This is a genomic window from Bacillus sp. HSf4 (assembly GCF_029537375.1).
Classification (GTDB): domain Bacteria; phylum Bacillota; class Bacilli; order Bacillales; family Bacillaceae; genus Bacillus; species Bacillus sonorensis_A.
Genome location: NZ_CP120679.1, coordinates 3436053 through 3666738, shown reverse-complemented (window position 1 = coordinate 3666738; position 230686 = coordinate 3436053). Strand labels below are relative to the sequence as shown.

Annotated in this window: 227 protein-coding genes, 1 other RNA gene, 7 pseudogenes and 3 riboswitches (1 of these 238 running past the window's edge); of the genes and pseudogenes, 168 read left to right on the top strand and 67 right to left on the bottom strand. The window is 46.9% G+C overall.

Going from position 1 to position 230686, the window contains the following annotated elements; translation table 11 throughout:
* The 11 genes from P3X63_RS19025 to P3X63_RS18975 all read left to right on the top strand — a co-directional run.
* On the top strand, positions 1-1227 hold the 3' portion of the coding sequence (locus P3X63_RS19025; protein WP_372708939.1) for an amino acid permease. It extends 117 nt beyond the left edge of the window; only the last 1227 of its 1344 coding nucleotides appear in the window; its start codon lies off the left edge, out of view; the stop codon is at positions 1225-1227.
* A gap of 140 nt (positions 1228-1367) precedes the next feature.
* A complete protein-coding gene (locus P3X63_RS19020) occupies positions 1368-2375 on the top strand; it encodes an LLM class flavin-dependent oxidoreductase (protein WP_026588825.1) in 1008 nt (335 codons plus the stop codon).
* A 316-nt stretch (positions 2376-2691) separates the two neighbouring features.
* The gene (gene araE, locus P3X63_RS19015) at positions 2692-4086 is read left to right on the top strand and encodes an arabinose-proton symporter AraE (RefSeq protein ID WP_026588824.1); all 1395 of its coding nucleotides are present in this window, start codon (positions 2692-2694) and stop codon (positions 4084-4086) included.
* Positions 4087-4377: 291 nt separating this feature from the next.
* Positions 4378-5418, top strand: a complete 1041-nt coding sequence (locus tag P3X63_RS19010) for a sugar-binding transcriptional regulator (protein WP_277691676.1) — start codon at positions 4378-4380, stop codon at positions 5416-5418.
* A gap of 33 nt (positions 5419-5451) precedes the next feature.
* Entirely contained in the window at positions 5452-6459 is a 1008-nt protein-coding gene (gene gap / locus P3X63_RS19005) for a type I glyceraldehyde-3-phosphate dehydrogenase (protein ID WP_026588822.1), read from the top strand.
* A 162-nt stretch (positions 6460-6621) separates the two neighbouring features.
* Positions 6622-7806, top strand: a complete 1185-nt coding sequence (locus P3X63_RS19000) for a phosphoglycerate kinase (protein ID WP_026588821.1) — start codon at positions 6622-6624, stop codon at positions 7804-7806.
* Positions 7807-7836: 30 nt separating this feature from the next.
* Entirely contained in the window at positions 7837-8598 is a 762-nt protein-coding gene (tpiA, locus tag P3X63_RS18995; RefSeq protein WP_277691675.1) for a triose-phosphate isomerase, read from the top strand.
* Positions 8591-10126 carry a 2,3-bisphosphoglycerate-independent phosphoglycerate mutase gene (gpmI, locus tag P3X63_RS18990; protein WP_277691674.1) on the top strand — a complete coding sequence of 512 codons (1536 nt, stop codon included), beginning with the start codon at positions 8591-8593 and terminating at the stop codon, positions 10124-10126. Before tpiA ends, gpmI begins: the two co-directional genes overlap by 8 nt.
* Positions 10127-10148: 22 nt before the next feature.
* A complete protein-coding gene (gene eno / locus P3X63_RS18985) occupies positions 10149-11441 on the top strand; it encodes a phosphopyruvate hydratase (RefSeq protein ID WP_026588818.1) in 1293 nt (430 codons plus the stop codon).
* A gap of 137 nt (positions 11442-11578) precedes the next feature.
* The gene (locus tag P3X63_RS18980; RefSeq protein ID WP_026588817.1) at positions 11579-12211 is read left to right on the top strand and encodes a type 1 glutamine amidotransferase family protein; all 633 of its coding nucleotides are present in this window, start codon (positions 11579-11581) and stop codon (positions 12209-12211) included.
* 190 nt (positions 12212-12401) lie between these two features.
* The gene (locus P3X63_RS18975) at positions 12402-12482 is read left to right on the top strand and encodes a putative holin-like toxin (RefSeq protein WP_256860326.1); all 81 of its coding nucleotides are present in this window, start codon (positions 12402-12404) and stop codon (positions 12480-12482) included.
* Positions 12483-12793: 311 nt separating this feature from the next.
* Here P3X63_RS18975 and P3X63_RS18970 read toward each other — a convergent pair whose 3' ends face one another.
* Positions 12794-13183 (bottom strand): hypothetical protein, encoded by a 390-nt coding sequence (locus P3X63_RS18970; protein WP_026588816.1) that lies wholly within the window; start codon positions 13181-13183, stop codon positions 12794-12796.
* Between the two features lie 37 nt (positions 13184-13220).
* Here P3X63_RS18970 and P3X63_RS22985 point away from each other — a divergent pair, with 37 nt between their 5' ends.
* Positions 13221-13586, top strand: a complete 366-nt coding sequence (locus P3X63_RS22985; protein ID WP_142246081.1) for an MFS transporter — start codon at positions 13221-13223, stop codon at positions 13584-13586.
* Positions 13587-13732: 146 nt separating this feature from the next.
* Here P3X63_RS22985 and P3X63_RS22980 read toward each other — a convergent pair.
* Together P3X63_RS22980 and P3X63_RS22975 are read right to left on the bottom strand one after the other, a co-directional pair.
* A pseudogene (locus P3X63_RS22980) lies at positions 13733-14368 on the bottom strand (methyl-accepting chemotaxis protein); the annotation flags it as partial.
* Between the two features lie 306 nt (positions 14369-14674).
* Positions 14675-15607, bottom strand: a pseudogene (locus P3X63_RS22975) (PDC sensor domain-containing protein); the annotation flags it as partial.
* Between the two features lie 386 nt (positions 15608-15993).
* Between P3X63_RS22975 and P3X63_RS18960 the strand changes: the two are divergent.
* Positions 15994-16938 (top strand): ABC transporter substrate-binding protein, encoded by a 945-nt coding sequence (locus P3X63_RS18960; protein WP_277691673.1) that lies wholly within the window; start codon positions 15994-15996, stop codon positions 16936-16938.
* A gap of 141 nt (positions 16939-17079) precedes the next feature.
* Positions 17080-18873: a zinc ribbon domain-containing protein gene (locus P3X63_RS18955; RefSeq protein WP_077736124.1), complete on the top strand. Its 1794-nt coding sequence runs from the start codon at positions 17080-17082 to the stop codon at positions 18871-18873.
* Between the two features lie 42 nt (positions 18874-18915).
* On the opposite strand, the gene P3X63_RS18950 is transcribed toward P3X63_RS18955, so the two are convergent.
* Positions 18916-19695, bottom strand: a complete 780-nt coding sequence (locus P3X63_RS18950) for a zinc ribbon domain-containing protein (protein ID WP_077736125.1) — start codon at positions 19693-19695, stop codon at positions 18916-18918.
* A 133-nt stretch (positions 19696-19828) separates the two neighbouring features.
* Between P3X63_RS18950 and P3X63_RS18945 the strand changes: the two genes are divergently transcribed.
* Positions 19829-20491 (top strand): MarC family protein, encoded by a 663-nt coding sequence (locus P3X63_RS18945; RefSeq protein ID WP_277691672.1) that lies wholly within the window; start codon positions 19829-19831, stop codon positions 20489-20491.
* 41 nt (positions 20492-20532) lie between these two features.
* Here the strand turns inward: P3X63_RS18945 and P3X63_RS18940 are convergent, their stop codons facing one another.
* Positions 20533-21072: a GbsR/MarR family transcriptional regulator gene (locus P3X63_RS18940; RefSeq protein WP_026588810.1), complete on the bottom strand. Its 540-nt coding sequence runs from the start codon at positions 21070-21072 to the stop codon at positions 20533-20535.
* Between the two features lie 256 nt (positions 21073-21328).
* On the opposite strand from P3X63_RS18940, the gene P3X63_RS18935 reads away from it, so the two are divergent.
* Genes P3X63_RS18935 through P3X63_RS18920 form a run of 4 tightly spaced genes read left to right on the top strand, consistent with a single transcriptional unit; the run spans position 21329 to position 24771 of the window.
* A complete protein-coding gene (locus P3X63_RS18935) occupies positions 21329-22468 on the top strand; it encodes a betaine/proline/choline family ABC transporter ATP-binding protein (protein WP_026588809.1) in 1140 nt (379 codons plus the stop codon).
* Between the two features lie 21 nt (positions 22469-22489).
* Positions 22490-23143, top strand: coding sequence for an ABC transporter permease (locus P3X63_RS18930; protein WP_026588808.1), 654 nt, complete (start codon positions 22490-22492; stop codon positions 23141-23143).
* 13 nt (positions 23144-23156) lie between these two features.
* Positions 23157-24074 carry an osmoprotectant ABC transporter substrate-binding lipoprotein OpuCC gene (gene opuCC, locus P3X63_RS18925; RefSeq protein WP_026588807.1) on the top strand — a complete coding sequence of 306 codons (918 nt, stop codon included), beginning with the start codon at positions 23157-23159 and terminating at the stop codon, positions 24072-24074.
* Between the two features lie 19 nt (positions 24075-24093).
* The gene (locus tag P3X63_RS18920; protein WP_026588806.1) at positions 24094-24771 is read left to right on the top strand and encodes an ABC transporter permease; all 678 of its coding nucleotides are present in this window, start codon (positions 24094-24096) and stop codon (positions 24769-24771) included.
* A gap of 44 nt (positions 24772-24815) precedes the next feature.
* On the opposite strand, the gene P3X63_RS18915 is transcribed toward P3X63_RS18920, so the two are convergent.
* Positions 24816-25217, bottom strand: coding sequence for a helix-turn-helix domain-containing protein (locus P3X63_RS18915; protein ID WP_026588805.1), 402 nt, complete (start codon positions 25215-25217; stop codon positions 24816-24818).
* 163 nt (positions 25218-25380) lie between these two features.
* Positions 25381-25782 carry a transcriptional regulator gene (locus tag P3X63_RS18910; protein WP_026588804.1) on the bottom strand — a complete coding sequence of 134 codons (402 nt, stop codon included), beginning with the start codon at positions 25780-25782 and terminating at the stop codon, positions 25381-25383.
* Between the two features lie 151 nt (positions 25783-25933).
* On the opposite strand from P3X63_RS18910, the gene P3X63_RS18905 reads away from it, so the two are divergent.
* From P3X63_RS18905 to P3X63_RS18870, 8 genes and pseudogenes are all read left to right on the top strand, one after another.
* On the top strand, positions 25934-26167 hold the full coding sequence (locus P3X63_RS18905) for a helix-turn-helix domain-containing protein (protein ID WP_142246090.1): 234 nt from the start codon (positions 25934-25936) through the stop codon (positions 26165-26167).
* 29 nt (positions 26168-26196) lie between these two features.
* Positions 26197-26493 carry an AbrB/MazE/SpoVT family DNA-binding domain-containing protein gene (locus tag P3X63_RS18900; RefSeq protein ID WP_026588802.1) on the top strand — a complete coding sequence of 99 codons (297 nt, stop codon included), beginning with the start codon at positions 26197-26199 and terminating at the stop codon, positions 26491-26493.
* 149 nt (positions 26494-26642) lie between these two features.
* The gene (gene secG / locus P3X63_RS18895; protein WP_026588801.1) at positions 26643-26873 is read left to right on the top strand and encodes a preprotein translocase subunit SecG; all 231 of its coding nucleotides are present in this window, start codon (positions 26643-26645) and stop codon (positions 26871-26873) included.
* A 139-nt stretch (positions 26874-27012) separates the two neighbouring features.
* Positions 27013-27759 carry an alpha/beta hydrolase gene (locus P3X63_RS18890; RefSeq protein WP_026588800.1) on the top strand — a complete coding sequence of 249 codons (747 nt, stop codon included), beginning with the start codon at positions 27013-27015 and terminating at the stop codon, positions 27757-27759.
* Positions 27760-27772: 13 nt separating this feature from the next.
* Positions 27773-30079 (top strand): ribonuclease R, encoded by a 2307-nt coding sequence (gene rnr, locus P3X63_RS18885; RefSeq protein WP_026588799.1) that lies wholly within the window; start codon positions 27773-27775, stop codon positions 30077-30079.
* A 119-nt stretch (positions 30080-30198) separates the two neighbouring features.
* Positions 30199-30672, top strand: a complete 474-nt coding sequence (gene smpB, locus P3X63_RS18880; RefSeq protein ID WP_026588798.1) for an SsrA-binding protein — start codon at positions 30199-30201, stop codon at positions 30670-30672.
* Between the two features lie 111 nt (positions 30673-30783).
* Positions 30784-31143: a transfer-messenger RNA gene (ssrA, locus tag P3X63_RS18875) on the top strand.
* 408 nt (positions 31144-31551) lie between these two features.
* Positions 31552-31695, top strand: a pseudogene (locus P3X63_RS18870) (peptidoglycan-binding domain-containing protein); the annotation flags it as partial.
* Positions 31696-31746: 51 nt separating this feature from the next.
* Here the strand turns inward: P3X63_RS18870 and P3X63_RS18865 are convergent.
* Positions 31747-31980, bottom strand: a pseudogene (locus tag P3X63_RS18865) (hypothetical protein); the annotation flags it as partial.
* A 329-nt stretch (positions 31981-32309) separates the two neighbouring features.
* Here P3X63_RS18865 and P3X63_RS18860 point away from each other — a divergent pair.
* The 3 genes from P3X63_RS18860 (at position 32310) to xynC (ending at position 35509) form a co-directional block, all read left to right on the top strand.
* Positions 32310-32444 (top strand): hypothetical protein, encoded by a 135-nt coding sequence (locus P3X63_RS18860; RefSeq protein ID WP_256860191.1) that lies wholly within the window; start codon positions 32310-32312, stop codon positions 32442-32444.
* Positions 32445-32565: 121 nt separating this feature from the next.
* The gene (locus P3X63_RS18855; protein ID WP_026588797.1) at positions 32566-34104 is read left to right on the top strand and encodes a glycoside hydrolase family 43 protein; all 1539 of its coding nucleotides are present in this window, start codon (positions 32566-32568) and stop codon (positions 34102-34104) included.
* Between the two features lie 181 nt (positions 34105-34285).
* A complete protein-coding gene (gene xynC / locus P3X63_RS18850; protein ID WP_051290454.1) occupies positions 34286-35509 on the top strand; it encodes a glucuronoarabinoxylan endo-1,4-beta-xylanase XynC in 1224 nt (407 codons plus the stop codon).
* Positions 35510-35690: 181 nt separating this feature from the next.
* Here xynC and P3X63_RS18845 read toward each other — a convergent pair whose 3' ends face one another.
* The 5 genes from P3X63_RS18845 to P3X63_RS18825 form a co-directional block, all read right to left on the bottom strand.
* Complete coding sequence (locus tag P3X63_RS18845; RefSeq protein ID WP_277691671.1) at positions 35691-37133, bottom strand: alpha/beta hydrolase family protein; 1443 nt, start codon at positions 37131-37133, stop codon at positions 35691-35693.
* Positions 37134-37475: 342 nt separating this feature from the next.
* Positions 37476-37961, bottom strand: a complete 486-nt coding sequence (locus tag P3X63_RS18840) for a DUF6022 family protein (RefSeq protein WP_277691670.1) — start codon at positions 37959-37961, stop codon at positions 37476-37478.
* 123 nt (positions 37962-38084) lie between these two features.
* Complete coding sequence (locus P3X63_RS18835) at positions 38085-38483, bottom strand: YrvL family regulatory protein (RefSeq protein ID WP_026588793.1); 399 nt, start codon at positions 38481-38483, stop codon at positions 38085-38087.
* 71 nt (positions 38484-38554) lie between these two features.
* Positions 38555-39709: an oxalate decarboxylase family bicupin gene (locus tag P3X63_RS18830; RefSeq protein ID WP_026588792.1), complete on the bottom strand. Its 1155-nt coding sequence runs from the start codon at positions 39707-39709 to the stop codon at positions 38555-38557.
* Between the two features lie 92 nt (positions 39710-39801).
* Complete coding sequence (locus P3X63_RS18825) at positions 39802-39951, bottom strand: YvrJ family protein (protein WP_077735585.1); 150 nt, start codon at positions 39949-39951, stop codon at positions 39802-39804.
* Positions 39952-40107: 156 nt separating this feature from the next.
* Between P3X63_RS18825 and P3X63_RS18820 the strand changes: the two genes are divergently transcribed.
* From P3X63_RS18820 to trhO, 3 genes are all read left to right on the top strand, one after another.
* Positions 40108-40689, top strand: coding sequence for a sigma-70 family RNA polymerase sigma factor (locus tag P3X63_RS18820; RefSeq protein WP_026588791.1), 582 nt, complete (start codon positions 40108-40110; stop codon positions 40687-40689).
* Positions 40673-40882, top strand: coding sequence for a sigma-O factor regulator RsoA (rsoA, locus tag P3X63_RS18815; RefSeq protein WP_026588790.1), 210 nt, complete (start codon positions 40673-40675; stop codon positions 40880-40882). The genes P3X63_RS18820 and rsoA overlap by 17 nt, the downstream gene beginning before the upstream one ends.
* A 197-nt stretch (positions 40883-41079) precedes the next feature.
* Complete coding sequence (trhO, locus tag P3X63_RS18810; RefSeq protein ID WP_277691669.1) at positions 41080-42048, top strand: oxygen-dependent tRNA uridine(34) hydroxylase TrhO; 969 nt, start codon at positions 41080-41082, stop codon at positions 42046-42048.
* A 27-nt stretch (positions 42049-42075) separates the two neighbouring features.
* Here the strand turns inward: trhO and P3X63_RS18805 are convergent, their stop codons facing one another.
* The gene (locus P3X63_RS18805) at positions 42076-42951 is read right to left on the bottom strand and encodes a vanadium-dependent haloperoxidase (RefSeq protein WP_051290453.1); all 876 of its coding nucleotides are present in this window, start codon (positions 42949-42951) and stop codon (positions 42076-42078) included.
* Positions 42952-43121: 170 nt separating this feature from the next.
* On the opposite strand from P3X63_RS18805, the gene P3X63_RS18800 reads away from it, so the two are divergent.
* Positions 43122-43757 carry an FMN-dependent NADH-azoreductase gene (locus tag P3X63_RS18800; protein ID WP_277691668.1) on the top strand — a complete coding sequence of 212 codons (636 nt, stop codon included), beginning with the start codon at positions 43122-43124 and terminating at the stop codon, positions 43755-43757.
* A 31-nt stretch (positions 43758-43788) separates the two neighbouring features.
* Here P3X63_RS18800 and P3X63_RS18795 read toward each other — a convergent pair whose 3' ends face one another.
* Positions 43789-44841: an oxidoreductase gene (locus P3X63_RS18795; RefSeq protein WP_277691667.1), complete on the bottom strand. Its 1053-nt coding sequence runs from the start codon at positions 44839-44841 to the stop codon at positions 43789-43791.
* A gap of 187 nt (positions 44842-45028) precedes the next feature.
* Here P3X63_RS18795 and P3X63_RS18790 point away from each other — a divergent pair, with 187 nt between their 5' ends.
* The 4 genes from P3X63_RS18790 (at position 45029) to P3X63_RS18775 (ending at position 48572) form a co-directional block, all read left to right on the top strand.
* Positions 45029-46216: a macrolide family glycosyltransferase gene (locus P3X63_RS18790; RefSeq protein WP_026588786.1), complete on the top strand. Its 1188-nt coding sequence runs from the start codon at positions 45029-45031 to the stop codon at positions 46214-46216.
* Between the two features lie 117 nt (positions 46217-46333).
* Positions 46334-47512, top strand: a complete 1179-nt coding sequence (locus P3X63_RS18785; RefSeq protein WP_277691666.1) for an amidase — start codon at positions 46334-46336, stop codon at positions 47510-47512.
* Between the two features lie 117 nt (positions 47513-47629).
* Positions 47630-48112 (top strand): MarR family transcriptional regulator, encoded by a 483-nt coding sequence (locus tag P3X63_RS18780; protein ID WP_372708720.1) that lies wholly within the window; start codon positions 47630-47632, stop codon positions 48110-48112.
* Positions 48113-48131: 19 nt separating this feature from the next.
* Positions 48132-48572: a hypothetical protein gene (locus tag P3X63_RS18775; protein ID WP_026588783.1), complete on the top strand. Its 441-nt coding sequence runs from the start codon at positions 48132-48134 to the stop codon at positions 48570-48572.
* Position 48573: 1 nt separating this feature from the next.
* On the opposite strand, the gene cypX is transcribed toward P3X63_RS18775, so the two are convergent.
* Together cypX and P3X63_RS18765 are read right to left on the bottom strand one after the other, a co-directional pair.
* Positions 48574-49794 (bottom strand): pulcherriminic acid synthase, encoded by a 1221-nt coding sequence (cypX, locus tag P3X63_RS18770; RefSeq protein WP_026588782.1) that lies wholly within the window; start codon positions 49792-49794, stop codon positions 48574-48576.
* Complete coding sequence (locus tag P3X63_RS18765; protein WP_277691665.1) at positions 49791-50540, bottom strand: tRNA-dependent cyclodipeptide synthase; 750 nt, start codon at positions 50538-50540, stop codon at positions 49791-49793. Before P3X63_RS18765 ends, cypX begins: the two co-directional genes overlap by 4 nt.
* 479 nt (positions 50541-51019) lie before the next feature.
* Between P3X63_RS18765 and P3X63_RS18760 the strand changes: the two genes are divergently transcribed.
* A complete protein-coding gene (locus P3X63_RS18760; RefSeq protein WP_026588780.1) occupies positions 51020-52243 on the top strand; it encodes an MFS transporter in 1224 nt (407 codons plus the stop codon).
* Positions 52244-52261: 18 nt separating this feature from the next.
* Here P3X63_RS18760 and P3X63_RS18755 read toward each other — a convergent pair whose 3' ends face one another.
* On the bottom strand, positions 52262-53461 hold the full coding sequence (locus tag P3X63_RS18755; protein WP_277691664.1) for an MFS transporter: 1200 nt from the start codon (positions 53459-53461) through the stop codon (positions 52262-52264).
* Between the two features lie 201 nt (positions 53462-53662).
* The gene (locus P3X63_RS18750; protein WP_026588778.1) at positions 53663-54184 is read right to left on the bottom strand and encodes a hypothetical protein; all 522 of its coding nucleotides are present in this window, start codon (positions 54182-54184) and stop codon (positions 53663-53665) included.
* Positions 54185-54431: 247 nt separating this feature from the next.
* Here P3X63_RS18750 and P3X63_RS18745 point away from each other — a divergent pair, with 247 nt between their 5' ends.
* From P3X63_RS18745 to P3X63_RS18700, 10 genes are all read left to right on the top strand, one after another.
* Positions 54432-56498, top strand: a complete 2067-nt coding sequence (locus tag P3X63_RS18745; RefSeq protein WP_277691663.1) for a bifunctional aldolase/short-chain dehydrogenase — start codon at positions 54432-54434, stop codon at positions 56496-56498.
* 51 nt (positions 56499-56549) lie between these two features.
* Positions 56550-56918 carry a sensory rhodopsin transducer gene (locus P3X63_RS18740; RefSeq protein ID WP_026588776.1) on the top strand — a complete coding sequence of 123 codons (369 nt, stop codon included), beginning with the start codon at positions 56550-56552 and terminating at the stop codon, positions 56916-56918.
* A gap of 16 nt (positions 56919-56934) precedes the next feature.
* Positions 56935-58155 carry an L-rhamnose isomerase gene (gene rhaI, locus P3X63_RS18735; RefSeq protein ID WP_026588775.1) on the top strand — a complete coding sequence of 407 codons (1221 nt, stop codon included), beginning with the start codon at positions 56935-56937 and terminating at the stop codon, positions 58153-58155.
* Positions 58152-59618, top strand: a complete 1467-nt coding sequence (locus P3X63_RS18730) for a rhamnulokinase (RefSeq protein WP_277691662.1) — start codon at positions 58152-58154, stop codon at positions 59616-59618. The genes rhaI and P3X63_RS18730 overlap by 4 nt, the downstream gene beginning before the upstream one ends.
* A 77-nt stretch (positions 59619-59695) precedes the next feature.
* Positions 59696-60457: a DeoR/GlpR family DNA-binding transcription regulator gene (locus tag P3X63_RS18725; protein WP_277691661.1), complete on the top strand. Its 762-nt coding sequence runs from the start codon at positions 59696-59698 to the stop codon at positions 60455-60457.
* Positions 60458-60539: 82 nt separating this feature from the next.
* On the top strand, positions 60540-61091 hold the full coding sequence (locus P3X63_RS18720) for a DJ-1/PfpI family protein (protein WP_026588772.1): 552 nt from the start codon (positions 60540-60542) through the stop codon (positions 61089-61091).
* A 119-nt stretch (positions 61092-61210) separates the two neighbouring features.
* Positions 61211-61516: a metal-sensing transcriptional repressor gene (locus tag P3X63_RS18715; protein ID WP_026588771.1), complete on the top strand. Its 306-nt coding sequence runs from the start codon at positions 61211-61213 to the stop codon at positions 61514-61516.
* Positions 61517-61571: 55 nt separating this feature from the next.
* Positions 61572-61781 (top strand): copper chaperone CopZ, encoded by a 210-nt coding sequence (gene copZ, locus P3X63_RS18710; RefSeq protein WP_026588770.1) that lies wholly within the window; start codon positions 61572-61574, stop codon positions 61779-61781.
* Positions 61782-61860: 79 nt separating this feature from the next.
* Positions 61861-64296, top strand: coding sequence for a heavy metal translocating P-type ATPase (locus tag P3X63_RS18705; protein ID WP_277691660.1), 2436 nt, complete (start codon positions 61861-61863; stop codon positions 64294-64296).
* Positions 64293-64430: a hypothetical protein gene (locus P3X63_RS18700; protein WP_179115647.1), complete on the top strand. Its 138-nt coding sequence runs from the start codon at positions 64293-64295 to the stop codon at positions 64428-64430. The genes P3X63_RS18705 and P3X63_RS18700 overlap by 4 nt, the downstream gene beginning before the upstream one ends.
* Positions 64431-64849: 419 nt before the next feature.
* On the opposite strand, the gene P3X63_RS18695 is transcribed toward P3X63_RS18700, so the two are convergent.
* The 8 genes from P3X63_RS18695 to P3X63_RS18660 all read right to left on the bottom strand — a co-directional run bounded on the left by P3X63_RS18695 (position 64850) and on the right by P3X63_RS18660 (position 75844).
* Positions 64850-65779 carry a metal ABC transporter substrate-binding protein gene (locus P3X63_RS18695; RefSeq protein ID WP_277691659.1) on the bottom strand — a complete coding sequence of 310 codons (930 nt, stop codon included), beginning with the start codon at positions 65777-65779 and terminating at the stop codon, positions 64850-64852.
* A 26-nt stretch (positions 65780-65805) separates the two neighbouring features.
* Positions 65806-66666, bottom strand: a complete 861-nt coding sequence (locus P3X63_RS18690) for a metal ABC transporter permease (protein ID WP_026588767.1) — start codon at positions 66664-66666, stop codon at positions 65806-65808.
* The gene (locus tag P3X63_RS18685) at positions 66666-67409 is read right to left on the bottom strand and encodes a metal ABC transporter ATP-binding protein (protein ID WP_026588766.1); all 744 of its coding nucleotides are present in this window, start codon (positions 67407-67409) and stop codon (positions 66666-66668) included. Before P3X63_RS18685 ends, P3X63_RS18690 begins: the two co-directional genes overlap by 1 nt.
* Before the next feature lie 211 nt (positions 67410-67620).
* Positions 67621-70557 (bottom strand): glycoside hydrolase family 3 C-terminal domain-containing protein, encoded by a 2937-nt coding sequence (locus P3X63_RS18680; RefSeq protein WP_277691658.1) that lies wholly within the window; start codon positions 70555-70557, stop codon positions 67621-67623.
* 14 nt (positions 70558-70571) lie between these two features.
* Complete coding sequence (yicI, locus tag P3X63_RS18675; RefSeq protein ID WP_026588764.1) at positions 70572-72884, bottom strand: alpha-xylosidase; 2313 nt, start codon at positions 72882-72884, stop codon at positions 70572-70574.
* A 19-nt stretch (positions 72885-72903) separates the two neighbouring features.
* Positions 72904-73722: a carbohydrate ABC transporter permease gene (locus P3X63_RS18670; protein ID WP_026588763.1), complete on the bottom strand. Its 819-nt coding sequence runs from the start codon at positions 73720-73722 to the stop codon at positions 72904-72906.
* Between the two features lie 2 nt (positions 73723-73724).
* Entirely contained in the window at positions 73725-74615 is an 891-nt protein-coding gene (locus tag P3X63_RS18665; protein WP_077735580.1) for a carbohydrate ABC transporter permease, read from the bottom strand.
* 11 nt (positions 74616-74626) lie between these two features.
* The gene (locus P3X63_RS18660) at positions 74627-75844 is read right to left on the bottom strand and encodes an ABC transporter substrate-binding protein (RefSeq protein ID WP_026588761.1); all 1218 of its coding nucleotides are present in this window, start codon (positions 75842-75844) and stop codon (positions 74627-74629) included.
* A gap of 235 nt (positions 75845-76079) precedes the next feature.
* On the opposite strand from P3X63_RS18660, the gene P3X63_RS18655 reads away from it, so the two are divergent.
* The 4 genes from P3X63_RS18655 (at position 76080) to P3X63_RS18640 (ending at position 80008) form a co-directional block, all read left to right on the top strand.
* Positions 76080-78194, top strand: coding sequence for a heavy metal translocating P-type ATPase (locus P3X63_RS18655; RefSeq protein ID WP_077735579.1), 2115 nt, complete (start codon positions 76080-76082; stop codon positions 78192-78194).
* A 124-nt stretch (positions 78195-78318) separates the two neighbouring features.
* Positions 78319-79014, top strand: a complete 696-nt coding sequence (locus tag P3X63_RS18650; protein ID WP_026588759.1) for a DsbA family protein — start codon at positions 78319-78321, stop codon at positions 79012-79014.
* On the top strand, positions 79004-79417 hold the full coding sequence (locus P3X63_RS18645) for a disulfide oxidoreductase (RefSeq protein WP_026588758.1): 414 nt from the start codon (positions 79004-79006) through the stop codon (positions 79415-79417). Before P3X63_RS18650 ends, P3X63_RS18645 begins: the two co-directional genes overlap by 11 nt.
* 105 nt (positions 79418-79522) lie before the next feature.
* Positions 79523-80008: a GNAT family N-acetyltransferase gene (locus tag P3X63_RS18640; RefSeq protein WP_077735577.1), complete on the top strand. Its 486-nt coding sequence runs from the start codon at positions 79523-79525 to the stop codon at positions 80006-80008.
* An 86-nt stretch (positions 80009-80094) separates the two neighbouring features.
* Here the strand turns inward: P3X63_RS18640 and P3X63_RS22760 are convergent.
* Positions 80095-80481: pseudogene (locus tag P3X63_RS22760) on the bottom strand (GrpB family protein).
* Positions 80459-80668, bottom strand: coding sequence for a GrpB family protein (locus P3X63_RS18630; protein ID WP_236251243.1), 210 nt, complete (start codon positions 80666-80668; stop codon positions 80459-80461). Before P3X63_RS18630 ends, P3X63_RS22760 begins: the two are co-directional and overlap by 23 nt.
* A 105-nt stretch (positions 80669-80773) precedes the next feature.
* On the opposite strand from P3X63_RS18630, the gene P3X63_RS18625 reads away from it, so the two are divergent.
* Positions 80774-81382 carry a trimeric intracellular cation channel family protein gene (locus P3X63_RS18625; protein WP_026588756.1) on the top strand — a complete coding sequence of 203 codons (609 nt, stop codon included), beginning with the start codon at positions 80774-80776 and terminating at the stop codon, positions 81380-81382.
* A 93-nt stretch (positions 81383-81475) separates the two neighbouring features.
* On the opposite strand, the gene P3X63_RS18620 is transcribed toward P3X63_RS18625, so the two are convergent.
* Complete coding sequence (locus P3X63_RS18620) at positions 81476-82285, bottom strand: hypothetical protein (RefSeq protein WP_026588755.1); 810 nt, start codon at positions 82283-82285, stop codon at positions 81476-81478.
* A 356-nt stretch (positions 82286-82641) separates the two neighbouring features.
* Here P3X63_RS18620 and helD point away from each other — a divergent pair, with 356 nt between their 5' ends.
* Positions 82642-84978, top strand: coding sequence for an RNA polymerase recycling motor HelD (helD, locus tag P3X63_RS18615; protein ID WP_077735576.1), 2337 nt, complete (start codon positions 82642-82644; stop codon positions 84976-84978).
* On the opposite strand, the gene P3X63_RS18610 is transcribed toward helD, so the two are convergent.
* Both P3X63_RS18610 and P3X63_RS18605 read right to left on the bottom strand, forming a co-directional pair.
* Complete coding sequence (locus P3X63_RS18610) at positions 84979-85389, bottom strand: DUF5412 family protein (RefSeq protein WP_026588753.1); 411 nt, start codon at positions 85387-85389, stop codon at positions 84979-84981. It lies immediately after the preceding gene.
* A 59-nt stretch (positions 85390-85448) separates the two neighbouring features.
* The gene (locus tag P3X63_RS18605) at positions 85449-86597 is read right to left on the bottom strand and encodes an aminotransferase class V-fold PLP-dependent enzyme (protein WP_277692943.1); all 1149 of its coding nucleotides are present in this window, start codon (positions 86595-86597) and stop codon (positions 85449-85451) included.
* A 145-nt stretch (positions 86598-86742) separates the two neighbouring features.
* Here P3X63_RS18605 and P3X63_RS18600 point away from each other — a divergent pair, with 145 nt between their 5' ends.
* The 3 genes from P3X63_RS18600 to P3X63_RS18590 all read left to right on the top strand — a co-directional run bounded on the left by P3X63_RS18600 (position 86743) and on the right by P3X63_RS18590 (position 90636).
* The gene (locus tag P3X63_RS18600; RefSeq protein ID WP_077735574.1) at positions 86743-88755 is read left to right on the top strand and encodes a Na+/H+ antiporter; all 2013 of its coding nucleotides are present in this window, start codon (positions 86743-86745) and stop codon (positions 88753-88755) included.
* Between the two features lie 86 nt (positions 88756-88841).
* On the top strand, positions 88842-89702 hold the full coding sequence (locus tag P3X63_RS18595) for an ROK family protein (RefSeq protein WP_026588750.1): 861 nt from the start codon (positions 88842-88844) through the stop codon (positions 89700-89702).
* A gap of 88 nt (positions 89703-89790) precedes the next feature.
* Positions 89791-90636, top strand: coding sequence for an aldo/keto reductase (locus P3X63_RS18590; RefSeq protein WP_077735572.1), 846 nt, complete (start codon positions 89791-89793; stop codon positions 90634-90636).
* A 41-nt stretch (positions 90637-90677) separates the two neighbouring features.
* Here the strand turns inward: P3X63_RS18590 and P3X63_RS18585 are convergent, their stop codons facing one another.
* The 3 genes from P3X63_RS18585 to P3X63_RS18575 form a co-directional block, all read right to left on the bottom strand.
* Positions 90678-92129, bottom strand: coding sequence for an MDR family MFS transporter (locus P3X63_RS18585; protein ID WP_077735571.1), 1452 nt, complete (start codon positions 92127-92129; stop codon positions 90678-90680).
* A 191-nt stretch (positions 92130-92320) separates the two neighbouring features.
* Positions 92321-94180, bottom strand: a complete 1860-nt coding sequence (locus P3X63_RS18580) for an LTA synthase family protein (protein WP_277691657.1) — start codon at positions 94178-94180, stop codon at positions 92321-92323.
* A 66-nt stretch (positions 94181-94246) separates the two neighbouring features.
* Complete coding sequence (locus P3X63_RS18575; RefSeq protein WP_077735569.1) at positions 94247-94717, bottom strand: metal-dependent hydrolase; 471 nt, start codon at positions 94715-94717, stop codon at positions 94247-94249.
* Positions 94718-94949: 232 nt separating this feature from the next.
* Between P3X63_RS18575 and sspJ the strand changes: the two genes are divergently transcribed.
* The 13 genes from sspJ to P3X63_RS18510 all read left to right on the top strand — a co-directional run bounded on the left by sspJ (position 94950) and on the right by P3X63_RS18510 (position 111286).
* Entirely contained in the window at positions 94950-95096 is a 147-nt protein-coding gene (sspJ, locus tag P3X63_RS18570) for a small acid-soluble spore protein SspJ (protein WP_026588746.1), read from the top strand.
* Between the two features lie 159 nt (positions 95097-95255).
* Positions 95256-95432: riboswitch (Lysine riboswitch) on the top strand.
* Between the two features lie 113 nt (positions 95433-95545).
* A complete protein-coding gene (locus P3X63_RS18565) occupies positions 95546-96952 on the top strand; it encodes an amino acid permease (RefSeq protein WP_026588745.1) in 1407 nt (468 codons plus the stop codon).
* Between the two features lie 154 nt (positions 96953-97106).
* Positions 97107-98171, top strand: coding sequence for a FecCD family ABC transporter permease (locus P3X63_RS18560; protein WP_277691656.1), 1065 nt, complete (start codon positions 97107-97109; stop codon positions 98169-98171).
* A 41-nt stretch (positions 98172-98212) separates the two neighbouring features.
* Positions 98213-99190, top strand: coding sequence for a FecCD family ABC transporter permease (locus tag P3X63_RS18555; protein ID WP_372708724.1), 978 nt, complete (start codon positions 98213-98215; stop codon positions 99188-99190).
* A gap of 19 nt (positions 99191-99209) precedes the next feature.
* Complete coding sequence (locus tag P3X63_RS18550; RefSeq protein WP_026588742.1) at positions 99210-100022, top strand: ABC transporter ATP-binding protein; 813 nt, start codon at positions 99210-99212, stop codon at positions 100020-100022.
* Between the two features lie 174 nt (positions 100023-100196).
* Positions 100197-100925 carry a response regulator transcription factor gene (locus P3X63_RS18545; RefSeq protein WP_277691655.1) on the top strand — a complete coding sequence of 243 codons (729 nt, stop codon included), beginning with the start codon at positions 100197-100199 and terminating at the stop codon, positions 100923-100925.
* The gene (locus tag P3X63_RS18540; RefSeq protein WP_277691654.1) at positions 100922-102667 is read left to right on the top strand and encodes a HAMP domain-containing sensor histidine kinase; all 1746 of its coding nucleotides are present in this window, start codon (positions 100922-100924) and stop codon (positions 102665-102667) included. Before P3X63_RS18545 ends, P3X63_RS18540 begins: the two co-directional genes overlap by 4 nt.
* Positions 102668-103041: 374 nt before the next feature.
* On the top strand, positions 103042-104466 hold the full coding sequence (gene uxaC, locus P3X63_RS18535) for a glucuronate isomerase (RefSeq protein WP_277691653.1): 1425 nt from the start codon (positions 103042-103044) through the stop codon (positions 104464-104466).
* A gap of 36 nt (positions 104467-104502) precedes the next feature.
* Positions 104503-105885, top strand: coding sequence for a glycoside-pentoside-hexuronide (GPH):cation symporter (locus tag P3X63_RS18530; protein WP_026588739.1), 1383 nt, complete (start codon positions 104503-104505; stop codon positions 105883-105885).
* 78 nt (positions 105886-105963) lie between these two features.
* Positions 105964-106962 carry a LacI family DNA-binding transcriptional regulator gene (locus P3X63_RS18525; protein ID WP_026588738.1) on the top strand — a complete coding sequence of 333 codons (999 nt, stop codon included), beginning with the start codon at positions 105964-105966 and terminating at the stop codon, positions 106960-106962.
* A gap of 58 nt (positions 106963-107020) precedes the next feature.
* Complete coding sequence (locus P3X63_RS18520) at positions 107021-108484, top strand: tagaturonate reductase (RefSeq protein WP_277692942.1); 1464 nt, start codon at positions 107021-107023, stop codon at positions 108482-108484.
* Positions 108484-109974 carry a UxaA family hydrolase gene (locus P3X63_RS18515; RefSeq protein ID WP_277691652.1) on the top strand — a complete coding sequence of 497 codons (1491 nt, stop codon included), beginning with the start codon at positions 108484-108486 and terminating at the stop codon, positions 109972-109974. Before P3X63_RS18520 ends, P3X63_RS18515 begins: the two co-directional genes overlap by 1 nt.
* A gap of 13 nt (positions 109975-109987) precedes the next feature.
* A complete protein-coding gene (locus tag P3X63_RS18510) occupies positions 109988-111286 on the top strand; it encodes a glycoside hydrolase family 28 protein (RefSeq protein WP_277691651.1) in 1299 nt (432 codons plus the stop codon).
* Positions 111287-111320: 34 nt separating this feature from the next.
* Here the strand turns inward: P3X63_RS18510 and P3X63_RS18505 are convergent, their stop codons facing one another.
* Complete coding sequence (locus tag P3X63_RS18505) at positions 111321-112217, bottom strand: LysR family transcriptional regulator (protein ID WP_277691650.1); 897 nt, start codon at positions 112215-112217, stop codon at positions 111321-111323.
* Between the two features lie 150 nt (positions 112218-112367).
* Between P3X63_RS18505 and P3X63_RS18500 the strand changes: the two genes are divergently transcribed.
* Positions 112368-113051 (top strand): MOSC domain-containing protein, encoded by a 684-nt coding sequence (locus tag P3X63_RS18500; protein WP_277691649.1) that lies wholly within the window; start codon positions 112368-112370, stop codon positions 113049-113051.
* Between the two features lie 46 nt (positions 113052-113097).
* Here P3X63_RS18500 and P3X63_RS18495 read toward each other — a convergent pair whose 3' ends face one another.
* Together P3X63_RS18495 and P3X63_RS18490 are read right to left on the bottom strand one after the other, a co-directional pair.
* Positions 113098-113889: an SDR family NAD(P)-dependent oxidoreductase gene (locus tag P3X63_RS18495; RefSeq protein WP_026588732.1), complete on the bottom strand. Its 792-nt coding sequence runs from the start codon at positions 113887-113889 to the stop codon at positions 113098-113100.
* 96 nt (positions 113890-113985) lie between these two features.
* On the bottom strand, positions 113986-114666 hold the full coding sequence (locus P3X63_RS18490) for a GntR family transcriptional regulator (RefSeq protein WP_026588731.1): 681 nt from the start codon (positions 114664-114666) through the stop codon (positions 113986-113988).
* A 134-nt stretch (positions 114667-114800) separates the two neighbouring features.
* A riboswitch (cobalamin riboswitch) is annotated at positions 114801-114971 on the top strand.
* Positions 114972-115085: 114 nt separating this feature from the next.
* Between P3X63_RS18490 and P3X63_RS18485 the strand changes: the two genes are divergently transcribed.
* From P3X63_RS18485 to pdxA, 10 genes are all read left to right on the top strand, one after another.
* Positions 115086-116039: an ABC transporter substrate-binding protein gene (locus tag P3X63_RS18485; RefSeq protein ID WP_026588730.1), complete on the top strand. Its 954-nt coding sequence runs from the start codon at positions 115086-115088 to the stop codon at positions 116037-116039.
* A complete protein-coding gene (locus P3X63_RS18480; RefSeq protein ID WP_026588729.1) occupies positions 116002-117066 on the top strand; it encodes a FecCD family ABC transporter permease in 1065 nt (354 codons plus the stop codon). Before P3X63_RS18485 ends, P3X63_RS18480 begins: the two co-directional genes overlap by 38 nt.
* Positions 117059-118342 (top strand): ABC transporter ATP-binding protein, encoded by a 1284-nt coding sequence (locus P3X63_RS18475; protein ID WP_277691648.1) that lies wholly within the window; start codon positions 117059-117061, stop codon positions 118340-118342. The genes P3X63_RS18480 and P3X63_RS18475 overlap by 8 nt, the downstream gene beginning before the upstream one ends.
* Positions 118343-118531: 189 nt before the next feature.
* The gene (gene dapA, locus P3X63_RS18470; RefSeq protein ID WP_026588727.1) at positions 118532-119434 is read left to right on the top strand and encodes a 4-hydroxy-tetrahydrodipicolinate synthase; all 903 of its coding nucleotides are present in this window, start codon (positions 118532-118534) and stop codon (positions 119432-119434) included.
* 4 nt (positions 119435-119438) lie between these two features.
* Positions 119439-120608, top strand: coding sequence for an iron-containing alcohol dehydrogenase (locus tag P3X63_RS18465; RefSeq protein WP_277691647.1), 1170 nt, complete (start codon positions 119439-119441; stop codon positions 120606-120608).
* Positions 120609-120677: 69 nt separating this feature from the next.
* The gene (locus tag P3X63_RS18460) at positions 120678-122081 is read left to right on the top strand and encodes a sodium:solute symporter family protein (RefSeq protein ID WP_277691646.1); all 1404 of its coding nucleotides are present in this window, start codon (positions 120678-120680) and stop codon (positions 122079-122081) included.
* Entirely contained in the window at positions 122081-123259 is a 1179-nt protein-coding gene (locus tag P3X63_RS18455; RefSeq protein ID WP_277691645.1) for a sialidase family protein, read from the top strand. The genes P3X63_RS18460 and P3X63_RS18455 overlap by 1 nt, the downstream gene beginning before the upstream one ends.
* Positions 123260-123410: 151 nt before the next feature.
* A complete protein-coding gene (locus tag P3X63_RS18450) occupies positions 123411-125189 on the top strand; it encodes a sigma-54-dependent Fis family transcriptional regulator (RefSeq protein ID WP_277691644.1) in 1779 nt (592 codons plus the stop codon).
* Positions 125190-125209: 20 nt separating this feature from the next.
* Positions 125210-126550, top strand: a complete 1341-nt coding sequence (locus tag P3X63_RS18445; RefSeq protein WP_277691643.1) for a four-carbon acid sugar kinase family protein — start codon at positions 125210-125212, stop codon at positions 126548-126550.
* Positions 126526-127533, top strand: coding sequence for a 4-hydroxythreonine-4-phosphate dehydrogenase PdxA (gene pdxA, locus P3X63_RS18440; protein WP_026588721.1), 1008 nt, complete (start codon positions 126526-126528; stop codon positions 127531-127533). The genes P3X63_RS18445 and pdxA overlap by 25 nt, the downstream gene beginning before the upstream one ends.
* A gap of 37 nt (positions 127534-127570) precedes the next feature.
* On the opposite strand, the gene P3X63_RS18435 is transcribed toward pdxA, so the two are convergent.
* Positions 127571-128317: an SDR family NAD(P)-dependent oxidoreductase gene (locus P3X63_RS18435; RefSeq protein WP_026588720.1), complete on the bottom strand. Its 747-nt coding sequence runs from the start codon at positions 128315-128317 to the stop codon at positions 127571-127573.
* A gap of 186 nt (positions 128318-128503) precedes the next feature.
* Between P3X63_RS18435 and P3X63_RS18430 the strand changes: the two genes are divergently transcribed.
* From P3X63_RS18430 to liaR, 8 genes are all read left to right on the top strand, one after another.
* Entirely contained in the window at positions 128504-129085 is a 582-nt protein-coding gene (locus tag P3X63_RS18430; RefSeq protein WP_026588719.1) for a cob(I)yrinic acid a,c-diamide adenosyltransferase, read from the top strand.
* 133 nt (positions 129086-129218) lie between these two features.
* Complete coding sequence (locus P3X63_RS18425; protein WP_277691642.1) at positions 129219-130169, top strand: pectinesterase family protein; 951 nt, start codon at positions 129219-129221, stop codon at positions 130167-130169.
* A gap of 151 nt (positions 130170-130320) precedes the next feature.
* Positions 130321-130710, top strand: a complete 390-nt coding sequence (locus P3X63_RS18420) for an MnhB domain-containing protein (RefSeq protein ID WP_026588717.1) — start codon at positions 130321-130323, stop codon at positions 130708-130710.
* 20 nt (positions 130711-130730) lie between these two features.
* The gene (liaH, locus tag P3X63_RS18415) at positions 130731-131408 is read left to right on the top strand and encodes a stress responsive protein LiaH (protein ID WP_026588716.1); all 678 of its coding nucleotides are present in this window, start codon (positions 130731-130733) and stop codon (positions 131406-131408) included.
* A gap of 103 nt (positions 131409-131511) precedes the next feature.
* Positions 131512-132372, top strand: coding sequence for a LiaG family protein (gene liaG / locus P3X63_RS18410; protein ID WP_277691641.1), 861 nt, complete (start codon positions 131512-131514; stop codon positions 132370-132372).
* Positions 132373-132402: 30 nt separating this feature from the next.
* On the top strand, positions 132403-133134 hold the full coding sequence (liaF, locus tag P3X63_RS18405) for a cell wall-active antibiotics response protein LiaF (RefSeq protein WP_026588714.1): 732 nt from the start codon (positions 132403-132405) through the stop codon (positions 133132-133134).
* Complete coding sequence (gene liaS, locus P3X63_RS18400; RefSeq protein ID WP_026588713.1) at positions 133131-134213, top strand: two-component system sensor histidine kinase LiaS; 1083 nt, start codon at positions 133131-133133, stop codon at positions 134211-134213. Before liaF ends, liaS begins: the two co-directional genes overlap by 4 nt.
* Positions 134191-134826, top strand: a complete 636-nt coding sequence (gene liaR / locus P3X63_RS18395; RefSeq protein ID WP_026588712.1) for a two-component system response regulator LiaR — start codon at positions 134191-134193, stop codon at positions 134824-134826. Before liaS ends, liaR begins: the two co-directional genes overlap by 23 nt.
* Positions 134827-134862: 36 nt before the next feature.
* On the opposite strand, the gene P3X63_RS18390 is transcribed toward liaR, so the two are convergent.
* Genes P3X63_RS18390 through P3X63_RS18375 form a run of 4 tightly spaced genes read right to left on the bottom strand, consistent with a single transcriptional unit; the run spans position 134863 to position 138923 of the window.
* Positions 134863-135249, bottom strand: a complete 387-nt coding sequence (locus P3X63_RS18390) for a hypothetical protein (protein ID WP_026588711.1) — start codon at positions 135247-135249, stop codon at positions 134863-134865.
* Between the two features lie 44 nt (positions 135250-135293).
* A complete protein-coding gene (locus tag P3X63_RS18385; protein ID WP_277691640.1) occupies positions 135294-136415 on the bottom strand; it encodes a Ger(x)C family spore germination protein in 1122 nt (373 codons plus the stop codon).
* Complete coding sequence (locus tag P3X63_RS18380) at positions 136412-137512, bottom strand: endospore germination permease (RefSeq protein WP_026588709.1); 1101 nt, start codon at positions 137510-137512, stop codon at positions 136412-136414. Before P3X63_RS18380 ends, P3X63_RS18385 begins: the two co-directional genes overlap by 4 nt.
* The gene (locus P3X63_RS18375; protein ID WP_026588708.1) at positions 137481-138923 is read right to left on the bottom strand and encodes a spore germination protein; all 1443 of its coding nucleotides are present in this window, start codon (positions 138921-138923) and stop codon (positions 137481-137483) included. Before P3X63_RS18375 ends, P3X63_RS18380 begins: the two co-directional genes overlap by 32 nt.
* Positions 138924-139049: 126 nt before the next feature.
* Here P3X63_RS18375 and P3X63_RS18370 point away from each other — a divergent pair, with 126 nt between their 5' ends.
* Both P3X63_RS18370 and fumC read left to right on the top strand, forming a co-directional pair.
* Complete coding sequence (locus P3X63_RS18370) at positions 139050-139217, top strand: YvzF family protein (RefSeq protein ID WP_077735545.1); 168 nt, start codon at positions 139050-139052, stop codon at positions 139215-139217.
* 80 nt (positions 139218-139297) lie between these two features.
* Entirely contained in the window at positions 139298-140686 is a 1389-nt protein-coding gene (gene fumC, locus P3X63_RS18365; protein ID WP_277691639.1) for a class II fumarate hydratase, read from the top strand.
* Between the two features lie 47 nt (positions 140687-140733).
* Here the strand turns inward: fumC and P3X63_RS18360 are convergent, their stop codons facing one another.
* On the bottom strand, positions 140734-141627 hold the full coding sequence (locus P3X63_RS18360; RefSeq protein WP_026588706.1) for a TetR/AcrR family transcriptional regulator: 894 nt from the start codon (positions 141625-141627) through the stop codon (positions 140734-140736).
* Positions 141628-141813: 186 nt separating this feature from the next.
* Between P3X63_RS18360 and spxO the strand changes: the two genes are divergently transcribed.
* The gene (gene spxO / locus P3X63_RS18355; protein ID WP_179115645.1) at positions 141814-141978 is read left to right on the top strand and encodes an anti-adapter protein SpxO; all 165 of its coding nucleotides are present in this window, start codon (positions 141814-141816) and stop codon (positions 141976-141978) included.
* Positions 141979-142001: 23 nt separating this feature from the next.
* On the opposite strand, the gene cssS is transcribed toward spxO, so the two are convergent.
* Complete coding sequence (gene cssS, locus P3X63_RS18350) at positions 142002-143348, bottom strand: two-component system sensor histidine kinase CssS (protein WP_026588705.1); 1347 nt, start codon at positions 143346-143348, stop codon at positions 142002-142004.
* Positions 143345-144019 carry a response regulator transcription factor gene (locus P3X63_RS18345; protein ID WP_026588704.1) on the bottom strand — a complete coding sequence of 225 codons (675 nt, stop codon included), beginning with the start codon at positions 144017-144019 and terminating at the stop codon, positions 143345-143347. Before P3X63_RS18345 ends, cssS begins: the two co-directional genes overlap by 4 nt.
* A gap of 242 nt (positions 144020-144261) precedes the next feature.
* Here P3X63_RS18345 and P3X63_RS18340 point away from each other — a divergent pair, with 242 nt between their 5' ends.
* Positions 144262-145632, top strand: a complete 1371-nt coding sequence (locus tag P3X63_RS18340) for a S1C family serine protease (RefSeq protein ID WP_026588703.1) — start codon at positions 144262-144264, stop codon at positions 145630-145632.
* 114 nt (positions 145633-145746) lie between these two features.
* On the opposite strand, the gene P3X63_RS18335 is transcribed toward P3X63_RS18340, so the two are convergent.
* Complete coding sequence (locus P3X63_RS18335; protein ID WP_026588701.1) at positions 145747-146211, bottom strand: Dps family protein; 465 nt, start codon at positions 146209-146211, stop codon at positions 145747-145749.
* Positions 146212-146290: 79 nt separating this feature from the next.
* A complete protein-coding gene (locus P3X63_RS18330) occupies positions 146291-147148 on the bottom strand; it encodes an oxidoreductase (RefSeq protein ID WP_026588700.1) in 858 nt (285 codons plus the stop codon).
* A 155-nt stretch (positions 147149-147303) separates the two neighbouring features.
* Between P3X63_RS18330 and P3X63_RS22970 the strand changes: the two genes are divergently transcribed.
* The 4 genes from P3X63_RS22970 to P3X63_RS18315 all read left to right on the top strand — a co-directional run bounded on the left by P3X63_RS22970 (position 147304) and on the right by P3X63_RS18315 (position 150881).
* A complete protein-coding gene (locus P3X63_RS22970) occupies positions 147304-147831 on the top strand; it encodes a D-alanyl-D-alanine carboxypeptidase family protein (protein WP_481748562.1) in 528 nt (175 codons plus the stop codon).
* On the top strand, positions 147819-148457 hold the full coding sequence (locus P3X63_RS22965) for a D-alanyl-D-alanine carboxypeptidase family protein (RefSeq protein WP_481748561.1): 639 nt from the start codon (positions 147819-147821) through the stop codon (positions 148455-148457). The genes P3X63_RS22970 and P3X63_RS22965 overlap by 13 nt, the downstream gene beginning before the upstream one ends.
* A 108-nt stretch (positions 148458-148565) precedes the next feature.
* A complete protein-coding gene (locus P3X63_RS18320) occupies positions 148566-150350 on the top strand; it encodes a M3 family oligoendopeptidase (RefSeq protein WP_026588698.1) in 1785 nt (594 codons plus the stop codon).
* An 81-nt stretch (positions 150351-150431) separates the two neighbouring features.
* The gene (locus P3X63_RS18315) at positions 150432-150881 is read left to right on the top strand and encodes a YusW family protein (RefSeq protein ID WP_077735541.1); all 450 of its coding nucleotides are present in this window, start codon (positions 150432-150434) and stop codon (positions 150879-150881) included.
* Positions 150882-150923: 42 nt separating this feature from the next.
* Here P3X63_RS18315 and P3X63_RS18310 read toward each other — a convergent pair whose 3' ends face one another.
* Positions 150924-151901, bottom strand: coding sequence for an ABC transporter substrate-binding protein (locus P3X63_RS18310; protein WP_026588696.1), 978 nt, complete (start codon positions 151899-151901; stop codon positions 150924-150926).
* Between the two features lie 151 nt (positions 151902-152052).
* Between P3X63_RS18310 and P3X63_RS18305 the strand changes: the two genes are divergently transcribed.
* From P3X63_RS18305 to P3X63_RS18285, 5 genes are read left to right on the top strand one after another with little or no spacing between them, the layout of a single operon-like run.
* Complete coding sequence (locus P3X63_RS18305) at positions 152053-153054, top strand: FecCD family ABC transporter permease (protein WP_277691638.1); 1002 nt, start codon at positions 152053-152055, stop codon at positions 153052-153054.
* Positions 153051-154106, top strand: a complete 1056-nt coding sequence (locus tag P3X63_RS18300) for a FecCD family ABC transporter permease (RefSeq protein WP_035428471.1) — start codon at positions 153051-153053, stop codon at positions 154104-154106. The genes P3X63_RS18305 and P3X63_RS18300 overlap by 4 nt, the downstream gene beginning before the upstream one ends.
* 17 nt (positions 154107-154123) lie before the next feature.
* Complete coding sequence (locus P3X63_RS18295) at positions 154124-154942, top strand: ABC transporter ATP-binding protein (protein WP_077735538.1); 819 nt, start codon at positions 154124-154126, stop codon at positions 154940-154942.
* Positions 154935-155684, top strand: coding sequence for an IucA/IucC family C-terminal-domain containing protein (locus tag P3X63_RS18290; protein WP_026588692.1), 750 nt, complete (start codon positions 154935-154937; stop codon positions 155682-155684). Before P3X63_RS18295 ends, P3X63_RS18290 begins: the two co-directional genes overlap by 8 nt.
* Positions 155685-155927, top strand: a complete 243-nt coding sequence (locus tag P3X63_RS18285; RefSeq protein ID WP_026588691.1) for a YusU family protein — start codon at positions 155685-155687, stop codon at positions 155925-155927.
* Between the two features lie 36 nt (positions 155928-155963).
* On the opposite strand, the gene P3X63_RS18280 is transcribed toward P3X63_RS18285, so the two are convergent.
* From P3X63_RS18280 to P3X63_RS18270, 3 genes are read right to left on the bottom strand one after another with little or no spacing between them, the layout of a single operon-like run.
* Positions 155964-156308 (bottom strand): spore coat protein, encoded by a 345-nt coding sequence (locus tag P3X63_RS18280; RefSeq protein ID WP_026588690.1) that lies wholly within the window; start codon positions 156306-156308, stop codon positions 155964-155966.
* 11 nt (positions 156309-156319) lie between these two features.
* Positions 156320-156571 carry a hypothetical protein gene (locus tag P3X63_RS18275; protein ID WP_026588689.1) on the bottom strand — a complete coding sequence of 84 codons (252 nt, stop codon included), beginning with the start codon at positions 156569-156571 and terminating at the stop codon, positions 156320-156322.
* A 47-nt stretch (positions 156572-156618) separates the two neighbouring features.
* Positions 156619-156780: a YuzL family protein gene (locus P3X63_RS18270; RefSeq protein WP_081692872.1), complete on the bottom strand. Its 162-nt coding sequence runs from the start codon at positions 156778-156780 to the stop codon at positions 156619-156621.
* A 215-nt stretch (positions 156781-156995) separates the two neighbouring features.
* Here P3X63_RS18270 and P3X63_RS18265 point away from each other — a divergent pair, with 215 nt between their 5' ends.
* From P3X63_RS18265 to sufB, 20 genes are all read left to right on the top strand, one after another.
* Entirely contained in the window at positions 156996-159386 is a 2391-nt protein-coding gene (locus P3X63_RS18265) for a 3-hydroxyacyl-CoA dehydrogenase/enoyl-CoA hydratase family protein (protein WP_277691637.1), read from the top strand.
* A gap of 11 nt (positions 159387-159397) precedes the next feature.
* Positions 159398-160573 carry an acetyl-CoA C-acetyltransferase gene (locus tag P3X63_RS18260; RefSeq protein ID WP_026588687.1) on the top strand — a complete coding sequence of 392 codons (1176 nt, stop codon included), beginning with the start codon at positions 159398-159400 and terminating at the stop codon, positions 160571-160573.
* 19 nt (positions 160574-160592) lie between these two features.
* On the top strand, positions 160593-162377 hold the full coding sequence (locus P3X63_RS18255) for an acyl-CoA dehydrogenase family protein (protein WP_026588686.1): 1785 nt from the start codon (positions 160593-160595) through the stop codon (positions 162375-162377).
* Positions 162378-162501: 124 nt separating this feature from the next.
* Positions 162502-162858 carry an arsenate reductase family protein gene (locus P3X63_RS18250; protein WP_026588685.1) on the top strand — a complete coding sequence of 119 codons (357 nt, stop codon included), beginning with the start codon at positions 162502-162504 and terminating at the stop codon, positions 162856-162858.
* A gap of 61 nt (positions 162859-162919) precedes the next feature.
* Positions 162920-163303 carry a glycine cleavage system protein GcvH gene (gcvH, locus tag P3X63_RS18245; protein WP_026588684.1) on the top strand — a complete coding sequence of 128 codons (384 nt, stop codon included), beginning with the start codon at positions 162920-162922 and terminating at the stop codon, positions 163301-163303.
* 58 nt (positions 163304-163361) lie between these two features.
* Positions 163362-163598: a YusG family protein gene (locus tag P3X63_RS18240; RefSeq protein ID WP_077735531.1), complete on the top strand. Its 237-nt coding sequence runs from the start codon at positions 163362-163364 to the stop codon at positions 163596-163598.
* Between the two features lie 68 nt (positions 163599-163666).
* Complete coding sequence (locus P3X63_RS18235; RefSeq protein ID WP_026588682.1) at positions 163667-164008, top strand: toprim domain-containing protein; 342 nt, start codon at positions 163667-163669, stop codon at positions 164006-164008.
* Between the two features lie 17 nt (positions 164009-164025).
* On the top strand, positions 164026-164334 hold the full coding sequence (locus P3X63_RS18230; RefSeq protein WP_026588681.1) for a thioredoxin family protein: 309 nt from the start codon (positions 164026-164028) through the stop codon (positions 164332-164334).
* A gap of 120 nt (positions 164335-164454) precedes the next feature.
* The gene (locus P3X63_RS18225; protein ID WP_026588680.1) at positions 164455-164802 is read left to right on the top strand and encodes an SCP2 sterol-binding domain-containing protein; all 348 of its coding nucleotides are present in this window, start codon (positions 164455-164457) and stop codon (positions 164800-164802) included.
* 202 nt (positions 164803-165004) lie between these two features.
* Positions 165005-165112, top strand: a riboswitch (SAM riboswitch).
* Between the two features lie 104 nt (positions 165113-165216).
* The gene (metN, locus tag P3X63_RS18220; protein WP_026588679.1) at positions 165217-166242 is read left to right on the top strand and encodes a methionine ABC transporter ATP-binding protein MetN; all 1026 of its coding nucleotides are present in this window, start codon (positions 165217-165219) and stop codon (positions 166240-166242) included.
* Positions 166235-166903, top strand: a complete 669-nt coding sequence (locus tag P3X63_RS18215) for a methionine ABC transporter permease (RefSeq protein WP_277691636.1) — start codon at positions 166235-166237, stop codon at positions 166901-166903. Before metN ends, P3X63_RS18215 begins: the two co-directional genes overlap by 8 nt.
* Positions 166904-166916: 13 nt before the next feature.
* Positions 166917-167747: a methionine ABC transporter substrate-binding lipoprotein MetQ gene (gene metQ / locus P3X63_RS18210; protein WP_026588677.1), complete on the top strand. Its 831-nt coding sequence runs from the start codon at positions 166917-166919 to the stop codon at positions 167745-167747.
* 91 nt (positions 167748-167838) lie between these two features.
* A complete protein-coding gene (locus P3X63_RS18205) occupies positions 167839-168222 on the top strand; it encodes a carboxymuconolactone decarboxylase family protein (RefSeq protein WP_035428468.1) in 384 nt (127 codons plus the stop codon).
* A gap of 190 nt (positions 168223-168412) precedes the next feature.
* Positions 168413-168562, top strand: coding sequence for a YuzK family famiily protein (locus tag P3X63_RS18200; protein ID WP_179115644.1), 150 nt, complete (start codon positions 168413-168415; stop codon positions 168560-168562).
* A 135-nt stretch (positions 168563-168697) separates the two neighbouring features.
* Entirely contained in the window at positions 168698-169594 is an 897-nt protein-coding gene (locus tag P3X63_RS18195; protein ID WP_026588675.1) for a cation diffusion facilitator family transporter, read from the top strand.
* Positions 169595-169884: 290 nt separating this feature from the next.
* Complete coding sequence (sufC, locus tag P3X63_RS18190; RefSeq protein WP_026588674.1) at positions 169885-170670, top strand: Fe-S cluster assembly ATPase SufC; 786 nt, start codon at positions 169885-169887, stop codon at positions 170668-170670.
* Between the two features lie 17 nt (positions 170671-170687).
* Positions 170688-172001 (top strand): Fe-S cluster assembly protein SufD, encoded by a 1314-nt coding sequence (gene sufD, locus P3X63_RS18185; protein WP_077735527.1) that lies wholly within the window; start codon positions 170688-170690, stop codon positions 171999-172001.
* Positions 172001-173221: a cysteine desulfurase SufS gene (gene sufS, locus P3X63_RS18180; protein WP_277691635.1), complete on the top strand. Its 1221-nt coding sequence runs from the start codon at positions 172001-172003 to the stop codon at positions 173219-173221. The genes sufD and sufS overlap by 1 nt, the downstream gene beginning before the upstream one ends.
* On the top strand, positions 173211-173657 hold the full coding sequence (gene sufU, locus P3X63_RS18175) for a Fe-S cluster assembly sulfur transfer protein SufU (RefSeq protein WP_026588671.1): 447 nt from the start codon (positions 173211-173213) through the stop codon (positions 173655-173657). The genes sufS and sufU overlap by 11 nt, the downstream gene beginning before the upstream one ends.
* 18 nt (positions 173658-173675) lie before the next feature.
* Positions 173676-175073, top strand: a complete 1398-nt coding sequence (sufB, locus tag P3X63_RS18170; protein ID WP_026588670.1) for a Fe-S cluster assembly protein SufB — start codon at positions 173676-173678, stop codon at positions 175071-175073.
* 333 nt (positions 175074-175406) lie between these two features.
* Here sufB and P3X63_RS18165 read toward each other — a convergent pair whose 3' ends face one another.
* Positions 175407-175883 carry a hypothetical protein gene (locus P3X63_RS18165; RefSeq protein WP_026588669.1) on the bottom strand — a complete coding sequence of 159 codons (477 nt, stop codon included), beginning with the start codon at positions 175881-175883 and terminating at the stop codon, positions 175407-175409.
* A 247-nt stretch (positions 175884-176130) separates the two neighbouring features.
* On the opposite strand from P3X63_RS18165, the gene P3X63_RS18160 reads away from it, so the two are divergent.
* The 10 genes from P3X63_RS18160 (at position 176131) to P3X63_RS18115 (ending at position 185187) form a co-directional block, all read left to right on the top strand.
* On the top strand, positions 176131-176571 hold the full coding sequence (locus tag P3X63_RS18160; RefSeq protein WP_236251200.1) for a hypothetical protein: 441 nt from the start codon (positions 176131-176133) through the stop codon (positions 176569-176571).
* 34 nt (positions 176572-176605) lie between these two features.
* Positions 176606-177466, top strand: coding sequence for a DMT family transporter (locus tag P3X63_RS18155; RefSeq protein ID WP_077735526.1), 861 nt, complete (start codon positions 176606-176608; stop codon positions 177464-177466).
* A gap of 79 nt (positions 177467-177545) precedes the next feature.
* Positions 177546-178670 carry an NAD(P)/FAD-dependent oxidoreductase gene (locus P3X63_RS18150; RefSeq protein ID WP_077735525.1) on the top strand — a complete coding sequence of 375 codons (1125 nt, stop codon included), beginning with the start codon at positions 177546-177548 and terminating at the stop codon, positions 178668-178670.
* 131 nt (positions 178671-178801) lie between these two features.
* Positions 178802-179161, top strand: a complete 360-nt coding sequence (locus tag P3X63_RS18145) for an XdhC family protein (protein WP_077735524.1) — start codon at positions 178802-178804, stop codon at positions 179159-179161.
* A complete protein-coding gene (locus tag P3X63_RS18140) occupies positions 179148-179963 on the top strand; it encodes an FAD binding domain-containing protein (RefSeq protein ID WP_026588664.1) in 816 nt (271 codons plus the stop codon). The genes P3X63_RS18145 and P3X63_RS18140 overlap by 14 nt, the downstream gene beginning before the upstream one ends.
* Positions 179964-180196: 233 nt before the next feature.
* On the top strand, positions 180197-181183 hold the full coding sequence (locus P3X63_RS18135) for an SIS domain-containing protein (protein ID WP_077735522.1): 987 nt from the start codon (positions 180197-180199) through the stop codon (positions 181181-181183).
* Between the two features lie 143 nt (positions 181184-181326).
* On the top strand, positions 181327-182544 hold the full coding sequence (locus tag P3X63_RS18130) for an ABC transporter substrate-binding protein (protein ID WP_372708722.1): 1218 nt from the start codon (positions 181327-181329) through the stop codon (positions 182542-182544).
* A gap of 20 nt (positions 182545-182564) precedes the next feature.
* Positions 182565-183443 (top strand): carbohydrate ABC transporter permease, encoded by an 879-nt coding sequence (locus tag P3X63_RS18125; protein ID WP_277691634.1) that lies wholly within the window; start codon positions 182565-182567, stop codon positions 183441-183443.
* Positions 183444-183446: 3 nt separating this feature from the next.
* Positions 183447-184337, top strand: a complete 891-nt coding sequence (locus P3X63_RS18120; RefSeq protein WP_026588660.1) for a carbohydrate ABC transporter permease — start codon at positions 183447-183449, stop codon at positions 184335-184337.
* Between the two features lie 13 nt (positions 184338-184350).
* A complete protein-coding gene (locus P3X63_RS18115; RefSeq protein ID WP_026588659.1) occupies positions 184351-185187 on the top strand; it encodes a PfkB family carbohydrate kinase in 837 nt (278 codons plus the stop codon).
* Here the strand turns inward: P3X63_RS18115 and frlR are convergent.
* The 3 genes from frlR to P3X63_RS18100 all read right to left on the bottom strand — a co-directional run bounded on the left by frlR (position 185172) and on the right by P3X63_RS18100 (position 188075).
* The gene (frlR, locus tag P3X63_RS18110) at positions 185172-185906 is read right to left on the bottom strand and encodes a transcriptional regulator FrlR (protein WP_277691633.1); all 735 of its coding nucleotides are present in this window, start codon (positions 185904-185906) and stop codon (positions 185172-185174) included. The two genes, P3X63_RS18115 and frlR, sit on opposite strands and share 16 nt — an antisense overlap.
* Positions 185907-186142: 236 nt before the next feature.
* Entirely contained in the window at positions 186143-186949 is an 807-nt protein-coding gene (locus P3X63_RS18105) for an endonuclease I family protein (protein WP_077735518.1), read from the bottom strand.
* Positions 186950-187028: 79 nt separating this feature from the next.
* Complete coding sequence (locus P3X63_RS18100) at positions 187029-188075, bottom strand: anthranilate phosphoribosyltransferase (RefSeq protein WP_277691632.1); 1047 nt, start codon at positions 188073-188075, stop codon at positions 187029-187031.
* A 245-nt stretch (positions 188076-188320) separates the two neighbouring features.
* Between P3X63_RS18100 and P3X63_RS18095 the strand changes: the two genes are divergently transcribed.
* Entirely contained in the window at positions 188321-189727 is a 1407-nt protein-coding gene (locus tag P3X63_RS18095) for a YfcC family protein (RefSeq protein ID WP_277691631.1), read from the top strand.
* Between the two features lie 65 nt (positions 189728-189792).
* Here the strand turns inward: P3X63_RS18095 and P3X63_RS18090 are convergent, their stop codons facing one another.
* Together P3X63_RS18090 and P3X63_RS18085 are read right to left on the bottom strand one after the other, a co-directional pair.
* Complete coding sequence (locus P3X63_RS18090) at positions 189793-190008, bottom strand: YesK family protein (protein WP_277691630.1); 216 nt, start codon at positions 190006-190008, stop codon at positions 189793-189795.
* Between the two features lie 428 nt (positions 190009-190436).
* Entirely contained in the window at positions 190437-192038 is a 1602-nt protein-coding gene (locus tag P3X63_RS18085; RefSeq protein WP_026588654.1) for a PucR family transcriptional regulator, read from the bottom strand.
* Positions 192039-192215: 177 nt separating this feature from the next.
* Between P3X63_RS18085 and P3X63_RS18080 the strand changes: the two genes are divergently transcribed.
* The 3 genes from P3X63_RS18080 to P3X63_RS18070 are packed head-to-tail and all read left to right on the top strand — an operon-like array spanning position 192216 to position 196097.
* Positions 192216-193466, top strand: coding sequence for a Zn-dependent hydrolase (locus tag P3X63_RS18080; RefSeq protein WP_026588653.1), 1251 nt, complete (start codon positions 192216-192218; stop codon positions 193464-193466).
* Positions 193467-193480: 14 nt separating this feature from the next.
* The gene (locus P3X63_RS18075; protein WP_277691629.1) at positions 193481-194743 is read left to right on the top strand and encodes a pyridoxal-phosphate-dependent aminotransferase family protein; all 1263 of its coding nucleotides are present in this window, start codon (positions 193481-193483) and stop codon (positions 194741-194743) included.
* A complete protein-coding gene (locus P3X63_RS18070) occupies positions 194730-196097 on the top strand; it encodes an allantoinase (protein ID WP_077735513.1) in 1368 nt (455 codons plus the stop codon). Before P3X63_RS18075 ends, P3X63_RS18070 begins: the two co-directional genes overlap by 14 nt.
* Positions 196098-196130: 33 nt before the next feature.
* On the opposite strand, the gene P3X63_RS18065 is transcribed toward P3X63_RS18070, so the two are convergent.
* Positions 196131-196718 (bottom strand): TetR/AcrR family transcriptional regulator, encoded by a 588-nt coding sequence (locus P3X63_RS18065; protein WP_077735512.1) that lies wholly within the window; start codon positions 196716-196718, stop codon positions 196131-196133.
* A gap of 91 nt (positions 196719-196809) precedes the next feature.
* On the opposite strand from P3X63_RS18065, the gene P3X63_RS18060 reads away from it, so the two are divergent.
* The 8 genes from P3X63_RS18060 to P3X63_RS18025 all read left to right on the top strand — a co-directional run bounded on the left by P3X63_RS18060 (position 196810) and on the right by P3X63_RS18025 (position 203797).
* Positions 196810-197343: a hypothetical protein gene (locus P3X63_RS18060; RefSeq protein WP_077735510.1), complete on the top strand. Its 534-nt coding sequence runs from the start codon at positions 196810-196812 to the stop codon at positions 197341-197343.
* 345 nt (positions 197344-197688) lie between these two features.
* A complete protein-coding gene (locus P3X63_RS18055; RefSeq protein WP_277691628.1) occupies positions 197689-198540 on the top strand; it encodes a DUF72 domain-containing protein in 852 nt (283 codons plus the stop codon).
* A 15-nt stretch (positions 198541-198555) separates the two neighbouring features.
* Positions 198556-199377, top strand: coding sequence for a sulfite exporter TauE/SafE family protein (locus P3X63_RS18050; RefSeq protein WP_026588647.1), 822 nt, complete (start codon positions 198556-198558; stop codon positions 199375-199377).
* A gap of 19 nt (positions 199378-199396) precedes the next feature.
* On the top strand, positions 199397-200767 hold the full coding sequence (locus P3X63_RS18045) for a bifunctional metallophosphatase/5'-nucleotidase (RefSeq protein WP_077735509.1): 1371 nt from the start codon (positions 199397-199399) through the stop codon (positions 200765-200767).
* Between the two features lie 72 nt (positions 200768-200839).
* Positions 200840-201145 carry a YunC family protein gene (locus P3X63_RS18040; RefSeq protein ID WP_026588645.1) on the top strand — a complete coding sequence of 102 codons (306 nt, stop codon included), beginning with the start codon at positions 200840-200842 and terminating at the stop codon, positions 201143-201145.
* Between the two features lie 67 nt (positions 201146-201212).
* The gene (yunB, locus tag P3X63_RS18035; RefSeq protein ID WP_277691627.1) at positions 201213-201986 is read left to right on the top strand and encodes a sporulation protein YunB; all 774 of its coding nucleotides are present in this window, start codon (positions 201213-201215) and stop codon (positions 201984-201986) included.
* Between the two features lie 183 nt (positions 201987-202169).
* Positions 202170-203699, top strand: a complete 1530-nt coding sequence (locus P3X63_RS18030; RefSeq protein WP_077735508.1) for a sodium-dependent transporter — start codon at positions 202170-202172, stop codon at positions 203697-203699.
* Positions 203696-203797 (top strand): methionine/alanine import family NSS transporter small subunit, encoded by a 102-nt coding sequence (locus tag P3X63_RS18025; RefSeq protein ID WP_142246043.1) that lies wholly within the window; start codon positions 203696-203698, stop codon positions 203795-203797. The genes P3X63_RS18030 and P3X63_RS18025 overlap by 4 nt, the downstream gene beginning before the upstream one ends.
* A gap of 35 nt (positions 203798-203832) precedes the next feature.
* On the opposite strand, the gene P3X63_RS18020 is transcribed toward P3X63_RS18025, so the two are convergent.
* Positions 203833-204813, bottom strand: a complete 981-nt coding sequence (locus tag P3X63_RS18020) for a M23 family metallopeptidase (RefSeq protein ID WP_026588642.1) — start codon at positions 204811-204813, stop codon at positions 203833-203835.
* A gap of 231 nt (positions 204814-205044) precedes the next feature.
* Here P3X63_RS18020 and lipA point away from each other — a divergent pair, with 231 nt between their 5' ends.
* Positions 205045-205956 carry a lipoyl synthase gene (lipA, locus tag P3X63_RS18015; RefSeq protein ID WP_268884390.1) on the top strand — a complete coding sequence of 304 codons (912 nt, stop codon included), beginning with the start codon at positions 205045-205047 and terminating at the stop codon, positions 205954-205956.
* A gap of 37 nt (positions 205957-205993) precedes the next feature.
* Here the strand turns inward: lipA and P3X63_RS18010 are convergent, their stop codons facing one another.
* Positions 205994-206623, bottom strand: a complete 630-nt coding sequence (locus P3X63_RS18010; RefSeq protein ID WP_026588640.1) for a YhcN/YlaJ family sporulation lipoprotein — start codon at positions 206621-206623, stop codon at positions 205994-205996.
* Positions 206624-206726: 103 nt separating this feature from the next.
* Here P3X63_RS18010 and P3X63_RS18005 point away from each other — a divergent pair, with 103 nt between their 5' ends.
* The 3 genes from P3X63_RS18005 to P3X63_RS17995 are packed head-to-tail and all read left to right on the top strand — an operon-like array spanning position 206727 to position 208250.
* Positions 206727-207002, top strand: coding sequence for a YutD family protein (locus P3X63_RS18005; protein ID WP_026588639.1), 276 nt, complete (start codon positions 206727-206729; stop codon positions 207000-207002).
* A 17-nt stretch (positions 207003-207019) separates the two neighbouring features.
* On the top strand, positions 207020-207460 hold the full coding sequence (locus tag P3X63_RS18000; protein WP_026588638.1) for a DUF86 domain-containing protein: 441 nt from the start codon (positions 207020-207022) through the stop codon (positions 207458-207460).
* A gap of 19 nt (positions 207461-207479) precedes the next feature.
* Positions 207480-208250 carry a TIGR01457 family HAD-type hydrolase gene (locus P3X63_RS17995; RefSeq protein ID WP_026588637.1) on the top strand — a complete coding sequence of 257 codons (771 nt, stop codon included), beginning with the start codon at positions 207480-207482 and terminating at the stop codon, positions 208248-208250.
* 77 nt (positions 208251-208327) lie between these two features.
* Here the strand turns inward: P3X63_RS17995 and P3X63_RS17990 are convergent, their stop codons facing one another.
* The 3 genes and pseudogenes from P3X63_RS17990 to P3X63_RS17980 all read right to left on the bottom strand — a co-directional run bounded on the left by P3X63_RS17990 (position 208328) and on the right by P3X63_RS17980 (position 209793).
* A complete protein-coding gene (locus tag P3X63_RS17990; protein ID WP_277691626.1) occupies positions 208328-208816 on the bottom strand; it encodes a DUF4825 domain-containing protein in 489 nt (162 codons plus the stop codon).
* 161 nt (positions 208817-208977) lie between these two features.
* A pseudogene (locus P3X63_RS17985) lies at positions 208978-209232 on the bottom strand (IS1/IS1595 family N-terminal zinc-binding domain-containing protein); the annotation flags it as partial.
* Between the two features lie 60 nt (positions 209233-209292).
* Positions 209293-209793 carry a phosphatidylglycerophosphatase A family protein gene (locus tag P3X63_RS17980; RefSeq protein ID WP_026588635.1) on the bottom strand — a complete coding sequence of 167 codons (501 nt, stop codon included), beginning with the start codon at positions 209791-209793 and terminating at the stop codon, positions 209293-209295.
* 149 nt (positions 209794-209942) lie between these two features.
* Here P3X63_RS17980 and yutH point away from each other — a divergent pair, with 149 nt between their 5' ends.
* From yutH to P3X63_RS17950, 6 genes are all read left to right on the top strand, one after another.
* The gene (gene yutH, locus P3X63_RS17975; protein ID WP_179115654.1) at positions 209943-210950 is read left to right on the top strand and encodes a spore coat putative kinase YutH; all 1008 of its coding nucleotides are present in this window, start codon (positions 209943-209945) and stop codon (positions 210948-210950) included.
* A gap of 81 nt (positions 210951-211031) precedes the next feature.
* On the top strand, positions 211032-211994 hold the full coding sequence (locus P3X63_RS17970; RefSeq protein ID WP_026588633.1) for a 2-hydroxyacid dehydrogenase: 963 nt from the start codon (positions 211032-211034) through the stop codon (positions 211992-211994).
* A gap of 231 nt (positions 211995-212225) precedes the next feature.
* Complete coding sequence (locus tag P3X63_RS17965) at positions 212226-213527, top strand: homoserine dehydrogenase (RefSeq protein ID WP_026588632.1); 1302 nt, start codon at positions 212226-212228, stop codon at positions 213525-213527.
* Positions 213527-214585, top strand: a complete 1059-nt coding sequence (thrC, locus tag P3X63_RS17960; protein WP_277692941.1) for a threonine synthase — start codon at positions 213527-213529, stop codon at positions 214583-214585. The genes P3X63_RS17965 and thrC overlap by 1 nt, the downstream gene beginning before the upstream one ends.
* Complete coding sequence (gene thrB / locus P3X63_RS17955) at positions 214582-215502, top strand: homoserine kinase (RefSeq protein ID WP_026588630.1); 921 nt, start codon at positions 214582-214584, stop codon at positions 215500-215502. The genes thrC and thrB overlap by 4 nt, the downstream gene beginning before the upstream one ends.
* Before the next feature lie 108 nt (positions 215503-215610).
* A complete protein-coding gene (locus tag P3X63_RS17950) occupies positions 215611-217581 on the top strand; it encodes a S9 family peptidase (protein ID WP_026588629.1) in 1971 nt (656 codons plus the stop codon).
* Positions 217582-217618: 37 nt separating this feature from the next.
* Here P3X63_RS17950 and P3X63_RS17945 read toward each other — a convergent pair.
* Positions 217619-217917 (bottom strand): annotated as a pseudogene (locus P3X63_RS17945) (NifU family protein).
* Between the two features lie 133 nt (positions 217918-218050).
* On the opposite strand from P3X63_RS17945, the gene P3X63_RS17940 reads away from it, so the two are divergent.
* A complete protein-coding gene (locus P3X63_RS17940) occupies positions 218051-218383 on the top strand; it encodes a YuzD family protein (protein WP_026588627.1) in 333 nt (110 codons plus the stop codon).
* 107 nt (positions 218384-218490) lie between these two features.
* Positions 218491-218757: a hypothetical protein gene (locus tag P3X63_RS17935; RefSeq protein ID WP_077735501.1), complete on the top strand. Its 267-nt coding sequence runs from the start codon at positions 218491-218493 to the stop codon at positions 218755-218757.
* Positions 218758-218798: 41 nt separating this feature from the next.
* Here the strand turns inward: P3X63_RS17935 and P3X63_RS17930 are convergent, their stop codons facing one another.
* A complete protein-coding gene (locus tag P3X63_RS17930) occupies positions 218799-219299 on the bottom strand; it encodes a phenolic acid decarboxylase (RefSeq protein ID WP_026588625.1) in 501 nt (166 codons plus the stop codon).
* A gap of 236 nt (positions 219300-219535) precedes the next feature.
* Here P3X63_RS17930 and P3X63_RS17925 point away from each other — a divergent pair, with 236 nt between their 5' ends.
* From P3X63_RS17925 to P3X63_RS17915, 3 genes are all read left to right on the top strand, one after another.
* Positions 219536-220642, top strand: coding sequence for a Rap family tetratricopeptide repeat protein (locus P3X63_RS17925; RefSeq protein WP_026588624.1), 1107 nt, complete (start codon positions 219536-219538; stop codon positions 220640-220642).
* Positions 220639-220848 carry a hypothetical protein gene (locus P3X63_RS17920; RefSeq protein ID WP_026588623.1) on the top strand — a complete coding sequence of 70 codons (210 nt, stop codon included), beginning with the start codon at positions 220639-220641 and terminating at the stop codon, positions 220846-220848. Before P3X63_RS17925 ends, P3X63_RS17920 begins: the two co-directional genes overlap by 4 nt.
* 131 nt (positions 220849-220979) lie before the next feature.
* Entirely contained in the window at positions 220980-221612 is a 633-nt protein-coding gene (locus tag P3X63_RS17915; RefSeq protein ID WP_277691625.1) for a dienelactone hydrolase family protein, read from the top strand.
* A 371-nt stretch (positions 221613-221983) separates the two neighbouring features.
* Here P3X63_RS17915 and P3X63_RS17910 read toward each other — a convergent pair whose 3' ends face one another.
* Complete coding sequence (locus tag P3X63_RS17910; protein WP_026588621.1) at positions 221984-223051, bottom strand: NAD(P)/FAD-dependent oxidoreductase; 1068 nt, start codon at positions 223049-223051, stop codon at positions 221984-221986.
* 267 nt (positions 223052-223318) lie between these two features.
* Between P3X63_RS17910 and P3X63_RS17905 the strand changes: the two genes are divergently transcribed.
* The 8 genes from P3X63_RS17905 (at position 223319) to P3X63_RS17870 (ending at position 230630) form a co-directional block, all read left to right on the top strand.
* Positions 223319-223555, top strand: a complete 237-nt coding sequence (locus tag P3X63_RS17905) for a YuzB family protein (RefSeq protein WP_026588620.1) — start codon at positions 223319-223321, stop codon at positions 223553-223555.
* 159 nt (positions 223556-223714) lie between these two features.
* Positions 223715-224932, top strand: a complete 1218-nt coding sequence (locus P3X63_RS17900) for a NupC/NupG family nucleoside CNT transporter (RefSeq protein ID WP_026588619.1) — start codon at positions 223715-223717, stop codon at positions 224930-224932.
* A 122-nt stretch (positions 224933-225054) separates the two neighbouring features.
* Positions 225055-225909 carry a diaminopimelate epimerase gene (gene dapF, locus P3X63_RS17895; RefSeq protein ID WP_277691624.1) on the top strand — a complete coding sequence of 285 codons (855 nt, stop codon included), beginning with the start codon at positions 225055-225057 and terminating at the stop codon, positions 225907-225909.
* 76 nt (positions 225910-225985) lie between these two features.
* The gene (locus tag P3X63_RS17890; RefSeq protein WP_026588617.1) at positions 225986-226351 is read left to right on the top strand and encodes a HesB/IscA family protein; all 366 of its coding nucleotides are present in this window, start codon (positions 225986-225988) and stop codon (positions 226349-226351) included.
* Between the two features lie 230 nt (positions 226352-226581).
* On the top strand, positions 226582-227613 hold the full coding sequence (locus tag P3X63_RS17885) for a tyrosine-type recombinase/integrase (RefSeq protein WP_277691623.1): 1032 nt from the start codon (positions 226582-226584) through the stop codon (positions 227611-227613).
* 159 nt (positions 227614-227772) lie between these two features.
* Positions 227773-228507, top strand: a complete 735-nt coding sequence (locus P3X63_RS17880; RefSeq protein ID WP_277691622.1) for a helix-turn-helix domain-containing protein — start codon at positions 227773-227775, stop codon at positions 228505-228507.
* Between the two features lie 233 nt (positions 228508-228740).
* On the top strand, positions 228741-230153 hold the full coding sequence (locus P3X63_RS17875; protein ID WP_277691621.1) for a tyrosine-type recombinase/integrase: 1413 nt from the start codon (positions 228741-228743) through the stop codon (positions 230151-230153).
* A 129-nt stretch (positions 230154-230282) separates the two neighbouring features.
* On the top strand, positions 230283-230630 hold the full coding sequence (locus tag P3X63_RS17870; protein WP_481748560.1) for a site-specific integrase: 348 nt from the start codon (positions 230283-230285) through the stop codon (positions 230628-230630).
* Positions 230631-230686: the final 56 nt, after the last annotated feature.

The following is a 230686-nucleotide window of genomic DNA, read 5'->3' as shown; positions in this document are numbered from 1 at the left end:
TCCGTGATGATCGCTTATTTGATCGGCGGAGTCATTTTGCTGTTTATCATGCAGGGGCTCGCAGAAATGGCGGTTCGAAATAGTAAAGCGAGAACGTTCAGAGATCTGGTGCAATCGATTTTGGGACCGTATGCCGCATACTTTTTAGATTGGATTTACTGGAAAATGTGGGTGCTGAATATTGCCGCAGAGGCTGTCGTTGCTGCGATATTTTTGCAGTACTGGCTTCCGGGGATGCCGGTTTGGGTGCTGGCGCTGTTTGTTTCCCTTGTTATCACCAGTGTGAATTTGCTTTCTGTCAAAAGCTTTGCAGAGACTGAATATTGGCTCGCTTTGCTTAAAATTACAGTAATTGTCGTCTTCATCATATCCGGATTTATATTGTTATTTTTCTCTTTTGGCCATCACTCTGCTGTGGGATTTTCGAATTTGACAGATCATGGCGGCTTTTTCCCGAACGGCGCCGGCGGGCTCATTACGGCAATGCTTGTTGTCATTTACTCTTATGGAGGAACTGAGATCATCGGCGTGACCCTTGCGGAGACGAAACGCCCGGAACAGGTCGTCCCCAGAGCTGTCCGCGGCACACTGACGCGAATTATTGCCTTTTATCTTCTGCCGTTTTTCATCATCGTCAGCCTGATTCCGTGGAATCAAGTCAACAGTGTGCCGGAAAGCCCTTTTGTCATGGTCTTTAAAATGATCGGGATTCCCGGAGCGGATCACTTGATGAATGCCGTCATTTTATTGGCGGTCATCTCATCGATGAACTCAGGACTTTACGGAGCCTCCCGTGTGTTGTATACACAGGCTTCTGACGGCCGGGTGCCGAAAGTTTTTGCAAAGCTTTCCGTTCGAAAGGTGCCGGTTTACGCCATTTTGCTATGTACGTCATTTTTATATTTAGGCGTATTGTTTTCCTTATTTGCGGGAAGTCAGACATTCGAGTATTTGATGGGGTCTCTCGGCTATACGGTCCTGATGATCTGGATGCTGATCGCCATTGCCCATGTGAAATCGAGAAAACGCGGCGCAATCGTAACAGAAGGCTACTATGTGAAATGGTTTCCTTATACGACCTGGCTGGCGATTCTTGCGCTTGCGGCTATACTCATCGGCGTCATTTTGACCACGTCGATCGTCATCACCGTTGTCACGGCAGGTATTTACCTGCTCATTACTGCCGCTTATTTTTTGAAAGGGCGAAACCAAAACGTCAATGCTTAAGCTGCTATGCTTGCCTCCTTCCTCAGGGGGCAAGCATTTTAAACATTAGTTCGAGAATGGTCGAACTAATTTCTTTTAATCCCGCCCTCTGTTATGTTATCGTTCTATCTGACAATACACTCTAGGAAGAAGGAGAAAATATGTCAGTAGAGCCTTTTAAACATACAAAGTATTCCGTGCTGAATTTGTCCCCAATCGTACAGGGCGGAAATGCGGCGCAATCCTTCAGGGATTCCATCGATTTGGCGCGCCATGCCGAAGACTGGGGATACCACAGGTTCTGGCTGGCCGAGCATCATAATATTGAAGGTGTTGCAAGTTCGGCCACTTCGGTATTGATCGGCTATATTGCCGGGGGAACGAAGACGATTCGTGTCGGGTCCGGCGGCATTATGCTTCCCAATCACTCTTCCCTTGTGATTGCCGAGCAGTTCGGAACGTTGGAGTCCCTTTATCCGGGAAGAATCGATTTAGGACTCGGCCGGGCTCCGGGCACCGATCAGCTGACAGCGAGGGCATTGCGGCGGAACATTAGCAGCGGAGAGGACTTTCCAGAGCAATTGGAAGAGCTGCGCCGATATTTTAAACCGTCAGGCAATGTGAGAAATCATGTGCGCGCCATTCCGGGGGAAGGCCTTGATGTGCCGATTTGGCTGCTTGGCTCCAGCGGATTCAGCGCCCGTCTCGCGGGAGAGCTCGGTCTGCCGTTTGCGTTTGCAGCCCACTTTTCACCGGCGAATACGATACCTGCTTTAGAGCTGTACAGGAGCTCGTTTACACCCGGTATATTGGATGAGCCGTATGCGATGGTCGGCGTGACCGTGATCGCCGCCGATACGAATGAGAAAGCACAGCGCCTTGCGACATCCCACTATCAGAAATTTTTAGACCTTGTCCGGGGGGCTCCGACTCAGCTCAAACCGCCTGTAGACGATATGGATCAAGTCTGGACGCCGCGAGAAAAAGCGATGGTCAATGAACAGCTCAGCTCCACCATCATCGGAGGTCCAAAAGAAGTGAAGGCAAAGCTTGAAGATTTTATCCAGACGACGCAGGCAGACGAAATCATCATCAACTCAGAAACATTTGATCATGGAGACAGACTGCGCTCATTTGAAATCATCGCCGACGTATGGAAAAACGGATAATCGGTAAAAAGCAACGGTATGGCAATGTCCATCCGTTGCTTTTTAATGTTTCAGAATATGGATCATGACCTTTGATTCGAAGGGCTCGTGCGGCTGACGTATTTTCGCAATATATTGATTCCCCGACATGTTCACGAAAAATTCTCAGGTGAAATGAAAGCGCTAACCGAAAAAACGTTGACAGAAAATACAAATATAATTATTCTATAATTGTACGTACTAATTGAGGTTTGAGTTCTTACGTTTCAAAATATGTACGTACAAGAAAACTTCACATTGAAAGCGCTTTATCATTTCGTGGGAGGAGAGGCAAATAATGAAGAACAATCCAGCTCAGTTAGAAACAGAAGTGTCAGTTGCTCGAAGCCATTCAATGGGATTTGTGATATTGATTTCATGTGCGGCGGGTCTCGGCGGTTTATTGTACGGCTATGATACAGCGGTCATATCCGGTGCAATCGGTTTTCTGAAGGATTTGTACAGTCTGACCCCATTTATGGAAGGCCTTGTGATATCGAGCATCATGATCGGGGGCGTTGTGGGCGTTGGCATATCCGGTTTTCTGAGCGACAGGTTCGGAAGGAGAAAGATTTTGATGACAGCGGCGCTGTTGTTTGCGATATCAGCGGTCATTTCAGCTCTTTCACAGAATGTGTCCACATTAATCATCGCAAGGATCATCGGCGGTTTGGGAATTGGAATGGGGTCTTCTCTGTCTGTCACGTATATAACTGAAGCGGCGCCGCCTGCGATCCGCGGCAGCTTATCTTCCTTATATCAGCTCTTTACGATATTGGGGATCTCCGCGACTTACTTTATCAATCTCGCAGTTCAGCGGTCTGGTACATATGAATGGGGTGTGCACACCGGCTGGAGGTGGATGCTTGCCTATGGTATGGTGCCGTCGGTCATTTTCTTCCTCGTGCTGCTGGTTGTGCCGGAAAGTCCGCGATGGCTGGCGAAAGCCGGAAGGACAAATGAAGCGCTAAAGATTCTGACACGTATTAATGGAGAAAAAGTGGCAAAAGAAGAATTACAAAACATTGAAGATTCCTTGAAGATCGAACGGATGGGGTCGTTGTCACAGCTTTTCAAACCGGGCCTCAGAAAGGCGCTGTTCATCGGGATTTTGCTGGCGCTGTTCAATCAAGTCATCGGCATGAACGCGATTACCTATTACGGTCCGGAAATTTTCAAAATGATGGGTTTCGGCCAAAATGCCGGATTTGTTGCAACATGTGTCGTCGGTGTCGTCGAAGTGATTTTTACCGTGATCGCAGTTCTCTTGATCGATAAAGTCGGGCGGAAGAAGCTTATGTCCATCGGTTCTGCCTTCATGGCCATTTTTATGATCTTAATCGGTACATCATTTTATTTTCATCTGACTGAGGGACTGATGCTGACCTTCTTTATTTTAGGATTTGTCGCCGCCTTCTGTGTATCGGTCGGTCCCATCACATGGATCATGATTTCTGAAATATTCCCGAATCACCTGAGGGCGCGGGCCGCAGGGATTGCGACCATTTTTCTATGGGGAGCCAACTGGGCGATCGGACAATTTGTGCCGATGATGATCAGCTCGCTGGGGCTTGCCTATACCTTCTGGATTTTTGCGGTGATTAATATTCTCTGCTTCCTGTTTGTTGTCACGATCTGTCCTGAAACAAAAAATAAGTCGCTTGAAGAAATAGAGAAGCTTTGGACAAAATGAAAACGTTTTAATAAAGACGAGGCCCTTTCGAGAAAAGGGCTTTTTATGATGGATGCACCTTTTTGGAGGATGGGAATAAAATAGAGATGATAGGAAACAATGCTGAATAAGACGGTTGTGTGAAGATGTGCGAATATTGTCGAGGAATTGACGCTTAACAGTTGAATAAACGATTTAACCCTGTTAAAATAATGAATGTAAGCAGGAGTAATTTTTTTTTGGCTGAGGTGGGACGTTTTCAGTCATAGCGGGACAATATTTGTCCATGACGGGATGAAAGGAACGTTTGACATGAATCAACTAATACAGGCTCAAAAAAAATTATTGCCGGATCTTCTCGATGTCATGCAGAAAAGGTACGAAATTTTGCAGTACATAAGGCTGACTGAACCGATCGGCAGAAGAAGCCTTGCCGCCAGTCTCGGAATCAGCGAGCGGATTTTAAGGGCGGAGGTTCAGTTTTTAAAAGAACAAAATCTCCTCGAGATCAAAACGACCGGCATGACATTGACAACGGAAGGATCTGACCTGCTGAAAATTCTCGAAGATACAATGAAGGATGTTTTAGGCTTAACCCATTTGGAAAACACATTAAAAGAGAGGTTGAACCTTGAACAGGTCATCATTGTCTCAGGAGACAGCGACCATTCCCCATGGGTCAAAAAAGAAATGGGGAGAGCGGCCGTCGCATGCATGAAAAACAGGTTTAAAGGGGAAAATATCGTCGCCGTAACCGGAGGTACGACCCTTGAAGCCGTAGCAGAAATGATGACGCCCGACTCGAAAAACCGCAAGCTGCTTTTTGTTCCGGCAAGAGGCGGACTCGGCGAAAACGTCAGGAACCAGGCCAATACGATCTGCGCTCATATGGCTGAAAAAGCATCCGGTACATACAGGCTGTTATTTGTTCCGGGTCAGCTAAGCAAAGAAGCCTATTCTTCCATCATTGAAGAGCCTTCTATCAAAGAGGTGCTGCAGACGATTCAATCGTCCAGTATGGTGATTCATGGAATCGGGGATGCTAAAACAATGGCCGAACGAAGAAACACACCTGAGGAAGATTTGAGGAAGATCGAAGAAAATGAGGCTGTTGCAGAAGCTTTCGGCTATTATTTTGATCGTCATGGAGAGGTCATTCATAAAGTGCACAGCGTAGGCATTCAACTGGAGGATCTTGATTCGATCCCCAACATCATCGCGGTGGCGGGAGGCTCATCAAAGGCGGAAGCCATCGAGGCTTACTTTAAAAAGCCGCGCAACACGGTTCTGATCACTGATGAAGGAGCCGCAAAACAGTTATTAAGGGAAGTTTCTTCCCTCAATATAAATTAAATATCTCTTATTTACTTAAAGGAGGAAATCATCATGGCAGTAAAAGTCGGTATTAATGGTTTTGGTCGTATCGGACGTAATGTATTCCGCGCAGCATTGAATAATCCTGAAGTAGAGGTTGTAGCAGTTAACGATTTAACAGACGCTAACATGCTTGCTCACCTATTACAATATGACTCAGTACACGGAAAATTGGACGCGGAAGTTTCTGTAGACGGAAGCAACCTTGTTGTAAATGGCAAGACAATCGAAGTTACAGCTGAACGCGATCCTGCTAAATTAAGCTGGGGAAAACAAGGTGTTGAAATCGTTGTTGAATCAACTGGTTTCTTCACAAAACGCCCAGATGCGGCAAAACACTTAGAAGCTGGCGCGAAAAAAGTCATCATCTCAGCTCCTGCAAGTGAAGAAGATATCACAATCGTTATGGGTGTAAACGAAGATAAATACGATGCAGCTAACCACCAAGTTATCTCTAACGCATCTTGCACAACAAACTGCCTTGCGCCGTTTGCAAAAGTTCTGAATGACAAATTCGGCATCAAACGCGGTATGATGACAACTGTTCACTCTTACACAAACGATCAGCAAATCCTTGATCTTCCGCACAAAGACTACCGTCGTGCGCGTGCAGCAGCTGAAAGCATCATCCCAACAACAACTGGTGCAGCGAAAGCCGTTTCCCTTGTACTTCCTGAACTAAAAGGAAAACTGAACGGCGGAGCAATGCGTGTTCCAACACCAAACGTATCACTTGTTGACCTTGTTGCTGAACTTGACAAAGACGTAACAGCAGAAGAAGTAAACGCAGCGTTTAAAGAAGCAGCAGAAGGCGAACTTCAAGGCGTTCTTGGCTACAGCGAAGATCCGCTTGTATCTAAAGACTACAACGGCAATGCCAACTCTTCTACTATCGATGCCCTTTCTACAATGGTGATGGAAGGCAGCATGGTGAAAGTGATTTCTTGGTATGACAACGAAAGCGGATATTCTCACCGCGTAGTTGACCTTGCCGCTTACATTGCAAAACAAGGTCTTTAATTCGTAACCTTAAGAATCAGACTTGGTTCTGATAGACAAAAAGCGCTATAATGAAAGCGGACAAGGGAAGGGGATACACACTCCCTTTCCCTTTTTCCATATGCGCCGGGATTTTCGAGTTTTCAGGCTTGTAAATCATTTAAAGGAGGAACTCCTCGAGTCATGAACAAAAAATCAGTAAAAGACATTGATGTAAAAGGCCGCGTTGTTTTCTGCCGTGTTGACTTTAACGTTCCGATGAAAGAGGGAAAAGTTACGGATGATACGCGGATCCGCGCTGCACTTCCAACGATTCAGTACTTAACAGAGCAGGGAGCAAAAGTTCTTCTGGCAAGCCACTTGGGCCGTCCGAAAGGTCAAGTTTCTGAAGAGCTCCGCCTGACTCCTGTAGCAGCACGCCTTGGAGAGCTGCTTGGCAAGGATGTGAAGAAAGCGGACGAAGCCTACGGTGACGCCGTAAAATCACAAATTGCCGAAATGCAAGAGGGAGACATTCTCGTACTTGAAAATGTCCGCTTCTATCCTGGAGAAGAAAAAAATGATCCTGAGCTTGCAAAAGCGTTTGCCGATCTGGCAGATATTTATGTCAATGATGCGTTTGGAGCGGCTCACCGCGCTCACGCTTCAACTGCGGGCATCGCTGAACACCTTCCGGCTGTTGCGGGCTTCTTAATGGAAAAAGAGCTTGAAGTGCTGGGTAAAGCCCTGTCAAACCCGGAACGTCCGTTTACAGCGATTATCGGCGGAGCGAAAGTAAAAGACAAAATCGGTGTCATCGAAAGTCTTCTTGATAAAGTCGACAATTTGATCATCGGCGGCGGTCTTGCTTACACATTCGTTAAAGCGCTGGGATACGAAATCGGCAAATCCTTGCTTGAAGAAGACAAAATCGAATTGGCCAAATCGTTCATGGACCGCGCCAAAGAAAAAGGCGTCAACTTCTACATGCCAGTTGATGCACTCGTAGCGGACGACTTCTCAAACGATGCCAATACGAAGATCGTGCCGATCAGCGAGATTCCTAGCGACTGGGAAGCACTTGATATCGGTACGGAAACGAGAAAAACGTATGCCGATGTCATCAAAAACAGCAAGCTTGTCGTTTGGAACGGACCGATGGGCGTCTTTGAAATCGATGCGTTTGCAAAAGGAACAAGAGCGGTCGCTGAAGCTTTAGCAGAGGCAAAAGATACATACTCTGTCATTGGTGGAGGAGACTCTGCAGCTGCTGTTGAAAAGTTCGGTCTTGCTGACAAAATGAGCCATATTTCAACCGGTGGCGGAGCTTCCCTTGAATTTATGGAAGGCAAAGTACTTCCAGGCGTCAAAGCATTAAACGATAAATAAGAACAAAACACAGCATAAGGAGTGGAGCACATGAGAAAACCAATTATAGCCGGCAACTGGAAGATGAACAAAGTGCTTTCAGAAGCTGTAAGCTTTGTAGAAGAAGTGAAATCTTCCATCCCTGCAGCGGATAAAGCGGAAGCTGTTGTCTGTGCACCTGCGCTGTTCCTTGAAAAGCTGACTTCAGCCGTAAAAGGCACTGACCTTAAAGTCGGCGCGCAGAACATGCATTTTGAAGAAAGCGGTGCTTTCACAGGTGAAATCAGCCCTCTCGCTTTAAAAGACCTAGGGGTTGAATATTGCGTGATCGGCCACTCTGAGCGCCGTGAAATGTTTGCCGAAACAGACGAGTCAGTCAACAAAAAAGCGCATGCCGCGTTCAAATACGGCATTGTGCCGATCATCTGTGTGGGTGAAACGCTTGAAGAACGTGAAGCCGGCAAAACAAATGATCTTGTTGCCGACCAGGTGAAAAAAGCGCTCGCGGGTCTGACAGCTGAGCAGGTATCTGCTTCTGTCATCGCATATGAGCCAATCTGGGCGATCGGAACAGGAAAATCTTCAACAGCCCAAGATGCAAATGAAGTTTGCGCACACATCCGTAAAACAGTGGCAGCTGAATTCGGACAAGCTGCAGCAGATAGCATCCGCATCCAGTACGGCGGCAGCGTAAAACCTGCGAACATTAAAGAATACATGGCCGAATCCGATATCGACGGCGCTCTTGTAGGCGGCGCAAGCCTTGAAGCACAGTCTTTCGTGCAATTACTGGAGGCAGGTCAATATGAGTAACAAGTTAGCCGCACTCATCATTTTAGATGGGTTTGGACTAAGGAACGAAACCGTCGGAAACGCAGTAGCGCAAGCGAAAAAACCGAACTTTGACCGCTATTGGAACAAGTACCCGCATCAGACGCTGACAGCTTCAGGCGAAGCCGTTGGCCTTCCAGAAGGACAAATGGGAAACTCTGAAGTGGGACACTTGAACATCGGCGCCGGCCGGATCGTCTATCAAAGCTTGACGAGAGTCAATGTAGCGATTCGCGAAGGTGAATTTGAGCGAAACGAAACGTTCCTTGACGCGATGAAGCACGTCAAAGAAAAAGGCACCAACCTGCATCTGTTCGGACTGCTGTCTGACGGAGGGGTTCACAGCCACATTCACCATTTGTACGCGCTTTTGAAACTCGCGAAAAAAGAAGGCGTTGAAAACGTCTATATTCACGGTTTCCTTGACGGCCGCGATGTAGGCCCGCAAACAGCCGAGAAATATATCAAAGAGCTTCAGGAGCAAATCGAAGAAATCGGTGTCGGCGAAATCGCCACATTGTCGGGCCGCTACTATTCAATGGACCGCGACAAGCGCTGGGACCGCGTTGAAAAAGCGTACCGCGCGATGACATACGGAGAAGGACCGAAATATCAAAATCCGCTCGATGTCGTGAAAGATTCTTATGAAAACGGAATTTACGATGAATTCGTCATTCCTTCCGTCATCACAAAAGAAAACGGCGAGCCTGTTGCGACAATCAAGGACAACGATGCGGTCATTTTCTACAATTTCAGACCTGACCGTGCGATCCAGATTTCCAACACGTTCACAAATGACGATTTCCGCGACTTCGACCGCGGAGAAAATCATCCGAAAAACCTTCATTTCGTCTGCTTAACGCATTTCAGTGAAACGGTTGACGGATATGTAGCATTCAAACCGGTCAATCTCGACAACACAGTCGGTGAAGTGTTGTCACAAAACGGACTGAAGCAGCTTCGCATCGCCGAAACGGAAAAATATCCGCACGTCACATTCTTTATGAGCGGCGGACGCGAAGAGAAATTCCCTGGCGAAGAGCGAATCTTAATCGACTCGCCTAAAGTTGCAACATACGACTTGAAACCTGAAATGAGTGCATATGAAGTAAAAGATGCGCTTGTCAAAGAAATTGAGGCTGAAAACCATAACGCGATCATCCTCAACTTTGCCAACCCTGACATGGTCGGACATTCAGGAAAAGTCGAGCCGACGGTCAAAGCAATCGAAGCGGTTGACGAGTGCCTCGGCGAAGTCGTTGACGCGATTCTTGCAAAAGGCGGCCACGCGATTATTACGGCCGACCACGGTAACGCAGACGTGCTGATTACCGAAGAAGGCAAGCCGCACACCGCCCATACGACAAATCCGGTTCCTGTCATCGTCACAAAAGAAGGCGTGACATTAAGAGAAGGCGGAATCCTCGGGGATCTGGCGCCAACTCTTTTAGACTTGCTGGGTGTTGAAAAACCGAAAGAAATGACAGGATCGTCATTAATTCAAAAATAAGCTTTAAAGGAGAGAAACAAACATGCCATACATTGTAGATGTTTATGCACGTGAAGTATTAGACTCCCGCGGTAACCCGACGGTTGAAGTTGAAGTATACACTGAATCAGGAGCTTTTGGACGCGCGCTTGTTCCAAGCGGAGCTTCCACTGGTGAATACGAAGCTGTTGAGCTTCGCGACGGCGACAAAGACCGCTACCTTGGAAAAGGTGTTTTAACTGCCGTTAACAACGTAAACGAAATCATCGCCCCGGAAATCCTTGGCTTTGATGTGACTGAACAAGTATCAATCGATAAACTATTGATCGAACTTGACGGAACTGAAAACAAAGGCAAGCTCGGCGCCAATGCGATCCTTGGTGTATCAATGGCCGTTGCCCGCGCAGCTGCTGATTTCTTACAGATTCCGCTTTACCAATACCTTGGAGGATTCAACTCCAAAACGCTTCCAGTACCGATGATGAACATCGTCAACGGCGGAGAGCATGCGGACAACAACGTTGACATTCAAGAATTCATGATCATGCCTGTCGGCGCAGAAAACTTCCGTGAAGCGCTTCGCATGGGCGCGCAAATTTTCCACAGCCTGAAATCAGTTCTTTCTGCTAAAGGAATGAACACTGCTGTAGGTGATGAAGGCGGATTCGCTCCAAACCTTGGTTCTAACGAAGAAGCGCTGCAAACAATCGTTGAAGCGATCGAAAAAGCCGGCTTCAAACCTGGAGAAGAAGTGAAATTGGCTATGGATGCTGCATCTTCTGAGTTCTACAACAAAGAAGACGGCAAATATCATCTGTCCGGCGAAGGTGTTGTGAAAACATCTGCTGAAATGGTTGACTGGTACGAAGAAATGGTTTCTAAATACCCAATCATCTCAATCGAAGACGGACTTGACGAAAACGACTGGGAAGGCCACAAACTACTGACTGAGCGCCTTGGCTCAAAAGTTCAGCTTGTCGGAGACGACCTTTTCGTAACAAACACGAAAAAGCTTGCTGAAGGTATCAAAAACGGTGTTGGCAACTCCATCCTGATCAAAGTAAACCAAATCGGTACATTGACTGAAACATTCGATGCGATCGAAATGGCAAAACGCGCAGGCTACACTGCTGTTATCTCTCACCGCTCAGGTGAAACGGAAGACAGCACAATCGCTGACATCGCTGTCGCAACAAACGCAGGACAAATCAAAACAGGTGCTCCGTCTCGTACGGACCGTGTTGCGAAATACAACCAGCTTCTTCGCATCGAAGATCAACTGGCTGAAACTGCACAATACAACGGAATTAACTCTTTTTACAACTTGAACAAGTAAGCATAAAAAAGAGCTTGGCCGTGTGATGCGGCCAAGCTTTTTTTAAGTGTGCAAGCTGAATTTCCTTTACCCTGACAAAAGCTGTCAGGGTTTTTGATTATAATAGGCTGTATCAATTGCGATTGGAGTGTTACTGGATGCAGTCGAAAACAGTTTATCTTTATGCATTTCATACCATGTCAGATTGGGAATATGGATATTTAATGGCCGAACTGAACTCGGGAAGATATTTCAAAAAAGATACGGCACCTTTAAAAGTCATGACAATAGGAGTGAATAAAGAAATGGTGACGACGATGGGAGGGCTGCGCATAAAACCGGATATCTCCCTTGATGAGTGGACGCCTGAGAGTACGGATCTAATCATTTTACCCGGAGGGAATACTTGGGGAGAAAAGATTCATCAGCCGATCTTGAAAAAGGCCGGCGAAGCTTTAGAGCTTGGCGCGATGGTTGCCGCAATTTGCGGTGCAACTGCGGGACTGGCGAATAGCGGATATCTGGATTCAAGAAAGCATACAAGCAATGACTTGGCCTATATGAAAATGGTCTGTCCTCATTATAAAGGAGAACCGTTTTATGAGATGGGACCAGCGGTATCTGATGGGAATCTGGTTACTGCATCAGGAGCGGCTCCTCTCGAATTCGCAAGGGAAGTACTGAAAACATTAGACGTGTTTGCATCGGATACATTGGATTCATGGTATCAACTCAATAAGACCCACCAACCTGAATACTTCTTCAAGCTAATGAATTCAATCAATAAATGAGCTGAAAGACCAAGAGTTTAGCCGATGCCGAAGCATGGTTTTTTCGGCGGAAAAGCTAAATTTCATGAGTGAAAAAGGTTTTTTTCTTTATTTTATGTTCTGCTTGATATGGTATAATCTACCTCGTATTAGAAGCTCTGCTCACTCAAGGGAAGTCTTGCTCATCCCCTTCTGAAAGGGGGTGATAAAGATGACAGCATATGAAACAATCTCTTTAATGATTGCTTTTGGCATGCTGATTGCCGTGTTGTCAAAGAATAAAGAAAAATAGACCGCCCCTTGAGCCTGGAAAGTGATAGGGAGTGGTCTATTTTTGGATCAATCTGAGCAAGCCCTTTCGATGGGCTGGCTTTTTGTACAAGCCGAAGTGTTGGAGCACTTCGGTTTTTTTAGTATATGCAACATGCTTCCTTATATCATAAAGAATTTTCATTAATTTGTAAATGGCGAAAGCAAATTGTTGTTTTTAAAAATCAATCGTCAGATTACGCATCGGCAAGTGATTTTTATCCCATACAGAAAAACACTAAGTTCGACCTTGGGCTCCAACACCCCTTCAACCAAAGAAGAACCCACCCGTTATCACAGATTTTTCACAGGCTTCAGAAACCAGGCGGGAAGAAAACCGCTGATGCCAATGATCAAAAAACCAATGATCGACAACAGCGCAATCGCGATGGGAGAGAGCGCTTGCTGAAGGCTGTAAGCCGTGCAGGAAAGCAGCACGCCTAATCCTAAAGCGATGAGGTAGACCTTTTGATTCGTAAAAAACAACGTTTCAGATCTTTTGAATTTGATATAAATTAAAGGAAGCCCCGTATAGCCTCCTATGATAAGTGTGAATAACATCGCTAAAATAAACTGAAGTATTGCTGAAACATTTACTCCGAACATGTCTCCAAATGAAACTGACCAGCTGCTTAACATCACAAATCCTAAAAGATAGAGAATGGATAAGGTCAAATGTTTCATTTAAATCCCTCCAATTGAATACATTTATTCAGAACACATGAATCTGCTTATTTGTTTTATACTGATGTTCTTTGGATCGGCAGGATTGTGGTTTGCGAATATTTCAATCTTATTCGTTCTATGCTCTTCATTATTCGGCTTTTCCTTTGGTTTCGTTACGATATTTCTGCAAAAAACAATTGCAAAAAATATTGAAGATCACCTTCAAACAAGTGCATTCTCCCTTTTTAGTTTAACGTCATATTTGGCAGTGGGGTTTAGCGGATTTATTTTTTCACCGATTGTCAATCACAGTATTAAGTTGCCATTTATCATAACTCCATTGTTTTCATTGATATTTGCAACTGTCTTCGTATTATTCAGTAAGCCAGCAAAAAAGGCTCGTAATGAAAAATCGATGTGAGTACTTCAAAAAAATAATCATCAGGATATACAGTGATTCAACAAGTCCTGGTTGGAAGATCTGCTAAGAAAACAGAGTTGTGAGCTGATAACATGATATTCGAAAAAAACACCCTCTCCTATATAAATAAGAGCGGGTGCAAATCGTTACACTTTAAACTGCGAAATCTTCTCCTGCAAATCCTGCGCCATGACGGCCAGGTCTTCTGACGCCTTGGCGATTTCCGCCGTAATCGATGACTGTTCTTCTGTTAGAGCGGAAGAATTGTTAATATGCTCGTTTGTGTTGACCGAGTAGTCCTGCACCTGTTTGGCGATGTCGCGCATTTGTTTCGTATTTTGCGTCGCTTTTTGGACATCATCCGTCACCAGCTGAATATTGGAGGTGACATCGCGAATCGATTGATGGATGCTTGAAAAGGATTCTCCCGTTTGTTTGACTTTGGCGATGCCTGTATGGGCTGCTTGCTGGCTTGCCTTCATCGATTCGACAGAATGAGAGATTTCGTCCTGGATCGATTGAATTGTCGCTGTAATGTCTGTAGACGCATTTTTCGTTTCTTCCGCCAGCTTCCGCACTTCCTCTGCGACGACGGCAAATCCTTTTCCGGATTCGCCTGCTCGTGCCGCTTCAATCGCGGCGTTTAAGGCGAGCAGATTGGTCTGTTCAGAAATGATTGATATCAGGCTGGCCATCTTGTTAATATCCGCCGATTTTTGTTCAAGCAGTTCGATTTTTTCTGCTGTTTCCGTCATTTTTTCATGCAAATGTGTAATATCTTGTATGACTTCTTTGACCGTCTCACTTCCTTTGTTTGCCAGAGCGGTTGAGTGGGCGGATTTTTTGCTGACCTCCTGGACCGCTTCCGATATCGTGCTGATTTCATCTAGCAGCGTATCGCTTGTCGAAGACATCTCAAGTGCCAGATTGGTTTGCGAACCTGCGTCGTTTGCGACTTCCTGCATCGTGTTGGCTGTTTCATGGACCGCCGAGTGAATTTCTTCGGCGCTTGCGGACAGCTCTTCGGCAGTTGAAGCGACTGTTTCCGCCCCGCCGGCAACATCAGACATCATCGTTTGCAAGGCTGCTGCTGATTGGTTGTAGTATGCCGCCATTTGTCCGAATTCATCGTTGGTATCAGCTGCTGCGCGATGTGTCAAATCCCCTGTCGATAAATGTTTTAAATAACCGTTGATCATCTTGGCTTCTTTCGATACTCTTCTTCCGAGAAAGACGATGATGAGAATCATGATGATGATGGCACCCAAGCTCAGCAGGATCAGCCGCTGAACCAATTGTGACAGCGATTCGTACAGTTCCTCATCGGGAGCGACAAGAACGAGCTTCCAATTTGTTTTAGGGAGCGTGTTGTAATATAGCTCATATTTTTTCCCGGCTGAAGTGGAGACGATCATTCCTTGTTTCTTTTGCGCGGTTTCCTTCCATTGCTCCGCCGTGAGAAGATCGGAAGAAATCGACTGCTCGAGCCGTTTGTCTTTGTCAGGATTGGATAAATATGTGCCATTTTCATCAAGCAAAACGGCATAGCCTGTCTTTTGAACCTTGATGCCGGATACTAGCTGCTGGACTGAATCCAGAACATAGTCGCTTGTAATAACCCCTGTATTTTTTCCATCTGCATTTTTAAACGACAGCGCAGTGGTAATAAATGTTTGTTTTAGATTGTCGTCATAATAGGGAGCAGACCAAATGATGTCATCGGTTTTAATGGCTTCTTTATACCAATCCTGGCTGAAATAATCGTATGAAGGCTCTTCATAGTCCCGCGTGTATACAAGCTGATCGCCGTCTTTATATACGTAAGGTCCGGCAAACTTTTCTTTTTTGCTGTACGCATATGGTTCATACCAGATGCCGATTCCGAAAGTTTGTTGATTGAGGGGCAGCAAGTTTTCAAAGTAACGTTTGTATTCCGTTCGGCTCAATGGAGTGCGCTGTGCCTCGGCAGCCGCTTTAACCCCCGTCAGATTCCGTTCGTGTACGGTAAGACTCTTATCCATTTGCTCGATTGTCTTTGCAAGCGATTCATTCATTTGCTTCGAAATCATTGAATTCAGCTGTCTTTCCGATTCTTTATAGCTGATCAACATGATCACGGATAAAACCACAGCGAGGAGCGGTATCAAGATCATGATTTTCCAAAGAGTCGGCAAGTTTTTAAAGTTCATGTACTTCAATTTGTAACCTCCTTAACCCCCTTGATTATGATTAATATCGTCTATGTATCAGACGGTTTTCACTGGATAATCCCACCTGTTGGTCTGAAACGGTGCATGCGGGCGTTCTTGGCACTTAAAAGAAATTTTTGCGGAATGGATATTGACACTGCAGGGTGGATCAGATAATCTAAATGATAATGAATATCATTTAGAAAAGGAGATCATCGATGAAACGTCTGAAATGGATGACGCTGCTTGCTGTGCTTGTCCTCTTATTGGCCGCTTGCGGAAATCAAAATACAGATACGTCTGCGGACAAGGATGGCAAAGGGTCTTATACCGTAAAACATGCAATGGGGAACACAAAGATTAAAGGTACACCGAAAAAGGTTGTTGTATTGACCAACGAAGCGACAGAAGCAGTTCTCGCCTTAGGGATCAAGCCTGTCGGAGCTGTGCAGTCATGGCTTGGAGACCCGTGGTACGACCATATTAAAGATCAAATGGACGGCGTCGAGAATGTCGGAATAGAGACAGCGCCGAATATTGAGAAAATCGCCAGCCTCAAGCCCGATCTGATTATCGGCAACAAAGTGCGCCAGGAGGAAGTGTATGACAAGTTAAGTGCGATCGCGCCGACCGTCTTTGCTGAAACATTGTCAGGAGAATGGAAAAGCAATTTTGAACTGGCGGCGGAAGCCCTCAACAAAAAAGATGAAGGCGAAAAAGTCATCGCCGATTTCGATCAGCGGGTCAAAGACATTCATGACAAGCTCGGCGACAAAGTGAAACAAAAAATCTCACTCGTCCGCTTTACAGATGCCGATGCCCGCATCTATCATAAAGCATCTTTTGCGGGAACGATTTTGGACGAACTTGGTTTTGAAAGGCCAAAAAGCCAGCAGGCCAATGATTTGGGACAAATGGAAGTAACGAAAGAGCAGATCCCTGATATGGATGGAGACGTGCTTTTCTACTACACCTATGAGACAGGCGATGACAAGGCAAGCGCCATTGAAAAAGATTATGTCAATGATCCGCTTTTTAAAAACTTAAGCGTCTATCAAAAAGGTCGAGTACATAAGGTGAGCGATGCCATCTGGAATACAGCCGGCGGCGTCCTGGCGGCGAACTTGCTGCTCGATGATATCGAAAAATACTTTTTAAAATAGTCTTATTCGAAAAAACCAAACAGAGCTCTGAGCATCTGTTTGGTTTTTCTAATGTGATCCAGCAGCTAAAAAATAAATTCCTCCTTACGATAAATATAGTATAAAATGATTATGTGAGGTTTTTATAATAGGAGGAAAGTCATGAATTTTTGTAAAGAATGCGGCAGGGAATTAACTGCTAAAGCCCGTTTTTGCAAACATTGCGGGTTTCAGGCGGACGGCAGCGGAACATCTATATCTGAAGAATCCGCACGCCAAGACATACATAAGCCGAAGATGTCCAAGAAAAAAATAATCGTACTGGGTGCCATTGTCGCATGCTGTGTCCTGCTGTTTGCAGGCTATAAAACGGGTGAAGCCCTGACGTCAAAGGAAAAGTTAATCAGCGATTTTGAAAATGCGCTCGACCATGAAGATGCCGAGAAAGCGGCGCAGCTGCTGCAATCTTCAGATGTCGACCTGGCCATCACAAAAGAAAATGTCAAACCGCTGCTGACATATTTAAAAGAGAATCCAGATGATGAAAAGGAACTCATTTCTTCTTTGAAAAGCGATTCCGGCAATCAACTTGTCTCAATCGAAAAATCAGGCAGGCACTTTTTTATTTATGACCGCTATGTTTTAAATGTAGCCCCTGTTTATTTAACGATCAAGACGAACTATAAAGATACGGATCTATTTGTAAACGGCAAAAAGGTCATGACAACCCAAAAAGAGAACTTTGAGAGAAAGTTCGGGCCGTATGTTCCGGGTGTATATGAAGTTAAAGCCAAGCTGAAGAACGATCTGACCGAGCTGAAAAAGACAGAAAAGGTCGAGGCGTTGGAAAGCGATGTCAACGTTGATGTAGCTGTCGACGGTCACAAGGCGAAGCTGGTGTTCGAAGACGGATATGAAAAGCTGAAAGGGACGCTCTGGATTGATGGGCAAAAAACGAACATCGATCCATTTAAAGGAACATCCTTCGGGCCCGTGCTGACAGACGGTTCAATGTCTGCCGAAGTTGAAGGGGAATTTCCGTGGGGAACCTTAAAAAGCGCAAAAACGCCGATTGACAGTTCTGACATTCAAGTCAATCTTGCTTCAGATCAAACATTTATGGATCAGATGATGAAGACGCTTGTGAAGCATACGAAAGAAGAGATGAAGGCTTTGGCAAGCGGAAATGTCAACGATCTGACCGTTGCCGCCCCGTCGTATAAAAGCGATTTGAAAGAGATCATTGCCGGTTATAAAAGCTCTGGCACGTATTACAAAGGCACTTATCTATCCACCGTATTTGATCTCGATTCTTTCCGGCTGTACAACGAGGATGGCAAATGGAAAACCGATATTGACGGGGTTGAAAAGCACAAATCAGCCTATTTTGACGACTACAGCTCACCTGATATGGCAGAAAACGAAAACGGATTTACGTATACGCTGGTCTATTCCGGCGACCAACACAAGTGGCTGGTCGAACAAGCCGACCCCTCGAGCTTTATAAACATCGAAAACAAAAAAGAAATCAAAAACGACAAGCCGCAGGAATATACATCGGCATGGGCTTCTGAAAAAGGGGCTTCCAAAAATACTTCATCAGGCGAAGAGCTGACAGACCGCAAAGTCGAGTCAGCGATAGAAGGCTATTTGTATAGTTTGCAGGATGCCATCAATGAGAATGATTTTTCATTGGTCGCCGACAATTTGCAAAAAGGAAGCTCGCTTTACAATGATCAAAAAGAATTGGTGAAAAAATTAAACGGAAGCGGGACACAGGAGGAAGTCGTTGATTTCAGCGTTACCAGCTGGAAGCAAAACGGTTCTGCTGTCACGATCAAAACTGAGGAGAAAATCAATATTATCAAAAATGGCAAAGAGCAAGTGAAAACATACCATTGGACATACCAGGCCGTTGTTGAAGACGGCGAGGTGTTATTGACCTCGATACAATAGTAAAAAGCCTTTTTTCCCCACGTGGAAAAAAGGCTTTTTTTCTTAAAATATCCGGTTTAGAATAGAGCCGCCAATATTGGCGAAATAATCGAGAAACAGATTGCTCATCACCCGGACTGCAATCAATGTCATCAAATAAACGAGCAGTGTTGAATAAATCATATCGACGGCGCCTTTCGCCTTTTCATGGTAGCTGTAAAGAACGGCCGGCGGAATCAAAAAGACAATGCCGCAAAGCGCGAACAATAAAACACTTAAAAACAAGGCCGTTTTCATCAATGATAACAGAAAAGCGATAACGAGAAGCGCTGTAAATGGGACTAAGAGCGCCCCAAAACGTCCCATGACTTCTTTAAATGGCGCCTGAGCCCCTTGGATTCTCACACCTGCGTATGTAAAAACAAATAATAAGAAAATATAAATAGCAAAGGTAAAAGCGGGTTTGACTACGATATCAAAAAACGTCGGCATCATGTCAGAGCCGCTCCAAATCCCGGAATAGCGCCCTAAAGAATCGAAAAAGCCCTTTAACCCGAAATAAAATGTCAATGGAACGATAATCGCAAAGACAACCATCGTGATGATGCTGTTAGTGAAATGCTGTTCTCCGGCGTTTTTCATCTCTTTGTACGGGCGTTTCAACGCTCTTAAACAAAATGAAAAGTACATGGATGAAGCTTTTTTCGCCGCTTCCACATACATTTGCGTCTGCGCCGTCTCCGCTTTAGTCCCGGCGCTGTCACTCTCTGCGGACAGATTTGCACCGCAGTTCTCGCAAAATCTTCCGCCATCTGTTTGATGGCCGCATTTTGAACATGTCATTAAATACATTCTCCTTTAAACTAGTTATTTTGTCCTATCTGAAAATTCATTATAAATGAAAATGGAGCGGAATGTAATAGCTTTAAAAAAGTTTCAGCAAGCATCATCCGAGGTAAAAACAGAATATCTGTTGATGATTTTGTATTCAGAAAGGAGCGACCTTATGTTTAGTTCTATCATTCATGTTTTTGTTTCCTTGTTCGCCGTCACAAATCCGATCGGCAACGTTCCCATCTTTCTTGCCCTTACGGAAGGATATCAGGCGGAGGAACGCACCGTTTTAGCGAGAAGGGCTGCCACATTATCCTTTCTCATTATGATCGGGTTTTTGCTTTTCGGTGAACTGATCTTTCAGGTATTCGATATTAACATTCACGCATTTCGGGTGGCAGGCGGGATTTTTATATTCGGAATCGCCTATAACCTGCTGAATGCCAAACAATCGCATGTTCAGACGCTCCATCATGAAGAACATCGGGAAAGCAGGGAAAAGGAGGATATTTCCGTGACACCGCTGAGCATTCCGATCATTTCAGGACCGGGAACGATTGCGACTGTCATGAGTCTCTCGGCCGGAAGCCGATCACTGCTTCATTTCGGCGAAATGATCATCGGCATTGCCGCCGTGCTTTTATTGACCTTTGCAGCGTTTCACTATTCAACATTGATCAGCAGCAAACTGGGCCGGACGGAAATGAATGTCATCACAAGGCTGATGGGACTGATTTTAGCCGTGGTGGCCGTTGGCATGATCGGGACGGGGCTGAAAGGGTTGTTTCCGATATTGGCCGGGTGAGGAAAAGTGAAAAGCTGCACGGCTGTGCAGCTTTTTGGCGATTATGATGGCTTTGGCACATATTTGAAAATGTCTTCGCTTTCGAAAAACTCGATCAAGTTGTCAAGCCACTGATAGTAGTCGAGCCACTGTTTTGTTTCTTTCAGAAGGTCGTTGATTTTTTCTTCCGTTTCAGGGGAAATGTGTTCCTCTTCAAGCGCTTCTAAAAGCTCTTTTCTGATCTTTTTTCCGATCATCCGGTTTTTTTTAACGACCTTGCTCCAGTTGGCGGCAAACAGTGAAATAAATGTCTGATAATAATCCTGTTCAACATCGTATAAGTCTTTGCGGACGCCTTTTTCAAAAACCTTTTCAGCGATATTCAAATCGAGCATTTCGCGGACGACCTGGCTCATTCTCGTTTTGCTCATCCCCGTTGCATCAGATAGTTCATTTAAGGTCATCGGCTTTCTGTTCATATAGATGATTCCCAGCACGCGGCCGACAGTTGATGATATAGCATATGTATTCATGTTTTCGGCAATTTTTTCTATAAAATATTCTTCAGCTTGTTTAATCGTTTTTAAAACGTTTTCTTCCAAAGCGCATCACCCCAAGGACAGCCAATTTTATTGTCAATATATCATAATTTGGTTAGCGGTTGAAAACAATAAAATGAAAGCAAAACTAAGGATTCGGCCGCTATCTTAAGAATAAGCGGCTTTTGAAAGAAGTAAACATATTTTTTTAAGCATTATTCATACATTTTAAACACTTTATAAACTTTTTATTTTACAAAGTGTATCCTATAATAAACGAGATGTTGAAATATTTAAATAATAGTTGGAGGTGTGCTGATTGCTAAAGCTAGAAAATGTATCCAAGGTTTATAAAGGCGGCAAAAAAGCCGTCAACAGCATTAACCTTGATATCGCAAAAGGGGAATTCATCGTTTTTATCGGGCCCAGCGGCTGCGGGAAAACGACGACGATGAAAATGATCAACCGGCTCATTGAGCCTACTTCAGGAAGCATTTACATCGACGGAGAAAATATTTTGGATCAGGACCCGGTTGAGCTGCGCCGCAAGATCGGCTATGTCATTCAGCAGATCGGCCTTTTCCCGCATATGACGATTCAGCAAAATATCACGCTCGTGCCAAGGCTGTTGAAATGGCCGGAAGAAAAAAGAAAAAAACGGGCAAAAGAGCTGCTCCAGCTCGTCGACATGGGGCCGGAATATTTGAGCCGCTATCCCCACGAGCTAAGCGGCGGACAGCAGCAGAGAATCGGCGTGCTGCGGGCGCTTGCGGCGGAACCGCCGCTGATTTTAATGGATGAGCCATTTGGGGCGCTTGATCCGATTACCCGCGATTCGCTTCAGGAAGAATTTAAGAAGCTGCAGAAATCATTGAACAAAACGATCGTCTTTGTCACGCACGATATGGACGAAGCGATTAAACTCGCCGACCGGATCGTTATTTTGCGCGCGGGTGAAGTCGTGCAGGTCGGTACGCCTGATGAGATTTTGCGCAATCCGGCGGACGATTTTGTCGAGGAATTTATCGGAAAAGAGCGGCTGCTTCAATCGCGCCCTGATGTCGAGCATGTCGAACAAGTGATGAACTCCAACCCGGTTACGGTGACAAGCGAAAAAACCTTGTCAGAAGCGATTCAAATCATGAGGGAGCATCGCGTCGACTCGCTGCTTGTCGTTGATGATAACCATGTCTTAGAAGGGTATATCGATGTTGAAATCATTGATCAAAACCGCAAAAAAGCCGGAACGGTCGGAGATGTTCTCAGCCGGGATATCTACTCTGTTCAGAAGGGCACAATGATCAGGGATACCGTCAGAAAGATTTTAAAAAGAGGGTTTAAATATGTTCCGGTTCTTGATGAAAAGGGACGCCTTGTCGGCATTGTAACAAGGGCAAGCCTTGTGGACATCGTCTATGACTCCATCTGGGGAGACGAAAACCATCTTGTCCAGAGTTAATGGAAGGAGAGGGCACCAATCATGAATGAAATCATTCAATTTTTGCAGAAGAATGGCGGAGAAATGCTTTATAAAACAGGTGAGCATTTATATATTTCGGTCATAGCCGTTCTGCTTGGCATCATCGTGGCTGTTCCGCTCGGTGTATTGCTGACGAGAATGAAAAAAGGGGCGGGCGTTGTCATCGGTGTTGTCAACATTGTTCAGACGTTGCCAAGTCTCGCGATACTGGCATTTTTCATTCCGCTGCTCGGCGTGGGAAAGATCCCCGCAATTGTCGCGTTATTTTTCTATTCAGTCCTACCGATTCTAAGAAATACGTATACAGGTGTAAAAGGCGTCAACCAAAACTTGCTGGAGTCCGGAAAGGGAATCGGTATGACTGCATGGGAACAAATCCGCCTTGTCGAGCTGCCGCTGTCGGTTCCGGTGATCATGGCGGGTATCCGCACGTCAACCGTTTATTTAATCGGTTGGGCGACGCTCGCTTCATTCATCGGCGGCGGCGGCCTCGGCGACTATATTTTCATCGGGCTCAACCTGTACCAGCCTGAATATATCATCGCCGGCGCGGTGCCTGTCACGATATTGGCGATTCTGATCGATTACATTCTCTCGAAAACCGAAGACAAAGTCACACCTGAAGGATTGAAAGGGATGAAGGAAGTATCATAAGGAGTTGGCATTCATGCAGAAGAAAAAACGAAGATTAGTCACAGCCTTCGTGCTGGTGTTTGCGCTTTTATTAAGCGGCTGCAGCCTGCCCGGTCTCGGCGGGGCTTCCAAAAACACGATCAAAATCGGATCGCAAAGCTTTACGGAATCTGAAATTATGGCGAATATGCTCGCCCAGCTGATCGAGCATGACACCGATTTAAATACGGCGCTTGTCAAAAACCTCGGCTCAAACTATGTCCAGCACCAGGCGATGCTCGGCGGCGACATCGACATTTCGGCCACGCGCTATTCCGGCACAGACTTGACGAGCACGCTTGGCAGGGAAGCGGAAAAAGATCCGGAAAAAGCGCTTAAAATCGTCCAAAAGGATTTTAAAAAGAAATTTAACTATAAATGGTATGATTCCTACGGATTTGATAATACGTACGCGTTTACCATCACGAAAGAAATGGCTGAAAAAGAGCACTATGACACGATTTCCGATTTGAAAAAAGACGCCGACAAGCTGAAGCTCGGGGTGGATAACGCCTGGCTGAAAAGAAAAGGCGACGGATACCAAGGATTTAAACAAACATACGGTTTCGCATTTGGTTCAACCTTTCCAATGCAAATCGGTCTCGTTTATGACGCCGTCAAGAACGGCAAGATGGACATCGTCCTCGCCTATTCGACGGACGGCCGGATCAAGGCCTATAATCTGAAAATATTAAAGGATGACAAACATTTTTTCCCTCCGTACGACTGTTCTCCTGTCGTCCCGGAAAAAGTGCTGAAGGCCCATCCGGAACTTGAGGGTGTCATCAGCAAGCTGATCGGGAAGATCGACACCGAGACGATGCAGGAGCTGAACTATGAAGTCGATGGAAAGCTGAAAGAACCTTCTGTCGTCGCAGAAGAATTTTTGAAAAAGCATCATTATTTTGAGTGATCAGGGAGGGATGATTGAAATGGAAATGCTGAAACAGCTTTGGACGTACTATGCGCAAAACGGCGGCTATGTGCTGCACGAATTTTACCGCCATTTTCTCATGTCGGCCTACGGCGTCTTGTTTGCGGCGATCGTCGGGATTCCGATCGGGATTTTCATCGCCAGATACAGAAAGGCGAGCAGATGGATCTTTTCCATTACAAATGTGATCCAGACGATTCCGGCATTGGCGATGCTTGCCGTCCTCATGCTCGTGATGGGCCTCGGGGCGAACACGGTCATCCTTTCATTGTTTTTGTATTCGCTCTTGCCGATCATCAGAAATACGTATACGGGAATCGTCAGCATTGAGCACGCCTATCTCGAATCGGGAAAAGCGATGGGGATGACGAAGTTTCAAGTGCTGCGGATGGTCGAGCTTCCCCTGGCATTATCCGTCATTATGGCGGGTCTCAGAACCGCTTTGGTGATCGCGATCGGCATTACCGCGATCGGAACCTTCATCGGCGCCGGCGGTCTCGGCGACATCATCGTCAGAGGGTCAAACGCGACGAACGGAACAGCGATTATCCTGGCGGGCGCGATTCCGACCGCGCTGATGGCTGTCATCGCCGACCTGATTATGGGATGGCTCGAGGGCGTCTTGAGCCCGGTCAAAAACCGCAAAGGCCAAGCGCCGAATCCAGATGGTGTCTAGAAAAATAAAAGCCCGAGTTTCTGTTTAAAGGAAACTCGGGCTTTTTATGATTTCCGCTTCTCGGCTTCACTCACCAAAAAGTGAAAATACTGCTCAAGATTTAATATATCTTCTCGTGACAAGCTGTCCCATTTGCGCGCGTCAAACAGCCACAGGTCTTCCGCGTCGTGTTTTGCCGCAATATCATATATGGTGAGGTACTCCGGCTGCTCTTCACAGATTTCCCCCGGCGCCATATAACCGGCGATGTCCATCAGCTGTTCATATGGGATCTTCAAGGCAGCGGCCAACTTTCTGATCGTCGCCGGCTTCGGCACTCCGCGATGCCCGTTTTCGATTCTGGAAATGGTCGCGGCGCTCACCCCGGCGTACATCGCAAGCTGATTGACCGACAATCCTCTTTGTTCGCGCAGCTCTTTCAACTGCTCGCCGAATGTTGTTTTCATCACCATCACCTCGCCGTCATCGTGTTATGTAACATTTTAATACAAATGTTGACTAAAGGAAACAGTTCAGGTGGAAAAATATTGACAAAAGTTAACATAAGGTATAAAATAGCAGCAAGAAAAGTGTACAGGCTTACAAGAGGAAAAGCGGAGGGAGCTGGAATCAGGAGTTGTTCCGTCTGCGTGCTTCCTGCACGAGAAAATTGAAATATTTCTCGAGGTTCTCGATGTCAGCCTTTGACAGAAGCCTCCATTTTTCCGCGTCAAATAATGAAAGGTTCTCAAGCTGATATTGAGAAACGATGTTGTTGATGGTATCGTAGCCGCTTCTTGACTCATTGACGGCGGCCGCGCTGATATAGCCGGCTGATGCCATCAGCTCCTCATACGGAATTTTCAAGGCGTCGGCCAGCTTTCTGATCGTCGCCGGCTTCGGTACACCGCGGTGGCCGTTTTCGATTCTTGAAATGCCGGCGGAACTGACGCCGGAATACATCGCGAGCTGATTGACAGTCAGCTTTTTCCGCTCCCTTAACTCCCTCAATCGACTTCCAAAATCCGTCATCTTCAAAACCTCACAATCTCTTATATTCAATATTTTAGTATGAATATTGACTACAGGAAACATATGGATGATAAAAGTATTGACAAAAGTTAACATATCAATTATGGTTGATATAGATAAAAAGAAATATAAAACAAAAGGAAGGGGAGTCATAATGGTAAAAAAGATTCATATCAGGAGAGATTTTGTTCTTCAGTATATGGTTGAGCATAATCTTTCCTTAAATCAGCTTGCCATTGAAATCGGTGTATCCCCGGCAACACTTAGCAGAGTCCTTAATGGGGAAAGGAGGCCGGGTCAGCTTGTCATTGGAAAAATGATTCAGTATTTCAACAAAAAATTCGAAGATCTCTTCTATTACAAAGATGTTGACAAAAGTCAATGAAACAAGGAAAAAAGGAGGCCGCACAAATTATGAAAAATACGGGAATTGTCCGGAGAATCGATGAGCTTGGAAGGGTGGTGCTCCCGGTGGAAATGCGGAAGGTGCTGAACATCAATGAAAAGGACCCGCTGGAAATATACAGTGAAGGTGAAAGCATCATTTTGACAAAATACGCCGCCAACATGGCCTGCCTGATGACAGGGGAAATCACGACGCAGAACAAAACGTACGCGGGCGGCAAGATCGTGCTCAGTCCCCGCGGTGCAGAGATGCTTTTGCAAGAGATGAAGGAGGTCTTGAAACAGAAACACCATGCTGCATATTGAATTAAAGCGGAGCCTTTCCAATCATGTGTGTATACGCCTTTCCGGGGCTGGCAAAAAATAAACAAGACGGTCGATTCAGCCCGTGACAGCAACTTCGTTTTCATGTAAAATAAAACTATTGTCAGCCAGTTTGCCTGGAGGTGTAGGAAATGACCGCATTTTTAACGGTCTTATTAGTGATTGTTTGCGTTGCACTTATCGTTGTCGTGCTGCTGCAATCCAGCAAAAGCGCAGGATTATCGGGCGCGATTTCCGGAGGAGCCGAGCAGCTTTTTGGAAAGCAGAAAGCAAGAGGATTGGATTTAATTCTTCACCGGATTACGGTTGTTTTAACCGTGCTTTTCTTTTTCTTAACGATTGCGCTTGCTTACTTTGTATAAGACAATGAAGCATGAGGTCTGATGTTGAAGTCAGGCCTTTTTCCTATTTGCCGGCCTCTGTCTTGCGGCCGGTTCTATTTATTAAGTTTGTTTCCAGATCAAACGTGGAAGAATACATATGAAAAGGAGACAGTGAATCATGAAAATCGTCAAACCACAACCTTTCACATTTAAAGGCGGAAAAAAAGCCGTCCTGCTGCTGCACGGATTTACGGGAAACACAGCAGATGTGAGAATGCTCGGGAGATATTTAAATGAAAGGGGCTATACGTGCCACGCTCCTCAATATCAAGGACACGGCGTCCCGCCGGAAGAACTTCTTTCCACAGGCCCTGAAGACTGGTGGAAAGACGTCATGGACGGTTACGAATATTTGAAATCGGAAGGATATGAACAAATAGCGGCTTGCGGACTGTCTCTCGGAGGGGTTTTTTCTCTGAAATTGGGTTACACTGTACCCGTAAAGGGAATTGTTCCAATGTGCGCGCCGATGTATATCAAAAGCGAAGAGACGATGTATCAAGGTGTGCTTGATTATGCCCGCAATTATAAAAAATTTGAAGGCAAAACACCGGAACAGATTGACGCCGAAATGGAAGAATTCAAAAAAACGCCGATGAACACATTAAAGGCTTTACAGGAGCTTATCGCCGATGTCAGACATCATGTAGACATGATCTACTCGCCGACGTTTGTAGTGCAGGCCCGCCATGATCATATGATCAATACGGACAGCGCAAACATCATCTACAATGAAGTCGAGACGGATGATAAAAAACTGAAATGGTATGAAGAATCAGGGCATGCCATCACTTTGGATAAAGAGCGTGAAACATTGCACGAAGATGTGTATCAATTTTTAGAAACGTTGGATTGGCAGCCTTAAGGAGGTCTGGTTAGTGGAAAAAGAAGAATTTATGGATAAGCTTCTTTCCTTTATGAAGGAAGAAGCATATAAACCTCTGACAGTTCAGGAACTGGAGGAGATGCTTGAGATTACAGATGCAGATGAATATAAAGAGCTTGTCAAGGCATTGGTGAGCCTTGAAGAAAAAGGGCTTGTCGTCCGAACGAGAAGCAACCGGTACGGATTGCCGGAAAAAATGAATTTAATCAAAGGAAAGATTTCGGCGCACGCCAAGGGCTTTGCGTTTCTCCTTCCTGAAGACGCCGCGCTTGATGACGTCTTTATTCCGCCTTCCGAGCTGAATACGGCGATGAACGGAGATACGGTGCTCGTCCGCATGAGCACGGCAACCGGAGGCACAAAAAAAGAAGGCTCTGTCATCCGCATCATTGAGCGGAACGTTCAGAAAATCGTCGGTACGTATACGGAGACGAGAAATTTCGGGTTTGTCATTCCGGACGATAAAAAAATCACAAACGACATCTTTATTCCGAAACACGCCAAAAACGGCGCTGTCGAGGGCCATAAGGTCGTCGTCCGCCTGACAAGCTACCCTGAAGGACGGATGAGCGCCGAGGGGGAAGTCGTTGAAATTCTCGGCCATAAAAACGATCCCGGTATTGATATCCTATCGATCATTCATAAACACGGTCTTCCCGGGGAATTTCCGAGGGAAGCGTTGGAACAGGCCGGCGCCACACCGGAAACGATCGATGAAAAGGATCTTCAGAATAGACGCGATTTGCGCGATCAAACGATCGTCACGATCGATGGCGCGGATGCCAAAGATCTCGATGACGCCGTTACCGTTACAAAACTTGAGAACGGGCATTATAAACTCGGCGTTCACATTGCCGATGTCAGTCACTATGTAACAGAAGGATCGCCGATTGATCAAGAGGCGTATGAACGGGGAACGAGCGTTTATTTGGTCGACAGGGTCATTCCGATGATCCCGCATCGGCTCTCGAACGGCATCTGCTCTTTAAATCCGAAAGTCGACCGCTTGACGATGTCGTGTGAAATGGAAATTAACGGCCAAGGACAAGTCGTAAAGCATGATATTTTTCAAAGCGTGATTAAGACGACTGAACGGATGACATATTCGGACGTCAACAAAATTTTAGTTGATGATGATGAAGAGCTGAAGCAAAAATATGAAGCTCTTGTGCCGCTGTTTAAAGATATGGAAGAGCTTGCCGCCATTTTACGCGACAAGCGGATGAACCGCGGAGCCGTCGATTTTGATTTTAAGGAAGCGAAGGTTCTTGTCGATGAGGAAGGCAAGGCGAAAGACGTCGTGATCAGAGAGAGGTCAACGGCGGAAAAGCTGATTGAAGAGTTTATGCTTGTGGCCAATGAAACGGTCGCTGAGCACTTTCATTGGATGAACGTGCCGTTTATTTACCGGATTCACGAGGACCCGGATCAGGAGAAGCTGCAGAGATTTTTGGAGTTTGTCGCCACATTTGGCTATGTGGTCAAAGGGACGGCCGGCAGCATCCATCCGAAGGCGCTCCAGAACGTGCTCGATGAAGTGAGAGACCGCCCGGAAGAAGCCGTCATTTCTACGGTGATGCTCAGGTCGATGAAACAGGCGAAATATGACCCGCAAAGCCTCGGCCACTTCGGGTTGTCAACTGAATTTTACACCCACTTTACATCGCCGATTCGCCGCTATCCTGATTTGATCGTCCACAGGCTGATCAGGACATACTTGATTCAGGGCAAGACCGATGAAGCAACAAGGGAAAAATGGGCGGAGAAGCTTCCGGATATTGCCGAGCATACGTCAAATATGGAACGCAATGCCGTCGACGCGGAGCGGGAAACTGACGACCTGAAAAAAGCGGAATATATGATGGATAAGATCGGTGAGGAATTTGACGGCATGATCAGTTCGGTCACGAACTTCGGCATGTTTGTCGAGCTTCCGAATACGATTGAAGGACTGGTCCATGTCAGCTTTATGACGGATGATTTCTACCGCTATGATGAACAGCATTACGCGATGATCGGCGAAAGGACGGGCAATGTCTACCGGATCGGCGACGAGATTACGGTCCGCGTCGTCGACGTCAATAAGGACGAACGGAACATCGACTTTGAAATCGTCGGAATGAAAGGATCGCGCCGCAGGCCGAAACCTGAAGGCAAACAGAAGGGGAAAGATTCCAAAAAGACGGCGCCTGCTTCTGACAAAGGGGAATGGTTCACAAAGCCGAAAAAGAAAAAAGTAAAGAAAAAACGCGGTTTCCAAAACGCACCGAAGCAGAAAAGAAAGAAAAAGAAAAAATAATCCCGGCACGCGTCACAAAAGGGGCGGCGAAATTGTAAGAAAGGCGTTCATTTGGTAGAATAAAACGTATTCGCCGCCTTTTCGAAAATGAAAGACTTCAGGCGGGAGGAGGTTGCCGTATGCCAAAGGGAGAAGGGAAGGTTGTTTCCCAAAATAAAAAAGCAAACCACGATTATTTTATAGAAGAAACATATGAAACAGGCATTGTGCTTCAAGGGACCGAAATCAAATCGATCCGCGCCGGCCGCGTCAATTTAAAGGACGCGTTCGCCAAAATTGAGAGGGGAGAAGTGTTCCTTCACAATATGCATATCAGCCCGTACGAGCAGGGAAACCGCTACAACCATGATCCTTTGCGGACGAGGAAGCTTTTGATGCACAGAAAGCAGATCAACAAGCTGATCGGTCTCACAAAAGAACAGGGCTATTCGCTTGTACCGCTTAAGCTTTATTTAAAAAACGGCTTTGCCAAAGTGCTGCTCGGCCTTGGAAAAGGGAAGAAGAAATTTGACAAGCGCGAGGACTTGAAGCGCAAAGACGCCAAACGAGAAATTGAACGGGCGTTCCGCGACCGTCAAAAAGGCTTGATCTAAGCCTCTGGCCATGTTATTCTATATAAACGCGGTCACAAAGATTACCATTTGAATTGATGTGTAATCTTGATATAATAGGAATACAGCCAGTTTTTCCGACATCCTTCACAAGGGGACGTTACGGATTCGACAGGGATGGATCGAGCTTGAGTTGCGAGCCGAGAGGCGATCTCGTAAACACGCACCTAAATATAACTGGCAAATCTAATAACCAGAACTTAGCACTAGCTGCCTAATATAGCGCAGCGAGCTCTTGCCCGCATCGCCTATGTGCCGGTTAAGAGCCCATAACGAAGTAGGCTACGCTTGCGCTTCCGTCTGAGAGCGCAGGAAGAGACCCATCAGACTAGCTCTCTGAGGGCCCGCCCGCAGGCACGAAGATGAGCGAATCCAAATATGCAGGGCTACGCTCGTAGACGCTGAAGCAATCGACGTTTCTGGACGTGGGTTCGACTCCCACCGTCTCCACCATACATATGATGGTGGTTTTTTTGTTTTTTGGGGATTTTTTATGTTTGTGTAAGAGCGGTGAACGGCTTCATGAACATATGAATGATACTGCTGGAGGACGCCGGGCTCATGCCATGAGAAAATTCAAGGACGTTTTCCATATTGTAAGAGATTTTCAACATTCCCTGCACAGACATTACACCAAGATATATCAGGAACATTCATAAAGAGACAATTGACAGACAATGGACGGCAGCTTTGCCGATCAGCGTTGAAATGTATGTCGAAAAGACGGCGAGATTCACAGTGAAACGGTTTAAAATGCCGCTGAATTGATCGCTGAATCATCAAACAGAAAAAATCACCATACATGTCCGGCAATAAACCCGTCCTACAGATTTAGGAGGCGCTGGCTGCCCTTTATTACTAGGCGCCAAAAATAACGGTATTGATGGCTTTTACGGGCCGAAGACGGCTAAGACGGTCAAACGGTTCTAGCTGATGCACGGGCTGTATCCTGACGGCATTTACGTTCCAAAGTCAAAGGCAAAACTTGAATCACTATTGAAATAATACAAAAAGGCCCTCTTTCACGAGGGCTCAGCTTTTTAAAATTTAACTCGTCTATAGGTATTCATTAATGTCCAATTCCCATACTGTCTGACCATCTACTAAAATTATATTTGGCGGATCATCATAAAGAGAGATCTCAACCAAGGAGCTTTCCCCTTGACTTAACCAATCATATACACTGCCTTCGTTATTAGTAGGGTGGGATATAATGTTATTCACTCTAAAGGCAACTGCATAATATTCTGTGTAATTGATATCATCATCCTCTAATCCAGTATCTGTTTCGCTCCGCTCATTCAATCAAACCGTTGACGCTTTGGCGATGTTCTTATACTCCTTTTTCTTTCCGCGATTATGAACCACTTCTACTCAACATACGGATGTTTACAAAACAAACCTTTGTCCTGTTTTCTTTTAAATAAAATGAAATTAGTTCATAAGAATTAATTTTTAGATTTGTGAAAAAGAAATGATAAAAGACACTTAATAAGCTAAAAAAATTATGGTAAGTTTTTGAAGGTGTTAAATGTAAAAGTTTGTATGACTAACACTTATGACAGAACGGTGGTCAAAAACTTTAAGTCGGTTATTAAATATGAACTGCAGGAGGGGATGTGAGAAAGAAGAGCAAAGCGCCGGCAGATAAATCACCGGTCAGGTTACTGCGGTTGATTGAAGACGGCCAAGATTCAGAACGCGTTCTTCCGGAAGAGACTTATGCTCGGCTTCGCGAAGGAATGGAGCTCTGAAAGAAGCCGCTTCAAGATCAGAAATCGCCCCAAATCCGGATCACACTTTCCAAAGACAGGGGCTGCCGCCGGAAAAATCAGCAACTCACCTGATTTTATAGATAAAAGGAGGATGTTGGTTATGAAAATGAAGTGCAGTGCATGTTTATTGGTTCTGGCGCTATTCATAAGCTGTATACCTGGGAAGTCTGCACTTGCTGCCAGCACTACCATTGCAAAGCATGTAGGAAATTCAAATCCGCTAATAGACCATCATTTAGGAGCGGATCCCTTTGTGCTGACCTATAACGGAAGAGTCTACATCTATATGTCCAGTGATGATTATGAATATAACAGCGACGGAACGATTAAGGATAATTCATTCGCCAATTTGAACAAAGTGTTCGTCATATCTTCAGCGGATATGGTGAATTGGACAGACCACGGAGCCATTCCGGTAGCGGGTGCCAATGGCATCAATGGAGGCCGGGGGATTGCGAAATGGGCAGGCGCGTCCTGGGCCCCGTCAGTCGCAGTTAAAAAGATAAATGGTAAGGATAAATTCTTCCTTTACTTTGCAAACGGCGGCGGAGGCATCGGGGTTCTCACCGCAGACAGCCCGACCGGGCCGTGGACAGATCCGATCGGAAAAGCGTTGGTTACAACGAGTACACCAGGAATGAACGGCGTTGTTTGGCTTTTTGATCCGGCAGTGTTCGTAGATGACGATAGCCAAGGTTATCTGTATGCCGGCGGAGGCATCCCTGGCGGTTCAAATCCAACACAGGATCAATGGGCAAATCCTAAAACAGCACGAGTCATCAAATTGGGGGCCGATATGACCAGCGTTGTTGGAAGCGCGTCTGTGATTGATGCGCCTTTCATGTTTGAAGACTCGGGAATGCATAAGTATAACGGGAAATATTACTATTCCTATTGCATCAATTTCAGCGGTGCGCACCCGGCCGATATACCGCCGGGTGAAATCGGTTACATGACCAGCTCAAGCCCAATGGGTCCTTTTACGTATCAAGGGCATTTTCTGAAAAATCCGGGTGCATACTTTGGAGCCGGGGGTAACAACCATCATGCAGTTTTCAATTTTAAAAATGAGTGGTATGTGGTGTACCATGCTCAAACTGTCAGTTTCGCTTTGTTCGGAGCCGGCAAAGGATACCGTTCTCCCCATATTAATAAGCTGGTGCATAATCTGGATGGGTCCATTCAAGAGGTTGCAGCAAATTATAAAGGTGTAGGACAGCTTGCCAATCTGAATCCATATAACCGGATAGAAGCTGAAACGTTTGCCTGGAATGGACGCATTTTGGCAGAGAAATCTTCAGCATCTGGTGGGCCGGTAAATAATCAAAACATCACAAGCATTCATAACGGAGACTGGATCGCTGTAGGAAATGCCGACTTCGGCGCGCGCGGAGCCAGGACGTTTAAAGCAAATGTGGCATCCGCTGTAGGCGGGGAAATTGAAGTGCGTCTTGACAGTGTGACCGGAAAGCTTGTGGGAACGCTGAATGTACCTTCAACAGGAGGAACGCAAACCTGGAGAGAAGTCGAAACTGCTGTAAGCGGCGCGACCGGTGTTCACAACGTCTACTTTGTATTTACCGGAAACAGTTCAGGCAACTTGTTTAATTTTGATTACTGGCAGTTTACACAAAATTAGCACCGGTGCCGGCAAAAAGGCGGTTTCAGAGGTGAGAAAAACTTTCGGCTGCAGTGAAAGAGTCATATACCGCAACCGAAAACGAAGTTTCAAAAGACATCGTTTTATGGAGAATATGTTGTTTATGAGAGGATGAAAGCGTGTGAAAAAATGTATTTGTGTATTGTTGGCATATGTAACGATGCTGTCGCTCATGTTAACCGGGCCGGCCGCTGCTGAAGTTTTAGCAGCCAGTGACGCGAAAGTTAATTTATCAGCAGAAAAACAAGTGATTCGCGGTTTTGGAGGAATGAACCACCCGGCTTGGATTGGGGATCTGACAGCAGCTCAAAGAGAAACCGCTTTTGGTAATGGAGGGAATCAGTTAGGATTTTCAATCTTAAGAATTCATGTGGATGAAAACAGAAATAATTGGCACAGAGAAGTGGAGACGGCAAAGAGTGCGATTCAACATGGAGCAATCGTTTTTGCTTCCCCCTGGAATCCTCCAAGCGATATGGTTGAGACCTTCAATCGTAATGGTGACACATCCGCTAAACGGCTGAGATACGATAAGTATGCCGCATACGCGCAGCATCTTAACGATTTCGTTACCTATATGAAGAATCATGGTGTGAATCTGTATGCGATTTCCGTACAAAACGAGCCCGATTACGCACATGATTGGACGTGGTGGACGCCGCAAGAAATGCTCCGCTTTATGAGAGAAAATGCCGGCTCGATTAATACCCGTGTCATCGCGCCTGAGTCATTTCAATACTTGAAAAATATGTCGGACCCGATTTTGAACGATCCGCAGGCGCTTGCCAATATGGATATTCTTGGCGCACATCTTTATGGTACACAGCTTAGCAATTTCGCTTATCCTCTGTTCAAACAAAAAGGCGCGGGAAAAGATCTTTGGATGACGGAAGTATACTATCCGAACAGTGACAACAACTCTGCGGATCGCTGGCCAGAGGCATTGGATGTCTCCTACCATATTCACAATGCGATGGTAGAGGGGGATTTTCAAGCCTATGTTTGGTGGTACATCCGCAGATCATACGGTCCTATGAAAGAGGACGGCACGATCAGCAAACGCGGTTACAATATGGCTCATTTCTCAAAATTTGTTCGCCCCGGCTATGTAAGGGTTGATGCAACGAAGAACCCTGATACAAACGTTTACGTATCTGCCTATAAAGGTAACAACAAAGTCGTTATTGTTGCCATTAACAAAAACAACTCAGGGGTCAATCAAAACTTTGTTCTGCAGAATGGCGCTGTTTCACAGGTTTCCAGATGGATAACGAGCAGCAGCACCAATCTTCAGCCTGGAACGAATCTCAATGTAACAGGCAATCATTTTTGGGCTCATCTTCCAGCTCAAAGCGTGACAACATTTGTAGCTGACCTCCGCTAACTTTCACGACACTACGTATGAAGCGGAGCCGAAACCTGTTATTCGGGCTAAACAGGTTCTGGTTATACGACTGAATCTGATGCAGCCATTGCGTTGAAGATAGGAGCAGGCAATCAGGGCATTGATGTTAATGAGAGAAGGTGCCGCTTTCACTGGCGGCGCCTATCCCGTAAATTTAGGTTTATTTTTTCGGAAACTTCACCTCCGGATATGACGGATTCGGCTTCTTGAGCAAATCCCCGCCGACTCCTTTTAAATGCTTATTAAAAAAATCCAAAACATACTGATTGACGATGTCTGCGCCTCGTCCGCCATCGATTTCTCCCGTCATGCCGATCCATTTCAAAACCTTTGAAAATAGCTGAAAGTCGGTGAAATTGTAATGCTCCGTTCCTTTTATATATACCATTGATGCGTTGTCGATGATGCTGTATTCCTTTTTTCTTTCCTCAATCATGTTGTGAAACGCTTCTTTCGTTAACCCCGAATTTTTGATTTCTTCCTCGGATATATTGCCGCTCAGAGCCTTGTTCCTTATCGTGATAAAACTGCTTGATTCCATAAACAAAAACGGTTTTGAAATGGCTTGTTTATCGCCTATATTGTAAAGCGACCCGTCCATATTGATTCCGGCTTTAATGTTTTGATTCGAATAAGCGGTGTTAAAAGCGGTGGCTCCGCCAAATGAATGTCCCATCATGCCGATGTTGTCGAGATCGATTTTTCCTTTGAAGCTTCTGCCGTTCAAGTTCTTTAACTGATCGATGACAAATTCGGCGTCCTGCGTCCAAATGTTTCCGAGCTTTGCGCTGTTCTCGGAAACACCGTTCATGTATTGTTCCGTTGTTAAGCCTGTGACCCGTCCGTCGGGAAAAGCGGTCGCCATCGTGCTGTATGTATGATCAATCGCGACTGCGATAAATCCGTGGCTGGCCAGATTCTCGGCTTGTGAAGCGTGCAGCAGCCGGCTTGTTCCGAATCCGTGGCTGATCACGACAACCGGATAACGATTTTCCGATGAGGAGATTTCAGCATTTTCATATGAGTTGGTTCGAATGTAGCGCCAATAGTCCAAAGCAAATGCAGGCACGTGTAATTGCTCAGCGAAATTTCCGATATACTGATCGAAAAAACGATCTTCAGGGAAGAGGGGCTGTAGCTTTTCGCCATTCTGCTGTTGTGCCGGATACCAGACCTGAATCATCAGCTCTCTTTTGTCATCGGGATCTTTCGTCAGCACTTCATCTCTGTTCTGATCGACCAAATGAAATGTTTTCGTCCCAACCGCATATGCGCCGTCAGGCTTCGGCAGGTGAAACACAGGGAGATAAACAGCCAGAAAGACAGAGAGGAGCAGCAGGGCGAACATGAGAAAAGACAAACCGTATCTTAACGGCTTCCACATGCTCATGCGCAGCTTTTTACCAAAAAACACAGTGAGCGAGAGGAAAAGGGCAATCAAATAAACAAACACCATTTGCCATCTATAGCCTTCGAAAACGAGCTGTCCGGCTAAGAGACCGATGCTGGCCACGGCGGGTGGAAACGCCCATTTTTTCGGCATCTTTTGCTGAAAGAACAGCAGAAAAGCGGAGAGAGTTAATAATATTTCCAATATTCTCATTATGCTTCTCCTTAAATTGATTATTTTGTCTTATATATAACGGATTTCCCATTCTTTTGGTTGCAGTGATATTTTTGTACACAAAAAAACGCCGGATGACCCGGCGGCTACAGCTTATATTTGACGAGCTTTCTAAAAATGAAAACCAAAGCACATACAGCAGCGAACGACAAAAGGAATTTGAGGAAGAAAACAGAAGCAAGCCATTCTTTGTTTAAGATTGCGAGTATTACTTGACCCGCTAACACGGCGGCAAATATTGATAAAATGATTCTCAAACCTTTCCCCTCCTGAAAATATGCTCCATTTTCCTCAATATAACATATTTTTTCATTTTGGACATTAGGTCTGTTTGATCTGTTTGATGGCTGCGACAATCGGTTCTCTGGCCGTTTCTTCTAATGTGTCAATCTTCGGGGCGAGAGGTACATCAAATCCGGCATGGGAGTGATAGAAATCAAACAGCAGCGTGCCGACCGGATGTTGTTGCTGATCACCGATGACCGTCCAAAACACTCTGGAGCGGCAGTTTTCAGCTCCCCATTTTTCCATGGATTGTCTGAAATTCAGTCCTTTCCCAATGAAAAAATCGCCTTTTTTCGCGGTTTGAATCATTGTAAAGCCGGACTGTTTGAGACTTGCAAATACAGGCGGAAGCAGTTTATCCAAGTAAAGTCCGTAAGTCGCATCCTCCAATTCGGGAAACGCTTTTAAGAATTCGTCCCGATGATCTTCAAGCGTTTGTTTCCAATGGGCATCCACATAGCTTTGCACTTGTTCGCCGATTTCTTTCATCGACATGTCCTGTCTGAAACGAATTGTTTCCATCAACGAAAACCTCCTTTTCATCACTGTATATTCAGTTTATAACATTCATGCAAATGATAAAGTTTGTCAGAATATTGATTCCTGCGATGAAGAAAACTTTATCATGCGGTTTAGAATGGATCGTCAATATGAGAGCGAACCGGACCTCTGCCGCGGATAAAGGATTTTATCGATTGTAAAAAAGGAAACGGCAATCATGATTTCCGCCGAAGTCGTCAGCAGAACGTCGTCCAGCAATTCGTCCGCTGTATAAATGGCGGCCCATAAACAGCCGATTGTGATCATTTCGGCGGCAAAAAACGTGATCCTTCGATTGAAGCGCAATAATTGAATGCTCTGGATGAGCAGCTTTTCGGCCGGTTCCATGACGAAGGTCAGCACGATATAAAAAAGGGTAAACATTAGCAGGGACCCGACCGTTTGGTAAAATGCGCCCGACAGATGAAACAGAATCGAGATCCCGAGAAAGTGGGCGAAATAAACGAATATAACCGATAAGCAGCAAATAACGAAATGTTTCATGACACAGCTCCTTTACGATATGTACACACAGCCGTAGGCTTGCAGGATATGTCTCCTGCAAGCCTGGCTGGTTATTTCTTAGCAAATTTCACGACCGGATGCTTTTCTTTAGAGAGCATTTTTGTAAACTCGCTGCCAACGTCAAGATGCTGGCGGACAAGCTCTTCTGGTACGAGGGCAAGCCACTGGTTTAAAGAAATGTCAGCATAATGGTCGTCTTTAAAGATTTCCAGGAAGCGAAGCGGTTCGTCTCCTGTATTTTGGATATAGTGCCCCATCGCAAACGGCACATAGCCGACATCACCGGCCTGATAATTAAATGTTCTGGCATGTCCGTCAGCCGCGAAAACCGTCATTTTCGCTTTGCCGGAAATATAGTACTGCCACTCGTCTGTATTCGGATGCCAGTGCAGCTCCCGGACGCCTCCGGGTTCGACTTCCACCAACGCCGAGGCGATCGTTTTCGACGCTTTAAAATTGGTGGAATCGGCAATCCGTACTTTGCCGCCGCTTGAGACGATCGGTTCCTGTTCAAGCAATTTGTAGCTGAAAGATTCCGGAACCGTTCCGTTCGGGCTTTCAACCTTGTCTTTCTCAAGCGAGCCCGGAACCGCTTTTTGGAAAATATATTTTTCCTCAGGCGGAAGTGATGCGACGACGTCTTTAGAGATGCCGAAGTTTGCGGCAATGACATCATCTGGTGTATGGGCGAGCCAATCTGTCACCTGGAAGGTGCTGTTTTCAGAGAAGGAGCCGTCATCGAAGACGAGCAGGAATTCACAGCCGTCTTCAAGGCCTTGAAGCGAATGCGGAATCCCGGACGGAAAATACCATAAATCGCCCGCCTTCACATCATCAATAAAGTTTCTGCCGTCCTGGTCGACAGCTGTAATTCTTGCTGATCCATAAATTACATAAGCCCATTCGGCTTCCTTATGCCAGTGCAGTTCTCTGATGGCACCCGGTTTCAGCCTCATGTTGACAGACGCGATATTATCGGAGATCGGCAGCTCGCGGACGGTGACTTCCCGTGCGTATCCGCCCTTTTCGAGACGGTTATGGACATCGGAAAATGAAAATTTCATGTTTGGTACTGTTCCGTGGTCGGTTTCAGGCGGCACGAGCATGTCCGGATTTTGCCGGTCGCGCTCAACGTTGTGCGGAATTTTCGTTTCCGCTCCTTCTTCTCCTCTGATCGGCTGCGGAATTTGTTTGTTTTTTTCCATGTGATATCCCCTCTTTCTAAAATGTAAAGGAGAGCTGAAAGGCCTTTCGTTTTCCCCTTCTGTCATGTTAAGTGAAAAAAGTGAGGCCGATGTCAATCCTCGGTGTCATTTTTTTCTTTGATCAATTCGATCAGTTCATCGATCTTCTTTTCAAAACGCGTGAGCAGGTAAATTGCCAATACAGCGGGAAAGCCGACATTGCCGATTTGCTTCGCTGCTTCCTCAATGAATGTGCTGTCCATATATACCACCTCCTATCTTATGAAGTGACGAAAGTTTGAAAAATGTAAGCAAAGAACTATTTTCTCTGGATGGGAACTTATGTTTGCATGTTAATAGAGGAGATGAGTTTACTTTTTTTTCATTTCTTTCATCTAAATAAATAGGAGGCGGTTTTTATGATTGATCAAACGTTACTGCGTTCGAAAATCAAGGAGATCACAAGGCATCCGCTTGTGAAGCATTTTTTGAGCAACCCCCGGTATGAACGGCTTTTCAACCACGTATTGGACCATCCGGATTCAAAAGAGGCAGAATGTCTCGATCGTGAATTTAAACGGTTTTACAAAAACATCCGCATGATCAAATACATCAACTCGATGATCCGGATTTTCTCCGTTGACTTTGATAAAAGAGTCCGGAAAAACCGAGAACGCTTTCCGCTGATGATCGACGACAGTCCAACCTTGCCTGAGCCGCCCCACGGGGACCTGTTAGATGACGTTTTGGAACACGAAGAGGATTTAAGCGAGCATCTGCAGGACCGGTTGCTTTACGAGGCGTTTTTACAATTGACGGACAAGCAGAAACAAGTGCTGGCGCAAGTTTATCTTCACGGGAAATCCATGCAGGAAATTGCTGACTCCTTGGGAGAATCGAGGCAAAATATTTCGAGAATTCATAAGAGGGCGATCGAAAAAATAAGAATGCTGCTGAATTCTAAGGCAGAGGGGAATGATAACAGTGAGTCTGCACGATGAAAAAGATATTGAAAAATTGCTGGAAAACTTCACACCGATGATCAAAAGCAAGTTAAACAACACATCCTATCAAGAGAGGGAAGATCTTGAGCAGGAGCTGAAGATGAAGATTTGCGAAAAAGCGGAGATGCTTTTAGGTCAAGAGGTGCCTGGTTTTTGGGAGTTTATCGCGGAATTGCTGAAAGTCCTTTAATCTGAGCTGTTTTGCTTGCGTTAAGCGGTCGGAAGTGATAAAATTTTTAACATTTGATTAATGGAATGTCCAAGCTGCTTTCATTGAAATCATGGTGATGATTTGTTTTCATATGACTGAAGGTTTAACAATGTAAATGGATGAGGGTTCCATTTTTTATCTTATAAAAACATGGATCAGATAGGTGGTAAGATATCATGAAAAATCAATACCGAGTATTGTTGTACTATAAATATGTTCATATCGAAGATCCCGAGCGGTTTGCACAAGAACACCTTGAGTTCTGCAAAAGCCTGGGATTAAAAGGTCGCATCCTTGTCGCAGAAGAAGGAATAAATGGCACCGTATCGGGAACGGTTGAGCAGACAGAGGAATATATGAATGCCATGAACAACGATCCGCGCTTTGCAGATATGGTCTTTAAAGTGGATGAAGCCGATCAGCACGCTTTCAAAAAAATGCATGTCCGCCATCGAGATGAGCTTGTGACACTGCGCCTTGAAGATGATATTGACCCGAATGAATTAACGGGGAAATACCTCGAGCCAAAGGAATTTTATGAAGCGATGCAGAATGAAGACACGGTCGTCGTCGACGCCCGAAATGACTATGAATATGACTTAGGCCATTTTCGCGGGGCGGTCAGACCCGACATTAAAGCATTCCGCGATTTGCCTGAATGGATCCGTGATAACAAAGAAAAGCTCGAAGGCAAGAAAATTTTGACCTACTGCACGGGCGGAATCCGCTGTGAGAAATTTTCCGGCTGGCTGAAAAAAGAAGGCTTTGAAGATGTTTCCCAATTGCACGGGGGGATCGTAACTTATGGAAAAGATCCTGAGGTTCAAGGAGAGCTGTGGGACGGCAAATGCTATGTCTTCGATGAAAGGATCAGCGTTCCGGTCAATCAAAAGGAACACGTCGTGGTCGGACGGGACTACTTTACCGGAGAACCTTGCGAGCGCTATGTCAACTGTGCCAATCCGGAATGCAACAAGCAGATTATCTGCTCAGAAGAAAATGAGCACCGCTATTTGCGCGGCTGCACACATGAATGCCGGGTCCATCCGCGAAATCTGTATGTAAAAGAACATGGGCTGTCTGATGAAGACGTCCGGATGAGACTTGAAAAGTTAAAAGAGGAAGAACATACAGCAAAGGGATAAAAGAGCAGATCTTTTATCCCTTCTTTTTTACCTTGCGGACGGATCCTCTCTTGGATCAAGCAGTGAACTGCATTCCCGGCCTCTTGGAAAAGGAATCACCTGTCTGTAAGGCGGCGGAGGGAGATCAGCGTCGCGGTCTTCCAATTCCGGTATATCGATTCTGACCATGTCCGAATCGCGCTGACTTTTCAGTTCATTGACGATGATCCGGCCAATTTGCCTTCCAAGTCTGAGGCCGCCTTCACCGTTTACATTGTAATGTACCCCGCCGTATACCCTTGACATCGCGTTTTCCTCGGCGAGCTCTCGCAATCTTTCCGCTTCCGTCGGGAAGTAATAGCTTAAGACGACTTCCGCACATCCGGAAATACCGGCATGGCCTGAAGGGTATGAAGGAAACTTCGGTGTGCAAATGATGGTCCGTAAGCTTTGATCAAACTGATTCGGCCGCGGAATCTCCCAAAGATATTTGAAGTACCAGACGACAACAAATGTATCATTGATGGCCGCATGGACATTCGCGAGCAGCCTGGCCGCTCTCGCCGGCGTTAAGCCGTACGTATCAATGAGACGGTCGATGATCGGCGTCCATTGCTTTGTGGCCGGACCTGATCCCCAATACTCGGCGATCGTGATCTGTTCAGGGGTGAGGTTTCGCAAGATTTGCCTCACATTGTCAAGCTCTTCACCTTCAAAATCGATCGTATCGGGGTGACGGATGTCAAAAGCGATCGGACATCCGCCCGGATCGAGAAAATCGCCGGATGGACTCCGTTTTAAGAAAAAGGTCGGCCAGGAGCCTGCGGTCGAATCGACCGGCTGAGGAACACGCTTTTCTCCTGCATAGGCTAATTCAGACCATAGACGCGGCAGGTTTTTGCATTCATTTTTGCATTTTAGCATCGCAAAACTTCCTTTTTGTGTAAAATATTGGAACGTTATATTATATAAAATAAAATCGGTGATGCAATGGACAAATTCTATCAAAGGAATGCCTTTTTTTTCGGCTACCCGAATATTTGTCCCGCTGTTTTCCATACTAACAAACAACAAACGAAAGGCAGGTAGCAAAAATGGCAAAGACTCTTTATATCACAGCACATCCTCATGATGAGAGAGCATCGTACAGCATGGCCGCTGGAAAAGCATTTATTGATTCCTACAAAGAAGCGCACCCGGATGATGAAGTGACTCACCTTGATCTCTATCGGGAAAACATTCCGCAAATTGACGCGGATGTTTTCAGCGGATGGGGAAAGCTTCAGTCAGGTTCGGGTTTTGATCAGCTTTCCGATGACGAAAAGGCCAAGGTCGGCCGTCTGAACGAGCTGAGCGAACAATTTATCGCACAAGATCAATATGTCTTCGTCACACCGCTGTGGAATTTCTCTTTTCCGCCGGTGATGAAAGCTTACTTTGACGCGGTCGCTGTGGCAGGGAAAACATTTAAGTATACAGAAGAAGGTCCGATCGGACTGTTAACAGATAAAAAAGCGCTCCACATTCAGGCGAGAGGCGGTTATTATTCAGAAGGACCTGCGGCAGAACTGGAAATGGGACACCGTTATATCAGCGTCATGATGCAGTTTTTCGGCGTGCCGTCATTTGAAGGCTTGTTTATAGAAGGCCATAATGCAGAGCCGGATAAAGCCGAAGAGATCAAACAAAATGCGATCGCCCGGGCGAAGGAATTGGGACGGAGATTTTAAAAAAACCGCGGAGATATTTCCGCGGTTTTCTTTATTCGTTGAAGAAAATGGTTTTGTTCAAGTTGCTGCTTTTTTGCGCGGCTTCGATGATCCGGATGACGGCGAGGCCATCCTCGGCAGAGACCGGCGGTTTGCTGCCTTCAAGGATGCTTGAAGCAAGCTGTTTGTAAAAGGTAACATAAGAGCCTTTCAGCGTCTCAACGGTTTCTTGTTTGACTTCATCCCCGTCGATCACCGTCAGCTCTCCGAAATTCTCGGCGGCATCTTTTCCCCAATCATCGCCGGCCGGTTGTTTTCCTGCTCTCAGCGCATCTTCCTGGCCGTCAATTCCGTATTTGATAAAGCTGCCTTTTGACCCGTGCACTAAGTAGCGGGGGCCGTTTGCCGCAACGATTGAGCCGGAGTGCAAAACCGCCTGAAGCTTGCCGTAATGCAGGACGACATGAAAATAGTCGTCTGTTTCCGCATGGTCCCGTTGAGCTGTCACTTGAGCGGTGATGCTGGCCGGCATACCGAATAAATGCAGAGCCTGATCGATCAGGTGCGAGCCCAAATCATAAAGCGCACCGGAACCCGGTCCTTTCTGCTCTCTCCAGCGCTGTCTGACATTTGGCCGGAAGCGGTCCCAATAAGCATGGAAGGTGTTGACTTCTCCGAGACGGTCGTCCTTGATCAGCTGCTTGATCGTCAAAAAGTCATTGTCCCATCGTCTGTTGTGGTATACGCTGAGGACGACGCCTTTTTCTTCAGCTATTGCAATCAGTTCTTCCGCTTCCTGAGGCGAGGCCGTCATCGGCTTTTCCAGGACGACATGCTTGCCGGCGAGAAGGCATTCCTTTGCCATTTCATAATGGAGTCCGCTCGGCGTTGTCACGATGGCGAGGTCAATGTCGGGATCACCGGCGATCTCTTCGATTGAACGGACGGTTTCCGCCTCCGGAATGTCCTGCTCGACTTGTTCTCTTCTTGATGTCATCACTTTTTTGATCGCAAATTCCTCTAATACCGAAAGTAAAGGCGCGTGAAAAACAGAGCCTGACAACCCGTATCCCAACAAGCCTGTGCGAATTTTGTCCACTTTCATTCTCCTCCCTTTATGTTTGTGTGAAATGTAATCAACTGTGTCTCTCATATTTATTTTACCCTGTTTCCGCGGATGAACAAACCGTTCCGCATTCCTTCTAAATGCCCTTCAACTTTCAGACTTTAGTTGGTGGACAGCAGCTGGTTTTAATCTGTAAAATTTTACATAGTGAAAGGAGTGAGAGAGCATGGCAAACATTTTAATGATCAATGTTCCGGCAGAGGGGCATGTGAATCCGACTCTCGGCATCGCCAAGGCTTTTGCAGAAAGAGGTGACAATGTTCACTATATTACAACAGAGAAATTTAAAGAAAGGCTTGAAGCCCTCGGTGTCAACGTTCACCTTCAGCCTGATTTGATGGGGATGCTGGAAGGCGAAGAATCAGTGCTGAAGCTTTTTATTCGGATCGCGCAGGATACTTTGCGTGCCGCTAAGGAATTGGCGGGAGAGATCGATTTTGATTTTGTTTATTATGATACATTCGGCGCGGGCAAGCTGGTGCGCGACTACCTGGGGATTCCGGGTGTTTCTTCGTCAGCCTCATTTTTATTCAGCGAAGAATTTATGAAATCCCACGGTCCGATCAAAGCCGCCCAGGGAAACACGGAAGTTGAAGCTCTCATCAGGGAGATCAAAGACGAGTACGGTGTAGAACCGGAAAGTCCGGCACAATTCATGAGAAATGACGGCGAGCTAAACATCGTCTATACAAGCCGCTATTTTCAGCCGGACAGCAGCCGTTACGGCGGCCAATACGTCTTTGTCGGCCCGAGCTTTCCCGAGCGAAAAGGTTCACGCCGCGGCTTCCCGTTGGAGGAGCTCCGCGGAGAGCGGGTCCTTTATATCTCAATGGGGACCGTTCTGGACAATAAAGAAGACTTTTTCAATATGTGCATTGATGCATTTTCGGACTTTCAAGGGAAGGTGGTCATCGCCGCCGGGGAAAGGACCGATCAAAGCAAGCTGAAAGAAGCGCCTGACCATTTTATGATTTCCGCTTATGTGCCTCAATTAGAGGTGCTGAAAGCTGCCGACGTCTTCATCACACACGGTGGAATGAACAGCGTGAATGAAGGGATTCATTTCGAAGTGCCGCTCGTCGTCATTCCGCACGACAAAGACCAGCCCATCGTCGCCGGCCGTGTAACCGAGCTTGGCGCCGGCTGTGCACTGAGCGAGGATGAAGTGAACGCTGAAACCTTAAAGAAGGCTGTACATGAAGCATTGGCGAATGAAGCCTATTTACAGGGCATTCGAAAGATCAAGGACAGCTTTCAAAACGCAGGCGGAGTCGAGCGGGCGCTGGAGGCTATTGACCGGTTTGTAGAAGAAAAGAAGCTCGGACGATCGGCTGACCATTCTAGCATCTCTTAAAAGCCATGGAATATTTCTTCCTGAAAATCTAAAATGGAAGATTTTATCACCATTTTGTTTCCTCAACTGTCTGCCGCAGGTTATCGTTGAAGCAGGCTTGCTGAAGGGGGATGTCAGATGGAGAAGCATTGGGATGCATTTATAGATGAGAAGCTTGAAATGGCACCAGAGAACAGCGCTGGAAGCTTAAAGAATACGATTTTTGCGGTTAAGGACGTTTTTGCCGTAAAAGGTCATGCGAATGCCGCGGGAAATCCGGATTGGCTGAGGACGCACGGTCCTTCTGAAAAAAATGCCGCAGTGATCGACCTTCTGCTTATGGAAGGGGCGAGGCTGAAAGGGGCGACACATACAGATGAACTGATGTACAGCCTGAACGGGGAAAATGCCCACTATGGAACACCGGTGAATCCAGCAGCCGAACAGAAGATTCCCGGAGGCTCATCAAGCGGTTCTGCCGTAGCGGCCGCTAGCGGTTTGGCCGATTTTGCCCTCGGTACGGATACGGGCGGCTCTGTCAGGATTCCTGCGTCATACTGCGGCATCTTCGGATTTCGACCGACTCACGGAGCGGTATCGACAGAGGGTGTGATCCCGCTTGCCAAAAGCTTTGATACAGTTGGCTGGATGGCGAAGGATATCGGCGTCTTGCATACTGTAGGCCGCGTCCTGCTGGGCGGAGGAAACAGCGTCCGGAAGGGGTTTGACAGACTTTATTTTGAAAAAGAGGCATGGGGGATGCTTGAAGATCAAGATTTGGCGCAAGTCTATGCGTACGCCAAGGATTTGATCGGCGGCGAAATGGCTTGGATCAATGCGGCGGACCATGGGCTGCCTGAGTGGCAAGAGATGTTCAGGGTGTTGCAAGGCTTGGAAATTTGGGAAGAACACGGAGAGTGGATCACACGTGAAAAGCCGGTGTTCGGCCCGGGAATAGCAGAGCGGTTTCAATGGGCCGCAACGCTAAAAAAAAGCGATCATGAACACGCGTTGACAAAAAGAGAAGCGATCAAAAGAAGGCTTTCTGATTTGCTCGGAGACACCGGCCTGCTTGTTATTCCGACGGCACCCGGCACTCCGCCGCTCCGGGGATTGCAGGAATCAGAATTAGAGGAAAGAAGGGCCCGCACCATTCAGCTGACATGTATAGCCGGACTGGCCGGGCTGCCGCAGATTACGATCCCTTTGTCCGCCAAAAATGGAGAGCCGCTCGGATTATCATTGATTGCCGGTTGGAGACAAGACTTAAAGCTTCTGTCGTGGGCGGAAAGGCTCGTGTTGTCGCTTCAACCGTGAATTGAAAGCATATGATGCCTCCGCATCATATGCTTTTTTTGTCAAGATGCTTGCGGAAAACATTGTTAACTGGTAAACTATAAAATAGTTAACCGGTTAACGATAAAGAGAAAGGAAATGAAAAGAGTGGAAAACAGCACATATGAACAGGCATTTCAAGCCGTACAGGAATTTATCCTGAAAAGGGAAAAGCGGGCTCAGCACGAACAGCAGACGCTTGCGAAGGAAGCTTTTCAAAATGATGAAGGGATGCACAAGAATTGGACGCTGACACAGCTTCACATCGTCTCGATCATCAATGAGAGCGAAACCCAGGTCAACAATGCTTTACTTGCCGCACAATTGCATGTGTCAAAGGCGGCCATTACAAAAGCCGTCAATGTTCTGATGAAGCACAACATGATCGAGTCGCACAAAAAACCAAACAACAACAAAGAATTATATTACACATTAACAGAGGAAGGAAAAAAGCTGGCTCGTGTCCATGACCGCATGCATGAAATCGCCAAACAGCGCTACAGCAGTCTGTTTGCGCAGTTCTCAGAATCTGAGCTGCAAACGGTCATCCGCTTTTTATATGAATGGGCAAAACACATCTGACAGCGAGAGAGGTATTCTGATGAATAGAGAAGAAGCAAAACAATTTTTAAGCCGAATGTATCAAGATATCGTTTCAGAAATGAATATTGAAAAGATTCCTGCGTACTTCAGCAGCGGCTATGTTCAAGTGACAGACGGCAAAAAAATGGATCTTGGCGAATTGACAGAGCACATGCTGACATTAAAGGAAGTGACCCGTTCGATATCGGTTTCACCTTTTCAGCTATTTTTATTTGATGAGGATCTACAAAGTGCAACATTGAGATATATGGTCGAGGTCGCCAAAAAGGATGGAAGCAGCGGGAAGATCGAATTAATCGCCATTTTCAAGCTGGACAATCATCAAATCATTTCCTGCCATGAACTCTCAAAGGTAATGGAAGGAGGAGGCGGTTTTGCCGGGATGGCCAGTATAAATGAAGGGAAAGCCTCCCCGTGGGAGGGGGAGGCCTTGTCATAAGCTAACGTTTTTGATCAAACAATATTCGAAGTGAGACGGGGCCGCGCGTATACAGACCTGTCTCGCGGTAAACGAAGTCTTTCTCCAGCTTAATGTTCCGCATATGGTCCAGGACGATGTTTGCGACAATCTCGATTTCCGTCTTGGCAAAACCGGCTCCTACACAATTGTGGACGCCTGAACCAAATGCGAGATGCCGGGCCGCGCCGCTGAATGCGCTTTTGATATCAAGATCGCCGCGGTGGATGTTGAATTCATCCGGCCGTTCAAATGCCTCAGGATCGCGGTTGGCGGCGCCGATCATACAGAATACAGTCGTTCCTTCCTTCAGTTTGACACCGCCGATTTCCGCGTCTTGAGACAACTGCCGCGGTATCAGCTGAACCGGCGGCTTATAGCGCAATGTCTCGGCAATCGCTTTCGGCAAAAGTGTACGGTCTAAAAGGACAGCGTCCATTTGCTCGGGATGGTGCAGCAAATGGTAGATCATCAGCGCGAGCGTCTTGTCAGCCGGTTCTGTAGCGGCAAGCAGGATGTTGAGGATCAGCGCGCGGATATCCCTGTCCGACATGGCCACACCTTCGTAATCTGAAGTACAGAGAATGGATATTAAATCTTGTCCGGGATTTTCGCGCCTTTCCGCGATGATTGGATTCAAATATTCAGCAAGCTGTTCGCTGCAAGTCAGGGAATGCTTGCGGTCTTCCGGCGACTGATTCAAACTGGTGATGAAATCGGCGACCCCGCTGTGCCAATGTCTGACCGTTTTATGATCAGTCTTGTCCAAACCTAAAATGTCCATTGTGACGCAAACAGCGAAGGTTTTGCCAAAATCGTTGACAAGGTCGATCCGCCCTTTGTCCAAATGCGGCGCCAAAAGCCTTTCGGCGTTCTCTTTGATGAGCGGAGTAAGGTGATCAAGGGATTTGCCCATAAAACGGCGCAGCACAATTCTGCGTTTCGCCGCATGTTCTTTGCCTTTCATCTGCGCCAGTACAGGTCCGCGCATCACAGGCTCCGCCCGTTTGGCGAGCGATTTCGTCGTAAAGACGTCCTGATTCTGAAGCACGTGGCGGACATCCTGATATCGGCTGATGAAATAGCTGTCAAGCGATTCTTCATAATGCACGGGATCTGATTCGCGAAGGTATGAGAAATATTTGTACGGATCCTCATGGTATTGTTCAGACAACACGCTGAATGTTTTAAGCGATTGATTCATACTCGTTCCTCCTGCATGTTTTTAGATTCCATGCTGCCGTCCGGTTCGGAAACCATCAGATACCCTTGATTCGGGCGCATTCTGACGGCAAATTCATTTCTTGAAATCCGTTCACCCAGCTTCCAGGGCCGGTGGTAAGCAAGAAGTGTTTCTTCCACGCCTAAAATATCCGGAGCGCCGATGAAAAACGGAAGCTCGGCAATGACGTATTCAACTGCAAGATTCAGCATGGCGTCATTCACATCTCCAATGGCAAGCTGAGTCCCGCGGGCTCGTCCAAGGATCGCCGCATGGGACATGTCCAAGCATGCCTGGCGGAAATGCGGCTGCTCGCTAAAGGCGTGCTCAACTTCCTGACGCAGGCTAATGTATGCGGTCTGTTCTGCAAAATCCGAGAATGTATGGATCGCTTCCGGGTTTCCGCCGTGCGCCACGAGCGCTCTTTCAGCAAATCTTCTGTTTCGGGAGACCTCTTTTCTCACCTTTCGTTCGGCTTTTCCTTTTGGAGTGCCGAGCGCTTCAAGGAGGTTGGCGGCTTCCTTACCCGCCAGAAGGACGGAAACATCTTGAAATTCATCGAGCGCCCAGCCGATGAGACGGTATATATAGTCGTCAGAGAATCGGCTGTTAAAAGGGCTGATCCCAATTAAAACATGGCGGCGGCGCGTCAATATTTCATGGCAGTTTTGAGACAGCGTCTCTGTTTTGAATAAGCTGTGCTTGCTCTCAACCATAAGCTCTGTCATTGATTTCCTCCTTAGCGGATATAAGATTTTAAAATCAATGATGCATCGTCATACGGCTGATCGAGCTGGGAATAGGCTGATTTCGTTTCGGCGTAAGTCATGAAGAAAGTGTGGGGGTATGGACATTTGTTCAAGTGAAACATAAAGGTTTACTAGTAAACAATAGTCATTTTATCCCTAACTTTTCCAAGTGTCAACACGATTCTATGCAAAAATATGAAAATATTCGCAATATACCTCATTGAAACTGAGCATATGTAATTAGATGTAAAGCGGGATTCTTCATGATTCAAGGTGTCTTCGCTTGAAGAGGACGCAAATATAAAAGGTATGTAAATAGACGTAAAAATTGTTAAAAATCCCATCGTTGACATTTATTATTGGGGAGGTTACAATTAATTTTGTTAACTGGTAAACAAAAGTTGTGAAAGAAGATCATATTGTTCACGAATAAACAAAATAAGGCAGGCGGTTTTCAAATGAAACCCTTGAAATTAAATTCTTCTTTTGTCTTGTATTTAGTGTGTATGAGCGCGTTTTTTGCTTCATTAAATCAAAATATTTATTCACCTATCATTCCTTTGATTAGAGATTCGTTTCACGTTTCGGTTGCGATGGTGAATTTGTCCGTTTCCCTATTTATTTTCATTACAGCGGTGATGCAGATCATTCTTGGCTCGCTTGTCGATTTTAAAGGTGCGAGGTTTGTTGTGATCGCAAGCATTATCCTGACCGTCATCGCCACGATCGGCTGTGCCGCCGCTCAGGATTTTACTTCGTTTCTTATCTTCAGGGTGCTTCAGGCTGTCGGGACGGCAGCGCTTCCTCTCGTCGCAGCCACGACGATCGGCCGATTGTTTGAAGGAACGAAGCGGGGCAGTGCAATGGGTACTTATCAAATGCTGCTTTCCGTAGCGCCCGCAGCGGCGCCGATTCTGGGCGGCTTCATCGGCGAACGCTTTAACTATCCGGGTATTTTTTGGTTTTTGGCCGTGCTGTCCGTCATTTTGTTTTTGGCGAACGCGTTTTTCTTTCCGCGGGAGAACGGAAGAAAGAAGACGAACCTGACCGTAAACAAACTATTGTCACACTACAGGGACATATTCAAAAACAGGACGGGGAACGCGATTCTCATTTTAAGCTTTTTCATTTTTTTCATTTATTTCTCCATCATCGTTTATTTGCCGATTTTATTAACGGACAGGTATCACCTTGATCTGAACATCGTCGGTCTTCTTTATTTGCCGGTAGCGGTCAGCACGATTGTCGGCAGCATACTGTTCAAATCGATTCAAAAGAAAGTAAAGCTCGGACGCCTGTTTTTGTACGGCAATTTAACGGCGGCCGGAGGCATCGTGTTTTTCGGCTTTACGCATACGTTCTCACTTGTTTTCATGTCCGTCGCCCTGGTCCTTTTCGGCATCACAATGGGGCTCATCCCGCCGCTGTTCTCGACGATGATGACGAACGAATTTGAGGAAAGCAGAGGCAGTGCGATGGGGCTGTTTAATTTTATCAGATATACGGGTATGGCCGCAGGACCTGTCCTGTCGGGGATTTTTTTAGAAAGGCTGTCATCGGTTTTTGTATTTGGCTGTTTCGGAATCGCATATGCGGCCGTCAGTCTGGTGATGTTGATGGCTGTGCTGAAAACGCGGCAAACAAACACAACAAAACAGCATGAAAAAGCTGCCAGATCATGAGTCTGGCAGCTTTTTTTGTCACATTCGCTCTGTTTCCCACATCGCTTTCGTCTGTCTTTTTTCAGACGCATAAGCAAACATCGTCAGCATCAGGCCGCATAAGGTCATCAGCGCACCGCCTGTGGCAAGGTATGTGTAATAGCCGGACGCATTGAGAATGAGTCCGCCGATCCATGCCCCAAGCGCATTGGCCAAATTAAAAGCCGCAATGCTGACAGAAGTGGCAATCGTTGTTCCGTATTCGGACGCGGCCACGACTTTTGTTTGCAACAGCGGCACCGTTCCAAAGGCACCTGCCCCGAATAAAAAGGTAACGATGATGGCGCCGGCCGGATGTCCGGTTACAAAAGGAAAGACGGCAAGGATCGACATCAATGCGATCATCACGCCGATCATCGTGCGGGTTAATAAATGAAACGGAACTTTCCCCGCATAGAAATTGCCGACGACACCGCCAAAGCCATAAGCAAAAAGGGAAGCGGTAATCCCAAGGCTCCCAAAGCCGGCTGAGTGCCTCAGCATCGGTTCGATAAACGTATACGCGATGAAAACGCCTGAATAGCCGAAGATCGTAATGGCAAAAGAAAAGAGAACCTGTTTATTTTTAAACACACCCCATTCGTGGATCAGTTTTGGCACTACTTTTGGCTTTCTGTGCGGCACGGTCATAAGAATGCCGATAAAACCGATCAACCCGAGGCATGCGACCATCGCAAAAACAACCCGCCAGTTGAAAAGGTCGCCCAAAAAAGAACCGAAAGGAACGCCCAGCATCAGTGCGATGGTCAAGCCGCCATTCATGGAGGCTGCGGCGGCAGCGCGTTTTTCAGGCGGCACCATTTCGCTGACGAATACCATTGTCGTCGCAAAAAATGCGCCATGGATGGATGCGGATAAAATTCTGGATATCAATAAAACGGTGAAATTTGGCGCAAATATACTGAGTGTATTGGCTATTATAAAAATCCCCATCAAGCCCAGCAATACCGGTTTGCGCGGCAGTTTCACCGATAAGATCGTCACGATCGGCCCCGTCAGACAAACGCTTCCCGCATAAGCCGTGACCAAAAGGCCGGTGGAAGAAATCGGGATAGAGAGATCGTTTGAAATAGAGGTTAATATGCCCATCACAACGTATTCCGTAAAGCCGATGGAAAACGTGCAGATCATAAAAATCATGATGATCAGTTTGACTGGTGTGTTGTGTTTTCTGTTCATCGCTATCCCTCCTCTTTAAAAACATGAATTTATATATTAAAAAATGAAAAGGAGGATTTCAAGAGCCTTATGCAGCCGAATGTCTTCTGCCGAGCTAACGGCTGGCGGCAAAAAAAGCACTGACAAGAATGTCAGCGCTTTCCGCGAATTTCAATTTTTTTATTTTGGCTGCTTGGTCTTCTTTACATGCCCGTCTTTAGATCAATTCGATCTGACCAGGACGGAAGACACTTCATCATTCCACGTTCTCGATCCGTCGCCGACCGGCCCCAGCAGATTATACAGACCGCCGGTGTTGGCGAGCGCAAGGGCATTGCCGCCGCCATTGGCATCGATGTAAACATATGTGTAATTGCCGTGAGGATGGGTTCTGACAGATGAAACGGCATCATTGGCGTTTCCGGCAAGGTTGGTCATGACATTGGCATATGCCTGAATGGACCATCCTCCTCCGTTGATGTTTTCATAAAGCGTACTGTAAATCCGGTCTGCCGGGAAAAATTTGTGTTTCGGTTTTACGGGATGCTGTTTGACATATTGGTCAAATGCGATTTTGTTGTTAAAACTAACGGCCGTCTGTGTGCCATCTTCATCTTGAGTAAGTACTTGATAATGTGAAATCTTCTTGTTCCCCTCTTTAGCCTGTGCGCTGTGTTGGACGCTTCCGAACAGCACGAGACCGAATAGGCTGAGAAAAGCGAGCAGTCTGACAGCAATTTTCATGTTTAAAACCTCCTTATTTTCCACACGTCTTTGGTGTGGTCTATGCAAGGTTACTATAAGTAATGATAGATTACAATATATACCATGTAAAATAATTCTATTTTCTTACGGAAATATAAATTATGATATGTTGTTCCTTGTTTAACAAAATCGAGCGTTAAAAAAAACGCTTACAAAATAAATCAATATATGATACTCTAAAAACAAAAATATTCAAAAGTAAACAAACAAAAACGGAGTGATTGATATGGTGGAATATTTATGGTCTGATGAGAAAGCTGCCGAATGCAGCGGTCTTGCTGAACTCGTGTACCGCTCCAACCTGATCGGCTCTGACCGTTCGGTTTGCAACTGGGGCGGCGGCAATACTTCGATGAAAACGGTAGAAAAAGATTTTCGCGGCCGTGACATTGATGTGATGTGGGTCAAGGGCAGCGGATCAGACTTGGCGGCCATGACAGCCGAGCAGTTTACCGGATTGAAACTCGAGGACATTCAGCCGCTGATCGAGCGCGAGCATATGACTGACGAAGAAATGACAGCTTATCTATCCCATTGCATGATCGACGGCAGACACCCGCGGCCATCGATTGAAACGCTTTTGCATGCTTTTCTGCCCTTTCCGCACGTGGACCACACACATCCGGATGCCATCATCAGCATTTGCTGCGCTGAAAACGGGAAGCAGCATGCAGAAGAGATTTTCGGCAGCCGTTTTGTATGGGTTCCTTATGTACGGCCTGGATTTGCTTTATCCAAAATGATCGCCCAAGGGGTGAAGAACAACCCGAATGCGGAGCTTGTGCTGATGGAAAAGCACGGTCTTGTCACATGGGGCAAAACGGCAAAAGAAAGCTATGATCAGACAATTGCCGTGATCAGGGAAGCGGAAGCGTATATTAAACGGCGGTCAGCCGAGACTCAACCGTTCGGAGGCAAGGCGTGTGATGCGCTTCCGGCTGATGAACGAAAGCGCATCTTTGCAGACATCATGCCCGTTATCCGCGGCCTTGTCAGTGATCAAAAAAATCTGCTCTTGACATGGAGCGATTCGGATGAAGTGCTGGAATTCGTGTCAAGCAAACATGCTCCGGCGCTTTCACAAATCGGCGCCGCCTGCCCGGATCACCTCGTTCATACAAAGCGCGTTCCGGCATACATCCCGTGGAACCCGTCTGAAAACGACTCAAACCGCCTGATTGAATTGATCAAAACAGAGATCGCCAGATTTAAAGATGAATATAAAGCCTATTTTGAGCGAAACAAGCAGGAAGGAGACCGCATGTTTGAACCGGCGCCGCGCGTCATCCTCATCCCGGGACTCGGTATGGTCACAACCGGAAAAAGCCTGGCGATGGCGAAGGTGACCAGGGATTTATACCATCGGGCGATCGCCGTCATGAAAGGGGCGGAAGCCCTTGGAAACTTTGTTTCTCTTCATGAAGAAGAGTCCTACAATGTTGAATATTGGCCGCTTGAACTTTATAAGCTGACACTTGCTCCGCCGGAAGCCGAATTTTCCCGCAAGACGGCCTTTGTGACGGGAGGAGCTGGAGGAATCGGCAGTGAGACGTGCCGCCGCCTTGCTGCTGAAGGAGCGCACGTCATCGTCGCTGATATTAATCAGGAAGGTGCAGAAAAAACGGCGGCGGAGATTAATGAACAGTACGGAGGGGAGCGGGCGGCGGCCGTCCGGCTCGACGTGACGAAAGAAGAGGAAGTGCGGCAGGCTTTCAAAACAAGCGTCCTCAAGTACGGGGGAATCGACATTCTTGTCAATAATGCGGGGCTTGCCACATCAAGCCCGCTTGATGACACGAGCCTTGAAGAATGGAATCTGAATATGAATGTGTTGGGAACAGGATATTTCTTAGTCGCCAGAGAAGCTTTTAAACAAATGAAAAAACAAAATAACGGTGGAACCATGGTGTTCGTCGGCTCCAAAAATTCCGTCTATGCAGGCAGGAACGCTTCGGCATACAGTTCCGCAAAAGCGCTGGAAGTCCATCTGGCGCGGTGTATCGCCGCCGAAGGCGGAGCGTACGGAATCCGCGTGAACTCCGTTCTTCCTGATGCCGTTCTTCAAGGATCGGCGATCTGGGATTCGAAATGGCGTGAAGAAAGGGCGGCCGCTTACGGGATTGAGCCGGACCGTCTTGAGGAGCATTACCGGAAGCGGACGGCTCTGTCCGTCAATATTTATCCCGCTGACATTGCTGAAGCGATCGCTTATTTTGCTTCGGATAAGGCGGCAAAAACAACTGGGTGTATGCTGACGGTTGACGGAGGCGTACCGGCTGCATTTTCAAGATAATCGAAAAAGCGGCCTGAGGGCCGCTTTTGAAGACAAAGGGGGAAAAGGGAGATGAAAGGTGAAAGGCATTGGATCATACCGGACGGCTTTATCCCGCCTCAAAGCTCCGGGAGTCTCACCAGCCATGAATCGATTTGCGTTTTGAATTGCCATGAGGAGGATGCGGAGCTTCACATCACAGTCTATTTTGAGGATCGGCCGCCGCTTGAGGGGATGGTGGAGACGGTTGGCGGCAGAAGAACAAAACATATCCGCACAAGCTCGCTGGAGACATCGGGAGCGCGTATTCCCGAAAATGTTCCTTATGCCATTGAGATTGAAAGCAATCTGCCCGTTATCGTCCAGTACAGCCGGATGGATACAACACAGCCTGAACTGGCTTTAATGTCGACAATGGCGTATCCGCTACCAATAAAATAAAGGGGATGGGTGTACAATGAGTGATCAATCTTACGCTTTATTTGAACAGCAGCAGAAAGACAGGGGGATCAGCCTGACGGAAGCAATCGAAAAAATGAAAGCGCTTAAAATCGAAACGCCTTCATGGGGGTACGGAGATTCGGGCACACGTTTTAAAGTGTTTCAGCAAGAAGGTGTGCCAAGAGATCCTTTTGAAAAAATGGAGGATGCCGCAGTTGTCCATAAGCTGACTGGCGTTTGTCCGTCCGTTGCCATCCATATTCCATGGGACAGGGTCGATGATTATGCAAAGCTGAAAGCACACGCCGAAGATCTGGGTGTTGCGATCGGGGCCGTCAATCCGAACCTGTTCCAAGACGATGACTACAAATTCGGCAGCATTACCAATGTAAAAACGGAGATTCGCAAGAAAGCGACAGACCATCTGCTTGCATGCGTGGACATCGCAAAACAAACCGGCTCAAAGGAAATCAGCCTCTGGCTTGCCGACGGAACCAACTATCCGGGGCAGGCTGACATGAGAAAGAGGAAAAGCTGGATGTATGAATGCCTGAAGGAAGTGTACGCGGCGCTTGCTGATGATATGCGGCTTCTGATTGAGTATAAATTTTTTGAGCCGGCTTTTTACCATACCGATTTGGCGGACTGGGGCATGGCCTTCAATCTGGCGCAAAAGCTCGGTCCAAAGGCTGATGTGCTCGTCGATACCGGCCACCATCCGCAAGGAACGAACATTGAACATATTGTTGCCTATTTACTCGATGAGCAGCGTTTGGGCGGCTTTCATTTCAACAGCCGCAAATATGCGGATGACGATTTAATCGTCGGCGCCCACAATCCGTACGAATTGTTTCTCATTTTTTATCAAATTTTAGACGCCTCCCGCGATACTGACCCACATGTGAGGAGGAAAGCGGAACAGATTTCCTACATGCTTGACCAATGCCATAATCTTGAGCCGAAAATCCCGGCTGTGCTGCGCTCGGTCGTCAATGTACAGACCTATTATGCAAAAGCGCTTCTCATCAATTTTGAAGAAGTCAAAGAAGCGCAGGAAAACCACGATGTCCTTGCTTGTGAGGCGGCGGTGCGCGAAGCTTTTGAACTGGATGTGAAGCCGCTTCTTCATGCCGTACGCGAGGAGATGAATGTCCCGGCCGATCCGCTGAAAGCCTATCAGGAAAGCGGATATGCCAAAGAAATCCTCGTGCGCGGCAAAGGCGGTGCAAGCTGGTGACAATCTTGGCATTTGATCTCGGGGCGGGCAGCGGAAGAGCTTTTGCAGGGTATGTTGACGACAGCCTGATCAAAGTGCGGGAAATTCACCGTTTCGCAAATGAGCCCGTTCAAGCGGGGAAGCATCTGTATTGGGACATTCTCCGCCTCTTTCATGAAATCAAACAAGGGGTGTTGAAAGCGAAAAACGGCTGCGGCCGAATCAGCTGCATCGGGATCGATTCCTGGGCGGTTGATTTCGGCCTCCTTGATCAAAACGGAGAATTGCTGGGAAATCCTTATCATTACCGCGATCCCCGCACAGAGGGTGTGATGGAGGAAGTATTTGAAAAAATAGGAAGGGAAAAGATATTTGCACATACGGGCATTCAGATGCTGCCCTTCAATACGATGTTTCAGCTTTACGCGCTGAAACGGGCGAATTCTCCACTCCTCGAGCGCGCTGAGACGCTTTTAATGATCCCCGACTTGCTCCGTTACTTCTTGACAGGCGAGAAAAAAAGCGAATGGACCAATGCGACAACCACCCAGCTGTTTAATCCGACAATCTCCGGCTGGGATCGCGAACTGATCAGCCGCCTCGGTCTTCCGGCTGCGATTTTCCCAAACGACATCCTCAAACCCGGAAGTGAAGCAGGGCGCCTTACATCATCTGTATGCGCAGAATTGGATGTTCCGGCAGTGCCGGTGATCGCGGTCGGTGAACACGATACGGCTTCGGCGGTTGTCGGCGTTCCCGCGGAAACGAAAGACTTCGTCTACTTGATCTGCGGGACGTGGTCGCTGATCGGAACGGAGCTCGACAGGCCGATCATGAGTAAGGACGCTTTAGACTGGAACTTTACAAATGAAGGCGGTGTCGGCGGGACATTCCGTTTCCTGAAAAACATTATGGGATTATGGCTTTTTCAGCGCTGCCAAGCCGATTGGGAAAAAAGGGGGCTTATGTTTACGAACGAAGAACTTGTCAGGCTTGCCGGACGGTCCGCTCGTTTTAAAGCGGTGCTCGATCCTGATGACAGCATCTTTCTCAATCCCGTCAATATGCCTGAAGCGATTCAGACCTACTGTCGGAACACAAACCAGGAGGTGCCGGAAACGCCTGGAGAGATCATCCGCTGTGTCCTGGAAAGCCTTGCGTTCAAATACCGTTTTACCTTGGAGCGGATCGAGCGGCTGACCGGAAAACAGTACGAAGGGCTTCACATGGTTGGGGGAGGCATTCATAATGAGCTGCTCTGCCAGTACACGGCGAATGTATTGGCCAAAAAGGTCTGGGCGGGGCCTTCCGAGGCGAGTGCGATCGGCAATGTTGCCGTTCAGGCGATGGCGCTTGACATGTTTTGGGATGTTCAGGAAGCGCGTCATGCCATTAAAGCCTCCTTTCCGCAAAAAACGTACACACCTGAAGATGTGCGGGCCTGGGAAGCGGCTTATCAACATTATTACGAACATATTCTGTAGCGTCTCTTCCCGCTGAACCGCTGATGCGCTATCATGGAGAAAACAGTGATTTTTCAATAGAGGAAGGAAGTAAACGGATGCTTGTAGCTGAAAGACACCAAAAAATCGTTGAGCTTGTCAATCTGCGTTCGAGCGTGCGCGTCACCGAGCTGAGTGAAATTTTCTCCGTCACGGAGGAAACGATCAGGCGCGATTTAGAAAAGCTTGAAAAAGAAAACAAGCTGAAAAGAAGCCATGGGGGCGCCGTCAGTGTACAGACCGAGGAAGCCGAGATTCATTTTCGAAAACGGGAGATTACAAACGTCGCGGAAAAGAAAATGATTGCCTATGAAGCCGTCAAGCTTGTGGAAAGCGGGGAACGGATCATCCTCGATGCCAGCACGACGGCGTGGTATATGGCCAAAACGCTCGGAAACATCCCGCTGACCGTCATTACGAATTCAGTCAGAGTGGCGATGGAGCTTGCGAAAAAAGAAAAGATAACGGTGATTTCCACCGGAGGGATGCTGCTTCCTGAATCGATGTCATTTGTCGGGCCTCTGGCGCAACGTTCCCTTGATTTGTATCACGTCAACAAAACGTTTCTCTCATGCAAAGGCGTCGATCCCGAGAGCGGCTTAAGCGATTCAAACGAATGGCAGGCCCTCTTGAAAAAGCGTATGATCGACATCGCCGACCAGACGATTTTAATGGCGGACAGCAGCAAATTCGGCAAGCGGGCATTTTCGCAGATCGACCGGCTTCACGACGGATATCACATCATCGCGGATTCAGGGATCGATCAAGGAAGCCTCGAAGAGCTGAAGGAGAAAACCGAACAGATCACCATTGTCGGCTAAATCAGGTCTGAGCACTTTGGTTTTAAATTACAGCCCGATTCAGATAAAATAGAAGAGTAAAAAAAGAAAGGAGATGTTTTTGATGGCGAAGAAAGTGTTGATTGTAACAGGTGACGCTGTGGAGGCATTAGAGGTGTATTACCCTTATTACCGCTGTCTTGAAGAAGGTTTTGAAACAACGATTGCCGCGCCTAAAAAGAAAAAAATCCATACGGTTGTTCATGACTTCTTAGATTGGGATACATATACGGAAAAACCGGGCTATTTAATTGATGCGCACGCTTCATTTGACGAGGTCGACCCTTCCGAGTATGACGGCCTGATCATCCCCGGCGGACGAGCGCCTGAGTTCATCCGGATGTATGATTCCTTATTAAAGATCGTCGCCCATTTCTTTGAAGAAAATAAACCTGTCGGTGCCATCTGCCATGCGAGCCTGATTTTCACAAGCCTGAGAGAACATCTGAAAGGCCGTGAGCTGACGGCTTACATTGCCTGCAAACCTGAAGTTGAAGCGGCTGGCGCGACATACATCGAAGAAAAGCTCCATGTGGAAGGAAACCTTGTTTCAGGACACGATTGGTCGAATCTTCCTGAGTTTATGAGGGAATTCTTCAAAGCATTAAATAAATAAAAGCGAAACAGACACACCCCGCAGCCAATGCGGGGTATCTTTTTTTAGACATGTTTCCTTTTGCATTTTATAATGGTAACAAGGTTGTGGCAGACTATAACTGAAAGAGAGGTGTTCCGATGTCAGAACATCATGATGATCATATGCTTAACCCTAAAAGTTCCAAAGAAAAGGAACAGATCAAAAACCGCTTGAAAAGAATCGAGGGACAAGTCAGAGGTATTCAAAACATGATTGAAAACGACCGCTATTGCGTCGATATTTTGGTGCAAATCTCCGCCGTTCAGGCGGCCATGCAAAAGGTGGCTTTCAGCCTGCTGGAAAATCATACACACCACTGTGTAGCCAACGCCGTGAAAAAGGGCGAGGGAGATGAAGCCATTGAAGAGCTTCTCGATGTATTTAAACGGTTTTCAAAATCATAACGTATTGAAATACCCTACAGGGGTATGGTAATATAAAATCAAGGAGGTTTTCAATATGGAACAAAAAACGTTGAAAGTCGAAGGAATGTCTTGCAATCATTGTGTTCAGGCTGTTGAAGGAAGCGTCGGCGAGCTTGGCGGCGTTGAAGCGGTAAAGGTGGATCTGGGCGCCGGCACTGTCGAAATTTCTTTTGATTCAGAAAAAGTATCGCTGAAGGAGATCGTTGATACGATCGAGGATCAGGGGTATGATGTCGCAAGCTAGGAAAAACGTTCGCGCTTTATCAAGCGCGGTTTTTTCTGCACTGAATATACCTGTTAGGGGTATATAAGGAGTGATAAACATGGATGGACAAAAGGAGGCCACACTGCAAATATCCGGCATGACGTGTGCAGCATGTGCAGCGCGGATTGAAAAAGGGCTGAAACGGCTTGACGGAGTTGAAGACGCAAATGTGAATTTAGCTTTGGAAAAATCCAAAGTCGTCTATGATCCCGCTCAAGTCGATGTCGGACAGCTGGCTGAAAAGGTGGAGTCGCTCGGTTATCAAGTAGCTGTCGAAAAAGCCGAATTTTCCATCTCGGGCATGTCATGTGCGGCTTGTGCAAACCGGATCGAAAAGCGCCTCAACAAACTGCCTGGCGTCAAAAGCGCCGCCGTAAATTTCGCGCTTGAAACGGCTGCAGTCGAATACCATCCCGGCGCGGTTTCTCCGGAAGATATGGAAGAAGCTGCACAAAAGCTCGGCTACAAGCTGGAGTTGAAAAAGGACCGCACCCGGGACAGCTCGGCCGAGCAAAGAGAAAAAGACATTGAAAATCAAACAGGCAAATTGATTTTTTCCGTGATCTTGTCTTTTCCTCTCCTTTGGGCAATGGTCAGCCATTTCAAATTCACGGCTTTTATCTGGCTGCCGGACATGTTCATGGATCCATGGGTGCAGTTCGCTTTGGCTACACCGGTGCAGTTTATCGTCGGCAGGCAGTTTTATATCGGGGCCTATAAAGCGCTCCGCAACAAAAGCGCAAACATGGATGTGCTGGTTGCGCTGGGGACGTCGGCCGCTTATTTCTACAGCTTTTATTTAAGTATTGAAAGTCTTAGACGCGGCCATCACGCCGAAGGCCTCTACTATGAAACGAGCGCCATTCTTCTGACACTGATTATTTTAGGAAAGCTGTTTGAAGCGAAAGCGAAAGGCCGCTCATCAGAAGCGATCAAAAAGCTGATGGGGCTGCAGGCGAAAACGGCGACCGTTGTCAGAAACGGCGCGGAAATCACGGTGCCGATTGAAGAGGTTTTAGCCGGTGATATCATGCATGTCAAACCGGGGGAAAAAGTTCCCGCCGACGGAGAAATCGTCGAAGGACGTTCAGCCTTGGATGAATCGATGATTACCGGTGAAAGCATCCCTGTTGACAAAACGGTTGGAGACACGGTGATTGGCGCCACCATCAATAAAAACGGATTTATCAAAGTCAAAGCCGAAAAAGTCGGCAAAGATACCGCTTTAGCGCAAATTATTAAAGTGGTGGAAGAGGCGCAAGGATCAAAAGCGCCGATTCAGCGCCTGGCCGACCGGATTTCAGGAGTATTCGTGCCGATCGTTGTGGCGATCGCCATTGTGACGTTTATCGTTTGGTACCTTTTGGTGAGCCCCGGAGAATTCGGGACAGCGCTGGAAAAATTGATCGCGGTGCTTGTAATCGCGTGTCCTTGTGCGCTCGGGCTGGCGACGCCGACTTCGATTATGGCGGGGTCCGGCCGCGCCGCTGAATACGGCATTTTATTTAAAGGCGGCGAACATTTGGAGACGGCCCACCGTTTGGAGACGATCGTGCTCGATAAAACAGGAACCGTAACAAATGGAAAGCCGCAGCTGACCGATGTCCGTCCGGCACCGTGGATTGAGGAAGCACAATTTCTCAAACTGGCCGGTTCGGCGGAAAAAAACTCCGAGCATCCTCTTGCCGAAGCGATTGTTGAAGGAATCAGCGAAAAAGGGATTGAGCTGACAGGTCCTGAAAGCTTTGAAGCGATACCCGGATACGGTATTGAGGCGGTTGCCGGCGGCCAACCGATTTTGATCGGTACAAGACGCCTCATGGAGCGGCATGATATTGACATTCATGAAGCAAGCACCGAGATGGAAAAGCTTGAAAGCCAAGGAAAGACGGCGATGCTTGTCGCTGTTGACGGACGCTATGCCGGGCTGATTGCCGTGGCTGATACGATCAAAGATACGTCAAAAGCGGCTGTCGAAAGGCTGAAAAACATGGGGCTGGAGGTCGTGATGATGACCGGCGACAACCGGAAGACGGCTGAGGCGATTGCGGCTGAAGCGGGGATTGAGCATGTGATTGCCGAAGTTCTCCCGGAAGGAAAAGCAGATCAGGTGAAAAAGATCCAGGCGGAAGGCAAAAAAGTCGCCATGGTTGGCGACGGAATCAATGATGCTCCGGCACTGGCGGCGGCCGACACCGGAATGGCGATCGGAACCGGAGCAGACGTCGCCATGGAAGCAGCCGATATTACCTTGATCCGCGGCGATTTGAACAGCATTGCGGACGCGATCGGCATGAGCAGGCTGACGATCAGAAATATTAAACAAAACCTTTTCTGGGCGTTTGCTTACAATAGTGTCGGCATTCCGTTTGCCGCTTTGGGGCTTTTGGCGCCGTGGATCGCCGGAGCGGCGATGGCCTTCAGTTCAGTGTCGGTCGTGCTGAATGCGCTCAGGCTGCAAAAGGTGAAACTGGAATGGAGGAACCCGTCGTGAACAATAAAAGAGTGCTCATCTGGGCGGTTTCAGCGATTGTATACGTCGGCATCGTCATCGGCGTATACACCATCTTCTTCAGCCAGAATTCCGCTCCCGCAGAACATTCGAGCCATCAATCAGAAATGAAATGACATCTGGATGTTGAACCGGACGCCTGCAAATCAGGAAGGCGTCCGGTTTTTTGTGATTTAATATTTGCCATCACTCATGCACATCAGAATTTTTTCTTCTGCGATTTTTTCATCTCTTCTTTGGTTTTCTCGGGTCGTTTGCATCGGGATGCTCCTTTACATAGCGCCGCAGCTGATTGGAAAATGCCGTTCAGAATCGCTGAGCGTCTGATATATGTCAGAAGTCATTTGAAACAGGCCGCCTTTCATCTGAAAACCTCCTTTTATAGTTCTATTGTATCGGTTTGCGAGAGAGGATGAAGAAAAAATCAAGATACGCTATTTTTGAGGGGCAAGCCTGGCAAGATCGTGGGGCGGGCTCTGAAAGAGATGGAAACAAGCATAAAAAACTGCTGTACTTGATGTACAGCAGCGCAAGTTTATTCGGCGAGCCCTTGATGGATCCGGTCGAGGTTTTCTTTCATCATATCATAATATGAATCTCCGGCTTCCCCCGGTTTTCCGATGGAGTCTGTGAAGACTTTTCCTTTGATCGGCACGCCGGTTTCCGCGGACAAGCTTTCCATGCTTCGCGGGTCAACGCTTGTCTCAACAAATAACGCCGGAACGTCCCTTTTCTTCACCGTGTCGACGATTCTTTTCATCTGGCCCGGTGTCCCTTCATTTTCGGTATTAATCTCCCAAATATAATTGGCGTCGACACCGTAGGCCGAAGCGAAATATTTAAAAGCGCCTTCGCTTGTCACGAGGATGCGGCGTTCTTTCGGGATGTCTTTGAAGCGGTTGACGGCATCGTCATGGAGCTTTTGCAGTTTTTCGATATAGGTTTTCGCGTTTTTTTCATAGTCTTCTTTATGATCAGGATCGTTTTTGATCAGCGCGTCTCTGGCATTTTCGGCATATCGAATCCCGTTTTCAATATCGAGCCAGGCATGCGGGTCTTCTTCCGTTTCTTTTCCTTTAGAGGTGAGGTGCTTTGCTTTGACCCCTTCGCTCAGCTTGTAGACTGGGGCGTCATCGCCCGCTTTTTCAGCCGTTTCAAGCAGCTTGTTGAACCAGCCGTTGCCCGTTTCCAGGTTCAGTCCGTTATAAAAGACGATATCGGCATCCGTCGTTTTTTGGACGTCTTTTGGAAGTGGATCGTATTCGTGCGGATCTGTGCCGACCGGTACAATGCTGTAGACATCAATGTGGTCACCGCCGACATGTTTGACGATGTCATAGAGAATGGAGTAGGTGGTGACGACTTTCAATTTTCCGTTTTCACCGCTGCTTTCCTTCGATGAGCAGCCGGCGGCAAAAAGCATGACCACAGCCGCCAAAATCGCAAGTGTTCGCAAGGTTTTCATGAATTGTTTTCCCCCTTTATGTTCGATTAATGTTGAAGCTCTGCCCTTTTTCTTCTTGACTTCAAAGATCTCCACAGCACGCCCTGTTTTGGTGAAAACGTAAAGGCAAGACCGAAGAGAATGGTGGCCACCAGTACGATCGCCGCTCCTGATGAGAGGTTGTACGTGTAGCTTAAACCGAGACCGATGACGGCTGACAATGCGCCGAAGAATGCGGCCATATAGATCATCACCCAAAGCCGGTCCGTTAATAAATAAGCGGTGGCGGCCGGTGTGATCAGCATCGCGACGACGAGAATAATGCCGACGGTCTGGAGAGACGCGACGGTGACCAGTGTTAAAAGCGTCATTAAAAAGTAGTGGATCAGCCGGTTCGGCAACCCGTAGACGGCAGCCATCGTCGGATCGAAAGACGTGATGAGCAGTTCTTTATAAAATAAAAAGACCGCTGTGAGAATGATGATGCCGATGACGAGCGTGGTCCACATGTCTGATGAACGGACGGCCAGGACGTTGCCGAACAAAATGTGGTACAGGTCGCTTGAGCTTTTCACAAGTGTGATCAAGATAATGCCGATGGCGAAAAACGCCGTAAAGACGATGCCGATGGCCGAGTCGTTTTTAATCCTGCTGTTTTGGCTGACATAGCCGATTCCAAGTGCCGTCAGAACCCCTGTAAAGACGGCTCCGAAAAAGAAATTGACGCCGAGCATATACGAGATGGCGACACCTGGGAGGACGGCGTGGGAAATGGCGTCACCCATCAGCGCCATCCCCCGTAAGATAATAAAGCAGCCGATCACACCGCAGATGATCCCCACCATCATCGAAGTGAACAGCGATTTTTGCAGAAAGGTGTAGTCCATCAAGCCGCTGATAAATTCCATCAGATGGCCCCCCTTTCTGTTTGCAGAAACGGAAGCTGCGATTCATAAGCTTTCATCATGACCTCGGGCTTGAGAATGTCGGTGACAGGGCCTGTTTGAATCAGCTTTTTGTTCAGCAAAATTAATTCGTTGAAATAGCTGTCCGCCTTGCTTAAATCGTGATGGACGACAAGGACGGTTTTTCCTTCGTCACGCAGTTCCTTTAAGATGGCGATAATCATGTCTTCGCTTGTGACATCAATGCCGACGAATGGTTCATCAAGGCAAAACAGCTCCGCATTTTGGGCGAGGGCCCGCGCGAGGAAAACGCGCTGCTGCTGTCCGCCCGACAGTTCGCCGATCTGACGCTTGGCAAATGACGCCATCCCGACTTTTTCCAGGCAGTGGTATGCCAAGTCTTTATGGCGCTTTTTCGGGCGGCGGAGAACACCGAGTTCAGGGTATGTTCCAAGCAGAACCGTATCGAGCACATTGATGGGAAACGTCCAATCCATGTCATTCCGCTGAGGGACATAGGCGATTTTTTTGCGAACGTCTTTAAGCGGTTTTCCCAGCAGGCGGATGTCGCCTTTATCCTTCGGAATCAGCTCCAGTACGGCTTTTAATAGCGTTGATTTTCCGGCGCCGTTCGGTCCGATTATACCGGCCATTCTGCCCTGGCTGATTGAGAAAGTGATATTGTGGAGCGCTTCAGTGCCATGGTATGAAACATATAAATCTTTTACAGTGATTGCGGGTTTCATAGTGTTCATTAACCCCTTTCTATGTCTATATCAAATTTGACCTAAATACAATATTTTTATCTTAGTAACTTTTTATTACCTTAGGCTATTTTTTTTACCTAATGCAACTTTTCTAGAATTCTAATACATATCTCCCAAAATGTAAAGCGTGAAAATACACAAAAAATGACGAAAGCCATGCAGAATCCTCTGCATGGCCTTTTTTATTTTGTCAGCGTTGAAATTGAAAGGTATCGATCGAAATGCTTCCTTGGAAAACGAAATAAATATGGTGTGTTCCTGCTGTTCTTTTGACGGGTGTTTCGAGTGTTTTCCAGTTTTGCAGTCCCGATGTGTCAGGGATCTTTAAAGAACCGATTTTTTTGCCTTTTCCCGGATGCCCAAGGTAGATGCCGACTTCTCCGCCTCCGCTGCTTGCGGCTCTGATTTTCAAATGCTTTTCACCTTTGAAGCGGACATCTTTATAGGAGATCCATGCGCCGTTTTCGTCATTTTTGACCGCATCACCGCCTGATTTGGACTCTTCGGTGATCTGTACGCCTTTGTAGTCGTCATAGTTTTCGGCTTTTGTTTTTTGCGCCGGGTTCCGCTTCGGAATTGTTTCTCCGTCAACAAGGATCGGCTTTGTCCGGCGGATATCTGTTGATGAGCTGCCGACGGCGATTCGGTAAGGGCCTTTTTCAACGGCAAACTTTTCTCTTGTCACATCCCAAAAGGCAAGGTCTGTTTGCTTCAGCTTGAAAGACACGGTCTTCGTTTCCTGCGGAGAAAGCGTGATCCGCTTGAAGTCTTTTAAATCTTGTTTTGCCTGCTTAACCCGTGTTTTAAACCGGGGGGAGGTATAGAGCTGGACGACTTCATCACCTGTTTTGTTTCCCGTATTGGTGATCTTGACTTGAACCGTGACGGCTCCCCGTTTTTTTAAGGTGTTTGAGGAAACGGATAAGCTTGAATAGCGGAATGATGTGTATGATAAACCGTGTCCGAACGAATACAGGGGATCGCCGTCAAAATATTTGTACGTTCTCTTTCCTTTGATGATGTCGTAGTCCGTCATATCAGGGAGGTCCCTGGCAGATGTGTACCACGTTTGTGTTAACCGTCCCCCAGGATTTTTATCACCGAAGAGGATGTCGCTCAGAGCGCTTCCCGCTTCCTGTCCCCCGTGGGAGGTATACAAAATCGCGGGGATGTGTCTGTCGGCCCAATTCAGTGCGAACGGATAGCTGCTGATGACGGCTAGCACTGTGTTCGGATTGGCTTGATGGACGGCTTTGATCAGCTCTTCCTGGGCGAAAGGAAGCTTGATATCCTCTCTGTCTTCGGTTTCCCGGCCGTTGATGTAAGGGTTGTTTCCGACGAAAACGATCGCTTTGTCAGCCGATTTCGCCAATTGGACGGCTTCATCTATTCCGTTTTTGACGATGGTTTTTGCAAACCTTTCTGCCGCTGAAGCCGGTTTTTCCGCGGAGGCCGTTAAGGTGCCGTCTGTTGCGGCGGAGATGTATTTGCCGTTGGCTTTGTTTTTGATAGCGAACGTTCCGTCAGACAGCTTTTCGAACTGAAAGGTTTCGCGAACCGTCCAGCCGTTCGGCTGTTTTTGATTGGCGATTAAACGACCGTCGTCTTGAAGCGAGACATAGCGGCGATTCGCATGGGCGCGCAGTGTGTATACATCGCCTCCCCAGTCGGCCAAGTCGAATGTCTCATTGTGCTCAAGCTTCTCCGCTGCGGCTGCTAGCGGCTGTTTGCCGCCGCGCCCGGCCGTTACATATTTTCCGGTCAGTATGGATTTGAATCCGGCATGTTCGAGGCCTTCTGCAAAAGAGACACGCTCTTCGCCGATTTTGTCTTTGATTCCGTCAAGCGGGGTGATTTGATAAGGCATCGTACCGCTGTACCAATCTTCATAAAGCGTATTCCCGAGGTGGCCGATGACTGCAATCTGTTCTTTTTTCCGCTTATTGAAGGGGAGAAGCTGTTTGCTGTTTTTTAATAAAACGATTGATTTTTGCGCGGCTTCTTTCGCAAGCCTTTGGTGCTTTGGACTGTTGATGACGTCATCAGTCAGGCGGCTGTACGGATTGCGTTCATCGGGGTCAAATTCGCCTGTGCGAAAGCGGAGGCTGAATACGTTTGCCAATGCCTGATCCAGGTCTTTTTCGGAAATTAGCCCTTTTTTTAACGCTCCCGTGATGGCGTTCTTTGTCAGCTCGGGATTTTGATCCTGATCTGTGAAGCTGTCAACGCCTGCTTTGACAGCGTGGGCATGTGCTTCTTCATGGTTGTCGTAGTAATGGTGGTCATTGACAATCCCTGACGGATCATAAGCATCGCTTACGATAAAGAAATCGTCCCCGGCCCATTTTTGTTTGACAGTGCTTTGAAGGAGCGGGCTCAAAATCGCGGGCTTGTCGTTGATGGAATGGTAAGCGGGCATCAGGCCGAACGCCGCTTTTTCGGTAATGGCCGATTCAAACGGCTTCAAATAATATTCCTGCATATTCCTCGGGTCAATGCTCGCTGAACTGAAGCCCCGGTTCGTTTCCGTATTGTATCCGAGAAAGTGTTTTAAAGTTGGAATCGTTTTCAAATAGAAGGGGTCATCTCCCCTTAACCCTGCCGCATAAGCGGTTGACATTTCTCCTGTTAAAAAAGGGTCTTCAGAATAGCCTTCTTCATTTCTGCCCCATCTTGGATCGCGGAGCAAATCGACGACGGGAGCCCAGACATTGACGCCGTTTGCCGCCGGATCAAGATGATGAAAACCGCGGACCTCGTCACCGACCGCTGAGCCGACCTCCTTGATCAAGGCGCGGTCCCAAGTGTGGGCGAGCCCGACGGCTTGGGGAAAAACGGTCGCTTCCCCGAGCCAGGCAACACCGTGAAGCGCTTCGGTACCCGTCTTGAAAGCAGGAATGCCGAGGCGGGGAATGGCCGGCTGATACTGATGCATCAGCGACACTTTTTCAGCGAGCGTCAGATGGGAGATCAAGTCACTGACTCTTTTCTTAACGGGAAGCTTGGGATTTTGAAACGGGAAATCGTATCCCGGGGCCTTGCCTGCCGCCGGCTGCGGCAGACTGAAACCGGCGGCAAGGAAGGCGCACAACAAAGACAAGAGGAGGATCCGGGTGATCTTCAGCATGTCTTTCACTCCTTTTAGAAAAAAATCACAACATCGCGATCCGCTTCTTTTGGCCGAATCGCACTTCCTTCCTGAAGGGCCTCCAATGATCCGTTTATCACTGTGCTGACGGGGGAATGACCGCGGATCAAAAGCCTCCATTTCTTTTGGGTGCCTTGAGCTTGAACCGTAATGGTGTTTTGCTTTCGAAAAGCCTTGATCGTCATCACTTCGCATCTTTCGTTATATATCGTCCGTTCAGCTGTGCATCCGTCTTTCAAATGGTAGAGGCAAAACGAAACATCATCGAGGTAGTCGTAATCAGGACGGTCTGCTTCACAGCCGAGCGGCAGCAGCGTGTTTTCCCTGACGAAGAGGGGAAGCCCCATATAGCCGTATTGCTCTTCCTTCCACTCTCCGCCTTCGGTGTCTTCTCCTGTTAAAAGGTGTGTCCACGTTCCTTTCGGCAGATAGTAGCTGACAGCGCCGTCTTCCCGAAAAATCGGCGCGACAAGCAAAGCATCCCCCAGCATATATTGTCTGTCAAGAAAGTCGCAAGTTCTGTCTAGAGGGAATTCGAGCAGCATCGCCCGCATCAGCGGGACGCCTTCTGTGTGCGCTTCATATGCGGCGGCATACAGATAAGGCATCAGTCTGTGCTTCAATTTGACAAAATACCGCATCACATCTGACGCTTCTTCGTCAAACAGCCACGGCACCCTGTACGATTCGCTGCCATGGAGGCGGCTGTGCGTCGATAAAAGTCCAAATGCCGTCCAGCGTTTATACAAGTCGGCAGTCGCCGTGCTTTCAAAGCCGCCGATGTCATGGCTCCAAAACCCAAAGCCGGAAAGGGAGAGGGACAGGCCGCCGCGCAGGCTTTCCGCCATTGAATCATAGCTGGCAAAACAATCTCCGCCCCAGTGAACGGGAAACTGCTGACAGCCGGCAGTCGCCGAACGGGCGAAGACGACGGCTTCCTGTTCACCGCGTTTTTCCTTCAGCAGGTCAAACACGGTTTTGTTATATAAAAATGAATAATAATTATGCATTTTCTCAGGGTCTGACCCGTCAAAATAGACCGCATCCGCTGGAATTCTTTCGCCGAAATCCGTCTTAAAGCAGTCGACTCCCATATCCAGCAGTCTTTCAAGCTTTGAACAGTACCAATCGCGCGCTTTTGGGTTGGTAAAGTCGACGATCGCCATTCCCGCCTGCCAGCGGTCCCACTGCCAGACATCGCCCCGGGCGTTCATTAGAAAATAACCGTTTTCTTTGCCTTCTTCAAAAAGCTTTGATTTTTGAGCGATGTAAGGGTTGATCCAGACGCAGATTTTAAGCCCTTTGTCTTTCAAGCGGCCGAGCATTTCCTGCGGATTTTGAAAAAAGCGCTCATCCCATTCAAAATTGCACCATTCGAATTCTTTCATCCAAAAACAGTCAAAGTGGAAGACGCTGAGCGGAATATCCCGCTCCTTCATGCCGTCGATAAAGCGGGTGACCGTCTCTTCCGAATAATCGGTTGTAAAAGATGTCGACAGCCACAGTCCAAACGACCATGGCGGCGGAAGAGCCGGTTTTCCTGTCAGACGGGTGTAATTCTTAAGCACTTCTTTTGGTTCTGATCCGCTGATAATGAAATAATCAAGCGATTCGCCTTCAACCGAAAATTGCGCTTTTGAAACGACTTCAGAACCGATTTCATAAGAGACGAGTTCAGGATGATTGACAAAGACGCCGTACCCTTTGTTCGACAAGTAAAACGGGACATTTTTATAGGCCTGTTCAGTGCTTGTGCCCCCGTCCTTGTTCCAGATATCAACGCTCTGGCCGTTTTTCACAAATGCCGTAAAGCGCTCCCCGAGGCCGTAGATCATTTCACCGACGCCGATATCGAGCTGTTCCCTGATAAAGGTGCGTCCGTCATCGCCCGCGATGTAGGCGAGGCTGTTCGGCTCGCTGCCTGTGAGCTTCTGTCCGTCCCGCGAAAATTGATAGCGCCAATCTTGTTGATTTACGGTGACGCTTAAGCGGCCGCTTTTCAGCGTCAATTCATTGTCCGTATTTGAAACGAGAGGCTTCGTGTCTGTCATTTGCAGCTTAAATTCCGGTTGTTTTGGCGACCTTCCTTTATAATGAAAAACCTGCACGCGGATCACATCCCTAAACGGGCTTGAAAACCTGACGGTGAGCATGCGGGTATCCAGCGTGTCTCCTCTTTTTTGAATCGCTTTGACGGGTCCGTAAACCGTTAATGAATGTTCATCAATCCGGTGGTCGTAAGCTTCTTTTGGCGTGCTGATCTCATACCCGTCACGGGTCAGCCAGTAGCCGTCGGAAAATTTCATGGTAAAGCACCCTTTCTTTTTACTTGATTGAACCGCTGACAAGCCCTTTGACAAGATGTTTTTGCAGCATGACAAACATGATGATGACCGGAACAACCGAAATGACGGCAAATGCCATCAGATGATTCCACTGAATGCCGTATTGGCTGATCACATTGTAGATGCCCGCCGTAAGCGGCCACAATTCCTGGTTTCTGTTGAATGTCATGCTGTAAATTAAATCGCCCCATGCGAAAAAGAAGGAAATCGCTCCGCTGACGGCAATTCCCGGCATGGCAACAGGCAAAATGATGCGGACAAACGCTGTAAAACGGCTGCACCCGTCAATTTTGGCGGCATCTTCAAGCTCCTTCGGTATCCCGAGAAAAAAGGTTCTGAGCATCAAAACCGAGAAAGGGATGCCAAGTGTTGCGGCGGCCAAAATCGGTCCGATGTACGTGTTGAGGATGTGCAGCTTGTTAAACGCGATAAACAGCGGCGTCAAAATAACGGTCGCCGGCAGCATCTGCGTCACCAGAAACAACAGGATGAACCATTTCCTGCCGCGGATTGGAAAGCGGGCCAAACCGTAGGCGGAAGGGACGGCCAAAAGCAGAACAATCGCGGCCGCAACTCCCGAAATCAGCACGCTGTTCATGAAATGTCCGGTGACACCCTCTTTAAAAACAGCTTGAAAATTGGAAAGCTGGAATGTCTCAGGCCACAAGGAAGGCGGCATCTTAAACAATTCGGCTTCGCTTTTCAAGGCCGTGACGATCATCCAGTAAACGGGAAAGAGAAACACAGCCGTGATGAAAATCCCGATGATGTTGAGGAGCCATTCTTTTCGTCGCGGCATGACTACATCACCTCATCTTTTTTAATCAGCCGCAGATAGACGAGACTGACCAAAAGGAGAATCAAAAACAAGACATTGGCGCTGGCAGCTCCCATACTGAACTGAAACTCGTTAAAAGAATAGCGGTAGCTCACGGTTGAAAGGACTTCGGTCGACTGTACCGGACCGCCGCCCGTCATCACAAAGACAAGGTCGAACACTTTGAAGGTGTAAATAAAGCCGAGCATCATGACGACGGTAATCACCGGGCGCAATAAGGGCAGGGTGATATGGATGAATTTCTGGAAACGGCCTGCGCCGTCAAGGCTGGCGCTTTCATAGACATCTTCCGGAAGCGAACCGAGGCCGGCGGATATGAGCAGCATATTGAAAGGGATGCCGACCCAGATGTTGGCGATGATGACAGACCAAATCGCAACATTCGGGTTTGACAGCCATGGGACGGGGTGGTCAATGATGCCCCATGAAAGCAGGAGCTGGTTGAAAACCCCTTCACCCGAAGCCATCATAAATTTAAATAAAAGCGCCGTAACCGTCAGCGGAATCAGCCAGCTTACCATCATCAGCCCGCGGAGAAACGGGGCGAGGCGGAACTTCATGCTGAAAAACAAGGCCAGCAAAAAACCGGCCGCAAATTGAAAAACAACGCTTCCGACGGTGTAAAGCAGCGTGTTTTTCAAAGAAACCCAGAATACGTTTTCTTGAGCGAGCCGCTTGTAATTTTCAAACCCGACAAAGCCGGCGTCCTGGGAGGCGAAGTTGGCAAGCGACAGGTTCTGAAAACCGAGCAGAATATTGTAGATCAAGGGATAGCCGATCAGGGCCAACATAAACAGGACAGCCGGAAAAATAAAGAAATACCCTTCCCATTTTCGGACGAACGCTTTGATCATGATCAAACTCCTTATTTTAGTGTTTCGACCTTCCGTGCGGCCTCATCCAGCGCTTCCTTCGGTGTTTTGCTTTCACTCAGAGCCTGCTGAAGAGCCATTTGCAGCGATTCGGAAATGTGCGGCCAGTCTTTGGAAGGCCCCCGCGCCGATGCGATATCCATGATCGGGATAAACGACTTTAGATTCTGATCCGTTTTCCAATGATCCGACGATTCGAGCAGATCTTTCCGCGGCGGAAAAACGCCGGTTTCCGCCGTCAGCGTTTCAAGCCGGCCGGGATCGAGGAGCCAGGTGATAAAATCCCATGCACCTTCGGTATTTTTCCCTTTGACAACGGCGAGATTTTCTCCGCCGAGAGCAGATGCATATCTTTGATCTTTCGGGATAAAAGTGATGCCGTAATCCAGTTGTTCGGCTCCTTTTAACCGTTCAATATTCCAGGAGCCGTTGATCATCATGGCGAGCTGTCCCGCCGCAAACTGTCTGGCCAGATCATCCTGTGTGGCGTTTAACACTTCTTTGCTCATCGCGCCTTCCTTGACTAAATCGGTTAAAAATTGCAGGGAATGTTCGGCTTCCTTTGATTGGAGGCTGTCAAAATCTGCACCCGCAGACAGGAGGAACGGGTAAAATTGAAAAGCGCCTTCCTCCGATTTGACCGCCGACATCGCAAAGCCCTTCGTCTGGCCTTTGCTCGCTTTTTTGGCCGCTTCCTTCAATTCGTCCCACGTTTTCGGCGGCCCCGTCACTCCGGCCTCCTGGAGCAGATCGTTGTTGTAAAACAACGCCAGTGCGTTGCTTGCAAACGGAATGCCGTAATACTTTTCTTGATAACGGGCCGATGATAAAGGTCCTTCATAAAACTGATCGATCTGCCCCCATTTTTCAATTCTGTCCGTCAAATCCTCAAGAACACCCATTGCGGCAAATGAAGCATTGTCGACATTGTCGAGAAACACCGCATCAGGCAGCGCATTTCCGGCTGTCCCCACGGAAAGCTGCTTTTTAACTTCGTTAAAAGGGATGTATTCTGTGACCACTTGAAACCGGTCCTGTGATTGGTTGTACTGATCGACCAGTTCATGGTAAAGCTCCTGCTGTTTGCCTGTGAAATAATCCCATACTTTGACTTCTTTTGCATTCTGCCCATCTGTACCGTCACCGCTGCATCCGGAGGCAAACACGAACAAAAAGGCGAGGCAGATCATCATCAGACATCGTTTTTTCAAAGACGCTCACTCCTTGTGAATGAAAGCTTGTTAGTTTAATAGCTAAACTAAGTATATTGAGACAGCGTTTCCAATATGCCCATTTGCGTTTTACCGGCAAGAAAAGGGACCGATTCATACAAAAGAGCGATTGACACATTTTCCGGATCGAGCATATAATAAGGTTACATAATATATGCATATATGCTCATATATAAAATGAACCGTCACGGCGCTTAAAAGAAAGGTGAGAGAGATGGACAAAGTGAAGCAAGAATACATGCTAAACGGCCTTGACTGCGGGAACTGCGCGCAGAAAATTGAAAATGAAATCGCCGGCATGGAAGGAATTGATGCGTGCTCGGTCAATTTTGCCACAACCACTCTGACCGTCAGGGTCAACAAAGACACAAGCCAAAACATATCCTCGGAAATCGAGAAAAAAGTGACGGCCATTGAACCGCACGTACATGTGGCACTGAAGGAAGGTGCCTCTTCTTCAACGCATACCGCAGGAAAGCGCATGAAAAAAACGATCGCAAGACTGATCGCGGGAACCGTTCTCGGAGCGGCAGGCTTTCTTTTTTCTGCCGGCGGTGCACCTGAATTTCTCTTCTTTATCCTTGCTTATCTTCTCATCGGCGGTGACGTCGTGTTAAGAGCGGTTAAAAATATGTTTCGCGGCCGGGTTTTTGATGAGCATTTCTTAATGACGATCGCGACGATCGGCGCATTCATCATCAAGCAGTACCCGGAAGGTGTCGCCGTTATGCTGTTTTACCAAATCGGCGAGCTGTTTCAGGGAGCCGCTGTCAACCGCTCGCGAAAATCGATCAGTGATTTGATGGACATCCGCCCCGACTACGCCAATCTGCAAACAGAGGACGGGACGGCCAAGGTATCCCCGGACATTGTCAAAGCAGGCGATGTGATCATCATTAAACCGGGGGAAAAAATCCCTCTTGACGGCAAGGTTTTAGAAGGAAAGTCGATGGTTGATACTTCTGCGCTAACCGGGGAATCCGTGCCGCGCGAAGCGGCGCCCGGGGAAGAGGTGCTCAGCGGCTTTGTCAATAAAAACGGCGTGCTCAAAGTCGAAGTCGTCAAGGAATACAGCGAATCGACCGTATCTAAAATTCTTGATTTGGTTCAAAATGCGAGCGCAAGAAAAGCGAAAACCGAGAACTTTATCAGCAAGTTTGCCAAGTATTATACGCCGTTCGTCGTCATTGTCGCCCTTCTTCTCGCATTTGTGCCGCCTTTGATCGTTCCGGGAGCTCTATTATCGGATTGGGTTTACAGAGCGCTTGTCTTTTTGGTCATTTCTTGTCCATGCGCGCTTGTTGTCTCTATTCCGTTAGGCTTTTTCGGAGGCATCGGTGCGGCATCAAAAGCCGGCATTCTGGTCAAAGGAAGCAATTATTTAGAAGCGCTCAATGATGTCAAATATGCTGTATTTGATAAAACGGGCACATTGACAAAAGGTGAATTTGCCGTCGTCAAACTGACACCGGCCCATCAGGACATAACGGAGGAAAAGCTCCTTGAATACGCGGCGTTCGCCGAATATCACTCCGCACATCCGATCGCCGAATCGATCCGCGACACATACGGGAAATCCGTATCAGCCGAAGCCATTCAAAATTACAATGAAATATCCGGCTACGGGGTGAAGGCGGAAGTGAACGGAACGGTCATTTTGGCCGGAAACGCCAAACTGATGGAGAAAGAAAATGTTCGCTATCAGGAGAAAAACGGCATCGGAACGGTGATATATGTGGCGGCCGACGGAGAGTTTATCGGTTCGATTTTGATTGCCGACGATATAAAAGAAGATGCCCGGCAGGCGATTTCATCCTTGAAAAAAGCAGGTGTTAAGAAAACGGTGATGCTGACGGGAGATGCAAAAGAGGTCGGCGAAGCCGTCGGGAAGGTGCTTGCCATTGATGAAGTGCATGCGGAGCTGCTTCCGCAGCATAAGGTTGACCGGATTGAAGAACTTGAAGGGCGGAAGCTCCGGAAAGAAAAGCTGCTTTTCGCCGGAGACGGAATCAATGATACACCGGTCTTGGCGAGGGCGGATATCGGAATTGCGATGGGCGGCCTTGGTTCTGATGCGGCTGTTGAAGCCGCCGATATCGTCATCATGACGGATCAGCCGTCAAAAATCGCTGAAGCGATCGGCATTGCCAAACGGACGAGAAGGATCGTCTGGCAGAATATCATGTTCGCGCTCGGCATTAAAGGCGTTTTTCTTCTCTTGGGCGCGTTCGGCATCGCGACGATGTGGGAAGCCGTATTTTCAGATGTCGGTGTCACGCTTCTCGCTGTTTTAAATGCGATGCGCGTATTAAAAGTCAAGGAAATGTAACTTTTTTTCCGTCCAAAGAACTGGAAAATCATTTTTTGGCATCTTCACGAACACGGCTTGTCTTGTTAAAATGAAGAAGATATAAAACTGATGGTACAAAAATAAGAAATAATGAGGTGTCTAAGTGAAAAAGAAACAGCAGTCACCGATGAAATTTGCAGTGATCATGACAGTCGTGGTCGTTTTTCTGATCGGAGCGCTCGTCGTTTTGAACAATCAAACAAAAAACGCTTCACAAAACTACGATGAAAAGCCGTCAACAGAAGGACAGCCGATTCTAGGGGACAAAAACGCGGCCGTGACGGTGACCGAATTCGGAGATTACAAGTGTCCGAGCTGCAAACAATGGACGGAATCGGTATTTCCTGATTTGAAAAAAGATTACATCGACAAAGGAAAAATCAATTTTTCATATATTAATTTCGTCAATGAGCAGCACGGCAGAGGATCAGAGCTGAGCGCCCTCGCTTCTGAACAGGTATGGAAGGAAGACCCTGATTCATTCTGGGCGTTCCATGAAGCTTTATTCAAAGCGCAGCCGGACAACGATACGATGGAAAATGAGTGGGCGACACCGGCCAAATTGGCGGACATTGCCGAAGCCCATACAAAGGTGAAGGGTGACAAGCTTGTCAAAAGCTTGAATGATAAGACGTTCTCTGAACAGCTGGGAACGGACGAGTCGCTCATCAGCCAATACAATGTGGACTCGACGCCGACCATCTTTGTCAACGGTGTAAAGATCGATAAACCATTTGATTATGACAAGATCAAAGAAGCGATCGAAAAAGAGCTGAAAGGCAACTCGGATGAGAAATAAAGCAGTCTTTCTGTACGGCGCCTGGATCGTTGCTTTGACCGCGACCCTCGGCAGCCTGTACTTTAGCGAAATCCGTCAATTCATTCCTTGTGAACTGTGCTGGTATCAGCGGATCATGATGTATCCGCTGGTGCTGATTCTCGGGATCGCCACGTTTCAAGGTGATGTCAAGGTTAAAAAATATGTGCTGCCGATGGCGATCATCGGCGGGTGCATTTCCCTGATGCACTATTTGGAGCAGAAGATACCCGGCTTTAACGGCATTAAGCCGTGTGTGACCGGTGTGCCTTGTTCAGGGGAGTACATCAATTGGTTCGGCTTCATCACGATTCCGTTTCTCGCCCTTACCGCATTTATTTTGATCATTATTTTGATGTGTTTTTTGAAGGGGAAAGAGGAGTAAAAGAGCATTGTCAAGCAATGCTCTTTTTTTCATGCCATCTACCTCTTTACAGTTATCAATGTTATAATATTTGAAATTATTGAATGATTTGGAAGGGTGATGGAGTTGGAGTTTGACATACGCAAAATGGAGATGGAAGACATTGCTTCCGTTCAGCAGGTTGCAAAAACGAGCTGGAATGATACGTATGATGGCATTATTCCCCGCAGTGTTCAAGAGGAATTTCTGCAGTCCGCATACAGCGATGAGAGAATGCTTGAGCGTATGGAGCGCTCTTTGATTCTCGTGGCAGAAGCGGGCGGGGAAATCGTCGGTTTCGTCAACTGCTCCTTTGTCAAAGAAGGAGGGGAGGCGTATCTCGCGGCCATTTATTCATATCCGGAATACCAAGGAAACGGCATTGGGTCCGCACTGCTTAAAGAGGGGATCAAGCGCTTGGAGGGTGTGAACAAAATCTTTGTAGAAGTGGAGAAAGATAACCGTACCGGAAAACATTTTTACAAAGCGAAAGGTTTTGAGGAGATTTCCGAATATGAAGAAGACTTTGCAGGACACAGCCTCAAAACAGTCAAAATGGTTTTAGACGTATAAGACCGGTTTTTGCGGTCTTATTTACTTTGTCATTTGCACATAATAATACAATAAGACAGCCATGATGAACGCAATCGCAATCGTGATCAATTTTTGTTTTGTCTTTTTAAACATGCAACATGCTCCTTTCGTTTATTCCTGATGTTTTGCTTTTGCCTGACCGCTCTAATGAATGGTTCTTTTCCCTTTGTGTAAGAGGTATATGGAAAGCGGCGGGCCAAATCTTTTTTCAATGATTCATAGGCTCGCCTCGTCCTTGGGTCCTTTCTTCATTCATTTCGGAATTTCAGCTGATTTTTCCACTCTTCGCTCTGAAAAACATAAATATCCAGATGGTGTGTGCCGGCCTGCCATTTTCCTTTTCGAAAAAAGCGCATTGCCGGAAATGCTTCGTGTATGACATGTTCATAGCCCAGCTTTTGCAGCGGTTCAATCAAGCGTTCAGCATCATCAAGGCGCTTGACGCCGGCCATGATATCGAGGGACCGGCTTTGCGGCAAGGCCGGGAACAGCGGTGCTGCCGATGTGTTCGATTGCGAGAAACAATGTTCCGCAGACATGGCTGAGCTTCTCTTTTTCCGCTGCAAAATCCTTCGCCTTAGGAGACTTTTGCTTTTTCGATGATGATTCCCTGTTCCATGTTTTTTGCTCTCCAAAAATAGGTCGTTTTTTTATTATAAGACATTTTGTTTCACAGGGTTGATTTAAATGATTGAGAAGTTATAAAATCAAAAAGATTGAAGATGAGTATGGAGGACACCTTAGATGGCTTGGGAAGCGTTGAGCATCATCGGAACGATCGCTTTTGCGATCAGCGGGGCGATCGTCGCAATGGAAGAAGAGTATGATATTTTAGGAGTTTATATTTTGGGAATTGTCACCGCCTTCGGAGGCGGCGCGATCAGAAATCTGCTGATCGGAGTCCCCGTGTCCGCTCTCTGGGAGCAGGGAGCCCTGTTTCAAATCGCTCTTATTTCGATTACGTTTGTCTTTTTGTTTCCGAAGCTGCTGTTGAAGCACTGGAAGATATGGGGAAGCTTTTCAGATGCGATCGGATTATCCGCGTTTGCGATCCAAGGGGCGTTATATGCCGTACACATGAACCATCCGGTCAGTGCGGTGATCGTTGCTGCGGTTCTCACGGGAAGCGGCGGCGGAATGATCAGGGATCTATTGGCCGGGCGCAAGCCGCTTGTTCTGAAAACGGAAATTTACGCCGTGTGGGCCGCTTTAGGCGGATTGGTGATCGGAATGGGCTGGGCGGAGAAGCCTCTCACATTGTATATGCTGTTTGCCGTGCTTGTGGCCTGCAGAGTATGCTCCTATATGTTTAACTGGAAGCTGCCGAACCGATCGCTCAGGTCGAACGGCTGAACAAATACCATCCGTGATCACGGATGGTATTTTATGATTAATTTATTCCGAGCGAAAGTGAATGATTGAAGCTGTCTACATCAAAGTGAACGCTTAAGTTCTATTCCTGTTTTGAGGTGATTTTATTTCTTTATATATATTTATTCCAATAAAAATCAATATACCAAGTATACTGTAAATAAAAGAAATAACTAAAGCTCTATGATATGACGTGGGGATTGAAAATAATAATATCAAAGGTAAGTAGACAGAAAAAAGCAAGATGAAAACCGATTTTCTATTCACTAAAACCCGTCTTTTTTCGAGAATATCATCAAAACATGCAATGAGTAATAATACAAGAATGATTGCAGCTACCAGTTTTGTTTCGCCCCAAAAATCACCTGATAACACAGTTGCTAAAGTTAAATACAAAACTGCAATAACAGAAATAATCGGAGGTATAAATGAATCTTTTAAGATCGAAAACATTCGAGTGAAGGTTTCTAAAATACTCTCACTGTAAAGTGTATTTTCATGAATTTTTATCAGTTTAGTAGCCTTAACAATCTCCTTTTTTATTCTTTTTGGTTTGCAATTTTCCTCATCATCCAAAATATTTCTGATATTTATATACGATTTGAAATCGAGTAAAGGCAATTTTGTTTCTATAAATGCCAAAAAAGCCTTTTCTTTTTCGATGGTATCTCCTGATTCAATAAGATGGTACTGCTCTATGATTTCAGAAAAAATATGTAAGCTTTGTTCTCTTTGAGTTTTCCTAAGTTCTTTCTCATTCTCGTAAATAGTCTTGGTTTGTCGACTTAACCATATCGTAAATATAAAAAAACATGTTATGGTTATCCCTAATAAAGTGTCATTCCCGGTTAAAGTATTGACCGCATCATAAATCATTTTATCCAATTTATTCTCTCCTAAGCCAAGATTAAACATTGATCATTATAACATTCTTTAACAATGTCGAATATTCCCGTGAATAGGTGTTAGTAACCTTGAAAAGAAATTGGAAAATTATACAGGTAATTGTGTTTAAAGAGGAAACATGCTGGTATTAAGATGGTCTTATGTCTTCTGATAACCATAACAGAAAAACCGATTTTTCAAATCAATGAAAAATCGGTTTTTCTGTTGCTTTCATTCACGCTGATATGATAAGATGAAGTGTGTTTTAACACAAAATATCATTTTTTATATTTTTATCCATATTTATTTTATCACGGATATTTTTCAATGTCAAATCTTTTTAGGGAGTGATTTTGATGCAGGAGGCCAATCAAGAATGGCTTGAAGAAGAAAAACGAATTGGACTCGTTTTAAAAGAATTGGAGCAAAAGCTTCATTCTCTAAAGGAGAAGACCGGCGGCTTAAAGGAGGATATCATCGGTTTAAGAAAAAACTTTTGGGATGATGTCTCCTTGAACCTGGCTGATGACATTGAAACGGCCGAAACATTCTCAAGCATTCAACAGCAGGCGGGGATTTTGTCAGAAAGGGAAAGAAGCCATAAGCAGTTTTACAGCCAATTGAAAAAACTCTTAAAAGTGAAGGAATCGCCGTATTTTGGCCGCGTCGATTTTTTAGAGGATGGGGAGGAACAGGTTGAATCTGTTTATATCGGGCTCAGTTCACTGATGGATGAGAAGGAAGAGCAATTTTTGATATACGACTGGCGGGCACCGATTTCCAGCTTGTTTTACAACTATCCGCCCGGACCCGCCCAATATGAGGTTCCGGAAGAGACGATAAGCGGGACGGTCGAGCTGAAAAGGCAGTTTCTCATCAAAAACGGGCGGCTGAAAGCGATGTTTAATACAGATATGGCGATTGGTGATGAAATGCTGCAGGAGGTGCTGGGGAACCAGGCCAATACCCGGATGAAAAGCATTGTCGCCACGATTCAGAAAGAGCAAAACCAGATCATCCGCAATGAAAAAAGCCGTTATTTAATTGTTCAGGGAGCGGCGGGAAGCGGTAAAACGTCGGCGGCGCTGCAGCGGGCGGCCTATTTGCTGTACCGCGGACGCGGACGGATCGAATCCAATCAAATGCTTCTTTTTTCGCCGAACCTTCTTTTTAACAGCTATGTTGCCAATGTCCTGCCTGAGCTCGGGGAAGAAAACATTCAGCAGACGACATTCCAGGAGTATGTAACACGCCAGCTCGGAAAGCAGATATCTTGTGAAACGCCGTTCGATCAATTGGAGTTTTGTCTGACGGCTGCAGAACGCGAGGACGGCCGGATTCGGCAGAGAGCGATTGAGTATAAATCAAGCCTTGCCTTCAAAACCTTGATTGATGATTATGCGCGATTTTTGGCAAAAGGAAATATATTGTTTAAACATATCGTGTTCCGCGGCAGCAAAATGGTGTCCGCTGAGCAAATTCACGATTATTTTCAAACGTTCGACGCCTCAACCCCGCTTCCGCAGCGAATTGAAATGACAGCGAAATGGCTCTTGTCGGTGTTGAAAAAAGAAGAACAGCAAGAAAGAAAAAAAGACTGGCCTCTTGAAAAAAGCGAGCTGCTGGATAAAGAGGAATATTTGCAAGTCTATCAGCAGCTGCAAAAAGAGCGGAAATTTGCCGGAGACACCTTTGATGATTATGAAAGAGAGCAGAAGCTGCTTGCAAAAATCATTGTCGAAAGGGAATTCAAACCGCTGAAGCAAGCGGTAAAGGCTTTGGGCTTCATTGATTTCAAGAGAACATACTTGCAGCTTTTTTCAGACTGGCACGGTGGAGCCTGCCGTCCGGAAGGCTGGAGAAGCATTTGCGAATATACGGCGGAAACCTTTCGCTTCAGCCGGCTTCCGTATGAAGATGCCGTTCCTTTTTTATACTTGAAAAACAAAATGAAGGAAAGGGAGAAAAATACCGCGATCCGCCATGTGTTTATCGATGAAGCGCAGGATTACTCGCCGTTTCAGCTGGCTTTTTTAAAGGAGATGTTCTCTGCAAGCAAAATGACGATTCTAGGCGACTTTCATCAGGCGATTTTTGCCCATACCCCCGATCAAAAAGAGCTCCTTTCAGAAGGCGTGTTTGAGGGGGAGAAAATGGAGATGGTCAGGCTGATGCGAAGCTACAGATCGACTAAGGAGATCGTCGAGTTTACAAAGCGGCTGCTCAAGGGCGCCGGAGAGATCGAGGCGTTCAACCGCAGCGGTGTAAAACCGGTGCTGACGGTTTCGGATGATGCCTCTCTGCATCATGAAAGGATCGCGTCCTGCATTGCGTCCCTTCAAAATGAAGGACGGGAGACGATCGCGGTCATCTGTAAAACGGTTCAGGAATGCAGAGAAGCGGCAAAGCATCTGCAAAAGCAGACAGAGCTGAAGCTGATTGATAAAGAAACACGCACATTCCAAAAAGGCGTGATTGTCATCCCCGTCTACTTGGCAAAAGGGATTGAGTTTGACGCCGTCATCCTTTATGACAGCTCGGAAAAACGATATTGGCGGGAAAGCGAGCGGACGCTGTTTTATACCGCCTGTACAAGAGCGATGCATGAGCTCCGGCTTTTTTCGCTTGGAGAGGAAAGTCCGTTTTTAAAAGATGTTCCAGACCGGTTGTACACGCTGAAGAGAGTGACATGATCACTCTCTTCGCCAATCATATGTATCTGTACGGACGTCGAGCACCTTGTTATTAATCGACACATGGCGGCGGTCTTTCCATTTGACATTCGCCTCGTATTCTTGCTTCCCCCAGTACAAATTTCTCCGTTTGCCGGTCGAGACTGTTGTCACTTCGGCTCTGATTGAATACCCGTTGGCTGCCCCGATTTTTTTTACTCTGTAGATATCCAATTTGTATTTTTGATTTGGAGATGTGGAGGATTCAATCCATTCACCCTTCGGCAAGTGGTTCATCGAGTAAAAATGGGTGTATACGATATAGCTGATGGGAATGCCTGCTGCAAGGATAACGGCCAACAGTGTAAATAAAACTTTGCGGCGGTGTGTCTTTTTCATCTCTTCTAAGTCCTCGTTGACATAACGCTTCAATATATCTCATTCCTTGATGAAATGTTTGCTAATAGTTTAAGTAAAAAATCCTAATCTGTCTATTTTAAAGTACGGCGATGAATCAATGCGGCCAGCTCATCGACTGCGTGCGCGATGTCCTCTTTCGTATTATAAAAATGGGGGGCGATTCGAACCGCTCCATTTCTTGCTGATGTGATGATATTTTTTTCTCTGAGCAGCGCTTCGATCTGCGTCGCATCTTTGACGCGGAATGAGGCCAGGCTCGATCTGTTATGAAGGTTTTGAGGCCCGATGATCTGCAAGCCTTTATCAGCGCCGTACTGCAAAGAAAATCGGGCAAGCTTTTGCAAATAAGCTTCGATCTCTTCCGGCCCGGCCTCAAGCAAGAGCTTTAGCGCCGCATCAGCCGCATAAAGGCCGATGAATGATGGTGTTCCGGTCTCAAAACGTTTAGCCCCCTCTGCAAAGCCTGAATGGAGCAAATCAAAGGAAGACGGCCGGCTCTTTCCAAACCACCCGGTTAATTTTGGCCTCAACTGTTCGCAAAGTTCGCGTCTGACATACAAGAACGCCGTTCCCGGGATGCCGAGCATATATTTTCGGGTACCAGCGGCAAGCATATCGATTTTCATGTCTTTGACATGTATCGGAATATGTCCTGCCGATTGATAGGCATCAACAAACAAAAGCGAGCCTTTGTGATGAACGATTTCCGCTATCTCTGTCAAGCTTTGTTTTACGCCATTGCAATAAGAGACATGCGGGACACAAGTCAAAAGCGTCTGATCGTTGATTTCTTTTTCGTATTGCTCTGTGCGAATCATCCCGTCTTGACTGTGTATCACAGTCAGATGATGGTTAAAGCGGTCTTGAGCGAGCCAAATCTGGCCGATGGCAGGGAAGTCAAGGTCAGTGAAAGCAATCTGGCGCCTTTTGGGATGTTCGGGCAGGGAAACGGCAATAGCGGAAACCGCGTCGGAAACGGATGGCACAACGGCGATCTCGTCTATTTCCGCCCCGATCAGCCGGGCGAACTTCTCTTTCGCTTCCTCCATCTTTGCAAGGTGCGCCTGCCAATTCGCACCTGTTTCAAGCAGTGTGCTGTGATATTTCTCGATTGCCCTTGCTACAGGCAGCGCTAAAGCGCCTCCCGAGCAGGCGGCAAGGTGGACGTATTTTGTTAATACAGGAAACAAAGCGCGATAGATATGGTAAGGATGCTCCATCATTTTCCCTCCTCGGGTAACACTTCGTTTTCACCTGCGACAACACCTCTTTTCCGATCGCATGTATATGTTCCTTGATTTCATCAATACTGAACAAAGAAGAACACATAAGAGATATGTTCAGGAGCAGCCAGGAGGTGCACCAGTGGCCATTTTCCTCGCCGTTTTGGTTTTGTTGTCCATCATTGCGATTTCAAATATCATTCACCGGTTTCTTCCATTTATCCCGATTCCCCTGATTCAGGTAGGATTGGGGATGATCGCAGCTGTGTTTCCGGGCGGGCTGCAGATGACACTCAGTCCTGAGCTGTTTTTCGTTTTATTTATCGCTCCGCTTTTGTTTAATGACGGAAGAAGGATTCCGAGAAATGAATTGTGGAACTTGCGGATTCCCATTCTGCTGCTTGCGTTTGGCCTTGTTTTTGTTACCGTGCTTTTGGGGGGATATGCCATCCATTGGCTGATTCCGAACATTTCATTGCCGGCGGCGTTTTCGCTGGCCGCGATCCTGTCGCCGACAGACGTTGTGGCCGTCAGCGCGCTTTCGAAACGAATCAATCTGCCCAAGGATGTCATCCGTCTCCTTGAGGGAGAGGGCTTAATGAACGATGCCTCAGGGCTTGTCGCTTTTAAATTTGCGATCGCCGCCGCTGTGACAGGAGCTTTTTCCTTATCTCAGGCGGTCGTCAGCTTTTTCATCATTGCGATCGGCGGCCTTTTGACCGGGGCCGTTCTTTCCTTTTTCATTTTGCGGTTCCGCTATTTGCTCCGCCGATTCGGGATGGAAGATGTCACAATGCATATGCTGATTCAAATATTGACGCCTTTCGCGGTTTATTTGGCGGCCGAAGAGCTCGGCGTATCAGGTATTCTTGCCGTTGTGGCGGGCGGAATCGTTCATGCGGCGGAACATGACAGAGCCGAATCGGCGATGGTCAAGCTTCAGATCGTTTCGTCCAGCACATGGAGCATCATCCTGTTTGTCTTGAACGGTCTCGTCTTCGTCCTGCTCGGCTTGCAGATGCCGCAAGCGCTGTCTGTCATTTTTGGTGATGAAGCGTTTAATAATCTGAAAGTGATCAGCGACATTTTGCTGATTACACTTCTTTTGACGGTTCTCCGCTTTGTCTGGCTATTGTTGTTTTGGCAGGGGAATTGGGGGCTCAAAACACAAGAAACTTCAAAAAGGGAAAAGCTGCGCTCCCTGGTGCAAATCTCGATTGCCGGAGTCCGCGGCGCTGTCACGCTGGCCGGTGCATTTTCGATTCCTTTCGTATTGGGGAACGGCCGCCCTTTTCCGGAACGCGATTTCATCATTTTTTTAGCCGCAGGCGTGATTTTAAGTACCTTATTGATCGCAAGCGTCTTTTTGCCGCTTCTGTCAGAAAGAAAACCGCAGCCGGCGTCCGGCAGCCAGCTGCAAAGTATCAGAAGAAAATTGATGAAAACGACGATCAAGGCCTTAAAGGAGGAGATGAATGAAAAAAACCGGGCCGCTGCTTTGGCCGTCATATCCGAATACAATGACAAAATAAAGAGCCTCAGGTTTGAACAATATTCGCTAAAGCAGCTTTTGCGCCTCAGAAGGATGGAAAATAAAATCCGCGTATACGCTTTAAAAGCGGAGCAGGCGGAGCTGGAACAGATGCGGAAAAACAAACAGCTGACAGAGCAAATGGCGCATCAGCTGCAGGAAAGGCTGCAGGAAAAAGAACTGCTCTTTTCCAATCCATTCAAAGCGGGTGTATCACTCACAAAATGTCGGCATCTCATGACTAGATTTTTCGCAGACAACAAAAAACAAGACATCAGCCGGTCCCCTCATCAATACAGCGGATTGCTCAGGAAAGCAAGGATGCAAACGGCAAAAGCGGCCATTGAAGCGGTCAAAAGGCAGATGAATGATGATAATAAAGAAGTGTCCAAGTCGGTCATCGCATTTTATCGGCATTTCATATTGAAGCTTCAGCACTGGGATGCTGATCATAAGGAAAACAAGCGCTATGAAAGGCAGAAAAAAGAGATTCGGCTGAAATCTGTGCAAATCATCCGCAATGAGATTCAGAACCTGTTTGAAAACCGGCAAATTTCCCGGGAAACCGCCTATCGGCTGCGCCAGTACATGAATGATCTGGAAGCTGCGATGCTGGATGAATAGGCTCCCCGTGATTGCTTTCCTGAATGGTCTGATTTATCATTCAATTAAAGAAGTGAAAAAATACAGACCAAAAAGGAGCCGAGAGGATGAAACATTACGGTGCAATAGAAGCAGGAGGCACAAAGTTTGTTTGTGCAGTTGGAACAGAAAACGGAGAAATCATAGACAGGCTGACGATTCCGACGGAAACGCCTGAAGAAACGATTGGAGAGCTGACGGCTTTTTTCAGCAAGTATCAGCTCACATCCATGGGAGTAGGGTCTTTTGGACCTATATGTGTTGCAAAAGAAAAAGAGGAATACGGATACATCACCAATACGCCGAAGTTAGCCTGGAAGGCATATCCGTTTATTCCCGAACTGGAAAAAAGGCTGGGTGTACCCGTTTCCTTTACGACTGATGTAAACGCTGCCGCGCTTGGGGAAATAACCAAAGGAGCGGCACAAGGTCTGAACAGCTGTTTATATATTACAGTCGGTACAGGTATCGGCGCCGGAGCGATTATCGGGGGCGAACTGGTTCAAAGCGCTACACATCCTGAAATGGGGCATATTCTTATCAGGCGCAGTCCGGAGGATTCCTTTGCAGGAAACTGTCCTTATCACAGCGATTGCCTTGAGGGGATGGCGTCAGGCCCCGCTCTTGAAAAACGCTGGGGCAAAAAAGGGAAGGATCTTGCCGGGGAAACAAAAGTATGGGAGCTTGAAGCCGATTATTTAGCACAGGCGCTTATGCAATACATCCTGATTTTATGTCCTGATAAAATCATTATGGGCGGCGGGGTCATGAAACAGCAGCAATTGTTTCCGCTCATTCGGAAAAAGCTGTCCGAATATCTCAACGGCTATGTTGATCTTCCGGATCTTGAAGATTTTATTGTGCCGCCGGGACTTGGAGATGATGCCGGGATCACAGGTGCGCTCGTTTTAGCCCTATCCGCCGAATGAGCAATTTATTATGTCAATTCCCACCATTATGAGATAATGGAAATGATGCGGTTCACGCACCTAAAATCAATGAAAGGTGGTCATTCATATGGTAAGCAGTTTGAAGGACACTGTGACGTTACATAACGGGGTCAAAATGCCATGGTTTGGTCTCGGAGTTTTTAAAGTGGAAGAAGGCAGCCAGGTTGTTGAATCTGTAAAAGCAGCCATTAAAAACGGATACCGGAGCATCGATACCGCTGCTATTTATCAAAATGAAGAAGGCGTCGGCAATGGAATTAAAGAGTCAGGCGTCGCCCGAGAAGAATTGTTTGTCACTTCAAAAGTGTGGAACAGTGACCAAGGCTATGAAAAAGCATTGGCGGCTTTTGATGAAAGCCTTAGAAAACTCGGCCTTGACTACCTTGATTTATATTTGATCCACTGGCCGGGAAAAGATCAAAATAAATTTAAAGAGACATGGCGCGCCTTAGAGAAGTTGTACAAAGACGGCAAAGTCAGAGCCATCGGCGTCAGCAACTTCAATGTGCACCATTTGGAAAGCCTGCTGGAGGACGCGGAAATCAAACCGATGGTCAATCAGGTTGAATTCCATCCGCGGTTGACGCAGCTTGAATTAAGGGACTACTGCAAAAAGCAGGGAATCCAGCTGGAAGCATGGTCTCCGCTCATGCAGGGGAAACTCCTTGATCATGAAGGGCTAAAAGGGATCGCAACAAAATACAACAAATCCGTGGCACAAGTGATTCTGCGCTGGGATCTGCAAAACGAAGTCGTGACTATCCCGAAATCGGTCAAAGAACACCGCATTATCGAAAATGCCGATATTTTCGACTTTGAATTAGCGAAGGAAGATGTCGAAAAAATCAATGCGCTTAATCAAGATGAACGCGTAGGTCCAGATCCTGATACAATGGACAGAGGATTTGAATGATCATTAAAAAAACCGGACTCTTTTACAGAGTCCGGGTTTTTTTATTCTTCGTGAAGAACCAAACGGCTTTTCGTCTGTTTTTTTCTGCGGTCGCCGAGGCTGCCGCGGTGGTTTTGCTTGATAAAGAAAGAAAGGACCAATCCGATTCCGGCCAACACGGCCGCTGCCATAAAGGCGACGTTTACTCCGTGAATCATCGCCGTTTCTGAGCCGGGCCCAGCCGGGTCGGCGAGCGCGCGCTGCGTCATGATGGTAATTAAAACCGCCGTGCCGATCGACCCCGACATCTGTCTCATCGTATTGTTCATGGCGGTGCCGTGCGGAATCAAATGGCGCGGAAGCTGGTTCAGGCCCGCAGTCGTTACAGGCATTAGCACCATTCCCATCCCAATCATCCGCACCGCATAGACGACGGACAAATAGGCGAAGGGGGTCGTTTCAGACAGGTGGGTCAACAACAGCGTTGTAATGAAAATCGCCGTTAAACCGGTAATGCTCAACGTGCGCGCGCCGATTTTATCAAAAATCCTGCCGGTAATCGGGGACATCAGCCCCATCATCACCGCTCCCGGAAACAGCATCATTCCCGATTCCATGGCAGTGAAGTGGCGCATATCCTGCATGTAAATCGGAACGATCGTCGCCGCTCCGATCATCGCCATAAAGACCACCATGCCGATGACCGTAGCCAGCGTAAACATTGGGTATTGAAAGACCCTGAATTCCAATATCGGCTCTTCCAAATGAAGCTGTCTCCAAATGAACCAAACGAGTGTAATGCCGCCGACGGCAAATCCGATCAGCACATCCGCGCTTGACCAGCCGGAAACGCCCGCACTGCTGAAGCCGTATAAAATGCCGCCGAATCCTAAAGAAGACAAAATAATTGACGCCACATCGAGCTTAGGTGATGTTTGCTCCGTCACATTTTTCAGGATAAAGTAGGCGACAATCACGTCGATGACGGCGAAAGGAAGCAGGAGATAAAACAGCACTTCCCATGGATAGCGATCGACGATCCAGCCGGATAAGGTCGGTCCGATGGCGGGCGCAAAGGCGATGACAAGCCCCACCATTCCCATCGCAGAGCCGCGTTTTTCTTTCGGGAAGATCAATAAAAGCACGGTCTGCATCAACGGCATCATGATTCCTGCGCCTGCGGCCTGAACGATTCGTCCCACAATCAAAACAGGGAAGCTGAACGAAAGAGCGCAGATCAGCGTTCCTGCCGTAAACAGGGACATCGCGGTCATAAACAGCTTTCTGGTCGTGAATTTTTCAATTAAAAAAGCCGTAACTGGAATCATAATTCCGTTCACGAGCATAAAAATCGTCGTCAGCCACTGGGCGAGTCCCGGTGTAATGTTTAAATCTTCCATGATTGGCGGGAGAGCCGTCGTCAGCAATGTCTGATTTAAAATCGCGATAAAAGTACCCGTAATCAGCACGGCGACAATCGGTAATTTGTTTGTTGTTCGTTCTGTTTCACTCATGTTATTACCTTCTTGTTTATCATATTTTATATCACTTTATGAAATAATCGCCCCTCGAAATAACCTTGCTTTTTTAGAGTAACGAAGGGTGCGTCAATCCGCAAGCTCATTTCAAATATTCGGTATATATTACCCATATGACCGCTAATCTAAACAGCCCCTTTAAGCAGCCGGCTTAAAGGGGAAGCGGTCTATTTTTTATAAAATCTCAGCAAATCCCCATTGATGATTTTATCGGAAAGGGACAGCTCCTCATTTGCTTTTTCGACAAGCGGGCCGCACGTGTTTCCAGCGTCCTCAATGATGTCTCCGGTTTTCTGGCTGTAGCAGGTGTTTTTTGTAAAGACATAGTCATCGGTAATAAAGCTTCCGTTTCTTAAGACTGCAAACGGCATTCTGTCTTCAGAGAAAAGGTCGTTGCCGAATTGAACCATGCCTTTTGTATCAATTCCCAGCAGGTGAAGCAATGTCGGTTTGACATCCACTTGCCCGCTTGTTTCGGAAATTGTTTTCGGCGCTTGATCCGTGATCCCCGGTATATGGATGATCAGCGGGACCCGCTGCAGCTGAACGGTATCGTAAGGTGTCACTTCCTCCTTGCCCAAAAATTGCGCAAGCGCATCATTGTGTGCTTCAGAGATGCCGTAGTGGTCTCCCATCAGTACGATAACCGAATTTTCGTAAAGGCCGTTTGCTTTCAGCTTGGCGATGAAATGCTTTAATGCTTCATCCTGGTAGCGGACAGTTGTTACATAACGGTTCAAAATCTCACTGTCGGAATCATATTCGTCAATCAGCTTATCCTTATCATCAATAATAAACGGAAAGTGATTGGTCAATGTAATCAAATTGCTGTAAAACGGCTGCGGCAAATCCTTCATCAAGTCTGCCGATTGCGTAAGAAACTCCTTGTCCTTCAGCCCCCAGCCTGTGGAATGTTCAGGCGTTACATGAAAATACGATACATCAAAAAATCTGTCGATGCCGAGAGATTCGTACATCACATCTCTGTTCCAGAAATTTTTATGGTTGGCGTGGAAAACAGCTGAGGTGTAGTCTTGTTTTCCAAGTGTTTGATACATCGAATTATACTCGTTTTCGCTTTTGGTGAAAAAAACCGAACCGCTCAAAGACGGATAAAGCGAATTGGCGACGATAAATTCGGAATCCGATGTTTTTCCCTGCTCAGTCTGCTGATAAAAATGGTCGAAATAATAGCTTTGATGGATCAACTCATTGATAAACGGGGTGATGTCCTGTCCGTTCACTTTTTCATTGACCACGAAATTCTGCGTCGACTCGAGCGTAACAAAAATCACGTTTCTGCCTTTGGCAATGCCGAACATGTCTTGATTCGGCTTACTGTAGTCGGCGTTCGTGTAATTTTCGATCGTCGCCAGGCTGGTCTCATCGGCAACCGCTTTTTGCGTTAAATTAAAGGTTTGGGAAACGCCGTCAAGCAGATGAAATTGATACAGTCCGATATTTTTGACCAGCGCTTCCCTGTCAAATGAATAAGATAAAAGCTTCGGCTGTTCAATCTCCGCCAAGGCAATATTGAACAATACCGCCCCCGCAGCCGCCGCATAATAAACCTTGATGGCTTTCGCCGTCAGTTTTTCTCCTGTTTTTCCACGGGTTTTCGCAAGCCATAGCAAGAGGGCCAAATCAAAGAAAAGAACGATGAACATCGGATTGAACAATTCCTGAAAACTGCTTCCAAGCCCCCCGAGGTTTTTCGCCTGAAACAGGACGGGAATCGTAATGAAATCAATGTAAAAGCCGTAAAAAATGCTGTTTGAGATGAGTATGCCCGTAAGGATGGTATTCGCTCCGATTAAAAACATGCGCTGTGCCTTTTCACGGAAAAAGAGGCTGATGCCGAATACAGGGATGAGAAAGCTAAGCGGGTTGATCAACAGAATCAGCTCCTGGAGCCAATTGTCAATTTGTAAATGAAACCCCAGCTTGTAAATGAAATATGTTTTCATCCACATGAAAAAAATCGATAAGCATAAAAACCATTGCTTTTTGAAGAATTGTTCTTTCATTTATAATAGCTCCTCGCGTATAGTCAAGCCCCTCAAACATTTCGCCTTAAAAATCAAATCCTTTTATCATGCCATCAAGGCGGCAATAAAATAACATGAAAGAACGGTGAGGGCTGCCATAACAGCCTGTTCAGCCTTTCCGCCTGTCTTGATGTAAAGCGGAAGGCGAAACTTGATGGAGGACGGAAAGAAAAGCTTGATGCCGTTTGTCGTTCCTGCATCGAGAAGTAAATGGCTGGCCATTCCCGCCGTCAGCCCGATCAGTATGCTCTGGTCTTTAAAATACAAATGAGCTGTGAATGCCGTCAGCAGCAAAAAGAGCAGGCTGTGTGTAAATGTCCGGTGTCCGAAAACAGAGCTGACCAGCGCAGATAAAATCGGAAGCTTTCTGCCGATTTTGCTTTTCGTATGGCAAATATCCGGTATCAATGCCCCGAGGACTCCGGAAGCGGTCATCCATACGGGATCAAATCCATAATAATAAGCGACAGCCGTACAAGAAGCGACTCCCCCCATGATGTGTGTTTTTCCTGTCATCTCGCTTCTCCTTTAAGACTGTATAACAAATTCCTAAAGAAAACTATATCAAGAGATCTAATGGTCATCAAGACTGATTCTGTCAACTTTCGGATGCGATTTTAAATTTTTGCAGCATAAAAACCCAAAATGTTCTGTGCCTTTGGTGCAATGCCTTCATTCGATTTGCTGAATAAATTTTTAAAGAAAGGTCAAATTAACAATGTATCACAATATTAAAGAGGTGATTCATGTGGGTTTTCTCTTCAATCATAAGGACAGAGAAAAAAGCAAAACAAAAGACCGCAATGCCGTTCAGGGAGCTCTTGAAGACGCTGGACAAGCGCTGCAAGGAGATCCTCTGCAACAAGCGGTCAACAAAAAGAAAAATAACCGATAACCATCTATAGATGAAAGGGCGGAGAATGCCTCCACCTTTTAGAGGCTGCCTGTAAAAAGGCGGCCCTTTCTATTCTTTCCATCAGTTCCCTTTGACAGATTAAAATTTCTCTGGTAACCTTCGGATGTGAATATGTGATAAATCCTCACTCTTAACTCTTAGTGAGGTAGAGGTTGCGCGGATGATGAGTCGCATGTGTGAGGCTGATGGGGCCTATGACCATATGCAAAAGGCATCAGCGCCGAAGCGTAAAGAAGCCATTCCTTCTTTATGCTGGGTCTGCATTGAATAAGTGCAGGACTGCCGCGGGTTTTTCCGCGGAGGGCTATCCGGGGATCAAGAGTGTATGTGAAGTAAAGCATGGACTTTTGTTCATGCTTTTTTTATTTTGAATGATCTCGCGGTCTGGTCCGGCATATTTTTTATAAAATGCTCGGAGGTTATATTTTATGGAACAGACAAAAAAATGGGGCTTCTGGCTTCTGACGGCATTTGTTGTCGGCAATATGGTCGGCTCGGGGATTTTTATGCTCCCTAGTACACTCGCCCAGACGGCAAGCCCGTTCGGCGTAACGGCGGCATGGCTTGTGACGGGTGCGGGAGTGCTCATGATCGCCCTTGTTTTCGGTCATTTATCGATCCGCCGTCCGGATTTGAAAGCCGGCCCGCAAAGCTATGCAAGAGCTTTATTCTCAGATCCTAAAAAAGGAAACGCCGCAGGCTTCACGATGGTATGGGGCTATTGGGTGGCAAGCTGGATCAGCAATGTGGCCATCATCACGAGCCTTGCCGGCTATTTGACTACGTTCCTGCCGATTTTGACGGACGGACGGGAGATGTTTGAGCTTGGCGGCCACACCGTGACGCTTGGACAGCTTATGACATTTATCGTTTGTACGATTCTCTTGTGGGGAACACATTTCATACTCGTCTCCAGTATAAACGGAGCTGGAAAGCTCAACTTTTTGGCGACCTTTTCGAAAGTGATGGGCTTTGTCCTGTTTATTGTTGCCGGATTATTCGTTTTTCAGGTGTCATTATTTGAATCATTTTATTTTCCGATTGAATCAGAAGGCAAAAGCATCGGACTCGGCGGACAGGTTCACAATGCGGCGATTTCCACGCTGTGGGCGTTTGTCGGGATCGAATCAGCTGTTATTTTATCAGGACGCGCATCCTCCCAGCGGGATGTCAAACGGGCGACGATTACCGGCCTTTTGATCGCCCTCGGCATTTATATGGTCATTACGTTAATTACAATGGGCATCATTCCGCATGATCAGCTGCAGGCTTCAGACAAACCGTTCGTTGATGTGCTTCATGCGATTATCGGCGGCTTTGGCAGCGTGGTGATGGCGGTCTTGGCGATCATTTCTTTATTCGGCTCCATGCTCGGCTGGATTTTGATCGGTTCCGAGGTTCCGTATCAGGCGGCAAAAGCCGGCGATTTCCCCGCATTTTTTGCGAAAACGAACAAAAAAGGAAGTCCGGTCAACTCTCTGATCATCACCAATCTGATGTCCCAGATCTTTATATTCTCAACGATTTCGGGAACGATCAGCCAGGCTTTCACGTTTTTGACAACGTCAGCGACTCTTGCGTATCTCGTCCCTTATCTCGTCGCAGCTGTTTTCAGTTTGAAGCTGATTATCAAAGGCGATACGTATGATGAGCTGAAAGGATCGCGAACAGGAGACGGCATCATCGCACTGGCCGCCCTTGGATATTCTCTATGGGTGATTGTGTCGGGGACTTCCGACTGGTTCACCTTTATTTTGGGAATCGGGCTGTTTTTTGTCGGGCTTGTGATCTATCCGTTCGTTCATAAAAAATTCAGTAATAGCCAGGCATCATAACCGCCGGGCCAGCCGTGTCTTGAAGCGGAAGACCGGCTGGCTTTTTTTTATTTTGCAAAATTTATGATGAAAAAATGTGCCTGAGGCTGTTATACTATACAGTGAAAATGATAATCGTTATCGATCGCGAATAGAATGAAAGGAATGGCATCGATTGAGGTCATACAGAAATATACATCATATCAACAGCGGGGACGAGCCCGACAATGAACAGCGTCCGCTGAGCCGTCCCCTTCTAGCTATTTCCGTCCTGATAAGCGGGATCGTCATTTTGCTGTTCGGCGCGGCATTGTCGGTTGCCCTTGGTGCGGCTGACATCAAGCTCGGCACGGTTTGGGATGCGCTGTTTCATTTCGATTCAAAAAATACGGCGCATCAAATTATCCAGGAACTCAGGCTGCCGAGAACGGTCGGCGCAGCGCTTGTCGGCGCCTGTCTGGCCGTTTCCGGGGCGGTGATGCAGGGGATGACGAGAAATCCGCTTGCATCTCCGGAAATCATGAGTGTCACCCAAGGGTCAACGTTTGCCATCGCCATCGCTTTTGCCTTTTTTCCGGGGGTCTCTTCGGTCGGGCTGATGATGTGGTCATTCGCCGGAGCCGGCTTTGGAGCCGCGATCGTATTTGCCGTCGGCATGTTTTCAAAAGGCGGTCTTACACCTGTGAAGCTGGCTTTGGCGGGGACGGCAGTGGGCACTTTCTTGAGCGCTTTCTCATCAGCCATCGGAATTCACTTTGATGTGGCGCGCGATATGAGCTTTTGGTACGCAGGCGGAATTGCGGGAACCAAATGGCTGAGCATCAAGCTCCTGCTGCCGGCAGCGGCGCTCGGTCTCGCGCTCGTCTTTTTCATCGCCCGTTCCATTACGGTGCTAAGCCTTGGGGAAGAATTGGCCAAAGGGCTTGGCCAATATACAAAAACGGTCAAGGCGCTCGGCATCATATCCGTCGTTTTGCTGACAGGCGCGGCTGTATCTGTGGCTGGAGCCATCGGCTTCATTGGACTGATCATTCCGCATATCACCCGCTTTTTAGTCGGTGTCGATTATCGCTGGATTATACCGTGTTCAGCGATATTGGGAGCGGTGTTGCTCATCTATGCCGATATTGCGGCAAGGATGGTCAATCCCCCATTTGAAACACCTGTCGGAGCGGTTACGGCGCTTGTCGGTGTACCGTTCTTTCTCTATCTGGCCCGCAGGGAAAAGAGGGGGCTCTAATGGAGACGATCAAGAAAAAAAGCAGCCGTGCGGCAGTGGTGATGCTGATCATGGCCGCACTGATCTTTGCAATATTTTTACTAAGCATGAATACGGGGGAAATACGTATAGCCCCGCTGGATGCCTTGAAAACGTTATTCGGCGGCGGAACACCGCAGGATGAACTTGTGCTGTTTGAATTCCGGCTGCCCCGGATGTTGCTCGCCATGCTGATCGGCGCAGGGATTGCCGCAGCCGGCGCCGTCTGGCAGGGTGTTTCCCAAAACGATCTGGCTGATCCGGGAATCTTGGGGATCAATGCCGGAGCGGGCTTTGCCGTTGTCGTGTTCATCTTCTTTTTCCAGGGCACAACCGACAACCTGCAGACAAGCACGATTTTTTCTTTGCCGATTTTTGCATTTTTGGGCGCCTGTGTCGCGGTCATCCTTGTCTATGTGCTGGCGTGGAAAAAGGGGCTTGACCCGGTGCGCCTTGTTTTGGTCGGAATCGGGGTCAATGCGGCGTTCAACGCGGCAATTTTGCTGCTGCAGCTGAAAATGGACCCGAATGATTTTATGCAGGCCGCTGTATGGCTGTCAGGAAACATCTGGAACGCAAATTGGAACTTTGTATCCGCCATCTTACCGTGGATTGCCGTACTGATCCCGTTTATCTTTTATAAAGCGCGCTATTTAAATGTCCTGAACCTTGGCGACCAGATCGCTGTAGGCCTTGGAACGGCCGTGGAAAAAGAGCGGCGCACACTGCTCCTGGCGGCGGCAGCCCTCAGCGGCGCCTGTGTGGCCGCGGGCGGCAATATTACCTTTCTCGGTCTTGTTGCCCCGCATATCGCCAGAAGGCTTGTCGGCCCGAAGCATCAGCTTCTCATACCGGCGTCTGCGTTGACCGGTGCATTGCTCTTTTTGCTGGCCGATTTGATCGGCAGGGTGGTTCTTTCGCCTTCGGAAATTCCCGTGGGGCTTGTCATCGCCGCTTTAGGAGCGCCGTACTTTATTTACTTGCTTATGAAAACAAACTAAAAGAAGGGAAGATTGCAAGGTGTCGCTTTCTGCAAACGGGCTGGGGATTGCCTATGGGGAACAAACCATCGTCGAAAACCTAAATCTCAATATTCCAAAAGGGAAAGTCACGACTATGATCGGACCGAACGGCTGCGGCAAGTCAACGATTCTCAAGACCTTGGCGAGAATACAGCGGCCGAAAACAGGCGCCGTTTATTTGAATGGCAAGGCGATTCATCAGCTGTCGACGAAAGAGATCGCCAAACAAATGGCGATTCTGCCGCAAACACCTGAAGCACCCGGCGGGCTGACCGTGTATGAACTTGTCTCCTACGGTCGTTTTCCGCACCAAAAAGGGATCGGCAGACTGACGGATCGCGACCGCCGCATGATCGAGTGGGCGCTTCAGGTCACGGGAATGCTGCCGTTTTATGAACGGCCGATTGAAGCCCTGTCAGGCGGGCAGCGCCAGCGCGTCTGGATAGCGATGGCGCTCGCACAGGAGACGGATTTGCTGCTGCTTGATGAACCGACGACCTATTTGGATTTGGCGCACCAGCTCGATATTTTAAAATTATTGGAGAAACTGAATCAGGAAGAAGGCAGAACGATTTTGATGGTCATCCATGACCTGAATCATGCCGCCCGTTTTGCCCATCATATGGTGGCTATGAACAGCGGCGCGATCATTAAAGAGGGAGAGCCGCATGAAGTGATGACACGAGAAGTGTTAAAAGAGGTATTTCAAATCGACGCGGAGATCGTAGCCGATCCGCGCACAGGCAAGCCGGTGTGTTTGACTTACGACCTTTTGCCAAAAGCGGAGGATCAAAAGCTTGCCACCGGATGACAGACATCGAAATGGTGTCTGTTTTTTTATTCCAATCATTATCCAATGGAATAAATGATTACTAAAAAAGTTTATTTTTACTTTAAAATATAAAAATGGCTGCCGATATAGATAAGATAGATGGTAAGATGAGGATATAACAAACATGATATAGAGAGAAAGGAAAGAAGGATAGTGGAAAATGCAGCGATTTTGATTGTGGATGATGAAGATGCCATTGTTCAAATGGTGAAGCGCGTCCTGACGAAAGAAGGCTTCAACGAAGTGCTGACTGCAAACAGCGCAGAAGAGGCACTGGAAATCGTAAAAAAAGAAACCGTACATTTAATTCTGCTTGATGTCATGATGCCGGGACAGACCGGGTTTGATATATCACCTGAAATCAAACGGCACACAAATGCCCCGATCTTTTTTCTGACGGCGAAAACGTCTGATCTTGATAAGCTTTCCGGATTTGCCTACGGTGCGGATGACTATATTACAAAACCGTTTAATCCGCTGGAGCTTATTGCCAGAATTAAAGCTCATTTAAAGAGAACCTACATACATAAAGAAGTCGCTGCTGCTGCGGCGTCTTCAGCCTACGAATATGACCGCTTTACTTTTCACCCTGACTTCGCGGAGCTTATCGTTGACGGTGAAGCCGTCAACTGTTCAGCACAGCTTCTTCAGCTTCTGCAATACTTTTGCGATCATCCGAACAGGGTGCTTTCAAAGGATCAAATCTATGAGAAGGTGTGGGGGGTTCCTTCTTACGGCGACAGCAACACTGTCATGGTGCATATCAGAAAGCTGAGAGAGAAAATCGAAAAAGACCCGAGCAATCCGGAGTATATCGTCACCATTCGCGGATTGGGCTATAAATTCATGCCAAACCCTGCAAGAAATGAGAGTGAAGGATGAAGCTCAGGGGAAAATTAGTTGTCCATTTCGTCAGCCAAATTTTCCTCATCTTGCTGCTTGTCGCCTCGACTCTGTTTTTATCATTAATCTTCTTCGCTCTCCGGTTAAGCGAAAGCGAAGCGGATACCGGTTTGGCGAAAGCCACTTCAGATACGTTTGAAACTTGGATCAGTGTTGACGATCATAACAATTGGCAGGTTGAAGACATTCTGAAAGCGGCTGTTGATAAGCAGGGAGGCTGGCTGCAAATCTTAAACGGCAAAGAGGAGACCGTTTATTCCTATCATCTCCCGCCGGAAATCCAGAGAAAGTATCAGAAGGAAGACCTGGTCTCCGTTTTTGACCAAAAAAAAATTAAAGACTACCAGGTCAACTTTTGGTCGGCGTCTATTCATGACAAGGACTACGTCATCATTTTCGGATGGGAGTCGAAAAGCGATACGATCCTGTCCTATTTGGAGAGAGAAGAAAAGGATTTGGCAGACATTTCTTCCTATAAACAGAGCACGCTTGACTTTATTAAGAAAAATAATGGCTCCGTTTATCTGTTTAATGAAAAAGGTACGCTTTTACAATCCGTTTTTCAAGATATTGACTACAGTCAGGGAATCAATGAGCTGGAGCTTATAAAATATCAATCAAAGCCGTGGAACTACGAACATGAGTTTTCATACCGGCGCTTAAGCGCAACGGAATGGCTGATCGCGGCGACGCCGAATCCGATTTTTAACCCGGATCATGAGTTCAACCGATCAATGATCGGTCTTGCCTTAAAAATCATTCTCTTTGTGATCGCCATACTGCTCGTTTTGATGAGCGTGATGACACTATGGTATTCCTTCAGGTTCGGCATGCCGATCATCCATACGATCAAATGGATCGCCAATCTTTCGAAAGGGCGTTTTGAAGAGCCGAAAAACCGCAAGGGCCGTCCGAGAAGCAGAAATAAAAAAGGGAAAAGGAAGCAGCCGTACCGGCTGTTTAACGAAGTTTTTGAATCGATGGAGCAGCTGATGGAAACACTGCAAAAAGACGAGCAGAACCGCAAAAAAATCCAGACGACGAGAGAAGAGTGGATTGCCGGGCTCTCCCATGATTTAAAAACGCCGCTCAGCACGATTTACGGCTACAGTATGATGCTTGAGTCTCCGAATTACGACTGGTCAAAAGAAGAAATTTGCGAAATCGGCCAAGCGATGAAAGAAAAATCAGACTATATGTCCCAGCTGATCGAAGATTTGAATTTGACATACAGATTAAAAAACGGGGCGCTGCCAATTAAGCGCCAGCCGGTCAGACTTGTGCCGTTTTTAAAAAGTTTTGTCGAAGCGTTCAAGCGGCATCCGTTTTCAGAAGGCTACCATGTATCGTTTGAGTATCAGCAAGAGGAGACCACTTTTGCAATTGATCGGAGCTGGTTTAAAAGGATTTTGGAAAACCTTCTCGCCAATGCGGTGAAACATAATACAAAAGGCACCGAAATTAAAGTGAAGCTTGAAGAATCAAAGCAATACATCATCGTCAAGATTCAAGACAATGGCAAAGGGATGGACTCCGAAACCGTCTCAAACTTATTTAACCGCTATTACAGGGGCACGCATACAAAAGATGCGACTGAAGGCAGCGGCCTCGGCCTCGCCATTTCGCTTGAGCTTGTCCACCTCCATGACGGATGCATCCAAGTCGACAGCCGCACCGGACGGGGGACGGTGATTACGATGGAATTTAAGAAAAAGCCATAAAGAAGCCGCCTGCGGCTTCTTTCAGCGTGTCGACAAACCCTGGCGTTCGTTGTCAGGCCTGCTAAGTCGGTGCTCACGAATAGAAAAAGGAACGGCGGCTAAATTGCGCAGGCGTCCTGCCTGAACGCCGCCGTCATCACATCCTGCGAAAGTCCGCTCCGATGCTCGGCCTTTCTAGACTGTAAGGGTTGAGGGTCACGCTGAAAGGATGACAAAATCCCAAAATGAAAAGCCGTTTTGGGATTTTCTTATGAGAAAATAATGGAAAAATCGATCGGGGTGATATAAAATAAGAGTAAATGTTAACGTTCACATTTTTTCTGAACCATCAAAATGTGAACGTTAACATTATAACAAAAGGAAGGTGAAAAACAGTGAAAGTGTTTCTGAACGACGATTTTCTTCTATCAACCGACACCGCGAAGACGTTGTACCACCAGTATGCCAAGGATATTCCGATCATCGACTACCACTGCCATTTAAGTCCAAAAGAGATTTACGAAAACAAGACCTTCAACAATATCACCGAAGTATGGCTGTACGGTGACCATTACAAGTGGAGAGCGATGCGGGCCAACGGAATAGCCGAGGCATATATCACGGGAGATGCGCCTGATGAAGAAAAATTCAAGGCCTGGGCCAGGACCGTGCCGATGACGATCGGCAATCCGTTATATCATTGGACACATTTAGAGCTTAGAAGATTTTTCGGCATCTATGATCTGCTTGATGAAAAAAGCGCTCCGGAGATTTGGAAGCGTGTCAATGAACAGCTGAACGGAGACGGCTTTGGTGCGAGGGACTTGATTGAGAAATCAAATGTTGAAGCGGTCGTGACGACGGATGATCCGACAGACAGTCTTGAATATCATCTCAAGCTGAAAGAAGATGACTTCAATGTAAGCGTTTTACCTGGTTTCAGGCCTGACAAGGCCCTGGAAATCAATCAGGAAGGGTTTTCCGGCTGGGTGAAAAAGCTTGAGGCAGCAAGTTCGATGGCAATTGACGATTATGACGAATTTTTGAAAGCGCTTAAAAACAGAGTTGATTTTTTCCATGAGGCAGGCGGCCGAATTTCCGACCATGCGATCAATGAAATGATGTATGTGGAAACAGATGAAAAAGAAGTGCGGCCGATTTTCGCCAAGGCGATGAACGGCGAACGGGTGACGGAGGAAGAAGAATGCAGATTTAAATCGTATACACTCCATGTTCTGGGAACCTATTACGCAGAAAAAGGCTGGGCGATGCAGCTCCATATTAATGCGCTCCGAAACAACAGCAGCAAAATGTATGAAAAGCTCGGCCCTGATACAGGCTATGACGCCATCAATGATCAGGATATTTCAAAACCTTTATGCCGTTTTCTCGATTCCCTTGATCAAAAAGATGCCCTGCCAAAAACGATTCTGTACTCTTTGAACCCCCGTGATTATGTCGTGATATCCAGTTTGTGCGGAAGCTTTCAGGACGGGCGAATCCCGGGGAAAATGCAGCATGGGACCGCGTGGTGGTTCAACGATACGAAGGACGGCATGCTCCAACAAATGACATCACTCGCAAACATCGGATTGCTGAGCCGTTTTATCGGAATGCTCACCGATTCGCGCAGCTTTCTTTCTTATACAAGACACGAATATTTCAGGCGCCTGCTCTGCGATATCATCGGTGACTGGGCGGAAAAAGGCGAAGCCCCGGACGACATTGACCTGCTCGGGCGGATTGTCAAAGGAATCTGCTATCACAATGCAAAGGAATATTTTCAATTTGAGGTGAAAGACCGCTTGAATGTGAAATAAGACAAAATGAACTAGAGGAGCTGCATTCCCATGGAAATACAGACGAACAAACAAACTGAAACAGTCGTCGCCACCCAGGAGAAATTAAGTTTAAAAGAAAAAGTTTCTTATGGCTTCGGAGATTTTGGGAACGGATTCATGTTTGACCTCGGACAGCTGTATTTGCTGAAATTTTTTACGGATGTAGCCGGGATTCCCGCTGCTGCGGCAGGAGGCATTTTTCTTGTGAGCAAGCTTTTCGCCGCTGTCGTAGATCCGATTGTGGGGACATCGATCGATTACCGGAAGAACATCGGGCCAAAGGGGAAATTCAGGCCGTATTTGTTATATGGAAGCATTGTGCTCGCGATTTTGACTGTTTTGACATTTATTTCGCCAAACCTTTCGCCGACAGGCAAATTGATTTACGCTTACGCATCATACATGCTTTGGGGGCTGGGGTATTCATTTGTCAACATCCCTTACGGATCGCTCGGCGCCGCCATCACGCAAAATTCGGTGGAACGGACATCGCTCGCTTCCTTCCGTCAGGCCGGAAGCCTCGGCGCCCTTTTTGTGACGAGCATTGTCGTCATTCCGATGATCGTCAGATTTGACAACCCTGCCGTCGGATATCCGGTCGTCATGGGATTGATGTCGCTTTTGGGCGTGCTGTTTTTCTACATTTGCTACCGGAACTGCCGGGAGAGAATTATCGTCAAGGATCAGACATATAACAATGAAAAAGTGACGCTCAAGGCCATTTCAAAAACGTTTTTTACAAACAAACCGCTCCTTACATTGATTTTCATGACGATTTTTACGATTTCCGCGTACAATCTCAAATCTGCGATGCTCGTCTACTTCGCCGAATACAACCTCGGCAATGCCGAGCTGATGGCGTCGATGAACTTCATTATTATCGGTTCATCCTTTATCGGCGTCATGATGCTGCCGAAGCTTGTCAAAAAGTTCGGCAAAAAGAAGACCGCGATCCTCGGTCTTGCGATCTCTGTCACGGCTGACATTATCAACTTCGCGATGCCGAGCAATGTGATTTTATTTACGCTTCTTGCAAGCATCGCCTTTATCGGAATCAGCATTCCGAACGGCATCACCTGGGCCTTTGTATCAGACGCGATCGATTACGGACAATGGCGGACCGGGGAGCGGAAAGAAGGAACCGTCTATTCATTGTTCAATTTCTCCAGAAAGCTGGCCCAGTCGCTTTCAGGGTTTCTTTCGGGGATCGGGCTCAGCATCGTCGGCTATGTCCCGAATGCTGCCCAAAAAACGGGGACGCTTCTCGGCATTAAAGCGATTCTCCTTTTATATCCGGCGGTCGCCCTGTCTCTCGCCATGCTTGTGCTCGGCTATTTATACCGCCTGACAGACCAGAGGCACGCCGAAATGGTGCTTGAGATTGAGTCCAGGCAATAGCGGAAATTCTTTCTAAAAGGCGCTCTTCTTGTGATACACTGTTGGTATCAACAGCAGGAAAAAGGCGGGTTAAAAACAATGTCAGTAACGATTAAAGATATCGCCAGGCTGGCGAATGTATCACACACCACAGTATCCAGAGCGCTCAATAACAGTCCGCTGATTAAAGAAAAAACGAAACAGAAAATACTCGATATCGCAGCCGAAATGAATTATAAACCGAATTTCAATGCGAAAAGCCTTGTCACGCAAAAGTCGTTTACGATCGGCCTGTTTTTGACAAGCCTGACTGACGGGACGTCTTCGAGCTTTTTTGCCGACATTCTCCGCGGCGTCAACAAAGTGATCGATGAAAACTACAACATGTTTGTCAGGGGGATCGACGATTACCATGACTTTTCTTCCATTCACCGCAACCGCTATGACGGCGTTATTTTAATCAGCCAAAGCGAACGGGATCAGGCTTTTCTCGATCATGTGCTGAAACAGGAGATTCCGGTTGTCGTGCTGAACAGAAAAATTGAGGAGCAGTCCGTCATGAATATCGTCGCGAATGAAAACGAAGGAGCGAATCTTGCGGCATCGCATTTCATCGAAAACGGCCATACACGGATTGCGATGGTTCAGGGAAAAGAAGGTTTTAAATCTTCCCAGGAAAGAAAAGCTGGTTTTCTCCGCGCACTTCACACACATGATCTTCCGGCGAAGAGCGAATATATGCTTCGCGGCGACTATACGATGAAAAGCGGCTATAGCGCAATGGAAGCGCTTCTTAAGCTGGAACAGCCTCCGACGGCCCTGTTTTGCGCGAATGATGATATGGCGATCGGTGCAATGAATGCCCTTTATGCCAACGGTAAACGCTGCCCGGAGGACATGTCGATTATCGGCTTTGATGATATAGGTTTTTCGGCTTATACGACACCGTCTTTGACAACGGTTAAAAAACCGACGGAAAAAATCAGCATGATCGGAGCAGAGAGCCTGCTTTCCCTGATTGAAAATTCGCGTACAGAAACAAGGCAGACGCTGCTCAGCACAGAGCTGATCATTCGGAATTCAGTGATGAGATTATAGCATCTTCATTGATCGCGATAAAATGTTAACGTGTGCAAAAGAGAGGGAGGGGATTATGATGGAAAGGCTGTCCCGGCATATCAAGTCTAAACCGGCTTATCCCGAACGGATTTTGCAAATCGGGGAAGGGAATTTTATGAGGGGATTTGTGGATTGGCAGATTCATAGATTGAATGAAGAAACCGATTTTAACGGCAGCGCCGTCGTCGTTCCTCCGCGGCGCGGTTCAGTGCAGGCTATCAATGAACAGGATGGTCTTTATACACTTTATTTGGAAGGCTTCCAAGAAGGACGGGAAATCCGCGAATCTGTCGTGATTACGTCGATCAGCAGGGGAGTGAATAGCTATGAGCATTATGATGAGTTTATGGCTATTGCCGATCTGCCGGACTTGCGGTTCGTCTTTTCAAACACGACTGAAGCGGGCATTGTTTTCCTGGAAGAGGACCGGCTGCACGACCGCCCGCAGCGGAGCTTTCCGGGAAAGCTGACCGCGCTTTTATACAGAAGATACCGCACATTTCAAGGAAGCGGGGATAAGGGGCTGGTGGTCCTCCCGTGCGAGCTGCTTGAGGATAACGGCCGGAAACTGAAAGAGATTGTTTTACGGTATGCCGATTTGTGGGAGCTTGAAAAAGGGTTCGCAGATTGGCTTGATCACGCGAATGTGTTTTGCAATACGCTTGTAGACAGGATTGTGCCGGGCTATCCGCAAGAACAGGCGCGCGAGCTTGAAACAGCCGCCGGTTACCGCGACTCACTGATTGTCAAAGCCGAGCCGTACCATTTATTTGTGATTGACGGACCGGATTGGCTCCAGGATGAGCTGCCGTTTCAACAGGCCGGTTTGAACGTCGAATTTGTCGATGATGTGGCACCGTACAGGTTAAGGAAGGTCAGAATGTTAAACGGGGCGCACACGGCGATGACGCCCGTCGCTTATTTGGCTGGTTTTGAGACGGTGCGTGAAGCGGCTGAAGATGAGACAATCGGCCCGTTTATTCAAGAGCTGATCGAACATGAAGTGATGCCGACGATTGACCTGCCGAATCAGCAGCTGCACACGTATATGGGAGAGGTGCTGGACCGCTTTAGAAATCCGTTTATTCGTCATCGACTAATCGATATCTCTCTGAATTCGTTTGCGAAATTCAAAGTCAGAAATGTACCTGTTTTAGAAGAGTACTGGAAACAAACCGGCAAGCTCCCCGGAAGAACCGTTTTTGCTTTAAGCGCTTTAATTTATTTTTACCAAGGCAGGCGGGCCGGCGAAAACATTCCGCTGGCTGACGACCCGGAGACACTTGGCTTGCTGAAGCGGCTTTGGACAGAAAATAAAGATCCCGCAAACATAGCCGGCGGTGTTCTTGCGTCTGAAAGGTTATGGGGGCAAAACCTGAACGGCATTCCAGGCTTGGCGGATCAAGTCGCTGCCCATTTAAGGGACATTGAGTCGACAGGAATGAAAAAAGCGCTGGAAAAAATGATGAGTAGCCAGATGGCTGGGCTGGGGGATATATAATGAAAGACTGTTTGATCATCAATCCATTAGACAATGTCGGCATCGCCTTACGAGATTTACAGGCAGGCGAAGAGATCACAGCGGGAGAACAGACGGTTCTCATCAAGGGAACGATACTCAAAGGCCATAAATTTGCCTTAAAGGACATCGCGGAACATGAAGACATCATCAAATACGGTTTTCCGATCGGGCATGCGCGAGAAGCCGTTCAAAAGGGGGAATGGCTGCATACCCACAATACAAAAACAAATTTGGGCGGTGTTGAAGAATACAGCTACAACCCGAATTTTACAGAAAGCCCGTATCAAAAAGGGGCGCTCACTTTTAAAGGCTTTAGGCGAAAAGACGGGAAAACGGGAATTCGAAACGAGCTTTGGATCGTCCCGACGGTCGGCTGTGTAAATGGTGTCGCGGAACTGATCATCAAACAATTTAAGGCGGAGATCGGCGATATCGCTCCATTTGAAAGTGTTCATGTCTTGAAGCATCAATACGGATGCTCACAGCTCGGCGATGATCATATCAATACGAGAACGATATTGACGAATGCCGTCAACCATCCGAATGCAGGCGGCGTGCTTGTCCTGGGACTCGGCTGTGAAAACAACAGCATCGGCGAGTTCCGGGAAGCGCTAGGGGAGTATGACGAAGACCGCGTGAAGTTTCTTCTGTCCCAAGAGGTGACCGATGAAGTCTCAGAGGGTGTCGAACTGTTAAAAGAGATTTATGAACAGGCAAAATACGATAAACGCGAAGATGTTCCCCTTTCCGAATTAAAGATCGGATTGAAATGCGGGGGATCTGACGGATTTTCCGGCATCACCGCCAATCCGCTTCTCGGCAGACTGTCCGACTTTCTGATTGCACAAGGAGGCACTGCGGTTCTGACGGAAGTGCCTGAAATGTTCGGAGCGGAGACGATCTTAATGGAGCGGGCGGAAAACGAAGAAGTTTTTCATAAAATCGTCCGTTTGATCAATGAGTTTAAACAGTATTTTATGGATCACCGGCAGCCGATTTATGAAAATCCGTCGCCAGGAAATAAAGCAGGGGGCATTACAACGCTGGAGGATAAGTCTCTCGGCTGCACGCAAAAGGCCGGCACTGCAAAGGTGACGGATGTGCTCCGATATGGAGAGACGTTGAAAAAAGCAGGACTGAACCTGCTGAGTGCGCCCGGCAATGATCTTGTCGCTTCAAGTGCGCTCGCTGCCGCAGGATGCCAGATCGTCCTGTTTACGACTGGGCGGGGCACGCCTTTTGGCACCTTTGTTCCGACAATGAAAATTTCGACCAATACGAGCGTTTACGAGGCGAAGCGCCATTGGATCGACTTTAACGCGGGCCGGATGCTGGAGGATCTTTCTGAAGAGGAGATCTTGAAGGAATTGATCGACTTTTTGCTTGAAGTTGCCAGCGGCCGACAGCTGAACAATGAGAAAAACGATTTCAGAGAACTGGCCATTTTTAAAACGGGCGTCACATTGTAAAGGGGGAAGAAACATGTGGCTGAAGGAAAAAAAAGACGAGATTTTAAGAGAGATGACCGTTCCCGTTTTTCCTGAGCGCCGTTTTGATATTACCGGGTTCGGAGCTGATGGCGCAGGCCGTGCGGATTCCACGGCGGCGATTCAGCAGGCGATTGATGAAGTGCATCAGGCAGGGGGCGGAACGGCGGTTGTCCCGAAGGGCGTGTTTCGTTCCGGCGCGCTCAGGCTGAAAAGCAATGTCGAACTGCATATCGCCCAAGGGGCTGTGATCCAGTTCAGCCGGAATCCGGACGATTACCTTCCGGTTGTGTTAACGCGATTTGAAGGGGTCGAGCTCTACAATTTTTCACCATTCGTCTATGCTTATGAAGCTGAAAATATAGCGATTACAGGAGAAGGAACGCTGGACGGCCAAGCTGATGACGAGCATTGGTGGCCGTGGAAGCGGGGCACAAACGGCCAGCCATCACAGGAAAAAGACCGCGACGCACTGTTTGAAATGGCGGAGCGCAATGTGCCTGTTGAAGAACGGCGCTTTGGAAAAGGCCATTATCTGCGGCCGAATTTTATCCAGCCGTACCGCTGCAAAAATGTTTTGATACAAGGGGTCACCGTCCTGAATTCTCCGATGTGGCAGATTCATCCCGTACTGTGTGAAAGTGTGACGGTGGACGGTGTCAAGGTGATTGGACATGGTCCGAACACCGACGGCGTCGATCCGGAATCATGCAAAAACATGGTCATTCAAAACTGCCAATTTGACAACGGTGACGACTGTATAGCCGTCAAATCGGGGAGAAATGCCGACGGCCGGAGGATCAATGTACCTTCGGAAAACATTGTCATCGAAAACAATGAAATGAAAGACGGACACGGCGGGGTCACGATCGGAAGCGAAATTTCCGGAGGGGTGAAAAACGTATTTGCAGAAGGCAATTCCATGGACAGCGCGAATCTTGACAGAGCCCTCCGCATTAAAACGAATTCCGTCCGGGGCGGTGTGCTGGAGAACATATATTTTTACCGGAATACCGTCAAAAGCCTGAAGCAAGAAGTCATCGCGATTGATATGGAGTATGAAGAAGGGGATGCCGGAGAGTTCAAACCAGTCGTCCGCCAGATTGAAGTGGATCAGCTGAAAAGCTGTGGCGGACAATACGGAATTCGCGTTTTGGCATACGAGCATTCACCTGTTACCGGACTAAAGGTTACCAATTCGGAAATCAACAGCGTTCAAATCCCGATGGAGCTGAAGCATGTGAAAGACCCGGTATTTGCAAACCTTTATATTAACGGAAAGCTTTATGACTAGCGGGAAAATCCTCTGCGCAAACGGCAGAGGATTTTTATGTGAAGTTTTCATCTTGAACCGTGGAGATAAACCGCTCCATAAAGACCCGGCTTGCTGCACACAAATATTTGTTTTTTCGGTAAACGATGCCGATCTCTGTTGTGATAACCGGGCTTTGAATAGGAACAGTCTGTATCGATTCATCGTCGATATACTCAAGATAGCCTTTAGGCAGGATGGTAGCGCCGACTCCTTTATTGACCATGTTCGTGATCGATTCCAATGTCGTCATTTCCATGACCGGCTCAAGAATAAATCCGAGCCTGCGGCACTGTTCGTTGATCAGCTGCCGCAGAAAATACGTATCAGGCAGTAAAATGGTCGGAATCTCTTTTATCATTTCAAGAGTGGCAAACGGTTCTTTGGCAATGGGGTGATGAAGCGGCGCGGCCAGGGCAAGCGGTTGTTTACATAATGGAACCGCTTCTAAATCATCATGCTCCATGGGCAGACAGACAATGCCCAGATCGAGTTCGTTCTGCAGCAGTCCTTCATAAATATCTCCGGTTCGCAGGCCTAAAACAGACAGTTTAATATTTGGATAGCTGCGGTGAAATTCAATGATGGTACGCGGAAGCAAGTAATTTACAACTGTCAGAAGGGCCCCGATCTTTAAGGAGCCCCTTTGTAAACCTTGAAGCTCGCTGATAGCAGCGCGCGCCTCTGACAGTTCATGAAAGATATGATAACTGTGATGAAGCAATGTTTTTCCCGCTTCCGTCATCAAGGTTCGTTTGCCGATGCGGTCAAACAAAGGCGTCCCGATTTCATCCTCAAGCAAGCGAATTTGCTGGCTGAGCGATGGCTGGGCAATCCCCAGTTTCTCGGCGGCGCGGGTAAAATGAAGTTCCTTGCAGAGGGTGATGAAATACTCCAATTGCTTTAACTCCAATGGTCGTTCCTCCTGTCGCTCATTGATTAAATCATAGGCTGTAACTATTATTTTAATCATAATGATTGAATTGTTTAATAGGTAAGCGCGCCATTATACTAAATTCAATAAGTTTTTCTCTTATCAACCATTAATATGAGGTGATGTAAAATGGAACATGCCGACATTCTGTCGATCAATATCGGGAAACCGAAACAGGTACAATTTAAAAACAAAACGGTCTCGACCGGGATATACAAGACGACTGTGCAAGAACCCCTGTTTCTGTCATGGACCAATTTGGAAGGAGACGGACAGGCGGATCTCGTTCATCACGGAGGCAGGGAGAAGGCCGTATGTGTCTATCCTTATGAGCATTATTCGTTTTGGGAAAATGCGTTGCAAAGAAAGCTGGAATACGGCGCGCTTGGAGAAAACCTGACGATCAAGGGGCTGCTGGAAACGGATGTTTCGATCGGGGATGTCTTTCAGCTTGGTGAAGCTATTGTTCAGGTCAGCCAGCCGAGGCAGCCCTGCTACAAATTATCTGTCAGGTACGGTGTTCCCGACATGGTTTTGAAGGTTCAGGAAACAGGTTATACGGGTTTTTATTTTCGCGTGCTGCAAGAAGGGCGTGTAGACAAAAACAGCGGCTTGAGACGAATCTCCCGCCACCCGAAAGCATTGACGGTTTCTTTTGCAAATCGCATCAAACATCATGAAAAGGACCATGTCGAGGGCATCAAAAAGCTTCTGGAGGTGGAGGAACTGTCAGCAAGCTGGCGCGCGTCATTTTTGAAACGTCTTGATGGCGAAGAGGCGGATCAGCATGAGAGGTTAACCGGCCATTTATAAACGCCGAAATGAAGAAAGATCCTCCGCTTCAAAGCGGAGGATCCTTTTAGATGGAGCGGATGATCCCGCCTTCCACCCTTTGAGCCGAACCGTTGATAGCTGCGGCTTTTTCCGAAGCGAGATAGACGATCGTGCTGGCGACTTCCTCAGGCTTCGCATAGCGCTGAATTAATGAAGTGGGCTCATTTACTTTGAAGTAATCTTTGACAAACGTATCCAAGTCGGTATTTTCCGCTTCGGCGGCCCCTTTCATATAGTTGGCGACGCCTTCGGTCCAGGTCGGTCCGGGCAGAACCGAATTTACCGTTACATTCGTTCCCTTCGTCATTTCCGCAAGCCCCCTTGATAAGCTGATCAAAGAGGTCTTGGTCATCGAATAAGGAATCATTTGCGGAAGCGGCTTAATACCTGCTTCACTTGCCAGATTGAGAATTCTCCCCGCGTTCCGTTTCAGCATTTTCGGAAGGAAAGCGCGGCACAGGCGGACGGCGCTTAATACGTTCACTTCAAAATACTCAAGCCATTCTTCATCAGTGACATCCGCAAAGTCTTTCACTTCAAAAAATCCCATGTTATTGACAAGGATATCAAGTTCGCCGATCTGCTCCGTTTTTTCAATCAAAGTCCGGCTTTGCTTTGGATCGGACAGATCTGCGGCGATACCGTGAACGGTTCCGTACTTGGACAGCTCATCAACGACTGACTGAACCTTATCTTCTGTCCGGCCGTTGATGATGACCCGGGCGCCTTCAGTCAAAAAGGCTTCGGCCGCAGCTTTTCCAATCCCTGCCGTAGAACCTGTTACCAAGACGAGTTTGTTTTTTAGTTGTAAATCCATACATATCAATCCTTGTTTTTGAAAGTTGAGATGAAAAACATCTATTTAAAGTATAGCGCAGTCGGGCTTTAGCGTCGAAAGCCCTGCTTGACACCTCTATTTTTCCCTTTCTTTCAGCAATTGATGAATATCTTTCATCGGCCGCAGCCAATTTTGTTTCATCATCTCAGCCGCTTTCTCCGGATTGTTTTTTTCAAGTGCGTCAATCATTTGCCAATGCTCTCTGGCTGATTGCAGTTTCGGGGAGGCGGATTGATTGAGAAAGACGTACTTCATTCGTCTGATATGGAGCTGCAGCACATCGGAAAATTGCCGGACATACGGGTTGTTGGCTACGTCTGTTATGAGATTGTGAAAATGTTCGTCAAGCTCAGCCGCCTCATGAATATTCTCGTGCTTGACCGCGAGTTCATAGTCAGCCGTCAATGCTTTCAGCTCGGCGATCTCTTCAGATGTCAAAAGCGGAGCGGCCATTTCGGCCGCCAGAGCCTGAAGCTGGGCGAGCGGAGGATACACTGTCAATACATCGTCGGGATGAATGGATGTAATTTTCGTTTCCTTTCCGGGCCTCATTTCGACAAACCCTTGAGACTCAAGAAGCTGGAGCGCCTCCCTGACAGGGGTGCGGCTGACGCCGAGCGCCTCGGCAAGGTCGATGTCTGTGACTTTTTCCCCGGGTTCAAGCGTCCCGTCGACGATCCAGCGCTGCAACTGATTGAACGCTTTTTCTTTTGCTGAAAGTCTGATTTGCGGAGTGAAATTTTTCGGTATCGGCATGGAATCACCCTTTCTCTATATGCAATATATCGTAATTGCTGTTCACAAAACAATGGTTTCGTTCCGAAAAGATCCTTTTTCAAATCTCGTATACAAGCCTGATCTGATTATAGTATAATAATTCAGAAATTAGGATACGACTGAGTCAGAAAGGTGCTGCCCGGCATTGCTTGGCAGCTTAAAAGGGGAAGCCGGTGAAAGTCCGGCGCGGTCCCGCCGCTGTGATTGGGAGCGAAACGGATGATGAAGAAGTCCGAAAAGCGATGAACAAGAGCCAGAATGCCTGCCTGGATGATGACGCGCGTAATCTGCGAGGACAGATGCGGTGTGAACGGTGTGCTTATTTTTGGCATTCATTGTTTGCTGCATCTTTACTGAGTAGAGATGTTTTTTTATTTTATCCCGAGGAGGAAAGCAAGATGAAGAAGTTTGCATATTTATTGCTTTCACTGCTCCTGGCCGCCGGCGTTCTCGCCGGATGCGGCGGATCGGCGGAAGCGCCGGCGGAGCAGCATAAGCAGGAAAAGACGGCTGAAGCATTTCCGGTTTCAGTGAAGGATGCGACAGGCAAAGAAATCAAAATTGAAAAAGAACCGAAAAAAATCGTTTCTCTGATGCCGAGCAATACAGAAATTACATATGCGCTGGGCCTGGGCAAAAAGGTGGTCGGGGTCACAGATCTTGATACATATCCAAAAGAAGTGAAAGAAGTCGAAAAAATCGGCGGGATGGAATTCAACACGGAGAAGATCATTTCGTTAAATCCCGACTTGGTGCTGGCCCATGCTTCAACGATGCAGAGCGCAGAAGAAGGGTTGAAACAGCTGCGTGACGCCGGTATTACAGTCGTCACGGTGAATGATGCACAGTCATTTGAGGAAACATATCAGTCGATCGAGATGATCGGCGAGGCAGCAGGTGCGAAGCAGAAGGCTCAAGATCTTGTGAAGAACATGAAATCAGACCTTGCCGCCATTAAAGAAAAAGCTGAAAGCATTTCAGAGAGTGAGCAGAAAAAGGTGTTCGTCGAAGTCTCTCCCGCTCCTGATATTTATACGACCGGAAAAGGCACTTTCATGAATGAAATGCTGGAAGCGATCCATGCGAAAAATGCCGCTTCTGAGCAGGAGGGCTGGGCTAAGATGACAGAGGAATCGATCATCAAGCTGAATCCTGATGTGATCGTCACGACAAGCGGTGCTGCGGCCGTCAGCGAGATCAAAAAGCGAAGCGGCTGGAGCGGTGTTAAAGCGGTCAAAAACAATCAAGTATATGACGTGGATCCCGACCTTGTGACCCGTCCGGGGCCGCGGTTGATCAAAGGGGTCGAAGAGCTTGCGGAAACCATCTATCCTGACGTTTTTAAGAAGTAACCGCATTGCGGCCTATCTCATCAGCCTGATCTTTTTGTCGGTCTCTATTCTTATGGGAATCTCCATCGGATCTTTGGAGATTCCCATTCCGTCTATTATCAAGGTATTTTTGCATGAATGGATCGGTGTACAGGGAATAGCTCCTGATCCGACAGAGGCGAACATCATCATGAACATCAGGCTTCCGCGGGTGGTATTGGCATCGCTCGTCGGAGCGGCCCTGGCTGCGGCTGGCGCCGGTTTTCAAGGGCTTTTGAAAAACCCGCTCGCAGACCCTTATACGCTCGGCATTTCATCCGGCGCATCCGTCGGAGCGGTCGTTACGCTGTTTTTCGGGATTCAGCTGCCGGTTATCGGGAGGTTTACCCTTCCGTTTCTGAGCGTTGCCGCGGCGGTTGCCGTGATTTTTTTCGTTTTGTTCTTTGCCCGGCTCGTTCACCCGTCGCTTACGGTAACGGCATTAATATTAACCGGGATTATCTTCAGTTCGTTTTTCGGTGCGCTCATCTCTTTAATGATCGCACTGACGGGCGATGATTTAAAACCGATCGTCCACTGGCTGCTCGGCAGCGTATCGATGCGGGGATGGAGCTATATTGCTCTGTTTTTGCCATTTTTTATAGGCGGTATATGCGGTTTGCTGCTGAACGCAAGAGAATTGAATGTGATGACGTACGGCGAGGAAAAAGCAAGGCTGCTCGGAGTGAATGTGAAGCGGAGTAAATATGTCGTTCTGTTGGCGGGGTCTATTTTAACAGGCAGTGCTGTCGCGGTGTCTGGAACTATTGGCTTTGTAGGCCTCGTCATTCCGCATTTTATCCGGCTTCTGTCTATTACGGATCACCGCCATCTTCTGCCGCTCTCAATGCTGAACGGCGCTTCATTCCTTGTGCTGTCAGATCTTTTGTCGAGAACCATCATTGAGCCGTCCGAGCTGCCGATCGGTATTATTACCGCACTGGTGGGAGCACCTGTTTTCGGCTTTATATTGATTAGGCGTTATCAGGGAGGGCGAGTTCATGATTGATGTCATCCGTGTGTCCGGCGGCTATGGAAAAACGGATGTCTTACAGGACATCAGCTTTGCGGTAAAGCAGGGTGAATTTTTAGGAATTCTCGGTCCGAACGGCAGCGGAAAGTCAACCTTGCTGAAAATATTGTCGGGGACAATCGCCCCTCGAAGCGGTGAGGTGCTGCTTGACTGCCGCTCAGTTGGGTCGTATCAAACGAAGGAGCTCGCTCGCAAAATGGCAGTGCTTCCTCAAAAAACGGAGCAGGCCTTTTCCTTTACGGTCGAGGAAACGGTTCAGTTTGGCCGCTATGCGTATCAATCAGGCTTTTTTCGGCAGCTGACAGCTGAAGACCGTGATGTCGTGAAAAGGGTGATGAAACAGACGGACACGCTTCGCTTTGCCCAAAAATCCATACACGAGCTGAGCGGCGGAGAGCAGCAGCGGGTGTATTTAGCCCAAGCGCTTGCCCAGGAACCAGAATACTTGCTGCTTGATGAACCGACAAGTTTTCTTGATTTGTCATTTCAAAAAAGTCTTCTTGATTTAATGAAACAAGAAACAGTTGTATCCAAACTCGCAGTGATCGGGGTGTTTCATGATGTGAATATTGCGAGTTTATACTGTGATCGTCTGCTGTTGTTGAAAGATGGAAAAGCAGAAGTTATTGACCGCCCGGAAGCTGCCCTTTCTGCCGGGCGTATCGAACGAGTGTATGATACAGATATCACAGCGCTCGACCATCCTGAGCGTGCGAATCCGCAGTTTACAATCAAAGCGAAAACGATCCCGCAGAAAACCAAGCCCCTCTTTCTAAAAGAGCAAATTGAACAATATTTGCCGCACGGCATCGCATTTTTGGCAGACCGCCCGCTGCGTCTTCTGTCTTCAGAAGGGGGCTTTGCTTGGAGACGAAAACTTGTTTTCGCAAGCGGAAACAACTCTGGATGGCCGCATGACCTGTCAGCCTTTGAACAGGAAACGCTGTTTATGCAACATGATGCTGAATTGGCTGACTGTCATATTGTGTCGGAAAGCGGTGATCTTTGCATCGTCGGCATGAAAGGTGTGGATGGGTATTTGGCCATATGGGTGTTAATTGATGGCTGTTTGCACGATGGTCAATTTGTGCAGGCGATAAGTGTTGCAGCAAATGCCGCAGCTCAGCACCGTGTTTCGTGCAGTGATGTGCTTGTAGCGGCCACTCAATCCGGTCGGTCAGCGGATCAAACCGCTTTTTTGACACAAATTCAAAATAAAACAGCGGTTTGTGTGAAAGCTTTAAAAGATTAATTTGACCTGTCTTTGGACAGGTTTTTTTTTATTGTTTTAAAACGCATCAACTGAAGGTGAGGATTCATTCTTTTGTCCCAAATTCGAAAAATGTGTTGTTTAATGAATCAATCAACCTTTATAATAAAGTTCGAGAAAGCGCTTTATTGTTAATATGTTTAAAAATGCAACAGAAGGGAGCGAAGTCACTTGAAAGTAGAGGGAATTATCCCTGCTATATTGACACCGCTTACAAAAGAGCAGGCTTTTCATCCTGGAATCGCCGAAAAGCTGGTGAATCATTTAATTGATTCAGGCGTCCACGGTATTTTTGCCTTAGGGACAAATGGGGAATTTCATTTATTCTCACAAGAGGAAAAGCTTCAAATTGCTAAAACGATTGTGAAAGCGGTTAATAAACGTGTGCCTGTTTTCATCGGGACAGGAGAAAACAGTACTGAGGCGACTATTTCCTTATCCAATCAAATGGCGGATATCGGAGCGGACGCTCTTTCGATCATTACGCCATTCTTTGTCGCACCTTCGCAGGAGGAATTGTATCAGCATTTCCGCACGATTTCTGAAAATGTCGCGCTTCCTGTCCTGCTCTACAACATTCCGTCGAGAACAGGAGTGTCATTGGAGCCCGAAACGGTTGAGAGGCTGGCGGCATTGCCGAACATCATCGGCATTAAGGACAGCAGCGGCAGCTTCGCCAATATTAAGGCGTATCTTGAACGTACAAAAGACCAGTCCTTTTCCGTCCTTGCAGGAACCGATTCATTGATTTTAGACACATTGAAGGCGGGAGGAACAGGAGCTGTGGCTGCCACAGCCAATGTGCTTCCGGAAACTGTTGTTTCAATCTATAAATCTTTTAAACAAGGAAACATTGAAGAGAGTGAGCATTATCAACAGCAGCTGCAGCCGCTTCGCGATACGTTTTCACTCGGTTCACTGCCGGCGCCGTTAAAAAAAGCAGCGGAGCTTGCCGGCATTGATGTTGGACCGCCTAAAAGTCCAATTGCAGAGTTGTCAGGAGAGCCGCTGCTAAAAGTGAAAAAGATGCTGGAAGGCTACGGAATTAACGCAAAACTGGCAAAGGAGCAGTGAGGATATGAAGACGCTTTATCATTTTCAAACAGCCGCCCGAATTGAGGCTGGTCCACATTCACTCAATTTGCTTGGTGACCACTTAGATCAGATTGGATTGAATGAGATTTGCTCGGTGTTTATTTTAACTCAGCCGTCGATCGTTTCTCTCGGCTATGCAGACCAAATCAAAGAGGTGCTGGCTGAGAAAGGCATCTCAAGTGAAGTCAACACGGATATACAGCCGGAGCCGACGGAACAAAACATCGAAGAGGTTTTTCAGCTTTTTTCTGAAGGAGGCCATGACGCGATTCTAGGAATTGGCGGAGGCAGTGTGCTCGATGCGGCTAAAATCCTCTCTGTTCTGAAAACAAATGAAAAACCAATTTCAGCTTTGATTGGCACGAATCTCGTTGAAAAGCCCGGCGTTCCGCTTGTGCTGATTCCGACAACATCCGGAACAGGGTCAGAGGTGACGCCGAATGCGATTGTGACGTTCCCGGAGAAAGAATTAAAGATTGGCATGGTCAGTCCCTATCTGCTGCCGTCGCTTGTGATTTTAGATCCGGTTTTGACGACCGGTCTTCCAAAGGCGATCACAGCTGCAACCGGAATGGATGCATTTACACACGCACTTGAATCCTATATTTCCAACAAAGCAAATCCATTCAGTGACATGCTTGCACTTGAATCTATGAGACTGATTTCCTCAAGTATTCAGGAGGCTTATCACCATGGAGACAACCTGGAGGCGAGAGAAAAAATGCTCGTTGGCGCCATGTATGGCGGAATGGCCTTGACAAGCGCAGGAACAGCAGCGGTTCATGCGATGGCTTATCCGCTCGGAGGAAAATACAAAATATCTCACGGTGTGGCCAATTCAATGCTGCTTCCGCATGTAACGGCCTTCAACGCGGATCATGTAACTGACTGCCTTGCGGATGTGGCCGTCGTGATTGGAATCGAGCCAAAAGGTTCGAAGGTCAGCCTAGCAGAGCAGGTTATACGAAAAATTGAAGAGTGGATCGCAGATTTAAATATTCCGCAAAATTTAAAGACATTCGGGGTATCAAAAGAGGATGTACCATCGCTTGCTGAGGCGGCAGCCGACGTTAAAAGGCTCATGGATAACAATCCAAAGCCGATGTCCATTGCGGAGATTGAAGCTGTCTATTTGAAATTGCTGGATATGTAGGCTGCCCGGATCTGTACATGTTTTTCACCATGAGCCTGTAAGAGGCTCACAAACAAAGGGGGAGTTTGGGTGGATGTTTTAAGCGGTTCGATCATAATGTTTATTTTGGCAGTGATCGTGGTTTACATTCTCTTTACGACATGGCTGACGATGCGGTTTCGCAGTAAATCCAGTTCGGAATTCAACAATGCTGCCAAAACGCTGCCGGCGATTGTTGTCGGGATTTTGCTGATGAGTGAATTCATCGGCACCAAATCGACAATCGGGACCGCTGAATCAGCTTATACACATGGTTTGGCAGCTTCATGGTCGATTGTAACGGTCTCGATTGCGTTTTTTATTTTTTCCTTCTTCTTAGCAGGGAAATTTTATAAAACCGGCCAATATACGATCTCCGGGATTATTAGTGAAAAGTTTGGCCGTTCGACCAAGCTTGTCGTTTCTATCATTATGATTGTGGCCCTTTTACTTGTGAATCTTGGAAACTATTTAAGCGGATCGGCGGCCATTTCGTCTATTTTAGGTCTTCCGCTCATGACGTGTGCAATTATTACAGCGATTGTCAGCACCTTTTATTTTACGTTTGGCGGAATGAAGGGCGTTGCCTGGGTGACGATTCTGCATTCTCTTGTTAAATATGCGGGAGTTCTGATCACATTAGGAGTTGCACTCTATTTGACAAAAGGCTGGGAGCCGATGACGCAGCAGTTGCCGGAGCATTTCTTCACTTGGGACGGCAGCATCGGATGGGGGACAATCGGCGCCTGGTTTATCGGCAACATGGGGGCGATTTTTGCGACTCAGTTTATTATACAGGCTATTACCTCATCGAAAAGTGAGAAAGAGGCAAAGAGATCAACGCTGTATGCAGCGCTGCTTTGTCTGCCGCTGGCGATTGCCATTGGAGTCATCGGCGTTGCTGCACGGTATTTGTACCCGGATATTGATCCAATTTACGCATTTCCGGTGTTTATGCAGCACATGAATCCTGTGCTGAGCGCGATTGTAGCGACATCCCTTGTAGCGTCTATTTTCGTCGGCGTCTCAACGGTTGCGCTGGCGACAACGACGCTGATCATTGATGACTTTTATGTACCGAAAGCAAATCCGACACCAGAACAGCGCATGAAAATTACGAGATATGTTTCTATTATCGTCGGTTTTATTCCGCTGCTCGGGGTTGCGCTGGCGCCAGAATTGTTAACGCTTTCTTTCTTTACGAGGGCGCTTCGGACATCAATTGCCGTTGTGGCGGCGATGGGCTTTTATTTGCCATATTTTAATTCAAACCGCGGAGCAACCATTGGTCTGGCGCTTTCCGGCATAGCGACGACGGCATGGTATTTATTGGACAATCCGTTTGGCATCGATAACATGTACATCGCTATCATTGTTCCGTTTATTGTCCTCGTATTAGACCGTCTGATCAGCTCGCCTGCGAAAAAAGAATCAAATGTGGAGGAGGAATTGTGATGAAACAAAGTGAAGCTTCCCTGCCGATAGATGGTCGCATCAGAGAAAATAAAACCGATTCGGCCAGAAAGGATGCGTTTTTGCCGACAGACTGCCCGCAAAACCATGCAGCCAACCTGCTGGAGCTGGACAATGGTGATCTGTTGTGCGTCTGGTTTGGGGGAACGCAGGAAGGCATCCCGGATATATCGATTTACATGTCAAGGCTTGAAAAAGGAAGTGGTGAGTGGACACAGGCAGAAAAGCTGTCAGGTGATCCTTCCCGCTCCGAACAAAACCCTGTGCTTTTCCAAGAGCCTGACGGCCGGCTCTGGCTTATGTATACGGCACAGCTTTCCGGCAATCAGGATACAGCGGTCGTCAGATACCGGACATCGGATGATAGAGGCCATACATGGAGCGGGATTGACACGTTGTTTGCCGAAGCAGGGACTTTTATCCGCCAGCCGCTCATTGTTCTGGATAACGGCGATTGGCTGCTTCCTGTCTTTTACTGCATCACCCTGCCGGGCGTGAAATGGACTGGAAACCGTGACATCAGCGCGGTGAAAATTTCATCTGATAAAGGCAAGTCGTGGGAGGAAGTGAAGGTGCCGGGCAGTACCGGATGTGTTCATATGAATATTGAAAAACTGCACGACGGCACCTTGCTTGCGTTGTTTAGAAGCCGTTTTGCAGACTCGATTTATGTGAGCCGCTCTATTGATAACGGCCGCACCTGGTCAGAGCCTGAGCCGACCGAGCTGCCGAACAACAACTCCTCCATTCAATTTACAGCGCTTCAAGATGGGACGCTTGCTCTCGTATACAATCATATGAATGCGAATGAAACGACCGAAAGAAGAGCCTCTCTATACGATGAAATTGAGGATGAGGATGATACAAGAACAGGTGTTGACACAGACGCGCGTCCAGCCTTCTGGGGAGCACCGAGGGCGCCGATGACTTTGGCGCTTTCCCGGGACGGCGGCATCACATGGCCTGTCAAAAGAAACATCGAAGTCGGCGACGGTTATGCGCTGACGAACAACTCAAAAGACAAGCTTAACCGCGAGTTTTCCTATCCGTCGATCAAGCAGGGGAAAGACGGTGATCTGCATATTGCCTTTACGTACTACCGTCAGGCGATTAAATATGTGCGTGTTCCGCAAACGTGGGCTTCGGCCGGTCAAGAATAAAGCCGTTTGAACGAGCGTGCGGCACTGGCATGAATTGTATCCCTATATCGCATCATTTATAATTTAAGTTCGAGGGGGCTGTCCCAATCGTTTGAACGGACTCCCTCGCTGTCTCCTTGACTGAGAGAGAATGAAAGAGGGGGTCCATTTCATGAAAATTAAAGTGCTTGGCATTGCGCCGTATAAAGGCTTAGGGGATTTATTGACAGAGCTCGCGAAGGAAGAACAAGACATTCAATTTCAGCTGGAGGTCGGCGATTTACGCTCCGGCGTTGCGATTGCAGAGCAAGCTGAATCGCAGGGAACCGATATCATTATGAGCCGCGGCGGTACAGCCTCGCTCATACAGCAACACGTGCACATCCCTGTCGTGGATATCCCTGTTTCCGGGTATGATCTGCTGCGGGCGCTGACGCTTATTAAAGATTATCAAGGAAAAACAGCCGTCGTCGGCTTTGGAAATATTACCCAAGGGGTTCGCACTATCAGCGAGCTTTTCGGAATAGAAGTTGATTTATATACGATTAAAGCAGAAATGGAAGTATGGGATCTCTTGAGGGACATTCAGCAGCAGGGGACCCAAATTGTATTGGGAGACGTCATTACCGATAAAGCGGCAAAGGAGCTGGGCATGCAAAGCATGCTGATCACGTCCGGCCGTGAATCGGTTAAAGAAGCGTTTCACAGTGCAAAGCAAATGTACCGGCTCTTTAAGGAGGCATCTGAGGAGCAGCGGATGTTTAGAGAGATGATCGATCAGGAAGAAAAAGGGATGATCGTCATTGATGACAACAGCCGGATCCGCTTTGTGAACAAAACGGTAAAAAATTGGATCGATGAGGGTCTTCTTGAACCTATTGTTTCTGCCGATGCCATCCATGAATGGTGGGAAGAGCTGGCTTTTGCTGTACAGTCAATAAGAGAGGGCAAACAAAGCGGGTATTTTCAATTAGAAACAGGAGAAGCCGTCTGGCATATGAAAGGCTCCCTTCTTTCAAAAGGAGAGCTGCTGATTGCCATTGAACAATCAGTGTCCAGCCGCGATCATCAGCATCTTGCATGGTCGTTTGCAGCGCCCGTACATTCATTACAGCCATTTTCATCATTTACACAACAAAGCAGGTCTATGAGGGACACGGTTCAGCAAGCGCAGGCATTCAGCCAGACGCATAAACCTATTTTACTGTACGGAGAGGAAGGAACGGGGAAATCAGATCTCGCCTTTGCGATTCATCAAATGAGCCCTCGGCAGCAGCAGACGTTTGTGACCATTCATTGCAGCAAGGTGAAAGAGTACGCATTGCTGAAAGACCTTCCGGTTGTTCAGAACGGGACGATCTTTCTTCGGCATATCGAGCATCTGCCGCTCGAAGTCCAGCATGATCTCGCCGTGTGGATGAAACAGGATCGGCAAATCCGCTGGCTCGCCTCTTCATCTGCCGATTTATTTGCAGAAATGAAAGCAGGGCGATTTGACCCTGATTTATACAGCTGTTTACAAGGATTGACGCTCTATGTCCCGTCGTTGTCAGAGCGGGTGGAAGACATGGAGGACATGAGCAGACTGTTTATTGCTGAATTTAATTCAGCTTATGGCACACAAGTGGTCGGACTTGCGCCTGAGGTGATGAACGCGTTTCGCAAGCAGACATTTCGGGAGAATGTCCGGCAGTTTAAGCGATTACTTGAGGAGCTTGTGCTGACGGTGAAAAGCGGATATATCACATTGGCTGAAGCCGCACTGCAGCTTGACCGTCTGTCCAGCGAGAACAAGGAAGAGAGCTTAAAAGGCTGTTTGGAAGGGACGCTTGCGGACATCGAACGGCGCATCATTCAAGCGGTGCTGCAGGAGGAGAATATGAACCAATCCAAAGCGGCGAAGCGATTGAATATCAACCGCACCACCTTGTGGAGAAAACTGAAAGAATAGCTTGAGACCGAGGTGTCGATATGACAAACGTACGTTGCAAAAAAGGAGCGGACATCAGCCAAAAAATATTGATAGTCGCTGACGATTTGACGGGTGCCAATGACACAGGCGTTCAGTTTGTTAAAGCTGGACTGAGCGCGGCTGTTCTTTTTGACCAATCCGGTGCAAATCCAGCGGATGTCAAAGAAGATGTCATGATTTTAGATACGGACACGCGCGGTGCGTCGCCGAGCGAGGCTTACAAAGAAGTCAGTTCAGCATCGCATCCGTTCGCACACCTTGAATCATACCTTTTTTTAAAGAAAATTGACTCCACATTAAGGGGAAACATCGGGAGCGAAATCAAAGCGCTGATGGATCTGGGACGTTTTGATGCAGCAGTGATTGCCCCTGCTTTTCCTGATGCAAGGCGGATTACTGTGGATGGCGTTCATTATGTCGATGGCGTGCCCGTTCACAAAACTGAAGCCGCCATTGATCCGAAAACACCGGTTACTGAATCGCGGATCCCTGAATTGCTTTTCGGTCAGACACATGTTCAGCCAAAAGCGGTAGGCATCGAACAGCTTCGCAGACCTGATGATCAAGTCCAGAAAGACCTTAAATCGTGGATAGCCCAAGGGTATGAATGGTTTGTCTGCGATGCAGAGACAAATGAGGATCTGCGCTGCATCGTGCAGGTGTTCATGAACAGCGGGCAATCCATATTATGGGTCGGCGCTGCCGGACTGGCCGGTGCACTCGCCCAACATGTCAGAAAGAGGCCGCTGCAGACAGACAGACGGAATGAGCCGGTAATGATCGTCTCCGGCAGTGCATCGAACATAACAAATGGACAGCTCGCATATTTAAGAGGTCAGCAGGATCCCCTTGACGTGTGCATCAATCCGCTGAACGTATTGAATGGATGTGAAACACGGGAGCAGAAGCGCGCGCTCGATCAAGTGCTGGCTCATCAAGGGAAAGATGTTCTGCTTTATACTGATGCGAAGCCGGAAATGGTGCAGCGCATCATCGCTTTTGGGAGAACCCAAGGCCTTGAGCGGCAGACTGTAGGCGAACGGCTTTCCCGATTTCTTGGTGCAGTTACAACTGAAATCGTCAAGACGACAGGGTTAAAACGCCTCGTTTTGACAGGCGGAGACACAGCGCGTGCGATTTGCAACGAGCTTGGTGCAGACGGCATTCAGCTGCTGGGGGAGATTGAAGCGGGCATACCGCTCGGCAAGCTGCTCAACACAGATATATATGCGGTGACAAAGGCGGGCGCCTATGGTCAAAACGATACTGTTCTAAAAGCTGTTGAGGTGCTGAGAAATATAGAGGAGGAAGACAGATGGCAAAACCAATCATTGCATTGACGATGGGGGATGCGGCAGGTGTCGGCCCGGAAATTATCATCAAGGCATTTGAGCAAAACAGTTTGCATGAAAACGGAACATTATTTGTGATTGGGGATTACAGCATTTTAAACAGAGCGAAGACGTTCACTGGCTCAGCGGCAGACATTGTAAAAATCAGCGAGCCGGAAGAGGCAGCTGATGTAAAGCCCGGGGTCATTCCTTGCCTGGACCTTCAGCTGCTGACAGATGATCTGAGAGTCGGCGAAGTGTCGGCTGAAGCGGGAAACGCAGCGTTCCGCTATCTTGAACAGGCGATTGCCCTTGCCAACGAGAAGCGGATTGACGGCATTTGCACAGCGCCTTTAAATAAAGAAGCCCTCCATAAAGCGGGGCACATGTACCCGGGCCATACGGAAATTTTAGCGGAATTGACGCAAACAAAGGACTATGCGATGATGCTGGCTGCACCGAACCTGAAAGTGGTCCATGTCACAACCCATGTCGGTCTGCTTGACGCCATTCATCTCATTGATGTGAATCGGGTGTACACGACAATTCAATTGGCGCATGACACGCTCATTCGCGCAGGCATTCCGCAGCCTAAAATCGCCGTGTGCGGCATTAACCCTCACGCCGGTGAGAATGGTTTGTTTGGGCATGGAGAAGAGGAAGAGAAAATTGTCCCTGCCGTTGAACGCGCACAAAGTGAAGGTATACAGGCATTCGGCCCGCTGCCCGCTGACACGCTTTTCTTCAGAGCAGTGAGAGGCGACTTTGATATAGTGGTGGCGATGTATCATGATCAAGGACACGGCCCGATTAAGGTGCTTGGCCTTGAAGCCGGTGTGAACATTACAGTCGGCCTGCCGATAATCCGTACGAGTGTTGACCACGGAACAGCCTTTGATATTGCGGGAACCGGCAAAGCTGATCCCGCCAGTTTAGAAGAAGCGGTGAGACAGGCGATCATGCTGTCCGGTACGAGTGAGCGGCATGCATAAAAAAAGAAGAGCCTTCCGATTAAGGAGGCTCTTCTTTTTAGTTCATATAGGTGCCGCCGTTAATATTAATGGTTTCGCCTGTCATAAAGTCAGATTTGTCAGAGGCAAGAAAGGCGACAACGTTTGCGACATGCTCTGGTGAGCCGAGCATTTTCAGCGGAATCCGTTCGACGACTGCTGCGCGATACTCCTCGCTCCACTGCTTGCTCATATCCGTTTCAATCGGCCCGGGGCAGACGGCGTTGACATGAATGCGGTGTTCAGCAAGCTCCTTTGCCAAATGCATCGTTAAATAGTTGATGCCTGCTTTCGATGCACCGTAAGCAGGAGAGGCATTGTGATGCGGTGTTTTGCTCGTCGTAGAGCTCATGTTCACGATTTTTCCGCCGCCCTGTTTGATCATTTCCGGGATGACAGCCTGACACATGAGAAAGGTGCCGGTTAAATTTAAATCTATCACTTTTTTCCACTCTTCAAGCGACGTATCAACGGTTGTTTTGCGCAAATTAATGCCGGCGTTGTTGACCAAAATATCGATCCGCCCAAACCGCTGTTTTGCCTCAGCGATGAGAAGCGAAGCTGTTTCTGGCAAACTGGCATCACCGGCAACATAAGAAGCACACTTTCTCTCAGTATTCAATTGTGTGCACAGAGACTTGAGCAATTCTTCGTTTGTCCCATTGATGACGACATTTGCCCCTTTATCCGCAAGCAACTCCGCAATGGCTCTGCCGATGCCGCGGCTTGCACCTGTGATAATGGCCGTTTGCTGATTCAATTCCATCCTCATCCCACCTGTCTTTGAATAAAACCGTTTACAATTCTATTATAAAAGTGAGTGTTTCTTTATTCAACAACATTTTGTTTTTGATAATTGTTTCGAAAATGTGTGTTTCATAATGAAACGATCTATGCAGCCGTTATAAACAGGGTATACTATAGAGACAAGTGATCAAGAGAGGAGTATGAAATGAAACTCTATACAAAAACAGGCGATCAGGGAAAAACGAGTTTAATTGGCGGAAGGGCCGATAAAGATCATCTTAGAGTGGAAGCGTACGGTACACTGGATGAAGCAAACAGTTTCATCGGGCTGGCTCAATCTTATTTAAAAGCAGAAGAGGCGCTCTTTCATGATGTTTTGTCAGAGTTGACTGTCATCCAGCATGAGCTGTTCGACTGCGGTGGTGATTTGGCGCATGTCAATGTTCAGGAAGAAGGCAAGCTGAAGGCTGAATCGATCACCATGCTTGAAGAACGAATTGATGCCTATGTCGAGGAAGCACCGCAGCTGACTAAGTTTATACTTCCAGGCGGAACAGAAGCGGCATCATATTTGCATGCAGCGAGAACGGTCATCAGAAGAGCTGAACGAAAAATTGTCGCTTTGGCCAAAGAAGAAGACATTCCGCCGCTTGCGCTGCCATACGTCAACCGGCTGTCCGATTATTTATTTGCGGCGGCGCGCATTGTCAATCACCGGCTCGGGGAAGCGGATGTCGAATATGAACGAAGCGCTGACGTATTCCGGACAAAGAAAAAATCAGAATGAGCCATTTACTTCACCAACTTTTTTTCAAACAGAAACGGGTCGATTGAGCAGATCAAGCCGTTTTCCGGCAGGGGAAAACGGCTTTTTGTCGTAAACTTTAAAGTAAGCGTTTTCAAAAAGAGGGGGAGTTCTGTTGAGCAATCGTGGAAAAGCGGCAATCAGGCTGACGGTATCAAAAGATGGGGGCGGCGAATTTCATACGGTTCAAGAGGCAATCGATGCATTGCCGGAGTACAATTATGAACAAAAGGAAATCTTCATTAAAAAAGGCGTTTATAAAGAAGTCGTTCACATCCCTGCGACAAAGCCGTTTGTTAAGCTGATCGGCGAAAGCGGACACGACACCGTCATCACGTATGATAATTACGCAGGTAAGGAAAAGGAAGGGGGAGGAAGGTATGGAACGAGCGGAAGCGCCAGCGTATTTATATATGCAGATGATGTTGAAGCCAGAAATTTGACATTTGAGAATTCGTTTGACCGAACGAAAGTAGATACGGATGGAACACAGGCGGTGGCGGTCTATGCGAAAGGAAACCGGATGATGTTTAAAAATTCGCGGTTTATCGGCAGACAGGATACGTTGTTTGTCAATGATGGAACACAATATTTTGACCGCTGCTATATTGAAGGGGATGTCGATTTTATCTTTGGAGGAGCAAGGGCGGTTTTTGAAAATTGCCAGATTCATAGTACGGACCGCGGCTCCGCCACCAACAACGGCTATGTGACAGCTGCCAGCACACATATCACGAAACCGTTCGGCCTTTTGATCCAAAACTGCAGGCTGACAAGCGATGCAGCTGCCGGAACGGTATGGCTCGGACGCCCGTGGCATCCGGGCGGAGATCCTGACGCTATTGCCAGCGTGTTGTATCGCAATTGCAGCCTGGACGCCCATATTCAGATTGAAGGGTGGACAGATATGTCAGGCTTTGCGGCCGCTGATGCCAGGTTGTATGAATACCGGAATACCGGGCCTGGGGCCATTTTGCATGAAGCGAGGCGGCAGTTGACCGATCAGGAAGCGGAAAGCTGGACCATTGAAAACGTACTTGACGGCTGGAATCCGAAAATGAATTGACACAAGGACCGCTCGGGAAGAGCGGTCTTTGTGATGTTTGGTCTTATCCGAATTACGACTCTGGTCTGACGGTAAAATCAATCTGTGACTCGTTTTGTCGAAAGCAGAAATTGACTATAGTGAATACATGAAGAAGAAAGGAGGAGCAAACATGAATATAAATGGAAAATCGATCATCGGCTTTTTTCTGATCCTGTTTGGCATTTCGCTGTTTTTCGGGGGAGGCCATATCGGGGGGCTGATCACAGGAGTAATCGGTGTTTTGCTGATTTATCTCGGCTTGAAAAAGTGGAAAGAAGACCGACGATTTGCCGCTGTCATCTTGGCCATCATCGGCATCATGTTTTTGGGAGGGTCTCTTCCATTTCTGATCGGCATCGCACTGGCCGCAGCCATGGTTTATTTCGGCTGGAACATGATGAAGCAGAGTGGAAAGCAAGAAGAAAGCATCTATTATGGAGAGAATACAGAGCCTTCTGCAGCATCCTATGATACAAGCTTTGATGCGGAATGGGAAGACTTTTTGAAAAAGAATAAATAAACTTTAGGGAGGACGAAATCATGGCGTTCAAAAGAATCAGAGATATGTTTGTCGCAACAGTAAATGAAGGATTGGATAAAATGGAAAACCCGCGGGTGATGCTGAATCAATACGTACGCGATATGGAAAGCGACATCGCGAAGGCAAAACATACGATTGTCAAGCAGCAGACGATTGAGCAAAGTTTCAAAGGGAAGTATGAAGAGGCTGAAAAACTGACCGTTAAACGCAAAAACCAGGCCCAGCTTGCTTTTGATGCAGGTGAAGAAGAGCTTGCCAAAAAAGCGCTTTCCGAAATGAAGTATTTTGAAGCCAAAACCGCTGAATATCAAGAGGCTCATCAGCATGCGAAAAAACAGCTTGCTGAATTAAAAGAACAGCTGAAAACGCTCGAAGTCAAACTGCGCGACATTAAGGACAGAAAACATGCATTAATCGCCCGGGCAAACGCTGTCAAAGCAAAAGAGCATATGAATGCTTCCTTCAATAAAATCGATAGCGAAAGCGCGTACCGTGAATTTATGAGAATGGAAAACCGTATTGAAGAAATGGAAACGAAAGTCAACAGCTATGCCGAGCTTTCCGCGGGATCTCCGTACAGCCGCCTTGAATATGCGAAAGAGGTTGAACAAGAGCTTGAAAACATGCGGGCGAAAAAAGCCGGATTGGAAAAGAAAACAGCAGCCGGCAATGAATAATCAGGGGGCTTTAAAGGCCCCTTCCTTCAATTTTTGATTTCTTTCAAACAAAATGTTCCTTATAATAAGGAGCATACACTTACTTGCCGAAAGGATTAAGCATATGAAGAAAACGATAGGGAAGCTGATGATTCTCGCCGGCATTCTGATCTTTGCCTGCTTCATCTATAATGGCGCAGGCGGTTTTTCATTCGGCGGTTTCAATCAAAAGGCAGACCATACAGCCGCGGCTTCGCTGAAGGGAATCAGTGCGATCGATATCAACGCCAAAAGCATCACGGTCAACATCAAAGCCGAACAGCGCGATGATATAACCGCCGAGCTGACAGGCAATGCGCGCCTCGAGTCAGCGGAAAAGGGAAATACCCTTCAGCTCACCGTTCACCCGAAGCCTTTTCAATATTTCTTTTTTCAAAAGAATGAACTTGTTGTCAAAGTTCCTTATGAATACAAAGATGATCTGTCCGTTATATCAGGAAGCGGCAATGTGAAAATATCAGGCGGACGTTTAGCCTTAAATAAGGTCACATTAAGCTCAGGAAGCGGTACCCAGAAAGTGGATCAGCTCCAGGCAGAAGAGCTGGAAGTCCAAGGGACATCGGGAAATATTCGTTTGAAAGATGTTCGGACAGCGGAGGGGGATATTCGCTCAACATCCGGAAACACAGAGCTTGAAAATGTGACAGGCAGATTGAACATCAAGCAGACGTCAGGTGACTTGCGAGCTTCTTTTTCTGCTGTTGATGCCCCTTTGAGCATCAAACAGACATCGGGAAACGCCAAACTCGACCTACCCGACGATGCGGACATCAGCCTTGAAGCAACATCGACAAGCGGCAGCATCAGCCATTCTTTTTCCTTTGATCAGATCAGCAGCGATAAACGGACCCTGACTGGAAAAAACGGAAATGGCAAAAATAAAATTGATATCTCGCTGACAAGCGGGAATGTATCCATTGAATAACCAAGCAAAAGAAAGGGGGCCCGGGTCGGCATGCGTCTTACAAAAAACCAATTGATCGGACTTATCATCGTCTTGTTCGGAATCAGCATATTTTTGCAAAACAGCGGGCTTGGAGACGTTTTATTCTGGCCGCTCGCTTTTCTGTTTGCCGGGTATTTTCTTCATAAATATTCGCGCCGCTGGCTCGGGTCCGTGATGTATATTTTTGCAGGCTTCCTGCTGTTAAAGGATATTTTCAGCATTACATTCAGCCTGTTCGGCTTCTTTTTTGCCGCCTTTTTAATCTATGCGGGATACAGGCTGGTCACAAATCAGCCTGTTTTTGACCGCAGTAAACCGAAAGACCGCCAAGCGCGCGAAACGGACCCGGAACGGTATCGGAAAAAAAAGAACGCAGGCCAGCGCAGCTTTTTTTTCGGTGATGTGAAATTGATGAAAACGCCTTTTGATTTAAATGATTTGAACATATCGGGTTTCATCGGAGATGTGAAAATCGATTTGTCGAAAGCGATCATTTCAGATGAGGATCATACGATCGTGATCACCGGGCTGATGGGGGATGTCGACATTTACATTCCGTCCGACCTCGATGTGTCGATCAGCTCTTCGGTGTTAATCGGCGATGTTGATATTATCGGGGAAAGGCAAAGCGGCATGGGCAACCAAATCTACACCGAGTCGGAGCATTACGAACAATCGGCAAGACGGGTCAAAATCTCGATCTCTCTGTTGATCGGTGATGTGGATGTGCGGTTTATATGAAAACGAACAGGCTTGCAAATATTCAGTGGCGCGCCGTCCGTTTGTCATTGGGGGTCAGCTTTACAGTCTTTATTGCCGTTTTGGGCTTCATGCTCTTCTACTATCAGCTCGACCCGCGAGTGCTCATCGCTTCCAGATGGTTCGGCATTCCGTTTATCGCTCTCCTGCTGTTGATCAGTGCTGCTGTCGGCTTCGCTTCCGGCTACATGTTCGGCAATCAGCTCAAAAAACGGCTCGAAAAACTGATCGAATCGATCATAAGGTACGAAAACGGCAATTTTGCGTATAGGATTCCGTCGCTTGGCGATGATGAAATCGGGCTTGCAGCCGATCAATTGAACGAAATGGCCGTAAGGATCGAAAGGCAGGTCGCCTCTCTGCAAAAGCTGTCCAATGAAAGGGCGGAATGGCAGGAGCAAATGAAAAAAGCCGTTGTCTCAGAAGAGCGCCAGCGGCTGGCGCGGGAATTGCACGATGCGGTAAGTCAGCAGCTGTTCGCGATTTCGATGATGACTTCAGCCGTTCTCGAAGGAGCCGCGGGTGATGAGAAACTCACACAGAGGCTGAAAATGGTCGAAAAAATGGCGGCCGACGCACAAAATGAGATGCGGGCGCTGCTGTTGCACTTAAGGCCGGTTACCCTTGAAGGAAAAGGTTTAACAGAAGGGCTTGCCGACCTTTTGAAAGAGTTTAAAGCGAAACAGTCGATTGATATCGATTGGGAAATCGATGATACCGAAAAGCTCGCGAAGGGTGTCGAAGACCATCTGTTCAGAATTGTCCAAGAAGCGCTTTCCAATGTCTTCAGGCATTCAAAGGCGACCAAAGTGTCCGTCAGGCTCTTGTTCAGAAACAAGCAGCTTCAGCTGAAGGTGATTGACAACGGGGAAGGGTTTCAGATGGACGACGTGAAGACCTCCTCTTACGGGCTCAATTCCATTAAGGAAAGGGCGAGCGAAGTCGGCGGGGTGGCGGAAATTATTTCATTTGCGGGAAAAGGAACACAGGTTGATGTAAAGGTTCCGATCTTTGACCAAGGAAAAGGAGAGACCGAAGGTGATTCGAGTACTGTTAATTGATGATCATGAAATGGTGAGAATGGGGCTGGCTGCTTTTTTGGAATCACAGCCGGACATAGAGGTGATCGGCGAAGCTTCAGATGGCAGGCTCGGCGTCGAGCTGGCGATTGAAAAAAAGCCCGATGTTATTTTGATGGACCTTGTGATGGAAGGGATGGATGGCATTGAGGCGACAAAGGAAATCTGCGGGAAGCTTGACGATCCGAAAATCATCGTTTTGACAAGTTTTATCGATGATGACAAAGTATATCCGGTCATCGAAGCAGGCGCGCTCAGCTATTTGCTGAAAACGTCGAAAGCGAGTGAAATCGCCGATGCCATCAGAGCGGCGAGCATAGGCGAACCAAAGCTGGAAGCAAAGGTAGCCGGAAAAGTGCTGTCAAAGCTGAGACATTCGTCAGGGGAACAGCCGCTGCATGAATCGCTGACAGCGAGGGAACTTGAAATCCTCAAGCTTGTGGCGGAAGGAAAAACAAATAAAGATATTGCCGAAGAATTATTCATTACGATTAAAACCGTCAAAACCCATGTCACCAATATCCTTTCCAAGCTTGAGGTCGATGACCGTACACAAGCCGCCGTCTATGCGCACCGAAACAAGCTCGTTCAGTAAAAAAAGCCAAAAAACAGCTTTCTGATGAAAGCCGTTTCAGCCGTTCCAATATTTCCGGTCATCAGCTGCGGGCAAAGTGAAAGATTCTGCCTCAGCGGTTTGAACGGGTTCTGCTGCGGTCTCGTTTTTTTGATGATCATGTTTGCCCGTGATATCGCTTGTCTTGCAAATGAGATCGAGCCGTTCGGCGAGAGCGGTGTTGTTTTTTTCCTGCAAATCAATCAGCTTGCTGATGCCGAGCAAAATAAAGCCGCCGATGACGGAAAAAACCGGTGTGGAGAGATACGAACCAATCGTGAAGAACAGCATCGACTGCGAATCCTCCATATACGGGTCATAAAGGACGTCATTGATAATAAAACCGGACAAAATAATTGCCGCCGCAATCATTACAATCCCTGTTACCTGCAATATCCGCTTCAAGCTACATCACCCTTTCACACCCATTCTATCAAAAAATTCTGCGCCTATCTCACCTTCGCCGCCCCTTTTGTTCCAAAGTCCTGGATGGTGGCTTTGATATGATAGTCGATATCGGCTTTTGTGAAGTAGTGATCCCAATTGTGTTTTTCTTTTTTCCATCTTTTCGGATATTGGATTCTGACATAGTCGGAAAAATCGGTGACATCCGCTTTGATATCGCGCTGCAAGCGGTTGATGAGAGTCCTGACTCTTTTTTCAATATCTTTTTGAATGGAACGTTCAATGGCTTTAATATAATCGGGATTAAAAGAATCCTCGCCTTTATACCAGTCTTCAGACAATCTTCCTTTAATATCGGAATGAACATCAAACTGATATCTTCCGTTTTTTCTCGTTGTTTGAACGCGGTGTGTCATCGAAAACACTTCAAAGGAAAACAAATGCCCTTTGTGTCTCGCATCAATGACGCCGCCTGTCACTTTCCCCGTCAACAAATTCAAAGCCATAATTTCTTCCGGAGAAATATTGGCGATCGGCCTGTTATTTTTGAGAATGGCCCCGCCGCCCATCTGCAGCTCACCCTTTATCGCGGTAATCTTTGGCATGATAAAAGACAAGCCCTTCTGCATGTTAATTGAAATGTCCCCCAATGTGACCGGCTCAAGCAATTTAATCGTCGACTGCCTGTTCTGTGAGACGTTGTGTATCACTTCTGAAGCGGGATCCCCTGCATCATCGATTTTCAAAAAAGGACCGGCTTCTCCTGATGTCATATAGACTTCACTGCTTCTTCTGAGGCTGTTGTCACGGATGAACTGGTTGACTATGGCGTCTAAAGAAATCTCCGATACGAGATCCTCCGAGAACAGAATAACCTGCAGGTGCTGTGAGAAAACCGGGAAGTTTTTCAAAGCGGTCGACCGGATCGTTTGATGGACCGTATCTCCGGAGGTGGATACAACCTTGGTCTGATCTTGGGCGTTGCCGGGTTGGCCGATTTTTTTGGGAACGAGAAACTGAAATGTCATCTTCACTTTTTTGTCGTCTTCGCCTTTGTCCATCGCAAGGCCGATGGCAATGCTGAGCTCTTCGATCTGCCTGCTGTCCCAGCAGCCTGTCAAAAGGAGAGTCAGGGACAGCACGGCTAACAATCCCTTTTGTCTCACGAAGCTTTAAACCTCCTTTTAGCGGAAACGATGATAAACATGAGAAGCGGAAGCACGCAGAAAACGACGATAAAGACATAACCTAAATTATCGCTGAAAACGGAGACATCATTGACGTCTTTCGGCAAAAGGGATGCCAGGTAAGCAGCGGCGCCGATGAAAAATACGTTTTTTTTGACGGGCCATCCGAATACATGTTCAAGCCCTGACGCGGCAAAGTAGGTATAGACGACAAACGTGGAGAAAAACTGAATCGTCCAGATGACGAGCAAAAAAGATTCGAATCGTTCGATGAAAATACCTCTGATTTCAAATGATTGAAATAAAGAAATCGTCGGCCAGGTCATCGTCATCACTTCAGTTGCGGTCAGCGCGCCTACGACTACGGTGAACGTCAGCACATATAAAATAAGCGGGATGCCGAAGCCGATGGCGGTGGCTCTGAACAGCTTTTCTTTGTTTTTAATATACTTTGGCAGAAACAGCATGGTCTCGACGCCTAAAAATGAAATGGAGACAACTGTCAAAGCGCTTGTGACCGAGCCGAATCCCAAACCGAGAATAGGCCTTAAATTGTTGATTTGAAACATATTCAGGCTCAGACCGTAGACGACAAGCAGAACAACGAGCGTGATCGACAGAAAAAACGGGAAAATCTTTGACATGTCGCTGATGCCGCCGACAACCATATAGATCGCGCAAATCACGAACGCGAAAATCGTCACACCCATCGGGGTGAATTGAAGCAGGAAAAATTTGACCATCTCAGCCATCGCTCGCGCTTCAAAGCTTGCCACTGCAAAAAAATACAAAACGATCATCAGGTTCAATAGATTCCCGATGATGAAGCCGCAGCCTTCTTTCGTATAATCAAAAAAGGTGAGGACGTTGTGTTTTTTGACGATTTTGGCGTTCAAATAAATGATCAAAATAAAAACAATTCCTTCCAAAGCCAAAACGATCCAGCCGTCAGGGGAGACCGTTTTTTGCGTGAGTGACCTTGGAAGCGTCAAGAGTCCCGCGCCAAGCATCGTGCTTGTGATAATAGAAGCGGCTTCATATGTGCTAATCCGATCGTGCTGATTTTTTTGCCCCATTTTGATGACTCACCTCACGATTCTTTGTCGGTAAACGAATGATCGCTTCATCCGAATGTTTTAAGCTGAAAAAATGGTTGGGATTAAAATACGGGATGCCAAAGCTTCGCTGCCTCACCAAATGGGTGAAGATCACCATCATCCATAAAATGATCCCGTACAGTCCGAACACGGCAGCGACAATCATGGAAATAAAGCGCAGCACCCGAAACGACAGCCCCATCCCATATTGAGGAACCGTGAATGAAGCAAGAGCGATGATGCTGACGATGATCACCATGACCGAGCTGACAATATTCGCTTGAACGGCCGCCTGACCGATGACCACGCCTCCGACTAAACCGATCGTCTGGCCGAGCGGGTTTGGAAGTCTTAAACCCGCTTCCCTTAAAAGCTCAATCGTCACTTCCATAATCAGCGCTTCAAGCAGCGGAGGAAACGGAACATTTTCCCGCGTGCTGGCAATGGTTACAGCAAGAGCGGTCGGCAGCATCCCCTGGTGAAATGAAACGAGGGATATATAAAAAGCCGATAAAAACAAGGTGATAAAAATCGAGCTGAACCTTAAAAACCTGATCAGGGTCGTGGCGATCCACCGCTCGTAATAATCGTCCGGAGACTGCATCACCATGCCGAACGATGCCGGAACGATCAAAGCAAACGGCGAATAATCGACAAAGATGGCGATCCGACCGTTGAACAGTGCGGACGATACTTTATCAGGTCTTTCTGTGTTTTGAATCTGCGGAAACGGTGAAAACTTGTTGTCTTCAATCAGTTCTTCAAGCACACCCGAATCTTGAATGTCATCAAGCTGAACCTTTTTCAAACGCTTTTTCAGATCGGTGATGATCGCCTTGTCCGCTTTGCCGTTTATATATAAAATGGTTGCGTGTTTCAGCTTGCTTTTACCGATCGGCATCTTCTCAACGATCAAATCCTGATCAGGAACGCGCTGCCTGATGAGCGCCACATTTGTCTCCACGTCTTCGATAAAGCCGACTTTCGGCCCTCTGACGACATTTTCTGTATTGACCTCTCCGAGGCTTCTTTTCTTTTTTGCAAATGTCGGCAGCGAAAAAACGGTATTCATGCCGTTTACCAACAGGAGGCACTTTCCTTGAAAAATCGCGTTTATCGCATCTTTTTCCTTGCGGATGGGCTCGGCGTTCAGTTTGTTTAAGCGGAGGCGGACGTCTTCCAGTGTGAGAGAACTTCCATCAGTGCACAGCGTTTTGGCGGCTTTCTGAATTTTGGTGTCATCATTCAGTTCGCGAAAATACAAAAAATAGAAAATGATGCCGCTGTCCAGCATTTTTTTGTTTTGAACGAGGTCATCGTTTTGCTCGAGATGAGGAAGAAGCAAACTGAGATTTTCGTGGATATGATCCTTAAACTCCGACTGATTCATGCTGTCACCTGCCTTGCTCGTTTCTGATGATGGATATAGGTTATCTTTTCCTGTTAAAAAAACAATATACTGTGTTACAGTAGTGTTTGGTGAAATTTTCATTGAACAGAGACGGAGTGAGAAGAGTTGGCGCAGATCAGGCTTACGGGGAAGTCGGAGGAGATTGAACGCATTATCCAATCTTTTTCAAAGCATTATGACGTATCATACGTTTCAAAGGAATACGGAAGGACAAATCCGAAATATAAATATGCAAAAGATTCGCGAGTTTATATTGAGCTAAAATTAAAATAAAGCTAAAATTTAAATAAGAGGGTTTTTGCAAAATGTATCGAAATAAGATGAATGCAGACTATAGAAGGAAGGGATACATAGTGGATTACAGAATTGAAAAAGATACGATGGGTGAAGTCAAAGTTCCCGCTGATAAGTTTTGGGGGGCGCAAACCCAGCGAAGCAAGGAGAACTTTAAAATCGGTTCTGAGAAAATGCCGCAGGAAATTGTGTATGCGTTTGCAATTTTAAAAAGAAGCGCAGCCATCGCCAATGAAAAACTCGGAAATCTCGAAGCGGAAAAGGCCGAAGCCATCGTGTCCGTTTGCGACGACATTTTGAAAGGCAAATATGACAGCCATTTCCCTCTTGTTGTCTGGCAGACCGGAAGCGGTACGCAAAGCAACATGAATATGAATGAAGTCGTCGCCAACAGAGGTACGGCCTATCTTGAGGAAAAAGGGTCAAGCCTGAAAATCCACCCGAACGATGATGTCAACCGCAGCCAAAGCTCAAACGACACCTTCCCGACAGCGATGCACGTCGCAGCGGTTCTGGCGATTTACGAAAAGCTTGTTCCGGCGATTGACCGCTTAAGAAACACGCTGAATGAAAAGGCGGAAAGCTATCAGGATGTCGTCAAAATCGGCCGCACCCACCTGCAGGATGCGACACCTCTTACACTGGGACAGGAGATCAGCGGCTGGGTGTATATGCTTGACCGCTCTAAGGAAATGATTCTGGAAGCGACCGAGAAAATCCGCGAACTTGCCATCGGAGGCACGGCGGTTGGAACAGGGATCAACGCCCATCCGGAATTCGGCAGCAAGGTTGCCGAAGAAATCAGCAGCCTGACCGGGCAGACTTTCAGAAGCTCGCCGAACAAATTCCACGCGCTGACAAGCCATGATGAGCTGACACACGTGCATGGCGCTCTTAAAGCGCTTGCAGCCGACCTGATGAAAATCGCCAATGATGTCAGATGGCTGGCGAGCGGACCGCGCTGCGGAATCGGCGAGCTGATCATTCCTGAAAATGAACCGGGAAGCTCCATTATGCCGGGCAAAGTAAACCCTACACAAAGCGAAGCCTTGACAATGGTCGCCTCCCAAATCATGGGGAATGACGCAACGATCGGCTTTGCGGCAAGTCAGGGGAATTTTGAATTGAATGTCTTCAAGCCGGTGATCATTTATAATTTCCTGCAATCGGTTCAGCTCCTCGCCGACGGCATGAATTCATTCCACGACAAATGCGCCGTGGGCATTGAACCGAATCAGAAGACAATCGATAAGAACCTGACGAACTCTCTGATGCTTGTCACCGCTTTAAATCCGCATATCGGCTATGAAAATGCGGCGAAGATCGCGAAGCTGGCTCATAAAGAGGGATTGACCCTGAAAGAAGCGGCGCTTAAACTGAATCTGTTAACAGAAGAACAGTTTGATGAGGTCGTGAAACCTGAAGAAATGGTAAAACCGAAAGCATAGCAAAAAAACGGCTGCACATTGCGGCCGTTTTTTTATAGCTATAGCGGTTAAAGGAGCCGCTGATCATTCGTTTCCGGTTTTTTTCTGAGCAATTCGGCGAGTTTGACCGCTTCTTTTTGCAGCGCTTCGTATTCCTTTATATTATACAGCATGCCTTTAATGATCGCGTTTCTAGGCTTTTGTTTCCGCAGCTCTTTGTCCAAAATACCGAGGCTTTCAGTCAGATCGGAAGGCGGGGCCCCTTGATAGCGCTTGTCTGCTTTGATCCGCATTTCTTTAAGCAGGGCTTCTTTGAGCGGATCGAACGTATAGAAAGGCCCGAACCACTTGTCAGCTTCTTCGATGGAAATGAGCGGCATTTCGTTTCGCTTCATGATTCCTTCGGCCAAGTCGTCAAGACGGTTCAGCAGATGGTCTGCGAGAAGGTGAAGATCAATAGAATGGTGCAGCAAAATCATCAATTCAAGATATACGTCGCTCATTCCGTTGATCATAAAGCAGAGTTCGGCGCTGTACGGTTCAATATCTTTGCCGTAAATTTGGCGGATGTTTTCCATATGGAGCTTAAGCGTTGTCGTCCGCATTTTTTTGGCGAAAGATTCAATCTCTTCATTGATCGGCAGCGAGCGTTCATTGAACTGCATGGTGATGAATTCTTTATGCTCAAGAATATTTTCAAAAAATACGGCGAGCTGTTTCCGGTAGACGTCCCGTGGATTGTCATTTTCCGTTTGAATTTTTTGGATTCGGGTAAATATTTTATCGTAGTAATAATGAAGCACTGAAAGGAGAAGCGCTTCTTTTGATTTGAAATAGATATAGAAAGCGCCTTTTGAGATTTGGCATTCCTTTGCAATTTCCTGTACCGATGTAGAACTATACCCTTTTTTGGCAAATAGCTTAATCGCTGTTTCGATTATGACTCTCTCTTTTTCTCTCACGACCTTCACCTTCCTGAAAGGTTAACATTTCAAGTTTTTTAGGCTGCACCCGCTGACTGCGGGGTCACCTCTATTGTCCCGTCATAATTTTAACTAGATTGTAACTTGTTTTTTTGTTTGATATTATTTATATTATAAAGTAAGGTGACCGAGTGGTCAAAATTTGCGGAGAAAGGGTGAATATTGATGAAAGAAATCGATGAAATGATCAGCCGCCTGCGCAGCAGGGGAATCAAAGTGGACAAAGTCAAATACCCCAAACACATGCTGTCGGAAAAGAAATGGCTGAAAAAGCAAAAGAAAGCGATCAAACCGAACTACCGCGATTTCAACGGCTATTCGTTTATATAAAAAAAGACTGCAGCGTCTACAGTCTATTTTTTAGGAACGGATATCGTGTAACAAACACCTGTTTCATCATTTCGAATGGTCATATCAGCTTGATGAAGAGTCAAAATTCGTTTGACGATGCTGAGCCCAATGCCAAATTCGCCTTTCTTCCCTTTATTAAAAGGCTCGTACAGGCTGGAAAGCATCTCTTCTTCAATGTGGGGACCGTCATTTTTGATGATGATCATCGTATATGTTTTCGCAGATTTCACGCTGATTTCGATACGTGTTTCCGCATAGCGGATCTGGTTTTCAAGAACGTTTTCCATCAGCTTGCTCCATTGTTCTTGATCGCCTGTCAACATTGTTTCCTCTTCAAAATCAACCTTCCAGATCAGTTCTTTTTTAGACCATCTCAAGCGTTCAACAACTTCTTTTATCACCTTTTGTATATCAAACGTTCCGTATTGTCTTTCCTGTCTCAGCAAATAATCGAGCTTTGTGAGGTACAAGAGGTCTTTGATTTTCTTTTCCAGCTTTTCAGCTTCACCTTCGATAACATGAATCGTGTTTTCCAAATCGCCTTTCGGATAAATGCCGTCTTTGATTGACTGGGTATATCCGCGGATCACCATGACGGGCGTTTTCAGATCGTGGGAGATGTTTTGCAGGAGCGTCCGCTCTGTCTCATCCTTTTGAATCAGTTTCTGGCGCATATCCTCAATGGTATGTCCGAGCTTTCCGATTTCATCCTCCCTGTCGACGATGACCGGATCGTCCCAATCCTGTTTTGAAATCCGTTTGACATGCTTTTCCAGCGTCACAAGCGGCCTTGATAAATACTTTGCCAGCCAAATCGATGGTATCCAGCTTAGCAAAATGACGACGATCAAAATAAACAGAAGCTGTTTGAACAGGGTATATGATAAGTCATCCCTGTAGGAATCAAGCGCATATGACAATAATAGAAACGTCTCATCCTGGGTCCTGAATTTTTTGAGCACAAAGAAAACATGCTTGCCATTGACATTTTCTGAATATCTCTTTGAAGATGCCGTCTGTTTTTTACCCAGTTTTTGCACTTTCTTGATAAACGAATCCGGCAAAATCTGCGGACTTTGGTAGACCGTCCCGTTTTCGGGCAGCAGAACATGCTGTACATAGCGGTTCGTGCTTCGCGAGCCATTGCCTCCGCCAAATTCCCTTTCGGGTGAATCGGAAAATCCGTATTCCGTCAGGACGTGCTGCTCATTTTCAATGTTTGTATAAATCTCATCTGTGAAAAAGTTTCGTAACGTCGATGAAAATAAGAATATAAGGAAAATCGAGACGGTTAATAAAATTCCGCAAATGACCGCCCAGATTTGAAATGCGAGCGATTTATTTTTCATGATTTCAACATCCTGTATCCAAACCCGTAGATCGTCTCCACTTTGAGTTCAGGCATTTTTTTGCGCAGTCTTCTGACAAGGTCGTCCACAACCCGGTCTGTCCCAAAGTAATCATCTCCCCAGACGCTGGTGAGAATATCCTCTCTTGAAAAGGCGCGGCCCTGGTTGTTCATAAAGAGGAGCAGAAGGTCGAATTCCTTTGATGTCAGATTAATCATCATGTCCTTTTCATAGACTTCCCTCAGATCCTCGAAGACTTCATAGACGGAAACAGCCGTTCCTTTTTTCTTTGCGGACGGGTCTTCTTTATATATAAGCTTGAGAAGCTTCTGAACGCGGATGATCAATTCGCGCGGAAGAAACGGCTTGGAAATATAATCGCTGCTGCCGAGTTCCAGACCGAGCACCCTGTCGATATCCGCATCCCGTGCGGAAATAAAGATGACGGGAACATCGGGATCTTCATTTTTTATTTCTTTTATTAGCGTATAGCCGTCGATATCTGGTAACATAATATCGAGAATCCATAAATGAGGTGACTGGCCGATTTTTTGCCTGGCGCTTTCACCATTCAGAAAAGAAGTGACGTGCCAGCCTTCGCTTTCTAAATATTTTGTCAGCAATTCATTTAAATTCTCTTCATCTTCAACTAGATAAATGGTGTATGACAAGGTCGGTTCACATCCTTTCTACGTCATTATACTAGTTTTAACACACGTCTGGTCAATTTTCATAATTTCACATATTCTTTTCATTTTTATCCCATAATGTTTCGATAAGATGCTTAACAGGGAAGAAAGGAATTTGCATGAAATGAAACATATACGGCCGGTATCTCTTTTTTTTGTGAGTGTTAAAGCTTTCTGCCATTTGCGAACGTTGAAGACAAGAAAAATAAAGGAAGTGTACGCTTATGGACTTTAGACGCGATGACGAGCAAAAAAATGAACATGAACAGCCTCAGCAAGAAGAGGCAAAGATACCGCAAACAGCGGGTTCTGAGGAACAAGGCAGAAGCCTGCCGGCAAACGAACCCGAATTGATTTTACAAAAGGATGCGGATGAAGAGCCGGATCCTGCTCATGAGGAAACAGCCGCAGCCCTTGAACAGGGCAGGGAAGCGAGAACAGCAAAAGAAAAGCGGCGCAAGGCATCATGGCTCAGTCCGATTTTGGGAGGCATCATCGGCGGCGGACTGGTATTGGGGATTTCACCGTATCTGCCGGCCGATCATCAAGATGATGCAGCAGGCGGCAAACAGACGGTGCCGAAACAATCGCAGAACTTTACGACAAAGCCTGTGACAGACGCCAACAATGTTGCCGATATGGTGGAAGACTTGGAGCCGACGATTGTCGGAGTCTCCAATATTCAAGCCAGCTTCGGCTTTTCCGAGGATGATGTTGAAGAAAGCGGGACAGGGTCCGGCGTCATCTTTAAAAAAGACGGCGATAAAGCCTATATCATTACAAACAACCATGTTGTTGAAGGAGCAACAAAGGTTACGATTTCTTTATACAACGGGAAAACGACCGATGCCAAGATCATCGGCAGTGATGCGCTGACCGATTTGGCAGTTTTGCAGATCAGCAGCAAAAACGTTGAAAAGGTTGCAAGTTTCGGAGATTCTTCAAAACTGCGGGCAGGCGAGAAAGTGATCGCGATCGGAAACCCTCTCGGCCTTCAATTTTCACGAACGGTCACAGAGGGGATCATCAGCGGTGTCAACCGGACGATCGAAGTCTCCACATCTGAGGGCAATTGGGATATGAACGTCCTTCAGACGGATGCGGCGATCAACCCGGGCAACAGCGGCGGGCCGCTGATCAACTCCAGCGGCCAGGTCATCGGCATCAACAGCCTGAAGATCAGTCAGACCGGCGTCGAATCGCTTGGCTTTGCCATCCCGAGCAATGATGTACAGCCGATTGTCGATGAGCTGTTGCAAAAAGGAAAAGTGGAACGGCCGTTCCTGGGCGTTCAAATGATCGATATGCAGCAGGTTCCTGAACAATATCAGACGAATACGCTGGGTCTCTTTGGAGATCAGCTCAATACCGGTGTGTATATTGATAAAGTGTCGCCGAATTCGCCTGCAGACAAAGCCGGAATGAAGGCGGGCGATGTCGTCATCAAAATGAACGGAACAAAAGTTGAAACGACTTCCGATCTCAGAAAAATTCTTTATACGGAAACAAAAGCGGGAGAGACCGCCACATTTGAAGTGCTGAGAAAAGGCAAGGAAAAAACGCTGAAAGCGAAGCTTACGAAAAGTAAATCATAAATAAAAAAGCCATGGCGCGTGCCATGGCTTTTTTGCGTGCCGACTTTGATATCGGCATCAGAGCGTTTTTTAAAACATTTGAAAGCCATGGCAATCTGCCACGGCTTCTGTATATTACTCGCCCAAAAATGAAGAAAGCATCCAAATTTGCTTATCAATTTCCTCTGTTAAGGCGATATAAAGGTCAGCGGTAGAATGGTCTGATTTATCTTCGGCAAGTTCAATGGTATGCTGAATTTCCGTCCGGATTTGCCGGTAGTCGCTGATCAGTGATGATACCATATCAGATGCTGTTTCTTCTGAACCGGAATCAGAGATGGTGCCGTGATCAAGATATTCTTTCATGGTTGAAAGCGGACGCCCGCCGATGGCAAGCAGCCTTTCCGCGATGACATCGGCTGTTTCAGCGGCGTGATTGTAGAGCTCTTCAAATTTTTCATGCAAGGTAAAGAAGTGCGGTCCTTTTACATACCAATGGAAGCGGTGAAGCTTCGTGTAGAGGATGAACCAGTTTGACAAATTTGTATTCATTGAGTTTTCAAGTACAGGATTTTGTTGTTTTAGTTGTTGTGTGATCATGTAAAATTTCCTCCTCGTGTTTTTCATTTGTTAATTATATTATAACAAATATAAAATTAAAATAAATACTAAATTATAATTATTTTAAATAACCTGATTTAAACAGATTTTTGCCGACCGCCCACTCCCATATCCGCCATGGCAGCAATGCGTGGCAGAAAATCAGCAGGCCTACGCCTTTGCCGATCGGATAGCGCAGCTTTTTAAGCCGCTTTTTTTGCGCGAGACGGCTGATCAATCGGGCCACTTCTTCGGGATTTCCGTATTGCCTGCGGTTTTTTGCAATGAAGTCCGAGATTTGGGCAAAGTATCCGGCGTATGGAGAACCCGCATCAGGGACAGTTACCTGTCCGGCTAAAGAAGTGTCCCAGATCGCCGTCTTATAGGAGCCCGGCTCGATGACGGCCACATCGATTCCGAATGGGCGCAGCTCGAGGCGAAGGCTTTCTGAGAATCCTTCGACGGCATGTTTTGAAGAGGCGTAAGGCGAAAAAGCGGGAAAAGCGATTCGTCCGCTGATGCTGCTGATATTGATGATCTTGGCGCCGCCGTTTTTCTTCATATAAGGAAGAACGGCTTGAGTGACGGCGATTAATCCGAACACATTCGTTTCATACTGTTTTCTGTACTGCTCTAGAGGCAGCTCTTCGGCAAAGCCCCCGTAAGCTGTCCCCGCATTATTGACGAGAAGGTCAACGGCTCCGTAACCTTTAAGTTTTTCAGAGAATGATGAAATGGAATGCTCTTTTGTGACGTCAAGCGCTGTGACGGTAATCGAAGCTTCAGCGCCAAGCTCGGCGATGCGTTTTTGCAATGCTGCCGCTTTTTCCGGCTGCCTCGCCGTTGCGATCACAAAATGGGTTTCGGCAAGCTTTAATGCGGTCAATAAACCAAAGCCGCTGCTGGCTCCCGTTACGATTGCGGTTTTGTCTTTCAAAGCGTTTCCTCCGTTCCTATTTTGACATGTTGACAAATTGTTCTTGCCAGAGGATTGATAACATTGATAGAATTTAGAAAGTGCTAAAAGACCTATTTTTCAGAAAAAGTCTGCTGATTCACGCAGCAGTTTGATATTAAAGGCAGGGTGACACGATGAAAACGAAAATACATCTCCTCTTCTGCATTGTACTATGCTCGACCATGTTTTTTCATGGTTCGGCTAAAGCAGGGGAAAAAAAGAAGCCGCGTATTCAAAGCGTTTCCGCTATATTGATTGACGCGAAATCGGGACAGGTGATATATGAAAAAAACGGCGGCAAAAAAATGTATCCCGCCAGCATTACAAAAATTGCGACAGCGATTTATGCGATCGAAAAAGGAAATCTGAAAGATCGTGTGAAAGTCAGCAAAAGAGCGGCTGATACGGAAGGGACAAGCGTTTACCTGGAAGAAGGGGAAACGGTGCCCTTAAAACGGCTGCTTCAAGGGCTGCTGATGAATTCCGGCAATGATGCCGGAACGGCGATTGCTGAACATGTAAGCGGCAGTGTTGAACGGTTTGCCGACGACTTGAACGCGTTTGTCGCAGAGCGTGCGGGAGCCAAAGATACGCATTTCACAAATCCCCACGGACTGTTTGACAAGGATCATTACACGACGGCCTCGACATGGCGAAAATAACGGAATATGCGATGAGAAACAAGACCTTCCGTGACATTTTTTCACAGAAGCAAATGGCCTGGCACGGCGAGACCTGGGACACGACATTGAAAAACCATCATCGCATGCTGATCGGAGAAATTCCTTATCAAGGGATAACCGGCGGCAAAAACGGATATGTGGATGAATCGAAGCACACCCTTGTCACAACGGCGTCGCGGGGAAGCCTGGATTTGATCGCCGTTGTGATGAAAGCAGACCATCAAAACATGATGTACAAGGATACAAAAGCGCTTTTGGATGAAGGGTTTAACGGGTTTGAAACAGCCGCATATAAAAAGGGAAGCCGGTTTGCGACCAAGGACGGGACAAGCCTTGAACTGGAACACCCTGTATTTGTCACAAAAAAGAAAGGCGAAGTGCTCAGTGAAAGCCTGGGAAGCGACGGAGTGCTGAAAATCAAAGGGGAGGACGGGAGACTGTTGAAATCCGTTAAGATCGCCGATCCGTCCGTGGAAAACGGCGCGGATCAGGCTGCGGCCGCTCAAGGCGGACCGCAGAATAAAAGCGGGCTATTTTTATTCGCCTTCGGTCTGGTCAGCCTGGCGGCCGCAAGCTATGCCGTCAAACGGCTGCGCCAGCTGTAAAAACATCATAAAAGCGTGCCGGTTGCTCATGGCCCGGCCGCTTTTTTTACCTCAGGAAGGTAAAATTATCTTATAATGGAAACATGACGAACAAGGGGGGTTTTTCAAGTGGCATATCATCATCTCAAGGACACATGGGATCTCGATGTTTTCTTTAAAGGCGGGAGCGATTCTAAAGCCTTTCAGGCATATTTAAAAGAAATCAGCTCACTGCTCTCCACTTTTAAAGAAAAGGCGGAAGCCCTGTATGTATCAAAAACGGAGCTCGGCGCCCTCAAAGAGGCGCTGGCGCTCTTTGAAGAAACCGATGTGAAAATCAGGGAGGCGCAGGCGTATATCGGCTGTCTGCAAGCACAGGACACGACCGATTTAAAGGCGAACGCCCTCAATTTTGAAATCACACAGATGGCTGCAGAGTTTCAAAAGGTGTTGACCGTTTTAGACAGCAAGCTTGCTGACGTTTCAAACGAAGACTGGAAAACGATTCTGAAGGATGAAGAGCTTTCGGCTATCGCCTATATTTTGAATGAAAGGCGAACACGGGTAACCGAAAAGCTCGGCACCGAACAGGAGTCATTGATTCAAGGGCTGTCTGTCGACGGATACCATGCCTGGGGGGATCTGTACAACAGCATCATCAATCAAATTCAAATTCCGTATGAAGAAGATGGGGAAACGAAAATTCTGTCTGTCGGACAAGCGCAAAATCTGACGTCCAAACCTGACCGGAAGATCCGCAGCTCCGTATTTGAAAACCTTGATCATGGCTGGAAGCAGCACGCCGATTTATTAAGCAGCACCCTGAATCACCTGGCGGGCTTCAGACTGAACGTATATAAGGCAAGGGACTGGGACAGTGTCCTGAAGGAGCCGCTTGACGTCAACCGGATGAAGCAGGAAACCCTTGATGTGATGTGGGAGGTCATTATCGATCATAAACAGCCGTTTGCCGACTACCTTTTGCGGAAAGCGTCTCTTTTTGGTTTGGATCGGTTGAGCTGGTATGATGTCGATGCTCCAATCGGCTCTGCCGCAAAGGAATATTCGTATCATGAAGCGGCCGGTTTTATCACCAGCCAGTTTGACAAGTTTGGCAAAAAGCTGTCCGCATTTACGGAAAAGGCGTTCAAGGACAGATGGATTGAAGCGGAAGACAGGGGAGGCAAACGTCCAGGCGGCTTTTGCGCCAACTTCCCGGACAGCGGTCAATCGAGGATATTTATGACATTCGCCGGCAGTCCGTCGAATGTATCGACACTTGCGCACGAGCTCGGCCATGCTTTTCACCAGGAAACCATCCTTGGCGAAAGGCCGCTGAACAGGGCGTATGCGATGAATGTGGCGGAAACGGCTTCAACATTCGCGGAAATGATCGTGGCCGATGCCGCTTTGAAAGAAGCTGATTCAGATGAGGAAAAGCTCGTTCTTCTGGAAGACAAAGTACAGCGGAGCGTCGCTTTCTTTATGAACATCCATGCGAGATTTTTATTTGAAACCCGCTTTTATGAGGAACGCAAAAAGGGGGTCGTCTCTGTCGACAAGCTGAATGAGCTGATGGAAGAAGCGCAAAAAGAAGCGTTTTGCGGGGCGCTTGGGGAATACCATCCTTATTTCTGGGCTTCCAAGCTCCATTTTTACATTACATCTGTGCCGTTTTACAATTTTCCTTACACGTTCGGCTACTTGTTTTCGCTCGGTATTTATGCACAGGCTTTGAAAGAAGGGCGCGCGTTTGAGGAAAAATATATCGCGCTTTTAAAAGATACAGCCTCCATGACGGTTGAAGATCTGGCGATGAAGCATCTCGGCGCTGATTTGACACAGCGGGGCTTTTGGGAAGACGCCATTCAGCTGGCTGTCCGGGATGCGGAAGCATTTTTAGCGCTGACTTAAAAAGTGAGATTCCTCCTGTTTGCATGAGTTTACGGCAAACTGGACATAGCTAATAGTAATGTCCATATAGGAGTGAACTGTATGAACGTTTTTCGGATCGCCTGTTTTCTTGTGTCCGTCGTCTTGTTAAACGGGTGTCAGTCCGTTGCCGAACAGCAGGCGGAAGGCGAGGAAACAATCGGAAAGGACGCCCCTGTTGCGGATGTAAACAGCATTCCCTTTGACCGGTTTGTGTTAAAGGTGAGCTACGGTGACGGCAAACATAATACATTTGAAGCAAGCTACGCAAAACAAGAGCGGGAAGAAGCTGAAATCATCGACAGGCTGAACGATCTGGATCGCGAGGGAGAAGAAGCGCTGAACGAAATGAAGATGGTGTTGAGCGAGCTATCAATCGCCAAATCCGATTCGCAGTCAGACGTCATCCGCTATGTGCTGGAAGCCTTTAATCTGGATGAAGGATATGACCGGTTTCAGCTGCAGGTTAAATGGCCTGACGGAACGGCAAAACGGTATACCGGAAAATCATAAAGGAGCATTTCCAAAGCGGAAATGCTCCTTTTTTAGTGTGATTTAAGATTTCAAAAAGTATTTTTCGATATCATCAAGAAACAGGTAAGCCGCTTTTACACCGCCTGCCGTCGTCCAGATGGCATCATCGACTTCATGCGCGTTTCCGGATTTCACTGCTTTTAGCTTTTTCCAAAGCGGATCGCTTGTCCAATCGTTTTGCCATGTTTCTGCATCTTTTTTGCTTTCCGCAGGTTTATATGTGAAATAGAACAGAACATCTCCGTCCATCTCAGGAATCGATTCCTTGTTTTCCGTCATAAAAGCAAACTTGTCGTCTTGTTTTGCAAACAGCTTTTCCTGTTTTTCAGGGAACTTGAAGCCGATTTGCTGCAAAATGATCCCCGGGAATGAATCTTTATAATAAATTCTTGATTGGCCGGCCATAAATCTGACAACTGAGACTCGTTTCTTCTTTTGATCACCGAGTTTATCGCTTAATTCGCTGACCTTTTTATCGAAATCTTCTAAAATTTCTTTGCCCTTTTCTTCTCTGTTTACCGCTTTTGCATAGAGGGAAAAGTTGTCCTTCCATTCGCCGCGGAGCGTTTCAGAGAAAACGGTCGGAGCGATTTTCTCCAGCTTGTCGTAGATTTTTTCTTGCCTCATTTTATTGCCGATGATTAAATCAGGCTTCAATTCGGCAATCGCCTCAATATTCGGCTCGCCTTCAAGGCCGACCACTTTGACGCCTTTCATGTCGTCTTTAATATGATGATACCAAGGGTCGCCTGTCCAGGATTTGACTGCACCCACAGGCTTAATTCCCAATTTCAGCAGCGCTTCTGTTCCTTCATTTGTCAGTACGACAACCCTTTTTGGATTGGCCGGGACCTGATCCTCTGTACCCATAGCGTGTTTAACGGTTATCGTCTTTTTATTGTCTGCACCGTTTGAAGAGTCTTCATTACCGGCGCTGCAGGCCGCAAGAAGTGAAATCGCTAACATAGCGATGAAACCAAGCATTGTCCATTTTTTCATGTTTGTCCTCCCAAAGAATGTTGTTGTTCATCATGATCATAATTTTCAGCAGGAATTTTGTCAATTGTTAATTGAAAATGATTTTCAAGATCATTGATATCTGATACAATAACCGTAGATGTTTCCAGTCAGACTAGGAGAATTTTAATCTATGCTCTTAAGAACGAATAAATATAGAACAATCGTACTACTGTCCTTTATTTTGCTTCTGATTGCCGCACTTTGCGCAAGTGTCGTATACGGCTATACGAATACGTCGTGGTCGATGGCCTATAAGGCGTTCACCGATTTCAGCGGATCCAATGAACATCTTGTGCTTAGAAACGTGCGTTTACCGCGCGCGCTGATTGCCGCAACTGTGGGGGCTTCCCTCGGGGTTGCCGGGGCATTGATGCAAGCGATGACTAAAAATCCCCTGGCTGAGCCCGGTATATTCGGTGTCAACGCAGGAGCCGGCTTTTTTGTTGTCTGCTCTCTGTTTTTCTTTCATGTCGGCTCGCTTCAGGTGATCGCCTGGATCTCATTTTTGGGCGCTGCCGTTACCGCTTTAATCGTCTATTTTGTCGGTTCCCTTGGCAGGGAAGGCTTGACTCCGGTGAAGCTGACGCTTGCGGGGGCGGCGATGTCAGCAATGTTTTCATCGCTGACTCAAGGGCTGCTTTCAGTTAATGAGGCGGCGCTCGAACAGGCGCTGTTTTGGCTCGCCGGCTCTGTCCAGGGACGCGACCTGAGCCTTTTGACGACCGTCCTCCCGTATATCGTTCCGGCATTCATCATCAGCTTTCTGCTTGGATCAAAAATCAATGTCTTAACGATGGGGGAAGATGTGGCCAAAAGCCTCGGCCAGAAAACATGGCTGATCAAAGCGCTGATGGCGTTGGCGATTATCCTGCTGGCCGGCGGTTCCGTCGCTGTTGCCGGGCCGATCGTCTTCGTCGGGCTTGTCATACCGCATTTTGCGAAATATATCGTCGGCAACGATCACCGCTGGATCCTTCCGTATTGTGCCGTGCTGGGCGCAATATTGCTTGTCGTCGCTGATATCGGCGCCAGATACCTGATTATGCCTGAAGAGGTGCCGGTCGGCGTCATGACGGCCATCATCGGAACACCCCTCTTTGTGTATGTTGCGAGAAGGGGGTTCCAAAAATGAAAAATTATCGCAAACTGAGGATTGGAAAAGGAAGCATTTCATTTTTAATCGGACGAAAGGCGCTTTTTTCATTCATCATCTTGGCGCTGCTGACAGCTTGTGCAATCGTCTTTAGCGCCGGTATCGGCGAGCGTTTTATTTCTCCGGGGACAGTCGCGAAAACATTTTTCGGAATGGGAGATCCGGCGGATGAGCTGATCATCATGTCCTTCAGAATGCCGCGGATTTTGGTGGCTTTGTTTGCGGGAATCTGTCTGGCGGCAGCCGGCTCGATCCTGCAAGGGCTCATCCGCAACCCGCTTGCTTCCCCCGACATCATCGGTGTGACGGGCGGGGCATCTGTCGCTGTTGTCTTGTTTTTAATGCTGTTTTCAGATAAAAGCAATGCGCTGATCGTCAGCATCAGCTGGCTCCCTGTCGCCGCATTTGTCGGCGCGGCGCTTGCCGGAATGATCGTCTATTTTCTGTCCTATAAAAACGGCGCCTCAACCTTTCGGCTCGTGCTGATCGGGATTGGTTTTTCAATGCTTGCCAAGTCCTTGACGACATTGTTTATGATCAAAGGGCCGATATACAGAACATCTCAGGCAAACGTTTGGATTACCGGATCAGTATATGGTTCCAACTGGCAGGATGTGAATATTTTAATCCCGGTTGCGCTCATCCTCCTGCTGATTTGTGTCATCACCGCCAGAAACATCAATATTCAGACGCTTGGGGAGGAGCTTGCGACAGGCGTGGGAAGCTCTGTTCAGCGGAATCGCTTTTTGCTCCTGCTTTTGAGCACGGCTTTTGCCGGAATCGCCGTCGCGTTTTCAGGAACGGTCGGGTTTGTCGGGCTGATGGCTCCGCATATCGCAAGGAGGCTTGTCGGTTCGTCGTTCGGCGCGCTGTTGCCGGTGGCTGCGCTGATTGGAGGATTGCTCGTGCTGATCGCCGATATCATCGGGAGAACGCTTTTTGCACCAGTTGAAGTGCCTGCGGGCGTTTTCACCGCTGCCATCGGCGCCCCGTACTTTATCTACTTGCTGTATAAAAGCAGAAACCAATAAAAGGAGAGATTTCATTTATGAGTGCCATTTCAACAGAAACGTTAAGCTTAGGTTATGGAGAAACAATCATTATTGATGAGTTAAACTTAACGATCCCAAAAGGTGAAATCACCGTGTTTATCGGCAGCAATGGCTGCGGTAAATCGACTCTCCTTCGGTCTCTCGCACGTTTGATGAAGCCAAAGGGCGGTTCAGTGCTTCTTGAAGGCAGCTCCATCGCCAAGCTGCCGACGAAAGAAGTTGCGAAGGAGCTTGCCATTCTGCCCCAAGGTCCGACTGCACCCGAAGGCTTGACGGTTCTCCAGCTCGTCAAGCAGGGGCGGTATCCATATCAAAACTGGCTCAAGCAATGGTCGGCTGAAGATGAAGAAGCCGTAAACAAGGCTTTGAAGGCGACAAGGATGGAAGAGCTTGCCGAGCGCACGGTCGATTCATTGTCCGGCGGCCAGCGCCAGCGCGCCTGGATTGCGATGACGCTTGCACAGGAAACGGATATCATTTTATTGGATGAACCGACAACATACTTGGATATGACCCATCAAATCGAAATTCTGGATCTCCTGTTTGAATTGAATGAACACGAAAAACGCACGATTGTCATGGTGCTTCATGATTTAAATCTCGCTTGCCGCTATGCCCATCACCTGGTGGCCATTAAAGATAAGCAGATTTACGCGGAAGGCCGGCCGGAATCGATTATCAACTGCCGGCTTGTTCAGGACGTTTTTGAGATGGATTGCGAAGTGACGAAAGATCCGCTTTTCGGAACGCCGCACTGCATTCCATACGGCAGAGGAAGATGTATCGTACAGCAGGTGGCTGAGTCCCATGCTTAATCTGAACAAAGAGGAGCTTGAGTCATTGCTTCGTTTTCGCTTGGGAACGAAGCAGACCGGCTCCTCATTGTCTGTCAAAGGCAGCCAGCTATTAGATGAGGATTTTTTAGGGAGCTATGTGCAAGATATAAAAGACCGGCTCAACGCTCCGAATCCAAAAGTCGCCGCTTCCATGATCATCAAGCGCTGCGGTATGCTGGCGGCCCTCCATTTCTACCTGTTTACCGTTTACGGAAAGCGCTTGCCAACCGAGGCTTCCTCCGTATCATGGGAAATTGATCCCGATGATGAAGGATGGTTGCCTTCGTTTTATTTTGCCGAGGGAGCAGAGCCTGCGGGGGAAAACCGCAGAAATGCGCTTCAAACACTAACGGAAGACATCTTCAGGAATCATATCGGCCGATTGATCGCTTCCTGCCGCAAAGCATGCTCGATTTCAAAGCATATCCTCTGGGAAAACATTGCGATTTACCTGTATTGGATGTATGAAACGCTTCAGACTGAGACCGCGGATTCAAACGTGAAGGAACGGGCCGCCTCGGATTTTCATTTTCTTTTATATGAAGCACATCCCGACCTTTTTGAAGAGGGCGCTGCAGAAAACCCGCTGAACAGGTTTTACCCCGGCCGCGATGTGAAAGATCGGACACGGGCTACCTGCTGCTTATATTACACGACGGACAAAAGCGGCCGCAAATGCAGCACATGCCCGACAAATAAGCGGAAAGAAAGGGTGTCATGAGTGGAAAAACTCGAGCAGCAGCTGGACGGACTCGTTGAAAAGTATACGGAGCTGCTTTTGGGGGAAACGAATGAAGAGCTGAAAGAACAGGTGAAGATGTGGATCATCTATACCCATATCGCCAAAAGCATGCCGCCGCTCGCCAAGCATTGGAATGCAGCATATCCAGACGCAAAGCGCGACATCAAAGAAGTCATCCAAAGCATCAAAAAAATGAATGAAGCCCACCGCGCCGAAAAATAAGCAGAGATTTGGAGCAATCTCTGCTTGGTTTTCGCTTTATCGGTTTTGCTGGTAAGGCGACTGGTTTTGAAGTGTGGATTGAAACTGCTGATACGACTGCGCGATTTTCTGTTGCTCTTCGGGCTCCACTTTGTACCAGCCGTTTTGAAACATGAGCTGATACAGCCTTCTTTGGCTGTTTTGCGCTTCGTTGAACAGCGGCTGAATCGCCTGGTACAGCGACTCATGGCTCAATTCGTTCAGCGCTGTGGAATATGAGGCCGTCATATACTTTTCAGTTGTTAACAGCTCATTGACGAAATCCCTGTCATTCATCGCGCTCGTATTAGGCACTGGTGTTTCCTGATTGCCGATTTTCTGCTGGTTTTGCTGCTGATTCATTTCATTTCCTCCTATTGCATGTATGCCGACGGATTTTGCGCTTGATTGTTCCTGAGCTGCTCTAAAATCACTCCGTAGTGGTGATGATGCATTTGTCCGACGCGGTCAAGCTCTGTTTTAAGCGACATATCTTGGCACTGGTCGGCCAAAAAGCGTGCTTTTTTCATCGCAAGCAAATTCCAGTGCAGCATATCCTGTAAATATAAATGATCCTTTGTCGAAATGACGGGCGGCGGGGTTGTCATTCCCTGTTGATTCTGGATGATAAACGCCTCCTTTTCTCGTTGATATCACGGAAAGTTTCTCTTGTTTAATAATGTTCAGGTCCACCCATGTTGTGCTTTTTGTACTGCTGGTTTTGGCTTGTCCGTTTTCCGCCGGCGTCTTCCTTTTTATAGTCCGGGCCCGCATTTCCTTTCATACTTGCAGCGCTGACTGCTGCCGAGGACGGATTTTTTCGTTCGCGTACCATGCCTTCACCTCCTCTATATCAATTTGTCCCAAAAGCCGCGAAACATGTAGAGCGAGATGAGGGAGAAGCGCTTCAGGCTCATAAAAAAATTTCTGAAATTTGCGTCAAGGCTATTGAACTCATTTCCAAAATCTTTTAAGATGAAAGAAGACAGGAGTTTATTTTTTTGGAGTAAAAATGAATGAGTATTCATTCAAAGTAGGGGAGGATCATTCATGGTCAAGCATATTCGTAAAGCCGCTGTTTTAGGATCGGGAGTCATGGGATCTGGCATTGCGGCTCATCTAGCCAATATCGGCATTCCCGTTTTGATGCTCGATATGGTTCCGCGCGAGCTGACGGAAGAAGAAAAGAAAAAAGGCCGCACACTCGAGGATCCCGATGTCCGCAACCGGCTCGCACAGTCAGCCGTACAAAAGCTGTTGAAACAAAAGCCGGCTCCGCTGACATCGAAAAAAAACATCAGCTATATCAGCACAGGGAACATGGAGGACGATTTTGAAAAAATAAAGGATGCCGATTGGATCATTGAAGTTGTAGTCGAAAATTTGGACATCAAAAAGCAAGTGTTTGCGAAGGTCGATCAGTACAGAAACAAAGGAAGCATCGTCAGCAGCAACACGTCGGGCATCTCTGTCAGACAAATGGCAGAAGGGAGATCAGCTGATTTCAAAAAAAACTTTTTGGGCACCCATTTTTTCAATCCGGCCCGTTATTTAAAGCTGCTTGAAGTCATTCCGATCGAAGAAACGGACCCTGAAGTGCTGGCCTTTATGAAAAAATTCGGCGAGGATGTGCTCGGCAAAGGGGTGGTTGAAGCGAAAGACACGCCAAACTTTATTGCCAACCGCATCGGAACTTACGGTCTGCTCGTGACCGTTCAGGAAATGCTGAAAGGCGGATATTCGATAGGTGAAGTCGATTCGATTACAGGCCCCTTGATCGGACGCCCGAAAAGCGCGACCTTTAGAACGCTTGATGTCGTCGGCCTTGACACTTTTTCACATGTTGCCAAAAATGTCTATGACCAAGTGGACGGAGATGAAAAAGCCGTTTTCCGTCTGCCTGAATTTATCGGGAAGATGCTTGAAAAACGCTGGATTGGAAGTAAAGCAAAACAAGGCTTTTATAAAAAAGAAGGAAAAGACATTTTTGAACTTGATCCGATGACGATGACATACAGCGAGCGAAAAAAATTAAAAACCCCGGGGCTTGAAGCAGCCAAGCAGATCAAAGGCTATGGAGCAAGAATGAAAGCGCTTGTTTATTCGGATGACCGGGCGGGAAAGCTGCTTTGGAATACGACTGCGCCTGTCCTCGTTTATTCCGCGGAACTGGCAGGGGAAATCGCCGACAGCATCACCGCCGTCGATCAGGCGATGAAATGGGGTTTTGGCTGGTCGGAAGGACCGTTTGAAATATGGGACAGCATCGGTGTAAAGGCTTCGGTTGAAAAGCTTGAAGCCGGCGGCTGGAAGGTTCCTGACTGGATCAAAGACATGCTCGGAAAAGGGCATGAGACGTTTTACCTTAAAGAAAACGGAAAAACGTTTTTCTATTGTTTCAAAAGCGGTGAATACCGGGCGCTTCAAGAAAACAAGAAAAATATTCATCTATCAACAATCAAAGAAACAAAAGGTGTCATCAAGAAAAACAGCGGTGCGAGTTTAATTGATTTGGGCGATGATGTTGCCCTGCTGGAATTTCACTCGAAAAGCAATGCGATCGGCTTTGACATCATCAAAATGCTGAATGATGCGCTTGAAGAAGTCGATCTGAACTTTAAAGGACTTGTGATCGGCAATCAGGCCAAAAATTTCTGCGTCGGCGCCAATCTGGCGATGATGCTGATGGAGGCCCAGGATGACAACTATATGGAAATTGACATGATCATCCGTCAGTTCCAGCAGACGATGATGAAGGTGAAATACAGTTCCAAGCCTGTCGTCGCTGCGCCGTTCGGCATGACACTCGGAGGGGGAACAGAGCTGTGCCTCCCTGCCGCCCGTGTGCAAGCCTCGAGCGAAGCTTATATGGGCCTTGTTGAAACAGGCGTCGGTCTGATTCCGGGAGGCGGCGGTAATAAAGAACTTTATTTGAATCATTTAAAAGGGCTGCCGGAAGGTGTCGAGCGTGATCTGCAGCAGGCGGCAAACAAGACATTTGAGACGATTGCCCTTGCAAAAACATCGACATCGGCCCATGAAGCGAAGGAATTGAATATATTAACCGCTCACGATCAAGTCAGCATGAATCAGGACCATCTGTTGTATGATGCCAAATCGCTCGTGTTGACGCTTCATGAAAACGGCTACCGCCCGCCGGTGAAAGAAAAGGTTCCGGTTGTCGGCGAAACCGGCTATGCGGCGCTCCTTCTCGGGGCCGAAGCGTTGAAATTGTCCGGCGCCATTTCTGAACATGATCTGAAAATCGCGAAAAAGCTGGCGTTTGTCATTGCCGGCGGCAGGGTCGCATACGGCGCAGAAGTAACGGAGGAATATCTGCTCAATTTGGAAAGGGAAGCTTTTCTGAGCCTTGTCAGTGAACCAAAATCCCAGGCGAGAATGCAGCATATGCTTGTCAAAGGCAAACCTTTGCGTAATTAGGAGGGAAAAACATGAAAGAGGCAGTCATAGTGTCGGGTGCGAGAACCCCGGTCGGAAAAGCAAAAAAAGGCTCATTGCGGACGGTCCGCCCTGATGACCTGGGCGCGTGTGCAGTGAAAGAAACATTGAAAAGAGCGGGCGGCTACGAAGGCAATATCGATGATTTGATCATCGGCTGCGCCACACCGGAAGCCGAACAAGGCTTGAACATGGCCCGGAACATCGGCGCGCTTGCCGGTCTCCCCCACACGGTTCCGGCCGTGACGATCAACAGATACTGTTCATCAGGCCTTCAGTCGATTGCATACGGCGCCGAGAAAATTATGCTTGGTGCGGCGGATACGATCATTGCCGGAGGAGCTGAATCGATGAGCATCGTCCCGATGATGGGGCATATCGTCAGACCGAATGCGGCGCTGGCGGAAACGGCTCCCGAATATTATATGGGGATGGGCCACACGGCCGAACAGGTCGCTGTTAAGTACGGTGTTTCAAGGGAAGATCAGGATGCCTTCGCTGTCCGCAGTCATCAAAATGCAGCCAAGGCGATTGCCGAAGGCAAATTTGCCGATGAAATCGTCCCTGTAGAGGTCACCGTCAGGGAAGTGGATGAAAACCATCAATTGCAGGAACAGACGTTTAATTTCGCATGTGATGAAGGCGTTCGAGCGGGGACCACAAAAGAAGTCCTCTCCACTTTGAAACCGGCGTTTTCCGCAAACGGATCGGTCACCGCCGGAAATTCGTCGCAAACGAGCGACGGTGCCGCGGCGGTCATGATCATGGACAGGGAAAAAGCGGATGCGCTCGGACTCGCTCCGCTGGCAAAGTTCCGCTCCTTTGCGGTCGGCGGTGTTCCGCCGGAAGTCATGGGCATCGGCCCTGTTGAAGCAGTGCCGAGGGCGCTGAAGATGGCCGGGCTGGATCTGTCGGACATCGGTTTATTCGAATTAAATGAAGCGTTCGCCTCACAGGCGATTCAAGTCATCAGATCGCTCGGCATCGATGAAGAAAAAGTCAATGTCAACGGAGGAGCGATCGCGCTCGGGCATCCGCTCGGCTGTACGGGAACAAAGCTGACCTTGACGCTGATACACGAAATGCGGCGGCGAAACGAGCAGTTCGGCGTTGTGACGATGTGCATCGGCGGCGGCATGGGGGCTGCAGGAGTATTCGAGTTAGTTTAAAAACAAAGGGGATGGGATCATGGAGCAAACAAAAGACCATATGAAAAAAGGCGGCGCCTTTCTGATAGAAGAAGTGACAGCGGATCAGATGTTCACACCGGAGGATTTCACAGATGAACATAAAATGATCGCCAAAACGACGGAAGACTACATTATCGGTGATGTGCTGCCTTTTGTTGACGAGATTGAGGAACATCATTTCGACCACTCGGTCAGGTTGTTGAAAAAAGCCGGGGAACTCGGCCTCCTCGGCGCTGATGTCCCGGAGGCGTTCGGCGGGCTGGGTCTTGATAAAATCAGCTCGGCGTTAATCACCGAAAAATTCTCGAGAGCGGGCAGTTTTTCCTTATCATACGGCGCCCATGTCGGGATCGGAACACTGCCGATCGTGTTTTTCGGAACAGAGGAGCAAAAGCAAAAGTATCTGCCGTCGCTCGCTACAGGCGAGAAATTTGCCGCATATGCATTGACAGAGCCGGGATCAGGGTCCGATGCGCTCGGGGCGAAAACAACAGCCGTCCTGAATGAAGCGGGGACACACTATATTTTAAACGGCGAAAAACAGTGGATTACAAACTCGGCCTTTGCTGATGTCTTTATCGTATATGCGAAAATTGACGGCGAACATTTTTCCGCTTTCATTGTTGAAAAGGACTATCCGGGTGTGTCAACAGGGCCGGAAGAGAAAAAAATGGGGATCAAAGGCTCATCGACCCGCACGCTTATTTTAGATCAGGTGCAGGTGCCGAAGGAAAATCTTTTAGGTGAAGCGGGCAAAGGGCATGTCATCGCCTTCAATATTTTAAATATCGGCCGCTATAAGCTGGCCGTCGGAACGATCGGCGCATCTAAGCGGGTGATAGAGCTGTCAGCTGCATACGCCAACCAGCGTCAGCAATTTAAAACACCGCTTTCCAAATTCAGCCTGATCGGTGAAAAAATCGCCAATATGTCAGCCAAACTGTATGCGATGGAAAGCTCTGTTTACCGGACCGTCGGGCTTTTTGAAGACAAAATGGGCACATTGAGCGAAGAAGATCAAAAAGACGGGCGCCAGGTGGCCAAATCGATTGCCGAATATGCCATCGAATGTTCGTTAAATAAAGTTTTTGGATCGGAAACACTCGACTATATCGTTGATGAAGGCGTGCAGATCCACGGCGGCTACGGCTTCATGCAGGAATACGAAGTGGAACGGGCCTACCGCGATTCGCGGATTAACCGGATCTTTGAAGGAACAAATGAAATCAACCGCCTCATCGTCCCGGGCACCTATTTGAAAAAAGCCATGAAAGGGGAACTGCCGCTCTTTGAAAAAGCCAAAGCCCTTCAGGAAGAGCTGATGATGCTTATGCCTGAAGAACCGGGAGACGGCGTCCTCGAACAGGAAAAGTATCTGCTGCAAAACGCCAAAAAGATCGCGCTGATGATCGCAGGGCTTGCTGCACAAAAATATGGAAAAGCGATCGATCGCGAACAGGAGATTCTCGTGAATATCGCTGACATCGTCAGCCAGGTTTACGCGATGGAGTCAGCCGTTTTGCGAACAGAAAAAGCCATCACGGCGCTCGGCGAAGAAAAAAATGCCCAGAAAATCCTCTACACGCAAATTTTCACACAGGAAGCGTTTCAGGAGATTGAAAGCCATGCCAAGGAATCATTAATCGCCATGGAATCCGGCGATTCGCTGCGGATGATGCTCTCCGCCCTCCGCAAGCTGACACGCTTTACACCTGTCAATGTCATTGAGAAAAAACGCGAAGCCGCCAAGGCCGTCTTCGAAGCGGAAAAATTTATTGTGTAAATCCAAAAGCCCCGTTCTTTTCGAGCGGGGCTTCTAAGCTGAACAAAGGACTGCAAACAACGGTTTGGGCTTTTAAAAAGATCTGTGTTAAAATAACCTCGGATAAATCGAGAGGGGTGAGTGCATGGCTTTAGATTTTTATTGGTACCCGAAATGCGGGACATGCCGAAAAGCGAAAAAGTGGCTCGAAGATCACGGCAAAGAAATCAATGGGATACATATCGCAGAACATCCGCCAAGCAAGGAAAAGCTGAAAGAGCTTTATGAAAAAAGCGGACTTGAATTGAAAAAGTTTTTCAACACAAGCGGTCAAAAATACCGGGAACTCGGCTTGAAAGACAAGCTGCAAAACATGTCTGAGGATGAGCAGCTTGAATTGCTTGCTTCCGACGGGATGCTGATCAAACGTCCGATTACGACAGACGGCCGGAAGGTAACAGTCGGTTTTAAGGAAGATCAGTTTAAGACATACTGGTTATAATGCATCAAGATGTGATATCTTCAATGTAGGACGATTTAAAACACTTTATGGAGGGGTAGCCATGAGCACACCAAAAGAACTGCGTTATTCTGAAGAACACGAGTGGGTCAAAACCGAAGACGGCAAAGTCAGAATCGGAATTACTGATTTTGCGCAATCTGAGCTGGGGGACATCGTTTTTGTCGAGCTGCCGGAAGTCGGAGACGAAATCAAAGCGGACGAGCCATTTGGAAGCGTTGAATCTGTTAAAACCGTTTCAGAATTGTACGCCCCGATCAACGGGAAAGTGGTTGAAGTGAATGGGGAACTCGAAGACAGCCCTGAGTTTGTCAATGAATCACCGTATGAAAAAGCGTGGATGATCGTCGTTGAACCGTCTGACGCATCAGAAATCGACAGCTTGATGACTGCCGAACAATATGATGAAATGATCAAAGAAGACTAAAACTTTAGGATAGCAGCCTCTCATTTGGACACGCTATAGCATAGAGGGGGTGTCCAAATTGACGCTGAAAAAAGAGCGTATTGATATTACAGAGCATGTGAAAGGCCATTTTAAAGGCGGCGGCATGCATCTGTACCATGAAAACGAACCGATCGGCCGGATGACCGGTATGGATCAATACGAGCTGAAATCTGGATATATATTCCAAGATCAAAAATTTTACAAAATGGCTGATACGATAAGCAAACCGGATGCAAAATATGTGGACTGTGATGACCAGCAAGGCTGGTGTTAAAGGCCGGGCGGTGAATACTCACTGCCTTTTTTTATGAAAAATCTATTTTTCTCTCAAAGGTGATCCATATGCCGGAAAACGAAAAAGTCATGATCGTCGAAGGAAAGTCCGATAAACTGAAAGTCAAACATGTCGTTGAAGAACCCATTGACATTATTTGCACAAACGGAACGATCAGCCAGACAAAGCTCGATGAATTCGCCGAGAACCTGTATGATAAAGACGTTTACATACTGGTTGATGCCGATGAATCCGGGGAAAAGCTGCGCCGGCAGCTCAAAAGGGAACTGCCCGAAGCGTCCCATTTATACATTGACAAAGTCTATAAAGAAGTCGCTGCAGCCCCGAGCCGCCATGTAGCGGAGATCCTGTTCCGGTCAAACATACGAGTGCATAGCAAATTTTTATGATGAGGTGTGTAAAACCTATGCAGGAACTTCAGGAACAAGAATTAAAACAGCTTGAGCAGAAGACATGTGTCCTCTATTTATACACGCCGTTTTGCGGAACGTGCCAGCTGGCTGGAAAAATGCTGGAGGTTGTTGACGAAATGCTCGCCGACATCCCTTTCTATAAAAACAATCTCAATTATTCCCCGTCATTCGCCAAACAGCATGAGATTGAAAGTGTGCCGTGTTTTATTCTTTATCAAAACGGACGGATCGTCAAAAAAGGGTATGCGTTTCATTCCGTTTCCTATTTATATGAGACAATTAAACAAAATGCTGTTGATTAAGGGTATTTTTGACATATTTCTCGGGAAATAACCCGCAAAAACTTGTCGAGCAATTCATAAAGGACTCCCGCTGTATACAGAGAATCTGTAAGTATGACCAATTTACAGGAGGTTATACAGTTGGAGAAAACAGGATTGATAGAAAGAGAGGATCGGTCTCTTTTTTTAAAACCTCTATTATCCACAACAGCTTTGCTGATTACATTTCAAGGAGAAAAAGAAGCTTTTACGTTAGCGATCAACGAACAGGGGGAAATGGAAAAATCTACTCCTGTGGAAAAAGCTCACTTGACTTTTTTTGGAGAGCAAAGCGAGATTATCGACCTTCTTCATGGAGATATTTCCCTGCAGCAGCTCGTACAGCGCGGCACCGTCAAGGTTAAAGGCTCCTTCAGAGCTTTATTGAAGCTCGAAGCGATTTTATGGCTGACAGACGGTTTCTTCAAAAACAGCGACCTTCAATTATAAACTTTCCAAATGTTGAAAATTAGACACTTTCACCGTGTTAAGGCAGACAAGGGGGGAGGCGGACGTTCAGCACGCCTCTTTTATCTGTTCATCAGATCGGATAGGCCGTTTGTCTTACGAAAAGTAGTTGACAACTATTTTTTTGCATGATATTCTACTGTAAGAATTCCGATCATAATAATCAAAAAATAAATATATGTTTCTCTTATCCAGAGAGGTGGAGGGAAGTGCCCTATGAAACCCGGCAACCATCAACAGATGTTGAAATGGTGCCAATTCACACGAAGCGTTAAGCTTTGAAAGATGAGAGAAAGGCCCAAGCTTTCAAAGCCTTTCTGCTCATGTGTGCAGAAAGGCTTTTTTTCATAATATGATTGGACCTCAAAGAATAGAGCAAGAAAGCAGGTGGTGGCTTTGATAAATCTTCAAGGTGTTTCAAAGGTTTATCAGTCAAAGCATGGAGATGTCAATGCCGTCCAGGATGTCACCCTTTCGATCAAAAAAGGTGAAATCTTCGGAATTATTGGATATAGCGGAGCCGGTAAAAGCTCCTTGATCCGTCTCTTGAACGGACTAGAACAGCCCACTTCAGGCACAGTTGAAGTAGCGGGCAGAACGATTAGCGAAATTAAAGGGAAAAAGCTGAGAGATGCGCGAAAAGAAATCAGCATGATCTTTCAGCACTTCAACCTTTTATGGTCAAGAACGGTGCGCGACAATATTGCGTTTCCGTTGGAGATCGCCGGCGTCAGCAAAGCAAAACGGCAGAAAAGAGTCGCTGAACTGATCAAGCTCGTCGGCCTTGAAGGGAAGGAAAACGCCTATCCTTCACAGCTGAGCGGCGGACAGAAGCAGCGCGTCGGGATCGCAAGGGCGCTCGCAAACAATCCGAAAGTTCTCCTTTGTGATGAAGCGACTTCAGCGCTTGATCCGCAGACGACTGACTCGATCCTGGGTCTTCTGTCTGATATCAATGAACGGCTCGGGTTGACGATTGTCCTGATCACACATGAAATGCATGTCATCCGGAAAATCTGTCACAGAGTCGCTGTCATGGAAAACGGCAGAGTTGTTGAAGAAGGCGACGTATTGGACGTCTTCAGAAAGCCGAAGGAAGACATGACCAAGCGCTTTGTCCAGCAGGTGACCGAACCGGAAGAAACGAAGGAAACTTTGAAGCATTTCCTTGAAGAAACGAAAACCGGGCGGACGATTAAGCTTACATTTGTCGGCGAAGCAGCCGAAACGCCGCTGATGACGCAGATCATCCGAACATTTGATGTTGAAGTCAACATTCTGCAAGGGAAAATTTCGCAGACGCAGGATGGTGCTTACGGTTCGCTGTTCATCCATGTTGACGGCGATTTGGATGAGGTCAATAAAGCGGTCGAATTCATCAAGAGCCGGCAGGTAGAAGCAGAGGTGATCACAAGTGTTTGAAAAACTGTTTCCGAATGTAGACATGGAGCAGCTGTGGAACGCGACATATGAAACGGTTTATATGACGGGGATTTCGCTTTTGTTTGCATTTATCATCGGCGTGCTTCTCGGTTTGCTTCTTTATTTAACTTCAAAAGGAAACATCTGGGAAAACAAACCGATTAATGCGGTAATCGGGGCTGTTGTCAATGTGTTCCGGTCGATTCCGTTTATTATTTTAATTATCATATTGCTCAGCTTTACGAAATTTATCATGGGAACGATTTTGGGTCCTAATGCGGCGCTGCCTTCATTAATCGTCGCATCGGCACCGTTTTATGCCCGCCTTGTGGAAATCGCCCTCCGCGAAGTCGATAAAGGTGTGATTGAAGCGGCGAAATCAATGGGTGCGAAAACATCGACAATCATTTTCAAAGTGCTGCTGCCTGAATCGATGCCGGCTTTGATTTCCGGTATTACTGTAACAGCGATTGCGCTGATCGGTTCCACAGCCATGGCCGGTGCGATCGGCTCCGGCGGACTCGGCAACCTTGCATATGTCGATGGATTTCAAATGAACAATAATGACATTATCGTCATTGCAACGATTTTTATTTTGGCTATCGTTTTTATCATCCAATTTATTGGGGATTTTATAACAAATAAACTAGACAAACGTTAGGGAGGATACGAAAGTGAAAAAAGGGTTATTAACGGCTTTACTTATCATTTTTGCCGGCGTACTTGCCGCATGCGGGTCATCGAACAGCGAAGGAGATAAAGACAGCAAAGTGATCACAGTCGGAGCGACGCCGACGCCGCACGCCGAAATTCTTGAAGAGGCAAAACCGCTGTTAAAAGAAAAAGGCTATGAGCTTAAAATCAAGAAATTCACCGATTACAAACTGATCAACAAAGCGCTCGCTTCAAAAGATCTTGATGCAAACTATTTCCAGCATGTTCCTTATCTTGAACAGGAAATGAAAGAAAACGAAGACTACGATTTAGTCAATGTCGGTGCAGTCCATCTTGAGCCATTCGGGATTTACTCTAAAAAGTATAAATCATTGAAAGATCTTCCTGACGGTGCGACGATCATCATGAGCAATAACGCCGCTGAACAGGGCCGCATGCTTTCAATGCTGGAAAATGCCGGTCTCATCAAGCTGAAATCAGGCATTAAAAAAGTGGACGCAACAGTGAAGGATATTACGGAAAACAAGAAAAACCTGAAAATCAAAAACAATGTTGCACCTGAAATGACGGCAAAAGCATATGACAGCAATGAAGCAGACGCCGTGTTCATCAACGTGAACTACGCGATCCAAAACAAGCTGAATCCGAAAAAAGATGCCATTGAGCTTGAGTCTCCAAAAGACAATCCTTACGCGAACATCATCGCTGTTCGCAAAGGTGACGAAGATTCTGCGAAAGTCAAAGCGCTGATTGAAGTGTTGCACTCTGACAAAATCAAAGATTTCATCGATAAAAAATATGAAGGCTCAGTCCTTCCTGTAACAGAATAAAAGTGAAACCCCGGTTTGTGAGCAAACCGGGGTTTTTTCTCGTATGTTGTGCATAAAGTTGTCCATAATAAAGAGAAAATCTACATATTAAATGGAGGAAATTCGCGTGAACCAGCATGAATCAGAAAGCATCATCGAATCCGCCCTGCACGAATATAAAGCGGGAATCGGCATCTTCTCAGAAAAAATGCCGGGCATTGCCACAAAGTACAACGAGTTTACTCAAGAATGCTTTAAAAAGGGTGTCCTGAGCGAAAAAGAAAAGCAATTGATTGCACTCGGGATCAGCATCAACACCCAGGACGAATATTGTATCATCTATCACATCAAAGGCTGCCTTGACAGCGGAGCGAAGGAAGAAGAAATTCTTGAAGCCGTCGGGGTCTCCGCGGCATTTGGCGGGGGAGCGGCGATGAGCCAAGCCGTCACGCTCGTCTTGCAGGCTATGGAAGAATTCAAACAAATGAAACATTGACCGAGAAATTAAAAGAATGTTCCAGCTAGCGCCTGTGAAATGCCGGAAAATCGACAGAGGTCAGCACATTTAATGCATACTCATCTTTGAAGAGTCTGTATATAATTGGTATCATGTAAGAAAATCTCTGAAAGGATGATTCATTATTTGTTCAAGCCAAGATCAGCTTGACCTTGAATTTACGGCGGAAATGGAAAAAGCGATGCACAGATCCCATGGCATGGGTTACGAGGAATACAGCAGAAGCCATGAAAATCGGCTTGAAGTCGAAAAAAGAAGGGAAAAGCAGCATCAAAAAAGCAAACAGATCATTTCAGACATGAAATGGATGAACGGATAAAGCAAAGCAAAAGGACGGAAGATATCCGTCCTTTTGTATGCCCGACGCTTGGATACAGGTTGACCTGAATAAAGACAGAAGATAAAATTATAATATGAACATATGGTCATATTCAGAGGAAAGGAGTTTTGAAATATGAGCCATTCCCACCATCATCATCATACTCATCAAGCCAGCAAAAAAGCGCTTCTTTTCAGCTTCATCCTCATCTTTCTCTTTATGGCGGTTGAAGTCGTCGGCGGGATTTTGACAAACAGCCTCGCCCTTTTATCTGATGCCGGACATATGCTAAGTGACGCTGCAGCCCTTGGCTTAAGCCTCATCGCTGTTATATTTGGAGCAAAGACGGCAAATGAAAACAAAACCTACGGCTATAAGCGCTTTGAAATTTTGGCCGCTTGTTTAAATGGCATCACACTGCTTGTGATTTCACTTTATATTTTTTGGGAAGCGTTCCATCGCTTTTTCAATCCGCCGGAAGTCGAAAGCGCCGGCATGCTTGGGATCGCTTTTCTCGGACTGCTTGTCAACATTGCCGCGGCCTGGCTTTTAATGCGGGGAGACACAGGCGAAAATTTAAATGTCAAAAGCGCATTTCTGCACGTCATCGGTGATATGCTGGGCTCTGTCGGTGCGATCATCGCCGGTTTCTTGATGCTGTTTTTCGATTGGAATGCCGCCGATCCGATTGCAAGCGTTCTTGTCGCCATCCTGGTGCTTGTCAGCGGCTGGCGCATCACAAAGGATGCTGTTCATGTTTTAATGGAAGGAAAACCGAAGCATATCGATATGGAATTGCTCCGGAAAGGGGTGCTGTCGATTCCGTCTGTCAAGGATGTTCACGATCTTCATATTTGGTCGATCACTTCCGACTTTCCATCCTTAAGCTGTCATGTGACAGTCGCAGATAACAGTGACAGGGATAGAATCCTGCAACAAGTATCAGAATATCTAAGGAAAGAATTTAATTTGAAGCATGTCACCATCCAGATAGAAGGTGAAAAGCATTCCCATCATGATTCATGCAATTGAGAACGAGCTCCCTTCAGTGTGAAAAATCCGCCTCCTCTTAAAGCACACTCCCCGAGAACAGATCTTCGAATGCGAGGCAAATGTAAATAATCGTTTTTACTGGATGGTTATGGACGAAGGAAGTTTCTTACGGCAATCACTTTAAGAAAAAAACGATTTTTGTTACACTTGAAAACATGTACACACGAAAAAGATCTTAAAGACTTTTGTTGTATTCAATTTTCATTTGTTATAAAATTAGAATGAGAATAAATTGAGAATAATGATTATCTATATTGGAGGTATATTTCATGGCTGCTTCGACATTAACAATCAAAGATCTTCACGTTGAGATTGAAGGGAAAGAGATTTTAAAAGGTGTAAACCTTGAAATAAAAGGCGGGGAATTCCACGCTGTCATGGGACCTAACGGAACGGGTAAATCGACTTTATCCGCGGCGATCATGGGACACCCTAAATATGAAGTAACAAAAGGCAGCATTTTGCTTGACGGCAAAGATGTTCTGGAAATGGAAGTGGATGAACGCGCGCAAGCCGGCCTGTTCCTGGCCATGCAATATCCGAGTGAAATCAGCGGCGTCACGAATGCCGACTTCCTCCGCTCTGCAATCAATGCACGCAGAGAAGAGGGCGATGAGATTTCGTTAATGAAATTCATCCGCAAAATGGATGAAAATATGGAATTTCTTGAAATGGACCCTGACATGGCGCAGCGCTATTTAAATGAAGGATTTTCAGGCGGGGAGAAAAAGCGCAATGAAATCCTGCAGCTGATGATGATTGAACCGAAGATCGCCATCCTTGATGAGATCGATTCCGGTTTGGATATCGACGCCCTGAAAGTCGTCTCAAAAGGCATCAACAAAATGCGCGGCGAAGACTTCGGCTGCCTGATCATCACGCACTATCAGCGCCTGTTGAACTACATCACGCCTGACCATGTGCACGTTATGATGCAAGGCCGCGTTGTGAAATCAGGCGGACCTGAGCTTGCACAGCGTCTTGAAGCTGAAGGATATGACTGGATTAAGCACGAGCTGGGAATCGAAGACGAAACTGTCGGTCAAGAAGCGTAAGCGTTAGGGGGATAAACATGACATTGGAAACAAAACTATCTGTAGATCGGGAATATGTCAAAAGCTTCTCTGAGAAGCATCAGGAACCGGCCTGGCTGCAAGACCTACGCTTAGAAGCGCTTGAAAAAGCAGAAGATCTGCCTCTGCCACGGCCTGATAAAACAAAAATCACAAATTGGAATTTCACACAGTTTGATAAACATACTGTAGAAAATAAACCGCTTGAATCTTTGAATGATCTTTCAGATGAAGTCAAATCGCTGATCGATCTCGGGAATGAAGACAAGACGCTTTACATCCAAAGAGATCAGACACCGGCTTACCTGTCTCTTTCTCAAGAGCTGCAGGATCAAGGCGTGATCTTCACAGATATTCATACGGCATTTCGCGAACACGGCGATCTCGTCAAAAAATACTTTATGACGGACGGCGTAAAAGTCGATGAGCATAAATTAACTGCATTACATGCAGCGCTGCTGAACGGCGGAGCATTCCTTTACGTTCCGAAAAACGTCGAGCTGAAAGCGCCGGTGCAGGCGGTGTATGTCCATGAAAGCAACGATACAACGCTTTTCAACCATGTACTCGTCGTCGCAGATGACAACAGTGCGGTCACATATGTAGAAAACTACATCAGCACGGTCAACCCTAAAAAAGCGGTATTTAACATCGTGTCAGAAGTGATCACAGGTGCGAATGCCCGCGTTCAATACGGAGCGGTGGACAATCTTTCCGCAGGGGTTACGGCATATGTCAGCCGCCGCGGAACAGCGCTCGGACGCGACAGCAAAATCGAATGGGCGCTCGGTTTGATGAATGATGGAGACACCATTTCTGAAAACACGACAAATCTTCACGGAGACGGCACTTTTGGCGATACAAAAACGGTTGTCGTCGGCAGAGGAGAACAAACCGAGAACTTTACAACACAGATCATTCACCACGGCAAGCACTCGGAAGGCTACATTTTAAAACACGGCGTCATGAAAGATTCCGCATCCTCGATCTTTAACGGCATCGGAAAAATCGAACACGGCGCATCAAAATCAAATGCCGAACAGGAGTCACGCGTGCTGATGCTCAGCGAAAAAGCGCGCGGAGACGCGAATCCGATTCTTTTAATCGATGAAGATGACGTTACAGCGGGCCACGCCGCATCTGTCGGCCGCGTCGATCCGGTTCAGCTCTACTACTTGATGAGCCGCGGAATTCCGAAAGAAGAAGCAGAACGTCTTGTCATTTACGGCTTCCTGGCACCGGTGGTCAATGAGCTTCCGATCGAAGGCGTGAAAAAACAGCTCGTCTCTGTAATCGAAAGGAAAGTAAAATAATGAATGTCAAAGATATTCGCGAACAGTTTCCGATTCTCGACCAACAAGTCAACGGACACGATCTTGTGTATTTAGACAGCGCGGCTACATCGCAAAAGCCGCGTGTCGTCATCGACAAGCTTGACGAGTATTACAAATCCTACAATTCAAATGTCCATCGCGGCGTTCATACATTGGGAACGAAGGCGACTGATGGATACGAAGGGGCGCGCGAGAAGGTCAGGAAGTTTATCAACGCGAAATCGATGCAGGAAATTATCTTTACGCGGGGCACGACAACGGCGCTGAACACGGTCGCGCTCAGCTATGCCCGCGCCAGCCTGAAGCCGGGTGATGAAGTCGTCATCACGCCGATGGAGCACCATGCGAATATCATTCCATGGCAGCAGGCGGTAAAAGTAAGCGGCGCTACATTGAAATACATTCCGTTGCAGGAAGACGGCACCATTTCACTGGATGATGTCAGACAGACGGTGACAGCCAATACGAAAATCGTATCAGCCGCACATGTGTCAAATGTTCTCGGGTCGATGAATCCGATTAAAGAAATCGCCAAAATCGCCCATGACAACGGCGCGGTGATGGTGGTTGACGGGGCGCAGAGCACACCGCATATGAAGATCGATGTTCAGGATTTGGACTGCGACTTCTTTACTTTCTCCGCCCACAAAATGTGCGGCCCGACCGGGATCGGAGTATTGTATGGCAAAAAAGCGCTGCTTGAAAACATGGAACCCGCGGAATTCGGCGGAGAAATGATTGATTTTGTCGGTCTTTACGAATCAACCTGGAAGGAGCTGCCTTGGAAATTCGAAGCGGGGACACCGATTATTGCCGGTGCGATCGGATTGGGTGCAGCGATTGACTTCCTGGAAGACATCGGACTTGACGCCATTTCAGAACATGAACATCGTCTTGCAGCATATGCACTAAAACGTTTTGAAGAGCTTGAAGGCGCAACTGTATACGGACCGAAGCAGCGTGCAGGACTCGTGACATTCAACCTTGAAGACGTCCATCCTCACGATGTGGCAACCGTATTGGACGCAGAAGGCGTCGCTGTCAGAGCCGGACATCACTGCGCACAGCCTTTGATGAAATGGCTGAATGTTTCCGCTACTGCAAGAGCAAGCTTTTATCTGTATAATACAGAAGAAGACATCGATAAACTGATTGAAGCTCTTCAGAAGACAAAGGAGTATTTCACAAATGTCTTTTAATGTGAACTTGGATACACTGTATCGGCAGGTCATTATGGATCACTACAAAAATCCGCGAAATAAAGGGGTTTTAAATGACAGCATTGTCGTTGACATGAACAACCCGACATGCGGTGACCGGATCAGACTGACGATGAAGATTACGGACGAAAAGGTAGAAGACGCAAAATTTGAAGGTGAAGGCTGCTCCATTTCCATGGCGTCCGCTTCCATGATGACGCAGGCGATCAAAGGAAAAGACGTGGGGACCGCCCTTCAAATGTCACAGATCTTTTCGGATATGATGCAGGGCAAAGACTACGACGATTCGATCGATTTAGGCGATATCGAAGCCCTTCAAGGCGTTTCAAAGTTTCCAGCCCGGATTAAATGTGCGACACTTTCTTGGAAAGCCCTTGAAAAGGGTGTTGCCAAAGAAGACAGCGATAATGAATAAAGATTGGAGTGAAAATGGATGGCTAAAAAAATGCCGGATATCGGCGAATATAAATACGGTTTTGCCGACAAAGACGTTTCCATTTTCCGTTCAGAGCGGGGACTGACAAAAGAAATCGTAGAAGAAATTTCACGCATGAAAGAAGAGCCGGAGTGGATGCTCGAGTTTCGTCTGAAATCTCTTGAACATTTCTACAACATGCCAATGCCGCAATGGGGCGGAGATTTAAACGCATTGAATTTTGACGAAATTACGTACTATGTAAAACCATCTGAGCGTTCAGAAAGATCATGGGATGAAGTGCCGGAAGAAATCAAACAGACTTTTGACAAACTCGGAATCCCTGAAGCTGAGCAAAAATATTTGGCCGGTGTATCCGCGCAGTATGAATCAGAAGTCGTTTACCACAACATGAAGGAAGACCTTGAATCTCAAGGCATCATCTTTAAGGATACGGACAGCGCCCTCAAAGAAAATGAAGACATTTTCCGCGAGCATTGGGCAAAAGTCATTCCGCCGACTGACAACAAATTTGCGGCCCTGAACTCAGCCGTTTGGTCAGGCGGATCATTCATCTATGTACCAAAAGGCGTCAAAGTCGAGACACCGCTGCAGGCGTACTTCCGGATCAACTCTGAAAACATGGGTCAGTTTGAACGGACGCTGATCATCGTCGACGAAGGCGCGCACGTTCACTATGTAGAGGGATGTACAGCACCTGTTTACACAACAAACTCCCTTCACAGCGCAGTCGTTGAAATCATCGTCAAAAATGGCGGATACTGCCGCTATACGACGATTCAAAACTGGGCGAACAACGTCTTTAACCTTGTTACAAAACGCGCCGTTTGCGAAGCGAACGCGACAATGGAATGGATCGATGGAAACATCGGTTCCAAACTGACGATGAAATACCCTGCCGTCATCCTGAAAGGCGAAGGCGCTCGCGGTATGACGCTTTCTATCGCTCTTGCAGGAAAAGGACAGCATCAGGACGCAGGTGCGAAAATGATCCACCTGGCACCGAATACGTCATCTACGATCGTGTCAAAATCGATCTCAAAACAAGGCGGAAAAGTCACATACCGCGGAATCGTCCATTTCGGCCGCAAAGCTGAAGGCGCCCGCTCAAACATCGAATGTGACACGCTGATTATGGATAACAAATCAACATCAGATACGATTCCTTACAATGAAATCTTAAACGACAACATTTCATTGGAGCACGAAGCAAAAGTTTCCAAAGTATCTGAAGAACAGCTCTTCTACTTGATGAGCCGCGGCATTTCTGAAGAAGAAGCGACAGAAATGATCGTCATGGGCTTCATCGAGCCGTTCACAAAAGAACTGCCGATGGAATACGCGGTTGAAATGAACCGTTTGATCAAGTTCGAAATGGAAGGGTCAATCGGTTAACCTTTCATATCAAAGGGTGTGATCAGATTGAAATTGGATCACACCCTTAAAAATTTTATGCGTTTTATGTACCGCAGATATCATTCAAGTTGCCATTGTTTTTTAAGAGTGGACAAGAATGGATCTGCGGTTATTTTTTTTATTGATTAAGATGGTCTCACATCATTCATTTAAAACAACGATGATTAAACAAATGCGGTGATACTTCTTTACCTGAAATAATATAAAAAGGCTCCTCACATGTTGAGGGCCTTCTTATGATTCGTGAAATCTGAAATCCTTGCCGCACTGTGCATTTATCATATCAAAGCAGAACTTCTTCGAAACGTTATTTTATTTTTGATTATCTACACGAAAGACCGTTGTATAGTATGTATTGCCAACCAAAGCCTTGTCTCCCTTTGTAAATGTCACTTTTATTCTGCAGTTTCCATAGCCTTTTTTAAATACGCCTTTGTTTAGATATGTATAATCATTTATATCAAAAGAGCGGTGAGAGGGAGAGTTTTTGGAAACATAACCTGTTTTCACAAAGTTGAGAGTTGTCCATCCGTTTGCCCCATACATTTGAAATTTCATTTCCCAGTATGTTTTAGAGTACGTTCCATCTGATGGCACTTTTAGTGTAACATCTACGGTATCGGCTCTTTTTGTATAGCGATTAGCATCTGTATAAAAATCCACATTCCAATTATAATTGTGTCTTCCGCTTCTATCCATATCCGCTGCGGAAGCAATTCCTGCATGTGACGCCAAACCTGCTGCTAAAATCAGCAATAAAACAAATAATTGTAGAAACTTTTTAAACATATGTCATCCTCCAATATAATATAATAAGAACATTTTACCATAATATTTATATAATAACAAATTTTTATTTTGCTAGAATAGTTTGTCGCAACAGTTGTCTTTAAGGGAGATATTCGAACATAGGGAGCTTTATTGGCAGTTCCAGCCCATATCTGCAGGCATCAGCTATTTTCTTTTTCCTTAAAATAGCAATCTGCGGTATGCGGCTTTTCTTTCAAATAGAATCCTTTAGTCAGATGATAAAGTCATGTATAATGTAGGTATACATGTGATTTTCATCCTATTTATAGAAAGGACATGTCCAGTGAAATTTAAGATAAGGGCTATGTTTATAGTGGTCATTTTCTTATTGGGTGCATTGGCCGGAAGTCCCAAAGCCCTGGCCATGCCTTCAAAAGGCGCGGTTAAATTCAGAACAGATGCCAATACCTATTCAAAAAACGCCTCATCTATCGTGGTGACCGGAAAAAGCCCTGTCACAGGGGCGATGATTTCCGTCCGTTTAATCAATAAAAAAGGAAAAGTTCTGTTATATAAGGATATTTATCTAGCTCGCGGAAAAGCTCATTTCCGTGTAAGCTTTCCGACGAAAAGGCTAAAATCCGGCAAGTATGATGTTTGGGTTGATGTTATCAAAGACAGGAAATGGCATGGCGAACTAAAGCGTTACATTAACGTCAAGAAATGACTGTTTTTCAGTGTTCGGTAAGGAGGACGGTATCATGACGGCCGCTGGATTTTGCATCCTATTGTTATCGGCATTCATCCATGCAACATGGAACTATCTTTCCAAAAAGGCTGGAGGCGGAGCTGCTTTTATTTGGCTGTTTACTGCGATTGCCGCCATAGTATACACCCCTTTGGCGATCGGTGTTGTTCTTTATGAAAAGCCGGATTTTGGAATCTGGCAAATCGTATTGATCATGGCGAGCATCCTTGCCCATTTAGGGTTTTTTCTTGTTCTTCAAAAGGGTTACCAAAAGGGCGATCTTTCACTCGTCTATCCGATCGCAAGAGGAACAGGACCGCTGATCACCTGTCTGCTCGCGGTGGTCGTCTTTCATGAACAACTGACGCTGCCCGCTGTCATCGGCATCCTGTTGATTGTGGTGAGCATTCTGTTTTTCACGGGGGGAATAAAGCGGTTAACAGAATCCGGATCGCTCATTCCAATCCTTTACGGGCTGTTGATCGGCGCAATCATCGCAGCTTACACCCTCCTTGACAAAGCAGCGGTCAGCCATTTTCTCGTCCCGCCTTTGCTGTTGGATTATTGCAATACATTAGGGCGCTTCATCTTATTGACGCCTTTTGCCGCAAAAAACTGGCATCAAGTCAGGTCTGAATGGAAGCAACACCGAATCGAAGCGGCCGGGGTCGGTATTTTGAATTCTCTGGCCTACATTTTGGCATTGTCGGTCATGGTTTTCGCTCCTGTCAGTCATGTGGCGCCGATTCGGGAGGTCAGCATTTTGATCGGAACGGTGATGGGGGCCGTCCTTCTTTCAGAAGGGTTTGGTCATCGGCGGATCATCGCGGCTCTTTTTATGGTGAGCGGAGTGATATCGGTAGCCATCGGTTAAATTCATAGGTGAAACCGGTTGTGTTCAGAAGATTTGATCCGTTATATTTGTAGAAAACAGAAATGAAAAAGGTGTTTTGATGAAGACATATATCGTAGTCGGAGCAGGAATTCTCGGAGCGTCCACCGCTTATCATCTGGCAAAAGCCGGTGCAGATGTGACATTAATTGACCGCAGGGATCAAGGAAGGGCTACAGATGCCGCGGCGGGTATCGTGTGTCCCTGGCTTTCCCAGCGCAGAAATCAGGCTTGGTACAAACTCGCAAAGGGAGGTGCCGGGTACTACGCCGATTTGATTAAACAGCTGGAAGCTGATGGAGAATCGGACACGGGGTACAAACGGACAGGCGCCATCAGCTTGCACACTGACGAACGAAAACTGGAGAAAATGGAAGAGCGCGCATACATGAGACGCCAGGATGCGCCGGAGATCGGCGAGATTTCCCGGCTGTCGCCCGCTGAAACAAAACGCTTATTTCCGCCCTTGGCAGACGGATACGGAGCCGTTCATATCAGCGGCGCAGCACGGGTCAACGGAAAAGCTCTGCGGCGTGCACTCGTGAATGCCGCGCAAAAACACGGTGCAAAAGTGCTTGAGGGAAATGCCTCTTTAGTGCATGAAGACGGACGGGTGATCGGTGTTCAAACCGCAGAGGGGACGATGTTCGCTGATCAGGTGCTGATCACAGCCGGGGCTTGGGCAAGTGAGCTGCTGAAGCCGCTGGGAATCCAGTTTGCGGTCACCTATCAAAAAGCGCAAATCGTCCATCTCCGACTGCCTGAGACTGATACAGCCGCCTGGCCGGTGGTCATGCCTCCGCATGACCAGTACATTCTCGCGTTTGAAGACGGGAGAATTGTTGCCGGTGCGACACATGAAAACGACGCTGAACTGGGCGACTGCCGCGTCACAGCGGGCGGGCTTCAAGAAATTTTGACAAAGGCGCTCACCATTGCGCCCGGTTTGGAGAACGGAACGATCCTGGAAACGAGGGTCGGATTCAGGCCGTTCACTCCGGGATTTCTTCCTGTGATCGGTCCGCTTCCCGGTCTAAAGGGGCTGCTGATTGCCAACGGACTCGGCGCCTCAGGGCTGACTTCAGGACCTTACCTTGGCCGAGAAATGGCAAGACTTGCACTGGGAAGGCTCCCAGAGATTGATGTTCATCTGTATGACCCGGCCGGAGCGCTGGACATACAATAGCTTGAAAAAACGTTCACTCATGACAGGAGTGAACGTTTTTCTTTTTCAGAGAAAATGGAGTTTTAAAGTATGAGGCGAGATAATATATATGGAAGAGGAAAAAATAGTAAATCCTGGAGGTGTGTTCATTCGTGAAAGCCATTGCCGGCATCCTTAAAACGATTCAAAGATTGCCTCAACAATGTGTTCTCACCACCATCCATGTCGAAGATTCGGCAATGCTGCTGCAGGAAGAAGGGACCCGAACCGGGATGCTGAGCGCCGGATGCCTTGAAGATGACCCGGCCGTGCGGGACATGGCTGGGCAACACAGCGGAGAAACGCGAACTTTTACATATCATCTGAAAGCCGGGAACGATCTTGCATGGGAGGATGGAGCGGGTTGTCACGACGTAAGCCTGTCAATCGCTGCCGCGATCCCATTAAATCAGCTCTCTCTCATTTGTGAACTAGCAAGGCGAGTGAAGGAGGGCCGGCATGATCTCCATTAACTTTGAGTACTACCGGCCGCAAAGCGCACAAGAAGCGGCACAGCTGTTTCGGGACCTTGACTTGAAGGGAAAAAACCCCGCCTTTTTTTCCGGGGGAACAGAACAAATCACACATGGCCGTTTCAATGCGGTTATCGATATTCAGGAAGTACCCGAATGCCGGATGTTGCAATCTGAGCGGGGCTATCTTGCGCTAGGTTCAGCTTTAACATTGACGGAAATCACGGAAAGCCGGGGCTTTCCTTTATTAAGCAAAGCGGTGAGAGAGATCGCTGATCACACGTCACGCAATAAAATTACGCTCGGCGGCAATATTTGCGGACAGATTTTTTATCGCGAAGCGGTTCTCCCTTTTTTATTGACCGACAGCAAAGTGGTGACGTTGGGAGCCAATGGAAAACATATCTATTCGATTCATGATGTATTTGACAAACAATTGCAGCTGAAAAAGGGTGAAATGCTCATTTTGCTGTTGACTGAAGAGCGCTATCTCCTGCAGCCTTTCGCAAACATTAAAGTCAGGCAGCGGTGGGATACGGGATACCCATTGGTGACGATTTCCGCGCTGGAGATCGACGGCCATATGCGCGTCGCCTTCAGCGGTGTTTGCCCTTTTCCGTTTCGCTCTCAAGAGGTGGAAGAAGTATTAAATGATGCAGAACGGCCTGTTGAAGAAAGGATTGAAGAAGCTGTTCACCGCATGCCCGGCCCGATTTTGCACGATTCGCAAGGGTCTATCGAATATCGGCAGTTTGTCATTAAAAATACGCTGTTTGACATCCTCAGCATACTTAAAAGGTGATCTCACGACACACCGCACTTGAATTTTACATTGAACAAGAACGGCTGTTGTCAGGCTCGTTGCAAAGCCCGGGGACTACGATCATTCATCACATGAAATGAGCGCCTAAGGCGCTTTTTTATTTATTATTTAAAATTTCAGAAAATTATATTGACAGCCACAACGGTTACCTATTAACATAACAATATATAATGTTATATAACGTTATATAATAAAAGCAAGGAGTGAATGATTTGAGTCAGGCTACAGCAAAGGTAAATCCGGGAGTTCAAGGTTTTTTGCAAGATTTGAAGGGAAAAACGATTGATCATGTCTTCTTTGTTGCTTGTGGAGGGTCTTCGGCGATTATGTATCCGAGCAAATATGTGTTTGACAGAGAATCCATATCCATCAGCTCTGACCTCTACAGTTCAAACGAATTCATCCAGCGCAATCCCGTTCAGCTCGGAGAAAAATCGCTCGTCATCTTGTGTTCGCACTCCGGAAATACGCCGGAAACGGTGAAAGCGGCAAGCTTTGCAAGGGATAAAGGCGCGCTGACGATCGCCATGACTTTTGAGCCGGCATCTCCGCTGGCCAAAGCGGCGCAATATGCCGTGCAATACGACTGGGGTGATGAAGCCGCGGCCATCAATACAAACTATGGCGTTTTGTATCAAATCGTTTTCGGTGTGTTGCGGGTGTTGGAAAACCATGCAAAGTTTGAACAGGTGATCGACGGACTTGACAAACTTCAGGCCGTATATGAAGAAGCTTTGCAAAAAGAAGCCGAAAAAGCGCAGCAATTCGCCAAAACCCATCAAAAAGAACAGGTCATTTATACGCTGGCGAGCGGTGCGAACTATGGTGTCGCATACTCCTACAGCATATGTATCCTGATGGAAATGCAATGGATTCATTCGCAGGCGATTCACGCGGGGGAATATTTTCACGGGCCGTTTGAAATCATTGATGAGTCGGTCCCGTTTATCATTCTGCTCGGTCTGGACGAAACAAGGCCGCTTGAAGAGCGGGCGCTTGCTTTTTCAAAGAGATACGGCAAAAAGCTGACTGTGCTCGACGCCAAGACATACGATTTTTCAAATATCAATGAAGATATGCAAGGATATCTCGCTCCGCTCGTGCTCAACCGGGTGCTGCGGATGTATGCCGATGCTCTCGCTGAAGCGCGGAATCATCCGCTGACAACGAGACGGTATATGTGGAAAGTCGAGTATTGATATAACATTATATAACATCTTATTTCAGCCGCGGGTGGCGGCGAGGCCGATCTTTAGCCGTCACCCGGTTTCTTTTTAGCGAATGAAAAGGAGGTATACCATTGAAAAAGAGATGCGTATTTGTTGCTGCCGCCGTTTTCCTCATGCTGCTCACAAGCGGCTGTTCAGGGTTTCAAAGCTCGGGAACAGAATCGGGGAAAGTATCGCTGAAATTTTTCCATCGCTGGCCGAAGGAGCCTGAAAAAAGCTTTTTCGAAGAAGCGGTCAAGGAATTTGAAAAGAGCCATCCCGATGTTTCCATTCAGACGGAAGCGGTGCTGAATGATTCCTATAAAGATAAGATCAAAGTCATGCTGGGGACGAGTCAGCCTCCCGACATTTATTTTGCCTGGAGCGATGAGTTTGCCAAGAAAATCATCAGAGGCGAGAGGGCGCTTGATCTCACGTCTTATTACAAAGATGATCAGAAATGGGCTTCACAGCTGTTGAAATCTCAGATTGAACCGTTCAGTGTTCAAGGAAAGAGGTACGGTGTGCCGTGGCAAATGGCCTCCAAAGAGCTTTTTTACAACAAAGATATATTCAAAAAGCTCGGTCTTTCACCTCCGAAAACATGGGACGAACTCATCGATGTCTGCAAAGTATTAAAAGAAAACGGCTATACACCGATCGCTTTCGGAACGAAAGCGCCGTGGACCATCTCCCACTATATTGCGACACTCAATCAAAAGCTTGTCGATGAAGAAACAAGAGAAAAAGATTATCATACGAAAAATGCCGCTTTCACGGATAAAGGATATGTCGAGGCTTTATCCAAATTGCAGGAGCTTTCGCCTTATTTTTCAAAACACGTCAACTCGATCGATCACGAATATGTCAGGCAGCAGTTTAAAAGCGGAAAAGCCGGAATGATTTATGCGGAGACATCGGAAATTAAGCTGGTCAATGACACTGTCAACCTCGGTTTGTTTCCGTTTCCCGACATAGCCGGGCAAAAGGGGAGACCGGGGATGCTGACAGGTGCGCCCGAGGGCTTTATGATTTCGGCGAACACAAAGCATCCGCAAGAAGCGATGGCGTTTCTGAAATTTTTGACGTCAAAAAAAATGGGTGAAAAACTCGTCAAAGATGTCGGCAAGTTCAGTACAGTCAAAGGAACGGCCAAGCGGGAAAATGCGGATTCCAACCAGCTCGAAGCCGTCAAAAGCCTCAATGAAGCGAAAGGGATGGTCCCTTGGTTTGATATGGATACAGATCCTCAAGTCGTTGATGCCTATTTAACAAACGTGCAGCAGATGCTCAGCGGTGACAAAACGCCTGAAGCGGTGATGAAAGAGGTGCAAAAAGCGGCAAAATCTTAATGCAAAGGAGCTGAAACGCTTTGGTGAACCAAAATCGGTGGCTTCCCTTCATTTTTTTGTTTCCGGCATTGCTTTTTCTTTTGTTTGTTTATTATCCGATCCTGCAAAACATATTCTTGAGCTTTTTTAAGTGGAGCACGTTTGAACCGCAAAAAGCGTTTGTCGGCTTCGGCAATTACATCCAGCTGTTTCGCGATCCGGTATTTTATCAGTCCTTGAAAAACAATGCGCTTTATGCGCTGGTCTCCATTGTGTTCCAGGTCGGCGGCGGGCTGGTTACCGCCGCCATCCTTGAGGATCGGCTTTTCAGAAAACAAGCTCCTTTTTTCAGAACGGTTTTTTTCCTCCCTGTTGTCATTTCCATGACCGTGATCGCCTTGTTGTTTACTTTTATTTACAACCCGGAGACAGGCCTTCTCAATCAGTTTTTAGAGGCCGCCGGATTGAAACAATGGACGAGGGCCTGGCTTGGCGATGAAGAAACGGCGATGCTATCCGTCATCTTTGTTTCTCAGTGGCAATCGGTCGGCTATATCGCCATGCTCTACATCATCGCCATTCAGAAAATCCCCGACGAGCTTTATGAGGCGGCGCGTCTGGACGGAGCGGGAAAAATCAGGACGTTTTTTGCCATCACTGTCCCGGGGACGAAGGAAATGTCATTTGTGGCCGTCGTGATGACATTGACCGGTGCCTTTACCGTCTTCAACGAACCTTATATTTTGACGGGCGGCGGCCCTGGAAACGCCACAGAGGTGCTGGGGACATTTTTGTATAAGCAAGCATTTTCACAGGATATGATGGGATATGCATCAGCGATTGCGACCGTTGTTCTGCTGATCACGCTCAGCCTTTCCGTCATGCAAATGCGGCTTTTTAAAACGGGAAAGGGGGATTAACAGATGGCATCTGGGAAAATAGAAGTGTCCGGGGCAGTTCCAAACCGGAAGGCGAAACCCTCATACCGGATAAAGAAACGCCATATCGGTGTGCCGGCCGTATACTTATATTTGCTTTTATACACGGCCGCTGTCAGCTATCCGCTCTTGTGGATGGTGCTGAGTTCGCTGAAGAGTTCTGAGGACATTTTCGAGCACAGCTGGTCGCTGCCGAAAGAATGGCATTTTGAAAACTATGCGGCCGCTTGGAATCAAGGGATATCGGCTTATTTTTTGAACAGTGTCATCGTCACGTTTCTGACGTGTGTGATCACCGTCTTTGTCAGCGCGTGGGCGGCATACGGCCTTGCGAGGTTTGAATTTAAAATGAAATCGGCTGTTTTTATTTTATGTCTCGGCGGGCTGATGCTGACGCCGCAGATCAGCATCGTTCCCCTTTATTCCATCATTCAGTCGCTCGGACTTTACAATACGTATTGGGCGCTGATCTTGCCTTATGCGGCTTATCGGATTCCTTTTACCATCATTTTGATCCGTTCGTATTTTTTGGCGATTCCGAAAGAGCTTGAGGAAGCGGCATATATCGACGGCTGCACAAGCTTTGGTGTGTTTTTCAGAATTTTCTTGCCAATGGGTCTGCCGATCTTGCTGACATCTGCGATTTTGACGGCTTATCATACATGGAACGAATTCATGTTTGCGATTATTTTTATTGATGATGAGAATTTGAAGACGATTCCTGCCGGTCTGATGCAATTCAGGGATGCTCTTGCCACAGATTGGGGCGTTCTGCTTGCCGGCTTGACGATTTCTGCTGCGCCGATCGTGATCCTGTTTTTAGCGATGCAAAAGTATTTCGTCCGCGGCATTGCCGCAGGAAGCATAAAAGGATAATGGGGGATGGATGATGAAAATACTTGCGATAGGTGACAATGTCGTTGATTATTACATCGATCAGGACATGTTTTATCCCGGAGGCAATGCGTTAAACGTCGCTGTTCTCTCAAAGCGGTCCGGAGCTGAAGCGGCATATATCGGGATTATCGGCACTGATGAAGCCGGAGATCATGTATTGAATGTGCTCAAAAAAGAGGGGATCAATATCTCGAGAATCCGGCGGGCCCACGGACAAAACGGAATGGCCGCCGTCAAGCTCAATGAACAGGGGGACAGGGTGTTTGTCCGCTCCAACAAAGGCGGCATTCAATCTGAGCTCGGCTTGTTGCTCACCGATGAAGACACCGCGTTGATCAAAAGCCATGATATCGTTCATACGAGCGTGTACAGCCGGTTGGAGCAGACGCTTTTTGAGCTTAGCAGACTTGCGCCGGTGTCTTTTGATTTTTCGACAAAGCATGACCGGGCTTACATGGAACGTGTTTGTCCCTATTTGACGTATGCTTTCTTTTCAGGAAGCGGATTCACAAAAGAGGAGTGTCTGAGGCTGATTGACGATGCAAGCCGGTTTGGCGTGCAGACGGTATGTGTCACAAGAGGGGACAAGGGTGCTGTGTTGGGCCGGGGAGGAAACATCGTCGAGCAGCCGGTTTTTCCGGTTCGGGCGGTCGATACGCTCGGAGCGGGCGACTCGTTTATCGCCGGATTTTTGACGGCATATCTGAAAAGCCGGGATGTCAAAAAAGCCCTCATGCATGCAGCCGAAGCGGCGGCAGACACATGTCTGACATATGGGGCGTTCGGCTGCGGGCATCCGTGTACACTGCGGGATCAATCCCATTCATGAGAACTGTTAATCATAAACGTCACACGGTTCGTGTGCATTAAAAACAATGAACAATAAATCGGATCGTCTTTGGCGCAGTAGGCGACTTTATCAATCTCAAAGAGGGCATCCCCGATATCGCATGCGAGATGCTTGCTATCCTCCGCTTTTGCAAACACGACGTTTAACAGTTTCGTATTGTAGGCCGGAGTGACCTGGTATTCTGTTTTTAAAATGTGATGCATGGACACAGAGTCGCTGATGAATCGGCCGATATCAGGAAACCGGCTGAGCGGGTAGTGGGTGATTTCAAACGTAAACGGCTGATCATCATTGAACATGACCCGCTTCAGTTCGAGGACGGGGCTGTCAATTGGCAGTTTGAGACGCTTGGCGATGTGCCCCGGAGCTGTAATTGTTTCCACGGAAATGACTTGATGCTTCGGCTTTTTTCCGCTCGACATCATATATTCGGAATAGCCGTCCACGGCAACAAGCTCCCGTTTCATTTTCGGGCTTTTGACGAAGGTTCCTTTTCCTTGCTGCCTTGTTAAATAGCCTTCTTCCACAAGGTCGGAAATCGCTTTTCGGACCGTAATCCGGCTCACCTGATAGGTCTGGCAAAGCTCGCTTTCAGCAGGCAGTTTTTCGGAAGGAGAATAGACGCCGCGCTTGATATCGTCTGAGATGATTTGTTTCAGCTGAAGGTATAAAGGTTTGGAACTATCGTTATTTAACAAAATAGAAGTCCTCCTTAACGTATTCACCATTATTATAATGTATTATTACGTTATAATACAATTCGCGGCTACGCAGAAGTTTGCAAAATGATGGTCGGGTATCAAAGGTGTGGATCAATGTGGGAATATCGGATTCGGATGGCGCTGTTCTGCTGTTTAACGGGGAAATCTGCAGGGAGGAAACAGATTGTTTAAGAAAGAGAGGGCGCCCGGTAAGCGCCCTCGGCTGACAACGTCTAATGCCAAATCTCTTCGGCCCATTCGGGATGATCAATGAATGGATTGCGGTTATGCTGGTATCGTTCATATATGATGTTGTTTCTTCTTCTCTCGAGATCATCGACAGGATCTTCTTGGTTCCATTTCAATAAGACTGCCATTTTGCCGTGGAAAGGCAGGGAGCCGTTGCCTGTTTTATCATTCATTTCGAGATCGGGGTGTCCGTCATCACCTTCATAGCGGACGGCCATATAGAAAATCATTCTGGCGACATCACCTTTCACCCGGCTGTTCGGCTCCCATGAATCACCGTCGTAAAAATTATCGGGGGCACCAGGATACGCGCTGCCGCCTTCATCAAAATCGAGGTTGCCCCGGGCGGAATTCACTTGCACATCGCTTGGCCTGATGTGATGCAAATCTGTTCCGGGCCCTTTGCTTGTACCGAAGTCTCCGTGTGATTTAGCCCAGACGTGCTCTCGGTTCCAGTCGCCCACATTTCCTCCGTTTAAATCTTTAGAACGGGACTGTCCGGAATAAAGAAGCAGGACATGATAGGGATTGGCCGGATCTTCATCCGTCGTTTTCAGCGCGTCCCAGACTTCGCTGTATGAAAGTTCTGTATGATGATCAATCGTTTCGTGGAGCGCTTGTTTGAGCGCCGCTCCCGTTTTCCCTTCAGCATTCTCATAATAATCCTCTAAAGCGCCGGATGGCTGAAGCGAAGATTGCAGTGAAAAAAGCGGGGCGGCGTCGGCTTTTTCAAAAGGGGGGAAAACGGCTGATAACATGAATAGAAGCGGAATGGCAAACATGCGAATCATCGGCTGAAACCTCCTTTTCATTTGTTTTTATTATCCATTGTTTTCATGAAAAGGAAATGTCATTTTGATTACGGTTTTCTTACCGTCTTGTAAATGTAGCTTGCCATTTTCTCAGAATGTTGAGACCTGATCCGTCTCGAAGCTGCTGTTCTGCGGTCCGGATGCCTTCTTCGATTGTCGGATGAAAACCGAATAAGAAATAGCGCAATGCCGCGTTCATGATCACCTGTTTTCTTTCGTATTCCACATCTTCCGAATCATCCCCAAAGAGAACGGCTTCGATTTTTTCAGCCTGTTCGACGGCTGACAGGGGCTTGTTCTGCCTGCTTTCCTCGACATGGAGACCGTATTCCTCAGGCTGCAAAATAAACGAAGTGATCCCGCCGTCTTTGATGGTGAACACAAAGCTCCCCCGGTGGACGGGAACATCCTCAGATCCTTCAGCCCCTTGAACGATAAACACTTCCTGATATGAAAGATGCTGAAACACAGGGTGCATTTTTTGAATGGCTGTTCTGTGAAAAGCGCCAAGCATCAGTTTTTTTGAGTTTGAAAAATTGATCAGTTTGTCGGCTGTATTCAGAATCGTGCGGACGCCGATTTCCTCGCGGATCTGCCGAATCCGGGAAAACGGCTCGCACAGCTTTTCAGCGGCAGTGAAGCCGATTGACAGCTCTTCAAGCGTGTTTGCCGTCTGGCGGGGACAAGCGTCGGCGGAAATTCCCAGCTTGTTCAGGACTTCCTTTATGCTTGTCCCATATTTTGGCGGCAGGGAATCACTGCTGTGCAAACATGAGGGAAGACCGTTTGCTGCGAGAAGAATCGAGACGGGAATCGTTGCCAAAAACGAATGTCTTCCCGTGTACGGACCGGCAAAATCAATCACCTTTTCTTGAATCTCCGGAGATATGGGCAGTTGTTTGGAGTGATTTCTCAAGGCTTCAATAAAGGCGAGCAGCTCTTCGGCCGACTCCGTTTTCATGCGCTCCGCTATCAAAAAAGCGGCGGTCTGGGCGGGTGTGGCTTTGCCTGTCATGATGGCTTCGGCGGCCTCTTTGGCTTCTTCATAAGTTAAATCCCTTGCGCCTCTTTTTCCTCTTGCCGTTTCTTTAATCCATTGCTGCAATATAGACCTCTCCTTTTATCTGCTTCTTTTTCTTATGACTTTACATGAAAATACTAAAAACGAATAGTGGAGATTTACGCTTGTTTTTTTTGGAAGAAAATCTGCCGATGAACTGGATCAAAACGCGTTTTTTAGATAATTTAACTGAAAATCTTCTTGGATTCGGATGATCTTTCAATGCGAACGGTTTCTGGGTTCATTTAAGATGTAAAAAAAGCTCACATTGGATGAAGGAGATGATCAAAATGGGAATGCCGGCCTATCAACGCGGGGATTTGAAAAAGAATGAGAAGCGTAAACATGAGTTTCCCCATATTTATGTCATCCTCGCTGTCATGATTGGATTGATGGCGCTTTCGACATACCTGGTGCCTGCAGGGGAATATCAAAGAGTGGAAAGTCCGGATGGCAGGGAAATGATTGATCCCGGATCATACAAACGGGTTGAACAGACTCCGGTCGATGTGCTGTCGCTCTTGTCCGCGGTTCCGAAAGGGATGACGGAAGCCGCTCCGATCATCGTCTTTACCTTTATGGTCGGCGGTGTATTTGCCGTTTTGCGAAAAGCGTCGGTCATTGAAATAGGCGTCCGCTTGCTGGCGGGCATCTTCAGCAGAAGGCCGGTTTTTGTTATTCCAGTCTTCATCTTCGTTTTTTCAGGTATCGCCTGTTTTATCGGGACACCTGAACTGTCAATCGTTTATGTCCCTGTCATTCTGCCGCTTGTGCTGTCTTTCGGATACGACAGGATGACCGCGGCAGCAATCGCGTTATGCGGGACGATTGCCGGCTTTACGAGCGCCTTGACAAACCCCTTCACAGTGGGCATCTCGCAAACGATTGCGGGCCTGCCTCTTTACTCCGGCATGGGGTACAGAGCGGTCATCTTTCTTGTCATAACGGCGCTTGCTGCCATCTATGTGCTGGCATATGGAGAAAAGGTCAAAGCAAATCCGGAAAAAAGCTTAACAGGAATGGAGGCGGCTGAACCGGTGTCCGCTTTTAAACCGGGCAAACGGGTGAAATGGGCCGGAACCGCGGCACTCATTTTGTTTGCCGGATTGATCGGATGTGTGATTACCTTCCGGTGGGACATGGTGACAATGTCGGGGTATTTTCTAGCGCTCGCCGTTATTCCGGCATGTATTGCCGGAATGAGTGCAAGAGACATTGCCGAATCTTTCAATGAAGGATTTAAAGAAGTCCTCATCGGCGCAATGGTTTGCGGGATTGCCAGAGGGGTCGCGGTCGTCATGAATGAAGGACAGATTATGGACACGATTGTTTATGGGCTGTCACATGCCGTTTCCCAGCTTCCTTCCTATTTGACCGTTGCAGCCATGCTGTTGACACAGATGCTGTTTAACTTTTTCGTGCCGAGCGGAAGCGGACAGGCTTTAATCATGATGCCGATCATGGCGCCTTTGGCTGATATCGTCGGCATGACGAGGCAGACGGCGATACTGGCCTTCCAATTCGGCGACGGCTTTTCAAACATCCTTTTTCCGACATCGGGCTACTTTATGGCGACGCTTGCTGTCAGCCGTATTTCCTGGAATCGCTGGGTGAAATTCATCCTTCCGCTTTTTTGTATCTGGATGGTAGCGGCTGTTGTTTTCTTAATGATTGCCCATGCTGCCGGCTGGTCGTGAAAAAGCGCGGAGCAGCCCCGCTGTTTTCGTTTAATCTTGTTCCTTCAGCAATCCGAAAACGCATATCAAAAGCAATGCGATAACCGATGACAGGAAGATGGATGTGCTGATGCCGCCGATGTACATCCCTCCCAACCGCCGATGATCAAACTGATGATGCCGAGCGTCATGACACCTGACGGAATTGCGTACTGCAATGGGGATTCCTTTTTCCGGAATATAAAGGATATTCCGAAAATGATAGCGGCGAGAAAAGCTGTGGTCAGCCAGAAAGAAAACATACTGTGCCGCCTCCCTTTAGAAATATTTGGTATGGTTCGAATCGCCTTCCTTCATATGTATTCTCGGCAGCATACATATGAAACCAACAAATCTCGGGAATTTTTTAAGAGTCGGTCCCTGTAGTATATCATTTGTTTTTTATTGGAAAAACCACTTAATCGCGATCGGGAAATGGGTATATATTTTGCAATCTCTTGCATTATTGTCTGTCTGATTCTTTAAATCTGTCGATATCAGATGGAGCCCCGAGAGTGGCCGATGATGGTCGCGACCTGCGGAAACATGCTGCGGTTTCAGCGGGAAATGCAGCGAAATCATGGCCGACAATTGCGCTGTAATGGTCGCCCATACAGCGCCCTGATCATGTCCGAATCAAAAGGTCCCCCGGACACTGAGTAATGATTGTTTCAAAGAACGTTAGATTTTCTTACAATCCAAGCATCATTTGAATTCTCAGCGCCAGCCTCAAGCGAAGCGTTGTATCTGCATCTTTCAGGCTTTTCCCGAGCAGCTCTTCGCATTTTTCAAGCCTGTAGATGACCGTATTTCGATGAACATAAAGGCGTTTGGCCGTTTCGGAAATCTGGCAGTGCGTTTCCAAATAAACGGATAATGTATGAAGGAGCCCATGATCATCGCCGGGCAGGTTCGCCAGTTTTTGCAGTGTGTATGTATAAAATTTTTTCAAGTCATCAATGGGAACCATCCTTAAGAGCTCTGAGACATCTTTCGTATGATACGTCTGGATGAATTCGGTGCTTCCGGAAAGGTGTCCGGAATGAAGGGCGTCGACCGCTTCTTTGAAGATGCCGGGAACATCGAGCAGCTGATGGCTGAGGTTGCTGATCCCGAAAGAAATCGTTCGCTGAAAATGCTTGGCACAGAGCTGTTGAAACCGCCTTAAAAAACCGCAGACCGCTGCGTTCATTTCAGCCCAGCTGTCGGTTCCCTCAGCGAGCAGGACACACATATTTCCTTTCGTGAAAAGGTGGGGCGGAAATGGAAAATCGGCCAGCTCTTCTTCAAGACACTCAAACACGCTGTCTGACTCAAGCTGGTTTTCAGTAAAGCTCACCGCCTGTTCTTTGCGGTCCAATTTGCCGGTGATACATACATATTTTTGATCCGATTTCAGCTTGAATTCCTTGGCCCGGTTTTTGATTTCCGCTGGCGAAGAAAAGGAGCCCTCTAAAAAATTGCTGAAAAATTCATTGCGCGCTCTTCTCGTATATTGCTTTAGCGCGTTTTCTTTCATCAGTTCAAAGCCGATCACATTGGCGGCTTGTTCAATCGTTAAAAGCAAGCCTTTGTCCTCTATGGGAATCATCCCGCATACGACCAGAAATCCGCATTTTTTTTCATGAGTATAAATCGGAAATACCGAAAAGGTTTGTCGTTTGGAAAGGGTTGAAAAGCATGTAAATGCCGTTTTGCTGTTTCTTTGGAAAAGACCTTCATAAAGCGGAGGCGCCTCACACATCCCTGCTTTTGAGGAAGCGGCCGGCTTGAGGTGCCGGTTTAAAAGCAGAACGGGCAGATTCAGCGTAATGGAGATGTTTTTTATAAGGGACTGAACGCTTTTTCCGCTCATAATATGGCTTGTAAATTGCTTTTGCGCTTTAATCGCTTGTTCAAGCTCTGCCGTCCGTTTATCTAAAATGCGGCTCAATGTATGATTGACAATGTCTCCGAGGCGGACGTTATCACTTAATTCAATAATCGGAAAAGCCCTTTTATCGGCAAGTTTGATCACGTCTTCCGGAATTTCCTGCAGAAAGCGCTTCGTTTTAAGGCCCAGTCCCGCACATCCGCGTCTGACCATTTTTTCGATCAAATCCTTTAATAATTGCGGGTGGTCTTTGATGTGATAAGCGGTCGTCACCAGAAGCTCACCCTGATGCAAAAAATCGGCAATGTCGGGGGCATCCATCATGTTAATGTGCTCAATCTGTCTGAAACCGCCCGATTCTCCGGCGGCGAGTTTTGCTCCTTTAAAAACGGGAAGCTCCAAGATCTCAAAAATATTCATTGCTGCATTAGACCTCCTTTTTCGTAAACGGCTGTTTCCTTATTAGTCAACATCAACAAAAAAATACTGGATTTGTGACAAATCTGCCGATGTATATGTTTTATATTAACAGTAAACTAGATTTTAGATAGGAAGTTGTCAAGAAATATAACGAGAAAAAGAAAGGAAGCTTCTTTCATGACCATTGATACGCATATAACCGACGGGAGCGCATCGGACAGAATTGAAGACATGATCCATTGGCTTGCTTCATTTGGAAAAAGCGGGGAAGGGGGCGTGACAAGGCTTCTATACTCCGAGCCGTGGCAAAACGCCCAGCATGCTCTAAAGAAGATGATGGAAGGCTTTGGGATGGACGCTTATTTTGATGACGCAGGCAACCTGTTTGGAAGAATAGAAGGAACCGAGAAGAAGAGATCGATATTGACCGGTTCGCATATCGATACGGTCGCAAACGGAGGGAAATTTGACGGAGCATACGGGGTTTTGGCCAGCCTGTTTGCGGCAAAAAAACTCCTCGATACATACGGGCCGCCGAAAACGACCATTGAAACCGTATCGCTGTGTGAGGAAGAAGGGAGCCGTTTTCCTCTGACATTTTGGGGATCGGGAAACATCACCGGTTTGTTTGATTGCTGTCACGCTCCGCCTGTTTTTGACCGGGACGGAATCCCGCTTGAGCGGGCGATGAAGGATTGCGGTTTTGGGAATGGACATTACAGGCCGCCTTTCAGACATGATGCCGAATGTTTTATCGAGCTTCATATCGAACAAGGCGGCATTCTTGAGGCGAGCGGCAGGCAGATCGGAATTGTGACGGACATTGTCGGTCAAAAGCGCTATACCGTGACAGTCAAGGGTCAAAGCAACCATGCCGGAACGACACCGATGAATGTGCGGAAGGATGCGCTGGCATTTTCGGCACTATGCATTTCTTATCTGACAAAGAAGGCGAATGCCGTCGATCCGCTCCTAACAGCGACCGTCGGCCGGCTTGAAGCGAAGCCGAACATGCCGAATGTAATCGCGGGCGAAGCCGTTTTTTCGCTCGATATCCGCCATCATAATGAAGCGGTTTTGGTCCAATATTGCGAGGATATTTTTGCGTTCTTCAGAGAGCTGTCAAAAGAATGGGGCATAGAGGTCGACGTCTCGCAAACGACGAATGTGAAGCCCGTTATGATGGACCCGGAGCTGATCCGTATCTCGAAACAATCGGCCGAGAATGCGCATGTCACGTATCAGGAAATGGTGAGCGGAGCGGGGCACGACGCCCAGATTTTTGGTGCGCACTGTCCGACGGCGCTGCTGTTCGTTCCAAGCAAAAACGGCATCAGCCATTCCCCCGAGGAGTGGACATCCTCCAATGATCTTGATTCGGGAATCCGGCTCTTGTCCGATGTTTTATACAAGCTGGCATATGAATGAAAGGAGAAAGAACAATGACAATCGGAGAAATGAAGATTCCAAAACGGACGATCATGACCCCGGGGCCGGTCGAGGTGCATCCAAGAGTGCTGAGCGCACTCTCAAATCCTATAGTGGGGCAATTTGATCCGGTATTTACAGAAATGATGAACGAAGTCATGCAGCTCTTGAGGCAGATTTTCCGGACGAAAAACAAGTGGGCGTTTCCCCTCGACGGGACATCAAGAGCAGGACTCGAAGCCGTGCTTGCGAGCATCATCTTCCCGAAAGACAAGGTGCTCATCCCGATTTTCGGAAGATTCGGCTCCCTTTTGGCCGAAATCTGTGAACGCTATCACGCAGATGTGTATACGATGGAATGTCCTTGGGGAGAGGTTTTTGCCCCGGAGGACGTCATCGCTGAAATCAATCGGGTCAAACCAGATATCGTTGCGATTGTGCACGGGGAGACATCGACCGGATGCATTCAGCCCCTTCGGGAAATCGGCCGGGCCTGCCGCGAGCTCGATGTTTTGTGTGTTGTCGACGCGGTGGCTACAACCGGCGGCACGGATGTGAATACGGATGAGTGGTGTCTTGACGCCGTCATCGCCGGCACGCAAAAGTGCCTGTCCGTTCCTTCGGGGATGGCGCCGATCACGTTTAACAGCCGGATAGAAGAGCGGATCAACCAACGGAAAAAGGTCGAACAGGGCATTGCGACAGAACAAGATTTGCTGCGGGAAGGCGGTTGTATGCCTGTCGCCAGCAATTATTTTGACATCAGTCAGCTGATGGATTACTGGAGCCCGAGACGGCTGAACCACCACACAGAAGCGACTTCCATGCTGTACGGTTTACGGGAAGGGGCCCGTCTCGTTCTTGAAGAAGGGCTTTCCGAGCGTTTTAAAAGACACCGCCTTCATGAAGCGGCTTTAATAGAAGGAATCAAAGCAACGGGCTTGGACTTGTTCGTGGAAGGAGAGAAGAAGCTTGCGACTGTCACATGTGTCAAAGTGCCGGATCAGATTGACGCAGATCAGGTCAGAAGGATGATGCTCGCCGATTTCGGGGTGGAAATCGCCAGCTCATTCGGTCCCCTGCACGGCAGGATTTGGCGGATCGGAACAATGGGATACAGCTGCCGAAAAGAGAATGTCCTGTTTACCTTGGCTGCGCTTGAAGCGGTTCTGCTTCAGACCGGGGCATCCGTTCTGCCGGGAAAAGCGCTGCAGGCTGCCCTTTCCTTTTATCATGAAAAAGCTGCTGCAGAGGAGGAGTTTCATGAAAAAGTATGACTTGCTGCTGCAAGGTGCCGAAGCCGTCTGTCCTGAAGGTGTGAAAAAAACGGATATCGGCGTAAAAGACGGAATCATCATAGAGCTCGGCGAGCTTGATGAAAACATGGCTGAAAAGGTTTTTCAGGCTGAAGGACTGCACGTCTTCCCGGGAACGGTCGACTGCCATGTCCATTTCAGCGAACCGGGCCGGGCAAATTGGGAAGGGATCGCAAACGGCTCGCAAATGATGGCTGCCGGCGGATGCACCACTTATTTTGATATGCCTTTAAACGGCATTCCCTCAACCGTCACCGTTGAGGCGCTGCGGGAGAAGGCTGACATTGCCAAAGAGAAGTCCCTCACCGATTTTGCGCTTTGGGGCGGCCTTGTTCCCGGAAATCGGGAGCAGCTCAGAAAGATGGCCGATGCCGGAGCGATCGGTTTTAAGGCCTTTCTTTCCATGTCTGGAAATGACGAATTTCAAGCTTCCGACGATATGACACTCTTACACGGCATGAAGGAAATTGCATCCTGTGGGAACATCCTGGCGCTTCATGCTGAAAGTGATGCCATTACCAAGTTTCTGCAAAAAGAAGCGGAAAACGGCGGGATGACGGACGGGGATGCCTATGCTGCTTCAAGGCCGCCTGAGGCCGAAGCAGAAGCGGTTTTCCGCGCCCTGCAATTTGCCCGGATCACGGGCTGTCCGCTTCATTTTGTGCATATCAGTACAAAGGAAGCGGTCGATTTGATTGGGGAAGCGAGACAGGAAGGTATGAACGTGTCATTGGAAACGTGTCCGCATTATCTCCTCTTTGATCATGGGGCGGTTTTAGAAAAAGGGGCTGTGGCTAAATGTGCGCCTCCGCTGCGTTCAAAAGACCGGCAATCGGCACTTGTCAAAGCTTTGCTTGCAGGGAAAATCGATTTCGTCTCTTCAGATCATTCCCCATGCCCTCAGGCATTAAAAGAAGGCGAAAACTTTTTTAGTGTATGGGGCGGGATCAGCGGCGGACAGTTCACCCTGCTTGCGATAATCGAGCTTGCTTTGGCAAACAAAGCGCCGCTCGTTAAGGCGGCGGAATGGACGGCGCGGGCTCCAGCTGAGCGCTTTGGCCTTGGCGAACGAAAGGGACAAATTAAAATCGGCTATGATGCCGACTTTGCAGTGGTGAATCTGTCGGAGACGTTTACTGTGACAAAGGAAAATATGTTTGCGAGGCATCAGCACAGCCTTTATGAAGGCCATGTCTTTCCCTGCCGTATCACGGCTGTCTTCAATCGGGGCAGGCTTGTCTTTGATGGTGAGGGGACGTCTGAAGAAGCCGGGGGAGAGTGGCTTAAAAACAAAGCATATTCAGAGGTTTGCTAAAAGTAAAACAGCCCGGCACACCGGGCTGTTTCATCATTTTTTCAATGCTTTGAAATGGCTTGTCAATATGGAATCGATCATTTCGGCTGTGACTCGTTCGGGCTCAAAGAGGGTGTGCAGCGCCAATCCGTCAACAAGTGCATACAGCCGTTCTGTTTCCCAGCTCACATCAATACCGGACATCTCACCGGATCTATTGATTGTATCGACAGCCAGTCTGCACGCTGAATAAATTTCTTCATTCATCTCCTTCGTTAACGGTCTGAGCGCCGGGTCACTGAGCGATTTCACCGTAAATGAAAGCCAAGCCTCCATTTCCAGTTTTCTTTCTTCGTCTATGGGCAAAAGCTGGAGGAGAAGCTGTTTGACACACTCGACAGGTGTTCCTGTAAACCTCATATTTTCAATCCGCACTTTTACCCTGTTTGTGACAAGCTTCATTGAGTAAATCAACAGTTCAGACTGGTTTGGAAAATAGTGCCGCAAAGAACCTGCGGAGAGTCCGGCCTCCTTTGCAATCTTCCGGACGGTGCACTGTTCCAGACCTTCGCTGTGAATCACATTCCAAACGGCTTCGGCTATCTTCTCTTTTTGTTTTTCATGATCAACGATTTTTGGCATATATTTATTATAACACGGTTGTGTTATTTAATACATGTGTGTTATTATTTTTTTTGACACGTTTGTATTAAAAAGGAGAGGCCAACATTAGATGATCGCTTTTTTGATAATCGCCTGTGAAATTGGATTCTGGATCTTTATTCTGTTGGGACTGTTTTTTCGATATATTGCAAGGAAGAAGACAATCGGCATGATCATGTTTGCTTGCACCCCTGTGTTGGATTTGCTTTTGCTGATAGCGACAGCGGCCGATCTGCATAATGGGGCGAAAGCGGACACACTGCACGGTTTGGCTGCCATATATATCGGAGTCAGCATCGCATTCGGCAGCCGCATGATCAAATGGGCCGATGCCAGGTTCGCCTACCGTTTTGCCGGGGGCCCGAAGCCTGATAAGGGACCGCAATACGGCAAAGAACATGCCAAAAGAGAGCGTGAAGGCTGGCTGCGCCATTTGCTGGCCTGGGCGGTTGGAGCGGCGATTTTAGCCGGAATGCATCTCTACATCGGTGACGCGGAAAGAACCGAGCCCCTCATACGGCTCGCGTCTTTATGGACGCTTATTCTTGCGATCGATTTTCTTTACAGCTTCAGCTTTACTCTTTTTCCTAAGAAAGCGCGTTAAAGGAGCCGGAGATTCCGGCTTCTCAGCGTGTCGACAAACCCTCGCATTCGTTGTCAGGCCTGCGCTTCGGTGCTCACGAATTATTACAAGGATCGGCGACTAATTGCGCAGGCGTCCTGCCTGAACGCCGCCGTCATCACATCCTGTGAAAGTCTGCTCCGATGCTCGGCCTTCCTAGTCTGCAAGGGTTTTCAATCACGCTGAAAGGATGAAAAAAGAAGCCGGGATCCGGCTTCTTTTTTACGGAAAAGAATTCCGCCTCTAAAAAAGGAAAAGCTACAAACAGGCCTAAATATAAGATTCTGAAAAAAACCTGTGATAAACTAAAAAGAGAGGTGAACTGCATTGATTTATATCGGATTAACGGGATGGGGGGACCATGACAGCCTGTATCCGCCCAAAACGAGCAGCCAAAACAAACTGATCCACTATTCCGCTCACTTTCCGATCGTAGAATTGGATGCGAGCTTTTATGCGATTCAGCCGGAGCGGAACAATGAAAAATGGGTGAAAGAAACGCCGGAATTCTTTCAGTTTATCATAAAGGCTTACCAGGGGATGACCGGTCATCAGCGCGGGGAAATCCCCTTTGAATCGAAAGATGAAATGTTTGACGCCTTCAAGCTTTCCTTAACGCCATACATAAAAGCAAACAAGCTAGCGATGGTGCTGTTTCAGTTTCCGCCATGGTTTGACTGCCGGAAGGAAAATGTCGATTACTTAAGATGGTGCAAAGAGAAAATGGGAGACATTCCGTGCGCCCTCGAATTCAGGCACCGGTCATGGTTTATCCCGCAGTTTTACGATAAGACGCTCGCCTTCATGGGGGAGCAAAACTGGATTCACAGCATTTGCGATGAACCGCAGATCGGTGAAGGCAGCATTCCGACCGTCCTTCATGCGACAGACAGCGAAAAAACGCTCGTCCGCTTCCACGGGCGCAATAAAGAGGGATGGACAAGGCCGTCTTCAGGGCAAAACTGGCGGGAAGTCAGGTATTTGTATTTATATAATAAACAGGAACTGCTCGACTGGAAGGAAAACCTGGAGCTGCTAAAACAGCAGTCAAAAAATCTATATGTGCTGTTTAACAACAATTCCGGAGGAGATGCCGCCGAAAACGGCAAACAAATGATGGAATTGTTGGATCTTGACTATAAAGGGCTCACGCCAAGACAGCTCGATTTATTCAGCTAGAAAAGAGGACTTTTTATGGAATATTTCATACTGATCGTACTTGGATTCATCGCCGGAACCATCGGCAGTCTTGTCGGTCTAGGAGGAGGAGTGGTCATTGTTCCTTCTCTGCTTTTTTTAGCCGGCATTCACGGGATGTTTGAACATGTGACACCGCAAATAGCGGTGGGCACATCGCTTCTCGTCATCATTTTTACGGGGCTCTCTTCAACGATAGCTTATATGAAGTATAAAACCGTCGATTACAAGAGCGGTCTTATTTTTTTCATCGGATCAGGGCCCGGAAGCATCGCCGGGGCGCATGTTTCCAAGTATTTCAGCGCAGATTCGTTTTCCCTGTGGTTCGGGATGTTTATGATTCTCATATCCCTTTCCCTAATGCTTAAGAAAAAATTAAAAGCTGCCGATCGGGAACATGCCGGCATCATCCGTACCTTTAAAGATGACGAAGGCCGGGATTACACGTATTCCTACCATCCGCTCACCGGAATTGCGATCGCGTTTTTTGTCGGCTTCCTCGGCGGATTATTCGGCATTGGGGGCGGCTCATTGATGGTGCCGGCGATGATGCTGCTGTTTTTGTTTCCGACCCGCGTCGCTGTTGCAACATCGATGTTTATCATTTTTCTGTCGTCTGTTGCGGGTTCTGTCGGCCATGTCATCTCAGGCCATGTCGATTGGCTCTATGCATTGGCGCTCATTCCCGGCGCATGGTTTGGCGGACAGCTAGGCGCCCTGATCAATAAAAAAATGCAGACGAAAACAATCGTTGTCATCATGCGGTTTGTTCTGATTCTGATCGGACTCAGATTAATCTATCAGGGTGTATTCAGTTAAACATTAGGGAGAGATTTGCATGCGGAAAAAGCTCCATATTTATCATACAAACGATTTGCACAGCCATTTTGAAAACTGGCCGAAAATCGTTGATTATATCCAGACACAAAGGCAACAACACGCGGATCAACAGGAAGAGGTGCTTCTGTTCGATATCGGCGATCACGTCGACAGGTTTCACCCGATATCAGAAGCGTCGTTCGGAAAAGCGAATGTGGAGCTCCTGAATCATCTGCACTATGACGCCGTCACGATCGGAAATAATGAAGGAATCACATTGCCGCATCAAGAGCTGGATACGCTCTATGACGGCGCCTCATTTCCGGTCATTGTCTCCAACTTGTTCGACATGAGGGGAAACCGGCCGCCCTGGGTGCAGCCTTATATGATCAAAACGCTGACGGGCGGCATCACCCTTGCGATCCTCGGTGTGACGGTTCCCTATTATCCGATTTACGCCCAGCTCGATTGGAAAGTCACGGATGCATTCGCAAGCATTGCCGAGATATTGCAAGAGATAAAAGGAAAAGCGGATATCACAATTCTTCTCTCTCACCTGGGCATTTTAGACGATGAGCGCGCAGCGAAAGCATTTCCCGAAATCGATGTGATCCTTGGCTCACACACCCATCATCTGCTTGAAGACGGCATGTTGAAAGACGGCGTGTTGCTCGCCTGCGCTGAAAAATTCGGACACTATGTCGGCCATGTTGAACTCGAGTTCGATAAACGGCTGGAAGCTAAAAAGGCAAGCGTTCTGAAAACGGCCGACTGGAAAAACGAATCGAAAGAAGCTGTGCTGATGCTGAACAAACAGGAAAAAGAGGCAAAACGACAGCTGCAGGAATTCGTGACGGTCCTGGATCAGCCGCTTGAAGCCGCCTGGTTTCGAACATCGCCTTTGCCGCAACTGCTCGCTGACGCCCTGAAGGAATGGTGTGATGCCGAAATCGGAATGGTCAACGCCGGGATTGTGCTTGAATCTCTTTTGGAAGGTCCTGTCACAAAAGAAGACATTCATCGCATTTGTCCGCATCCGATCAATCCGGTCGCCGTTCAGCTGACAGGAGCCGAGCTTAAAGAAATCGTCCGCATAGCTTCGCTCAAGGAAACGGAGCAGCTCCGCATCAAAGGGCTCGGCTTCCGCGGGAAAGTCATGGGGAAAATGATGTACTCAGGGCTTGACCCCGAAAAGCTCTCGGTCAATGGTGCGCAGCTTGAAACGGACAGGGTGTATAACATCGCCACCATTGACATGTTTACGCTCTCGAGACTGTTTCCCGCCATTCGCGATCGCCTTCATATCGACTATTTTATGCCCGAATTTTTGCGGGACCTGCTTTCCTGGAAGCTGAACAAGAAGGGCTCTTCAATCCGGCCGCGTGTATGAACCCCTGTCCGGAAAAGCCCGGAACATGTCTTTCCGCTTTATCATAGATTGGTGGTAAAGGGAGGGATTGCGATGGTAAACTTAACTCCGATCATGATCGAAGATCAGCCCTTCACGGCTGTCACCGTCAAATTGCCAAAAACGAATTTTATGGCGGTTGCAAACGACCATGGATATATTATGTGCGGAGCGCTTGACGTCGCGCTGCTGAACGATAAATTAAAGGAACGAAAGATCGTCGCGGCAAGGGCGGTCGGCGTCAGGACGATCGACCAGCTTCTCGAAGCCCCGCTCGAATCTGTGACAGATGCGGCGAAAGCGCTTGGCATCTATGAAGGGATGAGCGGGAAAGAGGCCCTTTTGAAAATGACGGAATAAAGTTGTCTGATTGAATCGTATATCCCCTCTTACAAGCATACACTTGTGATGTAAGGGGGGATTTTGCTTGCGAAGATTTCGCGGCCCTCTGTCAAAAAGAGGACCTTTGCCTTTTCGGTATGTCATGCTTCTTTCGTTTGTCTTTTTCATTCTTTCCACAACAGCCAGTTTATTGATTATCAACACATCAATCAAGCCGACGCTTCTGAACATCGCGGAGATGGAGACAAACAGGATTGCAACCCACGTCATCCAGGAAGCCGTTGAGGACTATATGAGCGAAGATGAAAATGTGAAAAACATGGTGGAGATGAAGTCGGATGAAAATGGAAAAGTGACGACGATCGACTTCAACTCCCATGTTCACCGGGATATGCATTCGAAAATCACGAAACAGCTTCATCATAAGTTGAAAGAAACAGAAACGGAAGAATTTAATTCTTCTGCAAAAACGCCTAAAGACCGCCATGACGGTGTTATTTACAACATTCCTCTCGGACAGACAACCGGAAACTCGCTCCTTGGAAACCTGGGGCCAAAAATCCCTGTACGTCTCAATATCATCGGCGATGTCTTTACAGATTTCAAACAGAGCGTCAAACCATACGGCATTAATAACGCACTAATTAATATCGGCGTCCTTGTCGAGGTCAAAATTCGCGTGGTCATTCCGTTTGCGACAAAAACCGCGGTTGTCAAAAATACGGTTCCGGCGACGATTCAGGCGGTTCACGGAGATGTGCCAGACTTCTACAGCGGAAGCGGCAGCCAGACGGCGCCATCCATTCAGATTCCGTCCAAAGGCGAAAAAACGGACGAGAAATCCGATCAAAAAGAGTAAATGTTTCCAGGCATTCTGCAAAACCCATGCAGAATGCTTTTTTCATTTAAGCAAAAAGGACATGCGTCTATTTTCTTAAAAAAATACTTTGACATAGGCAAATAGACTGGATATACTATTCAATAATAATAATTAGAAAATTCACTGTTTTCTGATGTTTCAAAAAGGTAAAGGAGGAAGCTTATGGATAATCGTCCGCAATGGGGAACAAGAGCGGGTTTTATCATGGCTGCAGTCGGTTCTGCTATCGGTTTAGGGAATATTTGGAGATTTCCGGCTGTCGCTTATGAAAACGGTGGCGGCGCATTCTTTCTGCCGTATTTGTTTGCACTGTTAACCGCAGGAATTCCTCTTCTCATAATGGAATTTACAATCGGTCACAAATACAGAGGATCGGCTCCGCTGTCCTACGCCAGAATGGGGAAAGGAAAAGAATGGATCGGCTGGTGGCAAGTTGCGATATCATTTGTCATTTCAACTTATTATGCTGTTATCGTGGCCTGGGCCATATCCTACGCCGTCTTTTCCTTCAACTTGGGCTGGGGAAAAGATACAGAAAATTTCTTAATGAATGAATATTTAAACAGAGTTGATATCAGCGGCGGTGCAATCGGCCAATTCGGCGGCTTTGTGCCGGGTGTCTTGATCCCGCTGGCGATCGTTTGGATTGTCTCACTCGGCATTTTATTTGCCGGCGTCAAAAAAGGAATCGAAATTGCGAACCGGATTTTCATTCCGCTGCTTTTGGTCTTATTTTTAATCATCGTTGTTTATTCGGTTACGCTGGACGGAGCCGCGCAAGGGCTGAATGCGTTTTTCACCCCTGACTGGAGCCAGATTACAAACGGAAAAGTATGGGTTGCAGCCTACGGGCAAATTTTCTTCAGCCTGTCGATTGCCTTCGCGATCATGATTACGTATTCCAGCTATTTACCGAAGAAATCAGATATTACCAACAACGCGTTTATCACCGGATTCGGCAACTCCTCGTTCGAGCTTCTGGCGGGGATCGGCGTATTCAGCGCCCTTGGATTTATGGCGGCGCAGCAGGGTGTTCCGGTAAAAGAGGTTGTCTCTTCCGGCGTCGGCTTGGCATTTGTCGTCTTTCCGCAGATCATTAATGAGTTTCCGGCGTTTAATGCGCTGTTCGGCTTTTTATTCTTTGGCTCACTCGTTTTGGCGGGCTTGTCTTCTCTCATTTCGATCTCGGAAACCTATGTTGCCGCAATTCAGGATAAATTCAATGTGCCGCGGCGGAAGGCCGTCCTCTTCGGCGGAGGAGCCGCTGCCGTTTGTTCATTGGTGTTTGCTACAAAAGGCGGCTTGTTCTTCCTTGATGCGGCCGACTACTTTATCAATAATTTCGGTGTCGCGCTTGCCGGGTTGATTGAAGTCATTGCCATCGCTTGGTTTGCCAGAGAGCTCAAATCTCTTCAGGCTCACGCAAATTCGGTTTCCGACATTCAGCTGGGCGCATGGTGGAGAATTTGTTTAAGTGTTGTCACTCCGCTTGTATTGGGCTATATGATGTTTGATAATATCAAAACGAATCTGACAACGGCTTATGGCGATCTGCCGATGGAATTTTTGCTGAAGTGGGGCTGGTGTGTGGCGATCGGCGCCATCGCAGCCGGCATTTTGCTCTCGTTTTCAAAATGGAAGAATGGGATCACATATACGTCACTTCATCAAGATAAGGAGGTTTCCTCATGAGCGGCGCAGCTATTGCTATGATGGCAGCAGGCATCATCATCATTTGGGGAGGATTGGCCGCAAGCATCACAAACGCGGTCGCAAAAAGCAAAAAGTAAATAAACATCCCTATTCGGCTGAATAGGGATGTTTTTTATTTTTTCTTTCTGATTTCCTTTCGTTCCCAGGCCCTCAAGTGAGGATACGGATCAAAAGACCATTCGGTTCTTCCATTATCTTTATACATCCCATAGTGAAGGTGGGGAGGGAATTTTCCGGCTGTCCCGGGCGGCCCGTATCCCGTATTGCCGACCGACCCGATGACCTGTCCCGGTTCAACGATCTGTCCGACTTTCAATCCTTTCGTGAACCCGTTGAGATGGGCAAAGTAGTGGTACGTATTATTGATATCTCTGATGCCGATTCTCCATCCGCCGAAGCGGTTCCAGCCTTTCATTTCAATAATCCCATAGCATGTGGATCGTACGGGCAGGCCGAAGTGGGCAAACAAGTCAGTTCCCTCATGTATACGTCTTCCCCCGAATCCGCGGGCGTCTCCCCACGTGCTTCTGTAGCTGTAATCAGATTTGACCGGCAGGGGAAAAGCGTGTTTTCCCAAATCGATGTGGCCATAGGTTTGGAAAAGTCTCATAAATCCTGAAATAATTCCGACCGTCTGATCCCTTTCATAAAATTCCCACAATCCGATGCGGATGTTATCGATATCTCTTCCATATGTCAGCAAGTATTGGCCGAACGTATAAAGGACATCTTCATCCTGATCAGATTCAGCCCGTCCGTCTCCGTTTCCATCCATTCCGATTCCGTCAAACACTTTGATGCTGAGCGGAGATGTATCGTTAGGATTCGGATTTTCCGGCCCGCTCCAAACGCTTTGCGGAATATAGATTCCGGTGTAGCCTTTTTGCTTTGGCAGGTCTCTTCGGTTTTTGCGGATGTTGATTTCATATTGATCGACTGCTGCAAAAACATACCAGGGAATATGTGTGGCCGCCTCTGTTTTATGATAAAGCGCCATTCTCGTCTGCAGATCCGGCTCTTTCTTTTCCTGCCCGAAAGCCGCGGGCTGCGAGCTGAACAAAAGGAGGATGAGAACGGATAATACAACTTTCACAGTGTCCTTAGCTCCTTTCCGTTTGAATACATTTAGTTTGTGACATATACAGGGAACGATAATATGAAAATGTTAGTAATTACATGTCATGCAATCAACCACTTGTTCACAAATCTGTACTATGTTAAAGTGACTAAAGATGACGATTTAATTTTTAAGCGGTTCCAAAACGAGGGGACATATCCGGCGTTATGTCAGAAATTTCATATCTGAACTTGACTACAATCCACGATGGAGATGATGGAATTGGCAAAGAAAGACGAGCACCTGAGAAAGCCCGAATGGCTTAAAATCAAGCTGAACACAAATGAGAACTACACGGGCTTGAAAAAATTGATGAGAGAAAACAACCTGCATACGGTTTGTGAAGAAGCGAAATGTCCGAATATTCATGAATGCTGGGCCGTCAGACGAACTGCGACCTTTATGATTCTCGGTTCTGTCTGCACGAGAGCATGCCGCTTCTGTGCGGTGAAAACCGGATTGCCGACAGAGCTTGACTTAAATGAACCGGAACGCGTCGCAGATTCCGTCAGCATCATGAATCTGAAACACGCGGTGATCACTGCGGTTGCCCGCGATGATTTAAAAGACGGAGGAGCAGGCGTTTTTGCTGAAACTGTACGCGCTGTCCGCAGAAAAAGCCCGTTTACGACGATTGAAGTTCTCCCTTCTGACATGGGCGGAGACTATGATAACTTAAAAACGCTGATGGATACCCGGCCTGACATTCTAAACCACAACATCGAGACGGTCCGCCGCCTGACGCCGAGAGTCCGCGCACGAGCTACATATGACAGATCTTTGGAATTTTTGCGCCGCGCAAAAGAGATGCAGCCTGATATTCCGACGAAATCCAGCATCATGATCGGCCTCGGCGAAACAAAAGAGGAGATCATTGAGACAATGGATGACCTGCTTGCGAATCAAGTTGATATTATGGCGATCGGCCAATATCTGCAGCCGTCTAAAAAACATATCAAAGTGCAAAAGTACTATCACCCTGATGAATTTGCCGAACTGAAAGAAATCGCTATGGAAAAAGGCTTCAGTCATTGTGAAGCAGGGCCGCTTGTCCGTTCTTCATACCATGCCGATGAACAGGTGAATGAAGCCTCCAAAAAGCGGCAGGCTCAGGCATAACGAAAAAAACGCCAGAACATTTCTGGCGTTTTTTATGTTAGGATCCCGTATTTTTCCCTTTTCCGTCAAGATCGGTTTCTTCATCATCCATCTCTGTCGTTGCCTTTCCCTGCGGCGATTTTTGCATGTCTTTAATCGTATCAGCCATCAGCTGATCGACGTTCCTTGAGTTGGAACCGAGCCGGCTGAAATTGGCGATCGATTGCATCAAGCTGGCATCATCGGAAATGTAAATCTTGTAATACCTTGGAATAACCGATGCGGCCGTCTTTTTCACCTGATCCGCCGTCTCTTCCCGCTCTTTGGTATCCGTTTGATAGACGACGAGCGCCTCCTCATCTGTGACAAGCGCTGAGGCATCTTGAATATTGGGAAGCTGAACCGTTAAACTAGAGATAATATGGGCCATTTCTTCCCGATTGATTTTGGGAGCCCGCATTTTTTCTTTGTTTGCAACAGGTGTTGCCTGATGACGTGCATAACCGAATCTGCCTTTTCGGTCATCGTACGGGTTTGTTTCGTTGTATTGGCGGTTCTTGTCCGCCACATGAACGGTATTCCCGTCTTTCTCATAAATATCGTTGTTGTTTTCTGTGTCATTTAACGCCGCCTGGCATCCGGCGAGCGGCGCCAGCAGCAGTCCTATGAAAAGTAGTTGTTTATTCATTCTGCATTTCCTCCTTGTCTTTAGCTTTTCCAAAGCGGAGGAAATATTCTTAGCAATTGATGGCGGCCTGGGTTTGAATTATCATATAAAAGAGGTGAAAAGAATGATTGTCGTCCAGAACGCTGCATTTGAAGTCGTCAAAGATGTAAAAAACGGTTTTAATGAAGAAGCATTCAAAGCCAGATACTCAGACATTTTAAACAAATACGACTATATTGTCGGAGACTGGGGTTACAGCCAGCTGAGGCTGAAGGGCTTTTTTGACGATCAAAATCAAAAGGCCACATTTGATACAAAAATCAGCACCCTTGATGAATATATTTACGAATACTGCAATTTTGGATGTGCCTATTTTGTGTTAAAACGAATGCGAAAATAAATGGGGGTGTCAAGCTGATGTATTTTGTCGATCGAAACAAAATCGAAAGCACGCTGAACTTTCTTGAAGACGAACTCCGCCTGTTTCATGCGCACGAAGAATGGACTTCCGCTATCGAAAAAAAAGCGCTTGAACGAATCGGCCATACAGTGATCGAATGCATCTTGGATGTAGGAAACGATATGATTGACGGCTTTATTATGAGAGACCCGGGAAGCTATGACGACATCATGGATATACTGATGGATGAAAAGGTTGTCGGCAAAACAGAAGGAGACGGCCTGAAAGATGTGATCGCCTATCGAAAAACACTGGTTCAGGACTACTTGCACGTGAATCATGAACAACTGGTGAAGCTGCTTGAAGAGCACGCGGAAACGCTTGGACGTTTTCCAGCCCGAATCCGCGATTATTTGAACAATGAACTCGGTCCTGTATCGGCATTTAAACCGCATTAAAAAAACTGGAGTGTACAACATGAAAACATACAAAGGATACTTAATTGATCTAGACGGAACAATGTACAAAGGAACGGAAAAAATCGATGAAGCGTGCGAATTTGTCAGAAAGCTGAAAGAACGCGGCATCCCATACTTATTCGTCACCAACAACTCGTCCCGCACTCCGAAACAGGTCGCGGACAAGCTCGTTTCTTTTGACATTCCGGCAACCGAAGAACAGGTATTTACGACAAGCATGGCGACCGCGAATTTCATCGCCGAACAAAAACCCGGCGCTTCCGTATACGTCATTGGTGAAGAAGGAATCCGCCAGGCCATCGAACAAAAAGGCTTGACATTCGGCGGAGAAAACGCCGATTTTGTCGTTGTCGGCATTGACCGCGGCATTACATATGAGAAGCTTGCTGTCGGCTGTCTCGCGATTCGCAACGGAGCGACATTCATTTCCACGAACGGCGATATCGCCATTCCGACTGAAAGAGGTCTGTTGCCGGGAAACGGCTCACTGACATCTGTGTTAACCGTTTCCACGCGGACAGAGCCGATTTTCATCGGCAAGCCTGAACCGATCATTATGAAGCAGGCGATGAAAGTGCTTGGCACGGACATCAGTGAAACGCTGATGGTCGGGGACAACTATGACACAGATATCATGGCAGGCATGAATTCCGGTATGGATACGCTTCTTGTCCATACAGGCGTGACCAAAAAAGAGCATCTTGAAGCCTATCCGGAAAAGCCGACCTATGTGATCGATTCGCTGACAGAATGGATCGAGCGTATTTAAATATAGGCTCTGTTAAAGTTTGTTGTTGAAAATAACCTTTAAATAAAGATTGCTCTTATCCAGAGCAATCTTATTTTTTACTGGTGAAAAAATTGATTAACTGAGTCCTCAGACTTTAGGTGTTCTTGTACCAGTTTCTTTAAGTCTTGTTCATTTTTATACACATCCAATTTATTGTTGTACCAATTTTGTAATTTCTCTTTTGATACAGTGAATTCTCGGTCTGGAAACTTGAATGTAATCCAATCCACATTTTTGATTAAAGCAAAAAGAAATGTGGAATTTGAGATAACAGTTTCCTTTATTTCTTGATCTGCTTTTTTTGCATCTATATCTTTATATTCCAAAGTAATTCCATATGGTTTTTTCTTGGTCTTGAGTGAAACTTGATTCAACTCTTTGTTGTGTGCCAATTGTTTTACGATATTTACAACTGCACTGTTGTCACCCACATATGAATTCTTATATTGAAACAAATCTGTTTTTGAATCAGCATTTAGGCTACATCCACTAAATAATATCATTAGCGATAACAATGAAATGAAATAAATGGTGATACGCTTCACTATTTCCTCTCCTTTTATTTGATTTTTTTTAGCTGATTTTATCATATACAATAAAATCCCTTCTCAAAATTTCTTGTTTTAGGGTTTTAAATGTAATCAATTTATAGAGAATTTAGAAAGTCATAGGATATCATAAGTATCTGTCATTTCAAATAAAAGTGATTGGTTGTGTCAGTAAAAGTCTTGTTACAGCACTTACAGCGATACCGCAGCCGACCAATACATTTTCCGAACCGAGCAACGTATTCCGATGAACAATGAGAACTCTCGAATCCTTCCTTGAAGCGAGTTTCCCTCATTTTATTGATTAAACGACCACCAGCGGAGGAAGAAGGTTCAACATAGCGTTTGACCCATTGATATACCTGTTCTTTTTTGGTGTGTGGTAATTTGTCGATATACTTAAATATCAACATTTATCTTTAACAGAGCCTAAATAAAAAACACTTGTTCCAAATGAACAAGTGTTTTTTGTTTTATTCCGCGTCTTTCGCACGGTGCGCCAGCCTGCTTGAAGCTGCGGCGGCGATGGCGCCGACGATATCATCCAAAAAGGTATGGCATTCGCCCGTTGATTTATCATTTAAACGGCCCAGCACCCCGGGTTTTATTTTATCGATGTATCCGTAGTTCGTATAGCCGATCGAACCGTATAGATTCACGATTGAAAAAGATAAAATTTCATCGACTCCATAAAGGCTTTCATCGGTTTCAATTAACGTTTGGAGAGGCTCAAGAAGCTTTTTCTCCTCCCCTAATATATCCAATTGAATGCCTGTGATCACTGCATTTTGCACTTCGCGCTTTTTCAGGACACGGTTGACATTCTCTTCACATTCTTTTTTTGTTAAGTTTGGATGATACGTTTTTTGCAGGATGTAGACAAGCTCGGCAATATCTGCGACCTTGACTCCCCGTTTCTCAAGCCACTCTTTTGCTGCTGTTTCGATTTGAGTCATGCTGTTGTTTTCCGGCATCATTTTTCACCCAATCTTTTTTACTTAGTGTATACAAATGTCCTTGAAAATGTAACGATTTTCAAAACTGTTTTTCCTGACGGATCATAATCGGGCGTCTTTTCGATTACGATGTGTTAGAAGGCCATTTTTTAGGAGCGCAGGTGATCATCATGAAGGATTTGATTAAAGAAAAGTTCGGCATTCACATCCGCGACATGACGTCATACCTTTCTTACCAGAGTTTTCAGACCCCGAACTCCATTTTTTTAATTGTTCCGGTTTCCCATTTAACACAGACTGAACTGGCGGAATTGTACGGTATGAGTCAGTATTTGCAAGAACAGCGGGACCCATACGTTTCAACTTTTATATTTACGAAGGACGGGGAGATGACCTTTGAGGATGGAGGCGCGACATATGTACTGCTTCAGGCTGCGCCTCGCTTTACGAACAGGTCGTTTCCATTCGGGGCGGAGCTTGCCGAATTTCATCAAAAAGGAAGAGGCTACCCGTATGAGGTAAAAGAAACCTCAAGGATCGGCCAGTGGAAAGAATTGTGGGGCAAGCGTCTTGATCAGCTTGAGCAATTCTGGATTCAAAAGTCCCAATCAAAGCAATTGGAACCCTTTGAAAAACAGTTTATCGAATCGTTTCCTTATTATCTTGGATTGACGGAAAACGCGATTCAGTACTTGGCTGACACAGAATTGGATGATCAGCCGCAATCGATGGATTCGGGAACGATTTGCCAGCAGCGCCTTTCAAGTGAGACATGGAAGCGGGAACCATTGATCAAAGTCCCGCTGGAATGGGTGTTTGATCATGCCGCCCGCGATCTTGCCGAATACACGCGAAGCATGTTTCAAGAAAACAAAACCTTCAATGAAATCGCGTCATTCCTTCAACAATATGAACAAGTCACACCTCTTTCTTCATTTTCAAAACGGCTCCTGTACAGCAGGCTCCTGTTTCCGCTTCATTATTTTGAAACCGTTGAAGGCTATTATATCTCTTCCGAATCAGAGCACCATTACTTCGAGAACAAGCTTGATCATTTGCTGTCCCGCTCAGCGGCATATGAAAAGTTTCTGGGCGCCTTTCAGGAAATGGCCGCCATGAGAGGCGGAGGATATGCTGTCATACCTCTGGTCAATTGGCTGAAACGGACGCCTTAAAACGCCTGGGCGTCTTAACTTTTCCCGCTTTTTTCGATATGCTTAGAGTGGAAGCTATGCTTAGAAAGGAACGAGGCAGCAATGGAAAAACCGTTTGTCTATGTGACGAGAGCTTTACCTGAAGAACAGCTGTCTTCATTAAAAGAAGCGGCTCATATTGAAATGTGGGAAAAGGAAGATGAACCATGTCCGCGGGCGGTTCTGCTTGAAAAAGCGAAAACGGCCGCCGGACTTTTGACCATGCTTTCAGACCGGATCGACAGCGAGCTGCTGAGCGAAGCACGTCAACTAAAAGTGGTCGCCAACTTGGCGGTAGGGTATGACAATATCGATGTCGAAGCGGCAAAGAAGCACCGTGTCATTTGCTGCAACACGCCCGGTGTTTTAACAGAATCAACGGCAGATTTGACTTTCGCTTTATTAATGGCTGCATCAAGAAGGATCATCGAAGCAAGCGATTGGATCAAACAAGGCCGGTGGACAGGCTGGGGGCCGCTGCTGTTGGCCGGTGCAGATGTCCATCATAAAACGATCGGCATCGTCGGCATGGGAAGCATTGGACGGGCTGTTGCCCGCCGTGCGAAAGGCTTTGGTATGAAGATTTTGTATCACAACCGGAGCCGGAGCCAAGAGGCGGAAGCGGAGCTTGGCGCTGTCTATACATCTTTTCCTCAACTGCTTGAACAGTCCGACTTTGTCGTCTGTCTGACACCATTGACAAACGAAACAAAGCATCTGTTCAACCGTTCGGCTTTCCAAAAGATGAAGCGCACTGCCATTTTCATCAATGCTTCAAGAGGGCAGGTCGTTGATGAAGCCGATTTGTATGAAGCGCTTGTTAACAAAGAGATTAGAGGTGCGGGGCTTGACGTTTTTGCAGAGGAGCCGATTTCCAAAGATCATCCGCTCGTGAGTCTTCCTCAGGTAACCGCGCTCCCCCATATCGGAAGCGCTACTAATGAAACGCGGGAAGCGATGATGAGGCTTTGCGCTGAAAACATTGCCTTGGTTCTCGGCGGAGAACCGGCCAGGACCGAGCTTTGATTCTGTCTTCCGTCTCGATGAACGAGTCGGAAGATTTTCTCACAAAAATATTTCTGAATATATAGAATCTTGCTATATCAATGATTGAAGCGTTTTCATTATTTGCTTTCAACCATTGTCATCTTGTCAAAAAAACAATCCCCCATTATAATATTTGTAACTCAAATGTCTGCGTTATGTTTACAAATGTCCTCTTAGAAAGGACGATCGGAAGAGAAAGGTGGAATTTCAGTGAAGGCGATACGAGTGGGGCTTCTAGGTTTAGGAACAGTCGGGAGCGGTGTGGTGAAAATCATTCAGGATCACCAGGATAAATTGACACACCAGGTTGGTTGTCCCGTCACCATTCAAAAAGTACTTGTAAAAGACAAGAATAAGAAGAGGGATGTCGAGCTTTCCCAGGAAGTGCTGACAACCGAAGCTTATGATGTGATAGATGATCCCGAAGTGGATGTCATTATTGAAGTCATCGGCGGAATTGAACAGACAAGAAAGTATCTGCTTGACGCGCTTCGCGCCAAAAAACACGTCGTGACTGCCAATAAGGATTTGATCGCACTTTACGGGTCAGAGCTGTTGGCCGCGGCGAAAGAAAACGGCTGCGACCTTTATTTCGAGGCGAGTGTGGCGGGAGGCATTCCGATCCTGCGCAGTTTGGAAGACGGCCTTGCTTCGGACAGAATCACAAAGATGATGGGAATCGTCAATGGAACGACGAATTTTATTTTAACGAAGATGAACAAGGAAAATGCCTCATATGATGATGTGCTGAAGGAAGCGCAAAGGCTCGGTTTTGCCGAAGCGGACCCGACTGCTGATGTGGAAGGGCTTGACGCAGCGAGAAAAATGGCAATTTTGGCACGGCTCGGCTTTTCCATGAACGTCGATCTTGAAGATGTCAAAGTAAAGGGCATTTCCCAAGTGTCTGATGAAGACATCAACTTCAGCAAACGTCTCGGCTATACAATGAAGCTGATCGGCATCGCCCAGCGGGACGGCAAAAAAGTCGAAGTCAGCGTGCAGCCGACATTGCTTCCGGAGCATCATCCGCTGTCATCTGTGCACAATGAGTTTAATGCCGTTTACGTGTACGGGGAAGCCGTCGGAGAAACGATGTTCTACGGTCCGGGAGCGGGAAGCATGCCGACTGCCACAGCCGTCGTGTCCGATTTGGTCTCCGTCATGAAAAACATGCGTCTAGGCGTCAATGGCAGAAGCTTTGTCGACCCGCAGTTTGAAAAGCAAATGAAGGCGCCGGCGGAAATCTTTGCCCAGCAGTTTTTAAGAATCCATGTCAAAGATCAAGTCGGGTCCTTTTCAAAAATCACCTCGATTTTTTCTGAAAGAGGTGTCAGCTTTGAAAAAATCCTCCAGCTTCCGATTAAAGGTCATGACGACTTGGCTGAAATCGTCATCGTCACGCATCATACGTCTGAAGAAGATTTCACCGAAATTTTGCAAAAGCTGAATGATCTTGAGGTTGTTCACCAGGTTAAAAGCACTTATCGAGTAGAAGGGAACGGTTGGAGCTAATGTGGAAAGGACTTATTCATCAATATCAAGACTATCTGCCAGTAACGGACAAAACACCAGAACTGACGCTGAATGAAGGAAACACGCCGCTGATCTATCTGCAAAACCTTTCAAAAAAGCTCGGCATTGAGCTCTATGTCAAAACAGAAGGTGTCAACCCGACCGGTTCCTTTAAAGACCGCGGCATGGTCATGGCGGTGGCAAAAGCGAAGGAAGAGGGCAATGACACGATCATGTGTGCATCGACAGGAAACACATCGGCAGCAGCCGCGGCCTATGCGGCGCGAGCCAATATGAAATGCATCGTGATCATTCCCGACGGCAAAATCGCCTTCGGAAAATTGGCCCAAGCCGTCATGTACGGCGCTGAGATCATCGCGATCGACGGAAACTTTGACGACGCGCTGAAAATGGTTCGCAGCATTTGTGAAAAAGAGCCGATCGCATTGGTCAACTCTGTCAACCCTTACCGAATTGAAGGGCAAAAAACCGCTTCATTTGAAATTTGCGAGCAGCTCGGGGAAGCACCTGACATTCTGGCAATCCCTGTAGGAAATGCCGGCAACATTACGGCATATTGGAAAGGGTTTAAAGAATATCACGAAAAAAATGGAACAGGTCTGCCGGTTATGCGCGGTTTTCAGGCGGAAGGCGCCGCTCCGATTGTCAAAAACAAGGTTGTTGAAAATCCTGAAACCGTTGCGACAGCCATTCGAATCGGGAATCCGGCAAGCTGGGATAAAGCCGTCAATGCCGCAAATGAATCGAACGGCAAAATCGATGCAGTGTCAGATGAAGAGATTCTCCATGCCTATCAGCTTCTTGCCCGGGAGGAAGGTGTTTTCGCAGAGCCGGGATCATGCGCGTCAATCGCAGGCGTGCTGAAACAGGTGAAAACGAAAGAAATTCAGCCTGGAACGAAGGTTGTCGCGGTATTAACCGGAAACGGCCTGAAAGATCCGAATACAGCTGTAGATGTATCACAGATTAAACCTGTCACACTGCCGACAGACGAAGAAAAAATTCTCGAACACTTAAAAGGAGCCGCACGTGTATGACAGAGGCTGACATGCTGTTTTCCATTACGGTTCCTGGAAGCACGGCGAATTTGGGCCCGGGTTTTGATTCGGTCGGCATGGCGCTGTCCCGCTATTTAAAGCTGTCCGTTTTTCCGTCTGATGAGTGGCGTTTTGCAGCTGAAACAGATGTCCTCGCCGGCATACCGGAAGGAACGGAAAACTTGATTTACCAAGTGGCCAAACGGACTGCTGATCATTTCGGGAAAGAGCTTTCGCCGAGCCTTGTGAAAGTGTGGAGCGACATTCCGCTGGCGCGGGGCCTCGGCAGCAGCGCCGCCGCAATTGCCGCGGCCATCGAACTGGCAAACGAGCTCGCTGATTTACAGCTCTCAGACAGTGATAAGCTCCATTTTGCGAGTCTTGAAGAAGGCCATCCTGACAATGCCGGTGCTTCCCTTTCCGGCGGCCTTGTGATCGGGCTGCACGAAGAAAATCACACGGAGATGGTCTCTGTCAAGGAAATTGATTTGGATGTCGTCGTTGTGATTCCTTTTTATGAAGTGCTCACAAAAGATGCGCGGGACGTGCTCCCTGACAGCCTCTCTTATCCAAAAGCGGTTGAAGCGAGCGCTGTCAGCAATATGCTCGTCGCCGGGCTCATGTCAAAGGACTGGCAGCTTGTCGGCCGCATGATGAAAAAAGACCTTTTCCACCAGCCGTACCGGCGGGCCCTCGTCCCTGAGCTTGCCAAGGTGGAGCATGAAGCGGGCTTAAACGGGGCATACGGAACGGCTTTAAGCGGCGCAGGACCCACGATCCTTTCCTTTATCGAAAAAGGCAAAGGCGAAGCGCTTCAAAGCAAGCTCGCCGCAAAGTTTCCGCACTGTGAGGTCGACTGTCTTCATATACCGGATACCGGCTGTGTCGTCGAGAGAAAATCAGTGAATAGTGTTTAATGAAAAGAGCCTTTAACGGCTCTTTTTTGTTTCTCGCACAAAACAAGGATTTTTATTTAGGAAGTCGAAATAGAATATAGAATTCAACATGAAGGAGGAGAATCAACGTTGAAGCAGCTCATAACTGAAGCAGACCTCATCAAGCTGGCGTCTATCACAGACCCGCAGTATTCACCTGACGGCAGGAAAATCGCTTATGTGCAAACATCTGTGAACGAAGAGCAGGATTCCTATGACGCACAGATCATGGTTTATGATGTTGAAAAGCGGAAAACGGCGCAATGGACGTTTGGAAAGGGCAGAAATCAGCATCCCCGCTGGTCGCCAGACGGCAGTATGCTCGCCTTTACATCAAATAGGGATGAAACGGCACAGGTTTACATCATTCATACAGCCGGAGGAGAGGCAAAAAAGGTGACCGATATTCCATACGACATCACAGAGCCCGAATGGTCGCCAGACGGTAAATCCTTGCTTTGTTCAGTGAAACTGACTAAAGACGAAAGTGTAACAGATAAAGAAAAAACAAAAATTGATGATCACGAACCTTTAGAAGTCGATTCTTTAGTATATAAAGCGGACGGACAAGGCTTTAAGAGGGGGAAATACACCCAGCTGATCCTCGTTGAGCTGGAAACGGGGGATGTTCAACAGGTCACGGATGAGGAGAGAGAGCACTTTAGCCACACGTTTTCGCCCTGCGGGAATAGGATCGCTTTTTCCGCCAATGTGACAGGGAAAGCCGACGCCCGTGTAAACGATGTCTACCTCATGACGCTTTCGACAGGAGAGACAAAGCGGCTCACAGGACAAAACGGGGTGTTCTCGTCACTGTCTTTTTCACCTGATGGTCAGTATCTTGCGTTTTTAGGAAATGAACAGGAATTTAAAAATGCTACCTTTGATAAAGCTTGGCTGTACGATATGGAAAAAGATCAAGTGACTTGCCTGACAGAAATGCTTGACGTCCATCTTCAAGACGCGGTTGTCGGGGACAGCCTTGTCGGAGGCGTCCTCCCGAAACCGGCCTGGACAAAGGACGGAAACGGCTTTTATGTGATTGGAACCGACCAGGGCTCAACAGGCATATATTACATATCAACAGAAGGCCTTGCATATCCGGTCCGATTTGAAAAGGAACATCTGAACGGGTTCAGCCTCCATCCGGATGAAGCGGGCTTTGCCGCTGCCATCGCTTTGCCTGATTGGCCGAGCGAGCTTTATGATGTCCCTCTGGGGGAAGACAAAGCAGAGCGGCTTACAGATGCCAACCTGGCTTTTATAGAGGAACATATCATCTCAGAACCCGAAGAGCTGCAATTTGAAACAAAGGACGGTTTGACGGTGCACGGATGGCTGATGAAACCGGCACAATATGAGGAAGGAAAGACGTATCCGCTTATTTTGGAAGTGCACGGCGGCCCTCACGCCATGTATGCCAATACTTATTTTCACGAATTTCAAGTGCTGGCTGCCAAAGGCAATGCCGTCGTCTATGTCAATCCGAGAGGAAGCCATGGATACGGGCAGGAATTCGTCAATCAAGTGCGGGGCGATTACGGAGGAGGAGACTATGAGGATGTCATGGCAGCTGTAGACTATGCCGTTGCAGAAAATGACTTCATCGATCGGGAAAGGCTCGGCATCACGGGAGGAAGCTACGGCGGCTTTATGACGAACTGGGCCGTCGGCCATACGGACCGCTTTAAGGCTGCGGTGACGCAGCGGTCGATATCCAACTGGATCAGTTTTTACGGTGTGAGTGACATCGGCTACTTTTTCACAGAATGGCAGCTCGGTGCAGATCTCTTTGAAAACCCGGATATGCTGTGGGACCGTTCTCCTTTGAAATATGCGGAACGCGTCAAGACCCCGCTGTTGATCCTGCATGGCGAACGGGATGACAGATGTCCGATTGAACAAGCTGAACAGCTGTTTACCGCGCTGAAGAAAATGGACAAAGAAGTGAAGTTCGTCAGGTTTCCGAACGCATCCCACAATTTATCAAGGAACGGGCATCCAAAACAGCGGATCAAGCGGCTGCAATATATAGCGGAATGGTTTGAAGATTATTTATAAACAAAAAAGGCTGCCGTTGCGGCAGCCTTTCGGGTCATTAAAATACTTGTTCTACTTCAAGAACGCCCGGTACTTCTTCCAAAAGGGCGCGTTCAATTCCCGCTTTCAGGGTGATGGTTGAACTTGGGCAGCTTCCGCAAGCGCCGAGCAGGCGAAGCTTCACGATGCCGTCTTCCACATCGACAAGCTCACAGTCTCCGCCGTCGCGCAGCAAAAATGGACGAAGTTTGTCCAGGACTTCCTGTACCTGTTCTTTCATTTCGACTTCTGTCGTCATTCATATCGCTCCTTTCAAATCATACAACCATTATATTCAGTCGAACAATAAAAAGCTATTGTTTGGTTTCATCGTTTTCCCACATATTATATCATATTTACCGTTAAAGACAAAAAACGATTTTCATTTCTGATATGGAGCACGGGAAAAAAATAGACTAAAATAAAAGTAAACAGAAAGGAGTCTGCTTAGATGAAAAAACCTGCTGAGCTTTTTGTCTATGGTGCGGAAGTTCTCTGTCCAAGCTGTGTCAATCTGCCCTCATCAAAAGAAACATATGAATGGCTCGAAGCAGCCCTGAAACGAAAATATCCCGGCCAGCCTTTCTCGATTACCTACATCGATATCCACCGCCCGCCGAAAAATGATCCTGAAAAACAGGAAATTTCAAAAAAGATACTGAATGATGAATATTTTTATCCGCTCGTCCTTGTCGGCGATCAAGTGGTCGGCGAGGGAAATCCAAAGCTGAAGGACGTCTGTAAAGAGATGGAAAAGCAAGGATATGAGCCTGCAAAAATATAAACAGCATGGGATTTTACCCCCTGCTGTTTTATTTTTGCATGATTGTTCTTTTGGAAAACAGGACAGACTAACTAAGGCTGATGGATAAAAGTTCGGGAGTGTGTTGTATGGCAAACGTAGAAGGGCAAATCGTGTCCGGTGTATTTGACGGTGAAACGAACGTGTTTTCATTAAGAAAAATCAAGCAGTTTCAAACGCAAACAAATTTGAATGCAAATCAATTGCAGGCTTTGCAGCAGTATTTAAAGCAGCATGAGCATGAAGAAGACGGACAGATCATCACACTGTATGATCAAATGCTTGTCCCTCTTTCCCGAGACGACATTCAAGCTTTGCTGCATGATTTATCAAAGGTCCAATCCTTATATCATTAACAAAGAGGCTGAGCGGCCCCAGCCTCTTGTCTATCCTCTGTTCACACCCGTTTTCCTGCACGGATGTCATCCGTCATTCCGGGGTAGGGCGCTTTTGAAATAAGCTCTTCATTATCGATGCCGGCGTTCTCCATAAACGTAATGTCGGCAAATTCAGGTACGACATATTTTGGATATGTCTCATATTTTTCGCGTGATTCCTCCATTAAGTCAATATGGTCATTTTGAAAGCAAACCGTGATGTCAGGACGTTCGTGCACCCATTTTGGGAAGAAGATGATGCCGTGCATCCGCTTTTCCTCCGGCATAAAGTTTAATGAAACATCAGTGCCTGTCGGCTCGGTCCAGGATACTTTATAGACGCCGTCAGTCAGTTTGACGATATTTGTTTCCTGATCGCGGACCCAGCGGCCCCCCACCATTCCGCTGTGAATACGGTAGTCGATGGTATGATCATTTTTGATATAGATCTCATATTCCCAGCCGTTTTCATAAGTATAAATCATATGACTTCCAACAAAATCTTTTACATCTTCATTCATTAAAATCTCTCCTTTATTGTAAACTTAAACATGTTTATATTTACATATATAATTATAGATTTTTCGCGGATAAAATTCAACTCACAGACGCTTTTGTCAAAATGGAGGTGAAATAAAAGGATTTTAGGAAATTATGCTAATATTTAGAAAAATACATTGTCAAAAAATGAGTGATTCTGTAAAATGAAAAGCAACCCATAAAAAGGAAAAAATCGAAGGGAAGGAATGATAATCGGTTGAAGACAAAAATCGCATACGAAGAAGTCGCGAAAATGCTGAATCAATGGTATGTCATGATTAAGCGCCACGAAATATCCCAAGCGGTCTCCATAAAACATGAGATTGAACACCTGCTGCCATATATGGAAGAAAATCAGGATTTGCTGCTCTATTTTAATCTGCTCGACTACCGCCATAAATTGGTAACGGAAGAATTTGCCGCTTCCAACAGGCTTTTTGAGGACATCCAGTATCAAAAAGCCGATATGCAAAGCACCGATGACATGATTGAATATTATTTTTTCTTTTTTGCCGGCATGTACGAGTTTCATAAGAAGGACTACACAAATGCCATCAATTACTACAAAATGGCTGAGGACAAGCTTAGAAAAATCCCCGATCAAATCGAAAACGCCGAATTCCATTACAAACTGGCCATCGCCTACTATCAAATCAAACAAAATTTCTTCTCCTTGAACCATGCGAAAACAGCTTTAAAAACCTTCAAAATGCATGATGATTACATCCAAAAAGCGATCAGCAATGAAATGCTCATAGGTGCGAACAAACTCGATTTATTTCGCTTTGACGAAGCTGAACAACATTATAAGCAGGCGCTTAAAGATGCTGAACTGATCAAGCACCATGTCCTCATCGGAATGGCGCATCACAACTTGGGGTTAAGCTATTTTAACCGCGATCTCCTCACCCTGGCGGAAAAGCATTTCATAGAAGCGCTCTGTTTAAAAGAGCATGAGGAATCGGTTTACGGCATTCATTCAATGTTTGAATTGACCCACGTCCTGTACAAAGCGGGCCGCTTTCATGAAGCGCGCGAATGGTTTGAAAAAGGATTTTCCCGCGCGAAAAAAGCAGGAGAAAGGGAATATTTGTCGAAATTTAAACTTATACATGCTCTGTATGATGAACAAAATCCACTGATCGTCGAAAAAGCTTTAGAATACCTCAAAACAATCAATCTTTGGACGGATATAGCGGAATTAACACTGGACGCTGCGCTTTTCTATAAAAAAAATGGTGATGCAGACAATGCTGCCGGATATTTTGAAGAGTCTCATCATGCAAGAGACCAAATTCTTAAAAGAACGGAGGAGATAAAGTGAAAAAGATCATTGCCGTTGTTTCAACGGCCGTTTTCGCCGGCCTTGTCGTTTTGAGTTTTGCGTCTCAGGCAAGCAACAACGCCGAGTTGGCGGGACGTGCCATTTTTCTTGATCAAGCGTCCGCAAAGCTGATGGCGGGAAGAGCGATCTTCCTTGACAGCTATCCCGGAACATCGCTTGCAGACAAATCTTCTGCATTAAGCTGACAAGCTCGTCGGACAAGTCTCCCCCAGACTCGTCCGCACACTGCCATCCATTTTATAATGGCGCCATGATCGGCGCCTTCTTTTTTTGGAGCTTATGAAGCCAGCTCACATAGAAATGAAGGAGTCAGAGGATGATACATATTCAGAAGAATTCAGAGCAGGCGATGATCGTATTACATGAAATATACGGGATCAACCGGCATATGGAAGATGTTTGCCGCTCGCTTTCCCACCGCGGGTTTGATGTCATCTGTCCGAATTTATTAAATCAGGAAAAACCATTCGATTATATGGAGGAGAAAGCCGCCTATCTTCATTTTATGGAGAACGTCGGTTTTGCGGGTGCTGCCCGCAAAATCAAAGCGTTGATATGTCATTTGAAAGATCAATATCAAAAGATCATACTGGTCGGGTTCAGCGTGGGAGCGACTTTAGCCTGGCTGTGCAGCGAAGAGAAACACGTCAGCGGGGTTGTCGGATATTACGGCTCCCGTATTAGAGATTACTTGGACATATCGCCTGCATGCCCCGCGATGCTTTTCTTTTCGGAAAAAGAGAAGTCTTTTGACGTCGACGAAATTATTGCAGTCCTGGAAGCAAAATCTGTTAAAGCGTTCAAGCTGAATGGGGCGCATGGATTTAGCGACCCTTATTCAGTCAATTACAACAGCGATTCTTCACAGATTGCATACGAGGAAATGATGGACTTTTTAAAACAATGGCGGATGGTTGAGAAGACAGAACAGGTCACTTTGTCTGACTAAACTTTGATTCTGCCAAAATTACGATATCATGTAGAAGCGTGATATCCATTATGAATCATTTTTGTGGATAAAGTCTATTATATAGGACAACAAGGCAAGAACTAAACGGACCGTATAAGCAGCACCCCCTTTATAGGGAAGTGGAGAGCCAAAATTATTTTAAAAAAACACTCTCAGGACACCGAGAGTGTTTTTTTATGATATTAATAAAACAAGCCCATCCTGACAGATGAACTTGTTCCGGTCTGAAAATACATATTTCTGTCATGTGATGCCAGAAAGTACAACATTTTTCTCAGCGAAAACTCAAATCGGAAAGCCCTTGATATATCAAGGGTTCGCAGGAGAGGCGCACGACGGCTCTCGAAACCCTATCCATTATGATGCTTATACATCCAAAGCAGTCCCGATTTCAACAGGCGCGGTACTCGGCCGATCAGCGGCCTGTCAGCGACCAGTCCGAAGCCGGCTTTCTTGCCGAGTGAGCCGAGTACGCCTTTCAGTTTGAATTTTGGCATCTCTTCCGGGAGAGGCTCGCCTTTCCAGCGCCATTCCAGAACCTGAACGATCTGCTCCGCCTGTGCTTCGGCAAGCTGTGCACTTGGTGCGTGAGGAAGGCTTGCACAATCTCCAACGACATAGACGTGTTCGTCGACAGGCAGATTGTGGTGCGGTGTTAAGACGACGCGGCCTTGCGCGTCCTTTTCCACATCAAGCTCGCGGACGACTTGATTCGGCTGGATGCCCGCTGTCCAAACGATCGCATCCGCTTGAATCGGATCGTCATGGTTATAGACGATACCTTGCTCCACTTTCGTAATATTCGCACAGTTAATAATCTTGACGCCGTGCTCTTCAAACCAGCTTTGAACATATTTGCTCAGCCGCTCAGGGAAGCTTGACAAAATGAATTCACCGCGGTCGAAAAGAATAATGTTCAAGTCTTTTCTGCTCTCTCTCAATTCGCTCGCAAGTTCTACACCGCTCAGTCCCGCACCGACGATCGCAACGGTTGCTTCCGCGTTTAAGTTGTTGAGCGCCTGATAAGTGTGGCGCGATTGATCGATCGTCTGGATGCTGTATGTGTGTTCAGGAGCACCAGGCACATTGTGATATTTATCTTCACAGCCGAGTCCGATGACTGCATCATCATAAGAAATCGGCTCTCTGTCATGAAACAAAACCTTTTTTTGCTCAAGGTCAAGACCGGAAATATCGCCGTATTCCAGCTTTAATTTAGGGTGATCCGGGAAGGATACTCTGATATGATGATCAGAAATCGTTCCGGCAGCAAGTGCGTAATATTCGGTTTTTAAACAATGGTAAGGGTTTCTGTCAATTAAAGTGATCATCACATCATCAGGCAGCTGATTTGGCAATAATCGATGGATGACGCGCATATTTCCGTAGCCGCCGCCGAGCAGGACTAAATTTCTCATTGCTAATTCCCCTTTTCCCCTCAGATTCAGAAACTGATCTATTGCAAAAATAAAAAACTATGAAAATACCCTCTAGAATTATATCTAATTTGATGTAAAATCACAATATTTCTCGGAAAAATAACCTACACAAACACCGCTTTGGCACAATTAGTAAAACTCTTTAAAGTATTAATATGTTACAAAAGCTTTATCAAGCAAATGAATACTTTGACTATTCAAAGGAGATTAGGGTACGATAAAAAAGATAATGAGAGGTGAGAGAACGTGTTTCCAATTGTTGAATTTTGCGTCAGCAATCTTGCCCAAGGTTCCCAGGAGGCAAAGGAAATTTTGGAAAAAGATCCGAATTTGGACGTCGTTGAATACGGCTGCCTGAGTTACTGCGGTCAATGTATGCAGACAATGTTTGCTCTTGTGAACGGTGAAATGGTTTCAGGGAATAATCCGGCTGAATTGGTCGAAAATATATATGAGTTCATTGAGGAAAATGAAATGATATAAGCGGGGTCATGCGAATGATCCCGTTTTTTTTATCAGCCTAAACCCTTATTTGAAAGGGTTTACATAAAAAGAGAAAAAATTCTTAAAAATTTTTGTGGACAGGCAAAAAATTAATTGTTATCTTAATAAAAGTTTAAAAAATAATAAGAGGTGTGGTCATTGAACATATTATGGGGACTTCTTGGAATTATTGTCATTTTCGCGATTGCGTTCTTGCTTTCAGAACATAAAGGCAGAATTAATGTAAGAACGATTTCCATCGGTTTGGCGATCCAGCTCCTGTTTGGCTTTATCGTACTGAAATGGGAAACCGGGCGGGAGGCGTTTCTTTGGTTTACGAAAGCTGTGCAAAACCTCGTGAATTATGCGAATGAAGGTATCAGTTTTCTTTTCGGACCTCTATTAAAAGTGGGAGACAGCGCTGCCTTTGCTCTCAGCGTTCTACCCGTTATCATCTTCTTTTCATCGTTGATTGCCGTTCTTTATCATCTGAAAATCATGCAGGCGATCATCCGGTTTATCGGCGGAGGATTGTCCAAGCTTCTTGGAACGAGCAAAACAGAATCACTTTCAGCAGCGGCGAATATTTTTGTCGGGCAGACCGAAGCTCCATTGGTCATTAAGCCGTTTATTGCCAAACTGACAAAATCTGAGCTGTTTGCGGTTATGACAGGCGGACTGGCTTCAGTTGCCGGCTCTGTTTTATTCGGCTACGCCCTTTTGGGAGTTCCTCTTGAATACTTGCTGGCGGCGAGCTTTATGGCTGCACCGGCAGGATTGATTATGGCAAAAATGCTGATTCCGGAAACGGAAAAATCGATGGCTTCATCTAAGGATATTCAAATGGCTGAAGACGAAGATGCTGCAAATGTCCTCGACGCCGCGGCAAAAGGGGCATCAACAGGTTTGTCGCTTGCTTTGAATGTCGGCGCCATGCTTCTGGCGTTTGTTGCCTTGATCGCCGTTTTAAACGGAATTCTCGGAGGAATCGGCGGATGGTTCGGCTTTAAAGGCCTGTCTCTCGAATTCATACTCGGATATATTTTCGCGCCGCTCGCATTTGTCATCGGTGTCCCTTGGGATGAAGCCGTTCAAGCCGGGAGCTTCATTGGTCAAAAACTCGTCTTAAACGAATTTGTTGCTTACTCCAATTTTGCGCCGGTAATGGAGCAGCTTTCTGCGAAAACCGCTTCAATTATCAGCTTTGCCCTTTGCGGATTTGCCAACCTGTCTTCGGTTGCGATTTTGCTAGGTGGGCTCGGAGGAATGGCGCCAAACCGCCGTTCTGACATCGCCCGTCTCGGTTTAAAAGCCGTAGCGGCCGGAACATTGGCCAACCTTTTAAGCGCGGCAATCGCCGGAATGTTCATCGGATAAATGATAAAAGCTCCCTGCAATATCGCAGGGAGCTTTTATGTATGAAAAACGGGGGATATTCGTATTGTGTCCATCCCGTTCAGCTTTTATACTAAAAGAAATAAAAAAAGTTGGAGGCCGCGATGAATTATTTTCGTTTTACTAAAATGCACGGTTTAGGAAACAGTTATATATATGTCAATCAATTTGAAGAAAATCTTCCGGAAGAGCTTCTGCCGGATCTTGCTGTCAAAGTTTCTTCGGTCTACACGGGCATCGGCTCGGACGGCATGATTCTGATTTGCCCTTCTGATAAGGCACCGGTTAAAATGCGGATTTTCAACAGCGATGGATCGGAAGGGAAAAACTGCGGAAACGGTTTGCGCTGTGTCGCCAAATATGCGTATGAGCATAACCTGGTAAAGGAAACGTCTTTCTTAATTGAAACATTATCAGGCCTCGTGACGGCAGAAGTCGAAGTGAGAGACGGGAAAGTGGTTTCAGCGACAGTTGACATGGGCGAACCTCGCCTTTTGAAAGCGGATATGCCAATGCTCGGGGAAGAGCAATCGCAAACGGTCAATGAACAGATGACATTCGCCGGACATGACATGAAAGGAACGGCTGTATCAATGGGCAATCCCCATATTGTTTTTTACTTGGACAATATTGAAGAAGCACCTCTTACGACATTGGGTCCGGTGATTGAAAAAGACGAGAGATTCCCCGAAGGTGTCAATGTAGAGTTTGTGGAAGTGGAAAACGCGCAGGAACTGCATTTCCGCGTTTGGGAAAGGGGCTCAGGCATTACCCAGGCGTGTGGAACAGGCGCCTGTGCGGCCGCGGTTGCCTCCATTCTGAACGGCTTTTCCGAAAGAGAAACCGACATTACCATCCATCTTGCCGGAGGGGATTTGATCATTAACTGGCAAAACGACGGCCGCGTCATGATGACGGGTCCGGCGGAAACGGTTTGTGAAGGCGTATATTACATTTGAAGACAGTCTGTTTGAGAAATGCGGGATTCACATTTATAATAAAGGTACACATGACAGCTGAAGGAGGTGCTTTGTCATGAGTGAAAAAACGATCACGCTTACGGAAGCGGCCGCCATTCATATTAAAGATATGATGAAGGAGCATGAAGAGGAAAATGCTTTCTTAAGAATCGGTGTAAAAGGCGGCGGATGCAGCGGCCTTTCCTATGGCATGGGCTTTGAACACGAAAAAAATGAAGATGACAATGAATTTGCCCAGCATGGGATCACGATGCTGATTGATCAAGAAAGTCTTGATATTATGAACGGAACGGTTATCGATTTTAAACAGTCCATGATGGGCGGAGGCTTTACGATCGACAACCCGAACGCCATCGCATCATGCGGCTGCGGCTCATCATTCCGCACGGCGGTAAACGCCGGTACGCCTGAAGAATGCTAGGCGGTAAAGCCCGCTATATCAACGTTTTCAAGACGTCAGATTTAACGATGATATGTTTCGATCATCTAATCGGAAACTGACGCGCAGGATTGTTAATTACGCCGGAAAATCCGCGATTAACATTCATTGTTCGGAATAAAAACGACCCCAATTTTCGGTCGTTACGGTTGTTAATAACGTCTTTCTTTGCGATGTATCTTCAAACCATCGTTAAGGGAGGCGTTTTTATTGTGGCGTTAAAAAAGAAGCGCAAGAGAGTGACGAATGTTTCCGATAATAAAAAAGGATATCCGCGACTGTTACTCAGCGAAGCTGTAGAAATCGTCTTGGCCGGCAAAAGAACTGAAGGCTTACGTGATAGGACGATCGATGATTATAAAAAGATGTGGCGGTACTTTACCGACTGGCTCAATGACAACTACGAAATTACATATATCGACGAAATAACAACGGAAATCTTGCGAAATTATATCAACTATATGAAGTACGACAAACCCCGCTATCACGGACACAAGTATATAAAAACCAAAAATACGGAATTAGGTTTGTCAGATACAACGATTAATATTAATTTACGAACGATAAAGGCGATCTATAATTACTTGGATCGAGAAGACCTAATCAAAGTCAATCCGGTTACACGTATTAAACTACTACGTCAGGATATCGACCTAACCAACTGCTTTACGGAAGAGGAAGTTAAATCGATCCTACAACAACCGAATTTAAGGGATTATGTTGGATTCCGGGATTATTGCGCAATAAGTCTTTTATTGGACTCCGGGCTTCGAAATGAGGAAATGTTAAGCCTTCGCGATAAAGACATTGATTTTTCAAGTCGATTTCTCACAATACATGCAGACAAGAGTAAGAACAGAAAACATAGGCTGGTCCCTGTATCGTCTCATTGCATTAAATTATTGCTTCAACTCATTGCTGAAAACAAGTCGCATTTTAAGACAGACCGCATTTTCTTATCGAGTTATGGAGAACCACTTACTGCCAACCATTTCAGGAAACGTTTGAAATATTACGCGGAGAAAGCGGGTATTGAAGGCAAGAAAGTAACTGCACATGTTTATCGGCACACATGGGCTAAAACGATGATTTTAAACGGTTGTGATCCATTCACTTTACAGAAAATCGGAGGGTGGAAGGATATCAGAACGATGCGCCGTTATATTCAGATGGATACGAAGGAGATGCGAAGAAGTCACGACGATTTTTCGCCATTGACATCGATTAAAAAGAAAAGAACCTAAAACAAAAAAAAAGACGACCACCCGTCGGAAAAAATCCGATAGATAGCACGTCCTAACCCTACGTCTATCCTATCGAAAAAAAGCGTTCTAGTCAACGTTTATTTGAGTGCGCCTAATTTTCCGATATGGGTCGGTATGTCTCCGAGGAGAGAAAACCGAATGTACACGAAAGAATCCGCTAAAATGGCGTCTTTCCGTTCTGTGGACGAGCTTAACGACGCCATCCGCACGCATATCTACTGCAATAAATCCGACCTAACACCGGCCGCAATCGAGGTTCTCAAGGTGTTGTCGCGCCATGCCTGCAAAACTCTGGGCGTCTCGTATTTGAAGCTGCAATCGATCGCGGATCTAATCGGTCGGCATCGTACAACAGTCATCCGGGCAATCAAACGCCTAGTAGACTGCGGCATCATTCGCAAGGAAACGAAATTCAGGCCGGTTTCCGGCGGCAACGGCGCCAATATATACGTGATTCTGCCGGCTGATAACAACGATGCTACTCCGCAAATGCAACCCCGTTCGACATCGGACAAGCCTACGGAAGCACCGGCTAAAACACCGAAAAGTACGGGCGAAGCTGTTATTTCTAAAAGCGTAAATAAATTACTACGTAATACGTATAGTGCGTTCAAAGCTACGGTCGAATCGTTTGTAAGCGATCGGAAGCTGACGAACCGGCTATACGGTATTTACCTTGCGCATACGTCGTATTTAAAGGGCGCATATGATTCCGATATACTCGAAGAAATCGGCCTATATGCGGTACGTCAAACGTTCATAGCAATGAAACGAAAGCGTATTCGGAATCTTGCTGGCTATTATAACGGCGTGCTGGACCGGGTGTTAGATCGTCTTTACGAGACAAGATTCGATTCGTTAATCGAGGGGTAAAGAGGAGAAAACTTCGTCATCCGTTTCGTTAACGCTTCGTTCGTCTGTTCGTCACCAACTACGCGATCTCTTTCGTTCGGGTTTTAGTTAATTTCCGTCAGTTTCTCGTCTTGTTTCGTTCGTTTATTCATGAAAAACACAGCTTTATTCTTATGTTAAAAGAGGTATTTTTCGGTTTTTTTTCTTGAGGTGGCAAAATAATTCAGTTATTCTGACAATGAGGAGGGGATGAGATGTATATGCGAGGGAGACGAAGACCGGCGAATAAATATAGTGAGAAAAATACATACAAAAGTAAGACTCTTTCTGATGTGTGTAAACAGATTTGTAACGTAAAAATGTCTGAAGGACTTACAAAAGAAACAATTGATCGCTACCGCCGGGTTTGTGAGAGTGTGGAAGAATTCGCGGAAATTAAAGGTCTGACCACCAATATTGAATCTATAGATGTCGAGTTTGCAAGGCAGTACATGACCTATATACTGCACGAGAAGAAAACGTTTAAGGGGCACCGTTATAAACCGGAAAGTGTAAAAACTCCGGGGTGTTCTCCGAAGTATGCAAATGACCACCTGAAAACTATGAGAACAGTTTTTAATTTCTGTATAAAAGAAAATATGATTTCGGAAAATCCATTTCAAAAAATAAATAAAGTCAAGCAGCCGGAACCTGTAATTCAAATATTATCTGTAGAGGAGATGAAGCAACTTTTAAAAACACCGAATAAACGAAAGTTCTCTGAGTATAGAGATTACGTGGTTATGATGTGTTTGATTAACTCTATGTGTAGAATAGGAGAAATGGTCACTTTAGAGATTGAAAATATAAATTTTGAGCTAGGTTATATTGTCCTTGAAGCAGAAAAGACCAAAACAAGAAAAGGCCGTATGATACCTTTGGACGGAAACACGATGAGGTTGCTAAAAAAATTATTACAAAGGAATACACGATTTAAGCCAAGCAAGTACGTCTTCATTACGGAAGAAGGGAGAAGACTGACGACTGACAATTTTAGAAAACGGCTTGCCGATTACGCTGAAAAGGCAGGAATACATAAAAGAGTCCACCCGCATTTATTTAGACACACTGCGGCGAGTATGTTTTTGCAGGCCGGAGGAGATCTTAGACATCTGCAGACGATCATCGGCCATAAAGATTTACGTATGGTGTTGCGTTATACTCATCTGTCGTTAGAATCGCTAACCAGGCAGCAGAATGAATACTCAATAATAAATCGAGTGACAGATAAATTAAATAAACCCAGGAAGACGAAACGATCAAAATACGCAGCAAAGGATAAAAACTCCCGGTCAAATCTCGATGTTCTCTCCGAAGCGCCCAAACAAAAGCAGAGAATTACAATTGAAGATGCGCTTACGATTATTCTCCGACAGATGGAAGCCAGCGGGAAGAGTGGACGCACAATTAGCGATTATCGTCTTTATGTAACCCATTTTAAGAGTTCGGAAAAGCTAACGTATTTAAACGAGATCACAGACGACTCAATTCATTTATGGCTCGAAAAAATGGATGTTAGCACACAAACAAAGCGCAATCGTTTGAAATGCTTAAAAGCGTTTTTATCGCGGTGTTTCGAAAATCGATTGCTCAATACGGAGTTTTGGAAAAATGTTAAGGTGGATTAAAGAATATTATTTACGTTTTTACGAGGCGAATGTGCAAGCGTTTTTGGATGCGCGCAATTAGTAACGCGTTATCTTATCGGGATGGTATTATCCGTTGTTACAGGTATGCGTATGGGGGAGGTTCTCGGATTGAGATGGTCGGATATAGACTTCGAAAAGGGGTATTTAACAATTCGACAAACTCTCGCGAAGGTAGATGAAGAGGGCAATTATGGATTAGTTCCCGAGGTCAAAACTGCGGCAGGCTTCAGGACCGTCCATTTACCGAAATTCTTTATCGAATATTTAATCGAACATAAGAAAATGATCCGGCGCGAAAAAGAAATTCTCGGTGAAGACTATATCGATAATGATCTCGTAGTGTGTACGAAGCACGGTAAGTGGGTGCATCCGAATAACTATCGACGGGCATTTACTCGGTTAATTGCGCAGCTCGATCTATCGAAAATCCCTCCGAAGAATTTACGACATACTTAATCAGTATCGGGATCAGTCCGAAGATTGTTCAGGAGCGTTTAGGTCATGCGCATATC

Excerpts from the sequence above, each read along its gene's own strand:
- P3X63_RS19020 (WP_026588825.1), top strand. The coding sequence starts at position 1,368 with ATGTCAGTAGAGCCTTTTAAACATACAAAGTATTCCGTGCTGAATTTG.
- araE (WP_026588824.1), top strand. The coding sequence starts at position 2,692 with ATGAAGAACAATCCAGCTCAGTTAGAAACAGAAGTGTCAGTTGCTCGA.
- P3X63_RS19010 (WP_277691676.1), top strand. The coding sequence starts at position 4,378 with ATGAATCAACTAATACAGGCTCAAAAAAAATTATTGCCGGATCTTCTC.
- gap (WP_026588822.1), top strand. The coding sequence starts at position 5,452 with ATGGCAGTAAAAGTCGGTATTAATGGTTTTGGTCGTATCGGACGTAAT.
- P3X63_RS19000 (WP_026588821.1), top strand. The coding sequence starts at position 6,622 with ATGAACAAAAAATCAGTAAAAGACATTGATGTAAAAGGCCGCGTTGTT.
- tpiA (WP_277691675.1), top strand. The coding sequence starts at position 7,837 with ATGAGAAAACCAATTATAGCCGGCAACTGGAAGATGAACAAAGTGCTT.
- gpmI (WP_277691674.1), top strand. The coding sequence starts at position 8,591 with ATGAGTAACAAGTTAGCCGCACTCATCATTTTAGATGGGTTTGGACTA.
- eno (WP_026588818.1), top strand. The coding sequence starts at position 10,149 with ATGCCATACATTGTAGATGTTTATGCACGTGAAGTATTAGACTCCCGC.
- P3X63_RS18980 (WP_026588817.1), top strand. The coding sequence starts at position 11,579 with ATGCAGTCGAAAACAGTTTATCTTTATGCATTTCATACCATGTCAGAT.
- P3X63_RS18975 (WP_256860326.1), top strand. The coding sequence starts at position 12,402 with ATGACAGCATATGAAACAATCTCTTTAATGATTGCTTTTGGCATGCTG.
- P3X63_RS18970 (WP_026588816.1), bottom strand. The coding sequence starts at position 13,183 with ATGAAACATTTGACCTTATCCATTCTCTATCTTTTAGGATTTGTGATG.
- P3X63_RS22985 (WP_142246081.1), top strand. The coding sequence starts at position 13,221 with ATGAATCTGCTTATTTGTTTTATACTGATGTTCTTTGGATCGGCAGGA.
- P3X63_RS18960 (WP_277691673.1), top strand. The coding sequence starts at position 15,994 with ATGAAACGTCTGAAATGGATGACGCTGCTTGCTGTGCTTGTCCTCTTA.
- P3X63_RS18955 (WP_077736124.1), top strand. The coding sequence starts at position 17,080 with ATGAATTTTTGTAAAGAATGCGGCAGGGAATTAACTGCTAAAGCCCGT.
- P3X63_RS18950 (WP_077736125.1), bottom strand. The coding sequence starts at position 19,695 with ATGACATGTTCAAAATGCGGCCATCAAACAGATGGCGGAAGATTTTGC.
- P3X63_RS18945 (WP_277691672.1), top strand. The coding sequence starts at position 19,829 with ATGATTTTGTATTCAGAAAGGAGCGACCTTATGTTTAGTTCTATCATT.
- P3X63_RS18930 (WP_026588808.1), top strand. The coding sequence starts at position 22,490 with ATGAATGAAATCATTCAATTTTTGCAGAAGAATGGCGGAGAAATGCTT.
- opuCC (WP_026588807.1), top strand. The coding sequence starts at position 23,157 with ATGCAGAAGAAAAAACGAAGATTAGTCACAGCCTTCGTGCTGGTGTTT.
- P3X63_RS18920 (WP_026588806.1), top strand. The coding sequence starts at position 24,094 with ATGGAAATGCTGAAACAGCTTTGGACGTACTATGCGCAAAACGGCGGC.
- P3X63_RS18915 (WP_026588805.1), bottom strand. The coding sequence starts at position 25,217 with ATGAAAACAACATTCGGCGAGCAGTTGAAAGAGCTGCGCGAACAAAGA.
- P3X63_RS18910 (WP_026588804.1), bottom strand. The coding sequence starts at position 25,782 with ATGACGGATTTTGGAAGTCGATTGAGGGAGTTAAGGGAGCGGAAAAAG.
- P3X63_RS18900 (WP_026588802.1), top strand. The coding sequence starts at position 26,197 with ATGAAAAATACGGGAATTGTCCGGAGAATCGATGAGCTTGGAAGGGTG.
- secG (WP_026588801.1), top strand. The coding sequence starts at position 26,643 with ATGACCGCATTTTTAACGGTCTTATTAGTGATTGTTTGCGTTGCACTT.
- P3X63_RS18890 (WP_026588800.1), top strand. The coding sequence starts at position 27,013 with ATGAAAATCGTCAAACCACAACCTTTCACATTTAAAGGCGGAAAAAAA.
- smpB (WP_026588798.1), top strand. The coding sequence starts at position 30,199 with ATGCCAAAGGGAGAAGGGAAGGTTGTTTCCCAAAATAAAAAAGCAAAC.
- P3X63_RS18855 (WP_026588797.1), top strand. The coding sequence starts at position 32,566 with ATGAAAATGAAGTGCAGTGCATGTTTATTGGTTCTGGCGCTATTCATA.
- xynC (WP_051290454.1), top strand. The coding sequence starts at position 34,286 with ATGCTGTCGCTCATGTTAACCGGGCCGGCCGCTGCTGAAGTTTTAGCA.
- P3X63_RS18845 (WP_277691671.1), bottom strand. The coding sequence starts at position 37,133 with ATGAGAATATTGGAAATATTATTAACTCTCTCCGCTTTTCTGCTGTTC.
- P3X63_RS18840 (WP_277691670.1), bottom strand. The coding sequence starts at position 37,961 with ATGGAAACAATTCGTTTCAGACAGGACATGTCGATGAAAGAAATCGGC.
- P3X63_RS18835 (WP_026588793.1), bottom strand. The coding sequence starts at position 38,483 with ATGAAACATTTCGTTATTTGCTGCTTATCGGTTATATTCGTTTATTTC.
- P3X63_RS18830 (WP_026588792.1), bottom strand. The coding sequence starts at position 39,709 with ATGGAAAAAAACAAACAAATTCCGCAGCCGATCAGAGGAGAAGAAGGA.
- P3X63_RS18825 (WP_077735585.1), bottom strand. The coding sequence starts at position 39,951 with ATGGACAGCACATTCATTGAGGAAGCAGCGAAGCAAATCGGCAATGTC.
- P3X63_RS18820 (WP_026588791.1), top strand. The coding sequence starts at position 40,108 with ATGATTGATCAAACGTTACTGCGTTCGAAAATCAAGGAGATCACAAGG.
- trhO (WP_277691669.1), top strand. The coding sequence starts at position 41,080 with ATGAAAAATCAATACCGAGTATTGTTGTACTATAAATATGTTCATATC.
- P3X63_RS18805 (WP_051290453.1), bottom strand. The coding sequence starts at position 42,951 with ATGCTAAAATGCAAAAATGAATGCAAAAACCTGCCGCGTCTATGGTCT.
- P3X63_RS18800 (WP_277691668.1), top strand. The coding sequence starts at position 43,122 with ATGGCAAAGACTCTTTATATCACAGCACATCCTCATGATGAGAGAGCA.
- P3X63_RS18795 (WP_277691667.1), bottom strand. The coding sequence starts at position 44,841 with ATGAAAGTGGACAAAATTCGCACAGGCTTGTTGGGATACGGGTTGTCA.
- P3X63_RS18790 (WP_026588786.1), top strand. The coding sequence starts at position 45,029 with ATGGCAAACATTTTAATGATCAATGTTCCGGCAGAGGGGCATGTGAAT.
- P3X63_RS18785 (WP_277691666.1), top strand. The coding sequence starts at position 46,334 with ATGGAGAAGCATTGGGATGCATTTATAGATGAGAAGCTTGAAATGGCA.
- P3X63_RS18780 (WP_372708720.1), top strand. The coding sequence starts at position 47,630 with ATGAAAAGAGTGGAAAACAGCACATATGAACAGGCATTTCAAGCCGTA.
- P3X63_RS18775 (WP_026588783.1), top strand. The coding sequence starts at position 48,132 with ATGAATAGAGAAGAAGCAAAACAATTTTTAAGCCGAATGTATCAAGAT.
- cypX (WP_026588782.1), bottom strand. The coding sequence starts at position 49,794 with ATGAATCAATCGCTTAAAACATTCAGCGTGTTGTCTGAACAATACCAT.
- P3X63_RS18765 (WP_277691665.1), bottom strand. The coding sequence starts at position 50,540 with ATGACAGAGCTTATGGTTGAGAGCAAGCACAGCTTATTCAAAACAGAG.
- P3X63_RS18760 (WP_026588780.1), top strand. The coding sequence starts at position 51,020 with ATGAAACCCTTGAAATTAAATTCTTCTTTTGTCTTGTATTTAGTGTGT.
- P3X63_RS18755 (WP_277691664.1), bottom strand. The coding sequence starts at position 53,461 with ATGAACAGAAAACACAACACACCAGTCAAACTGATCATCATGATTTTT.
- P3X63_RS18750 (WP_026588778.1), bottom strand. The coding sequence starts at position 54,184 with ATGAAAATTGCTGTCAGACTGCTCGCTTTTCTCAGCCTATTCGGTCTC.
- P3X63_RS18745 (WP_277691663.1), top strand. The coding sequence starts at position 54,432 with ATGGTGGAATATTTATGGTCTGATGAGAAAGCTGCCGAATGCAGCGGT.
- P3X63_RS18740 (WP_026588776.1), top strand. The coding sequence starts at position 56,550 with ATGAAAGGTGAAAGGCATTGGATCATACCGGACGGCTTTATCCCGCCT.
- rhaI (WP_026588775.1), top strand. The coding sequence starts at position 56,935 with ATGAGTGATCAATCTTACGCTTTATTTGAACAGCAGCAGAAAGACAGG.
- P3X63_RS18725 (WP_277691661.1), top strand. The coding sequence starts at position 59,696 with ATGCTTGTAGCTGAAAGACACCAAAAAATCGTTGAGCTTGTCAATCTG.
- P3X63_RS18720 (WP_026588772.1), top strand. The coding sequence starts at position 60,540 with ATGGCGAAGAAAGTGTTGATTGTAACAGGTGACGCTGTGGAGGCATTA.
- P3X63_RS18715 (WP_026588771.1), top strand. The coding sequence starts at position 61,211 with ATGTCAGAACATCATGATGATCATATGCTTAACCCTAAAAGTTCCAAA.
- copZ (WP_026588770.1), top strand. The coding sequence starts at position 61,572 with ATGGAACAAAAAACGTTGAAAGTCGAAGGAATGTCTTGCAATCATTGT.
- P3X63_RS18705 (WP_277691660.1), top strand. The coding sequence starts at position 61,861 with ATGGATGGACAAAAGGAGGCCACACTGCAAATATCCGGCATGACGTGT.
- P3X63_RS18695 (WP_277691659.1), bottom strand. The coding sequence starts at position 65,779 with ATGAAAACCTTGCGAACACTTGCGATTTTGGCGGCTGTGGTCATGCTT.
- P3X63_RS18690 (WP_026588767.1), bottom strand. The coding sequence starts at position 66,666 with ATGGAATTTATCAGCGGCTTGATGGACTACACCTTTCTGCAAAAATCG.
- P3X63_RS18685 (WP_026588766.1), bottom strand. The coding sequence starts at position 67,409 with ATGAAACCCGCAATCACTGTAAAAGATTTATATGTTTCATACCATGGC.
- P3X63_RS18680 (WP_277691658.1), bottom strand. The coding sequence starts at position 70,557 with ATGCTGAAGATCACCCGGATCCTCCTCTTGTCTTTGTTGTGCGCCTTC.
- yicI (WP_026588764.1), bottom strand. The coding sequence starts at position 72,884 with ATGAAATTTTCCGACGGCTACTGGCTGACCCGTGACGGGTATGAGATC.
- P3X63_RS18670 (WP_026588763.1), bottom strand. The coding sequence starts at position 73,722 with ATGCCGCGACGAAAAGAATGGCTCCTCAACATCATCGGGATTTTCATC.
- P3X63_RS18665 (WP_077735580.1), bottom strand. The coding sequence starts at position 74,615 with ATGATCAAAGCGTTCGTCCGAAAATGGGAAGGGTATTTCTTTATTTTT.
- P3X63_RS18655 (WP_077735579.1), top strand. The coding sequence starts at position 76,080 with ATGGACAAAGTGAAGCAAGAATACATGCTAAACGGCCTTGACTGCGGG.
- P3X63_RS18645 (WP_026588758.1), top strand. The coding sequence starts at position 79,004 with ATGAGAAATAAAGCAGTCTTTCTGTACGGCGCCTGGATCGTTGCTTTG.
- P3X63_RS18625 (WP_026588756.1), top strand. The coding sequence starts at position 80,774 with ATGGCTTGGGAAGCGTTGAGCATCATCGGAACGATCGCTTTTGCGATC.
- helD (WP_077735576.1), top strand. The coding sequence starts at position 82,642 with ATGCAGGAGGCCAATCAAGAATGGCTTGAAGAAGAAAAACGAATTGGA.
- P3X63_RS18605 (WP_277692943.1), bottom strand. The coding sequence starts at position 86,597 with ATGGAGCATCCTTACCATATCTATCGCGCTTTGTTTCCTGTATTAACA.
- P3X63_RS18595 (WP_026588750.1), top strand. The coding sequence starts at position 88,842 with ATGAAACATTACGGTGCAATAGAAGCAGGAGGCACAAAGTTTGTTTGT.
- P3X63_RS18590 (WP_077735572.1), top strand. The coding sequence starts at position 89,791 with ATGGTAAGCAGTTTGAAGGACACTGTGACGTTACATAACGGGGTCAAA.
- P3X63_RS18585 (WP_077735571.1), bottom strand. The coding sequence starts at position 92,129 with ATGAGTGAAACAGAACGAACAACAAACAAATTACCGATTGTCGCCGTG.
- P3X63_RS18580 (WP_277691657.1), bottom strand. The coding sequence starts at position 94,180 with ATGAAAGAACAATTCTTCAAAAAGCAATGGTTTTTATGCTTATCGATT.
- P3X63_RS18575 (WP_077735569.1), bottom strand. The coding sequence starts at position 94,717 with ATGACAGGAAAAACACACATCATGGGGGGAGTCGCTTCTTGTACGGCT.
- P3X63_RS18565 (WP_026588745.1), top strand. The coding sequence starts at position 95,546 with ATGGAACAGACAAAAAAATGGGGCTTCTGGCTTCTGACGGCATTTGTT.
- P3X63_RS18555 (WP_372708724.1), top strand. The coding sequence starts at position 98,213 with ATGCTGATCATGGCCGCACTGATCTTTGCAATATTTTTACTAAGCATG.
- P3X63_RS18540 (WP_277691654.1), top strand. The coding sequence starts at position 100,922 with ATGAAGCTCAGGGGAAAATTAGTTGTCCATTTCGTCAGCCAAATTTTC.
- P3X63_RS18525 (WP_026588738.1), top strand. The coding sequence starts at position 105,964 with ATGTCAGTAACGATTAAAGATATCGCCAGGCTGGCGAATGTATCACAC.
- P3X63_RS18520 (WP_277692942.1), top strand. The coding sequence starts at position 107,021 with ATGGAAAGGCTGTCCCGGCATATCAAGTCTAAACCGGCTTATCCCGAA.
- P3X63_RS18515 (WP_277691652.1), top strand. The coding sequence starts at position 108,484 with ATGAAAGACTGTTTGATCATCAATCCATTAGACAATGTCGGCATCGCC.
- P3X63_RS18510 (WP_277691651.1), top strand. The coding sequence starts at position 109,988 with ATGTGGCTGAAGGAAAAAAAAGACGAGATTTTAAGAGAGATGACCGTT.
- P3X63_RS18500 (WP_277691649.1), top strand. The coding sequence starts at position 112,368 with ATGGAACATGCCGACATTCTGTCGATCAATATCGGGAAACCGAAACAG.
- P3X63_RS18495 (WP_026588732.1), bottom strand. The coding sequence starts at position 113,889 with ATGGATTTACAACTAAAAAACAAACTCGTCTTGGTAACAGGTTCTACG.
- P3X63_RS18490 (WP_026588731.1), bottom strand. The coding sequence starts at position 114,666 with ATGCCGATACCGAAAAATTTCACTCCGCAAATCAGACTTTCAGCAAAA.
- P3X63_RS18485 (WP_026588730.1), top strand. The coding sequence starts at position 115,086 with ATGAAGAAGTTTGCATATTTATTGCTTTCACTGCTCCTGGCCGCCGGC.
- P3X63_RS18475 (WP_277691648.1), top strand. The coding sequence starts at position 117,059 with ATGATTGATGTCATCCGTGTGTCCGGCGGCTATGGAAAAACGGATGTC.
- P3X63_RS18465 (WP_277691647.1), top strand. The coding sequence starts at position 119,439 with ATGAAGACGCTTTATCATTTTCAAACAGCCGCCCGAATTGAGGCTGGT.
- P3X63_RS18455 (WP_277691645.1), top strand. The coding sequence starts at position 122,081 with ATGAAACAAAGTGAAGCTTCCCTGCCGATAGATGGTCGCATCAGAGAA.
- P3X63_RS18450 (WP_277691644.1), top strand. The coding sequence starts at position 123,411 with ATGAAAATTAAAGTGCTTGGCATTGCGCCGTATAAAGGCTTAGGGGAT.
- P3X63_RS18445 (WP_277691643.1), top strand. The coding sequence starts at position 125,210 with ATGACAAACGTACGTTGCAAAAAAGGAGCGGACATCAGCCAAAAAATA.
- pdxA (WP_026588721.1), top strand. The coding sequence starts at position 126,526 with ATGGCAAAACCAATCATTGCATTGACGATGGGGGATGCGGCAGGTGTC.
- P3X63_RS18435 (WP_026588720.1), bottom strand. The coding sequence starts at position 128,317 with ATGGAATTGAATCAGCAAACGGCCATTATCACAGGTGCAAGCCGCGGC.
- P3X63_RS18430 (WP_026588719.1), top strand. The coding sequence starts at position 128,504 with ATGAAACTCTATACAAAAACAGGCGATCAGGGAAAAACGAGTTTAATT.
- P3X63_RS18420 (WP_026588717.1), top strand. The coding sequence starts at position 130,321 with ATGAATATAAATGGAAAATCGATCATCGGCTTTTTTCTGATCCTGTTT.
- liaH (WP_026588716.1), top strand. The coding sequence starts at position 130,731 with ATGGCGTTCAAAAGAATCAGAGATATGTTTGTCGCAACAGTAAATGAA.
- liaG (WP_277691641.1), top strand. The coding sequence starts at position 131,512 with ATGAAGAAAACGATAGGGAAGCTGATGATTCTCGCCGGCATTCTGATC.
- liaF (WP_026588714.1), top strand. The coding sequence starts at position 132,403 with ATGCGTCTTACAAAAAACCAATTGATCGGACTTATCATCGTCTTGTTC.
- liaS (WP_026588713.1), top strand. The coding sequence starts at position 133,131 with ATGAAAACGAACAGGCTTGCAAATATTCAGTGGCGCGCCGTCCGTTTG.
- P3X63_RS18380 (WP_026588709.1), bottom strand. The coding sequence starts at position 137,512 with ATGGGGCAAAAAAATCAGCACGATCGGATTAGCACATATGAAGCCGCT.
- P3X63_RS18375 (WP_026588708.1), bottom strand. The coding sequence starts at position 138,923 with ATGAATCAGTCGGAGTTTAAGGATCATATCCACGAAAATCTCAGTTTG.
- spxO (WP_179115645.1), top strand. The coding sequence starts at position 141,814 with ATGAAAGAAATCGATGAAATGATCAGCCGCCTGCGCAGCAGGGGAATC.
- cssS (WP_026588705.1), bottom strand. The coding sequence starts at position 143,348 with ATGAAAAATAAATCGCTCGCATTTCAAATCTGGGCGGTCATTTGCGGA.
- P3X63_RS18340 (WP_026588703.1), top strand. The coding sequence starts at position 144,262 with ATGGACTTTAGACGCGATGACGAGCAAAAAAATGAACATGAACAGCCT.
- P3X63_RS18335 (WP_026588701.1), bottom strand. The coding sequence starts at position 146,211 with ATGATCACACAACAACTAAAACAACAAAATCCTGTACTTGAAAACTCA.
- P3X63_RS22970 (WP_481748562.1), top strand. The coding sequence starts at position 147,304 with ATGAAAACGAAAATACATCTCCTCTTCTGCATTGTACTATGCTCGACC.
- P3X63_RS22965 (WP_481748561.1), top strand. The coding sequence starts at position 147,819 with ATGGCGAAAATAACGGAATATGCGATGAGAAACAAGACCTTCCGTGAC.
- P3X63_RS18315 (WP_077735541.1), top strand. The coding sequence starts at position 150,432 with ATGAACGTTTTTCGGATCGCCTGTTTTCTTGTGTCCGTCGTCTTGTTA.
- P3X63_RS18310 (WP_026588696.1), bottom strand. The coding sequence starts at position 151,901 with ATGAAAAAATGGACAATGCTTGGTTTCATCGCTATGTTAGCGATTTCA.
- P3X63_RS18305 (WP_277691638.1), top strand. The coding sequence starts at position 152,053 with ATGCTCTTAAGAACGAATAAATATAGAACAATCGTACTACTGTCCTTT.
- P3X63_RS18300 (WP_035428471.1), top strand. The coding sequence starts at position 153,051 with ATGAAAAATTATCGCAAACTGAGGATTGGAAAAGGAAGCATTTCATTT.
- P3X63_RS18295 (WP_077735538.1), top strand. The coding sequence starts at position 154,124 with ATGAGTGCCATTTCAACAGAAACGTTAAGCTTAGGTTATGGAGAAACA.
- P3X63_RS18290 (WP_026588692.1), top strand. The coding sequence starts at position 154,935 with ATGCTTAATCTGAACAAAGAGGAGCTTGAGTCATTGCTTCGTTTTCGC.
- P3X63_RS18280 (WP_026588690.1), bottom strand. The coding sequence starts at position 156,308 with ATGAATCAGCAGCAAAACCAGCAGAAAATCGGCAATCAGGAAACACCA.
- P3X63_RS18270 (WP_081692872.1), bottom strand. The coding sequence starts at position 156,780 with ATGGTACGCGAACGAAAAAATCCGTCCTCGGCAGCAGTCAGCGCTGCA.
- P3X63_RS18265 (WP_277691637.1), top strand. The coding sequence starts at position 156,996 with ATGGTCAAGCATATTCGTAAAGCCGCTGTTTTAGGATCGGGAGTCATG.
- P3X63_RS18260 (WP_026588687.1), top strand. The coding sequence starts at position 159,398 with ATGAAAGAGGCAGTCATAGTGTCGGGTGCGAGAACCCCGGTCGGAAAA.
- P3X63_RS18255 (WP_026588686.1), top strand. The coding sequence starts at position 160,593 with ATGGAGCAAACAAAAGACCATATGAAAAAAGGCGGCGCCTTTCTGATA.
- P3X63_RS18250 (WP_026588685.1), top strand. The coding sequence starts at position 162,502 with ATGGCTTTAGATTTTTATTGGTACCCGAAATGCGGGACATGCCGAAAA.
- gcvH (WP_026588684.1), top strand. The coding sequence starts at position 162,920 with ATGAGCACACCAAAAGAACTGCGTTATTCTGAAGAACACGAGTGGGTC.
- P3X63_RS18235 (WP_026588682.1), top strand. The coding sequence starts at position 163,667 with ATGCCGGAAAACGAAAAAGTCATGATCGTCGAAGGAAAGTCCGATAAA.
- P3X63_RS18230 (WP_026588681.1), top strand. The coding sequence starts at position 164,026 with ATGCAGGAACTTCAGGAACAAGAATTAAAACAGCTTGAGCAGAAGACA.
- P3X63_RS18205 (WP_035428468.1), top strand. The coding sequence starts at position 167,839 with ATGGAGGAAATTCGCGTGAACCAGCATGAATCAGAAAGCATCATCGAA.
- P3X63_RS18200 (WP_179115644.1), top strand. The coding sequence starts at position 168,413 with ATGGAAAAAGCGATGCACAGATCCCATGGCATGGGTTACGAGGAATAC.
- P3X63_RS18195 (WP_026588675.1), top strand. The coding sequence starts at position 168,698 with ATGAGCCATTCCCACCATCATCATCATACTCATCAAGCCAGCAAAAAA.
- sufC (WP_026588674.1), top strand. The coding sequence starts at position 169,885 with ATGGCTGCTTCGACATTAACAATCAAAGATCTTCACGTTGAGATTGAA.
- sufD (WP_077735527.1), top strand. The coding sequence starts at position 170,688 with ATGACATTGGAAACAAAACTATCTGTAGATCGGGAATATGTCAAAAGC.
- sufS (WP_277691635.1), top strand. The coding sequence starts at position 172,001 with ATGAATGTCAAAGATATTCGCGAACAGTTTCCGATTCTCGACCAACAA.
- sufU (WP_026588671.1), top strand. The coding sequence starts at position 173,211 with ATGTCTTTTAATGTGAACTTGGATACACTGTATCGGCAGGTCATTATG.
- sufB (WP_026588670.1), top strand. The coding sequence starts at position 173,676 with ATGGCTAAAAAAATGCCGGATATCGGCGAATATAAATACGGTTTTGCC.
- P3X63_RS18165 (WP_026588669.1), bottom strand. The coding sequence starts at position 175,883 with ATGTTTAAAAAGTTTCTACAATTATTTGTTTTATTGCTGATTTTAGCA.
- P3X63_RS18160 (WP_236251200.1), top strand. The coding sequence starts at position 176,131 with ATGTATAATGTAGGTATACATGTGATTTTCATCCTATTTATAGAAAGG.
- P3X63_RS18155 (WP_077735526.1), top strand. The coding sequence starts at position 176,606 with ATGACGGCCGCTGGATTTTGCATCCTATTGTTATCGGCATTCATCCAT.
- P3X63_RS18150 (WP_077735525.1), top strand. The coding sequence starts at position 177,546 with ATGAAGACATATATCGTAGTCGGAGCAGGAATTCTCGGAGCGTCCACC.
- P3X63_RS18140 (WP_026588664.1), top strand. The coding sequence starts at position 179,148 with ATGATCTCCATTAACTTTGAGTACTACCGGCCGCAAAGCGCACAAGAA.
- P3X63_RS18130 (WP_372708722.1), top strand. The coding sequence starts at position 181,327 with ATGCTGCTCACAAGCGGCTGTTCAGGGTTTCAAAGCTCGGGAACAGAA.
- P3X63_RS18120 (WP_026588660.1), top strand. The coding sequence starts at position 183,447 with ATGGCATCTGGGAAAATAGAAGTGTCCGGGGCAGTTCCAAACCGGAAG.
- P3X63_RS18115 (WP_026588659.1), top strand. The coding sequence starts at position 184,351 with ATGAAAATACTTGCGATAGGTGACAATGTCGTTGATTATTACATCGAT.
- P3X63_RS18105 (WP_077735518.1), bottom strand. The coding sequence starts at position 186,949 with ATGATTCGCATGTTTGCCATTCCGCTTCTATTCATGTTATCAGCCGTT.
- P3X63_RS18095 (WP_277691631.1), top strand. The coding sequence starts at position 188,321 with ATGGGAATGCCGGCCTATCAACGCGGGGATTTGAAAAAGAATGAGAAG.
- P3X63_RS18090 (WP_277691630.1), bottom strand. The coding sequence starts at position 190,008 with ATGTTTTCTTTCTGGCTGACCACAGCTTTTCTCGCCGCTATCATTTTC.
- P3X63_RS18085 (WP_026588654.1), bottom strand. The coding sequence starts at position 192,038 with ATGAATATTTTTGAGATCTTGGAGCTTCCCGTTTTTAAAGGAGCAAAA.
- P3X63_RS18080 (WP_026588653.1), top strand. The coding sequence starts at position 192,216 with ATGACCATTGATACGCATATAACCGACGGGAGCGCATCGGACAGAATT.
- P3X63_RS18075 (WP_277691629.1), top strand. The coding sequence starts at position 193,481 with ATGACAATCGGAGAAATGAAGATTCCAAAACGGACGATCATGACCCCG.
- P3X63_RS18070 (WP_077735513.1), top strand. The coding sequence starts at position 194,730 with ATGAAAAAGTATGACTTGCTGCTGCAAGGTGCCGAAGCCGTCTGTCCT.
- P3X63_RS18065 (WP_077735512.1), bottom strand. The coding sequence starts at position 196,718 with ATGCCAAAAATCGTTGATCATGAAAAACAAAAAGAGAAGATAGCCGAA.
- P3X63_RS18060 (WP_077735510.1), top strand. The coding sequence starts at position 196,810 with ATGATCGCTTTTTTGATAATCGCCTGTGAAATTGGATTCTGGATCTTT.
- P3X63_RS18050 (WP_026588647.1), top strand. The coding sequence starts at position 198,556 with ATGGAATATTTCATACTGATCGTACTTGGATTCATCGCCGGAACCATC.
- P3X63_RS18045 (WP_077735509.1), top strand. The coding sequence starts at position 199,397 with ATGCGGAAAAAGCTCCATATTTATCATACAAACGATTTGCACAGCCAT.
- P3X63_RS18040 (WP_026588645.1), top strand. The coding sequence starts at position 200,840 with ATGGTAAACTTAACTCCGATCATGATCGAAGATCAGCCCTTCACGGCT.
- P3X63_RS18030 (WP_077735508.1), top strand. The coding sequence starts at position 202,170 with ATGGATAATCGTCCGCAATGGGGAACAAGAGCGGGTTTTATCATGGCT.
- P3X63_RS18025 (WP_142246043.1), top strand. The coding sequence starts at position 203,696 with ATGAGCGGCGCAGCTATTGCTATGATGGCAGCAGGCATCATCATCATT.
- lipA (WP_268884390.1), top strand. The coding sequence starts at position 205,045 with ATGGAGATGATGGAATTGGCAAAGAAAGACGAGCACCTGAGAAAGCCC.
- P3X63_RS18010 (WP_026588640.1), bottom strand. The coding sequence starts at position 206,623 with ATGAATAAACAACTACTTTTCATAGGACTGCTGCTGGCGCCGCTCGCC.
- P3X63_RS18005 (WP_026588639.1), top strand. The coding sequence starts at position 206,727 with ATGATTGTCGTCCAGAACGCTGCATTTGAAGTCGTCAAAGATGTAAAA.
- P3X63_RS18000 (WP_026588638.1), top strand. The coding sequence starts at position 207,020 with ATGTATTTTGTCGATCGAAACAAAATCGAAAGCACGCTGAACTTTCTT.
- P3X63_RS17995 (WP_026588637.1), top strand. The coding sequence starts at position 207,480 with ATGAAAACATACAAAGGATACTTAATTGATCTAGACGGAACAATGTAC.
- P3X63_RS17980 (WP_026588635.1), bottom strand. The coding sequence starts at position 209,793 with ATGCCGGAAAACAACAGCATGACTCAAATCGAAACAGCAGCAAAAGAG.
- P3X63_RS17970 (WP_026588633.1), top strand. The coding sequence starts at position 211,032 with ATGGAAAAACCGTTTGTCTATGTGACGAGAGCTTTACCTGAAGAACAG.
- thrC (WP_277692941.1), top strand. The coding sequence starts at position 213,527 with ATGTGGAAAGGACTTATTCATCAATATCAAGACTATCTGCCAGTAACG.
- thrB (WP_026588630.1), top strand. The coding sequence starts at position 214,582 with ATGACAGAGGCTGACATGCTGTTTTCCATTACGGTTCCTGGAAGCACG.
- P3X63_RS17940 (WP_026588627.1), top strand. The coding sequence starts at position 218,051 with ATGAAAAAACCTGCTGAGCTTTTTGTCTATGGTGCGGAAGTTCTCTGT.
- P3X63_RS17935 (WP_077735501.1), top strand. The coding sequence starts at position 218,491 with ATGGCAAACGTAGAAGGGCAAATCGTGTCCGGTGTATTTGACGGTGAA.
- P3X63_RS17930 (WP_026588625.1), bottom strand. The coding sequence starts at position 219,299 with ATGAATGAAGATGTAAAAGATTTTGTTGGAAGTCATATGATTTATACT.
- P3X63_RS17915 (WP_277691625.1), top strand. The coding sequence starts at position 220,980 with ATGATACATATTCAGAAGAATTCAGAGCAGGCGATGATCGTATTACAT.
- P3X63_RS17910 (WP_026588621.1), bottom strand. The coding sequence starts at position 223,051 with ATGAGAAATTTAGTCCTGCTCGGCGGCGGCTACGGAAATATGCGCGTC.
- dapF (WP_277691624.1), top strand. The coding sequence starts at position 225,055 with ATGAATTATTTTCGTTTTACTAAAATGCACGGTTTAGGAAACAGTTAT.
- P3X63_RS17890 (WP_026588617.1), top strand. The coding sequence starts at position 225,986 with ATGAGTGAAAAAACGATCACGCTTACGGAAGCGGCCGCCATTCATATT.
- P3X63_RS17880 (WP_277691622.1), top strand. The coding sequence starts at position 227,773 with ATGTACACGAAAGAATCCGCTAAAATGGCGTCTTTCCGTTCTGTGGAC.
- P3X63_RS17875 (WP_277691621.1), top strand. The coding sequence starts at position 228,741 with ATGTATATGCGAGGGAGACGAAGACCGGCGAATAAATATAGTGAGAAA.